A 230,686-nucleotide genomic window follows, 5' to 3' on the forward strand; every position below is an offset into this window, starting at 1 on the left:
CCCCGGCCGACGCCCGCCGCTGGGCGCGCAACGTGCGCCGCAACAAGCAACGCGGGCACCGCCCGCCCACGCCCCGCCCGATCAACGGCATCGTCGTCCGGGTGGTCGAAGCACTGATCACCGTCACCGTCGACGGCGTCACCCGCACCGAGAAATACCGGCTGGTCACCAGCCTGCTCGACCCCGCACACGCACCCGCCGGCCAGCTCGTCGCCCTCTACGCCCGCCGCTGGACCGCCGAAACCGGCATCAAAGAGATCAAAACCACGCTGCTGGCCAAGCGGCCCCTGCGCGGCCACACCCCGATCCGCGCCCAGCAGGAACTCTGGGCCACCCTGATCGTCTACCAGGCCATCCGGCTGCTGATCAGCCACGCAGCGCTCACCCAGAACCTCGACCCGTCCCGGATCTCCTTCACCTCCGCCCGCGACGCCGCCGAACACGCGATCACTACCACACCCGCCGACACATCCCGACACCTCCAATGGGTGGCCCAGGACTTATGCCGACAGCTGATCACCGTCCACACCCACCACCGCGTCTACCCCCGAGCACTCAAACGCACCACCACGCGCTACCCCCACCGCAGCAAAACCCCGCAACCGACCAGCACCAAAGCCAGCTACCAGGTCCACATCCTGCCCACAGCAGAAACAACACCACCCACCACAACCAAACCAACACCACACCAACCCAGAACCGACCTAAGTTCCTGGCATTGGACTCAGAGTCTGTGAAGGGCCCCTTCACGACTTTGGCCGGGGTGCGGGGTTCGCGGGCGTCGCGTCAGCCGGTCGCTTCAGTCCACAGTGAACGGGTCGTACTGGATCTGGCCGAGTGCGCTGCCCGCGACGAGCATCCGCGACACCGTCGCGCGGATCATCGCCGGGGAGCCCGACACCAGGATGTCGTGCTCCGGCCAGGCGCCGTAGCGGGTCACCGCCTCGGCCAGCGTGCCCTGTTCACAGCCGGGCAGGTCCTCGCCGCGTTCGACGACCGGGATGATCGACAGCCACGGGTTCGTCGCGGCCAGCGCGCGCAGGTCTTCGAGGTCGTACAGGTCCTCGCGGGCCGGACCGCCGTAGAACAGCCGGGTTTTCGGGTTCTCCCCCCACTGTGCGAGGTGGTCGAGGATGGCGCGCAGCGGGGTCAGCCCGGTGCCGCCGGCGACCATCAGCACGCCCTTGGACCGTTCGCGGTCCACGGCCAGCCGGCCGATCGGCGGGCCCAGCCGCCAGACGTCGCCGGGCTGGGTGTGGCTCACGATCGCCCGCGAGACCCAGCCGCCGTCGACCGCGCGCACGTGGAACTCGATGCCGCCGTCCGCGCGGGGCGCGTTGGCCGGGGACAGGTACCGCCACAGCCGCGGCCGCTGCGGCACCTCCACGCTCATGTACTGCCCGGGGGTATAGGGCACGGCCTGCTCCGGGATCAGCCGCACCAGCGCGAGATCCCAGGTGAGCCGCCGGTGCTCGACCACGGTGGCCGACCAGAAGGGCGGGTTCACGTCCGCCGCGGCCGCCTCCTGCATCGCGCGCGCGACGATGGTGAACGCCTCGGCCCAGGCCCGCTCCACGTCCGGGGTCCACTCCGTGCCGAGATGGCTCTTGAGCGCCGCCAGCAGCGCCGTGCCGACCGCCTCGTAGTGCTTGGGGATGACGCCGAACTTGCGGTGGTCACGACCGAGCTGGCGCAGGAACGGGACCAGATCGTCGGGCCGGTCCACCATCTGCACGATGCGGACCAGCGCACGCACCAGGCGGCCGCGCTGGACCTCCATGTTGATCGGGAAGAAGTCGCGGGTGGCCGGCGCGAGCGTGAACAGCATTCCGTAGAAGAACTGCGAGATCTCCGGAAGATAGGGCTCCGACCGCGCCCAGGTCTCCCGGATCAGCCGCACCATGGCGGTGACCGCGGCGGGGGCCTCGCGGGGTGCTGCCGAGCGCGGGATGGGACTGATCGAATCGGCTGTCATGAAGGTGTCGTTCACCGGTCGGGAGAAGGGATGGGGAGCGGGTGATCACGGACGCCGGGCCACCTGGTCCGGTGGCTTCGGTTCGCGCCGTCTCGCGGACGTTCCGCGGGAATGCGCCACGCGCGCTCCTCTCCTTTTCTGGGTCCACCGCCCCGGCTCGGCGCGGCTCGTCCGCAGAGTAGCCGTACTCCGGCGGGTTGCTGACAACGTTGCTCCGGTCGGGTTACCGGCCGGTTGGCGACGTGGGGCAGCTCACCGGATAGATAGTTGTCCTACGCAACCTTTCCCTCGTAAACTTGCACCGTACAAGCAGTTGGGCGAGCAGCCCGGGAGGAGCCGAGATGAGCTCTGCCGACGATGTCCGGGTCGAGCTGCTGCGGGAGCTGCGGAGTTCGGCACAGCTTCAGCATCTGTGGGTGATGCAGGCCTGGCAGGACGAACCGGGGCTGCACCCGGCCGCCGGCATGCTGCTGTCCGATCTCGCCAAGCACGGCGAGGCCCGGCCGTCCGAGCTGGCCAAACGCCGGCTCGTCGACCTTTCGGTGATCAGCAGGCAGCTCGCGCAACTGCAGACGGCGGGCCTGATCGACCGCAGACCCGCGCCGGAGGACGGGCGCGCCTCGCTGATCAGCGTTTCGGCGAAGGGCGAGGCCGAACTGGCGCGCTGGCGGGCCCGGTACCTGGAGTTCTTCCAGACCGCGCTCGGCGGCTGGGACGAAGGCCGGCTCGCCGACCTGACCGAACGGCTCGCCGACCTCAACGCCGACCTGCGGGCCACGCTCGGCGCGCCGGACCAATGCACCATGGGAAAGTGAAGTAACGCGAAGTGGAAACCCCGGCCACCGGTGAGCCGATGCCCCACCGGGAGATCATGAAGGCCTTCACCGGCCTGCTGCTCGCCCTGCTCGTGGCGCTGCTGTCGTCGACGATCGTGTCCAACGCGCTGCCGACGATCCTCGCCGATCTGCACGGCACGCAGAGCCAGTACACCTGGGTGGTCACCGCCACCCTGCTCACCTCGACCGCGACCACCCCGATCTGGGGCAAGCTGTCCGACCTGTTCAGCAAGAAGCTGCTCTACCAGCTGGCGATCGTGCTCTTCACGCTCGGCTCGGTGCTCGGCGGCATTGCGGGCTCGATGCCCGAGCTGATCGCCTACCGCGCGGTGCAGGGCATCGGGCTCGGCGGCCTGCAGGCGCTGATCCAGGTCGTCATCGCCGCGATGATCGCGCCGCGCGATCGGGGCAAGTACTCCGGCTACACCGGCGCGGTGTTCGCCGTGGCCACCGTTTCCGGGCCGTTGATCGGCGGGCTGATCGTCGATTCGCCGCTCGGCTGGCGCTGGTGCTTCTGGGTGTGCGTGCCGGTCGCGGTGATCGCGTTCGTGGTGCTCGGGCGCACCTTGAAGCTGCCGGTGCTCAAACGGAAGGTGCGCATCGACTGGCTCGGCGCGACCCTGCTGGTGGGTGGCGTGGCGCTGCTGCTGATCTGGGTTTCGCTGGCCGGGCAGAGCTTCGCCTGGACCTCGTGGTCCAGCGTGGCCTACGTCGGTGGCGCGGTACTCGCGCTCGCGCTGGCCGTGTTCGTCGAATCGCGCGCCGCGGAGCCGGTGGTGCCGCTGCGGCTGTTCCGCAACCGCACCTTCACCTTGTCCGTGCTCGGTTCGCTCGCGGTCGGTACCGCGATGTTCGGCGGCTCGGTGTTCCTCGGGCAGTACTACCAGGTCTCCCGTGGCTTCTCGCCGACGCACGCGGGCCTGATGACCCTGCCGCTGGTGCTGGGACTGGCGATCGCCTCGACCGCCGCGGGCCAGGTGATCTCGCGGACCGGCCGGACGAAGCCGTTCATGGTCGCCGGTGGGGCCTCCCTGGTGGCCGGGCTCTTCCTGCTGAGCACGGTGGACCACGCCACGAATCTCACCCTGATGGGGGGCTATCTCGCGCTGGTCGGCATCGGGCTGGGCTTCCTGATGCAGAACCTGGTGCTGGTGGTCCAGAACACCGTGGCGATGAAGGACATGGGTTCCTCCTCCTCGGTGGTCACCTTCTTCCGGTCGCTCGGCGGGGCGGCCGGGGTGTCCGCGCTCGGTGCGGTGTTGTCCGCCCAGGTGGCCTCGAACATCGCGAAGTCGTTGACTCACATGGGAGTTTCGGCCGACGTCGCGGTGCACGGCGGGGGCGGCACCTTCAACGTCGCTTCGCTGCCGGCTGCACTGCAGCCGGTGGTACGGGCCGCCTTCGGCGATTCGACCGGCACGGTCTTTCTGTACGCCGGGATCATCGCCGTGGTCACGTTCCTGGCGGTGCTGTTCGTCAAGGAGGTGCCGTTGCGACGCACTCTCGACGCAGACGCTCCGGTCACCAACGCCGTCGAAGAGCCAGTGGAGGTCACCACAGCGTTGCGTGGGCGGGTTCTCGATACCGGTGGGCGCATGGTTTCCGGCATCGTCCTGACACTGACCGACTTGGCCGGCCGTCAGGTCGACGTGGGGCGTACGGGCAGTAAGGGCGAGTACGCGCTCTCGGCGAGTACCGAGGGCGAGCACTTGCTTCTGGCGACAGCAGGTTCTTCGCAGCCGACAGTGTCCACAGTGCGTCTCGGCGGTACACCGGTGTGGCACGACCTGTTGCTCGACAGCCGCGGCCCTGCGCGAACCGCGGGGCGGCACGCTGCTCCGTCGGCGCAAGATGTTGTGCGCGGAGAGGAGTTTGCGGCCAACCGGGGAAGGCTGTACTGATGATCAGCCGGCCGCGTGACCTGTCTCGGGCAACGCGCTCTACTCGGAGTGGTTCTTGGTCATTTCGCGATGTCTCCTTCCGGACCTGACTTAGAGCGTGTCTTACGTGGTGATCTGCCGGTAATCGGCGATGATCTTGGCTTGTGAGGATGCGTTATCGCTGCGGTTGGTGCCGGATGCGCTGTGGGAGTTGGTGGAGCCGTTGATCCCGAAGTTCGGGCCTCGGCCGCAAGGTGGTGGTACCGCGCCGTTGCCCGATCGTGCGGTGTTCACGGCGATCGCGTACGTGTTGACCAGCGGATGTGCCTGGCCGGATCTGCCGCCCCCGTTCGGTGTTCCGTTCCAGACGGCGCACCGCCGCTTCAGCCAGTGGACGAAGGCCGGGCTGTGGCGCAAACTCCACCGCGTGGGTGGGTTTCCCAGGTGGCAGAGGGGCACGTCGTTGCTGGGTCTAGGTTTCTGAGCTGTCGAGGAACAGAACCTGGATAGACCGGCCTTCACCCCGGATGTTGGACTCCTGACACACTTGGATCTGGGGGACTGGAGTCTTGTTCAGATGGTGATGAAGCACTACCCGCCGGAGTTCAAGGCCGAGGCGGTTGCGTTGTACCGGTCCCGGTCGGGAGCCCTGATCAGAGTGGTGGCTGAGGATCTGGGGGTCAACGCGGAGACGTTGCGGAACTGGATCCGGATCGACGACGGACGACGCACCGGATCCCGCGCCGAGGACGGCGACCCCGGCGGCCGCGCCGGTCCCGGGCACGGTGGAGAGCGAGAACGCTACGCTACGCAAGCGGGTCCGTGAACTGGAAGAAGAGCGCGAGATCCGGCGTAAGGCGGCCGAGTACTTCGCCGGGGAGACGCGCTGGTGAACCGCTTCCAGTTCGTTGATGACCATCAGCGCCGGTACGGCGTGAAGCGGTTGTGCCAGGTGGTCGGCATCGCCCGGTCCCGCTTCTATCACTGGAAGGCCAGCGCAAAGGCTCGGGTCGCCCGTAGGGCAGCCGATGACCGGCTGGCGGCCCGAATCCGCGCCGTGCACCGGGAATCCGGTGGCACCTACGGTGTCCCGCGGATTACCGCCGAGCTGCGGGAGACCGGGCGCACCCGGTCAACCACAAGCGCGTCGCGCGGATCATGCGCAAGGCCGGGTTATCCGGCTTGCGGCTGCGCCGCAAGCATCGGCGACCCGGCCGCGGCGAGGCTCCGGATCTGCTCGGCCGGGACTTCACCGTCCAGACGCCGAACACGAAGTACGCCGGCGACATCACGTATCTCCCGATCGAGGACGGGAGCTTCCTCCTCGCACAGCAATCCCCCCGATCGACTACGACAACAACCTCAACCCGACGACAGCTACGCTGTCCCACACCGCATACCCCGTGACCAACATCCGGGGGCAAGGCCCACCGCCGTCTCACCCTGCGCTACGAACACGAAGCCAGCCACTACCTCGCCTTCCACCCTCGGCGCCACCATCACCTGCTACAAGAAACTCCGAAAACTCACCACATGAGACAAGCTCTTAGCCTGTGGTCTGAGCAGGCGGCGAAAGAGGGCGTAGTGTTGATGGTGTCGAGAGCATTTCGTACGCGAGTGGCCAACCCGCGTCGTCCTCGACGAAAGCCCAGGTCGGCCGTATTTGCGGCCAGGGACGGGAGCATCGGCATGAGTTCGAGCCCGCACACACTGATCGCCACCCCATCGACCTCGACGGTCATCGAGCCGCCTCGGCACACGCTGCGCTTGCGCTTGAAGCCGAAGGCGCCCACCACGGGGTATGTCGACGGCGCGTGGTGGCCCCGATCCCGGGACCTGGCCGCCGAATTGCCTGCGCTGCTTGCGGTGCTGGCAATTCGGCCGGGCCGGATCGAGCGGGTGACCTATAACTTGACCATGTGGCAGGCAGCCGCGCGCCGGCTGACGATCGAGGGCCGCACGGTCCGGCTGGAGGGGTTCCGCTCGCAACACCCCGGCACTGTGACGGTGGCCGGGCAGGGCCGGCAACGCCTGACCCTGCTCGTAGTGCCGCCTGAAACTACGGCGGCTTCTGCGCATGACACCCTGATGACTGCATCGCAGCGAGACAACGTCGACAGTACCGAGACGCTTCTCGCTCTGAGCCGCCTCACACGATTTGCCGCGCCGGAGAAAAGTGGCGCGGAGTTCATGGAAGCAGAGACACAGCGCTGGGAAGTCGACGGTGGCCGCGTCCGATGAACACATCGAGCAGCATTTTGCGGCCTCGTGTCAGGTCGGACAGCACAATCGGAAACGACCTTGGCATGGCGGTACGCGATCCGGCCACGCTGTCGTCACGTCCTACCGTGTTCACCGCGCGGTTGATGCTGCGGGGCTGGCATGTCGGGGACGCGTCCGCGGCACTGGCCGTCTACGGGCACGATGCGGTGACGCGCTGGCTCAGCCCGGCCATGGACCGCGTACCCGATCTAGGGGCCATGCGCCTGTTGCTGCAGCAATGGATCGCCGAAACCGCCGGCATGGCTTTACCCGCCGGGCGCTGGGCGATTCAGCGGCGCAGCGACGGTCACGTCATCGGTGGGGCGATTCTGCTGCCCCTCCCGCCGGGTCGCGAGGATCTCGAGATCGGCTGGCAGCTCCACCCCGACACCTGGGGCCACGGATACGCAAGCGAAGCCACCTACGCGCTAGCTGCGTGGGCCTTCGAGTACGACGTCGACGAGCTGTTCGCCGTCGTCCGACCGGGGAACACCCGGGCAGCCGCCACCGTCCGCCGCAACGGCATGCACTGGGTCGGCGAAACCAGCAAGTACTTCGGGCTCACGCTGCAAGCCTTCCGGCTCCGCTCGGCCGACCTCGATCAGGCAGCACCCAGCGCCCACCTCCCGCCCAACTTCGGTGCGAGCTGACCGGAAAGGCACATGTGAGCAGGTGGTGGGAGTGGGCGACCTCACCATGCGCCTTGCAGCGGCAGGAACTCGAAGCCCACATCAGCCGCTACGCGCGGCCGCTGGCCGTGCGGGCACGAGCCGGCACACCTCGCCCGCCAGTGTCCAGGTGCAGGGGGCCACAGCCCAGTCGTGTCCAGCCGTTGTAGCTGATGGAACTGAGCGCTGGTCGGCCCGTCACGGGCTCTGCGGTTCGAACGTGGCACGGTGGCGTTACGGCTGACACGGCAGCTCAGCCGGATTGACGCGATGCGCGCCGGCTCTGCGCTCTTCGCCGCGTGGTGCGCTGTCAGCCTCGGTGTGCTTCTCGTACCGCGAAGCTGGCAAGTGCCACCTGTTGACTGCGACGCTTGTGTACGCGGCAGGTGATCTGATTTTCGGCCCACGGTCCGGTGCGCTCGCCGAAGCCGCGGCGCCTCCCGAAGCGAAGGGCCGTTACCTGGCGGCGTTCCAGTACGCGTTCACCGTGGTGCAAGTACTCGCCCCGGCCGTCGTTTCGGTGTTTCATGTGTCCATTTGGCTACCCTGGGTGCTGGTCGGTGTCTGCGCTTGCCTCGCCGTGCTGGGGCTGGGCAGGCTGGGGCCGAGGTTGCCGACGGGGGCCGTGAGCCCGATTCAGAGTTGAGCGGAACAGACTCAAGTTTGCTGACGTTATACCTGTCGGACGGCCTTGGTCAGGCCGTTCACCTGCACTTTCCACAGAAACATGAGACTTCCACTGACGCATGAGGTGAGGGATGGACGCTTTCAACCCGACCACGAAGACCCAGCAGGCGATCTCGTCCGCGGCGCAGGCGGCCACCGTGGCCGGCAATCCGCACGTATCGGCCGCCCATCTGCTGGGCGCCCTGCTGGCGCAGGGCGAGGGCACGACCGCGCCGCTGCTGACCGCGGTCGGGGCCGACCCGGAAACGGTGCACAAGGACCTTGAGCCGATCATCCAGGCGCTGCCCTCGGCGACCGGCGCGACCGTGTCGACCCCGCAGTTCGACGCGCCCGCGGTCAAATCGCTCACGCAGGCGCAGAAGCTGGCCACCGAACTGGGTGACGAGTACGTCTCGACCGAGCATCTGCTCGTCGGGTTGGCCACCGAGGGTGCCCAGGTCGCCGACCTGCTGAAGCGCCACGGCGCCACCCCGGACGCGTTGCGTGAGGCGTTCGCCAAGGTGCGCGGCTCCGCGCGGGTCAGCAGCCCGGATCCGGAGAGCACGTTCAAGGCGCTGGAGAAGTACGGCGTCGACCTGACCGAGCGCTCCCGCGCGGGTGAACTCGACCCGGTGATCGGCCGGGACACCGAGATCCGCCGTGTGGTGCAGGTGCTTTCCCGTCGTACCAAGAACAACCCGGTGCTGATCGGCGAGCCGGGGGTCGGCAAGACGGCCATCGTCGAGGGTCTTGCCCAGCGGATCGTCACCGGGGATGTGCCGGAATCGTTGCGCGGCAAGCGTGTGGTCGCCCTCGATCTCGGGTCGATGGTGGCCGGCGCGAAGTACCGCGGCGAGTTCGAAGAGCGGCTGAAGGCCGTGCTCAAGGAGATCACCGACTCCGCGGGCGAGGTCGTCACCTTCATCGACGAGCTGCACACCATCGTCGGCGCGGGTGCGGGCGGCGAGGGTGCGATGGACGCGGGCAACATGATCAAGCCGATGCTCGCCCGCGGTGAGCTGCGGATGGTCGGCGCGACCACGCTCGACGAGTACCGCCAGCACATCGAGAAGGACCCGGCACTGGAGCGCCGGTTCCAGCAGGTGCTGGTCGGCGAGCCGTCGCCGGAGGACACCATCGCGATCCTGCGCGGGCTGAAGGAGCGTTACGAGGTGCACCACGGGGTCCGGATCACCGACGCCGCGCTGGTGGCCGCCGCGACGCTGTCGGACCGCTACATCACCGCGCGGTTCCTGCCGGACAAGGCGATCGACCTGGTCGACGAGGCCGCGTCGAAGATCCGCATGGAGATCGACTCGCGGCCGGTGGAGATCGACGAGGTCGAGCGGTCCGTGCGGCGCATGGAGATCGAGGAGATGGCGCTGTCCAAAGAGGACGACGCTGCCTCCCTGGAGCGACTGAGCGCGCTGCGGGCCGAGCTGGCCGAGAAGCGCGAGGAGCTCACCGCGCTGACCGCCCGCTGGCAGAACGAGAAGGGCTCGATCGAGACCGTCCGTGAGCTGAAGGAGCAGCTGGAGCAGCTCCGTGGCGAATCGGAACGCGCCGAGCGCGACGGCGACCTCGGCAAGGCCGCGGAGTTGCGCTACGGCCGGATTCCGGTGCTGGAGAAGGAGTTCGAGGCCGCCATGGCCGCGAACGAGGCGAGCAAGCAGAACGTGATGCTGAAGGAGGAGGTGGGCAGCGACGACGTCGCGGACGTGGTCTCCGCGTGGACCGGCATTCCCGCCGGGCGCCTGCTGGAGGGCGAGACGGGCAAGCTGCTGCGGATGGAGGAGGAGCTGAACCGCCGCGTCATCGGGCAGGACCAGGCGGTGCAGGTGGTCTCGGACGCGGTGCGGCGGGCGCGGGCCGGCGTGGCCGACCCGGACCGGCCGACCGGCTCGTTCCTGTTCCTCGGCCCGACCGGCGTCGGCAAGACCGAGCTGGCGAAGGCGCTGGCGGAGTTCCTGTTCGACGACGAGCGCGCGATGCAGCGGATCGACATGAGCGAGTACTCCGAGAAGCACTCCGTCGCCCGGCTGGTCGGTGCTCCCCCGGGTTACGTCGGCTACGACCAGGGCGGCCAGCTGACCGAGGCCGTGCGGCGCCGTCCTTACACGGTGGTGCTGCTGGACGAGGTCGAGAAGGCTCACCCGGACGTGTTCGACGTGCTGCTGCAGGTACTCGACGACGGCAGGCTGACCGACGGGCAGGGCCGGACGGTGGACTTCCGCAACACCATCCTGATCCTGACCTCGAACCTCGGCTCGCAGGCGATCGCCGACCCGGCGCTGGACGAGGCACAGCGTCGCGACGCCGTGCTGGACGTCGTGCAGCGGCAGTTCAAGCCGGAGTTCCTGAACCGGCTGGACGACATCGTGGTGTTCCACGCGCTCGGCACCGAGCAGCTGACGTCCATTGTGGACATCCAGGTGGCCCGGCTCGCCAAGCGGCTCGCCCAGCGCAGGCTGAACCTGGACGTCACCGAGGCGGCCCGCGAATGGCTCGCGCTCAACGGCTTCGACCCGATCTACGGGGCTCGTCCGCTGCGGCGCCTCGTGCAGTCCGCGATCGGCGACCAGCTGGCGAAGCAACTGCTGTCCGGCGAGGTCCGCGACGGCGACACGGTCCGGGTGGACACCCCGGACATGGACGCCGGGGACACCCTCACCGTGTCCCGCGCCGACTGACGACCGGGGCCCGGTGAAAGCTGTGAAGGGGCCCTTCACGGACTCAGAGTCTGTGAAGGGCCCCTTCACAGCCCTCTCCCCGAGCACCTCCAGAGGTGGTGATTAGCCGATTTGTCGACCTGGCATTCGGGAACTGTCCGAAAAGGGGCGCGCCGACACGGTGCGCGCGTTCCGGGGTAGGGGCCCGGCAGCGATACCCTGATCGGCGTGGGTATCTCGGCGTGGATCTGGTTCGTCATCGCCGCCGTCGCGCTGGTGGCGGGGCTTGGCCTGCTCTTTGCGGACCGGGCCAAGGAAGGCTCGCGCAACCGTGAGCGGCAGCGCTGGGCCCAGCTGCGCGGATGGCAGTTCGTGGAGGAGGACGATCGGCTGCCGCAGCAGTGGTCCGGCGGCGCGATCGGCTACTTCGGCGCGGACGCCGCGGTGAACGTCGTGGCCGGGTCCACCTTCACCTCCGACGGCCGCCGCCCGGTGTTCATCTTCGACATCGAGTCCGAGGGGCAGATCCCGGCCGTGGTGGTCGCCGTGCGCTGCAACAAGACGCATCGCGTGCCGGTGGAGATGTGGCTGTCCAGCGTGCCGTTCCAGCGCGAGAACATGCCCGAGATGCTCGGCCCGATCGGCCAGCGCTACGCCTTCGCCGACGACACCGAGGGCGCCCGCCAGGTGATCACCCAAGACCTGGTCGACGCCGCGGACCAGCTCGGCGGCGACGTCGGCGTGGCCTGGCTGGAGCAGGAGTGGGTGCTGGCCAGCGTGGTGCCCGGAGCGGGCCCGTCCCGCCTCGAACGGCTGCTGCGCGACCTCGGCGAGATCGCGGACATCGTGGACCCGTTCGACGAGGACTACGACAGCAACCGCACCTGGACCCCGGCCGCCGGCATGCCGACGGTCGCTTCGGCCACCCCTGATCAGCGCACCCAGCCCCTCGACCCGCACGCCGAAGCGCCGGCCCCGCGCACCCAGGTCTTCGACACCTCCGGCGCCGGGGAATCCCACCCGCGCGCGATCACCCACGCCACTTCCCCGGCGGACACGCAGGTCACCACCCCAGTCCGGGCCCAGACCGCGGCCGACGTCCGAGATGCCGAGCCGTCGGCCCCGCCGCAGCCGCGCTCCCCGTTCGGTGGTCCGGGCGAACCCGGGCCGGTGCCTGCGCCGCAGCCGGAGCAGAACGAAGAGCCCTGATCGGCCTCAGGCCGGTCCGACTGTGACCCGGGACACTCCCCAGTCGTCGTCCAGGAGCTGATGTCCCAGCGCGCGGGCGGGCTGGGACTGCGTCGGCACCGGGTCGGGCGCGGTGTCGGCCCAGGTGCTGGCCAGCTCGTCGAGGGTGAACTGGCCGCGGAAGGACCGGGGTGGCTCGGCTGCCGCGAGCAGGCCGAGGTCGCCGGAGACGAACTGCCGGTCGGTGGGCAGGTCGAGGGTGCCGGTGAACCGGCCCGTGACAGGCTCGGCCGCAGCGGCGAGGACATCGCGCAAGTCGCCGGTGAACCGGCCGGTGTCCGTGGTGCCGGCAGCGGTCCAGGCCGGGTGCAGGGCATCGCCGCTGAACGGCCGGGTGCCGAGGCGCGGCCGGTGGGTCGCTGAGGGATCCTGGTGCAACTGCTCGCCTAGGTACATCTCGTGGGTCACCGACTGGTCGTACATCCTGGACGCCTGGTCGAAGCCGCTGTGCGGCAGGTCGAGTGGTATCCCCATGCGGGACGGCTCCGCCCAGACGGTGGCCGTGCCGACCACCAGCAGGGCCAGCGGGGCAGCACCAACGGCCACCCGCGGCAGGCAGCCGGGCATCCGCTTGGTGTGCTTGCCCATGTGCGGGACCCTACTTCGCGATCAAGCAAGTGCGCCGGGTGGGCGGCGAGGTTCACCCACTTGACCGCCGACTTTGTGCTCACCGGACCGGCCCCGGGCCGAGGCCGAGCGGCCTGACCTGTCCGAAGTAGACGGATGGGCGCCGGCTGCCGGTGCGGTAGGGCTGCCCCCACCCATATTCGGCGAGGTGGCACCAGGGTGCATCTGGGGGTTTCTGCATAACGTTCCCATTATGGCGAACGCGGCGGTGCGGCTGAAAGCGGTGCGCAAGGAGTACGGGCGGGTGGTCGCGCTCGACGGAGTGGACCTGGCGTTTCCGCGGGGTGGGTGCACCGCGGTGATGGGTCCATCGGGCTCCGGCAAGAGCACCTTTCTGCACTGCGCTGCCGGGCTCGACCGGCCGACGAGTGGATCGGTCCAGCTCGACGGTGAAGACCTCGAGAAGGTTTCGGAAACGAAGCTGACGAAGCTGCGGCGGGATCGGGTCGGCTTCGTATTCCAAGCGTTTAACCTGCTGCCTGCGCTGACCGTCGCACAAAATGTGGAGCTGCCGTTGCGGCTGGCCGGTCGGCGGATCGACAAGAGGCTCATCGGCCAGATGCTCGCGTACGTCGGGCTGTCCGACCGGCGCAAGCATCTGCCTGGTGAACTCTCCGGAGGGCAACAGCAACGCGTCGCGATCGCGCGGGCGCTCGTGACGCGTCCCGCGGTGCTCTTCGCCGACGAGCCCACCGGTGCACTCGACACCCACACTGCTGCCGAGGTCTTGGCTTTGCTGCGGAATTCCGTCCGTAGTGGGCTGACCGTCATCATGGTGACGCATGATCCCGTCGCTGCTGCACACGCAGATCGCGTGGTCTTTCTCGCGGACGGCCGGGTCGCCGGTTCTCTCATTCGGCCGACAGCGGCGGCCGTTGCCGAACGGATGACGCATCTCGGCGCGGGGGCCGCCGACGCCGCAGTTGGTGGCGTCTGATGTTGCGAATTGCGCTGCGTACGCTCCGGCTGCGCAAAGGCGGGTTTCTCGCGACCTTCGTCGCCGCGTTTCTCGGTGCTGTCATCATCTCGGCGGCCGGCGGTCTCATGGAGACCGGCATTCGCGCCGACGCGCCTCCTCAGCGGCTGGCGGGCGCCCCGCTCGTCGTCGCTGGGGAGCAGAAGACTCAGCTTCGGAAGAATGATTCTTCCGAAGACGAGGAAAAGACCAAGTCAGCCACATTGAGGCTTTCCGGGTAAGCATCTGTGACGCTGGGTGACAGCCTGGGTGTGGTCGTTGCTGGCGGTGGTGACACGCCGAAGTTGTTGTGGTGCAACGTAAAGACGCGGAACCTCGGTATGAATTTGGTCCTACCACAGATCAACTTCATAGAGGTTCCGCGCCTGATGAGTGTGTCATACACCGCGACCTTGCCGGTACGCGACCAGACCGTGCTGTACCTGTCGAGCCTGTTGCACGCCGAACGGGTGCGGCGCGGTACCCGCAAAGATCGCCGGGTTCTGACGACGTTCAAGCAGGCGGTCTTGGTGCTGCGCTGGTTTCTCGACGGCACTCGCGTCAAGCAGCTCGCCGTCGACAACGCGATCGGCAAGTCCACCGTGTACACCTATCTCGAGGAGGGGTTCACGGTGCTCGCCGCCCAGGCACCCGCGCTCGAGTCAGCGTTACTGGCGGCGAAAATGGCCGGGCACAGCCACATTTCCATCGACGGCACCCTGATCGAGACCGACCGGGCGGGTCCGCACCCCCGGACCCACCGACGGGGTGGACCTGTGGTGGTCGGGCAAACACTCCAATCATGGCGGCAACATCCAGGTCATCACCGCCCCCGACGGCTGGCCCCTGTGGACCTCCGACGTGCGGCCGGGCCGCGAGCACGACACCACCGCACTGCGCGAACACCCCGAGATCCTGCCCGCCCTGGCCACCTGGATCGCCGAGAACACGCCCGCCCTGGGCGACCTGGGCTACGAAGGTGAAGCCGACACCATCACCGTCGCGTTCAAAAAACCGAAAGGCGGCGAACTCACCAAGGAACAGAAGACCCACAACAAAGCCCACAACGGGAAACGAGCGATCGGCGAACGCGGAAACTCCTTGCTGAAGACCACGTTCAAGGCGCTGCGCAACATCAGCCTCTGTCCATGGAAGATCGGCACCATCGTCGCAGCCGCCCTCGTCATCCTCCACATCGAGCACGACCGCACAACATGATCACCCACAGCGACCAACCGTTACCCGGAAAAGCTCATTAAGTGAGCGCGTACGGCTGGACCCGTCGCTGTCGGACAAGATCCGCGCGACACCCGGAGTGTCCACTGTGGTCAGTGACGTGACGGTGCCGGTGGTGCTGAATGGCCGTGCGGTGGTCGGCCACGGATGGGACTCTGCGGTACTCACGCCGTACACGCTCACCGCCGGGCATGCTCCGCGCGAAGGCGAGGTCGTCGTGTCCGCGGTAGGCATGAAGCCGGGTGACACGGTGCAGCTCGCCGCTCAGGGCAGGCCGGGCAGCTATCGCGTCGCCGGTGTCGCTGCGGCGTCCAACGCTTCGCAACCGACGGTCTTCTTCACGCCCTCTGAGGCCGAACGGCTGGCGGGCGGCAAGGTCGACGCCTTCGGTGTGTTTACGACCGGCGATCCCGCCACGGTGGCCGCTGGAATGCATCTCGGCGACGGCATTGCCGCGCTCACCGGCGACGACCGCGGGTATGCGGAATTCCCACGGGCAGAAGCGAAAGGCAACAACCTCGTCGTTCTCTCCGGGGTCACTGGCGGCCTCTCGGTGGTCGTCGCGCTCTTCGTGATCGCCAGCACGCTGGCGCTGGCGACACAGCAGCGAAGGCGCGAGCTGGTCTTGTTGCGGGCCATCGGCACGTTGCCCGGGCAGCTGCGACGGATGGTGCTCGGCGAAGCCGTGGTGATTGGCCTGCTCGCGATCGGTGCAGCCGCGTTCCTGGGGCCGGTGCTCGGCCGGTGGTTGTTCAACGGCTTCACCGACGCAGGCGTGGTGCCCGACGTCATCCGGTTCCACCAAGGCTGGGTGCCGATGACCGTGGCCGCTGGCGTTGCCCTGCTCGCCGTAGTGGCCGCGGCGATGGTGGCCGCGCGACGGGTCAGCCGTATTCGCCCGACCGAGGCGTTGACCGAGGCGGCGGTGGAGCGGCGATGGCTCAGCTGGCCGCGCGTGGTTGTCGCCGTGCTCTGCTTCGGCGGCGGTACGGCGCTCGGCATCGTGACGGTCACGGCGATGACCGGCCCGGTCGCGGGCAGCACAGCCGGGCCTGCGGTGATGCTGTGGGCAGTCGGTGTGGCAGCAGTTGCGCCTGGCGTCACGAAGCTGGTGGCAGTCCTGCTCCAAGGCCCCGTATGGCTCATCAGCGGGGTGACGGGCTGGCTAGCGGTGTCGAACACGCGGGCAGCCGCTGCGCGGGTGTCGGGCGCCGTCACGCCGATCATGCTTGCTGTGGGCGTGGCGACCGCCAACATTTACCTGCAAACGACACAGCAGGCGGCTTCGCAGCAGGCGTTCAGTGAAGACCTGCGCGCGGATGCTGTGGTCATCGCGCCAGCAGGCGTCAGCCCGGAGCTACTCGGGCGCGTACAGCAGGCGCCCGGCGTCGCAGCTGCGTCGGAGTACGTGACCAGCACTGTCTTCATCATCTCGCCCTACGACGACAACAACGACGAGGACGGCTACAGCGCGCTCGGCCTCACCGCTGGGAACGCCGGGCAGACGACGTCCACGACTGTCACCGCAGGCAGCCTCGACGCGCTCACTGGAGACGCCGTCGCGCTGCCCGACGACGTCGCGGCCGACCTGGACCGCCATGTCGGCGACACGGTTACGCTCCGCTTCGGCGACGGGCAACAAGTCACCACCCGCGTCGCCGCACTCGTAGCGCAACACGGTTCCGAGAAGATGCTCTTTCCCGCGGGTTTACTCGCCGCGCACACCACCGCCGGTCTCGCGCCGCAGGTGCTGGTTCGCGCTGAGCCCGGCGTCGATCAGGCAACGCTCACGAGAAGCCTCGCCACGGCGACCGCCGGACAGCAGGTGTCGGTCGGCGACCGCGCGAGCCTGCTCGCCGGTCACGCGTCGGACAGCGAGGTCGGCGCGTGGGTCAGCTACCTGATGCTCGGCATGATCGTCAGCTACACCGTGATTTCCGTGGTCAACACACTCGTGATGGCGACCTCACGGCGCCGCCGGGAATTCGGACTGCAACGGCTCGGGGGCTTCACCCGGCTCCAGGTGCTGCGTATGGCCGGCTTCGAGGGTTGCCTCGTCGCCGGGATCGGCGTACTGCTCGGCACGGTCGTCTCGGCGGGCTCGATCGTGCCGTTCTGCTTGGTCGCGACGGGTTCACCACTGCCTACCGGCCCGGCGAGCGTGTACCTGGCGGTCGTCGCCGCCGCGGTCGGCGTCGCGTTGTTCGCCTCGGTGGTGCCGGCCTGGGTGGCCACCCGGACACGTCCGGTGACCGCCGTCTCGCTCGGTGAATGACTCGCACCGATGGGAGAGGCGCCGCGACGGCGTGTGTAAGACTCTCGGCCGTGGCGTATCCCGCGTTGGACCGAACTGCGAAGCTCGAACTGGCCAGGCTGATCACCGAACTGGCCGTGGTGCACGGCAAAGTGACGCTGGCTTCCGGCAAAGAAGCTGACTACTACATCGATCTCCGGCGCGCGACGCTGCACCACGCCGCCGCTCCGCTGATCGGCAAGCTGCTGCGGCAACTGACCGCGGACTGGGACTACGTCGCGGCCGGCGGGCTCACCCTCGGCGCCGACCCGGTCGCGCTCGCTATGTTGCACTCCGCGGCGGCCGGCGGTGTCGTGCTCGACGCCTTCGTGGTCCGCAAGGCCGTGAAGGAACACGGCATGCAGCGGCAGATCGAAGGCGTCGAGGTACGCGGGCAGCGCGTGCTGGCGGTCGAGGACACCTCGACCACGGGCGGCAGCGTGCTGACCGCGGTCACCGCGCTGCGCGAGGCCGGTGCCGAGGTCGTCGGTGTGGCGACCGTGGTCGACCGGGAGACCGGCGCTCGCGAAGCGATCGAAAAAGAGGGCCTCGAATACCGCTACCTGCTGAGCAAGGACGACCTCGGGCTCAGCTGATTCGCCTCGGCGACGGTGATCATCGACAATGCGTGCGTGACGAACTCCCTCCTTGCAGTGTCCCCCTGATGGAAGGGGGCGCCGTGACCACGATCCACGCGGAGCCCGGCACGCCGCTCGACGACGCAACCCTCGTGGGCCGCGCGCGTGACGGTGATGTGCGGGCTTACGAACAGCTCGTGCTCCGCTACCAGGGGCAGATGTTCCGGCTCGCGGTGAAGATGCTGCATCACCGCGGGGACGCCGAAGACGTCGTGCAGGAGGTCTTCCTCGGTGCGTGGCGCAAGCTTGAGCAGCTCAAGGACGACTATTCGTTCGTCGGCTGGCTCTACCGGAGCACGACCAATCGCTGCCTGAACGTGATCCGGGCGCGCCGTCCGCAGGCCGACGTCGACCTGGACCTCGCCGAGTCCCCGCGCCGCGACGCCCGTCCGGAGCATGCCGTGCAGGTCAGCAGCCAGCTGGCCGCGCTCAACGAGGCGTTGCGAGGGCTGACCGCGCAGCAGCGGGCCTGCTGGTTGCTGCGTGAGGTGCACGGCCGCTCGTACGACGAGATCGGCGAGATCGTCGGTGCGAACCCCGCGGCGGTCCGGGGGCGGATCGCCCGGGCCCGTGCGCAGCTGGCGGAGGAGATGAAGCCGTGGCGGTGAACCAGGATTACGGACTGCCCTGTGGCCGGGAACTGGAGACGGTCTGGGGCAGGCTCGACGAGGTCGGCACGGGCCACGCCGACGAGCACGAACTGGCCTGCGTGCACTGCCGCACCGCGCGCGAGAGCCTGCTCGCGCTGCGGGCGGCGACCGACGAGCTGATCACCGAACCCGATCCGCCGCCGCCGGACCTGTTCGGGCGGATCATGTCCGCGATCCGCGCGGAGGTGCGTCGCGGCCAGATGGTCGACCTGGGCACGCCGGAGCCCGGCGGCGTCGAGGTCAGCGAACAGGCGGTGGCGGTGGTCCTGCGCTACGCGGCGGATTCCGCCGGCGACGTGCGGGCGCGCCGGGTACGCGTGCGAACGGTCGGCGTCGACGGCCGCGGGGCCAGCAAAGTCGAAGTGGAACTCACCCTTTCGCTCCGGCTCGGGAACGACGACGGCGGTGATTCGTTGGCCCGGGTGCGGGAGCTGGTCACCGCGGCCGCGGCCGCACGGGTCGGGCTTTCGCTGGAGAAGCTGGATCTGCTGGTGGAAGACGTCTACGAGGACGGCGAATGACAGTCGAGGCCGAGTATGTGATCGCCGATCCGGTGGTCGCGAGTGTCGCCGCGCGGGCAGCGATCGAGACCTCCGGGGTGGTGCGGCTCGAACCGGGGCTGCGCGGGCTGGTCACGGCCTGGACCCGGGCGGCGCGGCAGCGCTGGAAAGGGCTCCAACCGGCGCCGGCCGACGGCGTGCGCGTGCGGACCGCCGAAGGCAGGCGGACCGTGCAGCTCGATCTGGTCGCCTCCGGTGCCGACCAGGCCGCCGCGGTGGGCCGCGCGGTGCAGCGGGCGGTCGCCCGCCGGGTCGCCGAGCAGACCGGGGTGTCCGTGGACGCGGTCACGGTGTCCATTTTGGACATCGAAGTGGATGACCGGTGACCGCGACCGGGGCGAGAGCGACGGCCGGGAAGATCGCCGAGGCCGTGGCTGGGCTCGAAGGACTGCGCCCGGCGACCGTCATCGCGCCGGAGATCAGCTGGCTGCCGGTGGATTTGTCCGGTGGCGCGGTGGACCTGAGCCCGGAGCTGGTCGAGGTCCGGGTGATCGCCACCCGGCTGCCGCTGCCGCCGCTGCTGGCGCAGGCGGAGAAGTCCGTGCGGCAGGTGCTGGCCGGTACGGAGTGGGCGCGGGCGCGGCTGCGCCTGGTGGTCACCGATCTCGACGGTGCCGCGTTCGCCTGAGCGGGACGTCACACGATCGGGTCGTGACGATCTTCGCCGGGTGGTGTCGACTCGATAACGGGGCAAGAACACGTGGTACCCCACCGAAACCGAGGGAGCACCGATGACCGCCACCAAGTCCGAGAACACCGAGCTGACCACCCGCCCGGACGCCGGGCCGCTCGTCACCTCGCAGGGCACGACGAGCATCGCCGACGTGGTCGTGCAGAAGATCGCCGGCCTCGCGACCCGTGAGGTCTCCGGGGTGTACGACCTCGGTGGCGGCGCCGCCCGCGCGTTCGGCGCGCTGCGCGATCGCATCCCCGGTGCCTCGGCCAGCGCGGGACAGGGCGTCGCGGTGGAGGTCGGCGAGAAGCAGGCGGCGGTCGACCTGCAGATCGTGGTCGAGTACGGGGTGCCGATCGCCGAGCTGGCCCGCCAGGTGCGGCGCAACGTGATCGGGTCGATCGAGCAGATGACCGCCCTGGAAGTGGTCGAGGTGAACATCAACGTGGGCGACGTGCACCTGCCCGACGACGAGGAACCGCAGGCCGACCGCGTGCAGTGACTCCGCGCGTGCCCGGGGGCCGCAGGGCGGGGGCTGTGAAGGGGCCCTTCACAGACTCTGAGTCCGTGAAGGGCCCCTTCACAGCCTTCATCTCGTTCCCCGGCCCCGGCCCCGGCCGCATCCGCGGGTGCGCAGGATGCCCGCCTCCGGACACCGGAAGATCGCCCGCAAGTCACGTTCGGATCACCGCTTGGCGATCTGGTTGCTTCGGTAGGTCGAACATCACACCACCTCCCTGATTTTCGCCCGGCAGTGTCGCTGATCCGGGGTAACGTCGCTGGTGGGGACCGGGAGGAGGTGGCCGTGAACGTTACGGTCGCGCACGTGCTGGCGGATGTCACTGTGGCTGTGCACATCTTCGCGCTGCTGTTCATCGGCCTTGGCGGATTCCTTGCCTGGCGCTGGCCAAAGGTCGTGTTCGTGCACGTGATCTTCGCGGTCTGGGGGGTGCTGGTGAACGTCACGCCGCTGACTTGCCCGCTCACCGCGCTGGAGGACTTCTTCCGGCATCAGCAGGGGCTCGGCGATCTGCCCGGCGGGTTCAACGCCTACTACCTCTACGGCACGGTGATCCCGCGTTCCGCGCTGCCCGCGGTGATCATCGTGGCGATCGGCCTGCTGGTGTTCTCCTACGTCGGTGCCTATCACCGCTGGCGCCACCGCGACCAGGGCACTCCGGCGCGCGAGCTGCGCGTGGGGTGAGCGAGAATCCTCGTCCGTGACGACGGAACCGCACGAGCCCGGACCGACCGAATGGGGCGCCCGCGAGGAGGTGGGCGTCGGGCCGTGGCCGGGTGACTGGCCGCAGGACCCGCGCTACGACCCCGAGCTGCTGGCCGGCGGCGACCGTCGCAACGTGGTCGATGCCTACCGATACTGGCGTCGTGAGGCCATCGTGTCCGACGTGGACACCCGGCGGCATCCGTTCCACGTGGCGATCGAGAATTTCCAGCACGATCACAACATCGGCACGGTCGTCCGCACGGCGAACGCCTTCGCCGCGGCCGAGGTGCACATCGTCGGCCGTCGCCGCTGGAACCGGCGCGGCGCCATGGTCACCGACCGCTACCAGCACCTGCGCCATCACGAGGACGTCGCGGGCCTGCTGGAATTCGCCGCAGGAGCCGGGTTGTCCGTGGTCGCGGTCGACAACACCCCCGGCGCCGAACCGCTCGAAACGGCCGAGCTGCCGCGTGAGTGCGTCCTGCTGTTCGGGCAGGAGGGGCCGGGGCTGTCCGAGGCCGCGCAGGCGAGCGCCGTGCAGGTGGTGTCGATCGCGCAGTTCGGCACCACCCGCTCGATCAACGCCGGGGTGGCGGCCGGAATCGTGATGCACTCCTGGATCCGCCGGCACGCGGACCTGTCACAAGCTTGGTGAATCTACCGATCCCCAGCGGTACGGGGGCAGAATCGGTGGGGTGGACACCTCCGACCCCGCCGCCCGAGCAGCGGCGGCCGAGCATGCGGTGCGTACCCGGCACCTGCGCCGGGTCTGGCCGATGCCGGGTACGGCGCTCGGCCGTAGCGGCTGGCCGCCCAGCTTCGGGCAACGGCTGCACTGGCACTGGAACTACTGGTGGCAAGCGCATCTGCTGGACTGTCTGGTGGATGCGCAACTACGAGCCCCCAACCCAGGCCGGGCCCAGGTGATCGACCGGTTCGTCCGATCCGTGCACCGGCGCAACTTCGGCACCTGGGTGAACGAATACTACGACGACATCGCCTGGCTCGGCCTTGCCCTGCAACGAGTCCACGCCCTGAAATTATCCACAGTGGACGATGCGCTGACCGCGATCGACGCCCGCCTGCACGAGGGCTGGACCGACGACCTCGGCGGCGGCATCTGGTGGCGGCGCGGAGATCGGTTCAAGAACGCCCCCTCGAACGGCCCCGCGGCGATCTTCCATGCCCGACAAGGTGATGCGACCCGCGCCCGCGCGCTGACACAGTGGCTCACCACGACGCTCGTGGACCCGGACACCGGGCTGGTCCGGGATGGCATCCGGGCGGATTCCGGCGAGCTGGTGAAGAACATTTACACCTACTGTCAAGGGGTTTACCTCGGCGCGTGCCTCGAACAGTCCGAAATGGATAGTGCCGCCCGCACCGTTCGCGCCGTGTCGGTCCATCTCGCCCCGGACAATGTGCTGCGCGGTCAGGGCGGCGGGGACGGTGGGCTGTTCGCCGCGATCCTGGCTAGGTACTTGGCCCTCGCCGTCCCCCGGCTGCCCGATCCGGAGTCCGGCCTTGCGCGCCGGATCGTGCTCAGCTCGGCGGATGCGTGCTGGCAGGGTGCGGTGGTCGCGCCCGGTGGCCCGCTGTTCAGTGCGGAATGGTCGCGCCCTGTGCCGCCGTTGCCGCTTGGCGCTGTGCCGGAACGGGATCTGTCTGTCCAAACTGGAGCGTGGATGCTGCTGGAGGCCGCGGCCACGGTGCCGTGACTCGTCGGCACGGTCGCCTCCGGCTGGGCTGTGACTTGTCGCCGGAGGCTGTGAAGGGGCCCTTCACAGCCTCAGAGTCCGTGAAGGGCCCCTTCACAGCCTCCAGGGTGAGCATGGAAGCCACCGCGAAAGGCTCGGGCGGCCGGATCGCTTCCGGGCAGCAGCCCGTTCCCCTTCGCCGCGTAGGTACCGTTGGGTGGTCATGGCCACGCCCTGGTGGTATGGCACTCGCGGGAACTGCGGCGCGAAAGGCCCGCGTGGTCGCTCTGCTTCCCGGACAGCAGCCCGTTCCCTAACAGGGAGTGCGTGCGCAGGCTCAAGCGACGCGGCGGCCTCTTTTGCGGGCGCGGGCCTCATCAGCGCGGCGCGGCATTGCTTCGCTGATCCGAGCGCAGAAGCCGGCACCGTGCCGACGAGCAGACCCTCAGCAGCCGCAGGAAGCACGGTGCAGGAACCGCGGAGCCAGCCGGACCGCTTCCGGTCGGCGTTCCGGTTCCTTGCAGCGTTCGACGAGCAGCTGGATCGCGCGGCGGCCCATTTCCGAGATCGGCTGGGCCATCGTGGTGACCCCGGGTGAGACCGTTCGGGCCCAGTCCATGTCGCCGTAGCCGACCATGGCGAGTTCCGCCCCGATGTGGATGCCGCGGCGGTGGGCCTCCCACTGGGCGCCGATCAGCATCGACTCGCCGGCCACCACGATCGCGGTGGGCGAGGGCCAGCCTTCCAGCAGCGCCGCGGTGGCGCGGGCGGCGCCGCCCGCCGAGGACATGCCGGAGGTGACCAGGTCCGGGTTGTAGCGCAAGCCCGCCCGTTCCAGGCCGAGCCGGTAGCCGAGGGTGCGCTCCTCCGTCACCGTGGCGCCGGACTCGCCGGTGATCAGCGCGATCCGCCGGTGCCGCCGCTCGGCGAGATGCTCGACGAGCGTGGCGGTGGCCTGAATGTTCTCGGAGCCGACCTGGTCCACGTCGTTGCGCCCGGCGATCCGGTCCACCAGCACGGTCGGCACGCCCATCCGCACGAGCCCGTTGACCACCGCATCGTCACCCGGCGCCGGAACCAGCAGCACCCCGTCCACCCGGTCGGCCCGCAACGCTCGCACGACGGCGGCTTCCTCGCGCACCGAATCGGCGGTGTCGGCCAGCAGCAGATCGCACCCCGCCCGCGCCGCGGCACCGCGAATGGCGCGCAACAACCGATCGTTATAGGGGTTGGCATGGCGCCCCAGAGCGACCCCGAACCGGTACGTGACCGGCGGGTCCCAGACCGGAGCCACCGGCGCCAGAGCGGTCATCATCCAGGCCCTCGTCCTCGTTCTTACCCAAGGCTAGCCAGTCCCTTGCCGCCTTTCCCGTCTGGACGGGTATCCGAAACCATCGAGTCCACAGAATCACCGAAGTGAGTGAATTTCCCGGCTGTAAAGCAACCTAGCGTGCGCGTGGTGGTCAAGCTGCTCGTCGGGTCACTCCGGCGTGGGGCAGCCGCATGACTCCCGATGCCGCAGTGTCGGCGGCAGCCGCACCGTTTCCGCCGGTCGGGTCGGGTCGGCGAGGCGGGCCATCAGCAGCTGGACGGCGCGCCGTCCGATCGCCTCGATCGGCTGGGCCATGGTGGTCAGCGGCGGGTCCACGAACTCCGCCCACTCGACATCGTCGTAGACCACGACCGCCAGGTCCATGCCGAGGCGCAGGCCGCGGCGGCGGGCTTCGTGCAGGGTGCCGACCATCATGCTGTCGTTCCCGACCACCAGCGCGGTCGGCGGTTCCGGCAGGGCGAGTAGGGTGCTCAGGGCCAGGCTGCCGCCGTCGCGGGAGGACTGGCCGCAGGCGACCAGCTCCGGGGTCCAGGGCAGACCGGCCCGGCCGAGGCCGAGCCGATAGCCCAGCACCCGTTCGTCGCTGGTGGTCAGGCCGGGGGCACCGGAGATCATGCCGATCCGGCGGTGTCCCAGCGACGCCAGATGCGCGGTCAGCGCCGAGGTCGCCTGGATGCTCTCCGCGCCGACCTGATCCACGTCGGTACGGGTGGTGAGCCGGTCGATCAGCACGATCGGCACGTCCAGCGACATGAGTTCGCCGATCAGCGGGCCGGTGCCGGCCGCGGGGGTCATCAGCAGCCCGTCCACCCGGCGGGAGCGCAATGTCCGGATCACCTCGCGTTCGGTGGCCGCAGTGTCGTGCGTGTCCGCCAGCAGCACGGTGTAGCCGTTCGCCGAGGCCTCCCCTTCGATCGCCTGCATGAGCCCGGCGAAGTACGGGTTCGCCACCAGCGAAACGGCCATGCCGATCGACCGCGTACCCCCGGTGACCAGCGAACGTGCGATGGCGTCGCCGGTGTAGCCGGTCGATTCGATCGCGCGCAGCACGGCGGTCTTCGTGCTCTCCGCGACCGCGCGGGTGCCGTTGACGACATGCGAAACCGTCGTGATGGACACCCCGGCCATCTCCGCGATGTCCCGCTGCGTCGGCCGTGCCGAACGCGGTCGTGGCATGTCAATCCTTTCTGTCTTCTCCCCAGAGACGGGCAAGCGTTTGCGCAAACGCTTGCGTCGCGGCCCGAGTCTTGTCTACCTTCCGGTCCATCGGCAAGTTCGCACCTCGATCCGGAGGGCAAATCTTCATGAGACGGCGGAGTCTCACCGCGCTGGCACTGGCGGCCGCTGTCGCGGTCACCGGCGTCGGCTGCACGGCCGAGCGGCACTGGGGCGGCAGCACCGCCAAAGCAGGCAGCGGCAAGGCCAAGGTCGGCCTGGTCACCAAGACCGACACCAACCCGTACTTCGTCGAGTTGCGCAATTCGGCGGCCGCGGCGGCGAAGGCGAACGGCGCCGAGTTCAGCGCGCTGGCCGGTCAGTTCGACGGCGACAACGACGGCCAGGTCCGGGCCATCGAGAACCTGATGCAGCAGGGCGTGAACACCATCCTGATCACGCCCAGCTCGTCCACCGGGGTGCTCAAGGCGATCAAGGACGCCCGCGACGCCGGGGTCCTGGTGATCGCACTGGACACGGCCACCGATCCGTCCGACGCGGTCGACGCCACCTTCGCCACGGACAACTTCGCCGCCGGCGAGCAGCAGGGCGCGTACGTCAGAGCGGCGCTCGCCGGGGCCGATCCGAAGCTGCTGATGGTCGACGGCACCGCGGGCGCGTCGGTGGACACCCAGCGGCACGGAGGGTTCCTCAAGGGCATCGGGCTCAAGGACGGCGCGCCGGAGGTCAAGGGGCGCACGAACGCCAACGGCGACCAGAGCCTTGCCCAACAGGGCATGGAGAACCTGCTGCAGCGCACCACCGATCTCAACGCGGTGTACTCGATGAACGAGCCGATGGGCCGCGGTGCCTACGCCGCGCTCAAGGCCCGTGGGGTCACCGGTCAGCTCGTGGTCGGTTCGATCGATGGCGGTTGCGAGGGCGTGCAGAACGTGAAGGACGGCCGGCTGGCGGTCACCGTGATGCAGTTCCCGCGGAAGATGGCCGAACAGGGCGTGCTCGCCGCGGTCGACTATGCCAGGACCGGGCAGAAGCCGGCCGGGTTCGTGAACACCGGCTCGACCACGATCACCGACAAGCCGATGCCGGGTGTGCCCAGCAAGGACACCGCTTGGGGTCTCGAGAACTGCTGGGGAGGCACCACATGACCACCGTGAACGGCGCCCGGGAACGGGACTCGCCCGGTGAGTTCCTGCTGCGCGCCCCCGCGGTCGGCCCGGCGCTCGCGCTGGTGGTCGCCGTCGTGGTGTTCTCCCTTTCCACAGACACCTTTTTCGACCTGGACAATCTGTCCACAGTGGTCCAGCAGTCGCTGGTGGTCGGCACGCTCGCGCTCGGCCAGACGCTGATCATCCTGATCGCGGGCATCGACCTGTCGAACGCCTCGTCGATGGTCGTGGCCACGCTGGTGATGGCGAAACTCGCCGCGGCGGACACGAACGGGTTCGTCGCGCTCCTCGCCGGGGTCGTGCTGACCATCCTGGTCGGCCTGTTCATCGGCACGCTGGCCACCCGGGTCAAGCTGCCCGCGTTCATCATCACGCTCGGCACGTTCACCGGGCTGACCGCGGTGGCCAAGCTGATCGCGGGCGGGCAGGCGGTGCCGGTGGGCGACGGGCTGCTGCAGTGGCTCGGCACCAAGCGCTACCTGTTCGGCGGCATCCCGATCACCTACGGCATGACCCTCGCGCTGATCATGTTCCTCGTCGTCTGGTACGCGCTGACGAAAACCGCGTGGGGCAAGCATGTCTACGCGGTCGGCAACGCGCCGGAATCGGCCCGGCTGTCCGGGATCAAGGTCAACCGCACGGTGCTTTCGGTGTACCTGGTCGGCGGGCTGTGCTTCGGCATCGCCGCGTGGCAGGCGCTCGGCCGCACGCCGAACGCCGACCCGAACCAGTTCCAGCTCGGCAATCTCGACTCGATCACCGCCGTGGTGCTGGGCGGCACGAGCCTGTTCGGCGGCCGCGGCTCGGTCCTCGGCACGCTCTTCGGCGCGCTGGTCGTGGCGGTGCTGCGGTCCGGGCTGACCCAGATGGGCGTGGACGGCAACTACCAGGATCTCGCCACCGGTGCGCTGCTGATCGCCGCCGTCGTGGTGGACCGGATCGCACGGAGGCAGCAGTCATGACTTCCGAGAACCCCACGCTGTCCGCGCGCGGCCTGGTGAAGCGCTACGGCCGGGTCACCGCGATCGACGGCGCCGACTTCGACCTCTACCCCGGCGAGGTGCTCGCCGTGGTCGGCGACAACGGCGCGGGCAAATCCAGCCTGATCAAAGCCCTTTCCGGGGCCGTGGTGCCGGACGCCGGGGAGATCGAAGTGGACGGCAGGACCGTGCACTTCAAGTCCCCTTTGGACGCCCGGCACTTCGGGATCGAGACGGTGTACCAGGATCTCGCCGTGGCACCCGCGCTGGACATCGCCACGAACATGTTCCTCGGCCGGGAGAAACGGCTGCGCGGGCCGCTCGGCGTCGGGCTGCGCAAGCTGGACACCGCGACCATGCGCGCCGAGGCGCAGCGGATCCTGGACGACCTCGGCATCCAGGTCAAGTCCATCTCGCAGCCGGTCGAAACGCTCTCCGGCGGCCAGCGCCAGGGCGTCGCCGTCGCCAGGGCCGCGGCGTTCGGCACCAAAGCGGTGATCATGGACGAGCCGACCGCCGCGCTCGGGGTCGCGGAGTCGGCCAAGGTGCTGGAGCTGATCGGCCGGATCCGCGACCGCGGCCTGCCGGTGGTGCTGATCAGCCACAACATGCCGCACGTGTTCGACATCGCGGACCGGATCCACGTACACCGGCTCGGCAAGCGGGTGGCTGTGGTGTCGCCGAAGACGCATTCCATGAACCAGGTGGTCGGGCTGCTCACGGGTGCCTTGAAGCTGGCCGAAGACGGTGAGGTGGTCGAAGTCGCGGCCACCACGCACGCTGGGCTGACCTGACGTGCGGGTGCTGCTGGCGGGCTTGTGCACCGTCGACGTGGTTCAGCGCGTCGCCGCTTTCCCGGAGCCGGGCGAGAAGGTGCAGTCGTTGCGAGTGGACGTCGCGGCCGGTGGGCCGGCGACGAACGCCGCGGTGACTGTGGCCGCGCTCGGTACCGGGGCGACCCTGCTGACCGCGCTTGGTGCCCACCCGCTGGCCGCACTCGCGTACGCCGACCTCTCAGCGTACGGGGTCGATTTGGTCGACCTGGCCCCAGGCAAGACCGAGCCGCCGCCCGTGAGCGCTGTCGTCGTCAGAGACGGCGACGGGGAGCGCACGGTCGTTTCTCGTAACGCTGCAACCGACGAACCCCTGTTCCTTCCCACGCAACCCGGGTTGTTCGACGACGTGGGCGCTGTGCTGCTGGACGGGCACCACCCGGAGCTGGCGCTGGCCGTCGCCCGCGAGGCGCGCCGCCGTGACATTCCGGTGGTCCTGGACGCGGGCAGCTGGAAACCCGTGCTGGACGAGCTGCTGCCACTGGTCGACGTGGCCGCGTGCGCGCAGCGTTTCTCCGCGCCCGGCCCGACGCTGTCCGAACGCGGGATACCGGTAGTGATCACGACCGCAGGGCCGGACCCGGTGTGCTGGCGCACCAAGGAAGATTCGGGACAGGTCGCCGTGCCGAAGGCCGAAGCCCGGGACACGCTGGGGGCCGGCGACGTATGGCACGGCGCGCTGGCGCACGCCGTGGCGACGCTCGGGCGTTCGGTACCCGGCTGGATCCGGGAGGCGAACGCGGTGGCTGCGGAACGAGTACGGCATATCGGTCCGCGGTCCTGGACTGGCGCGGCCGGGTCGCGGACCGCGAAAAATGCGGAAGAGGGAGAACAATGACGGCTTTCGACCACCTGCTGATGCGGGCCGAGGGGCTGGCCAAACCACGCGAGCGGCACGTGCTCGGCATCATCGGCGCACCGGCGTCCGGCAAGACCACGCTGGCCTGGGCGCTGGCGAACGCGCTCGGTTCACGGGCCGCGGTGGTCGGCATGGACGGGTTCCACCTGGCGCAGGTGGAACTGCGGCGGCTCGGCCGGATCGAGCGCAAGGGCGCGCCGGACACCTTCGACGCGGCGGGGTACGTGCAGCTCGTCCGGCGACTCGCGGAGGGTAAGGAGACCGTCTACGCGCCGGAGTTCCGCCGGGAGATCGAGGAGCCGATCGCCGGCGCGGTCCGGGTCGCGCCGGAGGTCCAGCTGGTCATCACCGAGGGCAACTACCTGCTGCTGCCGGACGATCCGTGGAGCGGCGTGCGGCAGTACCTCACCGAGGCCTGGTACCTGGCGCCGGACGAGCCGGAGCGGATCGAACGGCTTGTTTCCCGGCACCGCCGTTACGGCCGGTCACTGGTCGAGTCCCGTCGGCGCGCGCTGGGCTCCGACCAGCGCAACGCCGATCTCATCGCGAACACGGCCGACCGTGCCGACCTGGTGCTGGAGAACCTGCCCCTGCGAAACTTCGTGCTGTGACCCGGACAGGTGGCGAGGTGTCGCCCGGCGTGCTCGTGGTGACCGGTGGTAGCGGCGGGATCGGCGCGAAGATCTGCGAGCTGGCCGCCGAACGCGGGTACGCCGTCGTGGTGAACTACTCCGGCGATCCGGCCCCGGCCGAGGCCGTCGCCGAACGGGTCCGCGCGCACGGCAGGCCGGGCCTCGCGGTGCGCGCGGATGTTGCCGACGAACAGCAGGTCAGCGCCCTGTTCACGGCCGCGGAAGCGCTCGGTCCGCTGGTCGGCGTAGTGAACAACGCGGCGATCACGGGCAACACCCCTGGGCGGCTCGACGAGCAGCACGCCGATACCGTGCGCCGGGTGCTGGAGGTCAATGTCGGCGGGGTTTTCCTGTGCTGCAGGGAGGCGGTCCGGCGGATGTCGATCAAGCACGGCGGTGCGGGCGGCGCGATCGTCAACGTGTCGTCGACGGCCGCGCGCACCGGCTCGGCCGGTGAATGGGTGCACTACGCGGCGTCGAAAGCCGCGGTCAACACGCTCAGCTTCGGCCTCGCACAGGAGGTCGCCGACGAGGGTGTGCGGGTCAACGTGGTCGCTCCGGGCCTGGTCGAGACGGGATTGCACGAGGCGGCCGGGCTGCCGGACCGGATCGCCCGGACCGCGCCGTCCATTCCGCTGCGCCGCCCAGGACAGCCGGCGGAAATCGCCGAGGCGGTGCTGTGGCTGCTCTCGCCCGCGGCGTCCTACACCGTCGGTGCCGTGCTGGAGGTCGGCGGCGGCCGCTGATTCCCGGCCGGGGAGACGGGGTTATCACGATTCGTGGTGGATGTCGTCACCTCCCCGGTCGTGTAAGCCGGCCTGTGTCACCCTTGGTGCGCCCGACGGGGAGGGGATGCGAAAGGACGGCCGCGAAAGTCATGCCCAAGCTCACGTCTGTGCACCATCTGGCGCTCACCGTGACCGATGTGGACCGCAGTGTGCCGTGGTACGTCCGGGTACTCGATCTCGAAGAGAGCCACCGGCGCGAATACCCCGAGACCGGGCTGACCAAGGTGGTGCTGCGCTCGGCGGGCGAAGGGTTCTCCGTGGTGCTGGTCCAGCATCCCGACACCGGGCGCCGGGCCTTCGACGAACGCCGCACCGGCCTTGATCACGTCGCGTTCTGCGTCTCGTCGCGGGCCGAGCTGGCCGAATGGGAGGCGCGGCTGGCCGAATTCGGCGTGGCCTACACCCCGCCCGCCGAGTCGCGCACGTTCGAAGGATCCTGGGTGATCGTCTTCCGCGATCCGGACGGCATCCAGCTGGAGATCTGGTCCGACCCGGACTCCTGACTCAGGCGTTTGCCGGGTCGACGAGCCAGGGTTCCGGGAAAGTTGGTCGGGGACCCGGCAGTGGGCGTTGCGGAGGTGTGTGCGACCACCTCGTGGCGTGCGCCGGACCGGTTTCGGGTCCGTGAAGGGGCCCTTCACGGACCTCCACATCGACTTTGCCGACACCCTGGTCGACGAGCGGTGAAGGGACCCTTCGCAGTTTTGGCGCAGTCCCGATCAGGCGTGCGCGTCATCGGTTTCCTCGACCGGACGGCGCATTTCCTGCCGGTAGCGCAGCACTCCGTACGCCGTGCCGAACACGAAGAACGCCACGCTCACCCACAGCGCGGCCGCCTTGACCCACGGGATCGCGTCGAGCAGCCCGGCGCCGTAGTAGCCGAGCAACACCAGCGTGGGCACCCAGAGCAGGCCGCCGATGGCCGTGGCGAGCATGAATCGCCGCGAGTCCATCCGCGCGGCGCCCGCGACGAGCGGCGCGAGCGTGCGGATCCACGGGATCCAGCGCGCCGCCACGATCGCGAAGAATCCCCTGCGGTCGAGAAACTCTTGCGCGCGTTCGAGATTCGCCCGGTTGAGCATGCGCCCGCCGCGGCGGGCGATGAGCCGCGTGCCGGTACCGCGGCCGATGTAGTAGCCGACCTGGTTGCCGAGCACCGCGACGACCAGCGCGGCCGCGGACAACAGCCAGGCGTTGAGGGCCGAGTTGTGCTGGGCGAGCACCACTCCCGCCCCGAACAGCAGTGAATCGCCGGGCAGGAACAGCCCGATGATGAGCGCGCATTCGACGAACACGAAGCTCAGCACGATCACCCAGACGAGCAACGGCCCGGCCGTGTCCAGCCAGCTCAGCCCGGTGCCCGCGGCCTCGACGCTCACGACATTCACGCGAGGAGCCTACGTGCCCGGAATCGGGGTGAACGACACAACCATCGAATTCCCGCCCTTTCGGTGACTTTCGGTATTCCAGCGGTGAACTACCTGTTCACCCGGGACAAACGAACGGGCCGCCCGGAATGGTTCCCGGGCGGCCCGTTCGGTGCGTCCTGCTACAGCTGCGGCAGCGATTCGCCTTGTACGGCCTCGATGTCCAGCTCCACCCTGACGGTGGTGCCGATCGCGGCCACGCCCGCGCGCACCATCGCGCTGTAGTTGATTGCGAAATCATTGCGGTGCAATTGCGTTTCGGCATGGAAAGCGGCACGCACCCCACCCCACGGGTCCGGGCCGTGCCCGGTGTAGCGCAGGTCGAGTTCCACGTCCCGCTCCTCGCCGTGCAGGGTCAGCACCCCGCCCAGCGCCCACCGGTCGGTGCCGCGCCGGGAAAGCCCGGTGCTCTCGAACGTGATCAGCGGATATGCCTCCACGTCCAGGAAATCGGCCGAGCGCAGGTGATCGTCGCGCATCCGGATACCGCTCTCGATGCTGCCCGCCTTGATTTCCGCGCGGACGCTGGAGCGCTCCACCGGGCGCGCGACGTCGATCCGCCCGCCGACGTCCGGGAACCGGACCTTGATGCTGGCGATGCCCATGTGCCGGGCGGTGGCCACCACGGAGGAATGCATCGGGTCGATCGTCCACGGCCCCGCCGGTGGCAGCTCGACCGCCTCGGCGACGGGGGCGAGCGAGATGTCGCCGAGGAGGCCGGCGCCGTCCGAGCCGATCTGCACGGTGCGGGCCAGCGGCGTGAACCCCGGTGCGGTGATCACCGCGGTGTACATCCCCGGGGGCAGCGCGTCGGTGTGCACTGCCCCCTTCGCGTCGGTGGCTTCCCGCGCGACCTGGCGGCCGTTCAGGTCGGTGACCGTGAGCACGGCGTTCTCGACCGGCCAGCCGCCGCTCGAGCGCAGCTGTGCCCGCAGCCCGCCACTCATGCGCGGTCCACCAGGTCGTCGAGCGCCTGGTCGTAGCTCAGCTGCACGTCGTGCTCGGCCTCACCGTCGCCGAGGGTCACCTGGCTGGTCGCGGGCGGGTAACCGCTCGCCACCACGGTGTAGGACCCGATCGGCAGATCGCTCACCACGTACCGGCCCTCACTGTCCGTGCGGGCCACCGCCGAGACATTGCCGTTCGCGTCCAGCACGGTGATCCGTGCGTCCGGCACGACCCGATCGCCCTCGGTGCGGGCGACGCCCTGCAACAGCACCGCCCCGGCCAGCTCGACGTCGTGACGCAGCACTCCGCTGTCGGGCACGGTCAGCGTGACCGCGACCGGACGGTACTGCGGGCCGCTGGCGACCAGCGTGTACTGCCCGGCACCGACCCCGGTGAAGGTGTAGATGCCGTCGTCGGCGGTGATGAACGCGCCGTTCACCTCGCCGCGCGAGTCGGTCAGCGTCACCGTGGCGTTCGCCAGCGGCGTTGCGGAACCGACCGAGCGGACCACCCCGGTCAGCTCGCCCGAGCCGGTGAGCGTGACGTCCAGCTTCGCCGGCCCGCCACCGACCACCACGCTGGAGGCCTGCGGCTGGTGCCCATGCGCGGCCACGATCAACACGTAGGTGCCCGGTCCCTGGGCCGGGATCGAGTAGCTGCCGTCGCCGTTGCCGACCGCCCGCGCGACCTGTCGGCCCTGCTGGTCGATCAGCGTCAGCGCGGCCCCGCTCACGTGGCTGCCGTCCTGGCGGCGCACATGCCCGGTGACCGGAACGCTGCCGGCCTCGCCGCCCGCCGAATTGCTGATCGGCATCGGCAGAGCGCCGGACACTGCTTGCGGGTCACCATGGCCGTTGGCCAAGGCGTGCCTCCCTCCGGGGTTGGCCGCGGAGCCGACGAGAACCGGTTCCCGCGGCGTTTCTTCGAACAGCGATCCGGGCTTCTCCGCGGCCGGCTCGGCGATCGCCGCCGGTGCCTTGTCCTCGTCGAGGTCCAGCAGCGCTTCGCCGCCCTCGACCGCGGCCGCTGCCGGGTTCATGCCGGCCAGCGGGATCTCCTTCATGAACAGCAGTACGAGGGTGCCGAGCAGGGCCACTCCGCCGGCCACGTAGAACACCGTGGTGATCGACTCGGTGAAGCCGATCAGGACCGGTGTCTTCACCGCCGCCGGCAGCGACTGGATGATCCCGGTGTTGCTCTGCAGGTCACCCACCTGTGCGGCGGTGCCGGGTGGCAGGTGCCCGCCGAATGCCTTGGTGATGTTGCCCGGCAGTACGTTGAACAGAATCGTCAGGAACACCGCGACGCCCGCGGTACCACCGATCTGCCGGAAGAACGTGGCCGAAGCGGTGGACACGCCCATGTCCTTGCGTGGGCCGGCGTTCTGCACCGCGATGATCAGCGTCTGCATGCACTGGCCGAGACCGAGGCCGATGATCAGCGCGGCGACCAGCGGGTGCCACAGCGGTGAGTCGTACTCGAGCTGCGCGAAGAAGAGCGCACCGGCGGCGATCAGGATCGTGCCGAGCACCGGGAAGATCTTGTAGCGCCCGGTCCTCGAGGTGATCCGGCCGGAGATGATCGAGCTGGACATGATGCCCGCCATCAGCGGCAGCATCAACAGCCCCGACTGGGTCGGCGTGTACCCCTGCACCACCTGCATGTACTGCGGGATCATGGTGATCGCGCCGAACATCGCCACACCCACGATCACACCGCCGATGATGGCCACGGTGAAGGTGGAGTTCTTGAACAACCGCAACGGGATCAGCGCGGCGTCCCGCATCAGCTTCTCGACCACGATGAACAACACGACGCCGACGCCGCCGATGGCGTACATCCAGATGGACTTGACGTCGCCCCAGCCCCACTTCTGGCCCTGTTCGGCGACGATCAGGAACGGCACCACGGCGACCACCATGGTGAGCGCGCCCCACCAGTCGATCTTGTGATCGTGGCGCTGGTGCGGGACGTTCAGCACCTTCGCGACGACGAACAGCGCGATGATGCCGATCGGCACGTTGATCAGGAAGACCCAGCGCCAGCCGTGCAGGCCGCCCAGGACGTCGAACCCGGCGAAGAACCCGCCGAGCACCGGGCCGAGCACCGTCGAGATGCCGAACACGGCCAGGAAGTAACCCTGGTAGCGCGGGCGTTCCCGCGGCGGCACGACGTCGCCGATGATGGTCATCGCCAGCGACATCAGGCCACCGGCGCCGAGCCCCTGCACCGCGCGGAAGGCGGCCAGCTCGTACATCGAGGTGGCGAAGCTGGAGGCGAGCGAACCGGCCACGAAGATGCCGATGGCGGCGAGGTAGAACGGCTTGCGGCCGTAGATGTCGGAGAGCTTGCCGTAGATCGGCGTGGCGATCGTTGAGGTGATCAGGTACGCGGTCGTGGCCCACGCCTGCAGGTCGAAGCCGTGCAGGTCGTTGGCGATCCGGACGATCGAGGTACCCACGATCGTCTGGTCGAGCGCGGCGAGGAACATGCCGCACATCAGGCCGCTGATGATGGTGATGATCTGGCGGTGGGTCAGCCGCGGTGTGTCGCTGTCCTCGGCCGGAGCTCTCCCCTGCGGCTGAGATTGTTTCTCGACGGTGGACGTCATGTGGTTCTTAGGCCCCCTTGGCCGAAGACACCCCGGGGGTGTCGGACTGCGGTGGAAAGTTGTTCTCGATCCCGGTGTTGAGCCGCTCGAACAGGTTCCGGAGCGTCTCGCGTTCCTCCTGCGCCCAGTCGCCGAGCACGTCGGCCAGCCACAGGTTGCGTTGCTTGCGGTTCTCGTCGAAGACCCGCAGGCCCTCGGCGGTCGGGGCGAGCAGGCAGGCGCGGCCGTCCTCCGGGTCCGCCTGCCGCTCGACCAGTCCGTGCTGCACCAGTGAGCTCGACTGCCTGCTGATCGTGGAGATCTCCGAATGCAGGAATTCGGCCAGCTTGCTGGTGCGTTGCGGCCCCTCGTGGATGAGGCAGAAGAGGATCGCGTACGCGGCCCGCTCGATGCCGTCCGGACCCTGCTTGGCGACCTGCGCCTTCGCCTTGGTGATCAACCGCACGAATCGGACCAGCTCGTTGCTGAGCTGGTCGGCGAGGTCGAGTTCGGCCTTGGGCCGGACGGCGGAGCTGTTCGGTGCCATGGGCGGATCTTTCTGCCGGTGGAACGAACCGTTGCTTGGCGGCTGCAACTAGTTGCCTAGGGCAAGGGTGTGCCCGTTCGGCAAATTCTGCAAGCGTGGAACGCGTGGTTGTGTCAGAGGACACTTTAGTTGTTACGTGCAAGCACATTTACGCAGGGTGGTTTGCCGGATTCCTCCGGCTTGCCTGCTGCCGGGAACAGATCCGGCTCCGGCGGGTTGAACCGGGTATGACCCACGACACAGCGCTGTACGACCTGATCGGTGCCGGCAGGCGGGGCGTCCTCGCGACCCTCAAGCGCGACGGCCGCCCGCAGCTGTCCACCGTCAGCCACCACTTCGATCCGGAGAGCCGCCGCCTGCGGGTATCCATCACGGACTCGCGGGCGAAGACGAAGAACATGCGCCGCGACCCGCGGGTCAGCTACCACGTGAGCAGCCCGGACGGCTGGTCGTACGCGGTGGCGGAGGGCACGGCTGTGCTGACCCCGGTCGCGGCGGCCCCGGACGACCCGACGGTGGACACGCTCGTCGAGCTGTACCGGGCGCTGGCAGGCGAGCATCCGGACTGGGCCGAGTACCGGCAGGCCATGGTGGCGGACGGGCGGCTGGTGCTTACGGTGGAGATCGACCGGGTGTACGGGATAGTCAGGTGAGTTTGCCGAGCTTCGCCACCGTTGCGGGCTCGGCGGTGAAGTCGGTTTCGAGCTTCTCCGCGCCGGCTGGGTGGAGCGCCTGGTAATCGAGGCGGAGCGGCCCGGCGGTTTGGCTCCGGTGGTGCCTTCGCGGACCTTGCGCCGCCGCCAGTGGTCGAGCACCGGGCAGTGCGTGGAAAGACGGCTGAGGAGGTCGTGGGTCCGGGGGGCTTCCCGGTAGCGCACCGCAGACCGGGAATGCGGCGCCGCATGCCAGCCCAACCTCCGACGGCCGACGGGTCGGCTCTGGAGAGGAAACGGCCGACGGCGGGCGCGTCGGCTCTTGAGAGCAATGCGCCCAGTTCTTTGCCGCCCTGCCTCTCGCTATTCCGGAGGGACGTCGTGTGCCGGGCCCCCGATGGCAAGACGCCTTTCGGCCTTCCCTGAACCGCCTGCGTGACTCGCGGGGTGTTCATGACTTTGTTGTTCACCCGCAACGATTTCCGCCAGGCGCCGACTGCGCTGTTCGCCTTGCTCCCTGCGGTCACCGTGGCGGATTTGCGCTGCCGCCAAACGATCCTGGCCCCTGTCGGACGCTCTTGTACTGTCCGCACGCGCGGTTGAGGCAAGGTCATCGCGACTTGTCCAAGCATCACCGCGACCACTCTCCTACCTCGTCCGCTTGACCGATCGGGCCTCCTCCGGGCTTTTCCCTTGCTTCGTAGGAAATTCAGGAATTCGACGGTGGCGTCTGTCGATCCGACACCGCTGATGTGCGCGTCTCACGCGATCCTTGGCAGTTTGTCCCGGCTCGTCGTTCCTTCGGGTCTGCCACGTATCTCGCCGCAGCCCAAGCCCCACGATTCCGACACGACCCGCATCACCCATTCAACGTTCCCGCGCTCGAACCCCTCCATCCGCATCGCCACGGACCCGTACACCCCGCACTACCACCTACTCCCACGTCGCCACCTACCCCACGTCACCATCTACCCCGCATCGCCACCGCCCCACGCCGCCACCGACGAATCTCGTCAATGCTCGACCCCGCTCTGGTCACCCACATCGAGCCGGTTCGCGATGATGTCGATCCGTCCCAGTAGCGAGTTCGTCCCGTCCTCACTGAGCGCCGTGCGCATATAGAGCCCTTCGCCGACAAGTAATACGAGTTCCGCCGTCAACGGATCGTCCACATGCTCCGTCAACAGGTCGCGGAACCAGTTCATGCACCGCAGCGACACCTCGGCCGCGACCGGGTCGTTCAGCACCAGCCGGAGGGTCGCCATGTTCGTGCGGTGCACCGGCAGGTTTTGCGTCACGTCGGTGACCGCAGTGCGCAGGTAGTAGCGCACCACGCCTTCCGGCGCTGCGCGGGCGAGCGCGAGATCCTCCTCGGTGAGCTGCTCCAGCCGCTCGAGCAGGCCGTCGCGCAGGGCGTCCTTGGAGCCGAAGTGGTAGAGCAGCCCACCCTTGGACACCCCGGCGTGGGCGGCCACCGAGTCAAGGGTGATCTCGAGCGGTCCCCGCTCGATCAGGAGAACCTCGTAGGAATCGAGGATGCGGTCTCGTGCTGAAGGTCTGGCCATCGCCCTTGACTATACCGTCCGGACGGTTTACCTTCAACTCGGGATCGAAACTGTACCGTCTGGACGGTGCAAGGAAGGATGAGTGCGCCATGGCGAGGCGCGGACAATGGCTGGCGTTGGCCGTACTGGTACTCCCTGTGCTGCTGATCAGCGTGGATTCGACAGTGCTCGGCTTCGCGCTGCCCTACCTGAGCGCGGATCTCGCGCCCACGGGAGCCGAACAGCTGTGGATCGTTGACGTCTACTCCTTCGTGCTGGCCGGATTGCTCGTTTTCATGGGCACGCTGGGTGACCGGATCGGCAGGCGCAGGCTGCTGCTCTGGGGCGGGGCGGCCTTCGGTGCGGCTTCGGTGCTGGCGGCGTTCTCGACCTCGCCGTTGATGCTGATCCTGGCGCGGGCGCTGCTGGGGGTCGGCGGGGCGACGCTGATGCCCTCCACGCTGTCCCTGATCCGCAGCATCTTCATCGGTGACCGGGCCCGCCGTACCGCGGTGGCCGTGTGGAGTGCGGCGTTCTCCGGCGGTATGGCGGTCGGTCCGGTCATCGGTGGCTGGCTGCTGGAGCACTTCTGGTGGGGCTCGGTATTCCTGATCAACGTCCCGGTGATGGTGGTTCTGCTGATCGCCGGACCGGTGCTGCTGCCGGAGTTCCGTGATCCGAAGCCGGGCCGGTTCGATCCCTGGTCGGCGCTGCTCTCGTTCGGCACGATGCTGCCGGTGGTCTACGGCGTGAAACTCGCCGCCACCGAGGGGTTTTCCTGGACTGCCGGGCTGGCGATTCTCGCCGGGCTGGCGCTGGGGGTGCTGTTCGTCCGCAGGCAGCGCCGGCTGGCAGCGCCGATGCTCGATCTCGGACTGTTCGCCGACCGGATGTTCGCCGGCGCGGTGATCACCAACATGCTGGGCGTGTTCGCGATGGTGGGGCTGCTTTTCCTGCTGCCGCAATATCTCCAGCTGGTGCTCGGATTGTCCCCGCTCGTCGCCGCGCTGTGGATGCTGCCCGCGACCGCGGCCGGCATCATCGGTTCGCTGGCGGCGGCCCGGCTCGCCCGTCGGGTGCGGGTGCCGGTGCTCGTCAGTCTGGGCTTGGTGCTCGGCGTGGTCGGATTCCTGGTCCTCACCGCGATCGGCACCCAAGCCGGGATCGCCGCCGTGGTGGTGTCGTTCGTCCTGGTCGGCGGAGGGGTGGCGTTGTCCGAGACGCTCACCAACGACCTGGTCATCTCCGCCGCTCCCGTGGACCGGGCGGGCGCTGCCTCGGCGATCTCGGAGGCGGGTTACGAACTGGGCGCGGCGCTCGGCACCGCCCTCCTCGGCAGCCTGGCCACTGCTGTCTACCAGTCAGGCCTGCCTGCCGGGGCGCCGGCGACAGCGCACGACACCCTTGGCGGTGCTGTCGCAGCCGCGCACGCCCTGCCGCCACCCGATGCGGCAGCCATGCTCAGCGGCGCCCGCGAGGCGTTCGTGGCGGCACTGCACATCAGCGCCTGGGTCGGCGCCGCGGTCCTGATTTACACGGCCATGCAGGCGTACTACCTGCTGACCCGGCGCCGAAACCGGCCGAGGTCCGGAAATCCGGAGGAGGTGGTGTCGCACGGCTGATTCAAGACGGTTCCACACGACCGCGCCGACTGCCCGGACGAGCCCGGAGACGACCTACGGCTCGGGCTGTGGGTCCAGACTCCGGTCCGAAAGTCGTGGCTAGGCAACGGAAGCCGGTCCCGGGAGGGAGTCACACGTTCGGACCGACGGGCGTCTGTCTGGAAAAGGACCTGCGCAGTCAGGCGGAGCGCCGCAGGAGTGCCTTGGTCGCGGCGCAGGTTCACCCCGTCAGCCCAAGGAGTCCTGTCTGGGCAAGCATAGGCGGCTGTGGTCCGGAGTGACCGGAGGTGACACGTTCTCCCTCAGCCAGAGGTAGAACAGATGGTGCGCGACCCTCATCGCTGCCGTGGCTGGGGTTTGCCGGACGCCTCCAGTCGGCCTGGGGTTCGGCCCGCACCGCGGAATGCTCTTCGGAAAAAACATTCCGCACTGTGGAGTTCCCGGTCTACCATGACGGGTATGAGCAACGATGCCCTCCTCCAGCGGTTGCGGGACCAGCTTGGTTCCGGTGCAGTGCTCACCGACGCCGACGTCACCAGTACGTACGCGCGCGACATGATGCCGCTCGCGCCCGTGGGCAAGCCGTTGGCGGTGGTGTTGCCGGCGGACACCGCGGGGGTGCAGGCGGTGGTGCGTGCTTGCGCGGAGGCGAAGGTGCCGATCGTGCCGCGTGGGGCGGGTAGTGGGCTCTCCGGTGCGGCGAACGCGGTCGACGACTGCGTGGTCCTCGTGCTGACGAAGCTGAACGAAATCGTCGAGGTCGACGCAGGCAACCGGCTCGCGGTCGTGCAGCCGGGCGTGGTCAACCTCGATTTCCGTTCCGCGGTCGAGAAGCACGGGCTGTTCTACCCGCCGGATCCGTCGAGCTACGACTGGTGCACCCTCGGCGGCAACTTGTCCACCAACGCGGGCGGCCTCTGCTGCGTCAAGTACGGCGTGACCACGGATTCCGTGCTGGGGCTTGAAGTCGTGCTCGCCGACGGGTCGTTGCTGAAGACCGGACGGCGCACCGTGAAAGGAGTCGCCGGCTACGACCTCACGAAGCTCTTCATCGGCAGCGAAGGCACGCTCGGGGTGATCACGCAGGCCACCGTCGCGTTGCGGCCGCTTCCGCAGGCGCCGGCCACCTTCGTCGCGGGCTTCGCGACCACCGAGGCAGCCGGTGAAGCAGTCGCGCGGGCGGTGCGGGAAGGACTGGTGCCGTCGCTGCTGGAGATCATGGACGCGGCGTCTATCAAGGCCGCCGAGACCTACCTCAACACCGACCTCGGCGCCGGCTCCGATTGCCAGGCTTTGCTGCTCGGCCAGTCCGACGCGGGCGGCGAGGTCGCCCGCCGCGAGCTGGCCGCGCTGGAGCAGATCTGCACCGACTGCGGTGCCGACCTCGCGTATGCCACCGACGACCTCGAAGAGGGCCGGATGCTGCTGCAGGCCCGGCGCGTGGTGCTCACCGCGCTGGAAACCTACGGTGTCTGGCTCACCGATGACGTCTGCGTGCCTCGCACCCGCATCGCCGAATTGATCCGCGGTTGCGAGCGGATCAGCGAAGAGGTGGGCCTCAAGATCGCCGTGGTCGGCCACGCCGGCGACGGCAACATGCACCCGACCATCGTCTACTCGCCGGACTCCGAAGCGGAATTCGCCCGCGCACAGCAGGCGTTCGACGAAATCCTGGAGGTCGGTCTGTCGCTCGGCGGCACCGTCACCGGTGAACACGGCGTCGGCAAGATCAAACGCGAGTGGCTCGCCCGGGAAATCGGCCCGGTCGGCATCCGGGTGCATCGGCAGATCAAGCAGGCTCTCGACCCGGAGAACCTGTTCAACCCCGGTTCGATGTTCTCGATGGCCGACTGAGCCGGCGGACGGTCAGTCGCGCACCCGCGGGATCTGCTGGGTGACCTCACCGGCGTCCTCGGCCGGCGCGTTCTTGCTGCGCCGTCCACGCAGGTACTCGATCGCGATCGGCACCACGGACACCAGCACGATCACGATGAAGATCGCGTCGACGTTGTTGCGGATGAACTCGATGTTGCCGAGGACCGCGCCGAGCACCGTGATCCCCGCGGCCCAGAGGATGCCGCCCAGCACCGTGTAGGTGAAGTAGCGCTTCGGGTCCATCCGCCCGATCCCGGCGATCCAGGTGATGAAGGTCCGCACGAACGGCACGAAGCGCGCGAGCACCACGGCCTTCGGGCCGTGCTTCTCCAGGAATCCGTGCGTCTTGTCCACGTACTCCTGCTTGAAGATCTTCGAATCGGGCCGGTTGAACAGCTTCGGCCCGACGAAGTAGCCGAGGTAGTAGCCGCCGACGTTGCCTGCCAGTGCGGCGATCGTGACCAGCACGCACACCAGCCACAGTGGAGCTTTGAGCGTGTCGTTCGCAATGAACAACCCCGCGGTGAACAGCAGGGAGTCCCCCGGCAGCACCGGGAAGATGCTGCTCTCGATAAAGATGATCAGGCACAGCACGGCGATGACGGGAGCCGTCAACCCGCTCAGCAGGTGCTGCGGATCCAGCCACGACGGCAGGAGGGACATGGTCGTCACTGTGCTCTGCGCGAGAATCACACCGAAAACGGTACAGGGTGACGCTGTGTGCTTTCATCGGGCAAGGAATCGCAGGTCAGCGAGCATCACCCGGACATATCGGACGCGACCGCCCGGCGGGCTCCGACTCGCGGCGGAAACGTGACGAAACGGCCGGAGCGGTACGAGTAGCCGGATGGCCGGACGGACATGCCGCGATCACGCGCGGACTCGGCTGGGAAGTGTGGCTACTTGATGGGCGTCGCTACCGATTCGTCGTGTGGTGGCAACGGTTTTGGCGGTGTCGGTGGCCATGGCTGGGCCGAATGAATGGCCGTGGCCGGGCCGAGATGTCGCGGTCGTCAGATCAGGGTCAGCAGGCCGATCACCGAACCGGCGGCGAGGCCGAGCAGGAGCGCGAGCAGCAGGATCCAGTGCGCAGGCAGCGGACCGGCCTGTTGGATCGGCTGGACGCTGGTGCCGGAGGTGGCCGGCTCGGCGTCTTCGAGTGCGGCGCGTTCGCGTTCCAGGGAGTCGGCGCCAGCGCCGGACAGGAGGCCATAGCGGGGTGGCAGTTCCGTCGTGGGGCCTGTTGCCCTTGCCCGGCGGCTTGTCACGCCGGGAGCGTACGCAGGGGAGGCACCGGGGTGGATCGGGCCGGCCACGGCGGAACTCGGGATGGCCGGGTATGAACCGGAGTGGCCCGGAGCAGCAGGGCTCGGGACTGCGGGGAACGAACCCGTCGACCCGGAGGCGTGCAGCGGCCGACCAGGCGTGGCCGGACCGGAGTCGGTCGCGCTTGCTGCCTGACCGACTTGACTGGTGCTGTGGTTGCCCTGGCCCGCGGCGGCCGGGCCTGCGGCTGGAGTGCCGGGGCCGGTTGGGCTCGCATCGGCGTTGCCTGGACCGGGATCGGTGGGGACGGTGTTTGCCGGACTGGCGCCGGTGGGGCCGCCGCTCGCCGTGCCGGAACTGGTGAGACCGGCACCAGCGGAGGCGGCAGAGTCTGTGGGGCCGGCACCAGCGCGAGCAGAGCTGGACTCGCCGGTGGTGTTGGTGCCTGCGGGAGTGGAGTTGGGCTGGCTGGTGGCGGAGTTGCCGGTGACGGACCTGGCGGGGCCGGTGCCTGGGGTACCGGAGGCACCGGGGCTGGGCTTGCCGGAGGCGGCTGGGTCAGTGCCGGTGAAGCCGGGGTTGGTTCGGCCGGTGCCGGTGCCGGTGCCGGTGCCGGTGCCGGGATCGGGATCGGGATCGGGGGTGGGCTGGGCGGTGCCAGCACCAGCTGAAGCGGAATCAGCCGGAGCAGGACCGGGCGGGTTGGAGCCGGTGGGTTTGGCGCCCGCGGCGCCAGACCCGGTGCGGTCGGGGCTTGCTGGGACTGTGCTTGTCCTGTCGGGACCTGCCGGGTTCAGCGAGGGCGAAGCGGCGCCGCGGGCCAGGATCGGACCGGCCTTGCCCTCATCCGAACTGCCTGAACCGCCCTGATCCGGTGTGCTCGGAGTGCCCTGATCCGGAGCGTTCCGGCCTGGATCCCCGTCGCCCTGGGGTGCTGGATCGCCTTCGGGCGGAGTGCTCCGGGCTGGGCCGTTCTGGTCCGAGGGGCTCGGGTTGCCTTTTCCTGCGGCGGCCGAAGCATCCGGAGCGGCCGGAACGCCCGACGTGCCCGGACCGGATACAGCCGGAGCACCCGAGGCACCCAGAGAGCTCGACGCCGCGGGAGTACCTGGCGCAGATGGGATGCCTGGCTCGGCTGGAGTGCCCGACGCACCTGGAGTGGCCGACGCGGCGGGAGTACCTGGCGCAGATGGGATGCCTGGCTCGGCTGGAGTGCCCGACGCACCTGGAATGTCCGACGCGGCTGAAGTACCTGACGGACCCGGAGTCCCCGATGTGGCTGGACTACCTGAAATGCCCGGCGTACCCGATGTGGCCGAAGCGCCTGACGTAGCTGGAGTGCTTCGCACACCTGACGCACCCGGAGCCCCCGATGCGGCTGGAGTACCTGAAGAGTCCGACGTGGCCGAAGCACCTGACGCGCCCGGCGTATCCGACGCACCCTGAGCACCTGCCGCTGCCGGACCGTTCGACTCGCCCGGAGCCGGAACGCCCGGAGCCGGAACGCCCGGAGCCGCCGCACCCGCCGCACCCGCCGCACTCGCCGTCGGACCATCCGACGCACCCCGAGCCGCCGCACCCGGAGCGGGTTCGGCCCGGCTGCTCGAGCCTGGAGCCAGATGCGGTGCGAATGCCGCCTGTGCGCGCAGCGCCTCGGCCAGCAGGCGCTCCGGGTCCTTCGGCTCGCTCATCCGCTCCGTCTTTCTCCGGGGTCTCGGGGTCTCGCGTTTACGTGCTCAAGGTAGCCCTGCCGACCTCGGCCACCCACTCGCCCTGGCGCAGGACGCGGGTCGGGCGCAGGTCGTCGTCCAGTACTACCGCGTCGGCGGCCAGGCCGGGGCGCAGGGAACCCGTGCGGTCCGCGATGCCCAGCAGTTCCGCGGGGCGTCCGGAGGTGGCCCGGACGGCTTCCAGGACCCCGAGTTTCGCCCCCTTCACCAGGTTCCGGAAAGCGGCGTCCATCGTCAACGTGCTGCCGGCCAGTGAACCGTTGGGCAGGGTCGCCACCCCATCGTGGACGTCGACCTCCAGGCGGCCGAGGGTGTAGCGGCCGTCGGCGGCGTCGGTGGCCGACATCGCGTCGGTGATCAGCATGGTCCGGCCCTGGCCGGCGTGGTTCGCGGCCAGGCGGACCACGGTCGGGTGCAGGTGCACGAGATCGCAGATCAGCTCGACGGTCACCCGTTCGTCGTCGAGCAGTACGCCCACCGGGCCCGGTTCGCGATGGTGCAACGGGCGCATCCCGTTGAACAGGTGGGTGGCCACCGTCGCGCCCGCGTCGATCGCGGGGACCAGCTGTTCGGCGACGCCGTCGGTGTGCCCGATCGCGGCGAGCACACCGGTTTCGGCCAGCTGGCGGACGGCCTTGACCCCGCCGGGCAGCTCCGGGGCGAGGGTGACCATCCGGATCGCGCCGTGTCCGGCCCGGAGCAGCTTCTCCACGGTGCGGGTATCCGGTTCGCGCAACGTGTCCGGATCGTGTGCCCCGCAGCGGGCCCGGGAGATGAACGGGCCCTCCAGGTGAATCCCGGCCAGCTCACCTTCCTGCACCAGCTCGCGCAGCGCGGCGATCTGCTCGGTGAGCAGGTCGACCGGATCGGAGACCAGGCTGGCCAGCGTGGTCGTGGTGCCGTGCCGCCGGTGCGCGCGCACCGCGGTGAGGACCTCGTCGGCGTCCAGTGTGGAGAACGAGCTGCCGCCACCGCCGTGGCAGTGGGTGTCGATGAACCCGGGCACGACCAGGCCCCCGCCGACGTCGACGAGTTCGGTTTCCGGGCCGCCCGGGGGCGTTCCGGTGCCGAGCGCGCTGATCCGCCCGTCCGACACGGACAGCCAGCCGTTCTCGAGAACGTGGTCCGGGGTGGCGATGCGGCCACCCGTGATGACGAAATCTCCGGCGTGCTTCACACACTCCAGCATATATTGGTCTGGACCAGATCTGGGGTCATCCCACCGGGTCACAGTTGCGGTGCCTGCATTGCCTTCTGCAGCGCCTCCAGCGCTCGGCTGGCGGTTGACTTCACGGTCCCCTTCGAGATACCCGCGGCCTCGGAGATCTCGGCTTCGCTGAGCCCGCCGTAGTACCGCAGCACGAGCACCTCGCGCTGTCGCGGCGGCAGCTTCGAAAGCGCGCTCACGACGGCCTGATGCTCGCTGGAAAGCATCGCGAGGCTTTCCGCGGACCGGGCGTTGACCGCGTGCGGCGGCACGTACTCGCGCGCGGTCTTGCGCCGGCGCAACACGCTCCGCGATCCGTTGACCACGGCGGTGCGCAGGTAACCGACAGCGGCCGCGGCGTCACGCAGCCGCCCCCAGTTGCGGTGCAGGCCGGTGAACGCCTCCTGCACGACGTCCTCGGCCGTGGCCGGCTCGTCCACCAGGAGTATCGCCAGCCGGACCAGCCGCATCCGGTGCTGTTTGTACAGGTCTTCCAGGGTCAGCGGAGCGGCCGGTGGCTGCACCGGTGCCGGTCCGTCCATGGTCCGCAAGTGCCCGAGGGTCGCCTCGACACTGCGTTCCGCGTTCCCCTCGAGCATGTTTCTCCGCCTGTCCTCGACATATCGGGTCAGCGGACCTGTGGCGGCTCCGGTTAGCACAGCGGGCACACAGGTGCTGACGCCCACCTAGGGTATCGGGTCGCCCCGACCCCGCCACTGATCGGATGCTGGGATCACTCCGCCGGGCACAGGTAGCGTCCCTGCGGTCACCGCAACCTCTACCCGGGAGATCCGCATGGCCTGGTACCTCGTCGAAATCCGCTACGTGCCGGAGAAACTGGCGGACGTTCGTCCCCGCCACCGTGCGTACCTGACCGAGCACGCCGCGCAGGGCCGGGTCGCGGTCGCCGGTCCGCTCGGCGACGACACCGGCGGCCTCGGGCTCTGGCAGGCCGAGAGCGAGGCGGAACTGCAGACCCTGATCGACAACGACCCGTACTACCTGGAAGGTGTCGTGGCAGAACGTTCGGTCCGCGAGTTCCGGCCGGTGCTCGGCTCTTGGTTGCCCGGCCAGGACTAGAGATCCAGGACGGCGGGCATATCCGCATCTGCCCGCCGTCCACGGTCGGCACCGCGCAGGTGCCGCAGAAGCCCTGCCGGCACGAGTAGGGCAGGTCCGGCAGCACTTCCCGGAGCGCGTCGAGCGGTCCGTGGGTACCCGTCAGCGTGCGTTCGCTGCGGCGCAGGACCAGGAGGAACGGGCGACCGGCCACGATCGGCGGCGGGGCGAACCGCTCGAAGTGCACGGCTGCGGCGAACCCGGACGCTGCCGATCATCGGCGCCGAGCCACAGCAGTACACTGCGGCGCCGGGCGTCATCCCGGTCAGCAGCTCCGCGCCGGAGGCCGGGATGCCGAACTCCGTGGTCGGCCCGAGCCGGACTCGTTCCGGTGCCAGTGTGGCGAGTTCGTCCGTGAACGGCATCGATGCCCGGTCCGGTCCGGTGTAAACCAGCCGCCTGGCGCATCATCGGCAGGATCGGGGTGATCCCGATCCCGCCCGCCACGAAGTGGTACGCCGGAGCGGCGGCGAACGGGAACGCATTGCGCGGCCCGCGCACGGTCACGCGGGTTCCCGCCGTCAGCGCGTGTGCCTCCGCGGACGCGGCACCGAGGCGTCGCACCGCGATCCGGTCAGGGTCCCGGCAAAGTTTGCCTAAGCCCCGTGATCAGCAGAGTGAGCCGTGGCTGCCGCGTCATCATCGATGGCGCCTGCCATCTTCGTCGATCACGCCCGGCAACGCACGATGCGGAGCTATTCGAGGCGCGACTACCTCGCGCTGTGCGCCAGACCTGTCCCGAAGTCTGTGAAGGGGCCCTTCACAGACTCTGATAGGGCTTTGTTATGGGGGTAGTTCTCGTTGGCAGAGGGCGCAGGCCCCGGTCCAGCACGTGAGCAGGTTCTGCAGGAGCAGGGCGACCTGTCCGAGTGTCAGGCCGGGGCCGCGTTTTTTAGTGTGCGGGCGCGGTATTCGGTGAGGAACAGCAAGGCCGCGGTGACGAGCGTGACGTGGCGGTGCCAGCCTGGCCAGGTGCGGCCTTCGAAGTGGTCGATACCGAGGGTGTTTTTGAGTTCGCGGTAGCTGGTCTCGATGGCCCACCGGGCTTTGGCGAGCCGGACCAGGCGCGTGATGGTGGGGCGGGCAACGCCGGGAAGGTGAGCCAGCCATACGTGGGCAGGCTCGTCTGGTTTCTTGGTGTCCCATTGGATCAGCAGCCACCGGTCGGGCAGGCAGGTTTTCGCCGCGGACGCTCGTTGCCGTACCGGCCTTCCGGCCTCACGTACCCGTAGCAGGCTGAAATGGGCCACCCGTTCACCGTCGTCGGTGTGCCAGGACACCGGGGTCTTGGTGGCACCGGCGGCGATGCCGGTAGCCGGCAGGTGTTTGCCTTCGCGTGCCCACGCGGTGTCGGGTTCCCGACGCCAGGGCAGCAGGCTGATGTCGTGGTTGACCTGCACCACGAACCCCAGACCACGACCGGCGAGACCGTCCCGGAACTCACCGGCCCGGCCGTAGTCTTCATCAGCCACCACCGGAGGTGGTGTGAGTTTCTGCTCGGCCAGCTCGTCGAGAGCGTCCAGCGCCAGTTGCCACTTGGGGCGATGGCGGACGTCGTCGGGGACCCGGGCGGGTCCCCGACGTTCGCCCGAGAGTTCCGGGTTCCACGACTCGGGCATGAACAACCGCCACGCCAGCGGCACCACACCGGTCCTGCCGCACGCGGTCACCGACACCGCGGCCTGACAGTTGGCCTGCCCACCGACCCGCCCGGAATGCTGACGAGCCACCCCGACACTGTCGTGACCGTCTTTGAGGAACGTCGTGTCATCGATCGCCCACACCGCCGGGCGCAGCAACCGCTGCGCCCGCGCCGCGATCCGGTTCTGCACCGGCTCCCACCGCCACGGCGAGTCCGTGACCAGATGATTCAAACTCTGCGCAGACACCCCCAGCACCCGCCCCATCCCGGTCGCGGTCTTGCGCTTCACGTCGGTCAGCAACGAACCCCGCAGATGATGCACGCACATATCCGCCCGCCGCTCGGCACCCGCAACCGGCTGCCCCGGCACGAACACCTCCCCCACGAACCGCTCCAGCTCACCATTCAACGCCCCCACCACAGCAAGATCCACACCAGAATCACACCACAAGATCAACAACTCCTGACAAAGCCCTATCAGAGTCCGTGAAGGGCCCCTTCACGGACCTTCACGGACCTCCGCGGTCGGCGCAGGGCCTCCTCGCGGACTTTGCCGGCACCCTGGCGATCCGGGAGTAAGAACGATCTTTCTGGTTGCCGCACCGTGAATATTGCCGAACCGCGCCCGAAGGCAGCGTCAGGTCGAGGTGTGCGCCGGGGCGCCAGATCGGCAGCGCATTGCCGTCCGGAGGCTCACCACGTCGTCGGCCTCCGCGCGCACGGCGTCGACGACTAGCTGCAGCCGTCGGTCCACTGCGTGTACCGGTGGGCGCCCGGAAAACCCGGCCACTCGCCGATACGCCGCGCCGACAGCGACCAAAGTGGACAGCAGCAGGTCCGTCCGCTCGCTGCCGTCGAGCCGCGCCGGAAAGCGCGGACCGGTCATGGCCGGGCGTCGGCGGCGCGGGCCGCCGGTGAACTCGGCCTGGTCGGTGTACCCGGTTTCGGTGGGGTGATAGGACTTCCGGAAGTACGGCCGGATCGCCCGCGCCCGCGGGCCGGGCAGCAGGCCATGGCGGGACGCCCGCAGGTACGCCCGCCAAGTAGGCCGGCCCGGTCAGTTCGGATCGCGGTGCATCAGATGGCGCGTCCCGCGGACGAAGATCCAGGCTGGCACCGGAGTCACCGCGGCCATGCTGCGCACCCGCCGGAAGTACCGGCCGTCGATGTGGCAGAACAGGTCGAACGCCACCGAACGGTGCTCCCTCCGTGCCGGCGCACAGATCGAGCATGGTCGGGCCCGCGTCGTCGAGTGGGCCCGCGTCCAGGATCCACTGTCCGAGAAACGCCGTCTAGTGCTCGATCGCGGCGACCACGGCGAGCCGTTCGATCAGCCATTCCCGGCCGGCTCCGCGGCGATTCCCGAGCAGCCGCCGGAAGATCCACTCCATCTGCGCGACGAACGGGCGCACCGGCAGCCCGGCGTTCTCCAGATGTTCGGCGGCACCGTCGTGCGCCTGCGCGTGCATGGCCTCCTGGCCGATGAAGCCGAGCACGTCCTCCTTGAGCCGTCCCGGGTCAGCGGGACGGCCTGTTTGAACACCTCGACGAACCAGCGTTCGCCCTCGGGCAGCGCCAGATGCAGCACGTTGATGCTGGGCGTGGCCTGCGGCTGCCCGGAATCCAGTGCATCGGCACCGCGACCAGTCGAACTCGACGTCACGGGGGTGCAGCACCAATTGCTCGGGCTCGGTGGTCACGACCGGCCGCTCAGCTCGTAGTCGCTCGGCTCGACCCGGCGCGTCTGCAGCCAGTACCGCCAGGTGAACCCCGGCCAGGTGACACGGTTGACGCCCTTCGCGTCGAGATACCAGCTCTTGCAGCCGCCTTGTGTCCACACGCTCTTGGCCAGCTTGCCCTGGAGGTGTTCCTGGAACCGCTCCTGCACCGATTCGCGCACGTCGAGCGCCTCGGCACCGCGGGAATCGGCCAGCCGGATCGCGTCCACCACGTACCGGGCCTGCGCTTCGATCATGAAGATCACCGAGGTGTGCCCGACCGCGGTGTTCGGGCCGAGCAGGAAGAACAGGTTCGGGAACCCGGAGACGGTGATCCCCTTGTGCGTCTGCGCGCCTTCGGTGGCCCACGACTTCGCCAGATCGCGCCCGTCCACCCCGGTGATGTCGAGGTAGTCCAGCGCGTCGGTCACCTTGAATCCGGTGCCGTAGATGATCGCGTCGGCCTCGTGTTCCACGCCCGCGCCGTCGACCACGCTGTGTGCGCGGACCTCGGCGACTCCGTCGGTGATCACGTCCACGTTCGGCCGATCGAGTGCCGGGAAGTAGTCGTTGGACAGCAGTACCCGCTTGCAGCCCATCGTGTAGTCCGGGGTGACCTTGCGACGCAGCTCGGGATCCTTGATGCCACGGGCGATGTGCCGCCGGGCGCCCACTTGCGCGGCCTGCATGATCCACGAGGGGCCGGTGAAAGCGAGCGCGCGGGCCTCCCGTGACCAGTACAGCGCACCGCGGTAGAGCCGCTGGGCGCCCGGCACCTGCCGGAACACCCGCCTGGTCCAGGCCGGCATCGGGTAGTCGGGTTTGGGCAGCAGCCACGGCGGGGTGCGCTGGAACAGCTTCAGTTCGGCGACCTCGGGGGCGATCTGCGGCACGAACTGCACGGCGCTCGCCCCGGTGCCGACCACCGCGACCTTCTTGCCGGTCAGCTCGAACTCGTGGTTCCACTGGGCGGAATGCCAGGCCTGGCCCTGGAAGCTCGCGATCCCCGGCAGCTGCGGGATCTGCGGGATGTGCAGCCCGCCGACTCCGGAGACCAGGAACTGTGCGGAGAACTCCTGGCCGCCCTTGGTCTCCACGGTCCAGCGGCGGGCGCCGGCGTCCCAGTGCGCGCCGGTGATCTCCACGCCGAACCGGATCCGCTCGCGCAGCCGGTGGGAGTCCGCGACGCGCTTGAGGTACTCGAAGATCTCCTGCTGCGGGGAGAACGACCGGCTCCACTCCGGGTTCTGCGCGAAGGAGAACGAGTAGATGTGCGATTGCACGTCGCAGGCGCATCCGGGGTAGGAGTTGTCCCGCCAGGTGCCGCCCACCTCGCCGGCCTTCTCCAGGATCAGGTAGTCCCGGATGCCCGCCTTCTCGAGCTGGATCGCCTGGCCCAGCCCGGAGAACCCGGTGCCCACGATCACGACCTTGACCTGCTCGGTCATCTCCTCGGCCTCCGCTGCGGTGGTGGTCTGGCGAGGGTTGATGTTACCCAAGGTAACAGCTACTTAGAAGTACTACCTACTGATCAGTAGACTCCGGCCAGCTTGCGGTGGTCCCAGCTGGTGAGCTTCGTCGGACGGAAGATCAGGCCGATCCGTTTCGGGGCCTGGCCTGCGACGAAGGCCTCAAGCTCCGGGGCAGGCCGCGCGCCCGGCTCGGCGCCGGAGTAGCGCTGCATGAGCGTGATGCCCATCCGGGTGACTACCGGGGTGTCATCGATGAGTTCGACGGCTGCTTCGAACGAGACGCCGCACAGCTGCTCGTACGACTCGCCGCTTTCGACCAGCACGGTCGCCTCGGGGAGTCGCCGCAGGTTCTTCGCCTTCTGAGAGCTGCCGTACGTCCACGTCGCGACGCCGCCCTCGTACGGGTAGTACCAGAGCGGTGCCAGGTGTGGCCTGCCCTTCGGGCCGATCGACGCGACGTTGATGACCTTCTGCTCGGCGAGATAGGCCTGCACCTCGTCCGGCGTCATCCGGATCTGGTCGCGACGGGACATGCGCGCTCCTTCAGTGCTGCTTCGTGGCAGCGCGCCCTCCGTGGCCGTTGACCGCGGACTCGAACGCGCCGCGTTCTTCGATGTCCTTCAGCGCGTCCCGATCCGCCGAGGGCACCCGAGACCGTGAGCAGAACTCGATGATCGGAGGCAGGAACGCGCGCGCAGTAGCTTAAGTCCGCCGACCCAGCGAGGTACATGGATCGTCCGTGCGCGCTTGAGAATCCCGGCTTCGAGGTAGTCGAGCGCCACGGCCGCCGGGTAGGTTTTGCCGGTCAGTCCCGGCATCGACGCGCGAAGCTTGCCGAAGACCGGGTGTGTGTCGGCGCTTTCGACCAGGTCGGTGCGGATCCACGTCGGGTGCGCGACGCCGACCCGGACGCCGAAATGGGGCCACCTCCGCGCGGAGGCTGTTGGAGAACGCTCGACGCCCGCTTTGGCCGCGGTGTAGTTCGCGATGCCGGGCGCGTGCGCGATCGCGGCCAGCGACGAGATCGCGAGCAGGTAACCCGGCGTTCGATGACGTACGGGAGGGTGACGCGAAAGGTGCGCCATACGCCGAGCAGGTCGACCTCGATCACCTTCTCGAAGGCCGCCCGGTCCGCTGAGCGCACGAAACCCACCGTGGCGATGCCTGCGTTCGCGATGACGATGTCGATGCCGCCGAAGTGCTCGACGACGTCGGCGGTGGCCGTTTCGAGGGCGTTCCAGCTGGTCACGTCGGCTTCCCAGGAATGGGCGGCCAAGATGCCTACTTGAAAGTAGGTATCGGGATGCGGGCGCTGATCCGCCGCGGCGCTGAATCGTTCCACCTGGTCCGGCCAGGGTGTGCGGGAGGACTACCTCGGCCGATCGTGTCCACCTCGTACGATGCGGCTACAGCAGCAGTCGTCCCGAGGAGGAACCGATGCCCATCGCCACCCCCGAGGTCTACGCGGAGATGCTCGACCGGGCGAAGGCGAACGAATTCGCCTACCCGGCCATCAACGTGACCTCGTCGGAAACCGTGAACGCCGCGATCCGCGGGTTCGCCGAGGCGGAAAGCGACGGGATCATCCAGTTCTCCACCGGCGGCGCGGAGTTCGCGTCCGGGCAGAAGGTGAAGGACATGGTCACCGGCGCGACCGCGCTGGCCGAGTTCGCCCAGGTCGTGGCCGCGAAGTACGACGTCAACGTCGCCTTGCACACCGACCACTGCCCGAAGGACAAGCTGGACGGCTTCGTCCGCCCGCTGATCGAGATCTCCGCCGAGCGCGTGCGGGGTGGCGGCCTGCCGCTGTTCCAGTCGCACATGTGGGACGGCTCGGCGATCGACCTGGACGAGAACCTGCAGATCGCGCAGGAGCTGCTGGCCAAGACCGCGGCGGCGAACATCATCCTCGAGGTCGAGATCGGCGTGGTCGGCGGCGAGGAGGACGGCGTCGAGGCGGAGATCAACGAGAAGCTCTACACCGCCGAAGGCGACTTCCTCAAGACCATCGACGCGCTCGGCGCCGGCGAGAAGGGCCGCTACCTGCTGGCGGCGACCTTCGGGAACGTGCACGGCGTTTACAAGCCGGGCAACGTGAAGCTGCGCCCGGACGTGCTCAAGGGCGGCCAGGAAGCCGCGGCGAAGAAGCTCGGCCTCGAGGCCGGCGCCAAGCCGTTCGAGCTGGTCTTCCACGGCGGTTCCGGCTCCCTGCCGGAGGAAATCCGCGAAGCCGTGACCTACGGCGTGGTGAAGATGAACGTCGACACCGACACCCAGTACGCCTTCACCCGCCCGATCGCCGACCACTTCTTCAAGAACTACGACGGCGTCCTGAAGGTCGACGGCGAGGTCGGCAACAAGAAGGTCTACGACCCGCGCTCGTACCTCAAGGCCGCCGAGGCCGGCATGGCCGCGCGCGTCGTCGAAGCGACCCAGGCGCTGGGCTCGGCGGGCAACAAGCTCCGCTGATCCACGCCGGACCGTTCTACCCCGGAGGCTGTGAAGGGGCCCTTCACGGACTCAGAGTCCGTGAAGGGCCCCCTTCACAGCGCGTGTATTCGTTGTGCCCACCAGGTCTTCGCGGGTTGGGTCAGTGCCCACAGCGCGAACAGCCCCGCTGCCGTCACCGCGGCCGTCCAGTACGCCGCCGGGGGCGCCGATTCCGTCTGGCTGTCGCCAAGCAGTAACGGGCGCAGTTGGGATTGCAACCAGAACGCGCCGTATCCCAAGGCAGTCACCAAAATCGCGCCGGACAACGCTGGACGCGGGGTTCGGTACGCCAGGTCCACGGCCAATCCGACGGCCAGCAGGTAGAACGGCACAGTGGACACCGGGAAGTTCAGCCCGAGCAGCAGCGGCCACATCACGCACCGGTAGGCGACGTACGCCGCGGTCACGATGAGAGCGGTCCAACGTAGACCGACGGTGCGGCGGGCCAGTGCGAGGATCAACGCGGACACCCCGACGCCCCACACGAGATAGACCCAGTCCGGAATCGGCATGGTGAAGTGCATGACCGCGGCGCGGTCCACCGGGTGGCCGATCTGTTGGGCGGCAAAGGAAAGAAGGGTCGGTTCGGCCTCCGGGGTGCCGCGTTCCCAGGAACGCAGGCCGAGGATGCCGTACTCCTGCTGGCCATTCGGGAAAAAGGTGTTCTCCAGGAAGAACGCCCACAGCGCGAGCAGCACACCGGTGCGGAAGCGGCCCGGCGGGGACAGCCGCAGCCAGCCCAGCAGCACCCCGGCCTGCATGATGCCGGTGCCCAGGTACAGCATCATGTGCGACGGGCTCCACGCGGTCAGGTCGAGGCCGTTGACCCGGTGGTTGATCACGTCCAGCGGCGCGGCGATCAGGAATACCGCAAGCCCGGCCTGCATCAGCCGCAGGGAGCCGCGGTCACAGCCGAGGCCGGTGTAGCTGTGGATGGCCACCAGCACCACGATGATCACCGTGCCAACGGTGTTGATCAGGTGCGGCGGGGCCAGATCGTCGCGCAGCCAGCGGAAATGCCAGGACATGTCCCACGACGAACCGAGCAGCTTGAACACGAACGCGGTCAGCCACATCCCGTAGCAGAACCGCAGCGCCCACGCGGGGGTCGGCTGACCGGGCGCGCCACGGTGCCAGTGCCGGGCGAAGAAGAGCCGGGTCCTGCCCACCGGTCCACGCGAGATGGCTTCGGCCGTGTCATCAACTGCCATGCCGGTCATCCTGCCGTATCCGGTTCATCCCTCCGGGTGGCGGAGTTGCCTTCGGTATCCCGTTCGGGGCAAGGTGTCGGCCCATGATGCCGAAACGGGTCGTCGCCGCCGTGCTCATCGCCGCCCTCGTGCTGGCCGGTGGAGGCCTGCTCAGCAGCCTGTTCCTCTGACCCCGCGGTGCGTGGGCAGAATGGCGGTATGACGCACAATCTGCTGGGCCCCGAACCGACGCTGCTGCCCGAGCACACCGCCGCGCAAGCGGCGCTCGACGCGGGCACGGACCCGTCGGCCGTCGCGGCCGAACACCCCGACTACAGCGAGGCCTGGGCGGTCCTCGCCGAGCGCGCGCTGGCCGACGGCGAGACCGTCGCCGCGTACGCCTACGCCCGTACCGGTTATCACCGCGGGCTCGACCAGTTGCGTCGCGCGGGCTGGAAGGGCTTCGGCCCGGTGCCCTGGGCGCACCGTCCGAACCAGGGTTTCCTGCGCGCGCTCGCGGTGCTCGGCACCGCGGCCGGGCGGATCGGCGAGACCGAGGAATACGAGCGCTGCAAGACCTTCCTCGCCGAATCCGATCCGGCGGCGGCGGAGGCGACCGGCCTGAAGTGAGGTGCGCGCCGGGGTTCCGCGGAGCCCCGGCGCCCCACCATCGGGTGATCACCGAGGTGTTTACGGCTGGAGACACCTATAGATCACCACATGCGAGGCACGGCCATGCTCACCCCCCGGATCCGCACACTGGGCGCAGCCCTGCGGAACGCTCGGGTCGAAGCCCATTTCGGCGTCCGCGAACTGGCCCGGCGGGTCGGCGCGAACCCGGCACTGCTGTCCAACTGGGAACTCGGCCAGCGGGTCCCCGGGATCGAGGACGTCGCCGGGATTCTCGGCGCGCTCGGGGTAGTCGGTGAGCACAAACAACGAATCCTGTACTTGGCCCGCGGCACTGCCGATCCCGGCTGGATCACGCTCGGCAGGCAAGCCGCACCGGACCACATGGCGGGCCTGCTCGCCTGTGAGCGGGCGGCCACTTCGCTCGTGGAGTGGCAGCCGCTGCTGGTGCCGGGACTGCTGCAGATCCCGGACTACGCCCGCGCGCTGTTCCTCGCCGAGGGGCTCTCGCGCGAGGTCGCCGAACGGCAGGCGGACGCGCGGATCGCCCGCCGCCCGCTGGTGGTCGGTCCGCTGGCCATTCCGTTCGAGGTGCTGCTCGGCGAGGCGGCACTGGGCAATCCGGTCGGCGGCACCGAGACGATGGCCCGGCAGCTGCGGTTCATCGCCGATCTCGCGGCCACGTCGGCGAAACTGCGCGTCCGCGTGGTCCGGATCAGCTCCGGTGCGCATCCGGGACTCGGCGGGCAGTTCAGCCTCTACGGCATGCGCTCGGCGGACCCGATCGTCTACTTCGAGCACTACAGCTCGGGCGCGTTCGTCCTGGACGCGGGCGACGTGGGCACCTACCGCGACGTGATCGGCCAGATCCGGGATACCGCGTTGAGCCCGGCCGATTCGGTGACCTTCATCGAGCAGCTGGCCGCGGAATTCCGAGCAGCCTCCCGCCCACCCTCCGGCCCTGACCTCCCTTCCTGATCAGTTCCCCCCCGTGCGCCGGACCGGTTTCGGGTCCGTGAAGGGGCCCTTCACGGACTCAGAGTCTGTGAAGGGCCCCTTCACAGACCTGCACACCGACTTCCCCCCTGGTGCGTGCTTGAAGGCCGTGCTGGTGGGGAGAAGGCCCGGCCGGCCGGGGGAGGGAGCCGGCCGGGCCGAGCCAGTCAGGCGCCTCAGACGCCTCAGACGCCGACGAGTTCCGGCAGGGCCGGCGTCGCGCCGATCCCGGCCGGGCGAGACGCGGCGGGCACCCCGCCCGTCGCCTTCGCGGGCGAGCCGACCACGCGGTTACGCCCCTCGTTCTTCGCCACGTACACCGCGGCATCCGCGGCTGCCATCACTTCTTCGATGTTCCCGCCGTCGAGCGGGAAGGCGGCGACGCCGATCGACGCGGTGCGCCGTTCGATGGCCACCGCTTCGCCCTCGTTGGTATGGGTCGGGATCACCAGCTCGCTGATCCGCTGCCGGATCCGCTCCGCGGTCAGGATCGCGTCCTCTTTGGACGTTGCGGGCAGCAGGGCGACGAACTCCTCGCCGCCGAACCGGCCGACCAGGTCGTGTGCCCGGGTCTCCTGCTTCACGACCGCCGCGACCGCCTTCAGCACGTCGTCCCCGGCGAGGTGGCCGTAGGTGTCGTTGATGTGCTTGAAGTGGTCGAGATCGATCATCAGCGCGCCGAAGCTGCCCTGCTCGCGCTGCGCGCGCGAGATCTCCCGCTGCGCGCCGTCCTGCCAGGTGGTGGCGTTGAGCAGCTGCGTCTTCTGGTCCGTGGTCGCCAGTTCCTCCAGCCGCTTGATCAGCACCGACCGCTGCAGCACGTACAGCGGCAGGATGACCAGCCCCGACAGCAGCGGCTGCTGGGTGATCACCATGGTCAGCAGGCCGCCGACGCACAGAATCGCGGCTTCCAGGACGTTGTCGTCGATGCCGCCGAGGCAGTGCGCGGGCGTGGCCGTTTTCGGCGCCGCCAGGTAGAGGCCGAGGCCGGTGAGCACGGTGTTCACCACGAAGTAGCCGAACGCAGCGGCAACAATCGTCGACACGCCCTGCCCACCGGCGAGTTCGGCGGCCAGCGTGGCGCCGAAACCGGACAGGATCATCGTCGTCGCGTTCGCGACGACCCGATGCCCCTCCCCGGGCCGGGTCCCGTTCCAGCTGCGGAACGCGAGGTAGAGGTAGATCACCACCCCCAGCGCGGCGACCAGCTGTGGCGGCGTGAGCAGGGCCGCCGGCAGCAGCCACACCGACGTCACGGTGATGTGCGGGCCGTGGCTGAGCATCCGGCGCTGCCGCTCGATCTGCCGGGTCACCTCGGTCTGCGCCACGGCCAGCCCGGCGAGCAGGCCGAAGGTGCCCAGCTCGGGCAGCGTGACCGGCACCAGCACGGTACTCAGGACGGTCAACGTGACCGCGGCGGTCAGGCTGGTCAGTGTGACCGCGACCCACGGCCGGGGCCGGGTCCACAGTGTCCAGCCGCGCATCGTTTCAATCGGATTACGGCGAGATCGTTCCCCCGATGTGAGCATTTTTCCCCCAGGTCCTTGCTTACTTGTCCGGTGACAAGCTCCTCACACACAGTTTCAGTCCATTTGCAGCCTGTCCACAAGGGGCTTTGGTGTGTACATTTTTCCCGAATACGCCGGATGAAGGGTGACCAGCGATGCGCAGCAAGGAACAGTGACCGCGTAGCAGCACCGCAAGGTCGCGCAGGTCAGAGCCCACGCGCAGAACTTGTCATGCAGGTTCGGCGCGTGCGGCTTCCTGCTCCCGCTCGTCCGCGGCCGGTTCCCGGCCCGCCCGCCGCCACATGATCGACAGCGGAATCGTTATCAAGAGCCCGGCCAGTCCGAAAATACCCACAGTGGTCTGTGCGGTGAACTGATCGGCCAGTACTCCGCCGATCAGGGGAACCACGCCCATGGTGGTGGTCAGTCCGGTATTCGACAGCCCCATCGTCTGCGCCCGCGTCTCGTCCGGCACCGCGACGGTCAGCGAGGCGGTCGCCTGCAGCAGTGCGATCGTGCCGAACCCGCCGGAGATCACGAACAGCACCAGCGAGGCCACCGGACCCGGCTGGAAGAAGCAGATCAGCAGCGGGATCGCGGCGAGCGCGGTCATCGGGCCGATCAGCCGCGGCCGCAGGCCGGCGGGTACCCAGCGGGTGTAGGCGAAGGTGAACAGCACGCTGCCCACCGGATCGGCGGCGAGCAGCAGGCCGATCATGGTGGAGCCGCCCCCGGCGGAGGAGACGTACGGCGCGGCGATTCCCTCGTACACTGGGAGCAGTCCGGCCAGCCAGGTGAACAGCATCAGCGGCCGCAGCGCAGCGGTCGAGAACGCGATCCGTCCGCCGGAGCTGAGCGAGGAGAGGAACGGCTTGCGCTGGTTCCCGCTCGCCGCGGCCGGGCGGTCCTTCAGGCCGAATCGCAGGAACAGCGCGGAAAGAACGAACGTCCCGGCGTCGAGCACCAGCGCCAGCCGAGGGTCCAGCGCCATCAGCAGCGCGCCGCCGCCGGCGAACCCGAGCAGCTGCGCCGACTGCACGGTCATGCTGCGGATGCCCATGCCGACCACGAACCGGTCGCCCGGCAGCACCTGGGGCAGCAGCGCCAGCTGGGAGGCCTTGAACGGCGGGTTCAGCAGGGAGACGCAGCCGACCAGGACGCACAGCGTCCACAACGGCAGCCCGGGGATGGCGACCAGTGCGGTCAGCGCCGCGCGGGCCAGATCGACGGTGACCATCACGGTGCGCCGCGGGAACCGGTCGGCGAGCCCGGTGAGGAAGATCCCGCCGAACAGCGACGGGAAGAAGGTGAGCGCGTAGGTGAGCCCGGTCAGCGTGGCTGATCCGGTGTTCGCGTAGACGAGCACGGACAGCGCGACCCTGGCCAGCTGGTCCCCGGCGATGGACAGCAGTTCGCCGAACCACATGGCACGGAACTCGGCGACCCCGAACACCTCTCGGAACGTGACGCGTTCCGGTCCTGCCGTCATACCTGTACTCCCCGCTCCGGGTGCGGACCGTGCCGTGCCAGGGGCGACGATAGTTCCCCCTGGTTACAGTGTGATCACACGTGGTGAGCCGTCCGCCGCGATGGTTCGTGACGGTTGGTGATTCTCCAGGTTGGTTCGCCGGACTCCATCAGGTCACCGCAGGTTCTCCGGGTATCCAGACGATAGCGCTCCGCACTCGGAGGATCCTCGCGTCCGCGCCGCTGTGCCCCATGCCACATCCGGATGGCCGCCGTCCGCAGAGTGGAACGTCGCCCGTGTGGGCGGTTCGCGCGCGTAGTTTCAGCCGCGTGACCGACCCTGTGACGTTCACGCTCGCCATCGTGGGCGCCGGGCCCCGTGGGGTCGGCGTCCTGGAACGGCTGTCCGCCAACGCCGCCGAACTGCTCGGCGGCGGGCGGCTGGTGGTGCACCTGATCGATCCGTTTCCGGCGGGTCCCGGCCGGGTGTGGCGGTACGCGCAGTCACCGTTGCTGCGGATGAATTCGATGCCCGAAGACGTCACCGTGTTCACCGACGACTCGGTCCGGATGGCCGGTCCGGTCCGGTCCGGACCGTCGCTGATCGAATGGGTCCGGCGGGTGCGTTCCGGCGAATCGGTGCATTCGGTGCCCGCGGATCTGCGTACCGAACTGGAAACGTTGACCAGCACGGACTTCCCCACTCGCCGGCTGCAGAGCCGGTACCTGGAGTGGTTCTACCGCGAGGTGCTCGACGGTCTCCCGCCCGGGATCGAGGTGGTCGAGCACCGGGCGACGGCGACCGGGCTCGACGGCGGTGAACGCGAGTCCGTCCGGCTTTCCGACGGCACGGTGGTCGCCGCCGACGCCGTGGTGCTGACCGTCGGGCACCTGGACGCGCTGCCGGACCGCGCCGAGCGCGAGCTGGCCGAGTTCGCCGGACGGCACGGGCTGGCCTACTACCCGGCGGGCTACACCGCCGATGTCGACTACTCGGGCGTGCCGGCCGGCGAATCGGTGCTGGTACGCGGTTTCGGTCTGGCCTTTGTGGATCTCATGCTGCTGCTGACCGAGGGCCGCGGCGGCCGGTTCTCCCGCCGTCCGGGTGGCGGGCTGCGGTATCACCCGAGCGGCGCGGAACCGGTCCTGCACGTCGGTTCTCGCCGCGGGGTGCCCTATCACGCGAAGACCGGGTATCGGCTGCGCGGGAAACCGTTGCAGCTGCCCAGATTCTTCGATCAGTACGCGATCACCGAGCTGACCGCACGCCCCGGTCCGCTCGACTTCCACGCGGACGTGTGGCCGCTGATCGCCAAGGAACTCGCCTGGGCGTACTACACCGAGCTGTTCACCGGCCACCCCGATCGCGTGCGCGCCGATTTCGCGGTGTTCGCCGACGCGTTCGCCGGGCTGCGCTGGGGAACGTCCGAAATGGACAGTCTGATCGCAGGAGCGGTACCTGCCGAAGCTGATCGGCTCGACCTGGCGAAGCTGGACCGTCCGTTCGCCGGGCAGCGGTATGCCTGCATGGAGGAGTTCGGGAAGGCCCTGCGGGAGTATGTGGAAGACGATCTCGTCCGCCGTGGCGACGGGTACTACAGCGCCGATCTGGGTGCGTTCATGGCGTTGTTGTCCGTGATCGGCCAGCTGCCTGCGCTGTTGGCGACCGGGCGGCTCACGGCCGCTTCGCAGGTCAGCGGGCTGGACGGCTGGTTCCACGGGTTCTTTTCCTTCTACGCCAGCGGTCCGCCGCCGCGCCGGCTGGAGGAGTTGCTCGCGCTCGCGGACGCCGGGATCGTGTCGTTCCTCGGCGCCGACGTGCAGTTGACCGCCGACGAGGAGGCCGCGGTGTTCGTCGCGACCAGCGGCAGCCATCCGGACGCGGTCAGTGCGCGCACGCTGATCGAGGCACGGCTGCCGGAGGCGAGCGTACCGCGGGTTTCCGACCCCCTGCTGCGGAATCTGCGGGATACCGGAGCGTTGGTGGAGGAACAGGTGCCGGACTCGGCCGGGGATCCGTTGCCCTCCGGCCGCATCGCCACCACGCTGGACGACTTCCGCGTGCATACCGCGGACGGCGCGGCGCATCCCCGCCGGTTCGCGCTCGGGCCGCACACCAGCGCGCGGTCCGCGGGCGCGTTCACCCGGCCACGGACGAACGCGCTCCCGTTTCGGCAGAACGACGCGCTGGCAAGGGAAATCCTGCGGATGGCGCGAGAGGATCACTGACGGCCGCGAGGGGTTGCCCTCCGGGTTTCCGGAGGGCAACCCCCGATTCAGCAGCGGCCGAGCATGTCGGTCAGCGCCGACTTCTCCGCGGTGTTGACGGTGAGCTTGAACTTGTACTTCACGGCCACCCACATCTTGGCGTAGGTGCACCAGTAGCCCGTGGACGGCGGCTTCCACTGGTCCGGCGACTTGTCGCCCTTGGCCTGGTTGACGTTGTCGGTCACCGCGATCAGCTGCGGGTCGGACAGGTCGTTGGCGTAGGCCTGGCGCTGGGCCTGGGTCCAGGACGAGGCACCGGTGCGCCAGGCGTCGGCGAGCGGCACCACGTGGTCGATGTCCACATCGGACGGTGAGGTCCAGGTGGCATCGTCGTAGGGCGACTCCCAGGAACCCGAGGTCGGGTAGCAGTTCGCGCCGACCTGGACGTTGGTGCCGTCACGCTTGAGCACGACCTCGCGGGTGTTGCAGTTGTTGCCCTGGTCGATCCAGTGCGGGAACTTGTCCCGGCTGTAGCCGGTGAGCGAACCGTCCGCCTGCACCGTGAGCGCGGTGAGGTCGCTCTTCGCGGTGGCGGCGGAGGGGATGCCCGGCGGGGTTGCCTCGGCGACTCCGATTGTGGTGGCGCAGAGCAGCGCGACACCGGCTACGACGGTCAACGAATTACGAACAGTACGCACGGTCAGCATATTGCTGCCTCCCAGTCAGATTCAGGGACTTGTTAACCCTCAATCACGGAAGTGGCCGTCGCAACACCTCGGGGTGACATATAACAGACCTTCAGTGAACAGAACGTCACCAGCGCATCGCCGATACCGGAACTTCGCGTTCACCCACGGACGAGCCGAAGGTCGGCGGTATGCCGGTACCAAGTCCGCCGGGTGGTCTCCCGCCCGGCCGGGATACCGTCGATGACCAGCGAAGACGTCGGCAGGCAGCCGATCTGGAAGGCCCGCCCGTGGAAGATCGCGGTGCGTTTCAGGAACCGTCCGCGGGTCACCCGGGCGAGCACTCCGGCGTCATCCGGGGCGATCTCCACCGCGGCGGCCTCGCCGTCGAATGCCACCTGTTCGTCGCAATACGCCTGGCCCTTGACAGCCTCCAGACGGGCGGCTCCGAGCAGCACGCCGCCGGTGTCGTCCCGCACCAGCGGGACCGCCGTGTCGGCTCCGCCGGCCGCGAGCGCGAGCGCGGCGGATGGTTCGGCGGGCAGCCGCCAGCGTGCGGCCGCGGGGGACGGCGCGACCGGCAGGTAGCCGAGCGACACGTCGGAGAGGCGTTCCCGGCGCATGATCCGCACCACCACGGCGGCGAGGTCGCCATCCGTGCCCGCGACCACCAGCCGATCGTATTCCCCCAGCAAGGAATCGATTTCCGGCTTGCCGGGCCGGGTGCCGACCGCGGTCACCGGGAGCTCGGCACCCGCCGCCGCCCGCTGTCCGGCCGCGCCGCAGGCCACCACCGTTCCGCGCACCGCCGGGTCCTCCGTTACAGTCATGCACCGGCATTTACCAGCGCCACCCGTGTCCCTGCCGGGGACGCGTTTTCCTGTTTGCCGAACATCTGGAGTGTCACATGCCGGCGATCGTGCTGATCGGGGCCCAGTGGGGGGACGAGGGCAAGGGCAAGGCGACCGACCTGCTCGGCGACCGCGTCCAGTGGGTCGTCCGCTATCAGGGCGGGAACAACGCGGGTCACACCGTGGTGCTGCCGAACGGCGAGAACTTCGCGCTGCACCTCATCCCGTCCGGGATCCTGACGCCGGGCGTGCGCAACGTGATCGGCAACGGCGTGGTGGTCGACCCCGGGGTGCTGCTCGACGAGCTGGCCGGCCTGGAGGCGCGCGACGTCGACACCAGCGCCCTGCTGATCTCCGCGGACGCGCATTTGATCATGCCGTACCACGTGGAGATCGACAAAGTCACCGAGCGCTACCTCGGCAGCCGCAAGATCGGCACCACCGGCCGCGGGATCGGGCCGTGCTACCAGGACAAGATCGCCCGGGTCGGCGTGCGCGTGCAGGATCTGCTGGACGAGAAGATCTTCCGGCAGAAGGTGGAAGCGGCGCTGGAGTTCAAGAACCAGGTGCTGGTCAAGGTCTACAACCGCAAGGCGCTCGAAGCCGATCAGGTGGCCGACGAGGTGCTCACCGCGGGTGAGCGGTTCGCGCACCGCATCGCGGACACCCGGCTGCAGCTCAACCAGGCGCTGGAGCGCGGCGAGACGGTGCTGCTGGAGGGCTCGCAGGGCACCCTGCTAGACGTGGACCACGGCACCTATCCGTTCGTGACCTCGTCCAACCCGACCTCCGGCGGCGCCAGCGCCGGCTCGGGCATCGGCCCCGGCCGGATCACCACCGTGCTGGGCATCCTCAAGGCGTACACGACGCGGGTCGGCTCCGGCCCGTTCCCGACCGAGTTGCTCGACGAGTCCGGCGAGTACCTGCGCAAGCAGGGCGGCGAGGTCGGCGTGACCACCGGCCGCTCGCGGCGCACCGGCTGGTTCGACGCGGTGATCGCCCGCTACGCGGTCCGGGTCAACGGCATCACCGACTACTTCCTCACCAAGCTGGACGTCCTGTCCGGCCTGGAGCGGGTCCCGGTGTGCGTCGGCTACGAAGTGGACGGCTTCCGCACCTCGGACATGCCGATGACCCAGACCGACGTGCACCACGCCGTGCCGATCTACGAGGAGTTGCCCGGCTGGTTCGAGGACATCTCCTCGTGCCGCACCTTCGCCGAGCTGCCCGCGAACGCCCGCGCGTACGTCGAGCGCCTGGAGGAACTCTCCGGCGCCCGGGTCTCGGCGATCGGCGTGGGCCCCGGTCGCGAGCAGACGATCGTGCGGCACGAGTTCGCCTAGCTTCCGTTTCCAAGTCTGGACGGGGCGCGTCAGCCGAGGCCCTTCAGCTCCTGTTCGACGGCGGCCAGTTCGGCTGCGGAGCCTTGCACCTTCGGGCCGGTGAACCACTTGCGCGCGGACAGTGCCCACCACAGCGCAGCGCCGCCGAGCACGACCAAGAACGCGATGGGCGTGTAGTTGAACGTGTCGACGGTGATCGGTGAGGATTGCGGCAGCATGAAGAGTACGAAGATCACCACGACCCACGCGGTGGCGACGACGCCAATCGGCTTGCCCCAGCGACCCAGGTTCCACGGCCCCTTCTCGAAGCTGTCACCGCGCCGAACGCGAAGGAACACCGGGATCACGTACGCCACGTACAGGCCAACGGTCGCGATGGAAGTGACTGCGGCGTACGCCGTTTGGCTCCAGAGATAAGGCAGCGCCAGAATCAGCGCGCCACCGGCGGCCAGCCATACGGCGTTGGTCGGGGTTTGGGTGCGTTTGTTGATGCGGTGCCAGAACGAGGAACCGGGGATCGCGCCGTCGCGGGCGAAGGCGTAGATCATCCGAGAGTTGGCGGTCACCGAAGCCATCCCGCAGAACAACTGCGCGCCAATGCAGATCAGCAGCAGGAACTTGCCGGTCACCGCGCCGGTCGCGTCGATGAAGATCTGCGCCGGCGGCACCCCGGTGGCCGAGTTGACCGCGCCGTCGTAGTCCTGGATGGCGAAGGTCAGGCCGATCAGCAGCACCCATCCGGCGACCAGGGAGACCAGGATCGACGTGATGATCCCGCGTGGCCCGGCCTTCGACGCGTTCTTCGTCTCCTCGGTCATGTGCGCCGACGCGTCGTACCCGGTGAGCGTGTATTGCGCCAGCAACAGCCCGAGCGCGAACACGTACGCCATCGAGCCCCAGCCGGTCTGGTTCACGAAGCTGCCGAACACGAACGACGCGTCCTGGTGGTGCGCCGGCACGATCACCAGCACGCCCACGATCACGAGCACACCGAGCAGGTGCCACCACACGCTGACGCTGTTGAGCACCGCGACCACCCGGACACCGAAGGTGTTCAGCACGCCGTGCACGACCAGGATGATCGCCAGCAGCAGAATCGTATGCCCTGGCGTGGCACTGAATCCCCACTGCAGATCGAGGAACGCGTTCAGGAACAACGCCGCGCCGAAGTCGATGCCCGCGGTGACCGCGATCTGCCCGATCAGGTTGAACCAGCCGGTGAACCACGACCACGCCGGTCCGTTGCGGGTGGCCAGCTTCGCCGCCCAGTAGTAGAGCCCGCCCGCGGTCGGGTAGCTCGAACACACCTCCGCCATCCCGAGCCCGACGAGCACCACGAACAACCCGACCAGCGGCCAGCCCCAGATCATCACCGCGGGCCCGCCGGTCTTCATGCCGAAGCCGTAGAGGGTCAGGCAACCGGACAGGATCGAGATGATGGTGAAGGAGACGGCGAAGTTCGAGAACGCCGACATGGTGCGCTTGAGTTCCTGCGCATAACCGAGCGCGTGCAGGCGGGCACTGTCCTCGTCGCGATGGCCGGGTTCGGAGGCGGTCTGCGAGCCGGGGACATCCATCGGGCACCCACCTGAAAGGTATGCGGACAGACCTTTGAATCGCCGAAGCTAGCCCGCCCCGTTCACCGGTGTCAAGATCCGGGCAGCACCTCCTCCGCCAGATGGCGTACGACCGGCCACGCCCCCTCCGCGGTGTTCGACAGCACCGTCGTGCTCAGCTCCCGCCCCGGCTGCCACACACTGCGAAACGAGACGCCGTAGTCGTATCCCTCCAGCAGGACCGTGTCCCCGCGCGCGGGCAGCCAGAAACCGAGCCCGTACCGCAACTTCTCCCGGGTGCCGGTCTCCGGGCTGTGCACCGCGGTCATCCGCGCCACCCACTCGCGCGGCACGATCCGGCCGGCCTGCAACGCGGGCCAGAACGCCGCGAAATCCGGCGCCGTCGAGTAGCAGCCGCCATCGCCGCTGCCCACCACCGGCAGGCTGAACACGTTGGTACGCCCGTCTTCCAGGTACCCGGTGGCGGTGCGCGCGGGCAGCTCGTCCGAACGGAGGAACGCGGTGTCCGGCATGCCGGCCGGCTCGGTGACCCGCGTCCGCACGAGTTCCGCGAACGGCAGCCCGGCCGCCCGCTCGGCGAGGATCGCCAGGACCGCGTAGCCGCCGTTGTTGTATGCGAACCGCGCGCCGGGCCGGAATCGTTGCGGCTGCCCGTCCAGTGCGGGCAGGTACGCCGCCGCGGACGTGAATTCCTGCGGCCGCGGCGGCGGCTGCGCGTCCTCGCCGAAGTATTCGCCGATCCCGGACCGGTGCGCCAGCAGCTGTTCCACCGTCACCGCGTCCGCGATCAACGGCAGGTCCGGGCCGAGCAGCTCGCGCACCCGGGTGGTCAGTGCGAGCAGCCCGTCGACGATCAGGCTCACCACCACGAGCGCGGTGAACCCCTTGGTACCACTGGCAATCCCGAACCGCGTATCGACGGTGTTCGGGACCTGGTAGCCCCGATGCGCCCAGCCGTATGCGCGGCCGAGCACCGTTTCCGTGCCTCGCCGGACCAGCAGCGCGCCGGTGAACCCGGTACGCGCGGCCAGCCCGTCGATCCCCTCCCCAAGATCCATTCGAGAAGGTTAGCGAAGGGGACCGACAGAAATCAGCGACCGAGGAAGTCGTGCAGCGATTCCAGCGCGGTGTCCGGCTGGTCGGCGAAGAATCCGTCCACCCCGGCCTGGAAGAACGCGGCCTCCTCGGCGAACACGTTCCCGAATGCGGCCGGGCTGTCCGAGGAACGCAGATTCGCGGGCAGGAACGGGTTTTCGTTGCGGAACGTGTACGGCTGAACCTTCAGCCCCACCCGGTGTGCGTCGGAAATCAGTGAAGTGGGCGTGCCGAGATTACCCTTCGAGTCCAGCGGGATGATCTGCGCCTTCTCCGGTCCGAGGTAGGCCGCGTACTTCGCGACCTCACGCAGCCCGGCAGGCGAGACGAGGTCGGCGTACGTGCGCTTGTCGCCCTTGGCCACCCAGTCCGCCGGCGCCCCGGTCGCGCTGCTCAGCTGCAGCAGCGGAACCTTCACCTCGCGGTGCAGGGCCTGCAGGTTCGACACCTCGAACGACTGGATGGCCACCGGCGCGTTCGGCCGGTTCAGCCCGTTGCGGTTGAGCAGATCCACCAGCTTCGGCTCGGTCGGGTTGCCGATCGAGGAGAAGTAGGTGGAGTGCTTGACCTCCGGGTAGGTGCCGAGCGTGCGGTGCAGCTCCCGGCCGAGCCGCCGGGCGTCGTCGAGCACCTCCTGGTAGGTGGCGATCCGGAACCGGCCGTTGTAGAGCTGGTTGTTCGGGCGGTTCTGCGGGATCCGCTCCTTGGCGAAGAGCGTCTTCAGCTCGGCGAGGGTGAAGTCCTCGGTGAACCAGCCGGTCATCTTCGTGCCGTCGATGACCTTGGTGGTCTTGCGCGCGGCGAACTCCGGGTGGTCCGCGACGTCGGTGGTGCCGCCGATCTCCGGCTCGTGCCGGGCCACCAGCTGCCCGTCCTTGGTCGGCACCAGGTCGACGTCGACGAAGTCCACGCCCATCCGCCAGGCCAGCTCGTAGGAGGCGAGGGTGTGCTCCGGGCGGTAGCCGGGGGCGCCCCGGTGGCCGACGATCACCGGGTCATCGTGCCCGCGGCCGTGCGCCACCGCATCCGGGGCGGTCTGCTCGACGGCCGCGGCCGGGCCGACGGTGAGGCCCGCGACGCCGAGCAGGGCCAGACCGGACAGGGCGAGCATGCCGAGACGTGTGCGTTTCATGGGAGACCTCTCTCTACCGGGTGCCCGGGGAGTTGCGACCGGGGCCACGAGTACCGCGCCACCCTCACCGCCGCAAGCGTCCGCCGGATCGACCCGCCCGGACGAGGGGCTGACGACCGGGTAAACGATGCATGGATTCCGTTTTCGGGCAGCTCGGGCACCGGGGGTGACCGCAGGGCTCCGGCACAGTTGGTCGGGGACCAGGCAGCGGGTGATGCGGAGGTGTGTGCGACCACCTCGTGGCGTGCGCCGGACCGGTTTCGGGTCCGTGAAGGGCCCCTTCACAGACCTCCGCAGCAGGGCCCCCGCAAAGTTGGCCGAGGGCCCGTGATCAGCAGACAGAGCCGTGGCTGCCCGACCGGTTTCGGGTCCGTGAGGGTGCCCCGCACGGACTCAGAGTCCGTGAAGGGGCCCTTCACAGCCCTCCGCAGCTGCGCAGGGCCCTCCACACCGACTTTGCCGGCACCCGGAGGTGACCGGGCAGGTCAGGTGGACGGTTACGGCCTGGCTCGACGAGGGTTGGGTGTCCTGTACGCCGGGTTTGCCGCCGCCGGGGCGATCGCCGTGCCCGGCCCGCGTCCGACATCACCTGTCTGACCAGCCGCAACTCCGCTCGGTGACCCCTTGCCCGATTATCCGGGTGACCCCTGGACCGGACGGCGATAGGCCCGGCCGGTGCACGCACCGTTACGCTGTCCGGCGTGCGCGTACTGGTAATCGGGTCCGGCGCCCGTGAGCATGCAATCGCCCTTGCGGTGTCCGGTGATGCTGGAGTGACGGCGCTCGCCTGCGCGCCCGGTAACGCCGGTACCGCGGCGGTCGCCGAGCAACTCGGAGTCGAGCCTGCCGATCCGGCAGCGGTCGCTGCGCTGGCCAAGGAGTGGCGGGCCGACCTCGTCGTGATCGGTCCCGAGGTGCCGCTCGTCGCGGGCGTCGCGGACGCGGTGCGCGAAGCGGGCATCGCCTGCTTCGGGCCGAGTGCCGCCGCCGCGCGGATCGAGGGCTCGAAGGCGTTCGCGAAGGACGTGATGTCCGCCGCAGGGGTGCCCACGGCCCGCAGCGAGGTCGTCGACACGCCCGCGCGGCTCGACGCGGCGCTTCAGCGCTTCGGGCCCACCTGGGTGGTGAAGGACGACGGGCTCGCCGCCGGCAAGGGCGTGGTGGTGACCGAGGACATCGAGGTGGCCCGCAAGCACGCGCTGATGCTGCTCGACGGCGGCCACCCGGTGCTGCTGGAGTCCTTTTTGGACGGACCGGAGGCTTCGCTGTTCTGCTTCGTGGACGGCCGCACCGTGGTGCCGATGCTGCCCGCGCAGGACTTCAAGCGGGTCGGCGACGGTGGTACCGGCCCGAACACCGGCGGGATGGGTGCGTACGCGCCGCTGCCGTGGGTGTCCGAGGACCTCGTCAACGACGTCGTCGCGCGCATCGTGCAGCCGGTGGTCGACGAACTTGACGCGCGGGGCTGCTCGTTCTCCGGCCTGCTGTACGCCGGGCTTGCGCTCACGTCGGACGGCCCGCAGGTGATCGAGTTCAACTGCCGCTTCGGGGACCCGGAGACGCAGGTTGTGCTCGCCCTGCTGCGTACGTCGCTGGCCGAGGTGCTGAAGGCCACCGCGACCGGGCGGCTGGCCGAGCTTCCGCCGCTGGAGTGGTCGGGCGGCGCCGCGGTCACCGTGGTGATCGCAGCCGACGGTTATCCGGGCAAGCCGCGCACCGGTGACGTGATCACCGGTGGCGAGATCGAAGGCGTGCTGCACGCGGGTACGCGGCGTCGCGAAGACGGCGCGGTCGTGTCCTCTGGTGGGCGTGTGCTCTCCGTGGTGGGCACCGGCAAGACGCTCAAGTCCGCGCGTAAGCACGCGTACGAGACAGTCGAGCGCGTACACCTGGCCGGCTCGCATCACCGCACTGACATCGCGCTGCGTGCTGCGAACGGCGAGGTCGCCGCCCCGGCCTGAAAGGGCCGGGCGAAACTCGCCTCGGATTCACGCGTCCGTTGGTAGCCTCGAAGCGAGTCGCCGCGGTCACTGTCCGTATCACGTGAGGGGTAGCGCATGCCAGGAAGCACTCCGCCGTCCGGCCTGGCGTCCTCGGTCCCGGCCGTGCCGGGGGTCGCGGACCTGGTCGTGCAGCCCAAGAAGCTGCTCGACGTCGCCCGCGTGGTGGAAGAGCAGGTCACTGCGCTTGAAGACAAGCTGCTCACGCGCCTGGGCGAGCTGCGCATCGACACGCCTTCGGCGGACACCGTGAGCATCAACGCGATCGGCGCCTGGAACGTGCTCGTGGCCGAAGGCGACCAGTCCTACGTCGCGCAGGTACGCGAATACGTCGCCAACCTCCACCGTCTCGTCGCGCAGTTGCGCGAAGCGGCGAAGACCTACGAAGCCAGCGAAGCGGACAAGGCCGCGGCTTTCGGGGACCGCGGTGCGCACGGCATCCATTAAGCCCTTGGCCGCCGTCGTCGCAGTCCTCGGTGTCGCCGGATGCTCATCCGGTGACGAGGGCACGGCGTATCCGGCGCAGGCCTCGGTGAGTTCGGCTTCACAGCAGGCGATGGCTTCGCAGCTGCCGCCGCGTCCGGCCGAGTTGCCGATCGCCGGCACTGATCCGTGTGAGTTGCTCGGGCAAGCGCAGTTCGACGCGCTGAAGGTGACCAGCGTGCCGCGAAAGGCCGCGGATCCGCCGGACGGCCCCACGTGCGTGCTCGACGCGAACCAGACCGAGCCGTTCCATGCGTTCCATCTGCGGGTGGTCGGCGCGGATCTGCAGGAGTGGCTCATCGGCGCGCGGCGCAAGAACAGCATGACCACCACGCCCACGAGTGTGGAGGGCTATCCGGCGCTCGCGAACTACCGCGCGTCCGGCACCCCCTCGGACTGCGAAGTGCTCGTCGGCGTCGCGAAGGGACAGACGCTCGCTTCGCAGGCTTTCGCCATCACCGCCGGCGGTTTCAGCCGGCCACAGCTGTGTGAACTCGCCAGCAAGGCCGCCGGACTGGCGGTCCAGGACCTCAAGGTACGGAGCTAAGGGAGCGCGCGTGGAGATCTCGGAACTCGCCGGCAGGATCCGCGACCACCGCTTCGACGGCTGGACCGACACCGCCATCTCCGAGGAGATCGAGAAGTTCGCCACCGGCGACGGAATCGACAGCATCGGCACCGCGGTCGAAGCGCTGAAAGCGGTCTCGGCCGCGCTCGCGGAAACCGACGGCACGTTGCGCGAGCAGCTTGCGAGGCTCGGCGTCGAATGGCAGAGCGCGGCCGGGGGGCAGGCCGGGCAGGTACTCACCGCGCAGGCCGGGTTCTCCCAGGATGCCACGACCAAGGTCGCGCACACCGCGGAAATGCTGTTCGCCCAAGGGGAATTGTTCAGTCACACCAAATACAAGCTGCCGAACCCGGCGACCGTGCGCAAGGGGGCGGGCGGGCTCACCCTCGGTGACTCGGTGCTCAGCCTGATCGGCTTCGAGACCGATCACGCCGCGGAGGTCGAGGCCGCGGAGAACGCGCGAGCCCAGGCCCTTGAGGCGTTGAACGCCTACGCCCAGCAGAGCGGCGAGATCCTGTTGTCCAATAAGGAATTGAGCAAGCCGCAGGCGCTGTCCATGATCGCGCCGGACGGGCCGGGCGTGGTGGACCGCGCCGGCACGGCGGTCGAGGTGACGCCGGACGGCGGGGTGAAGCCGGCGTCCGCGTCGATGCGTTCGCAGCACGTCGAGCCACCTTCGGTACAGCAGGTCAGCAGGCCGGTGGCCGACCCGCCGGTGGCCACGGACGGCGTTGCCACTCCCGCGCCGCGGCCCAGCCGGGTCACCCCGGCTTCGTACGTCAAGCCGTCCCCGCCTCCGTCACGGCCATCGCCGATTCAGGAAGCGTTGGCCGGACATGGCTCGGCGGCACCGCAGGCCCGCGCCGGCCGGTGCGCTCCGGAAGTGCCGGTCAGTCCCGGAAACCCTCGTGTGGCAGGGAATCCCGGCGGCACACGGGTGCCGGGTCGCGCGGCGGTGCCGGGCGGTTCGGGAGTGCCGGGCGGTTCGCCGGGACACGGCGGCTCGCCGGTGTCGCGAGGACCGGTCGGCAGCCACGGCTCCCCGGGCGGTTCCGGGGTTGCGGAGGGCAGCAGGCCCGGTGGCAACCACCCGGAGCCGCCGCGGGGCGGTACCGGGCCGGATGGCGGGCTCGGCCATCGCGGCGGTGGTGCGGCAGACGGCGGTGGTGCGGCAGGTCGCGATGGAGCTGTAGCCAATGGTGGCGGCGCGGCCGGTGACAGTGGCGCCGCAGGTGACGGTGGCGCGGTCGGTGACAATGGCGCGGTCGGCGGCGCGGCAAGCGGCGGTGGTGGTGCCGCAGGAGGCGGTGGTGCCGCCGGCGGTGGTCTCGGCAGTGCGCACGACCACCGGCTGAACCCCGGTCATCTGGTCGGCAGCGTCCCGCAGCCGCCGGACCCGCCCAGCACTGGCAGCGCTCCGCCCGCTCCGCCACAGAGCGATGCTTCGGCCGGCGACATCGGTGCGGGCGCCGCGGCGATCGGCGCTGGAGTCGCCGGTGGCGCGCTGGCCGGGGACCGCGAACGGCAGGGCCGCGGGTTCGGTGGTCCGCCGACGAAAGGCCTGGCACAGCCGTTGCCGGTGGAGGAACTCCCCGAGGAAGAAGCGGTCGCGCTGCGCAAGGCCGAGCAGATCAGCCCCCGAACGGGCGGCGGCGACGCGAAGTTCCTCTCCCCGGCGGCGACCCAGGCCGAGGCGGACGCCGAGCCCGTGCGCCGCTTCGGCGTCGACGACCGGGACCTGTTCACCGACAGCCGGATGGTCAGCCGCGATGTGCTCGGCGGGGGCGCCGGGGAAGAGCGCCGCCTGTGAACCTGGTGCTGTCCACGCTCGAATTCGACGTGCTGTGGGAATCGCTTGATCTCGGCGCCCGCCCGCCCGCGCTGGGGGTGCGTTCGCCCGGTACCACGCATTCACAACGCCGGTCGCTGGTCGAGTCGGCCTGGGAGTCGCTGGCGCAGCGGCGGCTCGCCCGCGCCGGCCGTCCGAACAGCGCCCTGCTCGACCAGTTGCACCTGCTCGCGCGGCCGCAGTTCGCGGTGGACGTGTGGGTGTGGGCCGAGCGGGAGATCCACGGCCGCGCGGTGAGTCGCGGCAGCCAGGCCGTACTCGGCGTGGTCGACCGCGACGAGGTGTGGCTGATCCCGGCGGACGAGGGCTCGCTCGCCGAGGCCGCCGTCCCGGTCGCCGGTGAGCTCGGTCCCGGTGTCGGCCAGTCCATCTCGGTTCCGCACGACATCTTGGTCGCCGCCGACGCGGCCGCGCAGGGCGAACCGAAAGCACTGGTCACCGCGCTGGAAGACCGTGGACTGGAGCTGTGGCACGCGCAGGAGCTGGCCGGCATGCTGCTCGGCCAGGAGGCCCGCGGCCAGTTCTGCGCGGAACGCGTCCTGCGCGACGGCACCGTCCGCCGTTCTCCCCGGGTGGCCGCCTTCTACGACACCGATTCCGGCCGGTACCTCTTCCAGCTCACCGACGACCCGGACGGCCGCGGCTGGGCCACGGTCAGCCCGGCCGACAACGCGGTACTCCTCGATCGGGTGCGCGAGCTGCAGGCCGGGCTCTGATTCCGGGCGTGATTCCGGGGCGGTGAGTACCTGCCTCCGGTGGAAGTCGGGCAGAATTGCACACGGCGCGCGTTCGACGTCTTACAGTGTGCAGGGAACCGGCCTGATCACCGGTGCGTCCGAACCGTTCGGAAGCGAGAGTCGCGAAAGGGATGGCGAACGGGTGCCTGTCTACGATGCGGATTCCATGGCCATCGCGGCCCGGAACATCGAGAAGTTGAAGGATGAGTTCGAGAAGTCCCGAAAGCAACTCACCGGCGTCGACGACGAGCCGGACAGCCCGTTCGGCACGATGGGTGGCTCGAAGGACGTGCACGGCGCGGTCGGCCAGTTCAAGCAAGGCGTGCACAGCGAGTTCGACGCGGCCGGGAAGCTGATGGAGGCGACCGGGTTCATCCTCCGCAAGGCGGCCGGGCTGATGGCTGAGACCGACCAGGTCGCCAAACGCGATTTGACCGTGCACGAAGACCGCTGAACAGGCACTACGTGGGTGAGGGGCGACAGGGATGGGGTTGATCGACTTCCCGCCGGCTTGGCAGGGCATTGTCGACAAGGCGAAGAAGGTCGACGGCATCAAGCCGGAGTCGATCGAGAAGGCCGCACAGCAGTTCAAAGACGCCGCGCAGCAGGCAGGCGATCACAGCGCGGCGATGAAGTCCTCCACGGATTCGCTCGCGGACGGCGTCTGGAAGGGCGACGCGGCAGACGCGTTCGTCGGTTATGTCCGGCAGATCACTTCCGCCGGCGACAAGGTGCAGGGGCACCTCGCCGACGTCGGCAATGATCTGAGCAAGCTGTCGCAGGATCTCAGCGGCGTGAAGAACAAGGTCACCAGCGCGCTGGACGACGCGCACAAGTCGATCGACGCTCGCATCAAGGCCGAGACGGCGAAGGCGCAGAACGCGCAGAACGCCGAGGCGGCGTACGCGAAGTCGGACAAGAGCGGTCCCGCGCCGAGCCCCACGTCGCAGTCGATCATCGACGCGGCGAACAAGGCGAACGAAGCGGACGCCACGAAGGCGCAGCAGACCATCGATCCGCTGCTCGAACAGGCCGACGGCATGGTCAAGTCGTCGCAGCAGCTGATGCAGACCCAGATCGAGGGCGGCTACTCGAAGGTCCCGCTGCCCGGCTCGGACGGCACGATCCCGCAGAGCACCGGCGGCCTGCACACCAGTCACGGCGGCGGTGGTGGCGGTGGCCACCACAGCGGCGGTGGTGGGGGCGGCGGTGGCGGTGGTCTCGGCCCGAGCGGCGGCCCGCCCTCCTCCCCGCCGCCGGGGAACGTGCAGCAGTGGATCGACGAGGCGATCAAGGAGCTGCAGGCCGCCGGGGTCAACGTGACCGAGGCAGATGTCAAGAACATCTGGGCGATCATCCAGCACGAGTCCGGCGGGAACCCGAACGCGATCAACAACTGGGACTGCGTTCCCCTCGACACGGCGATCCTGACCCGGCGTGGCCTGCTCAAGCACGGCGATGTCCTGGTGGGCGACGAAACCATCGGCTACAACCCGGCGACCGGCCGTAGCGAGTGGACCCGGATCACCCGGGTTGTGCACCACGAGAACGCGCGGCTGGTCCGGATCGCGAACAGCCGCTGGCAGGCGACCACGACGCCGAATCACCGCTGGCTGACGGTTCCGCGGGTTGGTGTCGCGCAAGCCGGGCAGCCGCGTACGGAAACTCAGGCCGCGGTGGGCGTAGCTGTGCACCCCGAATCGGCTAGGACCGCGTACGCGACCGAAGGGCGCTTCGTCACCACCGACGAGGTGGCCGATGGCGATCGGCTCCTGCTGTCCGCGGCCGCGGAGACCGGAGAAGGTTTGGACGTGACCGTGCGGGAGGCCGCCCTCCTCGGCTGGATCGCCGGCGACGGGCGCGTCGAGAGCCGGCAACACCGTCCGACGATGTCGATCGCACAGTCGAAATCGGCTGCGGCCGGCGAGATCCGGGAGCTGCTCGCCGACGTTCCGCATGTCGAGTATCTCGACGATCAAGGCGGCCCGCGGTACCAGTTCCGTCTCGACCACGATTACGCGCAGGATTTGCTGCGGCGGGCGGGAAATCCGAAGTCGGAGGCGTTCGCTCAGGTACTCGCGATGTCGGCACTGCAGCGGGCCGCCTGGCTCGAAGCCGTGATCGACGCGGAGGGCGCCTGGTACGACGAGCCGGGCCGGCCGGCGCCGAAGGTGACGATCCACCGGGCTCCGGGTGAAGTGCTCGAAGCCATCGTGCTCGCGGTCTACCTTTCCGGCGCGCGGCCGCGAGTGTCCTTTGTGGACCAGACGGATACCTGGCAGCTGGAGGCATCGGTGCGGGCGAACCGCCCCGTCGTCTCCGGTGGATCGCTCCGCCGGGAGGAGGCCGGTCGCGGGGACGTCTGGTGCGTCACCACCGAACTCGGCACCTGGACCGCACGCGAGGGCGAGCACTTCTACCTCACCGGGAACTCGAACGCGGCCGCCGGGCATCCGTCCAAGGGCCTGATGCAGTGCATCGACTCCACGTTCAACGCGCACAAGCTTCCCGGGCACGACAACATCTACAACCCGGTGGACAACATCATCGCCGGGGTCCGGTACTCGATCGACCGGTACGGCTCGATGGGCAACGTGCCGGGGATCGCCGCGATGGCGCACGGCGGCGCGTACCGGGGGTACTGACCCGTCATCGAGTGCCGAGAACGGCGTCCGGCCGTTCTCGGCACTCATACGGCGGTTCCGGGGGTATTTCCGCAAACCGGCCGATCCGGTGGCCTGGGACGCGCGGAGTCTGTGAGGGACCCTGCGCCGACCGCGGAGGTCCGTGAAGGTCTGTGAAGGGCCCCTTCACGGACTCTGAGACAGGTCCGGCGCACAGCGCGAGGTGGTCGCGCATCTCGAACACCGCCGCATCGTCCGTTGCCGGGCGTGGTCGACGAAGATGGCAGGTGCCGTCGATGATGACGCGGCAGCCACGGCTCTCTGCTGATCACGGGCCTCGACCAACTCTGCCGGGCCCCTGGCGCCTTCCCCAGTGAGGCCGGTCCTGGGCGCCGGACGTGCGGGCTTTAGCCTGGCGACATGGTCGACCTTGGTACTTTCGGCGGTCCCGCGCTGCGGGCGGGCGTGCCTCCTTTCCACGTGATGGACGTGCTGTCCGCAGCGCAGGCCCGGCAGCGCAGCCACGGCGACGTCGTGTCGCTCGCTGCCGGGCAGCCGTCCGTGCCCGCGCCGGAGCCGGTGCGGCGGGCTGCGAGCGAGGCGCTGGGTAAGCAAACCCTCGGCTACACCGAGCAGCTCGGCATCCCTGAGCTGCGCGAAGCCGTCGCCGGGCACTACCGGCGCACTTACGACGTGGACGTGGCGGCGCAGGACGTCGTGATGACCACCGGCTCGTCCGGCGGGTTCCTGCTGTCCTTCCTGAGCGCGTTCGACCCCGGTGCGCGGGTCGCGATGGCGCGGCCGGGCTACCCGGCCTACCGCAACCTGCTGAACGTGCTGGGCTGTGAGGTGGTCGAGTTCCCGACCACGGCGGAGACGAACTTCCAGCCCACCGTCGAGCTGCTCGACCGGCTCGGCCCGCTCGACGGGCTGATCGTGGCCAGCCCGGCCAACCCGACCGGCACCGTGCTGCCGCCCGGCGAGCTGGCCGCGATCTCCGGGTGGTGTGCTTCACACGGGGTCCAGCTCATCAGTGACGAGATCTACCACGGCATCACCTACGGCGCGCAGCTCGACTGTGCCTGGCAGTACAGCCGGGAAGCCCTCGTGCTCGGCTCGTTCTCGAAGTACTTCGCGATGACCGGCTGGCGGCTCGGGTGGATGCTGGCGCCGGCCCGGCTGCACCGCTCGATCGACGTGCTGACCGGCAACTTCACCATCTGCCCACCGGCGCTCTCGCAGCATGCGGCCGTCGCGGCGTTCACCCCTGAGTCCTATGCGGAGGCTGACGCGCACGTCGCGCGCTACCGCGGCAACCGCGACCGGCTGTTCGCCGGGCTTCGCAGCATCGGGCTCGACAAGCTCGCCCCGGCCGACGGCGCCTTCTACGCGTACGCGGACGTCTCTGCGTACACAACGGACAGCTTGAGCTGGTGCCAGCGGCTGCTCGCGGACACCGGGGTCGCAATCATCCCCGGGATCGACTTCGACCCGGTCGACGGTGGCCGGTTCGTGCGGTTTTCCTTCGCCGGAGCAGCGGAAGACATCGACGAGGCGGTGCGCCGGCTGGGCACCTGGCTGGGGTGAACACCGTCAGGGGAACCCGGAGAAACCCCTGAACGTTGACTCGGAAAGGCGCGTTTCCGGCGGTGAAGTGGCACGCTGGAGGGCACCGGGCCGAGATGGCACGGAACGGCACTCGGAGGGGCCATGTTCTGGAAGATCGTCGGAGGACTCATCGTCGCGTGGATCGCCTTCATGGTGCTCGGCGGGATCCTCGGGTTCGTGTTCAAAACGGTGCTGTGGATCGCGATCATCGGCGGTGCGGTGTTCCTGGGCACCGCCGCCTACGGCGCGATCTCCGGCCGGAAGAATTCCAAGCGGATCAATGGCTGACATGAGGTGAAAGCTGTGAAGGGGCCCTGCACGGACTCTGAGTCCGTGCAGGACCCCTTCACAGCCATGGGATCAGCCCAGCGCGGCGCGGGCGGCCTCGGCGCCGTTCCATACATGCGCGCGCAGGCCGACCGCTCGCGCTCCGTCCACATTGGACGCTCGGTCGTCGAAGAACAGGCACTCGCCGGGTTCGGCGCCGAGCTGCGCCAGCAGCAGCCGGTAGATCTCCGCGTCCGGCTTCGCGCATCGCACGTCGCCGGAGAACATCGTGTGGCGGAACAGCTTCGCCCACTCCTGCTCGCGCACCCAGGCACCGAAGGTGACCGAGGCGTTGGACAGCAAGGCAAGCGACGCACCGGCCTCGGCCAGCGATTCGAGCAGGTCGAGCGCCTCCGTGGTCAGGTGTGACCAGCCCGCCACGTCCAGCGCGGTGAGTTCGGCCGAGAGCGCCTCGTCCACCTGCACGCCGAGGCGCTCCCCGATCGCGGTCCAGTAGGCGAGGTCGGTCGATCCCCGGTCGTAGGGTTCGCGCAGCTCCCAGTACACCGGCTCGAAGTCCTCGGCCGGCACGCCGGTCACAGCGGCCAGTTTCGGTACAGCCGTAGTGCGAGTGCACAGCACTTCGCCGTAGTCGAACACGATCCAGTGGGACACGTGACTTCCCCGGGGGTCAGGCGCCGGTCTTGAGACGGCGCAGCGTTTCGTCGATATCCGTGGCGGAAAGGTCGCGGTGCGTGGTGAACCGCACCTTGCCCGCCATCGGCACGGTGCGGATGCCGAGCGACTCCAGCCAGCCCAACGCGGTGGGCAGATCCGGTACCTCGGCGAGCACGATGTTGGTCTCCGGCGTGTTCACGCCCCAGCCGTGTTCGGCGAGCCCGGTGGCGAGCCGCCGGGCGAACTCGTGTGTCGCGGCCAGCTCGCCGGTCCGGTCCAGCGCGACCAGGCAGGCCGCGGCGAGCACACCGCCTTGCCGCACGCCGCCGCCGAGCATCTGCCGCATCCGGCGGGCACGTTCGACGAAGTCCTTGCTGCCCGCGACCACGGAACCGACCGGCGCCCCGAGCCCCTTGCTGAAACACGCCGACACGGTGTCGACGCCGACGGTCAGCGCCGCGGGAGGCACCTGCAGCGCCACTGCCGCGTGCCAGATCCGGGCGCCGTCCAGGTGCACGGCGAGCCCGGCCTGTTTCGCGACGGACAGTAGTTGCGCGTGTTCGTCCGGCGGCGTGACCGCGCCACCAGCGGCGTTGTGCGTGTTCTCCAGGCACAGCAGCGTGGTGCGAAGCGTGAAATACGGCCCGGTGCTGCCGATCGCGGCGGCCAGCGTGTCCGGGGTGGGACGGCCGGGGCCTGCGTCGTGTTCGAGCGGATCCGGCATCCCACCGGCCAGCCAGGCGGCCGAACCGAGTTCGTTGGCGAGCACGTGCGCACCGCGGGTGGCGAGGAACCGGTCACCGCGCTGGAGGTGCAGGCTCAGCGCGATCAGGTTCGCCATGGTCCCGCTCGGCGTCCACAGCGCGGCCGGCATGCCGAGCACCTGCGCGGCACGCCGTTCCAGCTCGGCGACGGTCGGATCGGTGCCGATGACGTTGTCGTCGACTTCGGCCTCCGCCATCGCCTGGCGCATCGCCTGGTCCGGACGGGTGACGGTGTCGGAGCGGAAGTCGATCGGCCGGGCAGTACTGGTCACGAACCGATCACAGCACAACTCCGGAGCGGGATTCAATGCACTCGGGTGGAACGAACCCGGTTGATCGTGCAACCGTGTATGCCCCCGGTTCCGTCTTCCAGGCGGACCTGTCACGAGTGGAGCTGCAGAGCGCGTGGACCAGCGCGACGAACAGGAGTTCGCGGAGTACTTCGCCGCGAAGCGGGAGGCTGTCCGCCGGACCGCGTACCTGCTCTGCGGTGATTGGCACAAGGCCGACGACCTCGCCCAGACCGCGTTCGTCGCGCTGCACCGGAGGTGGAAGAAGATCAGGGACCGGGCGGCCACCGATGCGTACCTGCGCAAGACGCTGGTCCGCGCGGTGATCGACGAATCGCGCCGGCCGTGGCGGCGGGAGCGGCAGACCGAGGTGCTGCCGGAACCGGTCTCCGACGGCCCCGGCGTGGCCGAGCGCGTGGCGAACCGGGAAGACCTGCTCGCCGCGCTGAAGGAGGTGCCGCGCAAGCAGCGGGCGGTGCTGGTGCTGCGGTATTTCGACGGGCTCGACGTGAGCGCCGCGGCGAAGGCGCTCGGCTGCAGCGAGGGCAACGTGAAGAGCCAGACGGCGCGTGGGCTGGCGAACCTGCGGCAGGTGCTGGACCGGGAGGTGGAGCCGAATGGATGAGCACGACCTGGAGAAGCTGCTCTCCGGCGCTCCCGGCGAGATCCCGCCGGCCGGTTTCGACCTGGCGGACGTGGTCCGGCGTTCGCAGCGCGAGACGCTCCGCCGGCGCAACCGGATCGCCGTGGGTGCCGCTGCGGTGCTCGTGGCCGCGGGTTTCGGCACCTGGGGAATCGTCGGCAGTGTGGGTGATACATCCGGTTCGTCCCCGGTCATGAATTCAGCCGACGGACCGGCGCAACCCAGTGGTCCGGCCGCACGTCCTTTCGGTACCGGGGGTAACCAGAACTTCCCGTCTCCGCAGTCTCGGCAGGGAGACAGCGGGAACGGGAAGACCGGCCCTGTGGCCGAAGGCACCCACGGGTGCGCACGGGTGGACTGGGAGCTCGCCACAGCCCTCGCTGGCGAGCTCCCAGGCCACTTGATCCCTGCCAATGCCTCCCCGGGTAGCGCCTGTACGACGGATTCGCGCGGCGCCGGGTTCCCACTTCCGGACGGCGCGATCTCGGCCGCGGTGTTCCCCTCGGGCCGGCCGGTCGTAGTGCCCGCCCAGCCCGCCGGATCGCGTACGGTGCAGCACGCGGCCGCCGGGGGCGGGACTGTGGTGCTGGTCAGTGTGCCGGGGACGAGCGGGCAGCCGCCGCCGTTCGCGGCCGAGCTGGACCGGCTCGTCGCCGGGCTGGCTGCGCGGTTCTGACCTCGGCCGGCCCGCTGGGCTGGCAGAATGTGCGGCCATGACGGCAGCGACCACCCCGAAGGGCGAGCGCCGCCGTGCGGCACTCGTCGAATCTGCGGCCGGACTGCTGGTCGAGGGCGGATTCGACGCCGTGCGGCACCGTGCGGTCGCCGAGCGGGCCGGGTTGCCGCTCGCCTCCACCACGTACTACTTCGATTCGCTGGAGGACCTGGTCACCGCCGCGGTCGAGCATCATTCGCAGGCCGAGCTGGCCAACGGCCGTCGCCGGCTGGACGAGCTGGCCACCCGGCACCGTGGGGTGCAGGCCACCGTGGAGCTGGTGCTGGACCTGCTGCTCGGCCCGTCCAGCGGCGACCCGGAGACGGACGCGGAAGCCGTGCTGCTGCGCTACGAACGGCTCGTGGCCACCGGGCGGCGGCCGTATCTGCGCCCGCTCATGCGTACCTTGTCCGCGCAGCTGAACGAGCTGTTGACGGAGATCTTCGCCCGCTCGGGCACCCCGGTGACCGAGGTAGCGCTGGAAAGACTGGTCGCGCTGGTCGACGGCGCGGTGGTGAACGCGTTGATCGCGGTCGACCCGGAGCCCCGCGTGTCCGCGGCCCGTATGCTGACCGCCGCGCTGTCCGAGGACTGAGGCTGGTTCTACGGTTTCCGGCCGCGGGCTTGGTTGAGATCTTCGTGGGATTTCGTCACCAGCGCCAACATCGCTGATTCCGCGGCGTCCGGATCGCGGGCGACGATGGCGTCCAGCACCTTGCGGTGGCTCGGTACCGGGTCGCCGGTGGTCGGGGCGTGGTGCACGATCCGGTCTCGTTCGGTGAGCCCGATCGCGAGCACGCGCTCGACCTGGCGCAGGAAGTTGTTGTGGGTAGCGGCCATCAGTGCTCGGTGGAAAGACAGATCGGCCTCGACGCTGGCGTCCGGATCGGACTTCGCGGCGGCCATCCGGTCGAGCGCGCTTCGCAGCGCCGCGAGGTCCTCGTCTCCGGCGCGTTCTGCCGCGAGCCGTGCCGCCGAGGGTTCCACCACGGTGCGTGCCTCGGTCAGCTCGTCGAACAGGGCCGGGTTCCCGCTGGCCGCGGTTTGCCAGCGCATCACGTCGGCGTCGAGCAGGTTCCAGCGATCTCGCGGCTGAACGAACGTCCCGCGCTTCTGGCGTGCGTCGATCATTCCCTTTGCTGCCAGCACTTTCAGTGCTTCACGGAGCGCGGTCAGGCTGATGTCCAGCTCCTCCCGCAGGGCGGGGAGGTCGAGCACGGTGCCTTCGCCCCATGCGCCGGACAGGATGCGGGCGGCCAGCGTTTCCACGGTCTGGCCGTGCAGGCCGCGCGGGCGGTGTTCGTTCAACGCAGTTCTCCCCGGCAGGGCAGGAGGAAACTCGGCGACCCGGTGCCGAACCGGCGGACCTCGGCATTTCCCAAGTCCGCCAACGGGAACGACGTGATCATATCGTCCTGTTGCGCGGCGACGTAACAGATTCCGCCGACGACGGCGAAGTGTCGCGGATGCGCACCGCACGGCTGGTCCGCGCTTGCCCGCCCGCCCTTGAACGCCGTGATGCAGTCCGGTCCGCGGTTGGACAGGTAGGTGCCGGAGTCCAGAACTTCCAGGTGTGCCACCAAAGATCTGCCGCCCGTGGCCGGTGTCCTCGTGACGAACTCGAACTCACCGACGGCGGTTTCGCGCACTGTCAGCAGCTCACCGGAAAGCTCGCCGGCGACGTAGGCTTCCGCGCTGCCCGGGATGCGGACGAGCTGGCGTGGCCCAGTGCCCGGCGGCAGCTTCGACACCGACCGCGGCGAAAGCCTCCCTGCCGCGGAGACTGCGTAGCTGCGGATCTCGTCGGTACCCAGATCCACCGCGCTGACCACGGAACCGTCCGGCGACGGCACGGCCATGTGGACGTGTGCGGATTCCTGCCGGTCCGCATCGGGGCCGGAGCCGCTGTGCTGCACGAGATCGGTGCGGCCGGCGATCCGGCCGTCGTCGCGTAGCGCGAACACTGCGAGGCTGCCGCTGGTGTAGTTGGCGCAGAACAGAAATCGGCCGTCCGGAGATACGGCGAGATGGCACGGATCCGCCCCACCGGTGCCCTCCACGTCGAGTGCGGTCAGCTCCCCGCCGTTGAGTGAAATCGACGTGACCGCACCGGTTTCGGTCTCGTTGGCGGCGTACACCATGGGCAACGCAGGATGTTCGGCCAGCCAGGACGGTGAAGTCATCGGCAGGGTCGACTCATGCACCAGCTCGCCGGAGGAAGTCCTTCGCAGGACTGAGATTCCGGCGCCGTTGCCGCCGCTTTCCGCGGTGTAGCAGCCGACCAGCAGCACGCTCATCGCTGCACCAACGCAACGACCCGTGCCCGGATTTCCTCGGCCGTGCCACGGGTCAGCGCCGATCCGATCCCGCACGCGACCGCGCCCGCGGCAAGCCACTCCGGTACGTCGGCGGGCTCGATTCCGCCCGTCGGCACGAGCGGAGCCTGCGGCAAGGCCGCGCGTAGGTCCTGCACCCACTGCGGCCCCAGCGCCGAGGCGGGGAAGACCTTCACCGCGTCCGCGCCTTCTTCCAGCGCGCGCACGATCTCGGTGACCGAGCCGGTGCCGGGAAACGCGGCGGCGCCGTACCGGTGTGCGGTGCGGATAACCTCGGTGTGCAGCGACGGGGACACCAGAAACCGCGCCCCGGCCCGGATCGCCGCCGTCGCCGACGATTCGTCGAGCACCGTGCCCGCCCCGATCGTCGCGTCCGGATACGCCGAGGTCAGCTCCTCGATCGCGGCCAGCGCGCCCCGGTTCGTGAGCGGCACTTCCACCGACCGGAGCCCGGCGTCGAGCACCGAGCGCGCGGCCGCGACCGCGGAAACCGCATCCGCGGTCCGCACGATGCCGACGACCCCCTGCCGCATTGCCTCGTGGGTGATCTGCCACCGGTATCCCATCGACGCACCTCCTCGCGACGCCACTGTGGCATGGTTGCCAGCCGGGCAGTTGAAATACTAATTTAGTATTTATTCGCGGGCCAGGCCGGCCCGGGAGGAGAGTCTCCGAGGAGGTGGCATCCGGATGAAGATCACCGGGATCGAGACGTTCCTGGTCGCTCCGCGCTGGCTGTTTCTCAAGGTCAGCACGGATGAAGGCAGCTGCGGCTGGGGTGAGCCCGTGGTCGAGGGCCGGGCGGGTACGGTCCGCGCGGCCGTGCACGAGCTGGCCGAGCTGGTCGTCGGCAAGGATCCGCTGCGGATCGAGGAGCACTGGCAGGTGCTGCGCCGAGGCGGGTTCTACCGGGGTGGGCCGGTGCTCTCCAGCGCGCTGGCCGGGATCGACCATGCGCTGTGGGACATCGCCGGGAAGGCGCGCGGCGTGCCGGTGCACGAGCTGCTCGGCGGCCCGGTCCGCGATCGGGTGCGGGTGTACTCCTGGGTCGGCGGCGATCGTCCGTCCGGCATTTTCGACGCGGTGTCCGCGCAGGTCGCCGCCGGGTTTACGGCGGTGAAGATGAACGTCGCCGGCCCGCTGGCCCCGATCGCCTCACCCGCCGAGGCGAACGCCGCCCTCGCCCGCGCCCGGCAGGCGCGCGAGGCCCTCGGCCCGGACCGCGACCTGGCGATCGACTTCCACGGCCGCGTCTCCCCGGCCATGGCGCGGCGGCTGCTGAAGATGCTCGAAGAAGTCCAGCCGATGTTCGTCGAGGAACCAATCCTGCCCGAACTGCCCGCGACGGCGCTCGCGTCCGTGGTCGAGACCTCCACCGTCCCGATCGCGACCGGGGAACGGCTCTACTCGCGCTGGGAGTTCAAACCGGTACTGGACGCCGGGGTCGCCGTGGTCCAGCCGGACCCGTCACACGCCGGCGGCATCTCCGAACTGCGGCGGATCGCCTCACTCGCGGAGATCTACGGCGCGCACCTCGCCCCACACTGCCCACTCGGCCCGATCTCACTCGCCGCCGCCTTGCAGGTCGCGTTCGCGACGCCGAATTTCCTGATCCAGGAACAGAGTTTCGGTATGCACTACCACGATGGCCGCGAGCCGGTGGCTTATCTGGCCGACTCCGCGCTGTTCCGGTTCACCGACGGGTACGCGGCCCGCCCGCTCGCCCCCGGGCTCGGCGTCGAGATCGACGAGGGGGCCGTCCGGCGGGCCGATGAAGCCGGGCACGAGTGGCGGTCGCCGGTGTGGCGGTTGGCGGATGGGGGATTGGCTGAATGGTGAGGCTTCGTGATCGCGCGACCGCTGCACCCGGCAGAACGGCTGTGAAGGGGCCCTTCACGGACTCAGAGTCCGTGAAGGGCCCCTTCACAGCTGGGTAGCCACGGTCCCACCCAACCGCCCTGACCTGCGCAGGTATCGTGGTCCCGTGACGGACAAGCCTCGTATTCCCAACGTGCTCGCCGCCCGGTACGCCTCGCCCGAGCTGGTGCGGTTGTGGTCCCCGGAGCGCAAAGTGGTGCTGGAGCGCCAGTTGTGGCTCGCTGTGCTGCGTGCGCAGAGTGAGCTGGGGGTCGAGGTGCCCGACGGGGTGCTCGCCGACTACGAGGGGGTCGTCGAGCAGGTCGATCTCGACTCCATCGCCGCCCGGGAGCGCGTGACCCGGCACGACGTGAAGGCTCGCATCGAGGAGTTCAACGCGCTCGCCGGGCACGAGCACGTGCACAAGGGCATGACCTCGCGCGACCTCACCGAGAACGTCGAGCAGTTGCAGCAGTTGCGTTCCCTGGAGCTGATCCGCGGCCGCGTCGCCGCGGTGCTGGCGCGGCTGGCCGCGCTCGGGGTGGAGCATTCCGACCTGGTGATGGCGGGGCGTTCGCACAACGTCGCCGCGCAGGCCACGACGCTGGGCAAGCGGTTCGCCACGGCGGCGGACGAGTTGCTGGTCGCCTTCGCCCGGCTCGACGAGCTGATCGGCCGTTACCCGCTGCGCGGGATCAAGGGGCCGGTCGGCACCGCGCAGGACATGCTCGACCTGCTCGGGGACGAGTCCGCGCTGGCGCGGCTGGAGACCCGGATCGCCGAGCATCTCGGATTCGCCAACCACTTCGTCAGTGTCGGCCAGGTCTATCCGCGCTCGCTCGACTTCGACGTACTGTCCACTGTGGTCCAGCTGGCCGCCGCGCCGTCCAGCCTGGCCAAGACGATCCGGCTGATGGCCGGGCACGAGCTGGTCACGGAGGGCTTCAAACCCGGCCAGGTCGGCTCGTCGGCCATGCCGCACAAGATGAACACCCGCTCCTGTGAGCGCGTGAACGGGCTCGCCGTGGTGCTGCGCGGCTACCTGTCGATGATCGGCGAGCTGGCCGGCGACCAGTGGAACGAGGGCGACGTCTCGGATTCGGTGGTACGCCGGGTCGCGCTGCCGGACGCGTTCTTCGCTCTCGACGGGCTGCTGGAGACCTTCCTCACGGTGCTGGGCGAATTCGGCGCCTTCCCGGCCGTGGTGGAGCGTGAGCTTGATCGCTATCTCCCGTTCCTGGCCACGACGAAGGTGCTGATGGCCTCGGTACGCCGCGGCGTCGGCCGGGAGACCGCGCACGAGGCGATCAAGGAGAACGCGGTCGGCGTCGCGCTGGCGATGCGCGAGCGCGGCGCGGAGAACGACCTGCTCGACCGGCTCGCCGCCGACGAACGGCTCCCGCTCGACCGTGCTGAGCTCGACGATCTGCTCGCCGACCGGATCTCGTTCACCGGCGTCGCCCCGCGGCAGGTGGAGGAGGTCGCCCGCCGGGTGGCGGACGTGCTCAAGCGGTTCCCGGACGCCGCGGCCTACACCCCGCAGCCGATCCTGTGATCATCCGCACCACGTCCACCGGCTGAGACGGGCTTACCCCGACGAGCGAAATCCTTAACCTCGGACGCCGAAACCCTGCAAGTGCCAGGTCGCACCCGCGGCCTGGCACTTCTTGCCGTGCGGACCAGGAAGAAGCCCATGAGAAAGCTCCTCAGCACCCTCGTACTCGTCGTGACCGCCACCGCCGGGCTCGCCGCCTGTGGTTCGTCCGGCGACGCCGGGCAGACCCTGCGGGTCGGCACCCTCGCCGACGCCCCGCCGAGCATCTTCCTCCAGGATGGCCGGTTCACCGGGTATGACAACGAGCTGCTGAGGGACATCGCCCAGCGCGAGGGCTTCCAGGTCGAGTTCGTCGGCACCGAGTTCGCCACGCTGCTGGGCAAGGTGGCCGGCGGGCAGCTCGACATCGGCAGCTCGACGATCTCCGCGACCGGTGCGCGCAAGAAGACCGTGGCGTTCTCGAACGGCTACGACACGAGCTACACCACCGTGGTCACGAAAAAGGGCGCCGCGCTGAGCGGTCCGGGTTCGTTCGCGGGCAAGCGGCTGGGCGTGGTGCAGGGCTCGGTGCAGGACGAGTTCGCGGCGAAGCTCGCCGGCGCCGAGGTCGTGCGGTTCCCGGACTACAACGCCGGGTTCGCCCAGCTGCGCAGCGGCGGGCTGGACGGCTGGGTGGTGCCGAAGGACATCGGCCAGAAGTACTTCGACCAGAACCCGGCGGTACCACTGGAATTCGGCTACACCGTGCTGGACAAGGACACCCCATCCGCGTTCGCGGTGGCCAAATCGAACACCGACCTGCTAAACAAGATCAACGACGGGCTGGCCAAGGCGATCGCGGACGGTACCGCCGCCAGGCTGCACGCGCAGTTCTACCGGTCCGCGCCGATCGCGAAGGAACTCGACAAGGGAGGCTCGGGTCTGCCGGTGAAGAACTCGTGAATAAGCCCGGCAGTTGGCATAAGATTCACCGTCTGGTCCGGTCGAAGAGCGCGGAAGCCTAGGAGTGACATGAAGAAGCTGATGGTCACCGCTGTCGCGGCGGCGCTGGTCGCCGGGCTCACCGCCTGCGACGGCGCGGACAGCGACACGCTGCGGGTCGGCACGCTGAGCGACTCCCGGCCCAACGCCTACCAGGAAAACGGCACCTACACCGGATTCGACAACGAGCTGCTCCGCGCGATCGCGGACAAGGAGGGGCTCAAGCTGGAGTTCGCGTCCAGCGACTTCTCCGCCCTGCTCGGCCAGGTCGCGAGTGGTTCGTTCGACGTCGGCAGCGGGGGCATCGCGCAGACCGACGAGCGCAAGAAGACGGTGGCGTTCAGCAATCCGTACAACTACCAGTCGCTGGGCATCGAGGCCAAGCCCGAGGCCGGGGTGAGCGACGAGAACTCGTTGTCGGGCAAGCGGGTCGGCGTGGTGCAGGGCACCGTGTCGGACACCTGGCTCGCGGCGAACGCGGCCGCCGCGCAGGCGGTGCGCTTCCCGAACGACGCGGCCGTGGTCAGCGCGCTCACCAGCGGCGGAATCGCCGCGGCGGTGTTCGACCAGGTCTCCGCCGAGGACTACGCGAAGAAGAATCCCGGGCTGAAGGTCACGAAGGTGATCACCACGACCATTCCGCACGGGTTCGCGGTGCGCAAGGGCAACAACGAGCTGCTGGCCAAGCTGAACGACGGGATCAAGAAGGTCATCGCGGACGGCGCCTGGCAGAAGGTGCACCAGCGGTTCGAGCCGGGCCAGCCGGTCCCCGCCGACTTCAAGAGCAAGTGAACAGATGGATCAGTTCTTCGACACGTTCCTCGACTGGGACTACATCTGGCAGGTCTTCCCGGATCTGCTCAAGACCGGGCTGGGCAACACGCTGATCCTGTCCGCCTCTTCGGCGGTGATCGGCACCGCGGGGGGCATGGTGCTGGCGGTGATGGGGCTTTCGGCGAAGCGCTGGCTGCGCTGGCCCGCGCGGGTGTACACGGACATCTTCCGGGGGCTGCCGGCCATCCTCACCATCCTGGTGATCGGCCAGGGCCTGGCCACGCTCGCGCGCGGGCTGGTGGGCACCAGCCCGTATCCGCTGGGCATCCTGGCGCTCAGCCTGATCGCCGGGGCCTACATCGGGGAGATCTTCCGGGCCGGCATCCAGAGTGTCGACAAAGGACAGTTGGAGGCCAGCCGCGCGCTCGGCATGAGCTACAGCAAGGCGATGCTGCTGGTGGTCATCCCGCAGGGGGTGCGCCGGGTGCTGCCCGCGCTGGTGAACCAGTTCATCTCGCTGGTGAAGGATTCGACGCTGGTGTACTTCCTCGGGTTCATCACCTCGCAGCGTGAGCTGTTCCGGATCGGCCAGGACCTCGCGGCCACCACCGGCAACGAATCGCCGCTGGTCGCCGCGGGCTGCGTGTACCTGGTGATCACGATCCCGCTCACGCACCTGGTGAACTACATCGACAAGCGGCTGCAGACCGGCGGCAAGGTGCGCGCCGGTACCGAACTCGCGGCCGGTGAGGCGGTGAAAGCGTGACGACGACAGCGGTGCGGTCCTCTTCGGTGGAACTGCGGGACATCCATGTCTCCTTCGGCACCCTGGAGGTGCTGCGCGGGGTGGATCTGAAGGTGCCGAGCGCGAGTACGACCTGCGTGATCGGCCCGTCCGGCTCGGGCAAGTCGACGCTGCTGCGGTGCGTGAACCGGTTGCAGGAGCCCGATCGGGGCGACCTGCTGCTCGACGGCGAAAGCGTGATCAAGGCCGACCCGGACGTGCTGCGCCAGCGGGTGGGCATGGTCTTCCAGCACTTCAACCTGTTCCCGCATCGCACCGTGCTGGACAACATCGTGCTGCCGCTGCGCAGTGTGCGGAAGCTGTCCAAAGAGGACGCAGCGGAACGGGCGCGGGCGCGGCTGGCCGAGGTGGGGCTTGCGGACAAGGCCCCGTATCGCCCGGCCGCGTTGTCCGGCGGTCAGCAGCAACGGGTGGCGATCGCCCGCGCGCTGGCCATGGAGCCCGAGGTGATGCTGTTCGACGAGGCGACCAGCGCGCTGGATCCGGAACTGGTGAAGGGCATCCTCGACCTGATGGCCGAACTCGCCGGCCGCGGCCTGACCCTGCTCGTGGTGACTCACGAGATGGGCTTCGCGCGCCGCGTGGCCGACGAGGTCGCCTTCATGGACGGCGGCCGCATCGTCGAGCACGGCACTCCGGACCGGATCTTCGACGAGCCGTCGAGCCCCCGGCTGCAGCAGTTCCTCTCGCAAGTCCTCTGACCCCCGCCTCTCCCCGGGAGCCTTGCCGGCCGCGATAGCTGGTTAGGCTGAGCGATATGACGACCGTCTCCCAGCTGACGTATTACCCGATCAAGGGCTGTGCGGGCACGTCGGTGGCGGATGCCGAGGTGACGCCGGCGGGGCTGGCTCACGACCGGTGTTTCGTCATCACCTCGCCGGACGGGGAGTTCCGCAGCCAGCGCCGGTTTCCGGTGCTGGCCGCGGTGCGTCCGCGGGTGCTCGACGGCGGTCGGCGGCTGGCCTTGTCCGCGCCCGGGGTGGAGGATCTCGTGATCGAGGTCCGCCCGGACGGGCGGCGGCAGCCGGCGAGCGTGTTCACCTGGCACGGCGAGGGCGTGCATCAGGGTGCGGACGCGGCCGAGTGGTTTTCCGCGGTGCTGGGTGTGCCGTCGGTGCTGCTCGGGGTCTCGCCCGCGCACGAGCGCGTGACGAGCGGGGAGATCCCCGGCACCACGACGTTCGCGGACGGGCATGCGGTGCTGGTCGCCTCGGAGTCCTCTTTGGACTGTCTGAACGAGCGGATCGCCGCCCGTGGCGGGGAACCGGTGCCGATGGACCGGTTCCGGCCGAACGTGGTGGTGCGCGGGTGGGTGACGCCTTACACCGAGGATTCGGTACGTCGCCTGCGGGCCGGGGGTGTGGAGCTGGGTTACGCCAAGCTGTGCGTGCGCTGCGCGGTGCCGATGGTCGATCAGGCCACCGGCGAACGTCGTGGGCCGGAGCCGATTCGCACGCTCGCGACGTATCGCCGTGACGTCGAGGGCGGGGTTCTGTTCGGCATGAAGGCGGCGGTGCTCCAGCCGGGTCAGCTGGCCGTGGGCGACGCGGTGATGGTGCATTCGCCGGACGAACTCAGCCCGAGCACGGTGGCCGCCGAGCCGCCGTTCACCGCGACCGAGAGCCGGCCCGCCGAATCGGGGTAGACCAGGTTCGCGCCGGGCGGCACGTCGGCGAAGGTCCGGCCGAGTTCCGCGGGTACCGCGATCCGTTCGCTGTGCACGGTGACCGTGCCGGTCAGCCCGGTCAGCTCCAGGTCCGCGGGGGTCGCGGCGAGCTGGACGTTGCCGAAGTGGTCGACGGTGAGCACGTCCGAGACGAGCTTGCTGGGAAACGCCGCGACCAGCGGATCCGGCAGCCGCACGAGGTCTTCCAGAGCAGGTCCGAACGACCCGGGCGCGGCACCGCGAGCCAGGCGCGCGGCGGCGGGTGCGAAGACGTCCCGCCCGTGGAAGGTCGCGTACGCGGGTTCGGGGCCGTCGAGCGCGTAGGCCGCGGTCACCCCGCCGAGGGCGTCGGCGGCCGGGATGAGCAGCCCGTTGTCGGGGCCGACGAGCAAGCCGTGGGCGGTGACGACGACCACGCCGCGTCGTGCGGTCCCGACGCCGGGGTCGACGACGGCGAGGTGCACTGCTTCGGGCAGGTACGGCACGGTCTGCGCAAGGACGGCGGCGCCGTGGCGTACCTGCTGTGGCGGCACGAGGTGGGTCACGTCGAGCACGCGTGCTTCGGGGGCCAGCCGCGCGATGACCCCGTGGCACGCGGCCACGAAGCCATCGCGGAGCCCGTAGTCGGTGGTGAACGAGATCCAGGCCATGACCTGCATCATCCTCGCTCTGTGCGGCCTCGGGTTAGGGTGCAGCGGTGACGACGCTCGCCGATTACCCGAAGATCGCTGCCGGCAAGGTCCGGGAGCTGTACGCGGTCGGAGACGACCACCTGCTGCTGGTCGCTTCGGACCGTATTTCTGCTTACGACTTCGTGCTGGACACGCCGATCCCGGACAAGGGCCGCGTGCTGACGGCAATGAGCGTGTTCTGGTTCGACCAGCTGTCGGACCTGATGCCGAACCACCTTGTCGCGTACGACGATCCGCGCATCCCGGAAGAGGTCCGCGGGCGGGCGTTGCTCGTACGGCGACTTGAGATGCTGCCGGTCGAGGCTGTGGTGCGTGGGTACCTCACGGGGTCCGGGTACGCGGACTACCGGCGTACGGGCGCAGTGTGCGGCGTGCAGCTTCCCGAGGGGCTGACGGAGGCCTCGAAGCTGTCTTCGCCGATCTTCACCCCGGCGACGAAGGCTGACCTCGGCGAGCACGACGAGAACGTGTCGTTCGAGGAGATCGCGGCGAAGATCGGGACGAAGCGAGCGGAAGAGGTTCGCGAGGCGACGCTGACGGTGTACCGCCGCGGGGCGGAGCTGGCCGCGGAGCGCGGGATCCTGCTGGCGGACACGAAGCTGGAGTTCGGGCTGGACGAGACGGGTGCGCTGGTCCTGGCGGACGAGGTGCTGACGCCGGACTCGTCGCGGTACTGGCCGGCGAAGGGCTACGAGCCGGGCAGGGTACAGCCGTCGTTCGACAAGCAGTACGTACGCGACTGGCTGACCGGACCGGAGTCGGGATGGGACCGGAAGTCCGGGGAGAAACCGCCGAGCCTGCCGGAAGAGGTGGTGGAGGCAACGCGACGGAGGTACGTGGAGGCGTACGAGAGGATGACGGGGGAGCGGTTGGAGGAGTGGGGGTAGCGGCAGGCAAGGAGGAGTGGGGTAGCTGCGAGAAGCGGACCTAGCCCCAACTGCCGAACCCCGAAACTGTCGGCACCCCGTGATAAACTGCAACCATGTCATCACCGTACGCAACACCGCGAGCAAGGGCGCTGGGCCTGGAGCTCCGCACGGCACGGAAAAGACGAAGACTGGGCGTACGAGAACTCGCCCGCCTCCTGGGAATGACGCCCGGGTTCGTGACGAACTGGGAACGCGGACTGCGGTTGCCGAAGCCGGAGGACGTGGGGGCGGTACTGGCGCACTGCCGGGTAATCGGCGCAGACCGAAGGCGAATAGTGGAGATGGCGCGCGGAGCGCGCGAGCAGGACTGGATAGCCACCGGCGGCGAAGAGGCGTATCGGGAGTGGGAGAAAACGGCGCGGACAGTGTTCGCGTGGGGCCCGGATCTGGTACCGCCGCTGCTGCAGACGAGCGGGTACGCGCGCGCAGTGCGCGGAGCCGCGAAGGGGGAGGAGGAACAGCCCGCGTGGCGTGAAGCGACCGGGCGGTGCGTACTGGTGGTGGGAGAAACGGCGCTGCGCAGGAGGATCGGCAGCGCGGAGGTGATGACGGAGCAGCTCCGCGGCCTGGGGACGGCACTGGAACTCGACGAGATCGACGTCCGCTTGGTCCCGGCGGAGCAGGAGTACCGGCCGGGGCTCGCCAGGCCGTTCACGATCTTCGATTTCGCCAACCTGCCCACGATCGTGCACGAGCGGCTGCTGAGCGAGAGCGCGAACAGTTCGAGTCCGGTACGCGTGGCGCGCTACCGCGAAGTGGCGGAAACCCTGCTGAATCTGGCCTTGCCGAGATCGGCCGCACAAGCGCTGCTCGCCACGGTGCTCCGGGAATTGTCGGCGGCGGTCGGCACACTGGGGATGAAGGAGTGCCGAGAGGGGGACGCATGAGTGCGGCGCCGGTACCGGACGGCGGTGGCGCAACCGGAATCGGGTGGACGACCCGGTCGTCCGGCAACGGTTCGCAGGTCCGCGCGGCCGCGGTGGAGAGCTGTTCGCCGGCTGCCGCGGTTGGCCGTGTGCCGCGATATTTTCCTTGTGTCACACCGATTCGCGAGCTTCTTCCGATGCGCTGGATTGCCCGGGTGGTGGGTGCGCTGACCCACCGTGGGGTTCTTCCGCTGTCGCAGTGGTTCGCGGTTGCCATTGCGGTGACGGGAAGTCGTCCGCCGCACGTCGGACGTGGCTGTCCGCCGCGCGTTTTTGCTTGCGCAGCAACGAATCCCTGGATTCCGCCAGCACGGCGCGGCTATTCTCCGGACAGTGGGCCGGGCATGTCGCACGATTTTCCCTACCTGGCAACGGTTCACCGATCCCCACGGGCGGCGAGCCCGGTTGCGGCGGGCGCACGGTCGCGGTCTCGCCGATCCGGTCCGCGCCGGGGACCGCCTCCGGTGCCGGTCCGGTTCGCCGGGCGCTGATGTCCGCCACCGCGGGCGCACGGCGGCGGATGGGTGGCACACTGGCCGCGTGATTCTGCTGATCAGCGGGAGCCTGCGGGCGGGTTCGGTCAATGGCGCGGTGCTCGGTACGGCCGCGGGTTTCAGCGAGGCGCAGATTTATCGTGGGCTCGCTGATCTTCCGCACTTCAACCCGGACGACGATCATGATCCGCTGCCTGCCGAGGTGGCCGCGTTGCGGTTGCTGCTCGGGGCGGCGGAGGCGGTGCTGTTCTGCACGCCGGAGTACGCGGGTGGGCTGCCGGGGTCGTTCAAAAACCTGCTCGACTGGGCCATCGGCGGCGGTGAGCTGGACGGTAAGCCGGTCGCCTGGATCAATGCCTCGTCGGTCGCGGCGCCGACCGGCGGTGCCGATGCGCACGCGTCGTTGCGCAAGACGCTGGCCTATGCCGGTGCCCGCATCATCGACGAGGCATGTGTGCGCATCCCGGTCTCGCGCGCCGTGGTCGCGGATGGGCGGCTCACCGATCCCGATCTCGGTGGCCGGATCGCGGTCGTGGTGCGCCGGTTGATCGAAGCTGGCCGGTGAGTCCCGGACCTCCCGCCGGAGTCCGTGAAGGTCTGTGAAGGTCTGTGAAGGGTCCCTTCACGGACTCAGAGTCCGTGAAGGGACCCTTCACAGACCCGAGACAGGTCCCCATCGCACACCCACGAGGTGGTCGCGCCTCGAATAGCTCCGCATCGTGCGTTGCCGGGCGCAATCGATCGAGATGGCAGGCGCGCCGTCGATGATGACGCGGCAGCCACGGCTCTCTCTGCTGATCACGGGTCCTCGACCAACTTTGCCGGGACCCTGGAAGCGGGCCGGTGAGTCCCGGACCTCGGCCCGGTCTTCGCGGATTTCGCCCCGCCCTATCCCGGGTGGCCACCTGATCGTGTCCGACGTTCACCCGGCGCGGGTGCAGCGCGGGTCGATTCCCGCGGTCCGGACTGCGGAGAGTGCACCGGTCCGGGTGCGCGCCTGCCACCACGGTGGCGACTACCTGCGTGCTGTGCCGGCCGCCGGGCTCGTGCCGGTGCAGTGCGAGGAACCGTCGCTGCCGCTGGGCAGCGCGGAGAAGGTAGCGGTCCCGGTGCCGGGGACCCATGGCCGTGGTCACTCGACCGGATGGTTTCGGAGGCGTTCGCCGTGGCCACCGCCGTCCGGTCGCCGGGTAACCCTCATGCGTAGTTCACGGCGTCGTCTCCTGGCCGCCATCGGGTTGCGGCGCAATAGAGCCGTGGATGCTCGCCTGCTGGTTTCGCTGTCCGGGGTCACCCCGCGCACGCTGCACCGCTGCGCGGACTTGGCGACCGAACTCGTGCGCCGTCGCGTCCCGTTGTCGATTCTGCACGTCGCCCGCACTGAGGACGGTCCGGTCACCGCGTGGGTCCGGGCTCGCCGCGAAGCCGGCGATTCCGTGCTGCTGCACGGCTACGACCACAGTGTCCTGCCGACGCACCGCGCCGTGCAGCTGGGCCGCAAAGCGGAGTTCGCCGCGCTGCCCGCGCATGAAGCCCGCCTGCGGCTGATAGCCGCGAAGGCCGCGCTGGACACCACCGGCGTACAGGTCGACGGCTTCGCCCCACCGCGCTGGCTCGCGTCGCAGGGCACACTGCAGGCCCTGCGTGAGCATGGCTTCAGCCTGTGCGCGGACCTGGCCGCAGTGCGGAACCTGCACACTGGCGAGGTAACCCGCGCGCGGGTACAGGAGTTCACGAGTCAGTCCCACCGCACCGAGACGGTCCGCTGCTTCGCGCTGGTGCTGGCAGCCGCCCGTGCAGCCCGTCGTGGCGGCCTCGTCCGGTTGGACATCGACGCGGGCGACCTGGCCCGGCCCGGGCTGCGCCAGGCGTTGTTCGATGCGGTCGACGTGGCGCTGGAGAACCGGGCGTTCGGCAGCACGTACGGCTCGCTCCGCCACGCCGCCGCTGCGTGAAGGATCAGACCGCGGTCCGCGCCCCGCGTTCGAGGACCTTGATCTCGGTGCCTTCCGGCGCGAGGTTCTGGAACAGCCCGTAGTGCATTGCCGGGTTGGCCAGCACCGCCTCGTGGATCGGGACCGAGCGGCGCGGGGCCACCGCGCGCAGGAAGTCCACGGCCTCGCCCGCCTTCAGCCACGGCGCGCCAGTCGGCAGGCCCAGCACGTCGATCCGCTGCTCGGGCACGAAGAACGAGTCACCGGGGTGGTAGAAGGCCCCGTGGCCGAGCACGTAGCCGATGTTCGGGATCACCGGGATGTCCGGATGGATCACCGCATGGTCGCCGCCGACCACAGTGACCGGGGTCGAGCCGATCTCGAAGGCCTCGCCGGGACGGGCGACCTCGTGGTCCAGGCCCAGCTTCCGCACGGTCTCGGCGGACCCGGGGTCCACGATCAGCTGCGCGTCCGGGTTCGCGGCCAGCAGAGCGGGCAGCCGTTCGGTGTCCAGATGGTCGAAGTGCTGGTGGGTGATCAGCACCGCGGACAGCTCGCGCTCGCCCTCGAACGCGGTCGAAAACGTGCCCGGGTCGATCAGGATCCGCTCGGAATCGGTTTCGAGCACCACGCACGCATGTCCGAAATGGACGAACTGCATCGAGCTTCTCCTTCTCGCCTGGTCGGTTCACCCTATGCCCGGCCACGCATGATTCGCCACGGGCGCGTGGTCCTGCCCGGCGTGCGGATCGGCGGGGTTCCGCCCCGGGCGAGGCGGTGCGATGCTGATCAGTACGCCCTGCAGACAGTTGTTGGCAGACGGCCAGCAGCCTCGTAGCCTGGGATGAACCGGAAATGGGGAGACGCCGATGACCGCCGTTCAGCCTAAGCCGACTCCGGTCGGTGAGACGTTCGACTCACTCAACCCGGCGACCGACGAGGTGGTCGGCACGTATGCGGTGCACACGGCCGACGAGGTCCGCGCGGCGGTTGAGCGTGCGCGCGGCGCTGCGCTGTGGTGGGAGGGCCTCGGCTACGTGGGCCGCGCGGAGCGGCTTCAGCGGTGGAAGGGCGTGCTCACGCGGCGGTTGCCGCAGCTGTGCCAGGCGGTACGCGACGAGACCGGTAAGCCACTCAGGGACGCCCAGCTGGAGAGCGTGCTCGCGATCGAGCACATCTCCTGGGCGGCGAAGCACGCGCGCAAGGTGCTGGGCCGCCAGCGCCGTTCTGCCGGGCTGCTGATGGCCAACCAGGCGGCGACGGTCGAGTACCGCCCGCTCGGCGTAGTCGGCGTGATCGGCCCATGGAACTACCCGGTGTACACGCCGCTCGGTTCGATCACGTACGCGCTCGCCGCGGGCAACGCGGTGGTGTTCAAGCCGAGCGAGTACACGCCCGGCGTGGGGAAGTGGCTGGTCGACGCGTTCGCCGAGATCGTGCCGGAGCAGCCGGTGCTGCAGTTGATCACCGGCTTCGGGGAGACGGGCGGCGCGTTGGTGGGCGCCGGCGTGGACAAGGTCGCGTTCACCGGATCGACCGCCACCGGGAAGAAGATCATGGCGGCGGCGGCGAACACGCTCACCCCGGTGGTGATCGAGGCCGGCGGCAAGGACCCGCTGCTGGTCGACGTGGACGCGGACCTCGATGCAGCGGCGGACGCCACGGTCTGGGGAGCGTTCTCGAACTCCGGGCAGACCTGTATCGGCGTGGAGCGGGCGTACGTGCATGAGCGCGTGTACGACGACTTCGTGGCGAAGGTGGTCGAGAAGGCGAAGGACGTACGCGCGGGCTCTGATGCAGCCGCGCAGTACGGTCCGGTGACCATGCCGTCGCAGCTCGGCGTGATCCGTCGCCACATCGCGGACGCTGTCGAGCGCGGCGGGAAGGCGCTCGTAGGCGGTGTAGACAGCGTCGATGACCGGTACGCCCAGCCGACGGTGCTGGTGGATGTCCCCGAAGACGCCGAGGCAGTCCGTGAAGAGACCTTCGGGCCGACGGTCACCATCGCGAAGGTTCGAGACATGGACGAAGCCATCGAGAAGGCAAATGCCACGAAGTACGGCCTCGGTTCCACGGTCTTCTCGAAGTCTCGCGGTGTCGCGCTGGCTTCGCGGCTGCGTGCGGGCATGACGTCGATCAACGCGCCACTGTCGTTCGCCGGGATCGCTTCGCTGCCCTTCGGCGGCGTCGGGGAATCCGGGTTCGGCCGGATCCACGGTCCGGAAGGCCTGCGCGAATTCTCCCGGCCGAAGGCGGTCGCGCGTCAGCGGTTCACCGCACCGATCACGCTCACTTCCTTCAATCGCAAGGCATCCGCCGACCCGATGGTGGCCAGGCTGATCACCTTCCTCCACGGAAAACGCTGAGGAGTGACTCGTTGCCCAGCTTCGGCGACTACCAGAACGAGATCTACCTGGCCGGGCTGGCGGGCCGGGTGCCGTCGCTGCCGATGGCGTACACGGAGCTGGAAGCACGTGCCGCGCAGGCACTTCCACCGTCAGTACTGTCCTATGTGGCCGGTGGTGCGGGGAATGAGCGCACTCAGCGGGCGAATGTGGGAGCCTTCGAACGGTGGGGCCTGATGCCCCGGATGTTCGTCGGTGCCACGGATCGTGACCTGTCCGTGGACCTGTTCGGCCTGCACCTGCCGACCCCGCTGTTCCTGTCGCCGATCGGCGTGCTCGGCATCTGCGCGCAGGACGGCCACGGCGACCGCGCCACCGCGCGCGCCGCGGCGCGCACCGGGGTGCCGATGGTCGCGTCCACCCTCAGCGCCGATCCGATGGAGCAGGTGGTCCCCGAGCTGGGTGACACTCCCGGCTTCTTCCAGCTCTACACCCCGACCGACCGCGCGCTGGCCGAATCGCTGGTCGCGCGGGCGGAGGCGGCCGGGTTCCGTGGCATCGTGGTCACCCTCGACACCTGGGTCACCGGCTGGCGGCCGCGGGATCTGGCCACGGCGAACTTCCCCCAGCTGCGGGGGCACTGCCTGGCGAACTACACCAGCGACCCGAGGTTCCGGAAGCTGCTGGGCCAGGACCCGGAGGCCGATCCGCGGGCCACCGTCGGCACCTGGGCCCAGGTCTTCGGCAACCCCCTGACCTGGGACGATCTCCCCTGGCTGCGGTCGCTGACGGATCTGCCGCTGCTGGTGAAGGGCATCCAGCACCCTGATGACGCCCGCCGTGCCATCGACGGTGGCGTGGACGGCATCTACTGCTCCAACCACGGCGGGCGGCAGGCCGACGGCGGACTGCCCGCCCTGGACTGCCTCGCCGAGGTCGTCGACGCGGCGGACGGCGTGCCGGTCCTGTTCGATTCCGGAATCCGCTCCGGCGCGGACGTGATCAAGGCACTCGCCCTCGGCGCCACCGCGGTCGGCATCGGCCGTCCGTACGCCTGGGGCCTGTCGCTGGCCGGTACCGACGGGGTGGTGCACGTGCTGCGCACCATCCTGGCCGAGGCCGACCTGATCATGGGCGTCGACGGGTATCCGGCGCTGGCCGACCTGACCAGGGAGACGCTTCGGCGCGTGAATTGAGCCGCTGACCTGCGGTTTCCCCGGAGGGTGAGGGGGCTGGCCGGTCCCCGGCCCGGGTCGCGAAGATAGGGGCGAGCGGACGAAAGGATCTTCCATGAGCAAGCTCGCCCTGGTCACCGGAGCCACCTCCGGCATCGGCAAGGCCTACGCGGAGCGGCTTTCCGCGGAGGGCTACGCGCTCATCCTGGCCGGCCGCAACACCGACCGGCTGGCCGAACTCGCCGCGGCACATCCCGTGGTGCGGACCGTGGCCGCCGACCTGTCCACCGGCGAGGGCATCGACGTGATCGCCGGGATCTGCGCGGAGGAGCCGCTCGACCTGCTCGTCAACAACGCCGGGGTGTCGCACTACATGGCGCTGGCAGAGCTGCCCGCGGACAAGGCGCACGAGGTCGTCCAGGTCAAGGTCGTCGCGGCCACCATGCTCGCCCGCGCCGCGGTCAGGGGGATGCAGGAGCGCGGTACCGGCGCCATCGTCAATGTGTCAGGCATGTTCGCCTTCAGCGGCCCGGCGCCGGCCTCCGTACAGCCACGCCGCGCGGTTTACGCCGGCACGCTCGCGTACCTGGTCACCATGTCGCAGGCGTTGAGCGTGGAGCTGGCCGACACCGGCGTCGCTGTCCAGGTCGTGGTGCCGGGTGTGGTGGCGACCGAGTTTCACGAACGGCAGGGCCTCGACCTGAGCGCGGTCCCCCGGATGACACCCGGCGACGTCGTCACGGCCAGCTTGCGCGGGCTGGCGCTGGGTGAGGTCGTTTGCGCTCCGGGGGTCGAGGACACGGGGCTGTTGGACGCGATTTTTCGGGCGGATCTCGCGGCGCTCGGTGGGCAGAGTCCACGGCTTGCTTCGCGATACCTGGACTGAGCGGGGATGACTGCCTGCGTTCGCCGGTCATGATCGTCGTGCGCTCGTGGGGAAGCGGCACCCGGCCTTGCACCGGCCCACTCAGCTGGTTACACTGTGTGCAACATGGCCAGCCCCGCTGCTCTTGAGCACGGGCTGGTTTTCCTTTTTTCAGGGACTCGGGGTGACCTACCTAAAACCGCATCTGACCTACGGTCGGCAAGTTGAGCTTCTGAAGGGTCGCGGGATGGAAATCCAGCGAACCGCCGAAGCCGAAGCAGTACTGATGCGAGTCGGTTACTACCGATTGAGCGGATACTGGTACCCATACCGAAAAGCGGCGGTTTCCCCAGGTTTGCCTCGCCGTGACGAGTTCCGCGCGGGCACTAGCCTTGACCGGGTTTTGGCCCTTTACGAACTGGATCGAAGGCTCAAACTTCTGGTACTCGACTGCATCGAGCGCATCGAGGTATCCCTGCGAGTACGAACCGCATATACAATTGGTCGACGTGGTGCTTTCGCTCACCTTGATCCTCGGGAGCTGGATGGCAGGTTCTCCGAGAAGGGTAAGGACGGAAAGTCAAGATATGCTACCTGGCTTTCGCGAATAGCAGAAGCACAGCGCCGCTCCACCGAGGACTTCGTCCAGCATTTCAAAGACAAGTATGACGGTGTCCTGCCCATATGGGTTGCTTCCGAAATAATGGACTTCGGCCTGCTGTCAACTCTTTACTCAGGGGCGAAGCGGAGTGACCGCGATGAGATCGCTCGCGAACTCGGTGTTGTCGACAGCCGGGGAGGGGGTAATGGTTTCGCGCTGGCGAACTGGATGCGCGTCCTCAACTACATTCGGAACGTCTGTGCGCATCACTCTCGCCTGTGGAACAGGAATATTACGGTCCAGGTCGCCTCAAGCAATCTCGCGGCAATACCAGAATTGAAGCATCTCTGCCGTTCGGGAGCGGCGACCAGTCGAGTCTATTCAGCGCTGTCCATAATCCAGTTCTTGCTGAGGGATATCTCGCCCGAGTATCCTTACCCTGAACGGCTTCGTGAAATCCTGGATTCAGGATTGGAGTCGGCGGGTAGAACTATTGGCGAGATGGGATTCCCGGATGAATGGACAGATTTCACCCTGTGGAAAAGTTGTGGCGATGTACGGATCTCAGCCCGAAAAGGCGAATCCTGCGCTTGGTGAACACTTCGGGTCAGCCGGTGGGTGACCTCTCGGCATCTCGTCGACATAGCTCGGCCTGATCGCGTCCCGCCAAGGTGCTCGCTCCCCCGGAAAGCCGCGAGTGTGAGCTGCGCTGCTGCCGCGGCACCGTGCGGCCCTGGCGAGATTCCGGTCAAGTAGGCTCAGGCGTGTAGTACCGCCCCCACGACCTGCGTGAACAAGGAGCAGCCTGCCGTGGCCCGAGTCGTCGTCGACGTCATGCCCAAACCCGAGATCCTCGACCCGCAGGGACAGGCGGTGGCCCGTGCGCTGCCCCGGCTCGGGTTCAGCGGGGTCACCGAGGTGCGCCAGGGGCGGCACTTCGAACTCGAGGTCGACGACACGGTCGACGACGAGACGCTGGCCAAGATCGCCGAGGGTTTCCTGGCCAACCCGGTGATCGAGCAGTGGACCATCCGGCGGGTCGAGGCGTGAGCGCGCGGATCGGCGTCATCACCTTCCCCGGCACGCTCGACGACGGCGACGCGGCCCGCGCGGTCCGCTATGCCGACGCGGAGGCGGTCTCGCTCTGGCACGCCGACGAGGACCTGCACGGCGTGGACGCGGTGGTCGTCCCCGGCGGTTTCTCCTACGGCGACTACCTGCGCGCCGGTGTGATCGCGCGCTACGCCCCGGTGATGACGTCGGTGATCGAGGCCGCCCGAAAGGGTATGCCGGTGCTGGGCATCTGCAACGGCTTCCAGATCCTGTGCGAGGCCGGCCTCCTGCCCGGCGCGATGATCCGCAACCAGGGCCTGCACTTCGTCTGCCGCGACCAGTGGCTGCGCATCGACAACCACACCACCGCCTGGACCACCCGCTACGAGCCGGGCGCGGAGATCCTCGTTCCGCTGAAGAACAACGACGGCTGCTACGTCGCCGAGCAGTCCACTTTGGACATGCTGGAGGCGGAGGGCCGGGTGGCGTTCCGCTACGTCGGCGGCAACCCGAACGGCTCCCGCAACGACATCGCGGGCATCACCAGCGAGAACGGCCGCGTGGTCGGCCTGATGCCGCATCCGGAGCACGCGATCGACGCGCTCACCGGCCCGTCCGACGACGGGCTCGGGTTGTTCTACAGCGCGGTGGACGCGCTCGTGCAGGCCTGAGTCACCACTCGAACCGGGGCCGCGATCAGTGCGATCGCGGCCCCGGTTCGTTCCGTTCGGCCGGGCGAGGTTCCGCCGGGTGGCTGGAGACACCGAGCGGTGGACCCGGCAATTCATCGCCGGTAGGCGAGGGTGTCGAAGATCCGATCGGCGGCCCGGACAGACGGTTCGGGCCGACGTTCCGCTCGTTGATCCAGCGGCGGGCGTCACAATCGAGTTCGGTGAATCGAGGTGGGCGGACCGTGTTCCACGTCTGCTGAGACCAGCGAGCCACGCTCAGCGCAGCGCAAACACAATCCGGGTCTACGCGCGGGCGAGCGAGCAGCGGTGGTGACCGGCGAGGCCGCGGCGCGCATCAGGGCGGGTCAGCTTGCCGCGGCCACCAACCGGGCGTACGGGCCTTCCGCGGCCAGCAGCTGCTGGTGCGAGCCCAGTTCGGTGATCCGGCCGTCCTCCACCACGGCGACCCGGTCGGCCGCGGCCGCCGTGTGCAGGCGGTGCGCGATCGCGATCACCGTGCGGCCTTCCAGCACCGCGTTCAGCGAGCGTTCCAGCTCTCGCGCCGAGCCGGTGTCCAGCAAGGACGTCGCCTCGTCCAGCACGAGCGTGTGCGGGTCGGCCAGGACGACGCGGGCCAGCGCCAGCTGCTGGGCCAGCCCGGCCGGGACGGCGTACGCGCCCGAGCCGAGCCGGGTGTCCAGACCGTCCGGCAGCCCGGCCGCCCACTCCGCGGCGCCCGCCGAGGCCAACGCGCTCAGCAGCTCTTCGTCGGTCCAGTCGCCACCGGTTCGGCGGGCGGGCAGGGCGAGGTTCTCGCGCAGCGTGCCGGAAAAGGTGTGGTGCTCCTGGGTGAGCAGCAGCACTTCGCCACGCAGCACGTCGTCCGCGAGCGTGGACACCTCGGTGCCGCCCACCCGGATCGAACCGCCGGTCGGCGCGGAAATCCCGGCCAGCAGCCTGCCGAGCGTCGACTTGCCCGCGCCGGACGGGCCGACGATCGCCAGCCGTTCGCCGCGCGGCACCGTCAAATCGATGCCGTGCAGTACTTCGCGATCCGCCGTGTAGCCGAAGCGCACGTCGCGGACCTCGATGTCCAGGCCACGGGGCACGGCGGTGACCTTCGGGTCCGATTCGGTCGGGTGCACGCCGAGGATCCGGCGGGCCGCGGCGAGCGCCACCTGAAGGTCTTCCAGCCAGAACAACGCTTCGTTCAGCGGCGCGGTCATGGCCTGCGCGTACGCGAGCATGGTGGTGATCGTGCCGAGGTCGGCCCAGCCGCGGCTGTAGGCGAACACGCCGAGCAGCAGCAAGGCCGCGATCGGCAGTACGTAGCTGATCTCCAGCGACGGCAGCCAGCGCAGCTGCAGCGCGCGCTGGTGGCGTTCGCCGAGTATCGCCTGGTCGAGCGCCCGCCGTCCGGTGCGGATCCGCCGATCGGCGAGACCGAGCGCCTCCACCGTCCGCGCACCCTCGACCGTCTCGTGCGTGGCCGACTGCACGTCGCCCCAGCGGTCCAGCATCCAGGCCAGCACGCTCGGGATCTTCCGCTGGTACCAGACGTTCACCGGCACCAGCAGCGGCAGCGCGACCAGCAGCGCGAGCGCGAGCAGCGGCGAGGTCGCGATCATCGCGATCGAGGTCAGCACCACGGTGACCACGGCGACCAGGATCTCCGGTGCGGCGAACCGCACCGCGTGGTCGAGCCGGGACAGATCGGTGGTGGCCCGGCTCAGCAGGTCCCCGGTGCCGGCCGCTTCGACCCGGCCCAGTGGCAGGTCCAGCGCGTTCGTCACGAGCTGTTCCCGGGTCTGTGCCAGCACCCGCTCGCCGAACATCCGGCCGCGGAACCGGGCCGCCTTTTTCGCCAGCGCCTGCAGCACCAGTACCAGCACGAACGCTGCGGCCAGCAGGTCGACGCGGGCACTGCCGGTGCCTTCGACCACGCCGTCCACGAGCCTGCCGAGCAGCTGCGGCCCGGCCAGCCCGATCAACGTGGCGAGGCAGAACAGGCCCAGCATCACGGAGAACTCGCGCCGGTGCGCGGCCGCGGTACGCAGCGCCCAGCGCCGTACCTCGCGCCGCGACGCGAGCGGGAGTCGCGTGGTCATACCGTCACTGCCTTTCCGTGCACCACTTCGTCCGCCACATTCCTCCACAGTGGACTCTGGCTGAACACCACCGTGGTCCGTCCGCGCCGCAGCCGCGCCACCCGCTCGGTGATCCGCGCCTCGGTGTGCGCGTCGACCGCCGAGGTCGGCTCGTCGAGCAGCAGCACGCCGGCGTCGATCGCCAAGGCACGCGCCAGGCTCAGCCGCTGCCGCTGCCCACCGGAGACCTCGCGGCCGCGTTCGCCGATCAGCTCGTCGACGCCGCGGGGGAGGGCTTCGATGATGTCCTCGGCGTCCGCCGCGTGCAGCGCCGCGAAGATGTCCACCTCGCCCGGCCGCGCCGGCGTCAGCTGGCCCCGCAGCACCCCGGAGAACCACAGGTCCTGGTTGTGCGCGTAGACCACTCGCGAACGCAGCTCGGCCAGCGCCACCCGGTTCGCCGGCACCCCGCCGACCAGCACCTGCTCGCCCTCGTCCGGATCGGTGAACCGGGCCATCCGCTCGGCGATCGCCTCCGCCTCGGCACCCAGGTCGACCACCGTCAGCCGGCCCGGGGCGATCCGGATGCCGCTGGTGGTGTCGACCAGTTCCAGCGGTCCTTCCGGCAACGGCAGCGGTTCGTCCGGATCGGTGAGGCCCGGCCGCAGCGCCAGCAGGTCGCAGATCTTCCGGGCGGCGACCGTGCCGGAGCTCAGCGCGCCGGCCGCCTCGGTGGCGGTGCTCACCGGCACCACCAGGAACGCGGAAATCCCGTAGAACGCCACCAGTTCGCCGACGTCGATCGTGCCCTCCAGCGCGAGCCGCGCGCCGAGCCAGGTGATCGCCACCGTGACCAGGCCGGGCAACAGGACCTCCGCCGCGGCGAGCCAGGCCTCGGCGCGCCCGACCTCGATCCCCGAGCGCCGGACCACCTGGCTGGCCTCGCGGAATCGCCGCAGGAACCGCTGCTCACCGCCGACCCCGCGCAGGATCCGCAGGCCGGACACGATGTCCGCGCCCAGCGCGTTCACCTCGGTCAGGTTCTCCCGCTGGACGCTCTTGCGCTTCTGCAGCGGAGCCAGCAGCGGGCCGATGCCGACCACCGCGAGCGGGACGCCGACCAGCGCGACGACGCCGAGCAGCGGCGAACTGTCCAGCATGGCCACGCCGACCACCACGAACGCCACGAGCGAGCCGACCGTGCGGCCGAGGACCTCGCAGGCGTTGCCGATCCAGTTGATGTCCGAGGAGGTGACCGCGACCACGTTGCCGGTGGTCGTCGCCTCGCGCAGTTTCGCGCCCAGCCGGGTGGTGTGCTCGGTCACCGTCCGCTGTGTGGTGGCCGCGCCGTGCAGCCACATCCCGTACGAGTTGAAGTGCTGCCAGGTGCCGAACCCGGCCTGCACCAGCCCGAGCCCGGCGGCGATCAGCGCCCACTGCCAGAGCGCGCCGGTGTCGTGCGCCGCGATCGCGCCCACTCCCTTGCCGATCACCAGCGGCAGCAAGGCGCCCGGCAGCGCCCAGCAGGCCCCCGTGACGGCGCCGGTGAGCACCATCCACGGCCGCGAACGCAGGACCGCCAGCAGGTAGCGGGCGGCGGTCAGGCGCTTCGGCAGCCGTAGCGTGGGAATACGATATGTGGCGGACAGCACGATCACCGACGGTAGGAGGTCCGGCACGTCCGGCGCGACTGATTTTACCAATTCCGACCAAGTAGGCCGACCCCCACCCGGCACGTAACCGTTGGTACGAAGCCATTAGGCGTGACCGTGGTCGGATTGGTAATGATCGGCACAGTATGCCCGGTGCCTGGTCCCACCGGCCTCAACTCCCGCGAGCCGCTCCCCGTATCCTGGGCCCTGTGGCGAACCCTGATGTGGACACCGTGACCAGCACCGTTGACACCACCGCGGCGGCCGTGGCGACCCCGGACACCGTGCAGCCCTATGTCGAACTCGGGCTCGCCGAAGACGAGTACGCCCGGATCCGCGAGATCCTCGGCCGTCGTCCCACCGACGCCGAACTGGCGATGTACTCGGTGATGTGGAGTGAGCACTGCTCGTACAAGTCCTCGAAGAAGCACCTGCGCTACTTCAGCGAGACGGCCACCGACGAGATGAAGTCCAAGATGCTCGCGGGCATCGGGGAGAACGCGGGCGTGGTCGACATCGGTGACGGCTGGGCGGTCACGTTCAAGGTGGAGAGCCACAACCATCCGTCCTATGTGGAGCCTTACCAGGGCGCGGCGACCGGCGTCGGCGGGATCGTGCGCGACATCATGGCGATGGGCGCGCGCCCGCTGGCCGTGCAGGACGCGCTGCGCTTCGGCCCGGCGGACGCCCCGGACACCAAGCGCGTGCTCCCCGGTGTGGTCGCGGGTGTCGGCGGCTACGGCAACTGCCTCGGTCTGCCCAACATCGGCGGTGAGCTGGTGTTCGACCCGTCGTACGCGGGCAACCCGCTGGTCAACGCGCTGTGCGTGGGGGCGATGCGAACCGAGGATCTGCATCTGGCGTTCGCTTCCGGCACGGGGAACAAGATCATCCTGTTCGGCGCGCGGACCGGGCTGGACGGCATCGGCGGCGTGTCCGTGCTCGCCAGCGACACGTTCTCCGGCGACGAGACCGCGGCGGGCCGGCGCAAGCTGCCCAGCGTGCAGGTGGGCGATCCGTTCACCGAGAAGGTGCTCATCGAGTGCTGCCTCGACCTGTTCCGGGAGAACCTGGTCGTCGGCATCCAGGACCTCGGCGGGGCCGGCCTGTCCTGCGCGACCTCGGAGCTGGCCGCTGCGGGCGACGGCGGGATGCACATCTACCTGGACCGGGTTCCGTTGCGTGCCACCGGAATGACCCCCGCCGAGGTGCTCTCCAGCGAATCCCAGGAGCGGATGTGCGCGGTCGTCTCGCCCGAGCAGGTCGAGGCGTTCCTGGCCGTCTGCGCCAAGTGGGACGTCATCGCCACCGACATCGGTGAGGTGACCGACGGCGACAACCTGGTGATCACCTGGCACGACGAGATCGTGGTGGACGTTCCGGCACACACCGTGGCGCACCAGGGCCCGGTGTACGACCGCCCGATCGAGCGGCCGTCCTTTCAGGACGCGCTGATCGCCGACACTTCCGCGGACCTGCCTCGGCCGACGACGCCGGAGGGCCTGCGGGCGGACTTCCTCGCGCTGATCGGCAAGCCGAACCAGGCGTCGAAGGAATGGGTGACCTCGCAGTACGACCGGTACGTGCGCGGGAACTCGGTGCTGGCGCAGCCGTCGGATTCCGGGATGATCCGGATCGACGAGGAGAGCAACCGCGGCGTCTCGGTGGCCACCGACTGCAACGCGAAGTTCGTCTACCTCGACCCGTACCGCGGTGCGCAGCTGGCGCTCGCCGAGGCCTACCGCAACGTGGCCACCGGTGGGGCGACCCCGGTCGCGGTGTCGGACTGCCTCAACTTCGGCGCCCCGACCGACCCCGGCGTGATGTGGCAGTTCGAGCAGGCCGTGCACGGTCTCGCGGACGGCTGTGTGGCGCTGGGTATCCCGGTCACCGGCGGGAACGTGAGCTTCTTCAACCAGACCGGGGACACCGCGATCCTGCCGACCCCGGTGGTCGCCGTCTTGGGCGTGATCGACGACGTGACCCGCCGCATCCCGACCGGCATCGGTGCGGAAGCGGGCGAGACGCTGCTGCTGCTCGGCGAGACCCACGACGAGCTGGACGGTTCGGCCTGGGCTCGCGAGCTGCACGGTCACCTCGGCGGCGTCCCGCCGAAGGTGGATCTGGCCAGGGAGAAGCTGCTGGCCGAGGTCCTGGTGGCCGGTTCCCGCGACGGCATGATCTCCGCCGCGCACGACCTCGCCGACGGCGGCCTGGCGCAGGCGCTGACCGAGACTGTCCTGATCGGACAGTGCGGTGCCCGGGTCTTCCTCGACGCCGAGCAGGACCCGTTCGTGCAGCTGTTCTCGGAGTCCGCGGGCCGGGTGCTGGTCGCGGTCCCCCGCACGGAGGAGCTGCGCTTCACCGAGATGTGCACCGCCCGCGGCCTGCCGTGGCGCAAGACCGGGGTGGTGGACCCGGAATCCGGCACGCTGGAGCTGCAGGGCCTGACGGAGTTCGGTCTCGACGAGCTTCGCGAGGCTTGGGAGGGCACGCTGCCGAGGCTGTTCGACTGACTGAGGGGGTGCGGCTGCCGGCATTCCGGCAGCTGCACTTCATCCGTTTGGGCAAATATGGGGATACCCGGCACTGAGTGATCAACCCTCGATAGAGTCGACTCCACTTGAATGTGCGCTGAGAGAGGGCCTCGGTGGGGAAACTCCGAATTCTGGCAACGATCGCGACCGGTGTCGTGGCCACCGCGATGATGGCGGCCGGACCGGCTTCCGCAGTGACGTCCTCTGTGGACGTTCCCGAGGGGATGACCGCCAGCTACCTCGTCGTCGACCAGAAGGCCGGCAAGACCTTCGGCGCCCGCGTGCACGAGCCGTACCGTTCGGCCTCGCTGGTGAAGCTGTTCATCGCCCTCGACTACCTCGAATCGCACGGCCCGGACTACGTGATCCCGGCCGGCGACCTGGCGCTGCTCGAACCGATGCTGCGTGCCAGCAACGACGATGCCGCCAGCACGTTGTGGGTACGTGATGGCTGGGAGGAGATCATCGAGCGAACCGTCGCCAAGATCGGTCTCGCCGACACCGCGCCGCCCGCCGACCGTGGCAAGTGGGGTTACACCGCGATCAGCGCCGCGGACATCGCCAAGACCTACCGGTACATCCAGCACACGGCGAAGGCGAAGTACCGCGACTTCATCATGAGCAACCTGGCGAAATCGACGAAGTGCGGTGCGGACGGTTTCGACCAGTCGTTCGGCATTCCGCGCGCGGTCCCCGGGGCGAAGGCGGTCAAGCAGGGATGGTCGGGTTATGGCGCGGCCCCCGCGCGTGGTGCGGAATGCTCGGAGGTCGAGGTCACCGCGCGGCGCATGCTGACCTCGCCGGAAGTCAGGGCCGCCACCGCGGTCGCATCCAGCGGTGACGGCACGCCCGGCGCCCGGAACGACGGCACGACCGGCGTGATGCACACGAGCGGCACGGTCGGCGCGGGCAACGACAAGATCGTGGTGGTGCTGACTCAGGAGCCGGCCACGTTGTCCTGGCAGGATTCCGCCAGCCGGATCACCAAGCTCACCCAGGACGTCTACCTCAGGTCGGCGCTCTGAAAGCCGTTGCTCAAGGAGTGCATCACAGGGTGTCGGCAAAGTCGGTGTGAGGGGCCTTGCGCCGACCGCGGAGGTCCGTGAAGGGCCCCTTCACAGCCCGAGACAGGTCCGGTGCGCACACCACGAGGTGGTCGAGCGTCTCGAACACCTCCGCATCGTCCGTTGCCGGGCGCAATCGACGAAGAGGGCAAGCGCCATCGATGATGACGCGGCAGCCACGGCTCTCTGCTGATCACGGGTCCTCGGCCAACTTTGCCGGGACCCTGGAGTGCATCACTTGAGCGCCGCACTGGTCGCGGGGTCAGCGAACAGCCGCCGACCCCCCGATCAGTAGGCGAGGACGAAGAAGAACCCGACGCACCACTTGCCGCCGGTCTGCGTCGCGATCACCGAACCGTTGGCGGTCTTTCCCGACAGCGTGCCCTTGAGTTTGGCCGTGACCGTGGAGCTGCCGTCGTAACCTCCGACTGTCAGGTTCGGCTCGCCGCCGGTCGCTTCGTCGATGCTGTCCTTCGAGAACGACTCGGTGCCCTGGCAGGTCATCGCGGTGGCGCCGCTCGCGTCCTTGGCGTTGATCTTCGAGACGAAGCCGTCGATCACGCTCTTCGAGTCCGCGGGGGTGCCGCTGCCGCCGGTGCCCGGCTGGTTGCTCTCGTCCGTGGACGGCGCCGATCCCGTCGACGGCAACGGCGGCTGCTGCTGTGACGACGGTGCAGGCGCCGGCGCCTGGGTCTGCGCGGTGTTGTTGCTGTCCTTGCCCAGGAAGAACCCGGGTGCGACGAATCCGGTGATACCCACCGCGACCACGACGACGACCGCCACCGCGATCCCGATCCACAGGCCGGTCTTGTTGCCCTTGGGCGGGGGCGGGTCACCCTGCCCGTACTGCTGCTGATTCGGATCCCAGCCCTGCTGCGGGAACTGTTGCGTGCCCGGGTACGGCTGCTGCCCGTAGGGCTGGCCGTACTGCTGCGTGGGCGGGTACTGCTGCGCGTTCGGATCCCAAGCGGGTTGCTGTGCGTTCGGATCCCAGGCCGGCTGCTGTGCGTTCGGATCCCAGCCGGGCTGCTGCGGGGGCATCCCACCGGCCCCGGGTTGCTGCGTGTTGGGATCCCACCCGGACCGTTGCGGGGGCGTCCCATCGGCCCCGGGTTGCTGTGCGTTGGGATCCCACCCGGGCTGTTGCGGGGGCGTCCCGCCCGCCCCCGGCTGTTGCGTGTTGGGATCCCAGCCGGGCTGTTGCGGCACGCCGCCGGAACCGGGTTGCCAGCCCTGGCCGTAGGGGTCCCCGCCCGTGCCGGGCTGCGGTGGGTAGGTCATCTCCGGTTCCGCCTTCCTGCTGCACCGATTCGCGCCGCGATGTGACGGCCCGCCGGTGCCGGCGGTTCCGTCCCCAGGCCCCGCATTCTCCAAGGTGGAGAGCTTCGGCACAAAAGCGGCTCCCGGCCCTCCCGCCCGACAGGGGCAGGGTGTCGGCAACGTCGGTGTGAGGGGCCCTGCGCAGACTGCGGAGGTCCGTGAAGGTCTGTGAAGGGGCCCTTCACGGACTCAGAGTCCGTGAAGGGCCCCTTCACAGCCCGAGACAGGTCCGGCGCACAGCGCGAGGTGGTCGCGTATCTCGAGCACCTCCGCTTCGCCTGCTGCAGGGCGCAATAGATCGAGAGGGCGGGCGCCGTCGACGCGGCAGCTACGGCTCTCGCTGCTGATCACGGGGCCTCGACCAACTTTGCCGGGCCCCTGCCGGGCCCCTGCCCGGCAGGGGCGGGACGACCGGGAGCCCTTGATCATCCAGGCCGGAGGTTCAGCCGTTGGCGAGCGCCTGCAGCCGGTCGTAGGCACCGTTGAAGGTGTCCTGGTCCAGCGGGCTGGAGGTGTACTGCCACACGGTGTAGACGCCCCAGCCCGAGGGCAGTGCGCCCACCGACGAGGCGTACCGCGCCACCCACAGCGGGGCGGTGGCGGAGAAATCGCCGTCCACGCACTGGTTCCACCAGCTGGCAGAGGTGTAGATCACCGGCCAGCGACCGGTTTTGGCGTGGTAGGTGTCGTGGAAGTCCTTGATCCACGCGGTCATCGCCGGTTTGCTGAGCCCGTAACAGGTCGCGCCGTAGGGGTTGTACTCCATGTCCAGTGCGCCGGGCAGCGTCTTGCCGTCACCGGACCAGCCACCGCCGTGCGCGACGAAGTAGTTCGCCTGCGCCGCGCCGCTCGCGGTGTTCGGCGTGGCGAAGTGGTACGCGCCGCGGATGAAGCCCTGGTCGTAGGAGCCGTTGTACTGCTGCGCGAAGTACGGGTTGGTGTAGTTCGTGCTCTCGGTCGCTTTGGTCCAGACGAATCGCTTGCCCTGGTTCCACCAGCTTGCCCAGTCGACGTTGCGCTGGTAACTCGCCACGTCCATACCGGCCACTGTGGCCAGTACCTGGTTCGCCGCGGCGGCTGCGGGCTGCGGCCGCTGCGCGGCGGTCCGCGACTGCGGGGTGGACTGATCCCCTTCGACCCGGCGGATCTGCGAGCCCATGGTGTGGTTGTGCGCCTGGATGTCGGCATTGATCGTGGCGATCCCGGTGGTGTCCGGGGCGGCCGAGGCCTGGGTCGAGGCACCGAGCAGGAGTGCCACGACCGGAATGGTCAGAGCGGAGAACAGTGTGCTGCGCCGTCCTCTTCTGGGAGTGGACATCGTCGAATCCCTTCACAGATACCCTCGCGGTGGGCGGCTATGTGCAGGTAGCCGCCACGGAAGAGATTCTTGGCCACGAATCGGCGTTTGTCACCAAGTTCCGTGAAAATGAGCAGACACGTGGGTGATTTTTCCGCAGGAGATACGCGGCAATTCGTGACGCGACCACAAATGTTCACCCGATTGCCAGATTGCGCAATGCGCTCGCCGTTCCGTTGAGCCAGTTCTGGTCGCCGGGCAGTGAACCGGAGTTCGCGAACTGCCAAATCGCCTGCTGCCCCCAGCCCGCGGGCAGCTCGCCGACCTTGGTGTTGTAGCGCGCGAGCCACAGCGGGTTCCCGCCGAACGCGGCGCTGTTGCCGGTGCAGGTCTTCCACCAGCTAGTCGACGTGTAAATGGTGGGCAGCCGGCCGGTACGTGCGCGATAGGTTTCGGAGAAGGCCTTGATCCACGCGACCATTCCGGCCGCGTCCTTGCCGTAACACGTTTCGCCGTAGGGGTTGTACTCCGCGTCGAGCGCGCCGGGCAGGGTCTTGCCGTCGGCCGACCAGCCGCCGCCATGCGCGAGGAAGTACTCGGCCTGTGCCGCGCCGTCGGATACGTCCGGCCGCGCGAAGTGGTATGAACCACGCACGATCCCGGCGCCGTACGCGCCGTTGTACTGCTGAGCGAACTGCGGGTTGACGAACCCGGTCCCCTCGGTTGCCTTGATGTAGACGAACTTCGCGCCCGCGCTTGCCGCGCCCGCCCAGTTCACCGCCCCCTGGTGCCCGCTCACGTCGTGGCCGAGCAACTGGTCGGCCGCGCTGTACTCCACGGGGCTGCCCGCGACGCCTTCGTGCCGGGCGATCTGGGAGCCGGCGTAGTTGTCCTGCGCGCCCGCGTAACTCGGCGCCGCGGTGGCCGCGGACGTGGTGCACAAGGCCGCGCCGGTGACCCCGGCGAGCAGTACCGCGCTCCAGCGCAGCAGCGGATGACGAGACTTCACGCTGGACTCCCAACCGGACGCTTGTACTCCTGCCCGTTGTCACCATGCCCGGCGGGCGCGATTCCGGCGAATCGGTGATCACTCAGTTGGGTGTTATTCCCAGGTCGAAGGCCTGTGGATGGTTCAGTGGGTGACGCCTCAGCGACGTTCTTCGGCGAGCGCCCGCAGCAGCTGGTCGGCGGGGATCACGGCCGTGATCAGATCGTGCGGGTTGATCGCCACCGGATGCCCGGCGAGCAATGCCACGATGTCCCGGCCGGTCACCGCGCGGGCGTGCGGCCATTCCCGTGGCACCAGTGCCTTTGCCGTGTACGCGGGCACCATCACCCGGCCGTCGGCGTTGTGGAAGCCGATCACGGTGCGCTGTGCGGGAGAGAGCGCGTAGACGAACAGCGTGGCGCGCAGGACGGCGCGCGGCAGGTCTTCGGCCGGACGGTGCTCGGTGCGCACGAGCTGCAGCAGCCGTTCGAGATCGTTGCGCGGCTCGGGGAATCCGAGCGCCTTCGGCGAGGGGCGGTAGCGGTCGTTGGGGTGGAAGTCCTCGACGACATCGCCGGTCCCGCTGACCGGGTACGCGCCCACCACGGCCCACGACGGCACCGGGCCGCGGGCGTCGAAGGCCTCATCGATGACGTACAGCCAGCTGTTCGGGTTGGTACGGGCGTTTTCCCGCATTTCCGGGCTGATCTCCGGTTTGCCTTGCGGTCCACGGCGCGGATACGCGTTCCGTCGCGCGCGCCGCCCTGCCGGGGCCTGGGAAACCATCCGATCTGCCTCGTCCCGCTGCGCCATCGCCGTCCCTCGGTGCCGGGTGCCTGCTAGTCCGTCTGCCGTCACTCTACTGTTGACGCATGGCCTCTTCGCGTTCGGTCGATCCCGCTGAGTTACGGGCCGCGGTGCTGGCGGTGTCGGATTGGTTGCGAGGTGAGGGCCCCGAACCGGCCCGCGCGGAACTGGCTGCGGCGGTGCGGTTGAGCCTGCGCGCGCTCGCGCAGGACGCGCCGGGGCACAGTGTCGAAGTACGGGTACCGCCATTCGCCGCCGTGCAGTGCGTGGCGGGTCCGCGGCACACCAGGGGCACGCCGCCGAACGTGGTGGAAACGGATCCGCGGACCTGGCTGGAATTGGCCACCGGGAGGGTGGACTGGGCGGAGGCGGTCGCCGCCGCGCGGGTGTCGGCCTCGGGTAGCCGGGCCGACCTCGCGCACTGGTTGCCGCTGCTGCGGTCCTAGCCGGTTCCGGGTGGGAGATTGACGATAATCGTGTTCGACTTTGTGCTGGCCACGGGGAATTCTCCGGCACCGAACCCGTCCACGGCCTGTAGGGTGCTATCCCGGTCGGCACCCGGGGTGTAGTTTGGGTGGTCGGAATTCGGTATCCCAACCGACGAGCGGCGTACGAAAGGGCCCGGTCATGAACGCGGTGAACGCGCCCGGCGGCGAGCAGAGCCTCGGCCCGACTGCGCGCCGGATGATCCTCGGATCGCAGCTGCGCAAGCTGCGTGAGGAGGCCGGGATCACCAGGCAGCAGGCCGGGTACAACATCCGCGGTTCGGAGTCGAAGATCTCGCGGCTGGAGCTGGGCCGGGTGGGCTTCAAGGAACGGGACGTCGCCGACCTGCTCACCATGTACGGCGTGGCCGAGGACGAGGAACGCCAGGCGTTCCTCGACATGGTCAAGCAATCCAACGAGGCGGGCTGGTGGCGCCGGTTCGGCGACACCGTGCCGACCTGGTTCACCGGTCTGGTCGGGCTGGAGGAGGCCGCGTCCCGGATTCAGATCTGGGAGCCGCTGTTCGTGTCCGGCCTGCTGCAGATCGAGCCGTACGCCAGGGCGATCGTCAGCCACGGCCGTTCGGAGATGTCCGACGAGCGGGTGGACCAGCTGGTCGCCCTGCGCATGCGGCGGCAGAAGATGCTGGCCCGCCCGGACGCGCCCCGGATCTGGGCGGTGCTCGACGAATCGGTGCTGGAGCGCCAGATCGGCGGGCCGAAGGTGTTCAAGCAGCAGCTGGAGTACCTGCTCGAGGTGACCACGCTGCCGCATGTCTCGGTGCAGATCCTGCCGTTCTGCCGGAGCGGGCTGTCCGCCGAGCACGCGTTCTCCCTGCTGCGCTTCGCCGAAACCGAACTCCCGAACATCGTCTACATCGAGTACCTGACCGGCGCGCACTACCTGGACAAGCGCGACGAGATCGAGAAGTACGGCCGGGCGCTGGACCTGCTCGCCGTCGACGCGGAGACTCCGGAGCGCAGCCGCTCCCGCATCGCCAAGCGCCGCCAGGAAATCTGACTGCTCAGCTGCTGTGCAATGCCCGGCCGAGTGCTTCGGCCGGCCCCGCGGTGGAAGCCGCCCTCGCCCGCCAGGCGAGGTACCCGTCCGGCCGCACGAGCACCGCACCGGAGCCGTATCGCTCGGCCCATCCGTCGGCTCGTTCCGCACGACAAGCCCGGATACCGGCCGCACGCGCCGCTTCCGTCCATTCCGGACTGTCGCAGAGCAGAACGAACTCGGCGACGAGGAGGTCGTGCACCGCTTGTTCGCCGAGCCAGAGGTGAGGCACCCGCGCACCGACTCTCGCGACGGGTTCGTTTCCGGATCTCGTGCCGTCCTGCCGATCCCCTAGCAGACGCCGAAGATCTGGGCGTGCGGGTCCGTTCCCTCCGGTTCGGCCTGGCCGCTCATCCTCGCCTCCTGGTGCGCGACGATCGTCGGCGCCAACCTCTCGGCCAGGGCCGGCGCTCGGCGTCGTAGGTGTCGAGAAGCGCCCCGGAGCACTGCGGCGAGTTTCCACGTCAGTTTGCGCGCGTCCTGCACCCCGGCGAGCGCACCCGCCGGTGGCCGTACGTGCGCGCTGTCGCCGACCAGGAAGACTTTGCCCGCCCGGTACCGCTCGGCGACGCCGACGATTTCGACGTCGATGCCCCGGCCTAGGGCGGTCTGCACGAGCCGTCGGCAACGCATTTCAGTGAAGTCGGTCACGGACTCGGTGGCCGGTTCGTACCGACCGAAAGCTGCCAGCGGTCTTGTTCGGCGGTGCTGACCAGCCCGCCGAAGAACCCGGCCGGGTTGGCGATGGTCCAGAACAGCGCCCGGCGCGGGAGGAGACCGGGCAGCTCGGCATGGAACACGGTGTGCTGGAAAGTTCGCTCCCCGGTGCGGCCGATGCCGAGCCGCTACCGGATCGGGCTCCGGTTCCCGTCCACGGCGATCAGGTAGCCGGTCCGGACTGTCTGCTGTTCGCCCGTGCCACGGTTTTCCAGCGTGGCCGTCACTCCGTCTGCGTTGGTCTCGAACGTCCGCAGCTCGGTGTCGAAGAGGTGCTCGGCACCTGCCGAAGCGGCCGCATCGATCAGGATCGGCTCGACGGTGTTCTGATCGGCCATGCAGAACTCACCGGCGGTGAGATCCAGCAGTCCGCGCGGCTCCTCCGCGTCGTACAACCACTGCCATTCGCCCGCGAGCGTCTCGCACCGGGCAACGCCGGCCTCGGCGTCGAACGGTGCTCCCGCGCGGGTGACCGCATCGGCGATCCCGTATGCGCGGTAGATCTCCATGGTCCGCTGAATGATCCCGCGGGCGCGTCCGTGGCTCGACACCCCAGCGTGCCGATCCACCAGAAGCGGCGGAACCCCTTGCCGGGCAAGGAAAGCGCGCTGGTGAGCCCGTCGCCGGCGATCAGGACCGGTACCTGCTTGAGGACGGTCTCTCTTCTTCCTCGGCCTGCCTCGCGGCGAATTCCGCGGCGGCCTGCCGCACCCACCCCTCGGACCAGCCGGCCACCCCACTGCGAAGATCGGCGACGAACGTCCGCAGCCACCGGTGTTCCGCGCTCAGCAGCGCCTGCCGGTACTCCTCTTCCACCAGAAAGACCCGGCCGGCCTCGGCGGTCTCGGCAAGCACCCCGGAGACTTCCGCGAGTTCCGCGTCGACCGCGGCCAGGCGTGCCTCCAGCTGCGTCACCGCTTCCTCCGGGCTCACCATGACCAGGAAGGACAGCCCGACCGGGAACTCCGGAAACTCGCTACCGGTGGTCGCGAGCATCTCCTTGATCCAGGACCGAGCCGTCGCCAGCCCTTTCTCGGTGACGGCGTACACCGTTCGCTCCGGCCGCCCTTCCTCGCGCGCGGTCCCCTCGACCCGGATCAGCCCGAGCGCGCGTAACCGTTCGATCGTCTGGTAGATGCTGGCCCGCTGCCGCACGTTGACGACCCGGTCCTTGCCGTAGTCCTTGATCAGCTTCTGGATGCGATAGGCGTGCATCGGCTCCGCGGCGAGGATGCCGAGCACGGTGAGCCCCAGTGCGGACCGCTTGCCGGTGGTGGCCATAGTAATGATCTTACTAGTTTTGTCATGACTATTTCAGGCCGGTTGCCTGCTCGGTGAATCCCTCCGGATGACCGCTTGCCGGGCGTGCGCCCCCGGTCGCTGAGTCGACCGAGAGTGATCGACCTTCACTCACTGCACTTAGGGGTCCTCACTGGATGTGATCAACTCGGCGCCAAAATTTCGCTCTCCGTAGAAAATCACCAAGAAGCAGCTACTCTCAGTGTTATTTAGCCCTTTCGGGTAGTGCTCAAATCACCCGGTAGGGAGTTTTTGCTGCGAACGGTCGCTACGCAGTGAGAAATTTGCACAAAGTTCTGCACGTGCATTTACCGTTGCATGCGCGCGTGCTAGCGTCCGAGTCGCAGGCAAATGCACATGCAGATTCCGGAGCTTCTCGTCGTTTTGGAAGGTGGGCACCATGGCTGAGCGGTTCGAGAACGGCATTCCGGCTGATCGTCTGACCGGAGTCCAGTGGCGTAAGGCGAGTTACAGCGGCGCGGTGGGCAACTGCGTCGAGGTGGCGCCGCTGACCTCGGGTGAAATCGCGATGCGGAACTCGCGTTTCCCGGGAGGGCCGGCGCTGGTCTACACGCGTGCCGAGATGGCCGCCTTCCTCGCGGGAGCGAAGGACGGCGAATTCGACGATGTCCTCGGCTGATGTCGAAAGTGGCCTGCAGGAGCTGATCGCGCGCGGCTACCGGTTCGTGCACCCGACCGACGAACGCGGCGAAGTTCAAGCCGTGGTCGGCGTGCGAGCCCACGACAACGTCGTCGACGTAGTCCGCCTCCGCGCGGAAGACGATGCCGAGGCCACCCGCCTCCCGGGCGGCGAAAAGAACATTTTCGCGCCCGCCACCTGCCTGTGGCGTTCTCGTGGCCCTGCGCCCGAGGTGCTCGGCGAGGTGCTGGCCCTCCCCGACGAGCCCGCCCTGGCGGCACAGTCCGCCGCCAGAGCGGCAGCGACGCGCGGCTGCTGGGTTCCCGGCCGCGGCGGCCGGTTGAAGTGGCTGGCCGCGAGCTGATCGAGGCTGCTCACTTGGCCGCATGGCCCGACTCTCTTCAGTGGACGGCCTGACGCGCGCTTCGCGTCGGGCCGTCCATTCGGTATAACGCCGGTGCGCCCGGATTTCGTTGCGGGCAACAGGATTCACGGCCATCAGGCTGGTCGGCCACTGGCGACGTCCGAGGTGGACGAAGCCGATCCCGCGTCGTCGGCGTGAGCGCGCACACCGTGCCATCTGAGGCAGCCGACCGCCACCGCCTCTCGTCACCCGGCAGCACGATCCGGAACGAGCGCACCGCTCTCCGGAATCCGGGGAGAAGCGGGCAGGAAGTGACCAGAACAGTGGGCAGAACCACGTCGCGTCGCGGCTGAGGTGGTCCCGGAGCGCTTACACTTGAGTCGGCCTGACCACGTCCTCTTGGGAGCACCTCGGTGGTTTCCGACCTCTCCGCCCGTCCTGACCAGCACGATTCCGACCAGCCAGAACCCGAACCCCGCGAAGAGTGCGGGGTCTTCGGCGTGTGGGCGCCCGGGGAAGAAGTCGCCAAGCTGTCCTACTACGGGCTCTACGCCCTGCAGCACCGTGGGCAGGAAGCCGCGGGCATCTCCGTCTCCGACGGGTCGCAGATCGTGGTCTTCAAGGATCTCGGGCTGGTCAGCCAGGTCTTCGACGAGCAGATCCTGCAATCCCTGCAGGGCCACATCGCGGTCGGGCACTGCCGGTACTCCACCACCGGCGCCACGATCTGGGAGAACGCCCAGCCGATCTTCCGCACCACCGCCACCGGCAGCGGGCTTTCCTTCGCGCACAACGGAAACCTCGTCAACACCGCGGAGCTGCGGGATCGCACCGCGACCGCGGGCCTCAAACCGCACGCGGGGCTGACCGGCTCCTCCAGCGACTCCGACCTGGTCTGCGGGCTGCTCGCGGCGACCGCGGCGGACAAGGGCATCGAGGCCGCCGCGATGGACCTGCTGCCCACCCTCAAGGGCGCGTTCTGCCTCGTCTTCTCCGACGAGAACACGCTCTACGCCGCCCGCGACCCGCACGGGGTGCATCCGCTGGTCCTCGGCAGGCTGGAGCGCGGCTGGGTGGTCGCCAGCGAGACCGCGGCGCTGGACATCTGCGGGGCCTCCTTCGTCCGCGAGGTCGAGCCGGGCGAGCTGATCGCCATCGACGCCGAAGGGCTGCGGTCCTCGCGGTTCGCCAACCCCGAGCCCAAGGGCTGCGTCTTCGAGTACGTCTACCTCGCCCGGCCGGACACCACCATCGCCGGGCGCAGCGTGCACGCCACCCGGGTCGAGATCGGCCGCAGGCTGGCCGGGGAGCACCCGGTGGAAGCCGACCTGGTGATGCCCGTGCCGGAATCCGGCACCCCGGCCGCGATCGGCTACGCGCAGGGCTCCGGCATCCCCTACGGCACCGGCCTGGTCAAGAACGCCTACGTCGGGCGCACCTTCATCCAGCCGTCGCAGACCATCCGGCAGCTGGGCATCCGGCTCAAGCTGAACCCGCTGCGCGACGTGATCCGCGGCAAGCGGCTGGTCGTGGTCGACGATTCGATCGTGCGCGGCAACACCCAGCGCGCGCTGGTCCGGATGCTGCGCGAGGCGGGTGCGCTCGAAGTGCACGTGCGCATCGCGTCGCCGCCGGTGCGATGGCCGTGCTTCTACGGCATCGACTTCGCCTCGCGGGCCGAACTGGTGGCCAACGGGGTCGACCTGGACGGCATCCGCCGCTCCATCGGAGCCGACTCGCTCGGCTACATCTCGCTCGACGGCCTGGTCGCCGCCACCGAGCAGCCCAAGTCCCGGCTGTGCACGGCCTGCTTCTCCGGCGAGTACCCGATCGCCCTGCCCGAGGACGCCCTCATCGGCAAGCACCTGCTGGAAAGCATGGATGCGGCCGGTGGCGCGGCGGCTCCGGTCAGCGCCGCCGGGTACGGTGCCGAAGACGCCGTCCGGCGTCCGTGAGCACCGTGATCACAGGCACAATCGACCACACGCACATCAGTTCAGCCAGAAGTCCAGAGAGGGAGTCCGTCTCCGTGAGCGAGTCCACGAGCGCCACCTACGCTGCTGCGGGGGTCAGCATCGACGCCGGTGATCAGGCCGTCGAGCTGCTCAAGCCGCACGCCGAGCGGGCCACCCGGCCGGAGGTGCGGGGCGGGGTGGGCGGCTTCGCCGGGCTCTTCTCGCTCAAGCTGGACAAGTGGAAGGAGCCGGTGCTGGCCTCCTCCACCGACGGGGTGGGCACCAAGATCGCCGTCGCCCAGGCGCTGGACAAGCACGACACGCTCGGCATCGACCTGGTCGCGATGGTGGTGGACGACCTCGTGGTCACCGGCGCCGAACCGCTCTTCCTGCAGGACTACATCGCGGTCGGCAAGGTGGTGCCGGAGAAGATCGCGGCGCTGGTCGGCGGGATCGCGGAGGGCTGCGTGCAGGCCGGCTGCGCGCTGCTGGGCGGCGAGACGGCCGAGCACCCGGGCCTGATGGGCGAGCACGACTACGACCTGTCGGCCACCGGGGTCGGCGTGGTCGAGGCGGCCGCGCTGCTGTCCCCGGAGAAGGTCCGTCCCGGCGACGCGGTGCTGGCGATGGGCTCGTCCGGGCTGCACTCCAACGGCTACTCGCTGGCCCGGCACGTACTGCTGGACATCGCGCGGATGCCGCTGGGCGGGCACGTGGAGGAGTTCGGCCGCACGCTCGGCGAGGAGCTGCTCGAACCGACCAAGATCTACGCGAAGGACTGCCTCGCGCTGGTCGCGGAGACCGAGGTGCGCACCTTCGCGCACGTCACCGGCGGTGGCCTGGAGGCCAACCTCGCCCGCGTGATGCCGCGGGGCCTGGTCGCCCGCCTGGAGCGCGGTACCTGGACCCCGGCGCCGGTGTTCGCGTTGATCGGCCAGCGGGGCAAGGTCGAGCGCGCCGAGCTGGAGAAGACGTTCAACATGGGCGTCGGCATGGTCGCGATCGTGTCCGCGGAGGACGTGGACCGTGCGCTGGCCATGCTCACCGCGCGGCACGTGCCGGCCTGGGTGCTCGGCGAAGTGGCACCCGCCGAGGACCCGGACGGTCCGCGGGCCGTGCTGTCCGGCGACCACCCGCGGTTCTGAAACGCGCTTGCCCGCACTGGGACACTGGACGGCGTGGCTGAGGACGTACCAGTCGGGTCCCGGTTCGTGATCCCGGGCACCGAGCTGAGGGAGCGGTTCTCCCGGTCGTCCGGGCCGGGAGGACAAGGCGTGAACACCACGGACTCGCGGGTCGAGCTGTCGTTCGACGTGGCGCGGTCCGTGGCGATCCCGCCTGCGCTCAGGGCCCGGATGCTGACCCGCCTCGGCGCCCGCCTGGTCGACGGCGTGCTGACCATCGCGGCCAGCGAACACCGGTCGCAGCTGATGAACCGGGACGCGGCGCGTGCGCGGCTGGTCGAGCAGCTGGTGCAGGCTTCCGCGCCGCCGCCGGCGAAACGCCGTCCGACCAAGCCTTCCAAAGGCGCCAAGGAACGGCGGCTGGCCGCGAAGAAGCGGCGCAGCCAGGTCAAGCGCGCCCGCGGCGGCCGCTACGACGACTAGCGCCGCGCCCCCTGGCCGAAATGCTGTGAAGGGGCCCTTCACGGACTCTGAGTCCGTGAAGGGCCCCTTCACAGCTTTGGGGCCGGGCGGTCACAGCAGGCCGAGCCGGGCCAGGTCGGTGACGTATTTGCCGATCAGTTCGGCGGTGACGTGCGGGATAGGGCGGCCGGGGCTGGTCCGGTGGAGCGCGGTACGGAAGCGTTCGGCCGGGATGGCGGAGTCCGTCTGTGGGTCGGCGAACGCGTGCAGCAATGGTAGGAGGGAGTGTCGCTTCTGGCTTTCCGGCAGGGCACGCAGCGCGGTCTCGAACCGGGGCAGCCAGGTGCGGTAGTCGCCGACCCGGGTCACGGGGTGGCCGGCTTCGCCGAGCCAGTCGATGTAGGTGTCGAGAGAGATGCCATCGTCGTGCGAGTCGACCACGTGGTAAGTCCGGTAGTCTGCCGAAGCCTCTGCACCGAGTGAGACGACGGCTTCCGCGGTGAAGTCCACCGGCAGGCCGCCGTGATGCGCGGCGGCGCCCGCCCGGTAGAACGAATTCGGGGCGATGCCGGTGATCAGCAAACTCAGCAGCAGGCGAGTGAAGACGTCCGACACATTCAGCTGTCCGGCGTACCGGCTGTGGGCCAGGATCATGCCGGACCGCAGTGTGGTCACTGGCAGGCCGCAGAGGTCGTGCGCTTCCCGCAGCAGGACTTCGCCGACCCACTTGCTGCCTGAATAGCCGTTGGCGTAACCGTCGTCCAGTGTCCATATCGGACTGGCGCGGCGGAGGTCCGCGTCCTCGGCCGAATCGTCGGTGAGCACGCCGATGGTGGACACGTAAGTGACGGGCTTGAGTTTGGCGGTGAGCGCCAGCCGGATCACTTCCGCGGTGCCCACGACGTTCGGGCCGAACAATTGTGCGTAGGGCAGGACGTGGTTGACGAGCGCACCGTCGTGCACGATGAGATCGGTGGTATCGGCCAGGTGTCGCCAGGATTCGGGTGTCAGACCAAAGTGCGGCTCGCTGAGGTCGGCGGCCAGCACTTCCAGGCGGGTGTCCGCGAGCGCGTGATACTGGCGCGACAGTTCTTCGTCGCTTGCGAACGCGGCGTCCAGCCGGGCGCGGGCGGCCGCGTTGTCGCTGCCGCGGACCAGGCACACGAGTGTGCCGCCCGTCGATTGGAGCCGTCGTAGCCACTCCAGGCAGAGGAACCGGCCGAGGTAGCCGGTCGCGCCGGTCAGCAGGATAGTCCGAAGTGGACCATCTGGGTGCGGCAGATTTCTTGCGGTGTTGAGGGTTTTGGGGTCGAGGAACTTGTCCAGGGTCAGCTCGGCTGCGTGTAGCTCGGTCACGGCGGGGCCGTGGACATCGGCCACCGACGGCTGATCGGCGGCGCCGGAGGTCAGCTTCTGTTCGAGATAGGCCGCCAGTGCGCCGAGGTCAGTTGCCGGGCTGACGATGACGCCGACCGGGACGTCGACCGAGAAGATGTCTCGCAGCAGGGTGGCCAAGGTGAGCGCGGACAATGAGTCGCCGCCCAGGTCGAGGAAATGTTCCCCGGGCGTGCGGTGTCCCGTCGAAGTGCTGAGTACCGCTTGTGCGGCGGCGAGCACGGTGTCGATCACCGGCTGATCGGATCCGATTTCCTGCAATTGCTGTAATGCACTGGCCTCACGTTCGGCGATTTCCGCGTAGCGGCGCTCCAGTTCGCGGACGTAACGTTCTTTGAGCTTCGGGCGCAGCAATTTGCGAATGCCGGACAGGAGCCCGTTCTCCGGGCTGAAGGGTTCGGTCTCGATCAGGAAGTCTCGCGGTATCTCGTACCCGGCGAGGTTGTTGGCGCGGCCGACCTGTTGTAGTGCTTGGTGTATCAGCGAAGTGAGCCGCTCCGGGTCGTCACCGTCGAGTGCCTCGGGCGCCGGTACCACCACCGCGAGCAAGTATCCGTGTTCACCGGTGCCGTAGAGGTAGATCTGCCGGATCATCGGGCTGCCCGTGAACAACGTCTCCAATCGCGACAGCGCGACGAATTCGCCTTGGGAAAGTTTCAGGAGGTTGTTGCGCCGATCGACAAATATCAGTTCATCCGGGCCGGTCCGGGCCATGATGTCGCCGGTGCGGTAGAAGCCGTCATCGGTGAATACCTCGGCACTGAGGTCCGGGCGGCGGTAATAGCCGGGGATGACCGAGTTCGACCGGAGCAGGAGTTCTCCGCGTGGGTAAGGCGAGTCGGTGGTGAAGTAATTCAGCTCCGGAACGTCCTCAAGCCGATGATCCAGTACTCGCTCGCGCATCACCTTGCCGTCGAACAGGGCTGCGCCCACCTCGGTGGAGGCGTACCCGTCGGGCAGCCGCATACCGAGCATGGATTCCATGAACTCGGTCAGCTCCGCCGACAACGGCGCCGCTCCGCAGACCGCCCACAGGTATCGATCTCCGAACACCTGCTCGCCCAGGCGCGAGCTGACTGCCTGGCCGGTGCCGTCAGCTGCCGGATTCGGGTGATACTGCTGGAAAAGCGTCTCACAGAGGCGCGGAACGAGCATCAGCACGGCTGGCCGGACGAGCGCTAGGTCCTCGAACAGCACCGAAAGATCGGTGCGGGCGGTGAAGAACGACGTCCCGCCCCGGGCGAGGGTGCTGTAGAGCACCGCGCGGCCGGCGAGATGGCTCATCGGCAAGTAGGCGACGTCGATCAGCGGAAGTCCCGGGCGCTCGGGGAAGAATCCGCGCCAGAGTTCGGCCACCAGCCGGGCCGGGTACATCGCGCCCTTGGGCATTCCCGTCGTGCCGGACGTGTAGATCAGCAGGGACAGCCGTTCCTCGTCGGAATCGGTGGCGGAATCGGTGGCGGAATCGGTTTCCGGCGGGGAAGGCAGTGCGGCACCCCGATCGAGCACCTCCGGCAGCGACTCGACGACCACGTCGTGACCTGATTCGCCGAGGCGGTGCCGGACCTCTTCGATCCGCTCCCACTCATCGTCCACATCGGAATGATGGTCGAACACCACCAGGCGGCGTACCGACGGCGCGGATGCGGCGATCTCCGCCGCGGTAAGCAGATGCTCCACGCTCGTGGCAAGAATGCGCGGGCGCGTCTCGTGGACGACGGGAAGCAGCTGCGCAGGCGCGGAACCGGCCTGCAGCGGCACGGTCACCGCATTGGCCCGGAGACACGCCAGATCGAGCGTGGCGTAGTCGCCGCTGGTGAAACCGAGAATCGCGACGAAGTCACCGGCCCGCACCGGGGCGAGTTCGTCGTGGTACCAGGCCGCGGCAATCGCGTTCGCCCGTCGCCACAGCTCGTCGTAGCTGATCGTGTCGAACCGTGGCAACAGCCGACGGGTGGTGCGGCCGGTGACCGGGTCGAGCACCGATTCGGTTGCCCGCTCGCCGAGGGCGGGCCGATCGGCATACCCCGCCATGATGGTGGTGAGGATGTCCTTCAACGGCATCGAAGGCTGCCGGATGGCCGTCGTGATCGCGTCGTCCGGGCAAGCCGCGGAGAATTGCGGGTCGTGCGCCAGCAGGGTTGTCCGCCTGGCCGAGATTACGCTGTCATCGAAGCGATCGCGCACGGCGGCCGCCTCAGTGCGGTTCGATAAGGCTTGGCGTGGCGGGCGAAATCAAGGAAGAGCCGGTGGACAGCAGTACTCCGTCGGCGTTCCGGTAGCGGTCGCTGTTGCCGGACCAGTCGAGGTTCCCGCGCATCCACGAACGCAGGCCGTCGGTGAAGGTCCGCACCGCGTCGACGGTCTCGGGCTCCAGGCCGCGCCAGCGGCTCATCAGCGTTTCCAGCTCGCTCGTGGCCTGCTCGAACTCCTCGATCTGCCGGGCGACCAGCGCGTAGGCGAGGTCGATGGCCTCCGGCAGCTCGACGTGGTGTTCCTCGGCGAGCACGAGCACGCCGTTGGTGGTCTCCCCGGCGGCCAGTTCCTTGCGCAGGGAGACGATGTCGTTGACCCAGACCACCACGTCGGACGCCCGGTTGAACATGGCGCGGGCCTGCTCGAACTCGTGGAGCAGCCCCGGCACCTCCTGCCCGGTGGCCACTTCGAGCAGGTCCAGCGACGGGGTGATGCCCCCGGAGGCCCGGCGAAGCTGCTGGTAGCCGAGCAGGTCCGGCACGTGCCGGACCTGCCGGTTGAGGGCCTCGTACTTGAAGGCGGCGAGGAAATGTGCCATGTGCTGGGTGAACCTCAGCCGCCAGGCGGTGCTCATCCCGGCCGCCAAACGGTGCCACACATCGGCCAGCAGCGCGTCCAGCCGCGTGTGCGTGGCGTCGGGCTTGAGCTCCCGGACCAGGACGCGCAAGGTCTGCGCCGCGGGTTCGTCGTAGGGCCCGGCATCGTTTTCATAGCAGTCGTCGATGACGAACGCCCAGGTGAACCATCCGGCGACCGCTTCGAGCCGGGCCGGGAGGATGGTGGGGTAGGCCCGTGCGACGAGTTCGCCGAGCCGGGTGCGAGCGAGCTTGTCCCGGGCCCGGGCGTTGTCGAGCACCGCGTAGCGTTCCGCCCAGGCGAGGATGTGCCCCTCCAGTTCCGCCACGTGCGGGGAGATCGCCGACCGGAACCCGAGCAGTGGGTGTCCGGGCGGCGGCTGCAGGTTTTCCTCGTGGCGCAAGGCAATCCCGGTCATGCCGAGGCTCCGGAGGGCCTCCGGGCCGTCAGGATCATCGGAAGGTCGCCGGTGGTCAGTTCCGCCTTCGCCACGGGTTTGATGGTGTGGCCCGGCTTGTGCGAGATCTTCCAGCGCGCCGCGATGGAGGCGAGCGCGATGGTCATCTCGTGGTTCGCGAGGACGTCCCCGAGACATTTCCGGGTACCCCCGCTGAAGGAGATGACGGCGTTGCGCGGTAGCTTCTTCAGGTTCTCCGGCAGCCAGCGATCGGGTACGAACGAATCCGGATCGGTGAAGACCGCCGGGTCCCGGTGCAATGCGTACGGACTGAACAGGATGCTCGCCCCGGCAGGGATGTCGTGTCCGGCCAGCTTGGTGTCGCTGACCGTCCGGCGGGTGATGAACCACACCGGCGGGTACATCCGCAGGGCCTCGTTGACGATCCGATTCGTGAACGGCAGCGCCGGATAATCCGCTTCGAGGGCGGTGCGTCCGCCGAGTACCGAGTCGACCTCCTCGTGCAGCCGGGCCTCGGCCTCGGGGTGCCGGCTGATCAAGTACAGCGCCCAGGTGAGTCCCGAGGCCGGAGTTTCGACACCGGCGGCCAGCACGGTCATCAATTCGTCGCGGATCTCCTCGTCGGTCATGCCGACGCCGTTCTCGTCCCGGGCCGCGAGCAGAATGGACAGGATGTCGTCCTGCGGCCCGGAATTCGTCCGGTAGGCCTCCCGCATGGTGGAGATGACGTTCTCCAGCCGTTGCAGGGCACGCCGAAAGTCCCGGTTCGCCTTGGTCGGGGCCTGGTGGACCAGCGGCAGCGGCAGGATCATCCGGCGGTAGACACCCTTCCACACCACCGGGAACGACCGCTGAATCTCGGCGATCGCCTCCGCGCTGACCTGGTCGTGGGAGAACATCGCCTGCGCGGTCACCCGGGTGGTGAGCCTGCTCATCTCCTCGGGCAGGTCGATTTCCCTGCCGTCGTGCCAGGAATCGATCAGCTCGGCCACCCGCCGGGACATCACTTCGGTGTAGCCGGAGATCTTGGCCTTGGTGAAGGCCGGCTGGATGAACCCGCGCTGCCGCTTGTGCGTCGTGACGCTGCAGGTACCGACCCCATCGCCGAGGATCACCCGCATCTTGTCGATGAACTCGCCGCCCTTGTCGAATTCCCGGGGCTTGTGCAGCACCTCCTGGACGACGTCGTGGGTCGCCGCCAGGTAGGCGGTGCTCCGGCCCAGTCGCACCCGCACCAGATCGCCTTGCCGGCGCAGGTCCGGCAGGTAGGTGAGCGGGTCCCGGAAGATCTGGACGGCGTTGCCGAGGAAGGGCACCTTCCCGGGGGCGTCGCCCAGCCGGTAGTGGGTGTTCTGTTCCGTGCTGGTCATGGCCGGACTCCGAATCCTGTGCTGATCGCCGAGCGGCTGCTGTCTATGTGCTGCCTTCGCGGGAACGAGCCTGATCAGATGGGGTAGATGCGGCGCTGGGGATGTCGATGCGTCCGGCGGTGGCCGGGTACACCGGGTTCCAGTGACGTCCGGGTGGGGTATGGGATCAGCCGCACGTCGGCTCACGCTAGAACAATCGGCCGGTACCGCCATGGTCCATGTGTCGCAGTTCACTTTCCCCAGAGGATCTGTGAACTTATGGGCAGGAGGATCAGTATGAACGGGCCGATGAGTGCGACATCTTTGGACATGTCGCACTACTTGTGTTATAAGCGCTGCGGGCGATCGGTCGAGTGTCCGGAGTGGACTACTCGAGGTACATGTGCACGCAGTCACCGCAGTCCTGGTAGCCGACCTTGCGGTACATCGTGCCGACGCCCTCGTTCGCCGGAGTGAGGAACGCGAACCCGGCGCCGCGCTCGTGCACGCTCCGCAGGGTGTCGGCAAAGTCGGCGTGAGGGGCCCTGCGCAGACGGCGGAGGTCTGTGAAGGGGCCCTTCACGGACTCTGAGTCTGTGAAGGGCCCCTTCACAGACCCGGGACAGGGCTGGCGCACAGTGCGAGGTGGTCGCGCGCCTCGAACACCTCCGCTTCGCCTGCTGCCGGGCGTAATCGATCGAGATGGCAGGTGTCGTCGATGATGACGCGGCAGCCACGGCTCTCTCTGCTGATCACGGTCCTCGACCAACTTTGCCGGGACATGTGCACGCAGTCACCGCAGTCCTGGTAGCCGACCTTGCGGTACATCGTGCCGACGCCCTCGTTCGCCGGAGTGAGGAACGCGAACCCGGCGCCGCGCTCGTGCACGCTCCTGGTGAGCCGTGCGGTGACGGCCGCCGCGAGGCCGCGCCGGCGAAACGGCCCGGCTACCGCGATCCCGGCCACTTCGCTGATGCCGCAAACGATCTCCAGCGCCACCCCGCCGCCGGCGATCTCGCCGCTCACGCAGTCCTGCGCGAGCAGGTGGAGGTCTTCGCGCGTCTGGGCCACCTCGGTGTCGGAGACCTCCGGTCCCGCACCGTACGCGACGTTCTGCATCGACCGCAGCCGCCGCCGGTCGGCGTCCGATTCCGGTTCCCGCAGCCGGAATCCGGGCGGCGCCGGCCGGTCGACGAACCCGGCGGGAGTGCAGGTCATCAACGGGATCCGGCGCTCCAGCCGGTATCCGGCCGAAGTCAGCGCCGTCTCCAGGGCGGGCGCCACCTCGGTGAAGAACTCCAGCCGTGGCAAGAGATCCCGGTCGCGATACGCGGCGGTCAGCTCGGTCAGCTCGGTCAGCTCGGCCGGGGACGGCTCGGCGCCCTCGTCCGGGATCGCGTAGTTGAGCATCGGATTGCTGCTCTCGCGGGAAAAAGTCGCGAGGAACGGTCCGATCCGTTCGGTGTCCCGGCCGCGAGGTGCGGTCGTACGGACATAAGCCTGAATGGCAGACATGCGGAAGAAACCCTTTCGGGCGAAGGAATGCAGGACGCGGCGACGCTCGGGCACGGTGCGTGCGCGAACGGCGGGCTTATTCGCGTCAGGCCGGACCTCGGCCGACGCGGGCCGTGGCGGCGAACATAGGCATTCCTTCGTCCGAAACGGGTACTGCGTTCAGTCTGCCGGTAGGCGCAACCGGATTTTCACGGCTGTTCCGGGTGGCTGAGCCCGGCGTACCGGGCGCTGGACGCGGGACGGCTGCTGTGCAGCTGGATCGGGGCCACGCAGACGGTCCGCCGCAGCTGCTCCGGGATCGCCGGCACCGGCTGATCCAGCCGCCGCCACCCGGGCCGGGTCGCGGCCGCGCCGAGTACCGCACCCAGCGTGTTCAGCAGCACGTCGTCGGTCGAGGTGACCCGGCCGTTGTGGAGCACGAACTGGGTCGCCTCCACCAGCACGGACAGAACCAGCGCGAGAAGGGCGATCCGGCCGGCCGAGCGCAGCCGGGGCACCCGCAGCGGCACCAGCGCGGCCAGCGGCAGCAGCAGGAACAGGTTGCCGAGCACCTGCCACAGCGAGCCTCCGTCGGCGTACGCCTCGGCGAGATCGGCGCCGGGCATCAGGTCCAGCGTGCTGCTGTGGCTGTCGCCGACCGGCATCGTGACCAGGATCAGCACCAGCGCGGCGAGCGTCACGATCAGCACGTCCGCCCCGGCGGTCGCGGAAGCGCGGGCCAGGCTGACACCGGCTCTTCGCCGCCGGCGGACGGTGAGCAACGGCCAGCACAGCATCGCGTACGGCAGCGCGATGGCTGTGGCCGGAATGATCCCCCAGAAAGCGCGCAGCAGAGCACCCATGCGCTTCCCTTCTCGAACCCCTCGGCGAACCGCTTGTTTCCTGCTCCAAGGTCACCATTGCGACGCGGGATCCGCCAGACACACAGGGTGACCCGCCCTATTCGGTGAATCCTTCGGTGGCGGGAAACGGGATCCCGTGCATGGGGTGTCCATAGTGGATCGGAAGAGTCACGCTCCACAAGGGACGATCGAGGGTTATCGGCCGGTCAGCGCGCGTACACGGTCGACGATCCACGCCAGGTGCACACCCCTGCGCACATCACACGGGTGCGTGGAAATTCCGCTGGATACCATGGCCGCGAAATCATCCAGCAGTGCGGTATACGACTCGGCGGCAGTACCCGACCGGCTAAACCTCCGGTAGCCGTGCTCGCCGTACACCGCGACCTCCGCTACGGTCGGTTGCACCGGCAGCCGCAGGGTGAGCGTCGCGGTGCTGGTCGCCCCGTTCTCGTGGGCCAGCAACACATGCCAGAGATCTTCCGCGCCGCGGTGCGCGGCGAGCACCTCGGTGATCGGGCCGAGCGCGGCGTCGAGCAGATCGAACGCGTGCGGTCCGATGTCCGCGAGTGCACCGCCCGACGGGTCTTGCCGCCACGCCGAGCCGGCGTACTGACCGCCGAGCAACGCGCCGGACAGCCAGCGCGCGCCGCCGCCTCGCCAGCCGCCGGCCTGGTTGATTCCGTCGAGCCAGTCGCGGGTCTCCTGTGCGAAACGCAGCGTGAGCATCACCAGCGACGCGACTCCGGCTTCGGTGACCGCGTCGGCCAGCCGCCGCGCGCCGGGCAGGTCGGCGGCGATCGGCTTCTCCAGGATCAGGTGCTTGCCCGCTGCTGCGGCGCGCGGTGCGATCTCTGCCTGCACGGCCGGTGGCACCGCGAAAGCGATCGCGTCGACCTGGTCGAACAGCTCGTCGATGCGGCCGGCGGCCACGGTGTCGTAGGTCTCCGCGAGCGACTGCGCGGCCTCCGGGCGGCGGCTCCACACTGCACTGAGCACGGTGCTCGGATGCTCGGCCAGCCCGGGTGCGTGCACCCTGGCCGCCCACGGACCGGTTCCGACGAGGCCGACGCGCAGCTGTCCGGATTCCACGTCCGGAAGTGTAGGTGTGGCCGCGGTCGCTTCCGAAGAGTGCCTGAGGTGGGTTAACGTCGACGAGTTCTACGCCACGAACGGGGGAAGCCGGTGGGATTCCGGCGCTGGCCCGCAACCGTGAGCGGCCCCTTCGCCGGGCCGCGAGCCGGATCGCCCGCCGTGGCCCGATCGATGCGAGGTTCATCTGACATGCGGTTCACACACGCGCGCCACTGGGGGCGAGTCCTCGCCGGGTGCGTACTTCTGATCGGTACCGGGCTGAGCGGCGCCGCGCCCGCCTCGGCGACCGTGCCCGGCAAGGGCACCGCCGGGTACTGCCCGGACGAAAACGGGGTCACCGTGATCGTCGACTTCCAGGGTCTGGGCGGGGACCCGCTCATCCGCTGCGCTACGGGGCCGCAGGAGAACGGGCTCACTGCGCTGCAGAACGCCGGGCTGGAGCTGGCCGGTTCGGGCAAGTACGGGCTGGCCCTGCTGTGCAAGATCGAGAACAAGCCCGCGGACCAGGCCTGCACCGGAATGCCGCCGGAGAACGCCACCTGGAGCTTCTGGACCGCCACCAACGGCGGCAAATGGGAGTCGAGCCAGGTCGGCGTGCAGGGCTGGAAGCCGCCTGCGGGCAGTTTCGAGGGCTGGTCCTTCGCGATCGGCAAGTCCTACACCGACTACCCGCCGCCGCGGACCGCCCCGGTGCGCAAGGCGAACGATCCCGCGCCCGCCGCCGAATCGTCCACTTCGGACAGCGGTTTCCCGTGGGGACTGGTCGTGGGCATCGTGGTCGTCGTGCTGATCGCGGTGGCCGGGGTGGTCACCGCGATCCGGCGCCGGCGTGGTGCGGCCTAGTCCGCGGGCGCTGCATCCCGGCGCGTGGTGGGTGTGGGCGCTCGCGCTCGCGGTCATCGCGAGCCGGACCACGAACCCGCTGCTGCTCGGGCTGGTGCTCGCGGTGGCCGGGTTCGTCGTGGTCGCCCGGCGTGGCGACGCGCCGTGGGCGCTGGCGTTCCGGATGTACGCACTGGTCGCCGCGGTCATCCTGATCTCGCGGGTGCTGTTCCGGATCCTGATCGGCGGCGAGGACGGCGGGCACGTGCTGTTCACCCTGCCTCGGATTCCGCTGCCCGCCGCGGCCGCCGGGATCGAGCTGCTCGGCCCCACGTCGGCCGAGGAGCTGCTCGGCGGCTTCTACGACGGCCTGCGGCTGGCCACGATCGTGCTCTGTGTCGGCGCCGCGAACGCGCTGGCGAACCCGAAACGCCTGCTGAAAGCGGTGCCGGCGGCGTTGTATGAAGTGGGCACGGCGGTCACCGTCGCGTTGTCCGTGGCACCGCAGCTGGTGGAAAGCGTGCACCGGGTACGGCGTGCGCGAAGGTTGCGGGCCGGGCGGACCCGTGGCCTGCGTTTCGTAAAGGGGATCTTCGTGCCGGTGCTGGCCGATGCGATGGACCGGTCGTTGCAGCTGGCGGCGGCCATGGATTCCCGGGGCTACGGCCGTCGCGGCTACCTCGGACGGCAGGTCCGCGTGCTGATCGCGGTCTGTGTGCTCGCCGGGCTGGCCGGGGTCGCCGTCGGGGTGTACGGCGTGCTGGACGGCTCCTCGTCCTGGCTCGGCGTGCCGATGCTGGTCGCCGGGCTCTTCGTGGCTGCCACCGGTTTCGTGCTCGGCGGACGCCGGGTGCGGCGGACGACTTATCGGCCTGATCCGTGGCGGTTGCCGGAAACGCTGGTCGCGCTATGCGGGGTGGCCGGGTGCGTGCTCGTGCTGGTGGCCGAGCCGGTTTCGCTGGCCACCCCAGCGTCGCCGCCGACGTGGCCGGAGCTGCCCTTGCTGCCCGCGCTCGCGGTGCTCGTCTGTGTGCTTCCCGCTTGGCTCGCGCCGCGCCCGGCGCTCGTCGCGGAGGTGGTCCGATGATCGAGTTCTCGAACGTCGGGATCACTTACCAGGGTGCCGCCCGGCCGGTGTTCACCGATCTCACCTTCGAGGTCGAAGAGGGCGAGCTGTGCCTGGTGGCCGGCCGCACTGGAGTCGGTAAGTCGACTTTGCTCGGGGTGATGAACGGGCTGGTGCCGCACTTCACCGGCGGGCGGCTCACCGGGGCCGTGCGGGTGGCCGGGCGGTCCACCGCCGAGCATCCGCCGAGGGAGCTGGCCGAGGTGGTCGGCGTGGTGGGGCAGGACCCGCTGGCCGGGTTCGTCACCGACACCGTCGAGGAGGAGCTGGCCTACGCCATGGAGCAGCTGGCCGTGCCGCCCGAGGTGATGCGTAAACGGGTCGAGGAGACGCTGGATCTGCTCGGCATCGCGGAGCTGCGTGATCGTCCACTTCGGACACTGTCCGGCGGGCAGCAGCAGCGGGTGGCGATCGGCTCGGTGCTCACCGCGCACCCGGGGGTGCTGGTGCTCGACGAACCGACCTCGGCGCTGGACCCGACCGCCGCCGAGGAGGTGCTGGCCGCGATCACCCGGCTCGTACACGACCTCGGCACCACCGTCGTGGTCGCAGAGCACCGGATGGAACGCGTGGCCCAGTACGCCGACAGGCTGCTGTACCTGCCCGGCGACGGCACAGTGGTGTCCGGTCCGCCGTCGGAAGTGTTCGCGCACACCGATGTCGCGCCACCCATTGTGGAGCTTGGCCGGCTCGCGGATTGGTCGCCGTTGCCGCTGTCCGTACGCGACGCCCGTCGGAAGGCGCGCCCACTGCGTGAACAACTGGCTGGGCGACAGCCGGAGCGCGTACGTCAGCAGGCCGGCGAGCCGGTGCTCACCGCGCGCGGTGTTCGGGTCCGCTACGGCGGCGTACACGCCGTACGCGGCGTCGATTTGACGCTTCGGCGAGGCGAAGTAGTCGCACTGATGGGCCGCAACGGCTCGGGCAAGTCGTCACTGCTGTGGGCGTTGCAGGGCAGCGGACCACGCTCAGACGGCGCGGTCGACGTGCTCGGCGCAGACCCGAAGGCGTTGCGTGCGCGGGCGGCCCGAACGCGCGTCGGGCTGGTGCCGCAGAGCCCGGCCGACCTGCTGTACCTCGATTCCGTGGCCGCCGAATGCCGACAGGCCGACGTCGAATCCGAGGCCGCCGAGGGCACCGCCCGGAAGCTGCTCGACCGGCTCGTGCCGGGTGTCGACGGCGCAGCGAACCCTCGTGACCTCTCCGAAGGACAACGGCTCGCGCTTGTACTGGCCGTGCAGCTGGCCGCCGCGCCGCCGGTGCTGCTACTCGACGAGCCGACCCGCGGTCTGGACTACCCGGCGAAGCAGCACTTCGCCGTCGAGTTGGCCGCGCTGGCCGGTGAGGGGCACGCGGTCCTGCTCGCGACGCACGACGTCGAGTTCGTCGCGGCCGCCGCGGACCGGGTCGTCGTACTCGCCGAGGGGGAGGTGGTCGCCGACGGGCCGACTGCCGACGTCGTGGTCTCCTCGCCCGCGTTCGCGCCGCAAGTGGCGAAGATCCTCGCGCCGGAGCCATGGCTGACCGTGGACGAGGTCGCGAAGGCGCTCTCGTGACGGACTTCCTCGGCCCGGCTGTCCGCCTTCGCCACCGCAGCGCGCTGGTGCTGACCGTCGCGGTCGTCGCCGGGCTCGCGATGTTCTGCTGGCCCCTGCTCTCCCGCAGCGGCGTCGGGACGTCGGCGCACACCACCGACGCTCCGTTCGTCTTCCTGGTCACGCTGCCGGTGCTGATCCTGATCGTGCTCGCCGAGCTGTCCAGCGGCGGGCTGGACGCCAAAGCGCTCGCGCTGCTGGGCGTGCTGTCCGCTGTGGACGCCGCGCTCCGGCCGCTCGGCGCGGGCACCGGCGGGATCGAGCTGGTGTTCTTCCTGCTCGTACTGGCCGGCCGGGTGTTCGGCCCTGGTTTCGGCTTCGTGCTCGGCTCGACCTCGCTGTTCGCCTCGGCGCTGCTCACCGGCGGCGTCGGCCCGTGGCTGCCGTTCCAGATGCTGGCCTCATCGCTGGTCGGGCTGGGCGCCGGGCTGCTGCCCGGCCGGGTCCGCGGCCGGTGGGAGATCGCCTTGCTGGCCGGCTACGGCGTGCTGGCCGCCTATTTCTACGGGCTGGCGATGAGCATGTTCACCTGGCCGTTCCTCGCCGGCTCGACCGCGCTGGACTTCCTCCCGGGCGCTCCGCTCGGCGAGAACCTGCACCGCTTCCTGGTGTTCACCGTGCTCACGTCCACCCTCGGCTGGGACACCGGACGCGCGCTGACCAACCTGGTCGCGATCCTGCTGCTCGGCCCGGCCGTGCTCACCGTGCTGCGCCGCGCGTCCCGTCGCGCCGCGTTCGGCCGGTGAGCACGCCCGAGGATTCCGTGAAGGGGTCCTTCACAGCCCTTCCGGACAGGGTTCCGGCAAAGTTGGTCGGGGACCCGGCAGCGGGCGATGCGGAGGTGTGTGCGACCACCTCGTGGCGTGCACCGGACCGGTTTCGGGTCCGTGAGGGTGCCCCTGACGGACTCAGAGTCCGTGAAGGGGCCCTTCACGGCTCAGCCGTAGGTGTAGAAGCCGCGGCCGGACTTCTTGCCGAGCAGGCCCGCGTCGACCATGCGCAGCAGCAGCGGCGGCGGGGCGTACAGCGGTTCCTTGAACTCGGCGAACATCGAGTCCGCGATCGCCTTGACGGTGTCCAGGCCGATCAGGTCGGTCAGCCGCAGCGGGCCCATCGGGTGCGCGGTGCCCAGCTCCATCCCGCGGTCGATATCCCCGGCCTCGGCGAAGCCGGCTTCGATCATCCGGATCGCCGAAAGCAGGTAGGGCACCAGCAGGTAGTTCACGATGAAGCCCGCCCGGTCCGGTGAGTGGATCACCGTCTTGCCGAGCGTGCCGGTCGCGTGTTCCTCCGCGCGGCGCACGGTGTCCTCGCCGGTCCGCAGGGACGGGACCAGCTCGACCAGGGGCAGCACCGGTACCGGGTTGAAGAAGTGGATGCCGACCACCTGCTGCGGCCGGCCGGTGGCCATGCCCAGCTTCATGATCGGGATGGACGAGGTGTTCGACGCGAACACCGCGTCCACTCGCTCGACCAGCTGATCCAGCGCCCGGAAGAGCTCGACCTTGGCCTGCTCCTGCTCGACGATCGCCTCGATCACCAGGTCCCGGTCGGCGAACTCGGCCAGCTCGGTGGTGAAGCGCACCCGGCCGAGCGTGGCCTCGGCGTCCTCGGCGGCCAGCTTGCCGCTCTTGACGCCGCGCTGCAGCGACTTCTCGATGCGGGCCCGGCCCGCGTCGAGCGCGGTCCGGCTCACCTCGGCCACCACGACGTCCAGTCCGGCCCTCGCGTGCACCTCGGCGATCCCGGAGCCCATCAAGCCGGCTCCGACCACGCCCACCCGGGCAATGTCTGCCACCTTCGTGCTCCTTTGTCAGCCGTACTCGTCAACCGCAGGAGAAATTGGGCAGCACACAACACGCGAGGGTGTCGCCGGGCCGCGACCCGGTCCCACCCTCGCGCATCGCGTGTGTGTCAACGGCGGTACTCGTCGTACCCGTCGTCGTACGGGTCCTCGTACCGGTTCTTGTCGTCCTCGTTGGTGTCCGAGGAACTACTCGACAGCTCGCGCTGCAAAGCATCGAAATCGGTGTCGTGGGAGCTGTACTTGAGCTCGCGCGCCACCTTCGTCTGCTTGGCCTTAGCCCGGCCGCGCCCCATGGCTCGACCCCCTCGCACAGGGGCGGGGCGGCCGGGGGAATCGGCGGCCCCGCATCGTCTCGACAGTTCTTTCCTGCTCACACCGTACCGTGTCCGGGGGGTTCGATGCGACGTGGCACGGTGTGCCGGTCGCGACAGTGTCGGCCGGACGCCGGTTACCGGCCGGTCGGTGCCGATCGGCGCTGGTCGGCGTGCCACGATGCTCGGGTGCTCCGACCCTTCGCGGCCTATCTGCGGGTGTACGAACCTCTCGCCGCCCTGGGCGATCCGCCCGGGCAGCGGCTGGTCGAGGCCGTTTCCGCGGCCGCCCTCCGGCGGGCCGGGATCGGCTGGCGGGAACAGCATCTGTGGCTCAAGTCACAGGCGGCGCGGCCGCCCCGGCTGCTGCCCGCAGAGCTCACCGACGGCCGGGCCGCGCCCGGCCTGGAGACCGATGTGCTGGTGCTCGATCCGGCCGAGGTTCCCGCCGGGCATCCGGGAGACGGGCCGTTCGTGTGTCCGCTGGAGATGCGCGCCCGTTCCGCGTCCGCGCTCGCCACTTTCCTCACCGAAGCGCCGCCCGCGATGAAGAACGTGGTGCTCGAAGCGGGCGGGGTCACCCCGGACCGGGCGCGGGCCCGCACCAAGGCCGCGCTGGCCGACCTGACCACGCCGGCCGCGCACACGCTCACCACCACCTGGACCGTGCCGCTGCCCTGGTTCGTGCTGATTGACCCGAACGAGCGGAAACTGGTGCTCGGATCCGGGCCGGACGATCCGCTGCGCGAGGCGTCCTGGCGCACCTCGATGTCCGAAGCGGTGCGCCGCGCCTCGGAAGCGAGCGAACTGGTCGAGAGCACCTTCGGCGAGTCCGGTCCGGGCCGGGTGCTCGCGCGGACCCGGCACTGGCTGGACGGCTTCGACCCGGACTCGGTGGTCGAACTGGACTACGGCGGGCTCGTGCAGCTGTTCGCCGACCCGATCCTGGACGCGGACACCACCGCGGAAGAGGTGCACGACATCCTCGACGCGCTGCGCAGCGGCAACGTCGAGGAGCTGGGCGAGCTGTTCTCCGAGCTGCGCGAGTTCTGGGGCGACGTGGCGGGGCGGGAGCACGCCAACTGATCAGCCGGACGGCCCGCGGGTCCGCAGCCGTCCGACCACTTGGCGCCGTGCACCGGCTGGCGGGCCAGATCTTCGAGCCCCGGGGTGTCCACCCCGAGGTGCGTCAGGATCGCCGAGGCCACCGGCACGCTTGTTCCCGTCGGCGCGGCCTTGATCGCGGCCGCGGTGCCGTCCGCGGCCTGCGGTGTGAGGGGCTCTGCGTCGCCCGCGGAGGTCTGTGAAGGGGCCCTTCACGGACTCTGAGTCCGTGAAGGGCCCCTTCACAGACCCGAGACAGGTCCGGCACACGCCACGAGGTGGTCGCGACCAGCACGAAAGCGACCTGGTGCACGCTTTCCACGAAACCGGAGCGGACGACCTCGACCAGTACCGGGTCGGGGGTCATTCGGCCGAGCGGCCCAGCTCGGTGTCCAGCAGCTCGTCCACAGTGGCCGCGCCGCTGTGATAGCGCGCGGCGATCTCCGCGTTGAGCGTGTCCATCACGCCCTGCACCTGGCGTCGGACGTCGGACACCGAGCCCTCCTCGGCCCCGTATGTCTCCAGCGCGGCGGCGAGCTTCTCGTCCGGCAGCACACCGACGTCGGTGAGGTCGGTGTTGCCGATGAGTGCCTCCGCGTGCCGGCGGTGCTCACCGGCCCGGGACGGTTCGAGCTGCTGGTGCCTGCCCGAACCGGTGGCCGGGCCGAGCGCGTTGTCGGCGAGGATCGAGGCGAGCCGATCGACGATGCTGCTCTCGCCACCGGAGCTGCGGCGCTGCTGCTCCGCGCGCACGATGTCGATCCGCGCGTGCAGCAGCCGGCGCAGATAGGACAGGTCGGTCTCCTCCTGCGCGGCCTCGTCCCGCCGTTCGCGCAGCACCGACAACGACAGGTCGCCGAGGCCGGTGAGGTATCCCGGGGCGAGTACGCGGTCGATCCGCCTTCGCCCGCCGGGACGAACTTCGATCACGGGCACATCCTGCTCCACATTTCCCGGGGACGCTACTGCCGAGTCACCCGCGAAGCCGTTGCGCGGCTTCGCGGCCGGGCGCGGCGTGCTCGCCGGGCACCGAGTCGGGATCGACCACGGCCTGCACGACGCGGTCCTCCGCGCCGGCCAGCAGCTCGGCGGCGGCGGGCACGGACCGCTTCACCAGGGCGAGCGCGATCGGTCCCAGCTCGTGGTGCTGGACCACGCTGCCGATCCGGCCGACCACGCGTTCACCGAGCCGCACCGGGTCACCGGTCTCCGGGGTGATCTCCGGCGAGCCGTCGATGTGCAGCAGCGCCAGGTAACGCGGCGGGCGGCCTACGTTGTGCACCTTCGCCACGGTCTCCTGCCCGCGATAGCAGCCCTTGGCCACGTGCGCGGCCGTGCCGATCCAGCCCACCTCGTGCGGGATGGTCCGTTCGTCGGTGTCGACGCCGAGGCGCGCGTGCCGGGACTCCACGCGCAGCGCGTCGAAGGCCCACGTGCCGGCCGGGCGCGCGCCCGCGTCCGTGAGTCGCTGCCACCACTGGGTGAACTGATCTCGCGGTACGGCAAGGTCCACCGCGTCGCGCGTCGGCCACGGCATCCGCCGCGCGAAGCCGCCGCCGGGCAGCGCGGCCACGGCGTACGGCGCGGTGCCGAGTTCGACGTCGAGCACCTTGCCGCTGTCCGGGCCGAGCACGGTCAGCAGCGCCAGGTCCCCGGTCTCGTCGCTGATGTCCACTTTCGCCCAGAACTTCATCGCTTCCAGGTATTCGAGCAGCGTTTGCTTGCCGCCCCTGGGCAATGCGCTCGTGGCGACCGGGCCGGGATCACTGTCCAGATGCACTGCTGCGCCGGTGTGTGCGAGCACGACGTGGGTGTCGATGTGGCCTTGGCTGTCGAGGACCAGTGCTTCCGTGCCGGCGTTGTCGGCCAGTTCGGTCACGTGCTGCGAAATCAGCAAGTGCAGCCAGGAAAGTCGTTCCTCGCCGCGCACGGCGATGATCTCCCGGTGCGAACGATCGATCACGACCACGCCGCGGGTGGCGGTGCGCTGCTCGGCGAAGGGATCCCCCCAATGCCAGGGCACTCCGGCTTCGGGATGTCCTTCGGGCGGCGCGACCACGCGGGGAGCTTCGAGCAACGGCGAGCGATACGGCATGTCCCCAGCGTATCTCTGCGACCGCGGGCGTTTGCTCCCTCAGGGCCAAGGAATTTCCGCGCGTGAGTACCGTGACCCCATGCGCGCTCTTGCATTTCTAGACGGTTCCTTGGCCGATTCCGAAGCCGCTCACCTTCGCGTGGACGATCTCGGACTGCTTCGCGGAGACGGCGTGTTCGAGACCATCCTCGTGGCGGGCAAGAAGGCCCGGGAACTTCGTCCGCACCTCGATCGCCTCGCCCGTTCCGCAGCGATGCTGGAGCTTCCGGCACCGGACCTCGCCGGCTTCGAACGCGCCGCCCGCGCGGTGATCGACGCGTGGCCGGAGGGCCAGGAAATTGCGCTGAAGCTTGTGTACACGCGCGGTGTCGACGGTGATCCGGCCGGTACGCCCACAGCGTTCGCTCTCGGCGTGGAGGTCGACGCGAGCATACGGCAGGCGCGCGAGCAAGGCGTGTCCGTCGTGACGCTGGAGCGCGGCTTCGGCCCCGATCTCGCCGAGCGCGCGCCGTGGCTGCTGCTGGGTTCCAAGTCGATCTCGTACGCGGTCAACATGGCCGCGTTGCGCGAGGCCGCGCGTCGCGGTGCACAGGACGTCATATTCACGGCGACGGATGGTTCAGTGCTGGAAGGCCCGACCTCCACTGTCGTACTGGCCAAGGACCGGACGCTGTACACGCCGCCGTCCACCATCGGCATCCTGCCCGGCACGACGCAGTACGCGCTGTTCCGCGGCGCGGAGAAGGCAGGCTGGACCGTGAAGGTGGAGCCGATTGCCGCCGTCGACCTCGCGCAGGCAGAAGGACTGTTCCTCACCTCCTCGGTACGCCTCGTGACCCGCGTACACACGCTCGACGGCGTCGCACTGCCTGATTCGACTGCGGTGCACAGGGAACTGACGGCCGCTTACGATTCCGTGTACTCGGGCTGAGCCGCGCTGATCAGCACCACGGACGGTGGGACGCCCTCCGCCCGGTAGGCGGTGATCTTGTGGTGCCCGTCGAGCAGCAGCGGACGGGTCCCGGAGAGCACGATCGCCACCGGGCGGTGGCCGGCGCGGATCGCCGTTCGGTAGTAGGACACCCGGCCGGCGTCGTGATCCGGCCAGGCGGTGACCGGCACGAGTTCGTCGGCTTCGGCCATCCGGTGCGGCCCGCTCAGCCGGTAGTGCCCGTCGACCAGCAGGGCCAGCAGTTCCCGCAGCGTGTCCGCCAGCGGGCGCCGGACCTGCCCGGTGGCGAGCGCGATCCGCAGCGACTGCGGCAGCGCCACGCGCCCGCTGGTGTTCAGCTCCAGGAAACCTGTACCGCCGGTGATTGTTACCCGTTCCACATTGCCAAGGACGGCTGAAACCGGACGAAGGTTCCAGGGCGTGCCTGCGCGAGTGCGCCGAGTGATGTCCGTCTCACTGTGCAAGCGACCGGATACCCACCGGTAGTCGGGTGATCGGCGAGGAAGATCAGCGGCAGGCCGTCCGGCGGCACCTGGATCGCGCCGGTCAGGATGCCTTCGCTGGGCAGCTCGCCGGTGCGCGCCCGCCGCAGCGGCGGACCGTCGAGCCGCAGGCCGACGCGGTTGACGTCGGCGGTGACCGTCCACCGGGCGCTGAGTCCGGACGCCGCGTCGGCGAGCCAGTCGTCCCGTGGGCCGAGGAGCACCGGGACGACGAGTTCGGCCGGCGCAGTCGCGCAGGGCACCACGTCCGCGCCGTTCGGGACGCCGGTCGCCGGGCCGAGCGGCACCGTCATGCCGGGTTCGAGGGGATCCGGTCCGAGGCCGGAGAGCACGTCCCGGGAACGGCTGCCCAGCACCGGCGCCACCGCCAGACCACCGGAAACGGCGAGGTAGCAGCGTAATCCGGTGGCCGGCGTGCCGATGGTGAGCAGTTGCCCGGCGCGGATCGGCACCGGTGCGTGCGAGCCGACCCCGAGGCCGTCCACCGCGACTGCCACCGGGGGACCGGTCACCGCGGCGGTGCACGACGCCGTCGCGCGGACTGCCAGCCCGCCCAGCACGGTCTCGACACCGGCGGCGTCTTCGGCGTTGCCGACCAGCCGGTTGCCCAGCCGCAGGGCAGAGGTGTCCAGTGCACCTGAGGGTGGCACGCCCAGGTGCGCGTAGCCGGGACGGCCGAGATCCTGCACCAGTGCGAGCGGGCCGGTCGCGACGATCTCCAGCGCCCGCATCAGCTGCTCCGGAGGGGTCTCAACCCACCACGCGGCGCAGCAGCGCGGAGACGTGCGGCTGCATCTCCTGGCCCATCATCGCGCGCTCCTCGACGTAGCCGAGGTCGCCGTTGATCAGGCCATACAGCCGCTGCGCGCCGGTGACCTCCTTGGCCGTCGCGGTGCGGATGACCGCATCCGTGCCCAGCTCCCAGGACGTCTGGTTGCGCGGTTTGCCGTAGAACAGCTCGACGACCCCGGAGCTGTGCGACAGCAGCAGCTCCAGCGTGTCGTCCTCCTGCGGCCGCCAGAAGCCCGTTTCGCGGGCGGCCGGGCGCTTCACGCTGCCGTCCTCGTTCAACAGCCACGAACGGGCCTCGTGGATCAGGAACGGACGGCCGTCGTGGGACACGGTGAGCTGCTGCGCGAACTTGATCGGCCCGTCGATGGTCGGGTACGAGATCTCACCCTCGCCGCGCCACACGCCGACCATCGGCAGCAGCGCGAGGCAGGCCTCGTTCAGGTCCTCGCCCTTGCGCAGGTTGGCGGTGTCGTTCGGGATCGGCAGGTCGTCCCACAACGGCAGGTTGCGATCGCGCGTGCTCGCCGCGCGTTCGTCTGCTGCTGCGATGGCCTCGTCGCCACTCGTGGTCATACGGTTCAGCGCTGGTCGGCGTACAGCCGGTAGACGACGTAGACCGCGAACCACGTGATCGCGACGCCCGCGATGATCAACAAGGTCGTAAACAGGGCTTCCACAACGAGGAGAATAACCCGCTGCGCCGCTCCCGTCCTCGCATGGGCCGCCCTGGTGAGCACAGTCACCACCCACACGCCCCCCAGCCCCGAACGCTGTGAAGGGGCCCTTCACGGACTCAGAGTCCGTGAAGGGCCCCTTCACAGCGGTTCTGGCGTCAGGCGACCGAAATCGCCAGCTGGTGCAGCCCGGGGCCGTCCGCGGTGACGGAGGCCTCGCCGTTGCCCGTGCGGTGCAGCGCGCGCACCGTCCACGCACCGGCCGCCGCGTAGAAGCGGAAGTCGCCTTCGGCCGAGGAGACCACTTCGCCGGCGAAGTCGCCGCCGCCGTCGAGCAGGCGGACGAAGGCGCCGCCGATCGGTCCCGCGGCGCCGCTCACCTTGCCGGCCAGCACCACCTGTCCGTTGGTATCGAAGTCCGCCGGGGTCGCCTCCTGCACGGGGGCGCCGCAGCCGTCGTCTGCCGCCATCACTTAGCTCCCAACTCGACCGGCACGCCGACCAGCGAGCCGTATTCGGTCCACGAACCGTCGTAGTTCTTCACGTCGGCGTAGCCGAGCAGCTCGTGCAGCGCGAACCACGCGATCGACGAGCGCTCCCCGATGCGGCAGTACGCGATGGTGGCCTTCGACTCGTCGATGCCCGCGTCGGCGTACAGCTCCTTGATCTCGTCCTCCGACTTGAAGGTGCCGTCCTCATTGGCCACCTTCGCCCACGGCACGTTCAGCGCGCCCGGGATGTGGCCGGGCACCTGGGACTGCTCCTGCGGCAGGTGCGCCGGGGCGAGCAGCTTGCCGGAGAACTCGTCCGGTGAACGGACGTCGATGAAGTTCTTCGCGCCGATGGACTGCACGACCTCGTCGCGGAAGGCCCGCAGCGAGGCGTCCTGGTCCTTGGCCCGGTAGGTGGCGGGCTCGCGCTTGACCTCGTCGGAGTTCAGCTCGCGGCCGTCGAGTTCCCACTTCTTGCGGCCGCCGTCGAGCAGCTGCACGTTCTCGTGGCCGTAGAGCTTGAAGTACCAGTACGCGTAGGCGGCGAACCAGTTGTTGTTGCCGCCGTAGAGGATCACCCGGTCCTCGCTGGAAATGCCCTTCTCCGACAGTAGCTTCTCGAAGTCTTCCTTGCCGATGAAGTCACGGCGCACCTTGTCCTGCAGGTCGGTGCGCCAGTCGAGCTTCACCGCACCGCGGATGTGCCCGGCGTCGTAGGCGGTGGTGTCCTCGTCGACCTCGGCGAACACCACGCCGGGGGTGTCCAGGTTCTCCTCGGCCCACTGGGTGGTGACCAGGACGTCTTCACGGCTCATGGAGCGAACTCTCTTTCTGGGGATGGTTGCTTACGACGCCCGTGCCGGGCTGAAACGCTTGATCAGCAGGTACATCTCGCAGCCGAGACAGAAATTGAACGCGGCGTTGAGAAAGGCCGCGAACACCGCGAACGCGGTCGCCACGACGCCGAGGGGAGCCAGTCCCGCGACGAAACCGATCGTGCCGATCAGCCCGAACACGAACCCGACCGCCTGCGCGAACCGCAGCGGGGCGGCGTCCTCGCGCTCGGCGGGCGGACCCAGCCGCGGCGCGACGAACAGCCGGTAGACCACCGAATACGGCGCCGGCTTGAGCCCGGCGAACGCGCCGATCGCGAAGACCACGGTCTGCACCGCGAGCAACGGCCACCACTGCGTCACGAGCACCACGGCGAGCACCACCGTGGTCACGATGGCGGCGAACCTGGGACCTCGCGGGTCGACGGCCGGTCCGGCGGGCATGGTTCCTCCTGCTGGTGCGAGGGGAAAAGAGCGTGCGAAAGGCACGCGGCCAGAAAACGCGAAGGCGAGCCGTGCTTCAGCGGCAGCCGGCGGCCTGCGGACACAAGCTGCTGCGCACGCGGCACAGATCCACTGCGCGGCGCTGCGTCAGGAGTGTGATGGGCAGCTCGTCCACAGCCGCGAGAATACCCAGTGCTCCCTCACTGCGGGAACCATGTTCATACCTTGAGACGAGTTCCGGATGCTGGGAAACATCCGGTATCAGGCGGTGGCCGCCAGATGCGGGCGGAGCGCTTCCAGCAGCTCGGCGGCCTTCGGCAGGCCACCGACGCGCAGCAGCTCACGCCCGTCCGGGGCGAGCGCCAGCGTGGTCGGCGTGCGCAGCACGGACAGCGCCTGCGCCACTTCCGGCTGATTCGTCACGTCGAGGTCGACGTGCGTGAGCCCGGGCGTCTTGTCCGCGAGCGCGGACAGGATCACCCGGGTGTGCCGGCACGGCGCGCAGAACGTGGTGGAGATCTGCACCAGCGTGACGGCCGATGCCGGGTCGAGGACCTCGGCGACCGGAGCGGGCAGCCGGGCGGCGGGTGCTTCGGTGCTCACCGGCGCGGGCCTGGCCTGCCGGATCCGCCCGTTGCGGGCCTTCAGCAGGAACCCGGCCGGCGCCGCGACGGCCAGCGTGCCCAGCAGTACCCAGGCTCCGGTCACCGGACACTCATCCCCTCGGGGTCTTCGCGACCGACAGGTCGGCGAAGCTCAGGTCGGCCGCCTCGCCCTTGATCGTCACCGAACCGCTGTCCACGCGCACCGCGGTCGGGGTGACCGAGAGCGGCAGCGTGCTGGTGTCGATCGAGGCGTGGAAGTTCGGCATCAACGCCTTCTGCACAGCATCCGGAACGGTCGTGGTCGACTGGTCATTCCCGAACTGCAACCGGTGCGGCTCGATCGAGATGCTCTTGCCCTTCAGCTGGATCAGCGCGAAGCAGAAGATCTCCACCTTCTGCCCGGCCACCTGCACGTCTCCGGACAGGCGCAGCCCCGCGGTGGTGCCGTCGACCGGATCGCCGGCCGCGTTGGTCGGCGTCGGGTCGGGCTGGTTGCCCTGGTCGGTGTCGCCGTACTTCACGTAGGACGCGGTGGACTGGCTGATCTTCAGGTTCTGGATCTTGTCCAGCGGGGAGATGCGCGCGATGTCCGCGGCCTTGATGGTGACCCCGCCGGTGAGCTTGCCGATCTTGATCGACTTGGTGTTGCCGGAGGCGATGTCCGACAGCGGCGCGGTGACGTCCTCCAGCTCCGCGCTCACCCGCACGTCGTGCAGGTTGCCGCCGACCGGCACGCCGTCCGCGGATACGGAGACGTGACCGTAGTCACCCGAGAGGGCCTGGACGAGGAACGGGAACCCGTGAATCTCCACCGACGGGTCGTCGCTGAGGTTGAGCTGCGCGCGGGCCTTCTGGGAGATCGCGTGCTCGGCCACGGCCGCCGCCCCGAAATCGGCTCCGACCAGCAGAATCACCAGCACACCGAGCACGATGACCCAGCGCCGCACGCGCCGTCCGCGGCGGCTGGGTCCCGGCCGGGGGGCCGGTCGGTCGCCCTGTCGCACGGGCCTGCTGTCCACCATCGCCTGCGTTCTCCTGTTCGTCGCCCGGGGCGTTCACCCAGGTGTGATCGATCCAGCACGAGCTAGGTACCAGGCCCGTTCACCGGCTATTCTCACTCAGCACCGACCGGCGCCACGTTCGAGGCGATGATTCTGACAAGGCGGTGCGGCTGATGAGCCTGGACCTTCTGGTACTGACTGCGGAAGCCGATGCCACTTCGGTGCTGCCCGCTCTGGACCTGCTTCCGCACACAGTACGCGTGCGCGCCCCCGAGGTGACGGCGTTGCTCGACGCCGGGCACCGGGATGTGATCCTGCTGGACGCGCGCAGCGACCTCGCCTCCGCGAAGAGCCTCTGCCGGCTGCTCAAGGGCGCCGGTGAGGACGAGGTCGGCACCCCGGTCATCGCCGTGGTCGGCGAGGGCGGGCTGGTCGCGCTCAGCGCGGAATGGCGCACCGACGACATCATGCTGCCCACCGCGGGCCCGGCCGAGGTCGACGCGCGGCTGCGCCTGGTCACCACGCGCGACGGCGCCACCGGCCAGGCCGAGGCCGAACTGCGGGTCGGCGATCTGGTGATCGACGAGGCCACCTACACCGCGAAGCTGCGCCGCCGCACGCTTGAGTTGACCTACAAGGAGTTCGAGCTGCTGAAGTACCTCGCCCAGCACGCCGGCCGGGTGTTCACCCGTGCGCAGCTGCTGCAGGAGGTCTGGGGCTACGACTTCTTCGGCGGTACCCGCACGGTCGACGTGCACGTCCGGCGGCTGCGCGCCAAGCTCGGCCCCGAGCACGAGCAGATGATCGGCACCGTGCGCAACGTCGGGTACAAGTTCGAGCGCCCGGTCAAGGGCGGCAAGCCGGTCTCCCCGGCCGTCCCCGCCGTCCCTGCTCCCACCCGCTAGGAAGTCCGTGAAGGGTCCCTTCACGGACTTTCGGGCTGTGAAGGGACCCTTCACGGCTTTGAACGCTGGGGAGGGGCGGGGTGCTGGGTAGGGTCGGTTTCGTGACCGAGCTGAGCGACTGGACTGCCGAACCCGCCGTCGACGGGATCCGCGAGGTGCTCCGGGCCGCCGGGGCCGAGGACGGCCGTCCGGAGGTCGACCCCGCCGGTCCGCTGCCGCGTGAGTTCACCGGCGGGCTGCACCTGCTCGCCCGCCGGGACGGGGACCCGGCCGGGTACCTGCACCTGGACCTCGACGGGGACGCGCACGGGCACCAGGTCGCGGAGCTGATCGTGCATCCCGCGCACCGCCGTCACGGCGTGGGCACCGCGCTCGCGCGGGCGCTCGTTGAGCGTGCTGCGGCGGGATTCCGGGTGTGGGCACACGGTGATCACCCCGGCGCGGCCGCACTCGCCGCGAGACTGGGCCTCGCCCGTGCGCGTGAGTTGATGGTGCTGCACGCCGACGCGGAGTCCGCGGAGTGGCCGGAACCCGTGCTGCGGGGCGGAATCCGGCTTCGGGCGTTCGTGCCGGGGCAGGACGAGGAAGCAGTGATCGCGGTCAACGCGCGAGCCTTCGACTGGCATCCGGAACAGGGTGCGCTCACCGTCGCCGAACTGCGGGCCGAGGAGCGGCTGGCGTGGTTCGATCCGGCCGGCTTCTTCCTCGCCGAGGACGACCGGCAGCGCATCCTCGGCTTCCACTGGACCAAGGTCCACGATCCGGTGGCCGGCCGATTCGGCGGTGACCCGATCGGGGAGGTGTACGTCGTCGGGGTGGATCCGGATACGCAGGGTGGCGGTCTCGGGAAAGCCCTGACCCTCGCCGGTCTCCGCTACCTACGATCGAGGGGACTACGCCAAGTGATCCTCTACGTCGAGGGTGATAACGCTCCTGCGCTGGCGGTTTATCGAAAACTGGGGTTTACCCGTTTCGACATCGACGTTCAGTACGGTCAGTGATCACGGTCGCCAGAATCCGGCTTCCCGTGTTACGTTCTGCACACTGACCGATCACGACTTGGCTACGCCACTCGTTCGGTCTAGTAGTGCTGGTCACACCCTGTATCTTGTTCACCCTTAGTTCATCTGACCAAGGGTGACCGTCCACCGGGGCTGCCTAGTGTCCGGATCCGGACAGGCGGACCGCCGCCGATCCGGCCCGGATTCCAAGAGGCAACTCTGCCGAGTGGAGGAAATGCAGTGAAGATCATGCGGCCCCTGGGTGCCGTCGGCGTGGTGGCGAGCGCCGCTCTGGTGCTCGCCGCTTGTGGTTCCGATCCCGCCGCTTCAAACAGCGGGAACACCTCGGGCGCGCCCGCCGCGACCGGCACCGCGCAGGTCGACTGCGGTGGCAAGAGCCCGCTGTCCGGCGAGGGTTCGACGGCGCAGAACAACGCCATCGAAATCTTCAAGCAGCAGTACGGCAAGAAGTGCAGTGGCCAGCAGGTCAACTACACCGCGAGCGGCTCCGGTGCCGGTGTCAAGCAGTTCAACGGCGGCCAGGTCGACTTCGGCGGCACGGACTCGCCCGCCACCGCCGCGGACCTGGAAGGCGCCACCAAACGCTGCGCCTCGCCCGCCTGGAACATCCCGATGGTCGTCGGCCCGGTCGCGGTCGGCTACCACCTCTCCGGCGTGGACAAGCTGACGCTGACTCCGGCCGTGATCGCGAAGATCTTCAACGGCGGCATCAAGAACTGGAACGACCCGGCGATCAAGGCGGTCAAGGGCAACGAGAGCCTGAGCCTGCCGGACAAGCCGATCCAGGTCGTCTCCCGCTCCGACGAGTCGGGCACCACCGACAACTTCCAGAAGTACCTGGGCGCGGCCGCGAAGGACGTGTGGACCCAGGGCGCGGGCAAGAAGTTCAACGGCGGCGTGGGCAACGGTGCGCAGGGCTCGAATGGCGTGGCCAGCACGGTCAAGGGCGCCGACGGCTCGATCACCTACGTGGAGGGCGCGTTCGCCAAGGACGGCGTCACCGCGGCCCTGATCGACAGCGGTTCCGGCGGTGTCGAGCTGACCTCGGAGAACGTGGCCAAGGCGCTGGACGCGGCGAAGTTCCTGAACGAGGGCTCCAACGACCTCGCGCTCGACCTCAAGGCGATCTACGCCAGCAACACCCCGGGTGCCTACCCGCTGCTGCTGACCACCTACGAGCTCGTGTGCTCGAAGTACTCGAACGCGGATGTGTCGAAGGCGATCAAGGCGTTCCTGACGGTGTCCGCGACCGACGGGCAGCAGCCGCTGTCGGCCAAGGGCTACGTGCCGATCCCGCAGGGTCTGCAGGAGAAGGTGCTGACCGCGGTCAAGGCGATCTCCTGACCGGGACTCCAGGGTCTGTCGCCTAGGCGGCGAAGCCGCTTGCGGTGGGTCGTCAACGCTGCGGGTTCTCAGGCGTTCTCTCGCGAGGACAGCTCCGACGTGGTGAATCGGCATTCATGAGGAGGAGGTCCCGACGTGAGAGGACGTCTGAGGTTCCGCCACCCGCACCGCTACGCAAGCCGCCGTCAAGCATTCCCCAGCGCACCCTGCCAGGACAGTCGATGAGCGAACCACCCTGGACGCGAACGCCCACCGGCGACACCGGTGGGCGTTCGTCGTCCTCCTGAGCGTTTCCGGAGGATCCGATTTCGGACAACCCAGCCCCGCCGGCGCCCGCCGCGCCGCCGGAGGACACGAAGCCGAAGAAGGTGCGGGCCGGTGACCGCATCTTCCAGAACCTGACCACCGGGTCCGGCATCTTCGTCGTGGCGCTGATCGGCCTGATCGGGATCTTCCTGGTCATCCAGGCCATTCCGGCGCTGCGGGCGAACAAGGCGAACTTCCTGTTCAACCACGGATGGTCCACCAACGATCCGGCGAACATGGCGTTCGGTATCGCCGATCTCGCCGAGGTCACCGTGGCGACCTCGGTCGTCGCGCTGATCATCGCGATGCCGATCTCACTGGGCATCGCGTTGTTCCTCACCCAGTACGCGCCGACCCGGCTCGCCCGGCCGTTCGCCTACGTGGTGGATCTGCTCGCCGCGGTGCCCTCGATCATCTTCGGCCTGTGGGGCATCCTGGTGTTCGCCCCGGCGATCGAGCCGTTCTCGCACTGGATCAACGAGACCTTCTCCTGGTTCCCGTTGTTCGCGCCGGGCAACGTCGCGCCGAACGTGCGCGGCACGATCTTCACCGCGGGCATCGTGCTCGCGGTGATGATCCTGCCGATCATCACCTCGCTTTCGCGCGAGGTGTTCGAGCGCACGCCGCGGCCGCACATCGAAGGCGCGCTGGCGCTCGGCGCCACCCGCTGGGAGGTCATCCGCACCACGGTGCTGCCCTTCGGCAAGGCGGGCTACATCGGCGCCTCGATGCTCGGCCTCGGCCGCGCACTCGGCGAAACCATTGCGCTGGCGGTGATCCTGCTCATCCCGCAGGGTCGCAACTTCGACTGGAGCCTGTTCGACGGTGGCGCGACGTTCGCTTCGAAGATTGCCGCGAACTACAGTGAGTTCAACAACCCCACCTCGGCCGGCGCCTACATCGCGGCCGGTCTGGTGCTGTTCGTGCTGACGTTCCTGGTCAACTTCGGCGCCCGGTCCATCATCGCGAAGAAGGGGGACTGAGCATGTCGACCACGCTCGAACGGCCCGCGGCCACGCCGGCCTTCCAGCAGGTGAGTACCGGCCGCAAAGTCAAGAACGCGTTCGCCACGGTGCTCGTGTGGCTGTCCTTCCTGATCGCCGTGGTCCCGCTGGTGTGGGTGCTGTACACGGTGATCGCGAACGGCATCAAGCGGCTCCCGTTCAGCAACTGGTGGACCGAGGACTTCGGTTCGGTGCTGCCGGACGAGGTCGGCGGCGGCGTGCTGCACGCGGTCATCGGCACCCTGCTGCAGGGGCTGGTGTGCGCGGTGATCGCGGTGCCGATCGGCCTGCTGGTGGCGATCTACCTGGTGGAGTACGGCCGCGGCAAGCTGGCCAAGGCCACCACGTTCATGGTGGACATCCTCTCCGGTGTGCCGTCCATTGTGGCCGCACTGTTCATCTACGCGCTGTGGATCACCACGCTCGGCCTGCCCCGCAGCGGGTTCGCCGTGTCGCTGGCCCTGGTGCTGCTGATGATCCCGGTGGTGGTGCGCTCCGCGGAGGAAATGCTGCGGATCGTGCCGGACGACCTGCGCGAGGCCTCCTACGCGCTGGGCGTGCCGAAGTGGAAGACGATCATGAAGATCGTGCTGCCCACCGCGTTGTCCGGCATCATCGGTGGCATCATGATGGCGCTGGCCCGGGTGATGGGTGAAACCGCGCCGCTGCTGGTGCTCGTCGGCTACTCCGCGTACGTGAACTGGAACATCTTCTCCGGTGAGCAGGCCGCGCTTCCGCTGGTGATGAACAACGAACGCGCCACCAACTCGATGGACCCGGGCAGTGTCGGCTTCGACCGGATCTGGGGCGCGGCGCTGACGCTGGTGCTCATCATCGCGCTGATCAACCTGCTCGCCACGGTCTTTTCCCGCCTCGTCGCCCCGAAGAAGAAGTGAGTCATGGCCAAGCGAATCGATGTCAAGGACCTGGACATCTACTACGGCAAGTTCCACGCCGTGGACAGCGTCACGCTGAACGTCCCGCCGCGGAACGTGACCGCGTTCATCGGGCCGTCCGGTTGTGGCAAGTCGACCGTGCTGCGCACGCTGAACCGGATGCACGAGGTGATCCCCGGCGCCCGGGTGGAGGGCGAGGTACTGCTCGACGGTGAGGACATCTACGCCTCCGCGGTGGATCCGGTGCAGGTGCGCCGGACCATCGGCATGGTGTTCCAGCGGCCCAACCCGTTCCCCACGATGTCCATCAAGGACAATGTGGTGGCCGGGCTTCGCCTTGGCGGCATGAAGAACCGCAAGGAGCTGGACGAGGTCGCCGAGCGCGCGCTGCGTGGCGCGAACCTGTGGAACGAGGTCAAGGACCGGCTGAACAAGCCCGGCGGCGGCCTTTCCGGCGGTCAGCAGCAGCGGTTGTGCATTGCCCGCGCGATCGCGGTGCAGCCGGACGTGCTGCTGATGGACGAACCGTGTTCCGCGCTCGACCCGATCTCGACGCTGGCGATCGAGGACCTGATCGGCGAGCTGAAGAAGGAATACACCATCGTCATCGTGACGCACAACATGCAGCAGGCGGCCCGGGTCTCGGACCAGACCGCGTTCTTCAACCTGGCGGGCGTCGGTCAGCCGGGCAAGCTGATCGAGCTGAACGACACCGAGAAGATCTTCTCCAACCCGGACGAGAAGGCCACCGAGGACTACATCTCCGGCCGGTTCGGCTGATCCACTTCGGACACTGCGGCCGGCCCGGTTCCCGCCGGGGCGGCCGTTGTTGGTTTCGCGCAGGTGGTCACCGTGTTGACAAGGCTGTGAAGGGTCCCTTCACAGCCTTAGAGTCCGTGAAGGGACCCTTCACGGACGTCGGGTCGCGATGCCGCGGTGCATACGTTGTCGAGAGTCGGTTTCGTTTGGTGGGTAAGAGAAAACCGCCACCGGGGGCGGTGGCGGTTTTCTTCTGGCCCTCGGTGCTCGCGCGGTCACGCCGCGCGAGCACCTGGTCAGACGGTGAGGTCCTCGTCCGAGCCGTAGCCCGGCATCCGCCCGGTCACCACGAAGATCATCCGCTTCGCCACGGACACCGCGTGGTCGGCGTAGCGCTCGTAGAAGCGGCCGAGCAGGGTGACGTCGACCGCTGCGGCCACGCCGTGCGGCCATTCGCGGTCCATCAGCACGGTGAACAGGTGCCGGTGGATGTCGTCGACCTGGTCGTCGGCGGCCTCGAGATCCTTGGCGGCGGCCACATCCTTGGTCTGGATGACCTGTTCGACCTGGCGGGCCAGCTTCACCGCGGCCCCGCCCATCTCGATGAAGTCTGGCCGCACCGCTTCGGGCAGCACCGGGTCCGGGTGCCGCCGGCGGGCCGCCTTGGCCACGTGCAGGGCGAGATCGCCCATCCGCTCCAGGCTTTCCGCCGCGTGGATCGCGGCGAGCACGGTGCGCAGATCGGTGGCGACCGGCGCCTGCAGCGCGAGCAATGCGTACGCCTGCTCCTCGCATTCGGCGCGTGCGTCGTCGACCTTCGCGTCGTCGCTGATCACCTGCTCGGCAAGGCCGAGGTCCACTTCGAGCAGGGCCCTCGTCGCGAGCTCCATGGCCTCGGCGACCTGTGCCGACATCGCGGCCAGGTGCTGGGCGAGCTGTTCGAGTTCCACTTGGTAGGCCTCACGCATACCCTCACCCTACGGTGTGTGCAGCGCGAATACCGCATCGCCGGGTGAACCGCACGTGAACCCGGCCTAACGAATCCAGCGGGTCAGCGGGCCGGGTCGGCCGGCTTCGCCGCGTTGGCGCCGCCCGCCGCGCCGGAGGCGGTCGACGACGGCCCCGGCGCCTTTTTGTCGTCGGGCAACGGAGTGTTGTCGCGCAGTGCGTCGAAGAGACTCCTGGTCTTCGCTTCCACCAGCACTTCGTTACCGCGCTTGTTGGGCAGCCCGACGGTGGGCACGGTCATGAAGTTGATCTTGCTCGGATCGAGGCCGCGCATCGACTGGGCGAGCGTCATCATCTGCTGCACGCCGAGGTTGTCACCGAAAGTGGCCTGCGCGAACGCGGTGATGAAGCCGGACAGCTTGCCGGGGTCGAGGACCACATCCGAGGACATCACCTTCTTCAGCAGTGCGCCGATGAACGCCTGCTGCCGCTTGATCCGGCCGTAGTCGGAGGTGGGGTCGCCCTTCACGTGCCGGGCCCGCACGAAGTTCAGCGCCTGGTCGCCGGAGATGGTGACGTCGCCGGTCTCCAGCAACACCTTGCCCAGCACCGAATCGTCCATCGGCTTGTCATTGTGGACGGTCACGCCGTGTACCGCGTCGACCATGCCCTTGAACCCGTTGAAGTCGATCCCGACGAAGTGGTTGATGCGCAGGCCGGTGACCTTCTGGATCACCTTGGTGACGCACTGCGGCCCGCCGACCGCGTACGCGGTGTTGAGCTTGGCGATCTTCTGCGCGGCCACCACCTCGTCAGTGGTCGCGGATTTGGCCGGGTCCCAGCGATTGCAGTCCGGCCGGTCGATTTCCAGGTCCCTGGGGAAGGAGGTGACCACGACCCGTTTCCGGTCCGCGGGCACGTGCGCGACCATGATCGTGTCCGACCGGGCACCCGGCGTGCTGTCCGCCGTGCCGACCCCTTCCTCGGTGGCCGCGCCGTCGCGGGTGTCCGAACCGACCATCAGGAAGTTCTCGTCGTTGGCCTGCGCGTCGGCGTTCAGGATGTCCGCGGAGTTCTCGTCGAGTGCCGCGACCTGGGTGAACTTGGCATCGAACCAGTTCACCGCGCCCCAGGCGATCCCGGTGCCGAGCAGGACCAGCGCGGACAGCACGATCAGCGCGATCCGGCCGATCCGGGCACTGCGCGCGAGGTTCCGTTGTTTCTTTTCCTGCAACCGGGTTTGCGGGCTCTTCTCGGCCTGCTGCTCGTCGGCTTGCTCGTCCGGTTTCTCCCCGGTACCCGGCGCGACGACCCGCTGCAGCGCGGTCCGCGTCTGCTCCAGCAGGGCGACCGGCCGGGAGGTGAACCGTTCGAGCCGTTCCCGCCGCTTGGTCTCCTCGGCCGCCGCGTCGTCGTGCGCCGCGGAGAAGCGGGCCAGGCTGTGATCGATCTTGCGGCGATACTGTGTCGCCTCGTCGATCGCCTCCATCTCGTCGGTCATGATGAGCCGGTCCTGCTCGCCGCGCGGGGGACTGGGGCGCAGGGCAGGCCGCCGCTTACCCGGCAACCCCACCGCCGGCGCGAACTGCGTCCGATCCGGGTCGGCCGCGGCTGCTTCACCGTCCGGTGCGGGGTTTTCGCCATCCGGTACCGGAGTCAGCCGGGTCTGCTCGACGCCGGGCGTGGGGTTTGCCTGGGTTTGCTCGCGGTTCGGGTGGGGGCCTGGCCGGGCTTGCTCGCGGCTTGCCTGGGGGCTCAGCTGGGTTTGCTCGGCACCTGGCGCGAGGCTCGCCGGGGTTTGTTCGCGACCGGGCGTGGGGTTCAGCCGGGTCTGGTCGTGGCCCGGCGTGAGGTTCAGCTGGGTCTGGTCGTGGCCTGCCTGGGCGGGCTCGCGGCCCGGCAGGGGGCTTGCTGGGGTTTGCTCGCCACCCACCATCGGGCTCAGCTGGGTCTGCTCGCCGTTCGGCGCGGGGTTCAGCCGGGATTGCCCGGCGCCAGGCCGGCCCCCGCGTCCCGCCCGGGGCTTCCGCCCGTTCCTGACGGCCGGCGACACCCGTGTGCGTTCGGCGTCTGACTGTTCACCGTCGAGCACCGGCCGGTCGGCTTCGCTGTCCCCGAGCCTGCCGCCGGGGCCAGGACCTGACTGCGGCGCAAGGGCAGCCGAGATCTGCGTACGCTCCAAATCCGACGCACCGTCGGCGCCTTGCGGAGTTCCGCCGCGCACCCCTTCCGGCGCACGGCCACGCTCCATCGGCCGCCGCCCACGCCGCCCGGTCGGCGGCATGCCTTCGTCCGAAGTGGACGTTTCGCCTGGCGCCGGCGGCTCGAACGGTCCGTCCCCGTACCCGTTCGCGCGCCGAGCTGCGGCATCCGGTCGACGCAGTCCGTCGTTTGTGGACAGTGCCGGTCCGGGCGGGGGCGCGAGTTCGGCTACCTGATCCGGGCTGGGCAACGGCGGCCGGACATCGGGTCGCGGTCGTCCGGGTGGCGGCGGTCCGTCGTGGGATCGCAGCGGTTGGTCGCCTGGGCGGGTTCCGTCGCTCTGTTGACCCGGTTCGGGCCGTGGAGCCCGGGCATGGAGTCCCGGTGGCCGGAGGTGGCCGGGTCCTTGCGGCCCCGGCGGCGGGCCGTCGATCAGGCCCGGTTGGTCTCCCGGGGGCGGTGGTCCGTCGTTCGGGCGGCCTGCCTCGGGTCGTGGCGGCAGGGCGTTGCGTTGCCGTGGTCCTGGGGGTGGTGGTCCGTCGTGGGAGTGCGACGGTCCTGGTGGTTGGTCATCCGGATGCGGCAACGGTCCGTCGCCCAGCTGCGCTGGGTTCGGCGGCACCGCCCGGCCGTTGAACCGCGGTGGTCCCGGCGGCACATTCGGTCGCTGTGGTCCGCCAGGCGCCCTGCCCTCGCCCGGTCCGGCGGTGGGCATCCCGTCGTCCGGCCGCGGTGGCTCGTCGCCCGGATACTGGAGTCCGGAAGGCAATCGGGCCTCCGCCGGACGTCGTGGTTCCGGGGGCAACGCGCCGTTGGCCTGCGGACGCCGTGGCCGGGGAGGCATCCCCGAGCCGTTCCTTCGCCGCCCTTGCGCGGGTGGATCGAACTCCGGCCCGGCAACGTCGGCTCCGTCGGAGCCGTCCGGCTCGACGGCCGGCCCAGGCTCGGGGCCGACGCCATCGGAACGCCTGTGCCCGGCACCGTTCCGCCGCGATGGTGGACCTATTGCTTTGTCGATATTGTTGGCTGACTCCGGAAAAGCCGGTTCGAACTTGCCATCGGTGAAGTCCGGACCGCGATGCCCGGGTGCGGGGTCGGCGACGCGGTCGGGCACGTGACGACCGGCCACGAAGTCGGCCGGCCTGCGGAAGTCCGGCGATCGGTGGGCGCCGGGTGCGGGGTCCGGCCCGCGGAAGTCCGGTGATCGATGGGCGCCGTTCGCGGGGGGACCGTTCGTGACGCGGTGGCTGCCGTTTGCGGGGTGACCGTTCGTGGCGCGGTGGCTGCCGGGATCGGGCGGGGCGAGGCCGTCGACCGGGGCGAGGTGTTCCGCGGCGTGTGCGCCGGGTTCTGTGTGACGGGGGCCGGACGCGATGTCGGCGCGGGGGGCTCTGGCGTGCGTGCCGGGCTCGGCCAGCCGTGAGCCGGGGTCGGCGTTGGGCTCGGTCGGTCTTACGCCGGGGTCGGCGAGTTGCGGGTCCTGGGCGGTGAAGCAGGCGTCGGGCGGGCCTGCGTCGGAGCCGGGGAAGTGGCCGCTGCTGGGCAGGCTTGCGTCGGTGTCCGTGGAGTGGGCGCCGCTGGGCAGGCTCGCGTCGGAGTTCGTGGAGTGGGCGCCGCCGGGAAGACTCGCGTTGGGGTCGGCATGGCGAGAGGCGGCCGGTGGGGGGTCGGCGTAGTGGTGGTTGTTGGGCTCGGCCATTCGCGCGCGGGGGTCCGTGAAGTGGGTGCCGTTCTTGCCGTTGGGGGGAAAGGACGTCCCATTCGTGCCGGGGGCGGCGCTGTGTGAACCGAGGGGGCCGCTCGTTTCGTGGTCGTTGGTGTAGCGGACGTAGGGGCTGCCGTTCGCGCCAGACGCCGTGCCGTAGACGCCAGACGCCGTGCCGTTGACGGCAGGAGTCGTGCTGTCGACCCCGGGATGGGCGCTGTTGGCTCCGGGGGGCGCGCCGTCCGCGGCCGGGTCGGTGCCGTTCCTGCGGGTGCCGTTGGGGGCAGGGGGCACGGCGCTGGGGTCGCTGTCGAAGATCGGGCGTTCGCCGGTGTGCCGGGCGACCACGTCGGAAACGCTGATGCCGCCGTGGGTTTCCATGGAGCGCCGGCGGCCGCGGCGGGGAGCGGGATCGGAGTGCCGACCGGTGCCAGTGGGGTCGTGCTCGTCGGGCACTCGGTCTCCTCTCGCAGTTCAGGGGTGGCGGCCGGGGCCTCGGCTCGCCTTCGAACCCGGTCCCGGGTGATCGGGTCTCCCCGGACACGTCGTTCCGCGCGACCTTTTCGTTATCGTACGGATACCCGCCGTTCGTGACGACACCCTCCCGGGAAATTCTTCACCTTGCGTCGACCTACGTAGTCCAGAAGCGGACGAACAGGTGAAGATCGGGTTCAGCGAAGTGGTCTGGTCCGGTAGTCTCATTACTCAGAGTATGTAATGACCCGGGCGGAATCGCTGTCCTGGTAGGCGATCTTGTTTCGCCCCGCATGTTTGGCGGCGTAAAGAAGATCGTCGGCCCGCCGCAGCTGGTGCGGTCCGGGGGTCCGGCCGTGCGCGAGGCCGACGCTGATCGTCACCCGCAGCCCCGGCCGGAGTTCTGACCAGCGGTGACGGGCGACCCGCGCGCGGGCGGCCTCGGCCAGCCGCACCGCGCGCGAATGGTCCGTCTCGGGCAGGACGAGCGCGAACTCCTCGCCGCCGTACCGGGCGCAGAACGCGTCCGGCGGCAGCCCTTCCTGCAGGAGATCGGCGACCCGGCACAGCACCCGGTCGCCGAGAAGGTGACCGTACGTGTCGTTCACCGACTTGAACCGATCCAAATCGACCAGCGCCACCGCGAGTCCCCGGGAAGTGGGTAGATCGGGCAGTCGCTGGTCGAGATAGCGCCGGTTGTAACTGGACGTGAGTGGATCACGCAGACTGCCGGCCCGCGCGATGTCCAACGCGGACCGCATATGGTGGTACGCCCGGCGCCAGTCGCCCTGGGTGGCGAACAGGTCCGCGATCGACTCGTGCAGCGCCAGCAGGTCCGGCCCCGAGGTCCTTGTCGTGAGCTCGTCCTCCACCGACACACCCACCTCCGCCACCTCTTGGTTGTCGTCCTACAGGTGCGGTGTCTTGAGGTATCGGTACCGAAGAAGGCGAATTTCGCTCAAGTGGACGACGGCCTTCCACCGTTGTCACGCAACGGAGTTCTCCGCTCAGAGATCGGTAAACGGTTTCCGATCGCTGAGCTGCGCGAACTGATCGCGGGCCCAGTAACTCACATTTGCCTCAGGATCCCCAAGCAACTGTGCGTAGTCGGACCAGGAGATCCACCGCCAGTCGCCTACCTCTTCGGGGTTCGGCTCCGGCTCCTGCTCACTCCAGGCTACGAACACCGGGCAGAACTCGTTCTCCACGATCCCCTGGTACGGCGGCGTCCGGTACCGGTACTTCGGCAGCACGCACTCGAGGTCCTCGATGGCGGGCAGGCCGAGTTCGTAGGCCGCTCGCCGGCGGACCGCGTCCTCGATCGGCTCCTGCGGGGCCGGGTGGCCGCAGACGCTGTTGGTCCAGACTCCCGGCCACACCTTCTTGTGCCCCGCGCGTTGCGTGATCAGCAACGCCTGGTCGGAGCGCCGCAGGACGTAGCAGGAGAACGCCAGGTGCAGCCTCGTCTCGGCGTGGTGGCTGGCGAGTTTCGGCCCGGTCTCCCCGGTGGGCACCCCGTCCTCGGTCACGAAGACGACGTGCTCGGTCTCTGTGCTGGTTTCCACGGTCGGTACTGAACACCAGAGTTCGCCGGAGCGGTACCGCAGGCCGGGTGGCCGGATGCTCGCCGGTTCGAGTGGCGGGGTCCGACGGAGAGTCACTATCCTTCGCGGAGCGGCTCGGTCGCCGGCGGCCGCGGCCGGAAAATGGTGTGTGCGAAAGCGAGCAGAAGACAATACCGCCACCTGAGGCGATCCCGGCTTTTCAGTGCTGGAAAATGACCAATCGGCTAAACGGGCAATGGACTCCTCGGGTGCATATTCCGAGTTGGACAGTCCACTTCGGATAAGGCAGGAATCAATGCCCGCCGAGATGTTCGACGAGCAACGAGGTGACCGCTTCCGGTGCCTCCTCGACGGCCCAGTGCGACACGTCTTCGAGCATCTCGAACCGGTACGGCCCGGTGCACCACTGCTCGGTGGCCAGTGCCGCGGTGGAGCCGAACGCAACGTCCTCTGTGGACCACAGGTACAGGGTGGGCACCGTGATCCGGCCGATCTTCCCGCCCGGGCGGCCGGCCCGGTACCAGTTGAGCGCGGCGGTCAGCGCGCCCGGCTCGGTGAGCCGCCCGACGTACTCCTCGACCTTGCTCGGCGGGATTCGCCGATCGAAGATCTCCCGCAGCGCCTTGGCGTTGCCGGCCAGCATTCGCCGCTCGGTGGCCGGGGTCTGCCGCCATTCGGTCAGGTACCCCGAGCGCAGGTGCTGGTCCTCGTCGGTGCGCATGGCCTCGGCGAGCGCGCCGGGGTGCGGAGTGGAGACCACGGCGAGGCTGCGCAGCCGGTGCGGGTGCTCGTCTGCGGTCCACCACGCCACCGTGCCGCCCCAGTCGTGACCGATCAAGTCGAACCGCGGCCAGCCAAGGGCATCGGCAATGGTGACCACATCGGACACCAGGGTCGCGATGCCGTACTCGGCGGGCTGCTGCGGGCGCACGCCGGGGGAATAGCCGCGCTGGTCCGGCGCCACCGCACGGTAGCCGAGCACCCCGAGCGTGGCCACTTGGTGCTCCCACTCGACCGACGCCTCGGGGAAGCCGTGCAGCAGCAGCACCGGGCGGCCGTCCGCGGGACCGGCGGCGATCGCGTCGAAGGATCCGGCCTCGGTCGGGATGCTCAGTTGCTCGATCACCTGCCGCACTCTACGGCCGGGGCGCGCCCCGGCGCACTCAGGCAAAGGCGGTGGCCAACCGGGCAAGGTAGTGGCTGAAGAGCAACCGCCAGTAATAACCGAGAGTGATAACGGCCGGGCTTCGTTGTCCCGGTTAGCGGATACCCGAGAGAACGGGAGGTAACCGGTTTGCCCCGCCGTCCGTGACCTGGTGGTCAGAAGGGAACAACGCGGCGACAACACATAGATCAGACACTTACCGTAAGACTGCAGGCTCCCCCTGCCCTCCGTACCGGCCGAACGAAGGGCAGTCGCGGAGACCTCGGACCGGCCTGACGCATCGGGCCGGTGTTTTCGCAAGAACCGACTAGAGGAGAAAGCATGGCTTCGCAGGACGGCGCCCTCGTCGATACCAACGTCATGCGCAAGGGTGCGCAGACGATCAGTGACACCGGGCAGAACATCACTGGTGTGAACCAGCGGGTCGACGGCACCATGCAGTCGCTGTTCGGCACCTGGAAGGCGGACTCGGCCACGGTGTTCAGCCAGGCCATGTCGCAGTTCGACCAGACGTGCCGCAAGATCGTGCAGAAGCTGGACGAGCTCTCGCAGAACGTGCAGACCTCGGCCAGCGACTACGACACCCGCGACTCGGACAACACCTCGGCCGCGCGCAACAGCTCCGCCACCATCGGCGGCGCCGGCCTCCAGGGCTTCTGATCCCCCTTCCCCCTCTCGAAAGGACCACATCCCATGGCTTTGGGTCAGTTCCAGATCAGCTTCGCCCAGATGCAGGACACCGTCGGCCAGGCGAAGCAGCAGTCCAACCAGATCACTGAGCTGCTGGACCAGATGAAGGCCGTCATCGACGGTCAGCGTGAGCAGTGGACCGGTGTCGCCGCGGACATGTTCAACGAGACGTACACCTTCTGCCACCAGGCGGCACTCACCCTGCCGCAGGCGCTCGACGCCGCCTCGCAGACCCTCGGCTCGATCAACGAGGGCACCTCGACCACCGAGGGCAACAACGCCAAGCGGTTCGCCGCGCACTGATGCCGACTCTTCTGTGGTGCGGCGATCCGCCGCACCACAGAGGAGTTCCTGAAAGGAGGGCACACCACAGTGGATGGCAACGGCAACGGAGACAACAAGAGCGTGCTTTCGGGCGAGATGGGATCGGAGCCGTCGAAGTCGGGAGACTTCAACCGGCCCGGCGCCCAGCCCCCGCCGGATCCGAAGCACGAGTGGATCCCGCCGGGTGACGTCGGCAAGCCGCCGCCGGTGCCGGGTGGTTCGGACCACCCGGGCAAGGGCGTGACGGTGGTGAACACCGAGGCCATGCGGACGTTCGCGAAGAACCTGCAGAGCCTCGCCGACGGCCCGATCAAGAGCCTGCCGGACAAGCTGGAAGGCGTTCAGCTGAAGCCGGGGGTCTTCCTCACCGCGCAGGAGAAGATCGTCAAGCCGATCACCGGCCCGGGCGGTCTGCGGGACACGACGAAGTCCGCGATTCACGACCTGTCCAAGGCGCTCCACGAGGTCTCCGAAGCGGTCAACATGGCCGCCAAGGCCTACGAGAACGCCGACGAGGTGAACAAGATGTCCGCTGACCAGTACAACCAGTACTTCAACCGGGTCAACGGTCACATCACCAACGCAGGCCAGCAGCGCTGACCGCTCGGGCGGCGGTCACTCCGGGTTCGACTCGATCGAGGGAAGATGTCGGGTGGGTAAGGACGAGAAGAACAGCACCAACGGCTTCACCGCGGACGAGACAGGGGTCTGGCCGGACTCGTCGCAGTCGCCCAAGCCGAACAGCGGCGGCGACCCGACGAAAGACTTCGAAGGCCTGACTTGGAAGCAGATCGAAGCCGCGGTGCTCGGCGGGGGTTCCATGCAACCCGGCCAAGAAGGTCTGGACCAGGCTTACGGCAACGTGAACTGGCAATCGTTGCAGACCGCCGCCGGGATCTTCCAGGAGACCCAGCAGAACCTCGCGATGATCGCGCAGGCGATCAAGGAGCAGACCGCCGCCCTTGCGGGACCGGACGGGCCGTGGAAGGGCACCGCGGCCACGAACTTCACCACCATGATGACCACGCTCCAGAACAAGTTCCTTGATCTGGCGGACCGGATCGGGGACAACGGCGGCGCGAACAACGTGCCGAACGAGCTGGTCAACTCCGCCGCCTACCTCAAGTGGGCGCAGGACACCATCCGCTACATCGACCGTTTCTACGCCGCGCAGGTGATCGCCCGCGGGAAGCAGCTGAACGACGGACGGGCCTACATCTCTCAGTTCCCGGACGCGGTCGAGATGATGACCAACGACATGAAAAAGGTCGCCGGCCAGCTCGCGCAGAAGTACCACGGCGTGTCCGTCAACTCGGGACAGAACACCCCGCCGACCACCCCGAGCCCTACCCCCCCGCCGCCGCCTCCGCCCCCGCCGCCGCTGCCGAACCCTCCGCCGCTGCCGACCCCTCCGCCGCCGCCTCCGCTCGGTGGCGGTCCTGGTGGCGGCCCTGGTGGCGGTGGTCCCGGTGGTCCCGGTGTCAACGGCGGGCCTCCGCCGCTCACCAAGCCTCCGGTCCCGCCGCCGCCGGGTGACCTCGGTGGTAAGGGTCTTGGTGGTAACGGCGGGCCTTCGCCGCTGAACAACGCGACGATTCCGCCGCCGCCTGGCGATCTGGGTGGCAAGGGGCTCGGTGGTAATGGCGGTGCGCCGCCGCCGTTGAGCAGTGCGTCGATTCCGTCGCCGCCTGGCGATCTGGGTGGCAAGGGGCTCGGTGGTAATGGCGGTGCGCCGCCGCCGTTGAGCAGTGCGTCGATTCCGTCGCCGCCTGGCGATCTGGGTGGCAAGGGGCTCGGTGGTAACGGCGGGCCTTCGCCGCTGAACAAAGCGTCGATTCCGTCGCCGCCGGGTGATCTGGGTGGTAAGGACCTTGGTGGAAACGGTGGTGCGCCGCCGCCGTTGAGCAGCGCGTCCATCCCGCCGCCGCCCGGCGACTTGGGTGGCAAGGGCGTTGCTCCGCCTCCGGTGGCCAGCAAGTTCGCGATGCCGCCGTTGAGCAGCCCTTCGCTCCCGGCGCCGCCCGGCGCCAACGGGCTGGGGAACAACAGCCTCGGCAACAACCTCAAGTCCCCGAACTCGCTGGGCGGTAACGGTGGCTCGCAGGCCCCGCCGCCGCTCAAGGCTCCGTCGATTCCCCCGCCGCCGAGCGACCAGCTCGGTGGGAGCAACCTGCACTCGCCCAATCTGCCGTCGCCGCCGGGAAGTCCGGGCAGCCCCGGCGACCTCGGGAGCCTGCAGTCGCCGGACCTCCCGACGCCGCCGGGCAGCCCTGGCGGTCTCGGTGGTAGCGGGGGGAACCTCCACTCGCCGTCCATCCCGCCGCCGCCCGGTGCCGACGGGCTCGGTGGCAACAGCAGCCTGACCGGCAACGCGCTCAACCACATGCCACCCGGCCTGACCTCGCCCCCGCCGTCGGACAAGACGCCGGGTGGCGGTGGCATGCCGATGATGCCGCCGGGTGGCATGGGCGGCGGTGGCGGTGCCGGGAACACGCCGTCCGCGGACCGGTCGGATGCCTCCGGTCTGCTCGGCAACATCAAGAAGCCGTGGGTGCCCAGCCCGCCTCCGGGTCTCGGCAACCCGGACACGAACATCGAGACGCCGCCGCTTACCTCGGCCAAGTGGGCGCCGCCGCCCAGCGCGGGCGGTGGGCTCGGCGACGGTGTCGGCGGCCCGGGCAGCCACGGTGCCGGCCCGGGTGGCCTCGGCAAGATCCCGGGCGCACCCGGTGGCAGCAGCCCCGACGCGATCAAGGGCCTGGGCGAGAGCCATCTGCCGAAGCTGCCGGAGCCGATCGTCAATCAGGGTGGAAACCACCAGCAGCAGGTTCCGGGTGGCGGTGGCATGCCGATGATGCCGCCGGGTGGTATGGGTGGCGGTGGCGGTGGCATGAACACGCCGCCGGAGAATCGGCCGGATGCCTCCGGTCTGCTCGGCAACATCAAGAAGCCGTGGGTGCCAGGCCCGCCCTCGGGCATCGGCGACCCGAACACGAACATCGAGACGCCGCCGCTTACCTCGGCCAAGTGGGCGCCGCCGCCCAGCGCGGGCGGTGGGCTCGGCCACGGCGTCGGTGGACACGGCATCGGTGGCCCCGGCGCGGGTGGACACGGGGAGCACGGCTCGCTCGGCGACGGGGTCAAGGGTCTCGGGGAGAGCAATCTGCCGAAGTTGCCGGAGCCGATCGTCAATCAGGGTGGAAACCACCAGCAGCAGGTTCCGGGTGGCCAGCCGCCGATGATGCCCCCGGGTGGTATGGGTGGCGGTGGCGGCGGTATGAACACGCCGTCGGCGGATCGGCCGGATGCCTCGGGTCTGCTGAGCGATGGCAACGAGCCGTGGGTCGCCAGTACCCCTGATGGCATCGGTGATCCGACGTCGCATGGGGACACTCCGCCGCTGGAGGCCGCCAACTGGGCGACGCCGCCAGGTGGTCCCGCGAACAGTCCTGGTGTCCCGGGTTCGCCGGGCGAAGGCGTCAAGGGCATCGGCGAGGCCGGCCAGCCGAAGCTGCCGGGCCAGCTCGGCGAGCAGGCGGAGAACCACCAGCAGCAGCAACAGGTTCCGGGCAACCAGACGCCGATGATGCCCCCCGGTGGCATGGGTGGCGGCCCCGGCGGCATGAACACGCCGTCGGCGGAACGGCCGGGTTCGTCGGAGCTGTTGGGCAACAACGGGCAGCCGTGGCAGGGCACCACGCCCGACGGCGTCGGTGACCCGTCCTCGTTCGGGGCCACTCCACCGAGCGACGCGGCGGCCTGGGCCACTCCGCCGGACGGCGAGATCAAGGGCCGGGAATCGGTGGATCTGGCGCAGCCGGCCGAGAATGCCCCAGCGCAGCGTCCGCAGCAGAACCCGCAGCCGAGTCCCAGCGCGCCGACGGTGCCGCCTGTGATGGGTGGCGCCCCCGGCGTCCCGCCCGTGCCCGCCGCGGGGCGGCCGGATTCGGCCGGGCTGGTCGGTCCCGGGCAGGAGCGCTGGGCGACGGCCGCACCGGAGGGGATCGAGCACGGGGACACCCCGCCGGCACCCGCGGCGCAGTGGGCGAATTCGTCCTCTGTGGACACTCCGGCGCACCCCGGTGCGGCAGTCCCGGTGGTCCCACCGGCGGCCGTCCCGCCGTCGGTGCCCGAGGCACCCAAACCGGCCGAGCCCGCCAAGGCGCAGCACCCCGTCGCCGATCAGCAGATCCCGTCGAATACCGGGTGGGGCACCGGCGCGGACCAGAGCACCGAGGAGGCACCGCACGGTGGCGGCGATTTCGTGCGGATCGATGTGGTGCAGCCAGTGGACTCCGAGGACATCTCCGCGTGGGACGTCGGCACGGCCGAGTTCCTGCCCGGCGCGCCGATGGGCGTGCCGGGCTCGGGCGGCGACCGGGACGAGGAGCTCGGCACCGAGTTCGTGCAGCGCAGTGCCGACCCCTGGCAGCCGCCTGCCGACGAGCCCGCCGACGAACCGATGCTGAGCACTTACCAGCGGGTTCGCGGCGGACCGAGCGAGGTCATCCTCGACGAAATGCCGACCTGTGGCGACCTTCCGGAGGGCCAGGAGCCGGCGGAGCTCGCCGAGGACGCCGAGGACACGGCGGCCGATGGCGAGAACGAGGAAGAGGAAGAGGAACGCAAGATGGCCGATCTGCTCCGGCAGGACCACTCGGCCTGGGGCGCACCGGTGAGCCGCAGTTCTTCGGGGGTTCTCGAATGAGTACGGTGCGCCGATGAGCACGGAGACGGTCAAGCGCGGGCCGCGTGCGGTCGGCCCGGAGCTGCCCGAGGGCCAAGAGGAGCTGCAGGAACCGCCGGTGATGGCGGAACCGGCTGTTCGCGACTTCATGTCGCTGCTGATGATGCTGCCGATGGCCATCGGGTCGATGGTGATGGTGCTGGCATTCTCCGGTTCCTCGGGCAGTTCCCCGCTCACCTACGTCATCGGCGGCGGCATGGGCGTGTCGATGATGGCGATGAGCCTCGGGCAGCTGGGCCGGGCGGGTGCCGAGCGCAAGCGGAAGATGAAGGGCGAGCGGCGGGACTACCTGCGCTACATCACCCAGGTCCGGGAGCGGGCCCGCTCGACCGCGGAGGACCAGCGGCGGGCGGTGGCGTGGAACAACCCGTCGCCGGATTCGCTGTGGTCGCTGTCGATGGGCTCGCGGCTGTGGGAGCGCCGGGTCAGCCACGAGGACTTCGCCCGGGTGCGGATCGGGCTGGGCACCCAGCAGTCGGCGCTGGAGCTGGTGCCGCCGGAGACCAAGCCGATCGAGGACCTGGAACCGCTGTCGGCGATCTCGCTGCGCCGGTTCACCGAGACCTACCGCACCCTGTCCGGGATCCCGACCGCGGTGGGGCTGCGCAGCTTCACCAGCATCGAGTTCGACGGCGACCCGGACGCGGCGGTCGCGCTGGTGCGGGCGATGCTGGCGCAGCTGGTCACCTTCCACTCACCGGACGAGCTGCGGGTGGCGGTGCTCACCACGGAGTCCGAGCAGGCGCAGTGGGACTGGGTGAAGTGGTTGCCGCACAACAACCATCCGACCCTGCGGGACGCCGCCGGCCCGCTGCGGCTGCTCGCCGTGGAGCACGACGAGCTGATGGACATCCTCGGCCCGGACGTGGCCGACCGCGACGATCACGACAAGACCGTCGGCCCGGCCACCACCGAACCGTTCGTGGTGGTCGTGGCGCATCTGGCGGCGGTTCCGGAATCCTCGCGGCTTCTCGGCGCGGGCCTGCGCAACGTGGTGCTGCTGGATGTCACCGGCACGCTGCCCGGCGGGCCGAAGGTGCTGCGACTGACCACAAAGGATGATCGGATCGAGTTTCCCGCGGGGACCGGGGTCGGTTCGGCGGTCCGGGACGAGCTGTCGGTGACCCAGGCCGAGGGGCTGGCCCGGCTGCTCGCGCCCAAGCGCACCAGCGGCACGCTGGAGATCACGGATCAGCCGTTGGAGAGCGACTTCGGGCTGACCGCGCTGCTGGGCATCAAGGACGTCTATTCCTTCGACATCGCGGCGCAATGGCGGCCGCGGGCGGTGCAGCGGGCGCGGATGTCGGTGCCGATCGGGGTGACCGAGGACGGCGAGATCGTCGAGCTGGACCTGAAGGAATCCGCGCAGGGCGGGATGGGCCCGCACGGGATGCTGATCGGCGCGACCGGGTCGGGCAAGTCGGAGCTGCTGCGCACGCTGGTGCTCGGGCTGGCCGCCACGCATTCCTCGGAGATCCTGAACTTCGTGCTGGTGGACTTCAAGGGTGGCGCCACCTTCCTCGGCATGGACCGGTTGCCGCACACCTCGGCGACGATCACCAACCTGGCCGACGAGCTGCCGCTGGTCGACCGGATGCAGGACTCGCTCAACGGCGAGATGGTGCGGCGGCAGGAACAGCTGCGCGCGAGCGGCTACCCGTCGTTGTACGAGTACGAAAAGGCCCGCGGGGCCGGTGAGCAGCTGCCGCCGATGCCGACGTTGTTCCTGGTGGTGGACGAGTTCTCCGAGCTGCTGAGCGCGAAGCCGGAGTTCATGGAGCTGTTCGTCTCGGTCGGGCGGCTCGGCCGCAGCCTCGGGGTGCACCTGCTGCTCGCCTCGCAGCGGCTCGACGAGGGCCGGATCCACCGGGTGGAGGGCCACCTGTCCTACCGGATCGCGTTGCGCACCTTCTCCTCGATGGAGTCCCGCAGCGTGATCGGCGCGGGCAGCGCCTACGAACTGCCGCCGGAGCCGGGCAACGGGTATCTGAAGATCGATACCACGAACCTGGTGCGGTTCAAGGCGGCCTACGTGTCCGGCCCGGTGCCCGCCGGCAGCGGGGAGAACTCGGCGGTGGCCGCGGCGCGGGCGAGCCGCGAGGTCGTCCCGTTCTTCACCCAGGCCCTCCCGGCCAAGCTGATCATCCGCGACGACGACGAGCCCGCCCCGGTGGAGAAGCCCTCCGACCGGGAGGCGATGGAAGCGGCCGTGCCCGGCGGGCCGACACTGGCCGACGTGTTCGTGGAGCGGCTGACCGGTTCCGGCCCGGCGGCCCGCCAGGTGTGGCTGCCGCCGCTGGCCGAATCGCCCAGCCTCGACTCGCTGCTGCCGAGCGTGCTGCCGGACCCGGTGCGCGGGATGTCGGTGCAGGACCCGGCGCACTGGGGCAGGCTGCGCGTGCCGATGGGCATGATCGACCGGCCGTTCGAGCAGGTGCGCGAGCTGCTGCTGGCCGACCTGTCCTCGGCGGCCGGGCACGTGGCCGTGATCGGCGGGCCGAAGACCGGCAAGTCGACCATGCTGCGCACGCTGGTGCTGGCACTGGCGATGACGCACACCCCGCAGGAGGTCCAGTTCTACGGGCTGGACTTCGGTGGCGGCGGGATCATGTCGCTGTCCGGGCTGCCGCACATCGGCTCCATCGCCACCCGGCTCGAACGCGACCGGGTGGTCCGGACCATTGAAGAGATCTCGCAGGTCATGGAAGGCCGCGAGGCGATGTTCGCCGAGCACGGCATCGAGTCCATGGACGCCTACCGGCAGCTGCGCCGGGCCGGCCGGATCGACGACCCGTTCGGCGACGTGTTCCTCGTGGTGGACGGCTGGTACAGCCTCAAGAACGACTACGAGGACCTGGAGCCCAAGATCGGCGGGCTGGCCTCGCGCGGGCTGTCCTTCGGGGTGCACGTGGTGATCGGCGCGACCCGCTGGTCGGAGATCCGCCCGTACCTGCGGGACCTGCTGCAGACCCGGTTCGAGCTGCGCCTCGGTGACCCGATGGAGTCCGAGATCGGTTCGCGCAAGGCGAAGACCGTGCCGAACCAGCCGGGCCGCGGGCTCACCCCGGACGGTCTGCACTTCCTGGCCGGGCTGCCGCGGATGGACGGCAGCGGGAACACCGACGACCTCGCCGCCGCCACCAAGGCGGTCGCCGAAGAGGCGCAGCTGTTCTGGGCGGGTGCCTCGGCACCGGCGGTGCGGCTGCTGCCGGCGAAGCTGCCGATGGCCCAGCTGCCCCCGCCCGACGGCGATCTGCGGGTCGCGCTCGGGCAGGACGAGCAGCGGCTGCTGCCGGTGTGGCACGACTTCGCGGCCACCCCGCACCTGCTTACCTTCGGCGACAACGAAACCGGCAAGACCAACCTGCTGCGGCTGGTGCTGCGTTCGGTGCTGGCCCGCTACCAGCCGAGCGAGGCGAAGATCGTGCTGGCCGACCCGAGCCGGTCACTGGACGCCGAAGTGCCCGAGGAGTACCGCGTCGGCTACGCGACCACCACCGAGGCGTTGCAGGAGCTGGCGAAGCAGGCGAGCGTTTCGCTCACCCCGCGGGTGCCGGACCAGACCATCACCGCGGACCGGCTCAAGCGCCGGGACTGGTGGACCGGTCCGCGGCTGTTCTTCGTGATCGACGACTACCAGCTGCTCACGGGCGGGCTGGGCACCCCGCTGGAACCGCTGTTGTCCTTGCTGTCGCAGGGTTCCTACATCGGCTTCCATCTGATCCTGGCGCGCAGCACCTCGGGTGCGATGCGGGCGCTGGGGGACGCGGTGGTGCGCCGGATCTGGGAGCTGGGCAGCCCGGGCGTGGTCTTCTCCTACCCCAAGGAGGAGGGCAAGTTCCTCGGCGAGGCGACGCCCCGGCAGCTGCCCGCCGGCCGCGCGCAGCTGGTCACCCGGCGCGGTGTGAAGCTCGTGCAGACCGGGTTCATCCCACTGGAACAAGATCAGACCGACGTGGGCCTGTCCCGGCTGGCGGGGGATCTGCGATGACGGAACGGGGTGTGCGATGAGCACGTTGACCGGCGAACTGTGCCGGATCACGGTGTACGGGCCGCAGGGCCGGGCGGACCTCGCGGTGCCGATGTCGGTGCCATTGACCAGCCTGCTGCCGGTGCTGCTGCAGCACACCGGCGGTCCGGTGGAGCTGGGTGACTCGTGGGTCCTGCAGCGCCTGGGCGAACCGCCGCTGGACGCGGCCGGCACCCCGGAGTCGCTCGACTGGAAGGAGGGCGAGGAATTCCACCTGCGCCCTCGCGAGGATCCCCTGCCGGAGCTGGACTTCGACGACATCGCGGACGGGATGGCCACCGCGGTGAGCAGGCAGCCCGGCCGCTGGCGCCCGGAGTTCAACCGCAGCCTGTTCCTCGGCTTCGCGATCTTCTCCCTGGTGGTGCTGGCCAGGGCGCTGGTCTATCCGGGTTCGGACGGGCTGACCGCGATCGGCGGCGGGATGGTCTCGCTTGCGCTGCTCGTCGCGACCGTGGGCACCGCGGTCCGCTCCGAGGACAGCGCACTGCTGACCCTGCTGGGGCTCGGCGGCTGCGGATTCGCGTTCCTGTCCGGCGCGGTCGCGGTGGCCGGCCCCGGACCGGCGTTCGACCTGCAGGGCGCGCCGATCCTGACCGGGTGCCTGACCTTCGCGCTGGCCGGCGGCCTGCTGATCGGCGGCCGGGCGGCGTGGTCGCCGTCCATCCCGTTCGTGCCCTTCGGCACGGTCGTGGCGACCGGTGTGGGCGGTGCGCTCACCCTGTGGCTGCACCTCGGCCTTGAGCTGACCACCGTGCAGACGGCCGGGCTGGTCACCTTCGTGCTGGTCGGGTTCATGGTGTTCGCGCCGCGGGTCGGCATCCGGTTCGCCCGTATCCGCGGGCCGCAGCTGCCGCGTTCGGCGGGCGAGCTGCAGTACGACATCGAACCGGCCCCGGCCGAGCAGATGGTGCGCCAGACCAGATACGCCGACGGTTACCTGACCATCGCCTGCATCGCCGCCACGGTGCTGTTCACCGCGTGCTTCCCGTTCCTTGTGGACGGTGGGCTGTTCCCGGCGATCATGGGCGGGCTGGTGACCGCCGCGGTGCTGATGCGTTCCCGGGCGCTGCTCGGCGTGTGGCAGCGGGTGCCGCTCTCGGTGGCCGGCACGATCGGGCTGGTGCTGGGCGGGCTTTCCCTGATCGAGCCGCTGGCGCCGCAGTGGCGCGGGATCTGCCTGGCCGGCCTGTGCGTGGTGTTCTTCTTCCTGCTGCTGGCCATGTTGCGGCCACCGCCGCGGCGGCTGCTGCCGATCTGGGGGCATCTGGCGAACTGGCTGGAAACGCTCAGCGCGGTGGCGATGATCCCGATCCTGCTGCAGTTGTTCGGCGTCTACTCGTGGGCCATCGGGCTCACCGACTGAGCGAAAGGATGAGGTGATCCGGTGCAGACGCAAAAGGACCACGTCGAGGCGTACTCGTTCCTGATCGGACGGATGACCTCGGCACTGGTGCTCGGCGACCCGAGCCACCTGGACGTGCCTGCCAGGCGGGCCTGGATTGGTCTGCTGGTCGGGCTGCTGCTCGGCCTGCTGATCGCGGTCGGGTTCTTCATCTACGGGCTGATCGCGCACCACACCGGTTCGGCGCCGGCTCCGGCGCCGAATCCCGGCCACGCGATCTGAGCGGAGGGAAGTGACCATGGAACTGTCCACGGCGCGACGGAGCGGCGACCAGCCGCGTCCCGAACTGGGCAAGAAGACCGTGGGCAACGCGCTGGTGGTGCACCTCGCGGAGGGGATGACCGGGGAGGCGCAGGCGCTGGCCCTTGGCGTCGCCGAGGACACCGAGCACGATCTGGTGGTCGTGGACCTGCCGGTGGACTCGCCGATCTCGATGTGGGAGTCGGTGGCCAAGGCCCTGCCGCGGCGCCGCCGCGGGGTACGGCTGGTGATCGGCGGCCGTTCGCGCGAGACCACCGCGCTGGCCGGGCAGTGGCTGGCCGAGCGGCTCAACCGTCCGGTGCTCGCGCCGGACGGCTCGGTCATTCCCAGCGCGGGCGGCGCGTTGTTCGTCCATTCCGGACGCGGCAGCGGCTGGGTGCGCTTCCGGCCGGGCCGCCCGCCCGCCTGGGAGGCCAAGCGGTTTCCGCGCCCGGCGTGGGATTCCGGGATCACCGCCGAGCTGACCTCGACGAGTTCGCGGGGCGTGGCCGAACCGCTGCCGGGTGGGCTCTGGGTCCGTCCGGTCGGGTTCGACGCACCGCAGCGGCACCATCGCCGCGCGCTGATCGCCGGGATGCCCGCCCAGCACGACACGATGACCATCGTGCTCGGCTGCCCCGGTTGTCCGCCGCTGACTCTGGACGACGCGGCCCGGCTGTGGGTGCGGCTGCCCGAGCAGGTGCGGGCCAAGGCCCGCTTCGTGCAGTACGGGCCGATGTCGGTGCCCGCGGAGAGCACGCTCGGGCAGGCGCTGGCCGATCTGCTCGGCAAGCCGGTCGCCTTCTACGCCGGGGTGCCGGTCGGCTCCCCGCAGCGGCCCACCCTGCAGACGGTGCTGTTCGACGGCACGCTCGGCTGGCGTCCGTTCGCGGGGGAACTCGGCTACCAGCCTCGGGAATCCGCCGAGGCACCCGCGCCGGTGCCGGAGCTGCTCGCGCACCGGCCGCCGATGCACGGGCTGGAGGAGGTCGCGCCGTCCGTCTACTGGTACGCGCCGGACGCGGTGATCGAGGTCGTGCAGTCCGGGCTGCTGGTGCGTCCGCCGCAGGACGGCCCGAACACCGTCGCGGTCCGAGGGGCCGCGCTCGACGCCGCGGTGCACAACCTCACCTTCGACGCGGTCGATCCGCAGTCCGCGCCCCGGATGCGGTTGCTGGCCGAGGATCTGCTGGGCCGCCTGGACGAGCAGACCCGGCGGCTGAGCCGGGTGCTGCCGGCCGCGGCCCTGCTCGCCGAGCGGGCTCGTCCGCAGGTCACCACCCGGGCGCTCGCCGAGATCGAGGCGGGCAACCCGGCCCGGCCTGCCGCCCGGCAGGCCGGCGGGGAAAGCCCGGCCCAGCCCGCTCCTTACCGGCCGGCGACGCCTGTGGCCGCCTACCAGCCCGCCGCGCCATCGGCGCTGGGCATCGCCTCTCCGGCGGACGTGCCCGGTGCTGCCGCGGTGCCGATGCGCCGGGTCGCCCCGGCGGACCTGGGCGACGCGGGGCCGGCCGCTCCGCCTCGCGAAGCCCCCTCCGCCGTGCCCCCTGCCCCGGTCGGCATGCCCACGGCCGCCGCGACCGGAATCTCCACCGTTTCCGAGCCCGCACCGCCTGCGGAGATCCCGACCGTCTCCGCGGCCGGTCCCGCCGCGCCGGAGTCCACTGTGGACTCTTCGCTCGCTCGGCGGCTGAACCCGGGGGCGGGCGTGCCCCCGGCTTCGATGGACGCGCCGGGCACGATCACCTCCGCGCGGCCGCCCACGCCGGCCGCCTCGGAACCCGCGGCGGGTTCCCCGCCGGTCGCCTCGGAATCCGCGCCGGAGGCCGAAGCCGAGCCCGCGAAGGTCCCGGCACAGCTGAGCTTCCAGACGACCCCGGGTGCGGAGGCGACCGCCCTGCTGCCCAAGCGCGGGGTCGACAAGGAACGCCAGTGGCTGCGCAAATCGCTCGGCGCGGAATACGGCCTGATGTCGAACTCGGTGGCGCGGGTCCTTTCCGAGCACCCGGGATTCCAGGGCGTGCTGTCCACTTCGTCCTCGGCCGAGGTGCTCACCGACGCGGTCGCCGTGCAGTTGTACCTCTCCCTCAAGGGCGCCTCCATCGACGCCGGCCTGCGCGGCGGGGTGAACGGCCCGCACGTGCCGGTCGCCCGGTGCGTGGTGTCCGGGCTGAGCCGGCTGCCCTCGCACCGCGGCACCGCCACCTTCGCCACCGAGCTGCCCGCCACCGCGTGGCCGCTGCTGGACGGGCGGAAAGTGCTGACCGAGTGGGGATTCCTGAACGCGCTGACCAAGCCGTCGTCCGCAGTGGACGGTGACACCGACGTGCTGGTGTGGTCGATCACCGGGCGCCGCACCAAATTGCTGGAGCCGGCCGAAGGCGGAGTGGCGAACCGGGTGCTGTTCGTCCCGGGCACCAGCTTCAAGGTGCTCGTGGCGCGTCAACCGGCCGAGGGCGCGCGCGGCATGGTGCTGCTGCGGGAGCTGACCGCGAGCGAGATCGACGAGTCCGGCCGGGTGGCCGGCGACCGGGCCTCGCTGGACGAACTGGCCATGAACTCGCTCCGGCGCACGCTGGAGAACTGGGCGGAGGCGGGCGAGGAGCTGGCCCGCACGGTGATGGACAAGCAGGCGGCGGAGCGGTTCGGCGCGCTCCCGGGCCTGGCCTGAGGGTGGAGAGGCGGAAACGATGAACCGACAGCTGCTCGTGGTGGCCGGCGACCGGCCGGGTGCGTTCGCGACCATCGGCGCGGCGCTGGCCAAGGCGCAACCGGGCGCGACGATCAGCGTGCACCCAGGCCGGTACGAGGAAAACCTTGTGGTGAACCAGATGGTCTCCCTGGTCGCCGAACAGGGACCGGGCACGGTGGAGGTCGTCGCGAACACGGGCAGCGTGCTCGTCGCGAACGCCGAAGCGGTGCAGCTGAGCGGGTTCACCCTGACCGGCACCGATGATCAGCTGGTCACCGTCGACGTGGTGCGCGGTGAGGCGGCGCTGGACGAGTGCCGGGTCTCCGGGACTTCGTGGGCGACGCTGCTCGCGCGGCTGGAAGGCTCCCTGGCGTTGCGCGGGTGCACGGTGACCAGTACCGGCGGTGCCGGGGCCGTGCTCGCGTCGCCGGCGCAGTCGACCATCGAGGACACCGAGATCGTGGACGCCGCCTCGTCCGGGATCGTGGTCGCCGAGGCCGGTTCGGTGATCCTGCGGCGGTGCGCGGTGCATGGCGCGGCGGGCAACGGGATCTGCGTCAACGGCGAAGCGGTCGCGGTCGTCGAGCAGTGCGAGATCGTCGGCGCGCAGAAGCCGGCCATGGTGGTGGAGCAGCAGGGCCGCGCGACGATCACCGGACTGACCGTCCGGGACAGTGCGAACGTCGACCTGTATGTGACCAGCCAGGCCCGGGTCTCCGTGGCCTCCTCGCAGTTCCGGTCGGCGGCGATGCAGGCCGTGCACGTGGCCGCCTCGGGCGCGCCGCTGCTGCGGGAGTGCGTGTTCGCCGATGCCGGGGTGAATGCCTTGCAGGCCACCGGGTCGGCGGCGCCGCAGTTCGTGGACTGCACCTTCGAGGGCTCGCCGACCACGATCCTGATCGACGATCAGGCCCGGCCGCGATTCGAACGGGTGACCGTGCGCGGTTCCACGCGGACCGCGATCGCCGTCGACGGGGAGTCCACGGTCACCATCGGCGGTCTCCGGATGACGCCGGGCAGCGGCGCCGGTATAGTCCTTTCCGGACGGTCCACTCTGGATCTCGCGGACGCCGCGATCGAAACCGGCCGGGAGAGTGGTGTGCAGGTCACCGACGAAGCCCGGCTGAGCGTGACCGACCTCCGGATCACCTCGACCGCGGACAAGGCGTTGTCGCTGGCCTCCGCCGCCTCGTCCGCGGCGAAGTCCGTGCTGGTGCGCGGTGGCGGGCTGCTCGTCGCCGGTACCGGGGAAACCTCGTTGCGCGACTGTGAAATCGTCGAGTCCGCCACCGACGGCATCACGGTCGCCGCGGGTGCGGTGCTCACCGCTTCGCGGTGCCGGGTGCGCGGCGCGCGCGGCAACGGCGTGCACGTCGGCGCGCGGGCCTCGTTCACCGAATGCGAGATCCTCGGCGTCGGTCAGGACGGCTTCCACGTCGAGACGGCCGAGCCGGTCAGCATCCGCGACTGCGTGGTCAACGACGCGGGTGGCGAGCCGGTCGGCGGGAGCGAGCAGCCGGACGTGCAGAACCTCAGCACCGACGCCGAGCCCGCTGCCCCGGCCCCCGCCACCGCCGAGCCGATGGGCGCGCTGGACGGGTTCGGCACGCTCGAACCGGCGCCCGAGCAGAGCGTGAGCGAAGCGGCGGGCGAGGTCCTCGACGGACCGCTGGGTGATCTCGAGGCGCTGGTCGGGCTGGCCGGGGTGAAGAAAGAGGTCACCGGCCTGATCAACCTGATCAAGATGTCGCAGATGCGCGAGCGGATGGGCCTGCCGATGCCGCCGATGTCGCGGCATCTGGTCTTCGCCGGCCCGCCCGGTACCGGTAAGACGACCGTCGCGCGGCTGTACGGCACGGTGCTCGCGGAGCTGGGCATCCTGTCCAAGGGGCACATGATCGAAGTCGCCCGGCAGGATCTGGTCGGGCAGTACATCGGTTCCACCGCGATCAAGACCACCGAGGTCGTGGAGAAGGCCATCGGCGGCGTGCTGTTCATCGACGAGGCGTACACCCTGAGTGCGGCGACCGGTGGATCCGGCCCGGACTTCGGGCAGGAAGCCATCGACGCGCTGATGAAGATCATGGAAGACCAGCGCGATTCCCTGGTGGTGATCGTCGCGGGCTACTCCGAGCAGATGGACCGGTTCCTGGAGTCGAACCCCGGTCTGGCGTCGCGGTTCACCCGTACCATCGAATTCCCGAACTACAGCGTGGACGAGCTGGTCACCATCACCACCGGGCTGACCCGCAAGCACTACTACGAGCTGACCGACGACGCGCTGGGTGCGTTGCGGGAGTACTTCGAGCGGGTGCCGAAGAACTCCACGTTCGGTAACGGCCGGGTGGCGCGGAAACTGTTCGAGGCGATGGTGAACAACCAGGCCTCCCGGCTCGCTTTGCGCCCGCCGGCCAAGGATTCCGAGCTGAACCGGCTCACCGCCGAGGACCTGGGCGCCGAGCTGAGGCAGCTGCCGACCGCTGCGGAGTCCGCGGTGGCGGTGTCGTCCGATCCGGCCGCCGCGGTCGGCACCAGCGCGGGGTGGCAGCGGCTCGGCGGGCTGGTCGGCCAGGCCACCGTGCGGGAGCATGCACAGCAGATGCTGATCCGGCTCGGCGAACTCAAGCACCAGCGGCAGCCGTTGGGGCAGTACGCGAACCTGGTGATCAGCGGGGTTCGCGGCTCCGGGCGGTCGGAGTTCGCGAAGCTGTACGCGCAGAACCTGGCCGAGCTGGGTCTGGTCCCGGTGGGCCAGCTCGTGCACTGCGGGGTCGGCGGCGATCTGTACCCGCGCTGGCCGGGGCAGGCCGAACACCTGGTGCGCACCGCGATGAACGACGCGAGCGGTGGCGTGCTGGTGGTCGACCTCGACGGGGAGTGGGAGGCCGCCGCGCACACTCCCGGCGTGGAGGTGCTGGAGGCCCTGGGCGAGGCGATCGGCCGCCGGCCGGCCGATCCGGTCGTGGTGCTCACCGGCGAATCCCGGCGGGTGGGCAGGCTGCTCGGGCTGGTGCCCACGCTGCGCGACCTGTTCGCGATCGGCTGGGAGCTCGGCGAGTACACAGTGGACGAGCTGGCCGAGATCGCGGTACGGCTGCTGGTCCGCCGTGGACACGACGTACCCGACGACGTTCGCGACGCGTTGGCCCATGAACTGGCCGCGTCCGCCGATCACACCGTCCACAACGCACACAAACTTGCCCGGACGCTCTCGGCCGCTGCGGCATCGCGTACGCTGGCAGCTGCCGACCTGCGTGGAATTCGCCCTTCCGAATCCGGTGCGCTGGCGGTTGGCCAGGGCCTGGCTTCGGTCGGCTGACCCAGGAGGTATAGACCATGACTTCGCCGCACCGGAAGATGCTGGAAGAGGCGCTCGGCGCCTACCAGCGGCAACAGGAGAACTACGCGCAGGTCAAAGAGCAGATGGAGAGCATCCGCGGCACCGAGACCTCCCCGCGGCGGGAGGTGAGCGCGACGGTAGGGCGTACCGGCGAGCTGCTCGAGCTGACCTTCCCGACCAGTGCGTACAAGCGGATGGCGCCGGCCGAGCTGAGTTCGATCATCGTGCGCACCGTCGCGAAGGCCCGGGAGAAGTCCGTCGCCGCGGCGGCCGAGGCGATGGCCCCGATGCTGCCGCCCGGCTTCTCCGCGCAGGACCTGATGAGCGGCAACGCCGACCCCCGCAAGCTGTTCGCCGGCCGGGTTCCCGGCTTCGAGGAAGGTGACCGGTCATGAGCGACTCGTTCTTCGTCAACGCCGATGGTCTGGACAACGCGGCCGGTGGTTTCGGGGACAAGGCGGCCGAAATCGAGCAGCTCTCCTCGGTGATCCGGGCCGCGGTCGAACCCGGCCGCGTCGACCACGCGGCCGGGGACGACAAAGCGGGCCGGTCCTTCAGCGAGAACCACCTGAGCGCGGTGACGCCCATCTTCACCGGGATCGCCGCCTGGGCGCAGGCCGTGCAGGGGATCGAGGAAGCGGTCCGGAAGATGGCCTCGGAGTTCCGCGAGACCGATGAGAACGCCAACAGGGTGTCGAAGGAATTCCACGACCAGCTCAACGAGGTGGGCGACGAGGTCAGCAAGGGTCTCAGCAACGGTGGCGGGAACCAGCAGCCGGAGCAGACCGGCAAGCCGAAGCACCACCTGGAAGGGAACAACTCCCACAACCAGCCGGGGCAGATGCCGAGCACCCTGATGCCGGAATTCCGTCACGACAACGGGGATCACAACAACGGCAAGCAGGACAGCGGTAATCAGGACAACGGCAACCAGGGTGGCGGCAACCCGCCGCCGCCGGCGTTCAACCGGTCCGTGCTCGACCAGGGGGCCGAGGGTCAGCAGCCGCATTTCGTGAAGAGCGAGCGTCCGGGGGACAGCACCGAGGAGGAGCGTATTTACCGGGATCAGGCCCCGGCGCAGCCGGATTCTATTCCGTCGTCGCCGACGTAGCGGAGTGTGCCCGGTCAGGAAACCGTCCCGGCTCTCGCCCACCCAGTCGTGGGTTATCAAGGAGGAGGAGGTGGTGCGTCCCGAAGGCGATGCGCCACCTCCGTCGCAGCACTGAGGCTGACCGCTATTCGGTCGGTGGCACGGAGGAGGTGAACCCGCGTTGAGTTTAATGGTGGACCCGAGTATGGATTGGGTCTTCTACCCTCTCGCGGGTGACGCCTGGCCGAAGGCCGACGAGGACGCGCTGCGCCAGCTGGCCGCCGAATGGGATCAGATCGCGCAGCAGATCGCGACGGCGAGCGCCGGGTTCAACCGGCTCGCCGAGCAGGTCACCGCGAATGTCGGCGGCGACGTCGCGGCCAATTTCACCGAGTTCGTCGGCAAGCTGAGCACGATCGGCAACGGCTACATCGCGCAGGCACAGCAGCAGGCGGCGGCTCTGCGGGAGTTCGCGCTCGATCAGGAAAATGCCAAGTACAGCATGCTGATCGCGATCGTGGTGACCGCGGCGGACCTGATCTGGGCAGCGTCGAACCCGTTCACCGCACCGCTGATCCCGGCGATCTGGGGGGCCGGACGCGCCGCTGTGCAGGCGGCCGAGAAGACGATGATGGAGCGCCTGATCAGCCTGGCCGGCCAGCTGGGCCGCGGTGCTGCGATCGAGGCGGCCCAGGAAGCCGCGGAGCAGGCGCTCGCGGACGTCATCCAGATCGCACAGGGCAACCGGGATGGGCTCAGCAAGGCGGTCTGGCAGAGCGCGGTGATCGGCGGCGTGGCCGGCTTGTTCGCCACCGCGGCGCACGGAGCGCTGGGCAGGCGCGGCAACACCGCGCTCGGGGCAGGCGGTGTCGAAGCAGCGACCGAAGTCGTGGCCGGTGTGACCGGTGCGCTCGCTTTCGGCGGCGGTTTCGACAGCCTGGGCTGGGGCGCGCTCAATGGTTTCCTGAGTGGCACAGCCACCCATGGTGCCGGTCGTTTCGGCCAGAAAATGCACGACAAGTACGTCGGTGACGGCGCCAAGGGGCCGGATGCCGGCAGTTCCACCGGTGACATCAAGAACGACTCGTTCGGCGACATTCAGATTCCGAACGATCCGGCGCCGTCGTACGAGGATCGTCTCGGCGACCAGCTGGTGACCGATGAGCTTCCGCCACCGTATTCGGAAAAGCCCGGGGGCGCTCCGAGCAGGCCGCCATCTTTCGACAGTGGAATCGCGCCGCCGCCGTATTCCGAAGCGCCGCCACCCTATTCGGAATCGCCGAGCGGCCAAGGGGGCGGGCAGAATGCGGCTCCCCCTGGGGTGCATACCGGAAACGAAGCGCCATCGAGTGGTGCACCCGTGTCCGGAAATGGTGGATCCATCGCCGGTGGCGGTGGGGCTTTCACCGGGAATGGTGGCCAGCCGGGCACGCGGAACACGCCCACCGGGCCGGCTCCGTCTGGTCAGTCTCCGGCCAGCGGCGGACGGCCCACCTCGACCGGTTCCACGCCGAGCGAATCCGGCTCGACGCGGGGGAATCCTCCGCAGGCCGGGAACGCCCCCGGTTCCGTCGCACCGCCGGTGGCGGGCAGTTCGCCTGGTGTGGTGAATTCGCCGGTTACCGGCAATTCTCCGGGTGCAATGGATTCGCCAGGTGCAGGCAATTCTCCGGTCTCGAGCCATCCGTCGAGTGCGGGCAATTCTTCGGGCGTGGTGGATTCTCCGGTCGGGGGAAACTCGACCGTGTCGCCTGGTCCGGAGGCAGGCAATTCGCCTGCGATCGGCGGCCATTCCGGTGTCACCGACGTGGGATCGCCCGGAACTGGCACCTCTGTCGACGGTGGACTGCCCGGTTTCGGCGGCCCAAGCCACTCCGACAGCACACCGGTGCCCGGCGGCCACTCCGAGGGCACCCCAGGGACGCTGGACGGCACTCCGGGCAGCCAGGCCGGGAACACTCCAGTGGCGCCGGGGACGACTCCCGGGAGTCACTCCGATGGCACTCCGGCCGCGCCCAGCAGCACTCCGGGCAGTCACTCCGGCAGCACTCCGACGGTGCCCGGGACGAGCCCCGGCAGCACCACGACGACGCCCGGGACGACTCCGGCCGGCCACCAGGGCAGCATCGGTACGCCGGAGGTCTCGCACACCGGGCCGAGCCTTGGCAGCGGCGAGACACACACCTCCGCCCCGGGCCAGGTTTCCGGCCCGGGTCCCGCCCCGTCGTCGGAGAGCGGCCGCCCCGGGTCGGTCGCCCCGTCGCCGGTCGGGGAGCACGCTGGTTCGGTTGCTCCGTCGCCTGTGGGCGAGCACGCTGGTTCGGTCGCCCCATCGCCTGTGGGCGAGCACGCCGGCCCGGCCGTCCCACCGCCTGTGGGCGAGCACGTCGGTTCGGTTGCTCCGTCGCCGGTGGGGGAGCACGCTGGTCCGGCCGTCTCACCGCCGGTGGGGGAGCACGCCGGTTCGGTCGCCCCGCCGCCCATGGGCGAGCACGCTGGTCCGGCCGTCTCACCGGGCACCGGGAGTACCGTTCCGCCCGCGACCGTCGGCACGCACGAGTCGAACGAGGGTGCCACTCCCGGGTCCTACACGGACACCAGCGGTGTCCCGGCCACTTCGCCCGATGCCGGCCGCAGCGGGACCACCGGGCCGCACTCGACCCCCGCCCCGAACACGGGATTCACCGGCGACACCCCGGTTGGGCAGCACTCGGGTACCACGCCCGACCAGCACTCGGGCCTGCCTGGTGGCACGACTCCGGGGCACCGCGAAGGCGTCGACACCGAGATCGCCGGTGGTACCACGGCCGACCAGCACCCGGGTTTCAGCGACGGTACGGTTCCCGGGCGGCACACGGATGGCACGCCTTCCAGGCAGGACTCGGCCGCCACGAACGAGACGACCACCGGGCAGGGCTTCACCGGGAACACCGCGACCGGCCCGAACGCGGGCGTCGAGAACAAGGCGACCGGCGGACCGAACTCCGGTGTCACCAGCCCGTCCACGAACGTCAACCAGCCGAACACGGGCTCCACGACCGGGACGCAGCCGTCCGCGGACACCGCGACCAAGTCCGGCGTTCCCACCGGCGACCGGACGACGCCCCCGCCGGTTTCGGGGAGTGTCGACGGGGTCAGAACGTCGTCCGGCCCGGTCGATTCCGGTGTCACGCACGAATCCTCCACCGTGCACGGCGTACAGACCAGCACGGACCTGCCTGCCTCGTTGCGGCCCGGCAGCGATGTCCCGGCGGATTCGAGCCAGTCGCACGTCGGCGGGGTCCAGCACGACGGCGAGACCTCCGGCAGGCCGGCGGAAACTCCTGTCACGCATCAGGATCCGGCGAACGCTGGGCCCGGCCAGCCGAGCGTCCACACTGGACAGCAAGATGCCGGTACCGGGCCTTCAAATGTCCGCAATGGACAGTCGGAAACGCCCGGGACCACTCCGGCCGGTCCTGCGCCGGGCCGGAACGTGGACGCCAAAACGGAGTCCGGTACGAAGGGTGATACCTCCGCCAAGGGGACCACGCCAGCGTCGACCGGCCGGAACCCGGCCGTCTCGGCCGATAAGACGAACGAAAAGGACAGCAGGCGCGCAGAGCGGACGCCGGATCCGGCGCCGAGCCTGGCTGTGCAGCCGGTTTCCGAGCCGGAGATCCAGGCGGTGGGCGAGCGGTTCCTGCAGCGGTACGAGCCGGCGGTCGCCGATTACCCGCACGAGTTCAGCTCGGTGAAGGAAGACCGCCTGCGGACGCTGCTCCAAGGTCCGGATGGGCTGGTTCTGGACCGGCAGGCGATCAGCGATCGATACGGTCCGCGGGTCCGCCTGGTCGTGGACCAGCTCCTGCACGCCGAGGCCGACCGGCCGGGGCAGGTCCGGGCCAGGGCTGAGCGGATCGCGCAGGAGCTGGATCTGGCGCGTCCGGACGGTCCGGGGCTCAAGGGTGGTGCTCCGCGCTCGCCCGGGCGTCAGCACCTGGAACCGCCGCCGTCGCCGCATTCCACCGGGTCGGAGCGGTCGCCGCGGTCCTCCTACGACGGCCCGCCGGACCGGAGCCGGATGCTCGAGGATCGGCGGCCGTCCTCGCAGTTGTCGCGCAGCAGTGAGCCCTCGCCGCATTCGAGCCTGCGCCGGGCCGAGCAGCTGTTGTCGATCCCGGCCGTGAGCGATCCGGTCAGCCGGGAATGGGTGCTGCGGGCGGAACTGGAGCAGCCGGCGATCGTCGACCACCCCGACTGGCGGGCTTTGCGGCAGCGGATCGCCGCGCTGACCGAATCGGACTCCGCCACGGTGTCCAAAGTGGACAAACTTTCGGACGAGAACCTGGGCGACTTCTCGAAGTCGCTTGCCGGGATCAATCTGGAGATCGGCGACTTCAGGGTCGGTATCCGGGTCGTCGGTATCCGGGAAGGCGATCTGGCGCACGAAGCGCGGGAAACGGATTCCACCTCCTCGCGGCAGGTGTCCTACGAGACGCAGCCGGATGAGACCTCGTCCACCGATTCCAGGGATCGCACGCCGATCAACCTCTCGGGCGTCGCGTCGTCGTTCATCCCGTCCACACCGGCCGGGAAGCCCGGCTTTTCCGTGGAAGGGCTCGGGAAGGAGACGCACGACTCCATCTCGATGAAGAAGACCCGCGGGCACAAGGTGTCGACGTCCGAGGACCTGCGGAGCCGGACCTCGCGGCGCCACGTGACCTACGAGATCACCGCCATCCCGAAGCCGGGCGGACCGTTCAGCCGCGGCCGCAAGACCGCCTCCTGGGCAATGGACGTGCCGGTGCGGCTGTCCTGGCCGACGCATGACGTGCCGGCCGAGGGGCTGCCGGATCCGGTACTGCTCAGCTATTCTCAGGATCCGTCGCAGCGCAAGTCGGTTCAGCACGTCCGGTTCGCCGGGCTGGGTGATGTCTTCGACACCGTGCGGCAGAAGTACGGGCTGGAGAGCACCGACCCGGAGGTCGAGAAGTTCCGCACCTGGTTGAACGACCTCGGCCCGGGTTTCGGCGACAAGCTGATCAACGGGCAGGTCGCGACGAAGTCGTTCAGGTTCAACGAGCCCGGCCCAGCCCTGTTCTCGGTCGCGCTCGCGCCGCCGGACGGGGTGCCCGAACTGCGCACCGTCCCGGTCGGGGTGGGGCTCAAGCGCATTTCGCATCAGCGGAACGTGAGTGGTGAGTACCGCCAGTCCCATGCTTCGAAAGAAAAATGGGGTGGGGCACTCACTCATTCGGTCGGTGAGGAAGTCCACGGCGTACCCGGTGTGAAGGCCGGCGGAAAGCTGTCGTACAGCAAGTCGAACACCGACACGCGTAACGAGACCGAAGCGTACGGGTCGGCGAAGACCTCGGCAGTCGAAGGAAACTTCAACTCGCACGACCTCGCGTTCGACTACGTGCTGACCATGACGGACCCGAAGACCAACAGGCCGGTGGAGCCGGCTGTCCCGGGCCCGGAAACCCGGCGCAGCACCGATGGCCCGTCCGCGACGCGGGTGCCCGGCAGGGCAAGGCTGTGGCTGTCCCGGCCGGGCGAGACGGAGTCGGCCCCGCAGTCCGATACGGAGTCCGAGCTCAGCGGCCGCAGGCCCAAGTCCGGCATTCCCCGAGACGAGGTGGCCGACCAGTTCCATGCCTCGTGGCTGCTGCCGGTCGAGACGCAGGCCAAGCTCATGCGCGAAGTTCTCGGGCCCGCGCTGCACTCCCTCGGCCTCGATCGCGAACTGAGCGGGGTCCAGCACCGTTTCTCGGAATTCCTCAACGAGAACGCGAGAACCCTGTTCGAGCGGGGCGATCCGGTCCGGTTCCCACTACCCGGGGACAAGGATCTGTACTTCGACGGACATACGGACACCGGCACCGGCGAATACCGGGGCAAGGTCCCCTGGCGCGAGATCGACCACAAACTCGTCGCCAGTGACGCGACCCAGCTCGACAGCCAGCGGATCCGGCAGATCGGTGCGAATCTCAACGCCGAGGGCCAGGTGGCACTGGCCACGCTCGGCGGGGATCTCGGTGTCTCCCAGGAGCGCTCCGACGGCGGGGACGTCTCCCGGACGGTGGAACTCGAGCGCTCCCGGGCGGCTGCTCTGCCGGATCCGGATTCGCCGAAGCGCGGCGACGGCGATGTGCACCGGTACGGCTATTCCGCGCACATCCGGGCGCGACTCGGCCAGGACGTGGACCAGCTGGACAACCAGCAGTGGAGCACGTCTGCCGAGGTGCAGGTCCTCGCCTTGAAGCGGCGGGGCGAAGGCGTGGACGTCCGCCGGGATCCGGCGCGCCGGGAGACCGACTGGGACGAGGTCGACTCCGTCGACCTTTCGCACGCCCGTCCCGGTGACCTCCCGCTGGATTACGACCTGGAGGCCTTCAAACCGGTTCGCCACCTCGGCTCGACCTTCAAGAGCCTGCTGAAGCCGCCGGACGCGCAGGGTCGCCGCGCGAAGGCGGGCGAGGCGATCAAGCAGCTGGCGCTGGGATCCAGGGCGTCGGCACTGGGTGCGCATCGTGGCGATGCGAAGGACAAGGACGTCTCGCACGACGCGGTGGAGCGGTGGGCGGGCTCGGAGGCCCGGCAGGCCCGGATGGAACTCGCCACCCGCTCGTCGGACGTGCTGCCGCTGGAGAGTTACAACGACCAGGGGTTGCTGGGCAGCCGGGATCTCCTCGGCACCGGGTCGCTGACGACGCGGTACTTCAACCCGCGGGTCATCGACCGGGAAGAAGCGCACCAATTCAGCCAGACGAGGAGGGTGCGCACCGAGGTCACGACCTCGCATTCCCGCTCGACCGGCGTCAAGGCGACCTTCAGCACCTCCTTGGACACCGGGGGCAAGGCGAGTGTCGGTGCCGAGGCCACCGCGGGCTACAGCCGCGGCCCGAGCGCGAAGATGTCCGTCACGGGCACCACCGAAAGCACCGAGTCCGATGTGGAACGCGGCTACCTGGTCGAGTACGACGCGCACCACCTGCTGGACGTGTCGGTGCACGAGAGCACCACCGGCCCGCTCGGCGACCAGCATCCGCGGACCTCGGCCGATCAGCGGAAGGTCAAGTTCGTGCCGGACGCGGTGCGGGTCTGGGTGCGGGCCGGCGAGCTGTCCACCGTGGGCGAGCTGACCGCGCACGATCTCACCAATCTGGATCCCGCGGACCGCGAGCGTTATCTGGCCGCCCGCACTCCGTCTACTGTGGACTCCGAGGTGGTGCCGGAGAAGCAGCCGCGGTCCGAAACGCAACCGGAAACCGAGAAGGAAACCGAGCAGCAGGACGAGAAGCGGCCGGAGGCCGAGCCCGCAACGCCGGCCGGCCGCAAGGGCGGCCTGCCGGAGGCGGCCGAGCGCGGTGCCGGGTCGATCGGGCCGGGGCGCCCGGATGTGGTGCGTGACTTCCAGTCGAAGCTGCGTAAGGCCTTGCGCAGCTGGGAATCGACCGTCGCGCAGCCGGAGGCGCGAGAGAAGTACGAGAAGCTGCACGACCGGTTGGTCGCGGACCTGGGCCGCAAGCTGTCGCAGGGCGGTTTCGACGCGATGGTCCGCGAAATGCGCGGCGGCGGCCTGCCGGTGCACGGCGAGCGCATCGGCGATTCCGGCAAGCTGGAGCAGCTGGGGGTGCTCAAGGCCCGGGTCGTCGGCGGGCGGCACCTCGGCGAATCGGCGCAGTACAGCCAGACCGTCACGGTGAAGACGGGGAAGAAACCGGTCACGGGCAAGCAGTCCAGCTGGACCAAGGGCCTGACGGGGAACGTCACGCCGACGATGCCCTCGCTGCCTGGTGTCCCGCTGCTCGACAAGGCGCTGGCGCCGAAGGCGGGGGTGAGCAGCAAGCACACCAAGAGCACCGAATCCAGCGACGAGAAGCAGTACACCACCACATTCCGCTGGAGCGGTCCGGCGGAAGTCCACGGCGCCGATCTGGAAATCGAACTGGAACTGTTCCCGCACGCGCGGTCCGGTATGTACCGGCGGTTCATTCCGTTCCTGCGCCGGGAGCCGGTGAACGGTTCCTTCGACGCGGGCAAGTTCACGCTTTCCGATGACGCGGTGCGTTTCAAGTCACCGGAATACCTGCCGGTGCGCAGCGAGCCGGTCGCCTCGCAGGCGGAGGGCTCACTGCGCGAATGGTGGGCGGCCCAGGACGAGAAGGGCGTGCACGGCTTCCCCGACGAGGCGGCGATCGTGCCGTTGCCCGCCAACGCGCCGAAGTTGCACCAGTGGGTGCGTGACCAGGTCGGCGGGCTGAACTCGCGGCGCGCCTACCGGTTGCTGCTCGGTACCGGATCCGTCCAGGTGAACGAGCAGTTCCGGGACACGCTTTCGCCGCACGGCCTGGTGGCCGACGTCGAAAGCACGACGGTTTCGTCGGTCGCGATCAAGAGCGACCTCACCAATCTGAAGCTGCTGGGGGAGATTCCCGGCGCCTCGATGGAGCACGAGGTCACCGAGCCGCACAAGACGGTGGTCAAGGGCAAGAAGGACACCACCGGCGAGGCGCACCTGCTCTCCGACGCCGTGACCGCTTTGACGACGAAACCGGAAGGGATCACGAAGGAACTCGGCAGCAAACAGACCGAGGCGCGTACCGAGACTTCGCCTGCCAAGAAGTCCTCCGGTAAGAGCTACCTGGTCAGCGCGGAACTGAACTGGGATGTCTCGCGGACGAACCGCAATTCCCGCAAGTCCGTCGAGGAGCGCATCGACCAGGACGGCCAGATCTGGCTCCGGGTGAACGAGGCGGGTCTGAAGGCGCTCGGGTTCGACGTGCCGGCGGTGGTCGCCCAGAAGCCAGCGGAGTCCGGGCACGACACCTCGGTGAACGACGACGCCGCAGGGAAGCAGTTCACGGAAAAGGGTTCCGGGCCGAAGGGCGCTACGGCCAAGGACGCCGAGCCGGATGTCCCCGCGGCCACGGACCCCACGGACCCCAAGGACACCGCGCGGAAACTGCGCAGCTTCGGTGCCGTCCTCGTGGCCGACGACGGTCCGTCCACCGCGCCGGCCCGCCCGGCGACGGCGTCCACGACCTTGTCCAACCGCCCGCAGAACCCGGATACCGGGGTGGGAATCGATTCCGGACGCGGGTTCGACGCGGTCCGGGAAAGCAATTCGAGCGCCAAGCCGTCGTCGTTCAACCGGGTCCGGCCCCGCGCGTTGACGGGCGAAGAGCAGGCCGCGGTCGACGCCGCCCTCCGGCATTACGCGCCGATCATCGGGGCACAGCGGGCGCATTCCAGCCGCGCCGGTGTCGAGCAGGAAGTGCAGAACATCGGCGGGGTGACGGTCGGGCTGGAAAAGGGCCTTCCTTCGCTGGGTATGGGCGGCGAATACATCGGGTCGCACCAGACGGTCAACCTCTACGCGTCCGCCGTGCTCAGCAAGGAATTCGGCGGTGGCGTGCGGGGCCTCGAAGGCATCGTGACCCACGAACTGTCCCACGGTCTGCTCAAGTACGCGCTGAAGGATTACCAGCGGTACGTCGGCAGCTGGAATGAGGACGGCAGCCCGTTGCGGCGTCCGGAAGCCGAGCCGCCGATCACGTCGTATGTGCGTACTGCCTCGGACGACTTCCGGACGTCGATCATGTGGCACGAACTCGGCCGCGATCGGCTGGAGAGCCGGTCGCCGCGGCGTGCGGACTTCGTCGCCCGGCTGGCAGCCGAGCACCCCGATGTCTTCGTCCGCGGTGAGAAGGAGTCCGCGGGTGCTTTCGCGGCGCGGGTCGCCCGTGAACTCCATGACCACAAGCCGGAATTCAACGAGCACACCGGTTACTGGCACGCCGACGGCTCGCCCGAGTTCGCCGGCGAACGCCCGATCACCCGCTATGGCACGACGAACCCGAACGAGGACATGGCCGAAACGGCCAAGTACTACTTCCTCGACCCGGATCGGCTGCGTGCCCAGGCCCCGCGGCGGGCCGAGTTCTTCGACCAGCTGGTGGCGAGCTGGACGCCGGAGGGCAAACAGCCCGAAGGGCCAGTGGTGGTGGCCCCGCCGTCGATTGCCGGGAGGCTCCCTCTCGTCAGGAACGAATCGTTCGACTCCGCCGTCGACGTTTCCCTCGAAGCGGAAGACGTCACGCTCGCGCCGAAGCCCCCGGTCGACGACGAGCCGGGCATCGAGCTGCAGGACCTCCCGCCGCGGCGACCGCAGCCCGAGCCGCAGCCGGATCGGAACCTGCCGGCGATCCCGGAAGACGCCGAGCTGACCCAGGACGCCACCCCGCCGGACGACCGCGACGAATCCTCCGCCGAGGAGCAGGACCGCCGCCCCTTCGCCGAGCGGCTGCCGCGGTTCGTCCGGGACGGGGACGCACTCGGCTCGGTCGTGCCGGTCGACGTGCAGGGTGGCCCGGACGTGGACGCCGCCATCCGCAGGCTGGTCCAGCGGGTGGATCCGCGACGGGACGCGATGCCGGAGCCGCGCGGTATCGACGCGATCGTGGATACCCTCAGCGGCCCCGGCTTCGAGTCCTTCCTCCGGGGCCGCACCTCGATGATCCGGGTGCGGGACAAGTGGTACGAGGTGCACGTCCGCGCCAAGATGCACCTGGACGGGGTCGACGCCACCCAGGTGCGGCCGGTGACCGAGAAGCTGAACACCGATCTCAAGGACGAAGCCAAGGTCACCCACGCCCAGGCGAACACCGACACCACCGCGTCCCAGATCGGTACCTCCTACTTCGCCGCGTTCCCCGCGCTCGGCCCGTACGCCTCGATTTCGGTCTCGGCTCAGCTCGCCACGCCGGCGATCGAGCACAAGTCCACCGTCACCGGGACCGACCAGCGGGTGATCCGCTCCGCCGGGGACCAGCAGCGTGCCGAGGTCGGGGTCACCTTCGACATCACGGTGCGCACCGAGACCGGCACGATCACCGGGACCTCGGTGGAGGGCGGGGTCGGGCTGGTGCTCTCCACCGACCTGGGCAAGATGACGGCGCCGGAACTGGAGCGGCCCGCCGACCCTGCGCCGGACTGGGCGAAGAAGGTCGAATTCCTGGTTCCGGAAGCCGTGGTGCTGGACGAGCGCAGGCTGTTCGAGCGGGTGCGGGAGAATCTGCCGCCTTCGGTGACCGGTTTCAGTGCGCCCGGCCGGGCCGTGCTGCGTGATTTCCTGAGCGGCCCGGTGTTGCGCGACGCCGTCGGCTCCGCGCTGCAGGGCGGGAAGGTGACTTCGAACGACCTGCTGAGCCCGCACGCCGCGCACCGCGATGCAGTCCAGCTGACCGCGAAGCCGACCGATGTCGAGCTGCTCGGCGTGGTACCGGGGAAAAGCGAACTGCGGTTCAACGACTCTTCGGTGAACGCCGGCAGTACCGAGGCCGTGTCGAAGTTCGGGATGGATGTGAGCCCGACGTTCGGCGGCGGCGCATACACTCCCGGCGGCGTCGGCGCGGTCGGCGGCGTGACCGGTTCGCTGGCCCGCAAGCGCGGCGAGACTTCGCTCAGCGGCAGCAACGTCACCAGCAAGTCCTCGGTGAACGTCAAGGGCGACATCGGCTTGTACAAGCTCACCGTCGACGTCGGGATCACCTCTTCCACCGGCGACACGGTCACCGTCCCGGCCACCGTGTACACGCGGATGGGGCTGCCCGAGGCCAAGGCGCAGGGCCTGCCGGTGCCCACGGGCACCAGAGCCAGGTTCACCTTCACCGGCGCGCGGCACGAACCTCCGTACCTTCTCGCCGCGGCCGCGGCCGGGCACGTGCACGCCGGGACGTTCGTACCGGCGACCGAGCTGCAGCCGCAGATCGAGAAGGCGTTGCGGGATCAGCCCGGGTACGCGAAGTTCTTCCCGCGCTGGGACAAGCTGCAGCGGGACAACAACACCGGGGCCAGCCGGGAGGTCGGCGAACGGCTGGCGAACCTGCGCAAGCTGACCGCGGCCTTCTCCCCGGCGGCCCTGCGGTCCAAAATGGACAGTCTGCTCGGCCCCGGCGTCTCGGTGCAGTTCAAGCGACATGGGCTGTTCACCGACGAGTACATCAACGTGACCGTCAAAGCGAAGCTCTCGCCGGGCCGGCACCTCGGGCAGGCCAGTGGGCGGTCGGTACGGGCCAATGCCGAGACGAAGCCGGAGATGGGCAGCGCCACCAGCACCGAGCGGGGCTGGGGGATCGGTTTCGAAGGCCGCGTCGGCCTGCCGACCAACACCCCGCTCACCTCCCCCGGCCGGCGGATCAGCCCGTCCGTGACCCCGGCGCAGTACATGGATATCCGGACCTGGAAGAACTCCGGCGGCCAGACGGTGTCCAGCGCGGTGACCGCGGGCGGCCATGCGGACGCACAGGTGTTCCGGCACGACGTCGAGTTCGAGGTGGAGATCACCCGCTATACCCGCAACCGGCCGTGGGTGAAGCGCCTGACGCCCGGCTCGCCGCTGCGGAGCACGCCCGAGGTGTCCACGATCGCCAAGACCGGTGATCAAGCCCTGCCGAAGATCTCCGGCGAGGTCGATCTGTGGATCAGCGACAGCTCAACGTCTCGGAAGAACCCCGCGAGGTTCGCGCCGGGCGCGCCGGGGACCACCGCGTTGCGCGAGGACCAGGCGCCGAGCATCGACGAGCTGCTGACCGGGCACCGGGCGAACCAGCAGGAAACGCCGCCGCCGAAGTTCCTGTATGCGGAGGCCATCGCCAACACCGAGCACCTGCGGGACGAGGCACTGCGGCAGCTGCAGCGCGCGGCAGGCGGGGACGCGGTGCTGGGCCTGCCCGGCGGCGAGGCGCGCAAGCGGGTGGACCGGCTCTTCGAACCCGAGGGGTTCCGCGCGAATCTGTCCAGGTTCGTGACCCAGGGGGCGCAGAGCGGCGGGTTCCGCTACCAGCGGCGGCTGGCCGACCGGGTCGGCGGGCTCGGCATGGCGGTGTCGCTGAGCAAGCCGAAGGTGGTCGCCGTCACCGGTGCCGGCTCCGGCAATGAAAGGATACACACCGGCGGCACCAAGGCGACTTACGAGAAGTCGCGCGAGCAGTCGGTCGAAGGCAATGTCCAGGCCGGTTTCAGCGTCCGCCCGGACCAGAGCAGTTCGTCCCCCCAGGGCCAGATCTACGGCATGGTGCGGTGGAGCCCGTGGACGCGCAAGATGACCATGGCGGAGGAACTGAGCGCCACCGTCGAACACCTCCGGGGTTTGCCGTCCTCCAGCCGCACCGTGCTCGTCCAATACGACGCCGATGTGAAGCTGGCCGCGGAAAGCCGGTGGGAGAGCCTCATCGACGGCAGCACGTCGAAGGCAGGCGCGCACGTCAAGCTGCCCGGCGCGGTGTACGTCCGGATGAGCGAGGACCAGGCGCGCGAACAGGGCTTGCTACCCGCTGTCGAGCCGCGCTCGCCCGCTCCCGGCACGATGGCCGCGCCCGCGCTCGTCGGCGGGGACTCCAGCTCGCTCGGCGCCGCGGTGGTGGAGCACGCACCGGACCTGTCGAAACTGGTCGCCGACGCGCGGGAGAATCTGGGCCGGATCGGCGGGAAGCTGCTGCCGAGGTCGGTGCTGGACGACTCGATGAACAACCTGCAGCGCACCCTCGACCTGGCCGCGCCGGACGCGGTCGCCGCACTGGTGGACGGTGCGCTGGACGGTGGGGCCTCGCTGACCGTGCACGACACGGAAATCCTGTCCACCGACCGCTATCGGCTGGAGCTGAAGGCGACCGTGGTCGGCACCGAGTTCGTGGGCGTGGTGCATGACGGCGGCACCATCGGGCACACGGTCTCCGCGGTCGGGGCCGGCAAGCGGAAGAAGGCCACGGGTTCCTCCTGGGGCGGCCATGCGCGGCTCGGCGTGAGCGGCCGGTTCGTCGACGACCAGAACAGGACCAACGGCTACATCGGCGCGAACGCGGGCCTGATCGGCGGGCGGGCCAAGAACCAGCAGTACGTGGAGAATTCCACGGTCACCACGAAGAACGGCGCCACCGCCAGCGGCCCGGTCGCGCGTTACCAGCACCGGGTGCGGTTCGATCTGGTCGTTCAGCGCGGTGGCCGCGAGTATCCGGTCAGCTCGCAGGAATCCGAGCTGACCGTGCGGACTTCGGCCGACGACCAGAAGATCGCCGGTCCGCTGGAGCGCCAGGCCAACCTCCATACCACGCGGTTCAACGAGCTTCGCCCGATCGCCGCGACCCCGGCGAACCTGGCTTCCTGGCGCGACGCCGGTGCCCCCGGGCTGCCGGAGTCCTCGCTCGTCGAGGGCGTGCGTGGCGCCGCCGACGTCCTGGGGGCCGCGGTGCGGGCGATGCGGCTGGCCGGTGCGAGCAACCGCCTGACCGATCCCGACACCGGCGCGTGGAGCACTCTTTCCGCGGCGATCAGCAACGAGATGCTGCAGGCGAATCTGCCGCATATGTCCGACGGCCCGTTGCGTCCGCCCCGGTTGCACGAATCCTCGCGGTGGGGGAAGAACGGCAGCGCCACCATCGAAGTGCACTCGCGGCTGGTGCACCCGAAGCTCGTCGCGCTCAGCGATTCGGTGAAGCTGGAGCGTTCGGACCAGCTTGTCACCACCGCCGCCGCCGAGTCGGAGAAGACGGTCAGCGGCAAGAACCAGGTCACGGTCGGCTCCGGCGGTGTGTCCACACCGAGCAAGCAATCGCACTCCTGGGGCGGTGCGGATCTGCGTACCCCGGCCAACGTTCCCGACCCGACGTCGAGCACGGCCGGTACACCGCGGACGGTTGCCGCGCAGCCGGACGACCGCACGGGGCTGGTCCAGTACGGTGTCAATTACCGCGTGGTGGCCAAACTCGGCAACGGTCAGTTGGGGGTCGTCGACGTCACCGTGCCGGCGTCCGTGCGGGTGCGGATGACCGCCGACGACCTGGAAGCCGTACTCGGTACCAAGCTGCCGGATTCACTGACGACGGCGCAGGACGCGGTCAAGGAAGCCGCTGAAAAGTGGCGCGACGCCGAAAAGGAACTGGAAGAAGCACAGCACGTCCTCGACGACGCCTGGCTGGCGGAGAACGAGAGCCTGCGGGCGCTGGCCGAAAATGCGTACAATCGCAGTGTCAGCGATGGGTGGCTCACCGATTACGAGGACGCGGGGACCCTGGTCGCGGACGAAAGCGCCAGCGTCCTCACCGGCCCCGCCGTGGATCTCCGCCGGGCTCTCGACCAGGCACAGGACGAAGTTCGCGACGCCGCCACGGAACTGTACGAGCGACAGGACGAACTGGCGCGCTGGGAGTCGATCGGCGACCAGTACCGCGCGCTGGCGGCCACCGAATCGGACCCCGCCGAGCGTGACCGCTTCCTCCGGCTCGCCCGCGAGAACCAGGCCGAGGCGGACGGCATCCGCGCCAGGCTGGCCGAGCGGCAGCAGGTGGCGCGCGCCCGGGTCGACTCGATCGCCGATCTGCTGGACCCGTACCGCAACGAGCACTCCGAGCACCGCGCGTTGCAGGAGGAGGCACGCACCAGCGCGGAGACCGCCCGGGCGAAAGCGGACGCGGCCCGGCAGCGGTGGTGGAACGCCAAGTCCGAAGTGGACAGCCGGCTGAACTCGCACCAGTGGCCGCTGCGGACGAGCACCCGGGTCGATCCGCGGGTCACCGCAATGCGGCGGCACGGCGCGGTGCTCGTGCACGACTCCGACGACGAGGGGCCGCTGGGGCCGCCACGGCTGGTGGTGGACGAGGTCTCCGGCACGGCGTCCGACGGGGAGCAAGGGTCGTCGAGTCCGCAGCTGCTCCGGCCCGGACCGCCTCGGGTGGACCTGAACACCAGCGAATTCGGCGGTTTCGTATCGTCCTGGATGGACAGTATCGACGCGCTGGTCCCGACGGTGCCGCGCCGGAGTTCCTGGGCGACCATGGTCTCCCAGGGCGACGACGAGTCGCTGAGCAGCGAGCGGCTGAACGGCGAGTTCGGCATTTCGCCGCGTAACCAGCGACGGCTGCGCAACTTCGCGGACCGCTTCGGGGTCGTGCTGGAGGTGCGGCCGACCAACCCGGAATCGGTGAAGTGGCTGGAAAAGGGCGCGATGCCCAAGCCGCTGACCATGAAGGCGAAGACGATCAGCCCGATCGATGTGCACCTGGGTGCGCGCGAGGACCAGATCGGACTGGTCGGCTACTTCCGGCCGCAGCTGCCGCCGGCGGAGGTCCTGGACGCGCTCGACGCCGACGTGCGGGACGCAGTGGCGCGCCGGTACGACGCACGGAACACCGAGTACGACGCGCTGGCCGAGAGCATGGACGCCTACGCGGAAAGCGGGCAGTTCCGGGTGGTGGACGGGGTGGTCGAAGGTGCTGTGGGGCGCGACAGGTTCGTGCCCGTCACCGCGGATCTCGACATCTACCACATCCGCCAGCCCGACGATGGGGAATACCTGTCCGAGGAGGCCTACAACAACGTCTACTGGCTGCTGTCCCATCGCGATGTGGGGGTGCAGCACGGCGCGCATATGTACTGGCAGCCCGAAGATGAGTTCCAGCAGAAGATCTTCGACGACATCGTCAACAAGCATCAGGAGGGCGCCCTCGGCGGCGAGCCGTTGATCCGGTTCGCGCCGGGTGAGCCGCCCACGGTGGCCTACGCCGACCGGCTGGAAGACTCCATCGCCTCGCTGGCGCGTCGCGGCTCGGTGCAGGTACCGGACGAGGCAGCGGAACCCACCGTGTTCTCCGGCCTGGACCAGGACACCGGCCTGCCCTACGAGTTCGACAGCTCCGAGGTCGAGCATCACCCGGTCCGGTTCGAGGGACGGGTCGTCGGCGTCTCGTTCCTGCCGGAGAGCGAGCAGACCGCGGACGTCGAGGCGGGCTGGGTCGCGAACAATTCCGGCAAGGTCGGTTCGCTGCCGGAGGGCGCGACCTCGGAGCAGGTCTCGCAGCAGCTGGAGCGGGCTCACACGTACGGCGTCACACCGGAGCTGGCGGGCCGTCGCTTCGGTGAATGGGCCGACGAGTCCGCTGCCCCCTGGGACGACGGCTCCTTCTTCGTCTTCGCGCACGGCCGCCCGAAGACGGTGAAGCTGCGCTTGCTCAGCGGCCGCACTGTGCGGGTCGACGGCGACACGTCAGCGCAGATCTTGGTGAAGTTGGCGCCGTACGCCCAGGCGCAGGCGAACACCCGGCCATCGCTCACCCTCATCGCGTGCAGTACCGGTCAGGGCGACCAGGCGGGCGATTTCGCGCCCGATTTCCAGCGTGCACTCAGCGACCTTGGTGGACCGAAGATCGTGCACGCGCCCACGAAGCCCACGAACTTCGGCCAGGAGCCCGCGGCCCTGGGGAGGGCGGTGGGTGCCAAGGGCGGTTTCACCACGGTCACCGACGGCGGGCGGTTCCGGACCTTCGGCGGCCGGCCCGGCGACGAGGCGATCGTGGGGCTGGTTCGCGACCTCGCCCGCGACCATCCGGTGACCGTCCCGGGCAGCGGGCCGATTTCGTTGGCGGACCGCCCGGGCACCGTCGCGCTGGCGTCCACTGTGGAGCGTCAGCTGGCGGACGAGGTGGCCCGCACCGGCGTGCTGCGGCCGAATTCGGTACGCGACCTCGTCGCGCGGCACGAGCGGCCGGACGTGATCTTCTCCGCCGTGCTGACCCGGCTCGCCGCGCAGCACGGCCCGGCGCTGCACACCCTGGTCGACGCCGAGCGTGATCCGCGCACCGGGGAGTGGGTGCGCACCGAGCTGCCACCGATGGCGCACGGCCTGGTGACCGTGACCGGCAAGGGAACCTGGACCGATACGCAGGTGTCCCGGCCTGCGCGGTTCAACCCGGCCTGGAGCGCCGGCCCGGCCAGGGACACCGCCGCCGTGCCGGTCCGGCCCGATCCCCGCTCCTACGCCGAAACCCTGGTGGAGCACCACTACGACGGGGTCGAGCCGCCGCCGGTCACCGTCCCCGCCGAGCGGGCACCGCAGTTCAAGGCCGATGTCCTCGCGGAGCTGAGCAAGCTGCCCCGCATCGATTCGGGGGTCTCGCCGGAACCCGACGCGGACCTCGACCCGATCGAGCTGACCCGGGTCGATTCGGGGGTTGCACTGGACGATCTGGTGGTCGCCGACCCGACCCGCCTGACCGGCCAGGTCGGCGGCGCACCGGACACCGTCATCGAGTTCGCCCCGGGCACTGTGGTCAGCACTGGGCTGACGAACCCGGACGGCACCGTCGGCGGCCTGACCTACCTGGCGCCCGACGATGCGTCGGCGGTGCAGGAATGGCTGCACCAGCAGCGCGGGGAGAGCCTGCTCGTGGAGGCCGATCTCAAGCAGGTGCGGGCGTTCACCGACGCGGCGCACGCCGATCCCGGCGCGCGGCTGAACGGCCGGGGCCGCGGGATGGGCGGGATCCGGATTCGCCCGCCGTGGGCGGACGAGCGGACCTTCATGATCAGCGGTCCCACCACCGACACCCATGCGCGGATCGAGGTTCCCGGACCCGACGGGCAGCCGGTGGGAGTGTGGGTGGACGGGCGCACGCTCGCCGCGCATGTCGCCTCCACCCCCGAATTCCAGGCCGCGCAACCGGATTCGTTCACCTTCCTGAACGCGTCGGGCCACCGTCGCGGGCCGGGCGGGCTCGCGTACGACTTCCAGCAGGCGATGGACTCCTTCGGTGGCCCCTCGGTGGTGCACGCCGCCACCGATGAGGTGCTTGCCTCCAGCCGCGTGACCACCGAGACGAGCACGCCGTTCGGACCGCTGCTCGGCGCGAAGGACGAGGCTTTCACCGCGGTGGCCCGCGGTGGGCACTGGGAAACCTTCGGTCGCCCGGCGGATGTCGATGCGGTCGCCGAGGAACTGGCCGGTGCACTGGACAAGGGCTGGCACTACGCCCGGACCGACGCCGGGGAAGGACGGATCCCGCTCAGCGATCGGGCGCGCACGCTCGACCTGGCCGCCGAGATCGCCGTCGCGACGCGGGACGGCAGCTCGCCCGCCGTGCTCAACGCGCTGCTCGACCGGCTTGAGCACCCCGGTGTGGTCCTGTCCGCGGTCGATCGCCACCTCGGCCGCCCATCACTGTCGGAGACCCAGCGGAACGCGTTGCAGCTCGCGGCCGAGCGCGGCGCGAAATTCCACGACGAAAACCGGGAGCTCGCCCAACTGCGGGTGGCCTCCCTCAACCGCACCGCGGGCACCCGGTACCCGGTGGACGACCCGGCGGCGATGGACCGCATTCTGGAAGCCGCGCACCTGAACCTGCGCACCATGGACCTGACGCGCAACATCGACTTCGCCCGCGTTCCTGCCGATGCGCCACGCGAACCTGGCAAGCGGGCGCCGAGCTGGGCCGAGGTGCTGACCCGTCAGGACCGGTTCCCCACGTTCTGGGAGTCCGGGTCCACCACCGATCCGCCGTCCCGGTCCGGCCGCGGCTGGGTCGAGGAGCAGCTGGGCTACGGCCCGGTGCTCGGCCGCATCAGTGGCGATCCGGCCAACCGGCATGACGAGACCGCCGACTTCGCGCCTACCGCGCCACACGAGACTCCGGTGTACGCGGCGCTGAACTCCGGGCTGCAGCACGGTGGTACGTACAGCTACGGCGCGAGCGTCCTGTACCTCAAGCCGGAAGTCCGGGAGCGGGCGACTTTCACGCCGAGCGACAGCGCCGCTCGTGGCCGTCAGGGTGTCGAACGGATCACCGACGCCGATCACGTTTACGGTCTGCTGGCCTACGGTCCCTCGGACAACGTGCGGCTCGCGCTCGGCAGCGTGACCGGGTTCCGGTACGACCCGGAGATGGCCGCCGACCTCCAAGCCGACGGGTATGCCGCGTTCGGGCGCCATTTCGAGGCGCAGCTGCACGGTGGCCTGTCCTGGCACGACGTTTCGCGCATCGTGGTCAACTACGGGGACCTCCACGGGAACGCATCGACGAACCTGACCCAGGAAGAAGCCATCGGGCTGGTCGCCTACCTGAACGCGCACCGCGACGAAAAGGGTTACGACTTCACCGTCGAACTCGGCGAGGAGATCGGCGAACCCGGCGGGCTCTACCGCGCGGAACAGCAGCGCGTACTCGACCTGTTCGACATGGCCGAATTCGGCCCGGTCGAGCAGCGCACCCTGGCCGAGATCGACCGGATGGCCAACACCCGGCCGTTTTTCGCACGAGCCACCCCGGAGGAGATGCTCGACCTCGCCGGCCGGTTCGGGATCGACACCGCGGAGCCGGACCGGGCGCTGGAACGGCTGTGGGACCACGTCCACAGTGCGGTGTGGTCGGGCGGGGTCGTCCCGCGACCGCGCACCGAGTCCGGCTCGCTGTCGACCTCTCCCACCTCGGTGCTGGTGGCCGATGGGGAAGGCTCGGTGGTGGCACCGGAAACCGGGTTGCCCACCCCTCCGGACACGCCGTTGACCATCACCGAGGATCGGGTGCGGGCGGAAAACGTAAGATTCGAAGAATCCGATTTGCCGTTGGCCCGGTATGTGGTGGACCTCGTCCGTGGGGTTCCGGTGTCGGGCCGGTGGGCCGTGGCCGTCGTGAAAGAGCTCAAGGAGCGGCGCGAGCGTGGACTGGAGCCGGCGGATTTCCGGCTGGAACTGACCGGCCTGAAGGCGACGCTGGACAGTCGCCGGGACGAGCTTGTGTCGGGGCTCAGGGACGAGGTGCGTGCCGAGGCGCGTGAGCAAGGGTTGGACGCGGATGAGCTGTGGCTGGATGTCGATGTTGCTGAAAACAGGGGCAAGTTTGCGCTTGGTATCAAGGTGGTGGAGCACGATGATCCGCGGCATGCGCTGGAGTCCTATGCGGGGATGACGTCGCTGGTGGTGCCTTTTGCGCGTGACGATGATCGTATTCCGGTGGCTGCCCGTCCCCGGCTGGCGAAGATGCTCGGTGGGTTCGTCCGGCGGCTGGTTCGGCTGCACCACCGCGAGGGCGTCGCTCAGAATGCTCTGCCGGTGATGCTGCTCGATCTGCGTTCGAGGAAGAAGAACAGGGGCTGGATCACCAAGCTGGTCAACAAGGTTGTGCGGGAAGAGTTGCCGTCCGACTCAGGGCTGACGGTGGAGGAGGTGATCAAGGGGCGCTTCCAGTTGCACCTGGGGGCAGCCCAGCATGGGCAAGGACTGTTCCTTGATGAGCTGAGGAGTCCCCAGCCAGAGATCGAGCCGTTGCCGGAAGGCGTGTACGCCCGGGTCGAGAGGGCTAAAGCCGAGGCTGAGATCGATCGGTGGAGCGGGAGCTACGACAAAAAGTCGAAGACGTGGCTGGGTGGGGACGATGCGCGTGCGGGGATGCGGGACGCAGCCGGCCGGTCCGGGGACAGGGCGCGCGGCTTGAAGCAGAGGGACATTCGGCTGACCGTCCGCCAGAGAACGCCGGTCCCGGATGGTGTGCGTACGGGTCTGCACCTGTTGATGGAGGATGAGCTGCGGGCGGCGTTCACCGAGCGTGGTGTGGCGCAGGACGAGCTGACGTTCACCTACTTGACGCGGCAGAACAGGCAGGGCTGGACCGTCGTCAGCTTCGCCATGTACCAGACGCCGGACGAGTCACTGGAGAATTACGGCGACACCGTGACGGAGCTGACCGAGCGCTTCCTGGACAATTCGCCGATGGTGTCGACGGCAGCTGGGCAGCGGGTCATCAGGATGGCGCGGTACCTGGCCATGCAGAGACTGGCGGGCAGCGACGAGGTCTTGACGGTAGATGTGGTGGTGCCCCGGCGAGAATCCACCGGGACCATATTCGGAGGGCGTTTGCAGCATGCCGACACGCTTGTCCGGGACGGTGTGGCCTGGGCGCTCGCCGAACTGGGCCCGTCCGATCTCACGGTCGACGAGGTGCTGGACCAAGGAGTGCGGTTCAAGGTTCACCACGGTCCCCGTGCGGTGTTGCTGGCCGATATCCGACCGTCGGTCGTCGAGGTCCCGTCCGGCCTCGAGCAGCAGTCGTGGATGTTCTCCAAGCTGGAGGTGGGCGAGCAGCAGCTCGACGATAACGGCGTGGGGATGGTGCGGTACGGCCATGATCTGGGTGCCTGGATGCTGGAGCTGCAGCCGGACATCGCATTGCCGGACGTGCGGATTTCCGTTGGAGGGAAGGCCCCGTCCTCGTGGGACGAACGGCCGGCGATGCAGCGGCAGGCCCGGGAGTATCTCACCGGGCTTCTGTACCAGGGCATGCGTGCGGCCGACGCCGACGGCCGGACGCTGTCCGAAGAGACCCTGAAAAGCCTTCCGATCACCTGGCTCGGGTACCAGTACAACGGCCCGGATTCGCACGCGGGCAAGGTGACGGTCCGGAACTACGGCATGCCCGGGATGACCCCGGCCGACTACCGTGAGGCCCGCCGGGTCACCTTCGAACTCGTCATCGGCAGCCGCGGTGCGGAGCGGATTCCCGCGGCTGTCGAGCAGCGGCTGGGGTGGAAGCTGGAAGGGGACGTCGCCCGTTTCCTGCTCAGTTCGCAGGACCGGCGTCCCAAGCTCCTGATCGAGGCCAAGACGGGCCTCGACCTCCCGCCGGTGCGTAGGCTGGTGAAGGAGAGGCTCCGCACCGCGTTGCAAGCCGCAGGGCGTCGTCCGGCCGAGGTCCGGACCCTGCTCGGGCAGGTGCGGTTCGAGCAGGTTGCGGATCTTGAGCACAGTGTGCGGGTCAGCACTGTCGGTGGGGATTCTCTGGTCGATGGGCGGTCTCTGTTCGCGCTGGACAACATTCCGTTGAATACGTGGGGGGAGGAGGATTTCGGTTTCAGTTTTGGGCAGTCGGAGGGGCCGGATGCCTTGCTGGGGCCGGGTAGCGTGGCGGATCCGGTTCCGTTGGGTGATGTGGTTTCGGGTTGGCTGGGTTCGGGTGTTCTGCGTGGTGTGAGTGTGGTGCGTTTGGTGGATGGGGGTGGTCGTGATGCGGGGGTGTTTTTCCCGGACCCGAATGCGGATGTGGATGAGGCGGAGGTGGTGCGGGCTGCGTTTCTTGCGAAGCGGGGTGGTCAGGGTGGGTATTCGATTGTTGCGCATCGTGATGAGCAGGGTTTGCGTTATTGGCGGGATGGTGTGGAGGTTCGGGTTAATGACGCTGGGTTCTTGGGGTTGCTGGTTGCTGCTGGGGTGCCGGATGGGCCGGGGTGGCGGCAGTCGAAGGCGTTGGTGTGGCTGAGCTGCTGGGAGGCTGACTGGGGCGTGGGCGGTCCGTTGGAGCGGTTGAATGTGCTGGTCCGGGATATGGTGGGCTATACGGGCGTGGTGCTGGGGCCGGAATCCAGGGTGAGGGTGTGGGAGGACGGGACTATCCAGTCGGGCCCGTTCGTCGCGGTTGATCAGTATGGGAGGCGGGTCCGTCTACCCGGCCATTCCTCTGACGGTGACGGCTCGTCGGTGGGGCTCGGGCCGGATTCTCCGCAGTCCACTGTGGATCAGCCGATGGGTGGTGCGGAAACCGGGTTGGTCACCCCGCCGGACACACCGTTGCCGGTCACCGAGGAATCGGTACGGCCGAAGTTCGCAAGATTCGAAGAATCCGATTTGCCGCTGGCCCGGTATGAGGTGGACTTCAACCGTGGGGTTCCGGTGTCGGGCCGGTGGGCCGTGGCCGTCGTGAAAGAGCTCAAGGAGCGGCGCGAGCGTGGACTGGAGCCGGCGGATTTCCGGCTGGAACTGACCGGCCTGAAGGCGACGCTGGACAGTCGCCGGGACGAGCTTGTGTCGGGGCTCAGGGACGAGGTGCGTGCCGAGGCGCGTGAGCAAGGGTTGGACGCGGATGAGCTGTGGCTGGATGTCGATGTTGCTGAAAACAGGGGCAAGTTTGCGCTTGGTATCAAGGTGGTGGAGCACGATGATCCGCGGCATGCGCTGGAGTCCTATGCGGGGATGACGTCGCTGGTGGTGCCTTTTGTGCGTGACGGTGATCGTATTCCGGTGGCTGCCCGTCTCCGGCTGAAGAGCCTGATCGGTGGGTTTGTCGGGCGGGTGGAGCGGCTGCATCGGCTGCACAAGGCGGGCGTCGCTCAGGATGCTCGGCTTGTGCTGCTGCTTGACCTGCGTTCGAAGAAGGGCCCGGGCTGGCTCACCAAGCTGGCCAATGAGGTTGTGCGGGAAGTGTTGTTGTCGTCCGGCTCGGAGTTGACGCCGCGGGAGGTGATCGATGGGCACTTCCGGTTGCACCTGGGGACAGCCAAGAAGGGGCAAGGACTGTTCCTTGAAGAGCTGAGGAGTCCCCAGCCGAAGCTCGAGCCGCTGCCGATAGGCGTGTCCACCTGGGTCCGGGATGCTGTGGCCGAGGCTGAGATCGACCGGTGGAGCGACAGCTATGACGAAAAGTCGGGGACGTGGCTGGGTGGGGACGATGCGCGTGCGGGGATGCAGGCGGCAGCGGGCCGGCTCGCGGACACGGCGCGGGGCTTGCCGCAGAGGGACATTCGGCTGACCGTCTACCAGAGAACGTCGGTCCCGCATCATGTGCGTACGGGTCTGCACCAGTTGATGGAGGAGGATCTGTGGGCGGCGCTCACTGCGCGTGGGGTGGCGCAGGACGAGCCGGCGTTCACCTACTTGACGCGGAGCAAGAATGGCGAGACCGTCCTCAGCTTCGCCATGTACCAGACGCCGAACGTGTCACTGGAGGATTACGGCAGTGACGAGACGGAGCTGATCGAGCACTTCCTGAGCAATTCGCCGGTGGTGTCGGCGGCAGCTAGGCAGCGGGTCATCAGGATGGCGCGGTACCTGGCCATGCAGAGACTGGCGGGCAGCGACGAGGTCTTGACGGTAGATGTGGTGGTGCCCCGGCGAGAATCCACCGGGACCATATTCGGAGGGCGTTTGCAGCATGCCGACACGCTTGTCCGGGACGGTGTGGCCTGGGCGCTCGCCGAGGCGGGCCCGTCCGATTTCACGGTTGAGAAGGTGCTGGACCAGGGAGTGCGGTTCAAGGTTTACGACGGTACCGATGCGGTGTTGCTGGTCGCTATCCGCCCGTTGGTCGTCGAGGTTCCCTCCGGCCTGGAGGAGGACTCGTGGGTGTTCTCCAAGCTGGAGGTGGGCGAGCAGCAGCTCGCCGATGACGGCGCGGGGATGGTGCGGTACGGCCAGGATCTGGGTGCCTGGATGCTGACGCTGCGTCCGGACAGCGCACCGCCGGACGTGCGGATTTCCGTCAAGTTCCGGAAGTACACCGGTAGACGGAAGGCCTCGGCCTCGTGGGACGAACGGCCGCCGATTCAGCGGCGGACCCGGGAGTATCTCACCGGGCTTCTGTACCAGGGCCTGCGTGCGGCCGAGCTCGGCGGCCGGACCCTGTCCGACGAGACCCTGAACAGCCTTCCGATCACCTGGCTCGGGTACCAGTACCAGGGCCCGCACCCGGGCCAGGTGACGGTCCGCAACTATGGCATGCCCGGCCTGACCCCGGCCGACTATCGCGAGGCCCGCCGGGTCACCTTCGAACTCGTCACCCGCGGCGTCGCGACGGATCGGATTCCCGTGGCTACCGTGCAGCGGCTGGGGTGGAAGCTGGAGGGGGACGCCGCCCGTTTCCTGGTCAGTTCCGAGGACCGGCGTCCCGGGCTCCTGATCGAGTTCAAGAAGGAGCACAACCGTGAGTCGGTGCGTGAGCTGGTGGAGGAGAAGCTCGGCACCCTGTTACGCGCCGCAGGGCGTCGTCCGGCCGATGTCCAGACCCTGCTCGGGCAGGTGCGGTTCGAGCACGTTCCGGACCTTCACCACGGCGTGCGGGTCAGCACCGTCGGCGGGGATTCTCTGGTCGGCGACGGGCGGTCTCCGCTCGCGCTGGACAACATTCCGCTGAACATGTGGGGGGACGAGGATTTCGATTTCAGCTTTGGGCAGTCCGGCGAGCCGGATGCCGGGATGGGGCCGGGTAGCGTGGTGGACCCCGTCCCGTTGGGCGATGTGGTTTCGGGCTGGTCGGATTCGGATGTTCTGCGTGGCGTGAGCCTGGTGCGTTTGGAGGACGGGGCCGGCCGCGACGCGGGGGTGTTCTTCCCGGCGCCGGGTGAGGCCGAGGTGGTACAGACCGCGTTTCGTGCCAAGGGCGGTGGCCAGGGTGGGTATTCGATTGTCGCGCATCATGATGAGCAGGGTTTCCGCTATTGGCGGGATGGTGCGGAGGTTCGGGTCGACGAGGCCGGGTTGATGCGGCTGCTGGTCGCCGCCGGGGTGCCGGACGGACCGGGGTGGCAGCAGTCGAAGGCGTTGGTGTGGCTGAGCTGCGGGGTGGCCGACTGGAGCCGGGGCGGTCCGCTGGCGCAGTTGAATGTGCTGGTCCGGGATATGGGCTACACGGGCGTGGTGCTCGGGCCCGAATCCAGGGCGGAGGTGTTCGAGGACGGGATCATCCAGGTCGATACGTTCGCTGCGGTTGATCGGTTTGGGAGGTGGGGCCGTCTAGCCGGCCATCCCTCTGGCGGTCATGGCAATTCGGTGGTGCTCGGGCCGGATTCCCCGGGTGATCGGCCGATGGCCGATGCGGAGACCGGGTTGCTTACTCCGCCGGATACCCCGTTGCCCATCACCGAGGAAACGGTTCGGGGCAAGAGCCCGCGAACGTTCGAATCCGATCCGCCGCAGAGCCGGGATGTGGTGGAGGTTGTCGACGGGGTGCTGGATCGGGGCCGGCTGGACGAGATCGCGGCTCGTGTCGTGGACAAGGCCGTGGTTCGGTTCCGGCGTGGGCAGGAGCTACCGGATATCCGGTTGCACCTGACCGGTCGTCCGGAACGGCGGGCGGCGTATCGGGATCTGGTGTTGCCCGCGCTGAAAGCCGCGGTGTATGCCCAGGTGCGTGGTCGCGGGCTGAATCCGGATGTGCTGGGGCTGGACTTCTCCGTTGTCGAGCACCTCGGTGTGGGGCGGACACTCGTGGAAGTGCTGGAGCACCAGGCTCCGCACCATGCGTTGGCGTCGTATGCGGCGATGAGGTCGGTGAATGTGCCCTTTGTGGCGGGTGGTGATCACGTCTCGGATGCCGGTCGTCGTCGGGTGGAGGCGATGATCGGTGGTTACGTCAAGCGGTTGGCTGCGCTGCATGCGGCCGGTGTGCGCGGGAACGATCTGCCGAAGTTCCTGGTCGACCAGCGTTCTTCGGACAAGCTGAACGACGCCCGGCGGGACAATGTCACCGAGATGGTCAATGCCGCTGTGCGGGCCGCATTGCCGGCTGATTCGGCACTCACGCCGGAGCAGGTGATCAACGACTACATGCGGTTGCACCAAGGACCGCGAGTGCACGCGCCGGGGTTGTTCCTCGATGAGGTGGGTTCTCCGCCGAAGATCGTCGTGTTGTCCGAGAATGACTTCGGCCGGGTCCGGAGGCGAGCCGAGGTCAAGGTCGATCAGTGGAGTGGGCGGGTCCATCCGGGCCGGCCGCGGACGTTGCTGGCCGAGGACCAGGAGGGGATGCGGAACGCGATCGATCGGTTCGCGGACCAGTTGCATGATCGTGCGAACCATGGCCTGCAGTTGTGGGATATCCGGCTGAACGTCAGCAAGCCGGCTATGGCCACGTACGGGGTGCGTACTGAACTGCATCAGTGGATGGAGGAGCAGCTGCGGTCGGCGCTCGCCGCGCGTGGTGTAGCGCCGGACGAGCTGACGTTCACCTACCAGACGTCGATGGCCGCAAAGGACGATTCTTTCTCGGCGACGATCAGTTTCACCATGTACGAGACGCCGGATCGGGCGGTGGCGGATTACCGCAATGGTGAGACGAAGCAGCTGACCGAGCAGTTCCTGAACCAGCTGGCGGTGTTGTCGGCGGCGGCCGAGCAGCGGGTCATGGGGCTCGCGCAGGGACTCGCCGCGCGGATGCTGGCCGACCCGAACTCGGGCGAGACCTTGGAGATCGGGGTGGCGGCCAGACCGGACGGGAAAAGGAAGACATTCGGGATCGCCGCTCGATTGCAGCGGGCCCGGATTCTTGTGCGGGACGGAGTGGCCCGGGCGCTCGCCGAGGCGGGCCCGTCCGATCTCACGGTCGAGGACGTGCTGGACCGGGGAGTGCGATTCAAGGCCTACCACCACAGTGACAGCGCCTTGCTGGCCGATCTGCGCACGCCGGTCATCTCGCTGCCTCCGGCGGACCGTCCGGTCCGCGAGCGCCCGAGTGAGCGCGAGAACCTGGTTGACCCGGTCGAGACCGAGGTCCGGATCGCCGTGACCGGGAGCGATCCGCGGCAGTTGTCCGACGATGATCAGGAGAAGCTTGATCGCATCGCGGACCGGATTGCCGGGGATATCGAGCGTGCGCTCGCCGACGATCTGGAAATGCCGGATGTCCGGGTGCACGTCAGTGGCACCCTGACGCAGCGCCGGGCGTTCGGCTCCTCGTTGGTCAAGGAGCGGGTGCGTGCCGCATTGCGGGCGCGGGGGGTGGATCCCGATGGGCTGACTCTGGATTTCGACCGTATCGAGAGCGAGGGCCGCGGGCTGGTCACCGTCTCTGTGCATCGGCCTGCGCAGCAGCCTCTGCGCAGCTATCGCGACTCGGACGCGATGATCGCGAGGCTCCTGGGCTATGGCGGCTCGCTCCCGCGTGCCAAAGTGCGCCAGCTGGAGCAGATGGTGCAGGGTCTCGTGGACTCGCTGGCGGTCGCGGATGCCGATCGCCCGCCGTTGCTGCTTGTCGATCTGCGGACCGGGCCGAAGTACCTGGACCGGCGGACGGCGACGATCACAGAGGCGCTCAACCGGGCGGTACGCGGCGCACTCCCGCCGGATTCTCCGCTGTCGGCCGAGCAGGTGATCCGCGATCACATCCGGTTCTACCGGGACAGCACACCCGGGCAACACAGCTGGCTCAATCTGGACATCATCAGGAGCGACGCGGACTGGGTGCTCACCCCGGCACTCCGGCCGGTAGCCCGGCTGCACGCCGAGCCAGGGTCGTCGGCGGAATCCAGGCTGATCTCGAAGGTGTCCGAGCCGTTCCACACGCTGGATGTGGACGATCAGTGGCTCTTCGACAGCGGCGAGGAGGCCATCGAGCAGTATGGCCGGGAGCTGGGGGCGCGGATTCTGGAGCAGGGCCCGGACGTCGAACTGCCGGACGTCCGGGTGTCCGTCCAATCCCGGATCTCGCCGGAAACGCGGAAGGTTGTGCGGCGGCCGGGACTCCCGGATGTGGTGACCGGGCCGGCGGTCCGGGAGAAGACGCGGACGTATCTCACCGGGTTGCTGCACAACGGCATGCGGGCGGCCGGGGTCGGCGACGGGATTCTGTCTCGCCTTCCGGTCACCTGGACCGAGTATCAGGCGTTCGGCGAGCAGAACGGCCGCGTAACGATCCAGACCCATGGTCTGCCCGGTCGGACTGTGGACTTCTACCGTACGGCCGATGAGCTGAAACTCAGCTTCATGAACGGCGCGGCCGGTCGGCGGGGCCGGATTTCGGTAGCCGCCGAGCAGGGGCTGACCTGGGCGTTGGAGGCATATGTCGCCCGTTTCCTGGACAGTCCCGAGCACCGGCGTCCCGACCTCTGGATCGACGTCAACAGTCCGGCTCACCTGGAAGCGGTGCACGAGCTGGTGGAGCAGAAGCTCGGCACGGCGTTGCGGAGTGACCAGGGGCGGTATCCGGCCGAATTGGCGACTCTGCTGGAGCACGTGCGGTTCAACCATGTTCCGGGCCTTTCCAGTGGCTTGCGGCTCAGTACTGCCCGGCCGGCTGGGTCCGAGCCATCGGCGAGCCCGGAGGGCCTGGAGGAGGATGCTTCGGGGACCGAAGCCTCGTTGTCCCCGGCCGAGTTCCCGGCGGCGCCGGAGGCCGAGACGGGTAGCGAGGGACTTTCGCCGCGCGATCAGCACTCCGATGCCGGCGTCCGGAGTCCTGCGCCGAGTGCCCGGAATTCCACGCCTGGCCAGGAGAATTCCTCGACGACTGACGGGAATTCCGAATCCGGCACCGAGCATTCCGACGCGGAGATGGCGGATGTGCCCGGCGGCGAGCAGTTCTCGTTCCTGTCCGAGTCGTGGGATTCGCTCCAGACGCAGTACGGCTCCGGCCTGGAGTACATGGGTTTGGACCACTTCGACCTGCGGACACCGGGCCGGGAGGACAGCACAGAGCCCGAGCCGGGGGAAGCCGGGCGGTCGTGGCTGGAGGAGCTTCCGGACGAGGCGTCGGACGCCCCATTCGATCTCCGCACCGGGCAATTCGGTGATACGGGCGTGGGGGTGGATTCCGGGCCGCAGACCGAGGCGCCGCCGACTCCTCGCGCGGAGTCCATGGTCCATACCGAGCAGTTCGCGGACGAGCTGTCCTCGTCCGAGTTCCCGGTGGCCGAGCAGCCTCGGGACGAGGGGCTGGTGGTGGAAGGTGAGTTCAGTGCCGCGCAGTGGCCGGCGATGTCCGATCGGGACCGTGCTTCGCTCGGCCGGGTTGCCGGGCGGGTAGCCGAGCTGGTTCGGCAGGGCCACACCGGATTCAGCCTCTCGTTGTCGTTGTACGGGCCGGACGAGCAGATCGATGCTCAGATGGCGATGTCCCGGGCGATCAGCGGTGAGCTTCGTGCCGCGGTGGATGCTGTGCTGGGTGCGGGGGCCGCGGACCGGCTGAGCTGGTCCCTTGAGGGTGATGTATGGGCCAGTGCGCCGGTGCAGGACCATGCTCGGTGGGCGCTGCGGATGCAGCCGGGGGGCCCGGTTCGTGCGGCGGGGACCGTGGCGGATCCGATTCCGCCGGCGCAGCTGGTTCCTGCCGAATTGGTGGATGTGTCCGATGTGGACTCTGCGGTACTGGTCGACGGTACCGGCCGGATCGCGGGGGTGTTCTTCCCGGCGCCGGGCGAGGCCGGGCTGATGCAGACAGCGTTCGCCCGCCGGACCGGCAATCCGGATGTCTACTCGATCGCCGCGCACCATGACGAGTCCGGGTTCCGGTACTGGCGGCGCTCGGATAGCGCGGAGGTCCGGGTCGACGAGGCCGGGATGATGCGGTTGCTCACCAGCGTCGGCTTGCCGGGTGAGCCGGGATGGTGGCACGCCGGTGGGCTGATGTGGCTCAGCTGCCGGGTGGTGGACGGGGGGTGGAACGGCCCGCTGGCACGGCTGAACGCGCTGGCGCGGGGCCTGGGTTACCCGGGCCGGGTGGCCGGACCGGATTCCACAGTGAAGGTGTTCGAGGACGGGACTATCCAGTTTGATTCGGTTGTTGCGTTTGAGCCGGATGGGTCGTGGCGTACTGGACTCGGCCATCCCTCTGCCGGTCAGGGCCGGTGGGTGGTGCTCGCGCCGGATTCCCCGGGTGATCAGCCGATGGCCGAGGCGGAGACTGGGTTGCTCACTCCGCCGGATACCCCGTTGCGCATCACCGTGGAACCGGTGCGGGCGCGGACCTCGAATATGACCGAGCCCGATCCGCCGCAGAGCCGGCATGCGGTGGAGGTCGTCGATGGGGTGTGGGATCAGGGCCGGCTGAACGAGATCGCCAGGGACTTCGCCGGGAAGATCGAGGAACGTTTCCAGCGTGGGCAGGTGCTACCGGATATCCGGTTGCACCTCATCGGTAACCCGAAGCGGCGGGCTGAGCACCGCGACGCGGCTATGTTGGCGCTGAAGGGCGCGGTGCGTGCCGCGGTGTCCGACCGTGGGCTGAACCCGGACGCGCTGGACCTGAACTTCTCCGTGGTCGAAGTCCAGAGCAAGGACCCGATCCGCGCCGAGGTAGTGGAGCACTACGCGCCGCGGCACTCGTTGGCGGCGTATGAGGCGATGACGTCACTGACCGTGCCTTTTGTGGAGGGTGATGCTGACCTATCGGAGGCCGGCGGTCGTCAGTTTGAGGCTATGGTCGGTGGTTTCACCCGGCGGTTGGCTGCGCATGCGTCCGGTGTGGCCCCGGAGGATCTGCCGACGTTCTTTATCGATCAGCGTTCGGCGGAAAAGCTCCATGCTGTCCGGCGGGCCAAGGTCACGGCGAGGGTCAACGCCGCCGTGCGGGCGGCCTTGCCGGCTGATTCGGCGCTGACGCCGGAGCAGGTGATCAACGACCACATCCTGTTCCACCAGGGTAAGCGCGCGGGCAACTCGCAAGGGCTGTTCCTCGATGAAGTGGGTACCCCGCCCGAGATGGAGCCCCTCTCCGGCTCGGCCAACGCCCGAGCCAACGCGCATGCCGAGGTCGAGCTCGATCACTGGAGCGGCAACCCCTCTCCGGCACGGCCACGGACGTTGCTGGACGGGCAGCAGACAGGGATGCGGGAGGCGATCGAGCGGTTCGCGGATCATTTGCGGGATCGTGCGAACAATGACTTGCAGTGGACCGACATCCGGCTGACTGTCCGCAAGAAGTCCCCGTCCACGTATGGCGTGCCTACCGAACTGCATCAGTGGATGGAGGACGAGCTGCGGGCGGCGCTCGCCGCGCGTGGTGTGCGGACGGATGAGCTGACGTTCACCTATTTGACGACCATGACCAGGAGTGATGACCCGCATCCGATCACCATCAGCATCGGCCGGTTCGAGACACCCGACAAGCCGCTGGCGGATTGCCGCAGTGGTGAGACGAAGCAGCTGACCGAGTACTTCCTGCGTCGGCTACCGGTGTTCTCGGCGGCGGCCGAACAGCGGATCACGACGCTTGCCCAGGGGTTCATCGAGCGAAAGCTGGCCAATCCGGGCTCTGGCGAGACCTTGGTGATCAAGGTGGCAACCAGCTCGAACGACCGGGCAACCGCAGTCGGGATCGGACCGCGACTGCAGCGAGCCAAGACACTGGTGCGGGACGGGGCGGCCCGGGCGCTCGCCGAGGCGGGGTACTCGCCCGGTCTCATCGATGAACTGCTGGATCAGGGAGTACGGTTCGAGACTTACACCAGCGAGGACGGCGCCCTGCTGGCCGATGTGCATACGCCGGTGGTCTCCCTGCCTTTGGCGGACCGCCCGGTGCGCCAGCGCCTGGATCGCGGATTGAACCAGGTGGACCCGGTAGCTGACAAGGCGCGGATTTCCCTGGCCGGGGACGATCCGCTGCAGTTGTCCGATGCTGAGCAGGCGAGGCTTGATCGCATCGCGGATCGTATTGCCGGGGATATCGAGCGTGCTGTCGTGGGCGATCTGGAAATGCCGGATGTCCGGGTGCACGTCACGGGCACCTTGTCGCAGCGCCGGAAGTTCGGTTCCTCGGCGGTCGAGATGGTCAAGGACCGGGTGCGGGTCAAGTTGCGGGAGCGGGGTGTGGATCCCGATGAGCTGGCCCTGGATTTCGACCGCATCGATCACGGTGGTGATGAGCTGGTCGTCACTGTAGCTGTGCATCATCCGGCGCAGGAGCCCCTGCGCAGCTATCGCGACGCGGACGCGCTGGTCTTGCGGTTCCTTGGCCAGGGTGGCCCGCTCCCTCGTGCCGCGGTGCGCCGGCTGGACGAGATGGTGCAGGGTCTCGTGGACTTGGTGGCGGTCGCGGATGCTGATCATCCGCCGTTGCTGCTCGCCGATCTGAGTACCGGGCCGAGCCGTGTGGAGCTGCGGACGGAGCAGGTCACGGAGGAGATCAACCGGGCTCTGCGCGGAGCCCTCCCGCCAGGTTCTCCGCTGTCGGCCGAGCAGGTGATCCGCGATCACATCCGGTTCTACCGGGATGACAAGACCCTCAATTACGGCGTGCTCAACCTGGACCTCATCCGGAGCGAGCAGGACTGGACGCCCAAGCCGCAACTTCGCAGGATCGGGGCGCCCGCGGAGACTTCGGAGTCTGGGGAAGTTACTGACTCTGGCGCGGTTGTGGAGTCCGCGCTGCCCAGACGCGGCTTCAAGGTCACCGGGGCGTTCCACACGCTGAATGTGGAGGATCAGTGGCTCTTTGATCCTGATGCGGAGGCTATTGAGCAGTATGGCCAGGATTTGGGCGGGCGGATTCTGGAGCGGATTCTGGAGCAGGGTCCGGATGTGGAGCTGCAGGATGTGCGGGTGTCCGTGCAGTCCCGGATTTCGCCGGAAGCGCGGAAGGTCGCGCAGCGGCAGCCGGGGTTGCCCAATGTGCTGGAGGGGCCGACGGTCCGGGAGAAGACGCGGGCGTATTTGACCGGGTTGCTGCATAACGGTATGCGGGCGGCTGGGGTTGACGATGCCATCATGTCTGATCTGCCGATTACCTGGATCGAGTATCGGAAATCCGGCGAGCACGACGGCCAGGTAGTAGTCCAGACCTATGACACGCCCGGTCGGACTTCGGACTTCTACCGTGGGGCTGATCGGCTGGAGTTCAGTTTCATGTCCGGCGAGGCTGGTCGGCGGGGCCGGATGTCGGCGGCTGCTGAGCAGCAGCTGGCTTGGGCGTTGGAGGAGTATGTCGCGCGTTTCCTGGACAGTCCTGTGGATCGGCGTCCTGGTCTTTGGTTCGAGGTCAACAGTCCTGCTCGTGTGCAGGCGGTGCGTGTGCTGGTGGGGCAGAAGCTTGAGGTGGCGTCGGAGGCTGGGCGGGGGCGGTATCCGGCTGCGTTGACGAGTTTGCTGGAGCATGTGTCGTTTGAGCACGTTGCGTCGCTGCCTTGTGGGTTGCGGCTCAGTACTGCTCGGCCGGCTGTGTCTGAGCGACCGGCTCTCCCGGCTGGCGTGGTGAGCCGGGATGAGGATGTTTCGGGGTCTGAGGCGTCGTTGTCCCCGGCCGAGTTCCCGGTGGGGGAGATCGGTGGCGCGGGTCGTTCGCCGGGTGATCAGCGTTCTGCTTCCGGTGTACGGAGTCCTGCGCCGGGTACCCGGAATTCCACGCCAGGCCAAGAGGAGTCCCTGTTCGTCCAGGATTCTCAGTCGGGTCAAGAGGATTCCTCGACGAGTGACCACGGTTCCGCATTCGGTGCCGAGCATCTCGACGCGGCGATGGCGGATGTGCCCGCCGAGGGGACCTTGCCCGCGTCCCAGTCGTGGGATTCGCTCGAAACGCTGTATGGCTCCGGTCTGGAGTTCATGGATCTGGACGATTTCGACCTGCGCACACCGGGCCGGGAGGACAGCCCCGAGCCCGAGTCCGGGGAAGCTGGGCGGTCTCTCCTGGATGAGCTTCCGGATGGGGTGTGGAATGACCAGTTCGATTTCCGTACCGGGCAATTCGGCAATACGGGCCTGGGGGTGGATTCCATACCGCAGGCCGAGCCGTCGCCGACTCCTCGTGCGGAGTCTGTAGTCCGTGCCGAGCCGTCTTCCGGTGAGTTGTCGTCGGCTGAGGGGGTTGCTGGGCGGGGGCCGGTGGTTGGGGAGTCTGGGGCTGACGGGTTGATGGTGGGTGGTGAGTTTGCTGCTGCGGAGTGGCCGGCGTTGTCGGTTCGGGATCGTGGTGAGATTGGGCGGGTTGCGGGGCGGGTGGTTGAGTTGGTGGCGTTGGGTTATACGGGGTTTGAGTTGTCGTTGTCGTTGTATGGGCCGGATGAGCTGGCGGATGCGCATGCGGTGATGTCCGAGGTGATCAGTGGTGAGCTTCGTGGTGCGGTGGATGGTGTGTTGGGGGAGGGGGCTTCTGATCGGTTGAGGTGGTCGACTGATGGTGATGTGTGGACTGGTGCGCCGGTGCGGGATCATGCTCGGTGGGGGTTGTGGTTGCGGCCGGCTCCGGTGGGGGGTCCGGTTGGTGTGGTGGGGACCGTGGTTGATCCGGTTCCGTTGGCGGAGTTGGTGCCTGCCGGGTTGGTGGATGTGTCTGATGTGGATTCTGTGGTGCTGCTGGATGATGCCGGCTGGGTTGCGGGGGTGTTTTTCCCGGCGCCGGGGGAGGCTGAGGTGGTCCGGAGGGCGTTCTCCAGGATTCCGAGTCGTGACGCTTACACGGTTGCGGCGCATCATGACGAGGGTGGTTTCCGGTATTGGCGTAGGTCGGATCGTGCGGAGGTTCGGGTTGACGAGGCTGGGATGATGCGGTTGCTCACCAGCGTGGGGTTGCCGGGTGGGCAGGTGTGGCGGCAGGCTGGTGAGTTGATGTGGCTGGGTTGCCAGGCGGCGGATTGGCAGCGTGGTTCGCTGGTGCGGCTGAATGCGTTGGCGCGGGGAGAGGGTTACCCGGGTTCGGTGCGCGGTCCGGTGTCTCGGGCGGAGGTGTTCGAGGACGGGACTATCCAGTTTTATTCGGCTATTGCGTTTGAGTCGGATGGGTCGTGGGGCGCTTGGCCCGGCAATCCCGTTGCCGGGCAGGGCCGGTCCGTGGTGCTCGCGCCGCAGCCCACCGCGGCTGACCAACTGTCCACTCCGGACTACGATCCGCTGCCACCCACCGATACGCCGGTGCGGAAGCGGAACAGCGTCGCCCACCTGCCGTATCCGGCTCTGCGTCAGGTCGAGGCGGAGATCGACGGCTCTCCGCCGGAGATGACGGAGCTGGATCAGCAGCGGCTGAACGAGATGATGTCGAACGAGATCATGCGGCAGACCGTGCGTGAGATCGAGCGTCGTGCCATGCGTGGTCAGGTGATGCAGTCGTTGCGGCTGTCTGTCACTGCTCCGGCGCAGCGGTTGGCTCAGGACGGTCCGGCGCTTTTCGCCGTGCTGGAGAACGTGGTCCGCAGCGCGGTCCGGAACCGGGGATTGGATCCGGACAAGCTGGGCCTGGAATTCGACCACATCGAGCAGGAGACCGAGTCCGAGACCACCACCGTCGGCATCTTCGAGCACCAGACACCGCGGCATTCGCCGGCCGCGTATGCGGCGATGACTTCGCTGGACGTGCACTTCTCGATCCCGGGTGGCCGGCTCCCGGCGGCCGATCGGCTTCAGCTCAGGTCGATGGTGGGTGGGTTCGCGCGGAGCCTGCAGCCCGGCTCCCCGCTGCAGCTGGTGCTGGACCTGCGTTCGCCGTCGGCGCTGTTCCCAGGCCGGGCCGCCGAGATCGCGAGAGAGGTCCGTTCGGCGGTGCGGGACGCGTTGCCGCCGGGTTCGGCCATGACGGCGGAACAGGTTATTGACGGGCACATCCGGTTTTACCGGGGTGAGCACAGCCACCTGGTGAATGGGCTCTTCGCCGATGTGATCCGCCCGGCACGCGAGTTCGGCCCGCCGCCCGGCATGATCGTCCGGGGGCGCAACCGAAGGATTACGACAGAGACGATTCTCTGGACCGGGCCGATCGAGGACGCGACGGAGGAGGTCCCGGCGGGGTTGCGGGCCGCAGCCAAGCGGATCGCTCGCGATGTGCATGCCCGGGCGGCGGCCGGCGAGCGGCAATCGGACGTGCGGCTGCAGATTCGCCAGAAATCCGTCGAACCCCACGATGTGCGTATGGACGCGCACCGGTGGGTGGAAGACGTGGTGCGCCAGGAGATCGCGAAGCTCCGCCCCGTGCCGGAGGGGCTGAATTTCACCTATCTCACCAACAATGTGCGCAAGGCCGACGATCCGGCGACCATCCAGCTCAGCGTGCACGAGACACCGGCGCCGGAGCCGGTCGACGGTGTCCAGCGGCTCGACGTGCCCTTCCTGAATAGCCTGCCGGTGCTCGCGGAGGGGACCAGGGAGCAGGTCATCACCGCGGCCGAGCGCTTCGGCCGGGATCTGCTCGAAAATCCGGAGGACGACCGGGCCCTGACGATCAACGTGCTGGACACGGGCGGCGGCCGCATGGCGGACTTGCGGACCCAGGAGGCCCGCACCCTCGTCCTCGACGGTTTTGCGCGGGCGTTCGCCGGTTCGTCGAACCCCTGGACGACGATTGAGGCCCTGCTGGCACAATCGGTGCGGATCAACACTTACGTCGGCAAAAACGCCCTCCCCACCCTGTCGCTGGAAGTCGCGGAACGGGCGGTGGACCGGCCGACGCCGGTGGATTACACCGAACTGGTCCGGCAGTTGCCCGTGGATCTGGCGCGGCGGGTCAAACAGGAGGCGTCCAGCTCGCCCGTAACCTGGGAAGGTCGGCTGGATCCGAACGAGTTGAGGCTCGCCGCCGACGACGACCGGCGGAAGCTGGATGAGCTCGCGGTCAAGTTCGCCGAGGTGGTCGCCGAGCGCTACGTGGCGGACGAGGAGCAGCTGGATGTGCGGCTGACCGTCATGGCGGTCGGTCAGCTGGCTGTCCATGGCGCCCGCACGGAAACGCACCAGTGGCTTGAGGACGTGTTGCGTGGCGCGGTCGAGCTGCGGCTGGGCCATGTGCCGGACGGGCTGCGGTTCACCTACCTCACCCATTCGGCCGCCAGGGCTGGGACGGCTGTCCGGATCTCGATCTTCCCGACGCCGCGTGGCACCGCGCAGGATTACCGTGACGCGACCACGCTGACCGAGTACTTCGTGACGACCTTCGGTGTGCTGTCCGCTTCGGCGCGGTGGCGGGTGACCTTGATGGCCTGGGGCCAGGCCTACCGGGTGTTCACGGATCCGGGCTACACCGACGTGCTGATCGCCAGAGTGGTCAGTTCGGGCTTGGCGAATGTGAACGCGCAAGTGCGCGAGGTCGAGTCGCTGATCCGGGCGGCCATCGCCGCGGTCCGCGCGGAGCACGGTGACCCGGCCGCCCGGTCGGTCGACGACATCATGCGGGAATTCGTTGTGATCCACCCGTACGTGTTGCGCAACCGGAACGCAGTGCTGCTCGACACAGGCCCGTTGACCGCGAATCCGGAAGAAGCCGGGAACGAGCATGGCGGATTGTCCTCTGCCGGTCGCGCGGCGCAGGGGGGTGTCACGCGGGCGGATCGGGTCGCCGGTCGATGGACGCTGCCGCACGAGGTGACCGAACCGGCAAACGAGGTGACTGGCATATTCCACACCCTCGACCAGGACACGGCGACGTTGTCCGGTGACGTCCAGCTCCGCGTCGAGAAGCTGGGGCAGCGGCTGGCGGGCGAAGTCGCTCAGCTGCCGTCGGACGCCGAGCTGCCGGACGTCCGGATCTTCGTACGGTCGCAGGTGGGGCCGGACGTCCCTCTTGGCGGTCGGAACGAGTGGAACGACCCGGACCCGCAGGCACCGACGGTCCGGAAGAAAGCGACGGCCTACCTCACCGAATTGCTGCACCAGCAGCTGGACGCGGCCGACGTCGACAAGGCCACCGTGGACCGCCTGCCGATCACCTGGTTGTTCAAGCAAGGGGCGGACGGTTACGACGGCCGCCTGAGCATCCGGTACACGAGTGCGTCCGGCCTGAGCAAGGACCACTACCGGGATGCCCGCGAACTGCATGCCCGCTTCGTGCCCCGGCGACGCGCGATGTTGCCGACGATCCACCAGCAGCAGATGTTCTCGGCGGCGGAGGGTTTCGTCGCGCGGTGCCCGGCAGATCCGGCCGCTCCGTTTCCGACGCTTTTGGTGGATATCGGCCGTCCCTCCGAGTTCACCCATGACCGGGTGGAGCTGGTCGGGGAATTCCTGCGGCAGGCGATCACTGCCGCCTGGCATGCGGACACGCGGCGGGGTCAGAAGCCGCCGCTGGAGACCGTGCTGGACCACTTGAAGGTCGGGGCAGATCCGGATCTTCGTGAGGATCTTCGGCTGCTGGAGACCTTGCCCGGGGAGACGGGGCCTGCCTCGGCTTCGCCGGTGCGGGCGGCCTCGCCGGCTCGGGATGACTCCGACATGGAGATGAACGCCGAAGGGCCGTCGTTCGGCAGTCCGGTCCGGGACGAGGAGATGCCGGACGCTCCGGACGATGCGGTCGGCTCGGATTCCGGGGAGTCCGAAGCCCGCTCCCAGCCTGACTCCGATTCCGACTCCGAAGCCCGCTCCGAGCCTGACTCCGATTCCGACTCCGAATTGGAGGAGGTGTTCGCGGATCTCCCCGTGCCGCTGCCCGCGGCCGGGCTCGGAGAGCCGATGAGTCCGTTCACCCGGCAGCTGATGGCCGACCTCGCGGGCGAGCATCCGGCCGATGCGCTTACCCGGAATTCCGACGTGAGCGACGAGCGGCCGGATTCCCCGGCGCCGGATACGGGTTCCGGCGAAGCCGCGATGCTTGCGCCGAATCAGGCGTTCGCCAGGCCCGCGGGTCCAGCTTCCCCGGGCAGCTCGCAGGTTGCCCCCTCCCCCAGGGAAACCGGGCCGTCCACTCGCGACGATGCTCTGCTCCCGTCGACCGGCAACCCGCCGCAGATGAAGTCGCGGATCCGGACCACCGGATGGTCCCAGCCGGATTCGGTCCAGCGCCGGTTCGAAGCCAAGGTCGTCGGCTCCCCGCCGCAAATGGCGGACTCCGATCAGCTACTGCTCGGCAGAGCCGTGGCGCAGATTGCCGCGGACATCGCCCGGCGTGCCGCGCGTGCGCAGGAGATGCCGCCGGTGCGGTTGTCGATCGTCGGCCCGAGCGACCGGCTGACCGAAGACGGTCCGCGGATCTTCGAGGTCCTAGCGGACGCGGTGCGCACTGCGGTCCGGCGGCGCGGACTGGATCCCCGAGAGCTGGGGCTGGACTTCGATCGGGTCGAGCAGGAGACCGAGTCCGAGACCCCGGTCACCGTCGTGGGCATTTCCCTGCTCGCGGGTCCGCGGCATGCCCCGGCCACGTATGCGGCGATGACCTCGCTGGAACTGCCTTTGACGCCCGGGAGCGACCGGCTTCCGGTGTCCGTCGTGCGTCAGCTGAAGCCGATGGTGCGCGGGTTCGCCCGGAGTCTGCTGTCCGGTTTCGATCCGGCTCACCCGCCGCGGCTGGAGCTCGCGCTGTTTTCGGCGGCCCCGCTGGCCCGGGACCTGGCGGTGGTCGTTCGTTCGGCGGTGCGGGAGGCGTTGCCTGCCGGTTCGGCCAGGGACCAGGCGCAGGTGATCGACGGGCACATCCGGCTCGATCAGGATGAGCAATCCGGCGGCTCGGACGTGCTCTTCGCCGAGGTGACCCGTCCGGTACCTCCGCCCGGCCGGGCGCCCGTCGAGCTTGCTCGCCGCGTCACCAAGGCACATGCCAAGCGCTGGACCGATGAGACCAGTCACTGGACCGGGCCGCTCGTCACCGCATCGCGGGGGATCCCGGAAGGGCTGCTGCAAGAAGCCCGCACCATCGCCAGCGACGTGCATGCCCGCGTGGCGAGTAACAAACCGATGCCGGACCTGCGGCTGCATGTTCGGAAAGACGCCCCGAACAATTACGGGGTGCGGACGGACGCGCATCGACGCATGGAAGGTGTGGTGCGCAGGGAGATCGCGAAGCTGGGCCCGGTGCCGGAGAACCTGCACTTCACCTACCTAGGGACCAAAACGAGCGAGAAGGAGCGGCCGACCATCCGGCTCGGCGTGCATGAGATCGCCGTGCCGACGCTGGACGACGGTGTCTGGCACCTCAACGAGTTCTTCGTGGAGTACGCGCATGCGCTCTCGGAAGCGGCCAGGAATCAGGTCGTCGAGATGGCCGAGCGGTTCGGCCGGGAACTGGAGGCGAACCCGGACGACGCCCGGATCCTGCTGGCCGATGTGGTGAGCCTGCGTGCGTCATCGGCGGAACTGCGGATTCAGGAGGCCCGCACCCTGATCAGTGACGGCTTCGCGCGCGCGTTCGCCGGTTCGCCGAACCTGGAGCTGAAGATCGAGGCCACGCTGGCCCGCTCGGTGCGGATCAACAGCTACGTCCACGCCCGGGCGGCCGCCGCTGCCCTGCTGCTGAGCGTGCCGCAAGCGGCGGCTCCGGAGGACTCCGATGCGGAGATGGAAACCGGAAGCCCGTCGTCCCCCGGCTCGGTTTCGGACGGCTCGGTTTCGGACGAGGAGATGTCCGAGGTCCAGGGTGCGCCGGTCGATTCGGCGGGCGAGGAGTCCGGCTCGGAGCTGGACGAGATTATGGGGGACCTCCCCGACCCGGGTACCTGGGCCGAGCCGGAAACGTCGATGAGCCCGTTTGCCCAGCAGTTGCTGGCCGACCTCGCGGGTGCGCGGCGCGCCGATGATTCCGCCGCCGGATCGGAGCGAGCCACCGAGCCCGGGCCGGGCGGGGACGAATTCGACATCTTCGAGTTCATCCACGACGCCGAGTGGTCCGCGGATCCGGGCAGCGATTTCGACTTCGCCGCGCCGACGGCCGAAGCCGGCCTCGATGGGGAAACCGGTATTCCGGAGCGGGTCGCGGAATCCCCTGACCCGTTAGCGGGCCTCGGTGATCAGCTGAACTACGAAACGTCCGCCGAGCAGGAAGCTCTGCTGGAGATCTACCACCCTCCGGTGGGTGACCACGAACCGCTGAGCCCCGAGCACCAGCGCGCGCCGGACCTGCCGGACATGCGGGAGCGGATCGTCGAGATCGAGTCCGAAATCGACGATGCCCAGCTGCCGGGTGAGCGGCCGGCGGAGGATTCACCGGCTTCGCCCCGCGAGCACGAGGTGCCCGCCTGGCAGTCCGTGCCCACCCGGCAGGTGGCCGAGGGCGAGTTCAGCGCTGCGGCTGGGCCGGTGCTGTCCGGCTCCGATCGAGCTGAGCTGGCGAAGGCCGCGTTGTCGGTGCACGACGCCGTCCGGCAGGACGGGCACGGCGAGTTCTTCTTCCAGTTGCTGTTGAACGGCCCGCGGGAGGTCATGGCCAATGCGCATGCCCTGATGGCCGAGGCCGTCGCCAACGGACTCACCGACAAGATCAACGAGATACTGGGTCCGGGTGCGACCGACCGGCTGAGGATTTTCAGTGAGCTTGAAGCACGGCCGGATGCGCCGGCAGCCGATTACGGCAAGTGGGAATTGTGGCTGCGGTCGCGGCCGGAATCGCCGGCCCCGCCTCCTTCGATCCCGGCGGCGGACCGGTCGGTTGGCGGGGACGACCTGTATGACGCGACGCCGCGGCCGGAGCCGGCGGCGACGCCGAGCGTGGCCGCGGCCCCGGCGGCCCGTCCGGACGCTACCGCGGTGGGGGAGCCGGAAACGGCGCGACGGACGCGGCTGTCCGGTAGCCCGGCTCTGGCGTCCGGGAAGTTCGCCGATCCGCTCGTCCCGCTGCTGTCCGCGGACGACGCCACGGAGATCCTGGGAGCCGCCCAGTGGATCGCCGACCTCACCCGGCAGGGCCACACCTCGGTCGACGTGCTGCTCACCCTGCACGATTCGCCGTCGAGGCCGGGGGACCACGATGCCGAGTCGACGGCGATCGGCCGTGCGTTGCGGGAGTCGGTCGACGAGCTGCTGCGTGGTGACGATGAGCTGCCGTTGTCCAATGTCGACGAGCTCACCTGGCATGTGGCACACCGGATGGTGGCGGAGGCGCCGGCGGCCGATAGCGGCCGGTGGGAGCTGCGGGTGCAGCCGACCGTGCCGTCCGGTCCGGATCCTGCGCCGGAGACCGGGGTGCCCGGACCGGATTCGGCGGAGCCGGTCGCCGGGCACCGGCCGTTGCCCGATGCGGGGACCGAGTCACTCATTAAGCTGCCCGTCACCGATCATTCCGAGCGGTCGCGGTCCGCGCGGATAGATGTGTCCGATCCGCCGCTGAGCCGGGTCGTGGTGGAGGTTGTGGAGGTTCGTGATGGCGTGTCGGATCAGGATGCGCTGGCCGAATTCAAGGCCCGGATCAAGGATCACCCTGCGCTGGCCGAATTCGCGGCCCGGATCGTGGTCGATGTCGAGCATCGGTTCCGGCTCGGGCAGGAGAAGGCGGATGGCCGGCTGCACCTGACCGGGCCCATCGAGAAGCTGCGCGGGTATCGGGACGTGGTCCTGCCCGTGCTGAAGGCCGCGGTGCGCAAGGCGGTGAGTGACCGTAAACTGGATCCGGATGTCGTGGGCCCGCACCTCTCGGTGGTGGAGAAACCTGACACCGGGCCGGTCGTCATTGAGGTGATCGAGCATCAGGCGCCGTCGAATGCGCTGGCGGCGTATGCGGTGATGACGTCCTTGAGCCTGCCTTTCGCGCTGCACGGCGATGACCTTCAGGAGGCTGCGCTTCCTCGGGCAGCGGCCAGGATCGGCGGTTTCGTCCGATCGCTGGCGGCGCAGTATGCGGCCGGTGTCCCCCGGAAGAATTTGTCGACGCTCCTTCTCGACCAGCGTTCGTCGAAGGGACGGGCGGCCGTCCGGGCGGAGAATCTCACCGTCCTGGTCAATACCGTGGTGCGAGCCGAGTTGCCTGCTGATTCGGGGTTGACGCCGGAACAGGTGATCAGCGGCCACTTCCAGCTGCACCTGGCGCACCGCGACACCAATCCGGGTCTTTTCCTCGACGAGGTGGGCCCACTGCCGGAGATCGGCATCCTGCCCAAGGAGGTCAGCGCCCGGATCAGTGCGCAAGACAACCACCGGATCCAGACCTGGCAAGGCCGGCTGGATCCGGCATGGCAAGACCGGCTGGAGCAGGCACGGCAAGGCCGGCTGGAGCCGGCACGGCCGCGGGCGTTGCTGAGTCCCGACGCCGAAAAGATGTTGCTGAGTCCCGACGCCGAGGAGATGGGGCTCGCGATCGAGCAGTTCGCGGCTAGCCAGGCTGATCGTGCGAAGAAGGGCCTGCAATTAGGGGATATCCGCCAGACTGTTCGCCGATCGGATCCGGCCGTAACCTATGGTGTGCGCTCTGATCTGCATCAGTGGATCGAGGAGCGCTTCCGGGCCGCGCTGGCCGCGCATCGGGTGGATTCGACCGGACTGGCGCTCACCTATCAGACGCTCCGGACGAGTCGAAAAGCCCCGGCTGCGGCCACCATCGGCCTGGACCTGTTTCCGGCGCCGGAGCGGAAGCTGGCGGATTACCGCAGCGGCGTGGTGAAGCAGCTGACCGAGGGGTTCCTGACACTGGTGCCGATTTTGTCGGCGACGGCCGAGCAGCGGGTGATGGAGCTCGTGCAGGGGGTTGTCGAGCGGGAAGTGGCCAATCCGGGCAACGGCGACATCTTGGCGTTCGGGGTGGTGGGCCGGGAGGACGAGGTCGAGAAGACGCACGGGATCGGACCGTGCTTGCAGCGGACTCGAGTGCTGGCGCGGAATGCGGCGGCCCGGGCGCTTGCCGGATCGGTGAAGCCGTCGGATCTGACCAGCGCCGTCGAGGAAGTGCTGGATCGCGCTGTACGGTTCAAGCCGTACTACAGCTTTCAACGCGGATTGCTGGCCGATCTGCGCACGTCGGCCGATTCCGGTCCGGCCGAGAGCGCGCCGAGCGCAGCCGAGGATCGGCCGGTCGGCGCTGCCGGGGATCGACCGCCGGGTCCGGACCCGGCGAGGGTGGGCCGGCCGAAGTCGAGGCAGGTGGCGGCAGGCCAGTTCGGCGGGCCGAAGAGTATCGAGCTGTCTCCGGCGGACGTGGCGGCACTCGCTTCGGGCGCCGAGCAGATCGTGCGCCACGCCATGGCGGGGCCGAACGCCGGGTACGAAGGGCTCGACCTGCGGTTCGACCTTCAGGTGGCCCCGGGCCATGGGGCTCAAGATCGGTTCCTGCGCTGGCGCGACGCGCTGGAACGAGAGGCAACACAGGCGCTGCAGCGGGAGCTGAACTCGCGTTATCCGGCTGATCAGTACCCCGATCGGCCCACTCGGTGGCAGTTCACCGTCAGCAAGATGCCCGGTACCCGGAAGAGCTCCGGAAGCTGGCAGCTCTCCCGGTCCGACAGTCCCCGTCGGAGCATCGATTCCTATCGCGCGCAGGCCGCTTTGGCCATGCGGCTTACCAGCATGAACCAGATGTCGCTGGCAGACGCCGACCGGGTCTCATGGCTGGCCGAAGGTTTCGTCGACGATGCAAAGCGTGCCGCGGCCGATCAGCTGCCCGGCTTCAGCCTGACCGCGTATCAGCTGTTGCCCGGCTCGGTCGAGGATTCCCGCTGGAGCCACCCGCACCAGGAGCTGCTCGAGAACGCGGTGCGGCGCAGGTACGCGGAAGATCCGGAGGGCTCGTTCGACGTATCGGTCGAGCAGCTGCTCGAGCGGGTATCCGTGGCGATCGAACGGGTTGCGCGGGTGGACGACCCGCGCTTCGGGGTAGTCGTGGTGCAGCGTTGGCAGGCCGGGTCATCCGGGCCGAACCCGACGGTGGATCGTCCGGAGCCTGCTGGGGAATCGGCCGCACTGGCCGCACCGGCTGATCGAGGCCGCATCGCACTCTCCGCGGCTCCCCCGGATCTCACCCCCCTGTCGGTCCGTGACAGTGATACCGACAGCTCGGCCGATTCCGGTCCGGCCGAAAACCCGGCTTCCCGGACGCGCCGTGGCCACAGCGTCGTCACGCGTTCTTCGCCTGCCCAGAACCTCACCTGGCAGTCGGACAGTGACAGCGATAGTGACAGCGACACCAGCAGCGTTGCTTCGACGGTCCGACCCGGCAGCGTGGTGGGCGGGCCGAGTGGTGCTCCCGGCGGGACCGGCGCATCGCCTGGCGGGTCGGTGCGCACCTTCGACATCCACGATCCCCGCCTGGTGGACAAGATTCACGAGCTGGCGGACGCGTTGAAAGCCTCGATCCAGTCACAGCGGGCGGTGGGGCTGCCGGTTCCGTCGGTGGATATCGAAGGCCCGCGCCAGGACGCGGAATTCATCGCTGACATGCTGCGTACCGTCCTTGGCCGCAATCCGGCACTGGAGCTGCCGGACATCGACCTCACACCGGACTCGTCGGGCCCGGTCATCGTCGAAGTGTCCGTGCCAGTGCGGCCGAATGGCCTGCTCTGGCAGTCGACGGCCAAGGCTGCCGGTGGGTTCGCCATCTACGGAAGCAACGGCCGGCCCCCGGGGGCCTGGACAGCGCGGCAAGCCGCGTTCTACGCCGCGCTGCCGCGGCCGACGCTGCATGCCCTGCCGTTCTATCTCTTCATCGACGAGATCCAGGGCAGGCAGTTTCTGGTCAACGGGGCGCTGATCGACGGGGCACAGCTCGCCGGGCACCTCCGCTACACACCGTTCCAGTGGTACGCGGGCGACCACAAGGTGCCAGTGGTAGTGGTGATCCACGGCAGCCGCGTCCTGGACCCGGACGCGATCGCGGCTGTGCAGGAGTTCGCCGAGGCCTTGCGTGGCAATGGCCCGTTCCGTTCCGTGGTCATCGGGTACGACCTGGTGGAAAAGGACGCCGCGAAGGGCTACCTCGTACCAGGGCCGGCTCCGGTGTTCACGGTGGCGGCCAAGGGCCGGCCCGAGGACGTCGCGTGGATGCCGTTCGTACAGGACGACGGCCGCCTGTTCGGTATGGGCTTCGCCACGAAAGCCCGGCTCGACTGGTCGAATGGGGTCCACGCCGGATATCCGCGATCGGCGACCGACCAGAGCAGGCAGGCGCTGTACGAGATGCAGAGCGCTGATTCGGCGCGGGTCAGGTTCGTGGACTGGGTAGCCGAGACCGGCGGCGCCCGGACGGGTCCCGTCGAGTTCGAGCTGGACAGCAGCGGTACGGACTTCTCCGTTCCCTACGAGGATGGGTCGAGCTGGCCCATTTCGCCGGAGGACACCGCGTACCTGATAGTGAATTCCCGGTGGTATCAGCAGCTCCTCAAGGGCCCGACCCGCCCGAAGATGATCTTCTACAGCTCGGACCCGAAGGCCAAGCCGGATGTGCCGAGCCAGGCCAACGCCAGGCTGGTGGCGAAGCTGAGGAAACTGAGCGGTCCGTTGCGCAGCCACGACTACGCCGGCCCGCTCGGCCGGAACGTCGCCGTGCCCAGCGCAATCGTGGCGAAGGGCGCGAAATTCACCGCGACCGCGCTTGATTTCCACGATCTGGTAAGTCCGAAACTGGCCGACGTGATCGGGTTCCCGGTGCCGGGTGCGGCGCGTAATCCGGCGGACGAGGACGCGGTACTGCGGAAATTCCAGGACGCATTGCGGAATGGTTCTGCCGACCTGAGCGGGGTGCCGTTGAAGCACCCGGCGAAACGGCCGTTGGTCATTTCGGTGGATTCGGTCGACGGCACCTTCGGCCGGGTCGCGGACTCGACCGGCCCGGTGCATGAACTGGGCGGCGATGAATTCGGTTCCGGGCTGCTGGCCACCGATACCTTGCGTTTCCTGCGGTCGGATCCGGAACGGGAGGCGGTGCTGGTCGCGCGGAATGGCGGCAAGCGGGTGAACTTCGGCGGGCTGGGATTCGATTTCGCCGGGGCGCTCCGCAGGGAAGGAATCTTCAACAGAGTTTATGCGCCGACGGGGGAAGCGCGCATCGAGGAAGATCGGATCGAGCTCGGCGCCGATTCGGAATTCGTGCTGGTGTCCACGCTGCGGGCAGGAGATCTGCGCACGAGCGTACTGAAGAACGGGGACGGCGAGTCGTTCACGGTGTACGTGCATTCTCGGCACGACAACAACTACGAGGCAGCCAAGCGGTGGGCCGAGAATGCGACTGCCGATCGGCTGCGCACCTACCGGATCGACGGTGATACCAGCTCGACCGAGGTGAAGTCGCCGTGGCCGTCGGGCACGGTTCCGGTGTTCATCCTCGTCGACGGTGATGTCGGCATCGGCCAGGATGGCCAGGATGTGCCTCTCACCTCGGCGCTGGTCGGGTGGATCATGCGTACTGAACCGCAGGTGCGGGAAATGCTGGGCGACAACATGTGGCGGGGACTCGTGGTGGCCTGGCTGGGCGGGAAGATCACCGAGAGCGCGGGATTCTTCCGGTCCTTCAGCGGCGGTGGGTACGACCGGGTGCTGTACGCGCCGGAGAATACGTTCTACCTGTCCGACGACGGCAGAATTACCTTGCAGAACAAGGGTTTTGTTCAGCATGATCCATCGCTGCCGAGCCCGGACGCTTACTTCGCTTACCCCAAAGCCAACGAACGGCTGGGCACCCACGGGATCTTCTTCCCGCGCGATGTGGCCGACCTCCACACCATGGCTGCGTCTTCGTCCCACCAGACGGGCGTGCGGCAGCAGTACTACTTCCGGGAGATCATCACCGGTACCGACGCAGCCGGCCGGCCGGTCAAGCGGTTAGTGGCTTATGTCACTCCGTGGGCGGGGATTCCGCTGGCCAAGCGGTTCGCCATCGACGGGCACGGCAACAGCGGGGGCTTCGCACTCGCCCTCAAGACCGACCGGCCGTGGGAGTTCGGTGACATCGTGATGGCCGGCGGCCGCGACATGGCCCACATCATCACCGCACTCGATCTCTATCGGCAGGCCGGGGTCGATCCCGCCGCGATGCGGCTTGATCAGTGCCTGGTAAGAGCCAAGGGCCCGAACGGGACCATCGAGGCGGCGGAACTTTCCCTGGCACTGCGCAAGGTTGTCGGCAACCCGTTATTGGTGCTCGCTGCCGACAACGAGGTCTGGGTGTCTACAACCCACGCGGCCGCCGGGGTCTACAACGGTGGCTCGCTCGCCGAGGTGACGCCGGGACCGGATGGGCCCGCGCCAGAGGTCACGCTCGGCGAGCTGTCGACAGGCCGGATCGAACCAGTGTCGATCCGGTTCTCCGAGATGAGCAAGACGGTCCAGGGCCAGGAGGTCGACACCATCCATGCGATCGTCCGGCAGGCGGTTCGCGCCGGGGTCTGGCGCCGGGCCAACAACGCTGGCTTGCCCGTGCTCTACCTCACCGGTTACAGCAGCAACCACGTGACCGGCCAGGCGCGCGCAGACGTCGTCGAGGCGGTGGCCCAGAGTGAGGTGCGCGCGGAGACTGTGCGGTTGCGCAGGCTCGGGTTCGAGCTCCAGCCCGAGGACATCGTCATCCGGACCTCGGATTCCGGAACGCACGGTGACTCGGTGTTCATCGCAGT

Annotated in this window: 167 protein-coding genes, 8 pseudogenes and 1 riboswitch (2 of these 176 running past the window's edge); of the genes and pseudogenes, 104 read left to right on the plus strand and 71 right to left on the minus strand. The window is 69.1% G+C overall.

What is annotated here, in order from left to right; translation table 11 throughout:
• Window positions 1-737 carry the 3' end of an IS4 family transposase gene (locus ATK36_RS17610; RefSeq protein ID WP_141544476.1) on the plus strand. It extends 835 nt beyond the left edge of the window, so the window shows 737 of its 1,572 coding nt (coding positions 836-1,572); the start codon falls outside the window, past its left edge; its stop codon occupies window positions 735-737.
• Between the two features lie 62 nt (window positions 738-799).
• Here the strand turns inward: ATK36_RS17610 and ATK36_RS17615 are convergent, their stop codons facing one another.
• Window positions 800-1,975, minus strand: coding sequence for a globin domain-containing protein (locus tag ATK36_RS17615; RefSeq protein ID WP_098514960.1), 1,176 nt, complete (start codon window positions 1,973-1,975; stop codon window positions 800-802).
• 341 nt (window positions 1,976-2,316) lie between these two features.
• On the opposite strand from ATK36_RS17615, the gene ATK36_RS17620 reads away from it, so the two are divergent.
• Together ATK36_RS17620 and ATK36_RS17625 are read left to right on the plus strand one after the other, a co-directional pair.
• On the plus strand, window positions 2,317-2,790 hold the full coding sequence (locus tag ATK36_RS17620) for a MarR family winged helix-turn-helix transcriptional regulator (protein WP_098512558.1): 474 nt from the start codon (window positions 2,317-2,319) through the stop codon (window positions 2,788-2,790).
• A gap of 38 nt (window positions 2,791-2,828) precedes the next feature.
• The gene (locus ATK36_RS17625) at window positions 2,829-4,712 is read left to right on the plus strand and encodes an MFS transporter (RefSeq protein ID WP_245914860.1); all 1,884 of its coding nucleotides are present in this window, start codon (window positions 2,829-2,831) and stop codon (window positions 4,710-4,712) included.
• 102 nt (window positions 4,713-4,814) lie between these two features.
• Here the strand turns inward: ATK36_RS17625 and ATK36_RS33615 are convergent, their stop codons facing one another.
• Window positions 4,815-4,985, minus strand: a complete 171-nt coding sequence (locus ATK36_RS33615) for a hypothetical protein (protein WP_245915413.1) — start codon at window positions 4,983-4,985, stop codon at window positions 4,815-4,817.
• Between ATK36_RS33615 and ATK36_RS17630 the strand changes: the two are divergent.
• From ATK36_RS17630 to ATK36_RS17665, 8 genes and pseudogenes are all read left to right on the plus strand, one after another.
• A pseudogene (locus tag ATK36_RS17630) lies at window positions 4,906-5,118 on the plus strand (transposase); the annotation flags it as partial. The gene ATK36_RS33615 and the pseudogene ATK36_RS17630 overlap by 80 nt on opposite strands.
• A gap of 150 nt (window positions 5,119-5,268) precedes the next feature.
• Window positions 5,269-5,517 (plus strand): transposase, encoded by a 249-nt coding sequence (locus ATK36_RS17635; protein WP_098512559.1) that lies wholly within the window; start codon window positions 5,269-5,271, stop codon window positions 5,515-5,517.
• A 126-nt stretch (window positions 5,518-5,643) separates the two neighbouring features.
• Window positions 5,644-6,228 carry an IS3 family transposase gene (locus tag ATK36_RS34710; RefSeq protein WP_423682931.1) on the plus strand — a complete coding sequence of 195 codons (585 nt, stop codon included), beginning with the start codon at window positions 5,644-5,646 and terminating at the stop codon, window positions 6,226-6,228.
• Window positions 6,229-6,380: 152 nt separating this feature from the next.
• Complete coding sequence (locus ATK36_RS17645) at window positions 6,381-6,932, plus strand: DUF5994 family protein (protein ID WP_098512561.1); 552 nt, start codon at window positions 6,381-6,383, stop codon at window positions 6,930-6,932.
• Between the two features lie 65 nt (window positions 6,933-6,997).
• Complete coding sequence (locus tag ATK36_RS17650) at window positions 6,998-7,603, plus strand: GNAT family N-acetyltransferase (RefSeq protein ID WP_098512562.1); 606 nt, start codon at window positions 6,998-7,000, stop codon at window positions 7,601-7,603.
• Between the two features lie 240 nt (window positions 7,604-7,843).
• Window positions 7,844-8,267 (plus strand): annotated as a pseudogene (locus tag ATK36_RS17655) (MFS transporter); the annotation flags it as partial.
• 112 nt (window positions 8,268-8,379) lie between these two features.
• The gene (gene clpB, locus ATK36_RS17660) at window positions 8,380-10,977 is read left to right on the plus strand and encodes an ATP-dependent chaperone ClpB (protein ID WP_098512563.1); all 2,598 of its coding nucleotides are present in this window, start codon (window positions 8,380-8,382) and stop codon (window positions 10,975-10,977) included.
• Between the two features lie 207 nt (window positions 10,978-11,184).
• Window positions 11,185-11,841, plus strand: a pseudogene (locus tag ATK36_RS17665) (hypothetical protein); the annotation flags it as partial.
• Between the two features lie 330 nt (window positions 11,842-12,171).
• Here the strand turns inward: ATK36_RS17665 and ATK36_RS31550 are convergent.
• Window positions 12,172-12,792: a hypothetical protein gene (locus ATK36_RS31550; protein WP_141544477.1), complete on the minus strand. Its 621-nt coding sequence runs from the start codon at window positions 12,790-12,792 to the stop codon at window positions 12,172-12,174.
• Between the two features lie 232 nt (window positions 12,793-13,024).
• Here ATK36_RS31550 and ATK36_RS17675 point away from each other — a divergent pair, with 232 nt between their 5' ends.
• From ATK36_RS17675 to ATK36_RS17735, 13 genes and pseudogenes are all read left to right on the plus strand, one after another.
• A complete protein-coding gene (locus ATK36_RS17675; RefSeq protein ID WP_170069786.1) occupies window positions 13,025-13,768 on the plus strand; it encodes an ABC transporter ATP-binding protein in 744 nt (247 codons plus the stop codon).
• Window positions 13,768-14,028: a hypothetical protein gene (locus tag ATK36_RS17680; protein WP_098512565.1), complete on the plus strand. Its 261-nt coding sequence runs from the start codon at window positions 13,768-13,770 to the stop codon at window positions 14,026-14,028. The genes ATK36_RS17675 and ATK36_RS17680 overlap by 1 nt, the downstream gene beginning before the upstream one ends.
• A 147-nt stretch (window positions 14,029-14,175) precedes the next feature.
• A pseudogene (locus ATK36_RS17685) lies at window positions 14,176-15,004 on the plus strand (transposase family protein).
• Window positions 15,005-15,110: 106 nt separating this feature from the next.
• The gene (locus ATK36_RS17690) at window positions 15,111-17,297 is read left to right on the plus strand and encodes an FtsX-like permease family protein (RefSeq protein WP_245914862.1); all 2,187 of its coding nucleotides are present in this window, start codon (window positions 15,111-15,113) and stop codon (window positions 17,295-17,297) included.
• Window positions 17,298-17,347: 50 nt separating this feature from the next.
• Window positions 17,348-17,911 carry an orotate phosphoribosyltransferase gene (pyrE, locus tag ATK36_RS17695; RefSeq protein WP_098512567.1) on the plus strand — a complete coding sequence of 188 codons (564 nt, stop codon included), beginning with the start codon at window positions 17,348-17,350 and terminating at the stop codon, window positions 17,909-17,911.
• A 68-nt stretch (window positions 17,912-17,979) separates the two neighbouring features.
• On the plus strand, window positions 17,980-18,561 hold the full coding sequence (locus tag ATK36_RS17700) for an RNA polymerase sigma factor (protein WP_098512568.1): 582 nt from the start codon (window positions 17,980-17,982) through the stop codon (window positions 18,559-18,561).
• The gene (locus ATK36_RS17705; RefSeq protein WP_098512569.1) at window positions 18,552-19,124 is read left to right on the plus strand and encodes a hypothetical protein; all 573 of its coding nucleotides are present in this window, start codon (window positions 18,552-18,554) and stop codon (window positions 19,122-19,124) included. The genes ATK36_RS17700 and ATK36_RS17705 overlap by 10 nt, the downstream gene beginning before the upstream one ends.
• A complete protein-coding gene (locus ATK36_RS17710; protein WP_098512570.1) occupies window positions 19,121-19,489 on the plus strand; it encodes an Asp23/Gls24 family envelope stress response protein in 369 nt (122 codons plus the stop codon). The genes ATK36_RS17705 and ATK36_RS17710 overlap by 4 nt, the downstream gene beginning before the upstream one ends.
• On the plus strand, window positions 19,486-19,791 hold the full coding sequence (locus ATK36_RS17715; RefSeq protein ID WP_098512571.1) for a hypothetical protein: 306 nt from the start codon (window positions 19,486-19,488) through the stop codon (window positions 19,789-19,791). The genes ATK36_RS17710 and ATK36_RS17715 overlap by 4 nt, the downstream gene beginning before the upstream one ends.
• Before the next feature lie 103 nt (window positions 19,792-19,894).
• The gene (locus tag ATK36_RS17720; RefSeq protein WP_098512572.1) at window positions 19,895-20,338 is read left to right on the plus strand and encodes an Asp23/Gls24 family envelope stress response protein; all 444 of its coding nucleotides are present in this window, start codon (window positions 19,895-19,897) and stop codon (window positions 20,336-20,338) included.
• Between the two features lie 303 nt (window positions 20,339-20,641).
• The gene (locus tag ATK36_RS17725) at window positions 20,642-21,040 is read left to right on the plus strand and encodes a DUF2784 domain-containing protein (RefSeq protein WP_098514962.1); all 399 of its coding nucleotides are present in this window, start codon (window positions 20,642-20,644) and stop codon (window positions 21,038-21,040) included.
• Window positions 21,041-21,056: 16 nt separating this feature from the next.
• A complete protein-coding gene (locus ATK36_RS17730) occupies window positions 21,057-21,716 on the plus strand; it encodes a TrmH family RNA methyltransferase (RefSeq protein WP_098512573.1) in 660 nt (219 codons plus the stop codon).
• Between the two features lie 121 nt (window positions 21,717-21,837).
• A complete protein-coding gene (locus tag ATK36_RS17735; protein ID WP_098514963.1) occupies window positions 21,838-22,779 on the plus strand; it encodes a glycoside hydrolase family 76 protein in 942 nt (313 codons plus the stop codon).
• A gap of 424 nt (window positions 22,780-23,203) precedes the next feature.
• Here the strand turns inward: ATK36_RS17735 and ATK36_RS17740 are convergent, their stop codons facing one another.
• Both ATK36_RS17740 and ATK36_RS17745 read right to left on the minus strand, forming a co-directional pair.
• Window positions 23,204-24,070 (minus strand): LacI family DNA-binding transcriptional regulator, encoded by an 867-nt coding sequence (locus ATK36_RS17740; protein WP_098514964.1) that lies wholly within the window; start codon window positions 24,068-24,070, stop codon window positions 23,204-23,206.
• A gap of 168 nt (window positions 24,071-24,238) precedes the next feature.
• On the minus strand, window positions 24,239-25,267 hold the full coding sequence (locus ATK36_RS17745; protein ID WP_098512574.1) for a LacI family DNA-binding transcriptional regulator: 1,029 nt from the start codon (window positions 25,265-25,267) through the stop codon (window positions 24,239-24,241).
• 128 nt (window positions 25,268-25,395) lie between these two features.
• On the opposite strand from ATK36_RS17745, the gene ATK36_RS17750 reads away from it, so the two are divergent.
• The 7 genes from ATK36_RS17750 (at window position 25,396) to ATK36_RS17780 (ending at window position 31,031) form a co-directional block, all read left to right on the plus strand.
• Entirely contained in the window at window positions 25,396-26,415 is a 1,020-nt protein-coding gene (locus ATK36_RS17750; RefSeq protein ID WP_098512575.1) for a substrate-binding domain-containing protein, read from the plus strand.
• Window positions 26,412-27,398: an ABC transporter permease gene (locus ATK36_RS17755; protein WP_098512576.1), complete on the plus strand. Its 987-nt coding sequence runs from the start codon at window positions 26,412-26,414 to the stop codon at window positions 27,396-27,398. The genes ATK36_RS17750 and ATK36_RS17755 overlap by 4 nt, the downstream gene beginning before the upstream one ends.
• Complete coding sequence (locus ATK36_RS17760) at window positions 27,395-28,210, plus strand: ATP-binding cassette domain-containing protein (protein ID WP_098512577.1); 816 nt, start codon at window positions 27,395-27,397, stop codon at window positions 28,208-28,210. The genes ATK36_RS17755 and ATK36_RS17760 overlap by 4 nt, the downstream gene beginning before the upstream one ends.
• 7 nt (window positions 28,211-28,217) lie before the next feature.
• On the plus strand, window positions 28,218-29,087 hold the full coding sequence (locus ATK36_RS17765; RefSeq protein WP_098514965.1) for a PfkB family carbohydrate kinase: 870 nt from the start codon (window positions 28,218-28,220) through the stop codon (window positions 29,085-29,087).
• On the plus strand, window positions 29,084-29,719 hold the full coding sequence (locus tag ATK36_RS17770) for a nucleoside/nucleotide kinase family protein (protein WP_098512578.1): 636 nt from the start codon (window positions 29,084-29,086) through the stop codon (window positions 29,717-29,719). The genes ATK36_RS17765 and ATK36_RS17770 overlap by 4 nt, the downstream gene beginning before the upstream one ends.
• Window positions 29,716-30,486, plus strand: coding sequence for an SDR family oxidoreductase (locus tag ATK36_RS17775; RefSeq protein WP_245914869.1), 771 nt, complete (start codon window positions 29,716-29,718; stop codon window positions 30,484-30,486). The genes ATK36_RS17770 and ATK36_RS17775 overlap by 4 nt, the downstream gene beginning before the upstream one ends.
• A 131-nt stretch (window positions 30,487-30,617) precedes the next feature.
• Window positions 30,618-31,031, plus strand: a complete 414-nt coding sequence (locus ATK36_RS17780; RefSeq protein ID WP_098512579.1) for a VOC family protein — start codon at window positions 30,618-30,620, stop codon at window positions 31,029-31,031.
• 216 nt (window positions 31,032-31,247) lie between these two features.
• Here ATK36_RS17780 and ATK36_RS17785 read toward each other — a convergent pair whose 3' ends face one another.
• The 4 genes from ATK36_RS17785 to ATK36_RS17800 all read right to left on the minus strand — a co-directional run bounded on the left by ATK36_RS17785 (window position 31,248) and on the right by ATK36_RS17800 (window position 36,040).
• The gene (locus ATK36_RS17785; RefSeq protein WP_098512580.1) at window positions 31,248-31,916 is read right to left on the minus strand and encodes a DedA family protein; all 669 of its coding nucleotides are present in this window, start codon (window positions 31,914-31,916) and stop codon (window positions 31,248-31,250) included.
• Between the two features lie 161 nt (window positions 31,917-32,077).
• Window positions 32,078-32,902, minus strand: coding sequence for a YceI family protein (locus tag ATK36_RS17790; protein WP_098512581.1), 825 nt, complete (start codon window positions 32,900-32,902; stop codon window positions 32,078-32,080).
• Entirely contained in the window at window positions 32,899-35,514 is a 2,616-nt protein-coding gene (locus tag ATK36_RS17795) for an MFS transporter (protein ID WP_098512582.1), read from the minus strand. Before ATK36_RS17795 ends, ATK36_RS17790 begins: the two co-directional genes overlap by 4 nt.
• A gap of 7 nt (window positions 35,515-35,521) precedes the next feature.
• Window positions 35,522-36,040: a MarR family winged helix-turn-helix transcriptional regulator gene (locus ATK36_RS17800; RefSeq protein ID WP_098512583.1), complete on the minus strand. Its 519-nt coding sequence runs from the start codon at window positions 36,038-36,040 to the stop codon at window positions 35,522-35,524.
• 227 nt (window positions 36,041-36,267) lie between these two features.
• On the opposite strand from ATK36_RS17800, the gene ATK36_RS17805 reads away from it, so the two are divergent.
• The gene (locus ATK36_RS17805; protein WP_098512584.1) at window positions 36,268-36,693 is read left to right on the plus strand and encodes a PPOX class F420-dependent oxidoreductase; all 426 of its coding nucleotides are present in this window, start codon (window positions 36,268-36,270) and stop codon (window positions 36,691-36,693) included.
• Between the two features lie 1,013 nt (window positions 36,694-37,706).
• On the opposite strand, the gene ATK36_RS17810 is transcribed toward ATK36_RS17805, so the two are convergent.
• Window positions 37,707-38,258, minus strand: a complete 552-nt coding sequence (locus tag ATK36_RS17810; RefSeq protein WP_098512585.1) for a TetR/AcrR family transcriptional regulator — start codon at window positions 38,256-38,258, stop codon at window positions 37,707-37,709.
• Window positions 38,259-38,347: 89 nt separating this feature from the next.
• Here ATK36_RS17810 and ATK36_RS17815 point away from each other — a divergent pair, with 89 nt between their 5' ends.
• Together ATK36_RS17815 and ATK36_RS17820 are read left to right on the plus strand one after the other, a co-directional pair.
• Entirely contained in the window at window positions 38,348-39,859 is a 1,512-nt protein-coding gene (locus ATK36_RS17815; protein ID WP_098512586.1) for an MFS transporter, read from the plus strand.
• Window positions 39,860-40,318: 459 nt separating this feature from the next.
• Window positions 40,319-41,713, plus strand: a complete 1,395-nt coding sequence (locus tag ATK36_RS17820; protein ID WP_098512587.1) for an FAD-binding oxidoreductase — start codon at window positions 40,319-40,321, stop codon at window positions 41,711-41,713.
• Between the two features lie 12 nt (window positions 41,714-41,725).
• Here the strand turns inward: ATK36_RS17820 and ATK36_RS17825 are convergent, their stop codons facing one another.
• Both ATK36_RS17825 and ATK36_RS17830 read right to left on the minus strand, forming a co-directional pair.
• Window positions 41,726-42,427, minus strand: a complete 702-nt coding sequence (locus ATK36_RS17825) for a DedA family protein (protein WP_098512588.1) — start codon at window positions 42,425-42,427, stop codon at window positions 41,726-41,728.
• 320 nt (window positions 42,428-42,747) lie between these two features.
• Window positions 42,748-43,002, minus strand: a complete 255-nt coding sequence (locus tag ATK36_RS17830) for a hypothetical protein (protein WP_141544478.1) — start codon at window positions 43,000-43,002, stop codon at window positions 42,748-42,750.
• A gap of 1,115 nt (window positions 43,003-44,117) precedes the next feature.
• On the opposite strand from ATK36_RS17830, the gene ATK36_RS32905 reads away from it, so the two are divergent.
• Window positions 44,118-44,333 (plus strand): hypothetical protein, encoded by a 216-nt coding sequence (locus ATK36_RS32905; protein ID WP_098512590.1) that lies wholly within the window; start codon window positions 44,118-44,120, stop codon window positions 44,331-44,333.
• A gap of 395 nt (window positions 44,334-44,728) precedes the next feature.
• Here ATK36_RS32905 and nagA read toward each other — a convergent pair whose 3' ends face one another.
• Window positions 44,729-45,919: an N-acetylglucosamine-6-phosphate deacetylase gene (nagA, locus tag ATK36_RS17840; RefSeq protein ID WP_098512591.1), complete on the minus strand. Its 1,191-nt coding sequence runs from the start codon at window positions 45,917-45,919 to the stop codon at window positions 44,729-44,731.
• 38 nt (window positions 45,920-45,957) lie between these two features.
• Window positions 45,958-46,536 carry a SigE family RNA polymerase sigma factor gene (locus ATK36_RS17845; protein WP_098512592.1) on the minus strand — a complete coding sequence of 193 codons (579 nt, stop codon included), beginning with the start codon at window positions 46,534-46,536 and terminating at the stop codon, window positions 45,958-45,960.
• A 196-nt stretch (window positions 46,537-46,732) separates the two neighbouring features.
• Between ATK36_RS17845 and ATK36_RS17850 the strand changes: the two genes are divergently transcribed.
• Entirely contained in the window at window positions 46,733-47,017 is a 285-nt protein-coding gene (locus ATK36_RS17850; RefSeq protein ID WP_098512593.1) for a YciI family protein, read from the plus strand.
• 76 nt (window positions 47,018-47,093) lie between these two features.
• Here ATK36_RS17850 and ATK36_RS34430 read toward each other — a convergent pair.
• The 8 genes and pseudogenes from ATK36_RS34430 to ATK36_RS17885 all read right to left on the minus strand — a co-directional run.
• Window positions 47,094-47,243: pseudogene (locus ATK36_RS34430) on the minus strand (PDR/VanB family oxidoreductase); the annotation flags it as partial.
• A gap of 685 nt (window positions 47,244-47,928) precedes the next feature.
• The gene (locus ATK36_RS17860) at window positions 47,929-49,116 is read right to left on the minus strand and encodes an IS701 family transposase (protein WP_211291895.1); all 1,188 of its coding nucleotides are present in this window, start codon (window positions 49,114-49,116) and stop codon (window positions 47,929-47,931) included.
• A 219-nt stretch (window positions 49,117-49,335) separates the two neighbouring features.
• Window positions 49,336-49,584, minus strand: coding sequence for a hypothetical protein (locus ATK36_RS17865; protein WP_342752032.1), 249 nt, complete (start codon window positions 49,582-49,584; stop codon window positions 49,336-49,338).
• Between the two features lie 171 nt (window positions 49,585-49,755).
• A complete protein-coding gene (locus ATK36_RS34715; protein ID WP_425427391.1) occupies window positions 49,756-49,890 on the minus strand; it encodes a hypothetical protein in 135 nt (44 codons plus the stop codon).
• A 100-nt stretch (window positions 49,891-49,990) separates the two neighbouring features.
• Complete coding sequence (locus ATK36_RS34720) at window positions 49,991-50,194, minus strand: metal-dependent hydrolase (protein WP_425427392.1); 204 nt, start codon at window positions 50,192-50,194, stop codon at window positions 49,991-49,993.
• Between the two features lie 200 nt (window positions 50,195-50,394).
• Window positions 50,395-51,864 carry a flavin-containing monooxygenase gene (locus ATK36_RS17875; RefSeq protein ID WP_098512595.1) on the minus strand — a complete coding sequence of 490 codons (1,470 nt, stop codon included), beginning with the start codon at window positions 51,862-51,864 and terminating at the stop codon, window positions 50,395-50,397.
• 83 nt (window positions 51,865-51,947) lie between these two features.
• The gene (locus tag ATK36_RS17880) at window positions 51,948-52,421 is read right to left on the minus strand and encodes a pyridoxamine 5'-phosphate oxidase family protein (RefSeq protein ID WP_098512596.1); all 474 of its coding nucleotides are present in this window, start codon (window positions 52,419-52,421) and stop codon (window positions 51,948-51,950) included.
• 87 nt (window positions 52,422-52,508) lie between these two features.
• Window positions 52,509-53,230: pseudogene (locus tag ATK36_RS17885) on the minus strand (SDR family NAD(P)-dependent oxidoreductase).
• A gap of 95 nt (window positions 53,231-53,325) precedes the next feature.
• Between ATK36_RS17885 and fbaA the strand changes: the two are divergent.
• Window positions 53,326-54,357, plus strand: coding sequence for a class II fructose-bisphosphate aldolase (fbaA, locus tag ATK36_RS17890; protein WP_098512597.1), 1,032 nt, complete (start codon window positions 53,326-53,328; stop codon window positions 54,355-54,357).
• Between the two features lie 74 nt (window positions 54,358-54,431).
• Here fbaA and ATK36_RS17895 read toward each other — a convergent pair whose 3' ends face one another.
• Complete coding sequence (locus ATK36_RS17895) at window positions 54,432-55,589, minus strand: hypothetical protein (RefSeq protein WP_425427393.1); 1,158 nt, start codon at window positions 55,587-55,589, stop codon at window positions 54,432-54,434.
• A gap of 198 nt (window positions 55,590-55,787) precedes the next feature.
• Here ATK36_RS17895 and ATK36_RS17900 point away from each other — a divergent pair, with 198 nt between their 5' ends.
• A complete protein-coding gene (locus tag ATK36_RS17900; protein ID WP_098512599.1) occupies window positions 55,788-56,198 on the plus strand; it encodes a DUF3151 domain-containing protein in 411 nt (136 codons plus the stop codon).
• A gap of 90 nt (window positions 56,199-56,288) precedes the next feature.
• On the plus strand, window positions 56,289-57,176 hold the full coding sequence (locus ATK36_RS17905) for a helix-turn-helix domain-containing protein (RefSeq protein WP_098512600.1): 888 nt from the start codon (window positions 56,289-56,291) through the stop codon (window positions 57,174-57,176).
• Window positions 57,177-57,379: 203 nt separating this feature from the next.
• Here ATK36_RS17905 and ATK36_RS17910 read toward each other — a convergent pair whose 3' ends face one another.
• Window positions 57,380-58,678 carry a GGDEF domain-containing protein gene (locus tag ATK36_RS17910; RefSeq protein ID WP_170069788.1) on the minus strand — a complete coding sequence of 433 codons (1,299 nt, stop codon included), beginning with the start codon at window positions 58,676-58,678 and terminating at the stop codon, window positions 57,380-57,382.
• A gap of 253 nt (window positions 58,679-58,931) precedes the next feature.
• Window positions 58,932-60,191, minus strand: coding sequence for an MFS transporter (locus tag ATK36_RS17915; protein WP_098512602.1), 1,260 nt, complete (start codon window positions 60,189-60,191; stop codon window positions 58,932-58,934).
• Window positions 60,192-60,499: 308 nt separating this feature from the next.
• Here ATK36_RS17915 and ATK36_RS17920 point away from each other — a divergent pair, with 308 nt between their 5' ends.
• Complete coding sequence (locus tag ATK36_RS17920; protein ID WP_245914871.1) at window positions 60,500-62,398, plus strand: FAD/NAD(P)-binding protein; 1,899 nt, start codon at window positions 60,500-60,502, stop codon at window positions 62,396-62,398.
• 47 nt (window positions 62,399-62,445) lie between these two features.
• Here ATK36_RS17920 and ATK36_RS17925 read toward each other — a convergent pair whose 3' ends face one another.
• A complete protein-coding gene (locus tag ATK36_RS17925; protein ID WP_098512604.1) occupies window positions 62,446-63,084 on the minus strand; it encodes an HNH endonuclease family protein in 639 nt (212 codons plus the stop codon).
• 140 nt (window positions 63,085-63,224) lie between these two features.
• On the minus strand, window positions 63,225-63,893 hold the full coding sequence (locus ATK36_RS17930; RefSeq protein ID WP_245914873.1) for a hypothetical protein: 669 nt from the start codon (window positions 63,891-63,893) through the stop codon (window positions 63,225-63,227).
• Window positions 63,894-63,970: 77 nt separating this feature from the next.
• Between ATK36_RS17930 and ATK36_RS17935 the strand changes: the two genes are divergently transcribed.
• Window positions 63,971-65,257, plus strand: coding sequence for an adenylosuccinate synthase (locus ATK36_RS17935; protein WP_098512605.1), 1,287 nt, complete (start codon window positions 63,971-63,973; stop codon window positions 65,255-65,257).
• Window positions 65,258-65,286: 29 nt separating this feature from the next.
• Here ATK36_RS17935 and ATK36_RS17940 read toward each other — a convergent pair whose 3' ends face one another.
• The 3 genes from ATK36_RS17940 to ATK36_RS17950 form a co-directional block, all read right to left on the minus strand.
• Complete coding sequence (locus ATK36_RS17940) at window positions 65,287-66,834, minus strand: amino acid permease (protein WP_098512606.1); 1,548 nt, start codon at window positions 66,832-66,834, stop codon at window positions 65,287-65,289.
• A 71-nt stretch (window positions 66,835-66,905) separates the two neighbouring features.
• Entirely contained in the window at window positions 66,906-67,892 is a 987-nt protein-coding gene (locus tag ATK36_RS17945) for a serine hydrolase domain-containing protein (protein WP_098512607.1), read from the minus strand.
• A 32-nt stretch (window positions 67,893-67,924) separates the two neighbouring features.
• Window positions 67,925-69,061 (minus strand): glycerophosphodiester phosphodiesterase, encoded by a 1,137-nt coding sequence (locus ATK36_RS17950; RefSeq protein ID WP_098512608.1) that lies wholly within the window; start codon window positions 69,059-69,061, stop codon window positions 67,925-67,927.
• Window positions 69,062-69,762: 701 nt separating this feature from the next.
• On the opposite strand from ATK36_RS17950, the gene purD reads away from it, so the two are divergent.
• The 10 genes and pseudogenes from purD (at window position 69,763) to ATK36_RS18000 (ending at window position 79,218) form a co-directional block, all read left to right on the plus strand.
• Complete coding sequence (gene purD, locus ATK36_RS17955; protein WP_098512609.1) at window positions 69,763-71,022, plus strand: phosphoribosylamine--glycine ligase; 1,260 nt, start codon at window positions 69,763-69,765, stop codon at window positions 71,020-71,022.
• A gap of 96 nt (window positions 71,023-71,118) precedes the next feature.
• The gene (locus ATK36_RS17960; RefSeq protein ID WP_098512610.1) at window positions 71,119-71,508 is read left to right on the plus strand and encodes a PE domain-containing protein; all 390 of its coding nucleotides are present in this window, start codon (window positions 71,119-71,121) and stop codon (window positions 71,506-71,508) included.
• A 4-nt stretch (window positions 71,509-71,512) separates the two neighbouring features.
• The gene (locus ATK36_RS17965) at window positions 71,513-72,091 is read left to right on the plus strand and encodes a DUF3558 domain-containing protein (RefSeq protein ID WP_342752033.1); all 579 of its coding nucleotides are present in this window, start codon (window positions 71,513-71,515) and stop codon (window positions 72,089-72,091) included.
• Between the two features lie 10 nt (window positions 72,092-72,101).
• A complete protein-coding gene (locus ATK36_RS17970) occupies window positions 72,102-73,922 on the plus strand; it encodes a hypothetical protein (protein WP_098512612.1) in 1,821 nt (606 codons plus the stop codon).
• Complete coding sequence (locus tag ATK36_RS17975; RefSeq protein ID WP_098512613.1) at window positions 73,919-74,677, plus strand: ESX secretion-associated protein EspG; 759 nt, start codon at window positions 73,919-73,921, stop codon at window positions 74,675-74,677. The genes ATK36_RS17970 and ATK36_RS17975 overlap by 4 nt, the downstream gene beginning before the upstream one ends.
• 163 nt (window positions 74,678-74,840) lie before the next feature.
• Window positions 74,841-75,152, plus strand: a complete 312-nt coding sequence (locus ATK36_RS17980) for a hypothetical protein (protein ID WP_098514968.1) — start codon at window positions 74,841-74,843, stop codon at window positions 75,150-75,152.
• A gap of 31 nt (window positions 75,153-75,183) precedes the next feature.
• Window positions 75,184-75,474, plus strand: a pseudogene (locus tag ATK36_RS33625) (WXG100 family type VII secretion target); the annotation flags it as partial.
• Between the two features lie 1,653 nt (window positions 75,475-77,127).
• Window positions 77,128-77,343 (plus strand): annotated as a pseudogene (locus ATK36_RS31555) (transglycosylase SLT domain-containing protein); the annotation flags it as partial.
• A 399-nt stretch (window positions 77,344-77,742) separates the two neighbouring features.
• A complete protein-coding gene (locus ATK36_RS17995) occupies window positions 77,743-78,909 on the plus strand; it encodes a pyridoxal phosphate-dependent aminotransferase (protein ID WP_098512614.1) in 1,167 nt (388 codons plus the stop codon).
• A gap of 123 nt (window positions 78,910-79,032) precedes the next feature.
• Window positions 79,033-79,218 carry a hypothetical protein gene (locus tag ATK36_RS18000; RefSeq protein WP_098512615.1) on the plus strand — a complete coding sequence of 62 codons (186 nt, stop codon included), beginning with the start codon at window positions 79,033-79,035 and terminating at the stop codon, window positions 79,216-79,218.
• Between the two features lie 72 nt (window positions 79,219-79,290).
• Here the strand turns inward: ATK36_RS18000 and ATK36_RS18005 are convergent, their stop codons facing one another.
• Both ATK36_RS18005 and ATK36_RS18010 read right to left on the minus strand, forming a co-directional pair.
• Window positions 79,291-79,872 (minus strand): HAD family hydrolase, encoded by a 582-nt coding sequence (locus ATK36_RS18005; protein ID WP_098512616.1) that lies wholly within the window; start codon window positions 79,870-79,872, stop codon window positions 79,291-79,293.
• A gap of 16 nt (window positions 79,873-79,888) precedes the next feature.
• The gene (locus ATK36_RS18010; RefSeq protein ID WP_098512617.1) at window positions 79,889-80,911 is read right to left on the minus strand and encodes a threonine aldolase family protein; all 1,023 of its coding nucleotides are present in this window, start codon (window positions 80,909-80,911) and stop codon (window positions 79,889-79,891) included.
• A gap of 133 nt (window positions 80,912-81,044) precedes the next feature.
• On the opposite strand from ATK36_RS18010, the gene ATK36_RS18015 reads away from it, so the two are divergent.
• Genes ATK36_RS18015 through ATK36_RS18025 form a run of 3 tightly spaced genes read left to right on the plus strand, consistent with a single transcriptional unit; the run spans window position 81,045 to window position 82,882 of the window.
• Complete coding sequence (locus tag ATK36_RS18015; protein ID WP_098512618.1) at window positions 81,045-81,554, plus strand: SigE family RNA polymerase sigma factor; 510 nt, start codon at window positions 81,045-81,047, stop codon at window positions 81,552-81,554.
• A complete protein-coding gene (locus ATK36_RS18020) occupies window positions 81,547-82,248 on the plus strand; it encodes a hypothetical protein (RefSeq protein ID WP_098512619.1) in 702 nt (233 codons plus the stop codon). The genes ATK36_RS18015 and ATK36_RS18020 overlap by 8 nt, the downstream gene beginning before the upstream one ends.
• 37 nt (window positions 82,249-82,285) lie before the next feature.
• On the plus strand, window positions 82,286-82,882 hold the full coding sequence (locus tag ATK36_RS18025; protein ID WP_098512620.1) for a TetR/AcrR family transcriptional regulator: 597 nt from the start codon (window positions 82,286-82,288) through the stop codon (window positions 82,880-82,882).
• An 8-nt stretch (window positions 82,883-82,890) separates the two neighbouring features.
• Here the strand turns inward: ATK36_RS18025 and ATK36_RS18030 are convergent, their stop codons facing one another.
• From ATK36_RS18030 to ATK36_RS18040, 3 genes are read right to left on the minus strand one after another with little or no spacing between them, the layout of a single operon-like run.
• Window positions 82,891-83,595 (minus strand): FadR/GntR family transcriptional regulator, encoded by a 705-nt coding sequence (locus ATK36_RS18030; RefSeq protein ID WP_098512621.1) that lies wholly within the window; start codon window positions 83,593-83,595, stop codon window positions 82,891-82,893.
• Window positions 83,592-84,584, minus strand: a complete 993-nt coding sequence (locus tag ATK36_RS18035) for a lactonase family protein (protein WP_098512622.1) — start codon at window positions 84,582-84,584, stop codon at window positions 83,592-83,594. Before ATK36_RS18035 ends, ATK36_RS18030 begins: the two co-directional genes overlap by 4 nt.
• On the minus strand, window positions 84,581-85,189 hold the full coding sequence (locus ATK36_RS18040; protein WP_098512623.1) for a bifunctional 4-hydroxy-2-oxoglutarate aldolase/2-dehydro-3-deoxy-phosphogluconate aldolase: 609 nt from the start codon (window positions 85,187-85,189) through the stop codon (window positions 84,581-84,583). The genes ATK36_RS18035 and ATK36_RS18040 overlap by 4 nt, the downstream gene beginning before the upstream one ends.
• Window positions 85,190-85,313: 124 nt before the next feature.
• On the opposite strand from ATK36_RS18040, the gene dgoD reads away from it, so the two are divergent.
• The 7 genes from dgoD (at window position 85,314) to ATK36_RS18075 (ending at window position 92,240) form a co-directional block, all read left to right on the plus strand.
• A complete protein-coding gene (gene dgoD, locus ATK36_RS18045; protein ID WP_098512624.1) occupies window positions 85,314-86,462 on the plus strand; it encodes a galactonate dehydratase in 1,149 nt (382 codons plus the stop codon).
• Window positions 86,463-86,607: 145 nt separating this feature from the next.
• On the plus strand, window positions 86,608-88,035 hold the full coding sequence (gene purB, locus ATK36_RS18050) for an adenylosuccinate lyase (RefSeq protein ID WP_098512625.1): 1,428 nt from the start codon (window positions 86,608-86,610) through the stop codon (window positions 88,033-88,035).
• A 138-nt stretch (window positions 88,036-88,173) separates the two neighbouring features.
• Window positions 88,174-88,977, plus strand: coding sequence for a substrate-binding periplasmic protein (locus ATK36_RS18055; protein ID WP_098512626.1), 804 nt, complete (start codon window positions 88,174-88,176; stop codon window positions 88,975-88,977).
• A gap of 69 nt (window positions 88,978-89,046) precedes the next feature.
• A complete protein-coding gene (locus ATK36_RS18060; protein ID WP_098512627.1) occupies window positions 89,047-89,808 on the plus strand; it encodes an ABC transporter substrate-binding protein in 762 nt (253 codons plus the stop codon).
• Between the two features lie 4 nt (window positions 89,809-89,812).
• On the plus strand, window positions 89,813-90,556 hold the full coding sequence (locus ATK36_RS18065) for an amino acid ABC transporter permease (protein ID WP_098512628.1): 744 nt from the start codon (window positions 89,813-89,815) through the stop codon (window positions 90,554-90,556).
• Window positions 90,553-91,296, plus strand: coding sequence for an amino acid ABC transporter ATP-binding protein (locus ATK36_RS18070; protein ID WP_098512629.1), 744 nt, complete (start codon window positions 90,553-90,555; stop codon window positions 91,294-91,296). Before ATK36_RS18065 ends, ATK36_RS18070 begins: the two co-directional genes overlap by 4 nt.
• A 56-nt stretch (window positions 91,297-91,352) precedes the next feature.
• Window positions 91,353-92,240 (plus strand): MOSC domain-containing protein, encoded by an 888-nt coding sequence (locus tag ATK36_RS18075; RefSeq protein WP_141544480.1) that lies wholly within the window; start codon window positions 91,353-91,355, stop codon window positions 92,238-92,240.
• Here the strand turns inward: ATK36_RS18075 and ATK36_RS18080 are convergent.
• Window positions 92,123-92,911: an SAM hydrolase/SAM-dependent halogenase family protein gene (locus ATK36_RS18080; protein ID WP_098514970.1), complete on the minus strand. Its 789-nt coding sequence runs from the start codon at window positions 92,909-92,911 to the stop codon at window positions 92,123-92,125. The genes ATK36_RS18075 and ATK36_RS18080 overlap by 118 nt on opposite strands.
• A 47-nt stretch (window positions 92,912-92,958) precedes the next feature.
• Between ATK36_RS18080 and ATK36_RS18085 the strand changes: the two genes are divergently transcribed.
• From ATK36_RS18085 to ATK36_RS18100, 4 genes are all read left to right on the plus strand, one after another.
• On the plus strand, window positions 92,959-93,840 hold the full coding sequence (locus ATK36_RS18085; RefSeq protein ID WP_098512630.1) for a phosphoribosylaminoimidazolesuccinocarboxamide synthase: 882 nt from the start codon (window positions 92,959-92,961) through the stop codon (window positions 93,838-93,840).
• Window positions 93,841-93,935: 95 nt separating this feature from the next.
• Window positions 93,936-94,769: a helix-turn-helix domain-containing protein gene (locus ATK36_RS18090; protein WP_098512631.1), complete on the plus strand. Its 834-nt coding sequence runs from the start codon at window positions 93,936-93,938 to the stop codon at window positions 94,767-94,769.
• A gap of 579 nt (window positions 94,770-95,348) precedes the next feature.
• Entirely contained in the window at window positions 95,349-95,867 is a 519-nt protein-coding gene (locus ATK36_RS18095) for an NADPH-dependent FMN reductase (protein WP_098512632.1), read from the plus strand.
• Between the two features lie 703 nt (window positions 95,868-96,570).
• Complete coding sequence (locus ATK36_RS18100; protein ID WP_098514971.1) at window positions 96,571-97,257, plus strand: DUF2334 domain-containing protein; 687 nt, start codon at window positions 96,571-96,573, stop codon at window positions 97,255-97,257.
• A gap of 4 nt (window positions 97,258-97,261) precedes the next feature.
• Here ATK36_RS18100 and ATK36_RS18105 read toward each other — a convergent pair whose 3' ends face one another.
• The gene (locus tag ATK36_RS18105; RefSeq protein WP_098512633.1) at window positions 97,262-97,897 is read right to left on the minus strand and encodes an MBL fold metallo-hydrolase; all 636 of its coding nucleotides are present in this window, start codon (window positions 97,895-97,897) and stop codon (window positions 97,262-97,264) included.
• A gap of 208 nt (window positions 97,898-98,105) precedes the next feature.
• On the opposite strand from ATK36_RS18105, the gene ATK36_RS18110 reads away from it, so the two are divergent.
• The 6 genes from ATK36_RS18110 to purQ all read left to right on the plus strand — a co-directional run bounded on the left by ATK36_RS18110 (window position 98,106) and on the right by purQ (window position 103,946).
• A complete protein-coding gene (locus ATK36_RS18110) occupies window positions 98,106-99,602 on the plus strand; it encodes an aldehyde dehydrogenase family protein (RefSeq protein WP_098512634.1) in 1,497 nt (498 codons plus the stop codon).
• 11 nt (window positions 99,603-99,613) lie between these two features.
• Entirely contained in the window at window positions 99,614-100,777 is a 1,164-nt protein-coding gene (locus tag ATK36_RS18115; RefSeq protein WP_098512635.1) for an alpha-hydroxy-acid oxidizing protein, read from the plus strand.
• A 94-nt stretch (window positions 100,778-100,871) separates the two neighbouring features.
• A complete protein-coding gene (locus ATK36_RS18120; RefSeq protein ID WP_098512636.1) occupies window positions 100,872-101,642 on the plus strand; it encodes an SDR family NAD(P)-dependent oxidoreductase in 771 nt (256 codons plus the stop codon).
• A gap of 163 nt (window positions 101,643-101,805) precedes the next feature.
• A complete protein-coding gene (locus ATK36_RS18125; RefSeq protein ID WP_098512637.1) occupies window positions 101,806-102,819 on the plus strand; it encodes an Abi family protein in 1,014 nt (337 codons plus the stop codon).
• 213 nt (window positions 102,820-103,032) lie between these two features.
• On the plus strand, window positions 103,033-103,272 hold the full coding sequence (gene purS, locus ATK36_RS18130; protein WP_098512638.1) for a phosphoribosylformylglycinamidine synthase subunit PurS: 240 nt from the start codon (window positions 103,033-103,035) through the stop codon (window positions 103,270-103,272).
• Entirely contained in the window at window positions 103,269-103,946 is a 678-nt protein-coding gene (gene purQ / locus ATK36_RS18135; protein WP_098512639.1) for a phosphoribosylformylglycinamidine synthase subunit PurQ, read from the plus strand. Before purS ends, purQ begins: the two co-directional genes overlap by 4 nt.
• 365 nt (window positions 103,947-104,311) lie before the next feature.
• On the opposite strand, the gene ATK36_RS18140 is transcribed toward purQ, so the two are convergent.
• Entirely contained in the window at window positions 104,312-106,054 is a 1,743-nt protein-coding gene (locus ATK36_RS18140; protein WP_098512640.1) for an ABC transporter ATP-binding protein, read from the minus strand.
• Window positions 106,051-107,685 carry an ABC transporter ATP-binding protein gene (locus ATK36_RS18145; protein WP_098514972.1) on the minus strand — a complete coding sequence of 545 codons (1,635 nt, stop codon included), beginning with the start codon at window positions 107,683-107,685 and terminating at the stop codon, window positions 106,051-106,053. The genes ATK36_RS18140 and ATK36_RS18145 overlap by 4 nt, the downstream gene beginning before the upstream one ends.
• A gap of 233 nt (window positions 107,686-107,918) precedes the next feature.
• Here ATK36_RS18145 and purL point away from each other — a divergent pair, with 233 nt between their 5' ends.
• Window positions 107,919-110,201, plus strand: a complete 2,283-nt coding sequence (purL, locus tag ATK36_RS18150; RefSeq protein WP_098514973.1) for a phosphoribosylformylglycinamidine synthase subunit PurL — start codon at window positions 107,919-107,921, stop codon at window positions 110,199-110,201.
• Between the two features lie 134 nt (window positions 110,202-110,335).
• The gene (locus ATK36_RS18155) at window positions 110,336-111,247 is read left to right on the plus strand and encodes a hypothetical protein (protein ID WP_245914875.1); all 912 of its coding nucleotides are present in this window, start codon (window positions 110,336-110,338) and stop codon (window positions 111,245-111,247) included.
• A gap of 327 nt (window positions 111,248-111,574) precedes the next feature.
• Here the strand turns inward: ATK36_RS18155 and ATK36_RS18160 are convergent, their stop codons facing one another.
• From ATK36_RS18160 to ATK36_RS18175, 4 genes are all read right to left on the minus strand, one after another.
• On the minus strand, window positions 111,575-112,567 hold the full coding sequence (locus ATK36_RS18160) for a hypothetical protein (RefSeq protein WP_098512641.1): 993 nt from the start codon (window positions 112,565-112,567) through the stop codon (window positions 111,575-111,577).
• Window positions 112,568-113,048: 481 nt separating this feature from the next.
• Window positions 113,049-113,924 (minus strand): lysozyme, encoded by an 876-nt coding sequence (locus tag ATK36_RS18165; RefSeq protein ID WP_098512642.1) that lies wholly within the window; start codon window positions 113,922-113,924, stop codon window positions 113,049-113,051.
• 175 nt (window positions 113,925-114,099) lie between these two features.
• Complete coding sequence (locus ATK36_RS18170) at window positions 114,100-114,873, minus strand: lysozyme (protein ID WP_386999876.1); 774 nt, start codon at window positions 114,871-114,873, stop codon at window positions 114,100-114,102.
• Between the two features lie 177 nt (window positions 114,874-115,050).
• Window positions 115,051-115,704 carry a type VII secretion system-associated protein gene (locus ATK36_RS18175; protein WP_098512643.1) on the minus strand — a complete coding sequence of 218 codons (654 nt, stop codon included), beginning with the start codon at window positions 115,702-115,704 and terminating at the stop codon, window positions 115,051-115,053.
• A 59-nt stretch (window positions 115,705-115,763) separates the two neighbouring features.
• On the opposite strand from ATK36_RS18175, the gene ATK36_RS18180 reads away from it, so the two are divergent.
• Window positions 115,764-116,144 (plus strand): sterol carrier family protein, encoded by a 381-nt coding sequence (locus ATK36_RS18180; protein WP_170069790.1) that lies wholly within the window; start codon window positions 115,764-115,766, stop codon window positions 116,142-116,144.
• Between the two features lie 181 nt (window positions 116,145-116,325).
• On the plus strand, window positions 116,326-117,204 hold the full coding sequence (locus ATK36_RS18185; protein ID WP_098512644.1) for a helix-turn-helix domain-containing protein: 879 nt from the start codon (window positions 116,326-116,328) through the stop codon (window positions 117,202-117,204).
• A 4-nt stretch (window positions 117,205-117,208) separates the two neighbouring features.
• Here ATK36_RS18185 and ATK36_RS18190 read toward each other — a convergent pair whose 3' ends face one another.
• The 5 genes from ATK36_RS18190 to ATK36_RS18205 are packed head-to-tail and all read right to left on the minus strand — an operon-like array spanning window position 117,209 to window position 119,241.
• Window positions 117,209-117,541, minus strand: a complete 333-nt coding sequence (locus ATK36_RS18190) for an aromatic-ring hydroxylase C-terminal domain-containing protein (RefSeq protein WP_342752092.1) — start codon at window positions 117,539-117,541, stop codon at window positions 117,209-117,211.
• Window positions 117,535-117,894, minus strand: a complete 360-nt coding sequence (locus tag ATK36_RS18195; protein ID WP_245914877.1) for an FAD-dependent monooxygenase — start codon at window positions 117,892-117,894, stop codon at window positions 117,535-117,537. Before ATK36_RS18195 ends, ATK36_RS18190 begins: the two co-directional genes overlap by 7 nt.
• The gene (locus ATK36_RS32320) at window positions 117,891-118,043 is read right to left on the minus strand and encodes a hypothetical protein (RefSeq protein WP_170069791.1); all 153 of its coding nucleotides are present in this window, start codon (window positions 118,041-118,043) and stop codon (window positions 117,891-117,893) included. Before ATK36_RS32320 ends, ATK36_RS18195 begins: the two co-directional genes overlap by 4 nt.
• Window positions 118,044-118,088: 45 nt before the next feature.
• Window positions 118,089-118,700, minus strand: a complete 612-nt coding sequence (locus ATK36_RS18200) for an FAD-dependent monooxygenase (RefSeq protein ID WP_342752034.1) — start codon at window positions 118,698-118,700, stop codon at window positions 118,089-118,091.
• Complete coding sequence (locus tag ATK36_RS18205) at window positions 118,591-119,241, minus strand: PadR family transcriptional regulator (protein WP_098512647.1); 651 nt, start codon at window positions 119,239-119,241, stop codon at window positions 118,591-118,593. Before ATK36_RS18205 ends, ATK36_RS18200 begins: the two co-directional genes overlap by 110 nt.
• A gap of 418 nt (window positions 119,242-119,659) precedes the next feature.
• Here ATK36_RS18205 and ATK36_RS18210 point away from each other — a divergent pair, with 418 nt between their 5' ends.
• The 5 genes from ATK36_RS18210 to arfB all read left to right on the plus strand — a co-directional run bounded on the left by ATK36_RS18210 (window position 119,660) and on the right by arfB (window position 123,825).
• Complete coding sequence (locus ATK36_RS18210) at window positions 119,660-119,899, plus strand: DUF397 domain-containing protein (RefSeq protein WP_098512648.1); 240 nt, start codon at window positions 119,660-119,662, stop codon at window positions 119,897-119,899.
• Window positions 119,886-120,263: a hypothetical protein gene (locus ATK36_RS18215; RefSeq protein ID WP_098512649.1), complete on the plus strand. Its 378-nt coding sequence runs from the start codon at window positions 119,886-119,888 to the stop codon at window positions 120,261-120,263. Before ATK36_RS18210 ends, ATK36_RS18215 begins: the two co-directional genes overlap by 14 nt.
• 413 nt (window positions 120,264-120,676) lie before the next feature.
• Window positions 120,677-122,218 (plus strand): amidophosphoribosyltransferase, encoded by a 1,542-nt coding sequence (gene purF, locus ATK36_RS18220; protein WP_098512650.1) that lies wholly within the window; start codon window positions 120,677-120,679, stop codon window positions 122,216-122,218.
• A 74-nt stretch (window positions 122,219-122,292) separates the two neighbouring features.
• A complete protein-coding gene (purM, locus tag ATK36_RS18225) occupies window positions 122,293-123,363 on the plus strand; it encodes a phosphoribosylformylglycinamidine cyclo-ligase (RefSeq protein ID WP_098512651.1) in 1,071 nt (356 codons plus the stop codon).
• Between the two features lie 33 nt (window positions 123,364-123,396).
• Window positions 123,397-123,825 carry an alternative ribosome rescue aminoacyl-tRNA hydrolase ArfB gene (gene arfB, locus ATK36_RS18230; RefSeq protein ID WP_098512652.1) on the plus strand — a complete coding sequence of 143 codons (429 nt, stop codon included), beginning with the start codon at window positions 123,397-123,399 and terminating at the stop codon, window positions 123,823-123,825.
• Window positions 123,826-123,915: 90 nt separating this feature from the next.
• On the opposite strand, the gene car is transcribed toward arfB, so the two are convergent.
• The 6 genes from car to ATK36_RS18265 form a co-directional block, all read right to left on the minus strand.
• Window positions 123,916-127,386 (minus strand): carboxylic acid reductase, encoded by a 3,471-nt coding sequence (gene car / locus ATK36_RS18235; protein WP_245914879.1) that lies wholly within the window; start codon window positions 127,384-127,386, stop codon window positions 123,916-123,918.
• Window positions 127,387-127,396: 10 nt separating this feature from the next.
• Complete coding sequence (locus ATK36_RS18240; protein ID WP_098512653.1) at window positions 127,397-128,449, minus strand: terpene synthase family protein; 1,053 nt, start codon at window positions 128,447-128,449, stop codon at window positions 127,397-127,399.
• Window positions 128,446-129,819, minus strand: coding sequence for a cytochrome P450 (locus tag ATK36_RS18245; RefSeq protein ID WP_170069793.1), 1,374 nt, complete (start codon window positions 129,817-129,819; stop codon window positions 128,446-128,448). The genes ATK36_RS18240 and ATK36_RS18245 overlap by 4 nt, the downstream gene beginning before the upstream one ends.
• 588 nt (window positions 129,820-130,407) lie before the next feature.
• Window positions 130,408-131,313, minus strand: coding sequence for a GNAT family N-acetyltransferase (locus ATK36_RS18255; protein ID WP_098512656.1), 906 nt, complete (start codon window positions 131,311-131,313; stop codon window positions 130,408-130,410).
• 188 nt (window positions 131,314-131,501) lie between these two features.
• The gene (locus tag ATK36_RS18260; RefSeq protein WP_098512657.1) at window positions 131,502-132,155 is read right to left on the minus strand and encodes a VanZ family protein; all 654 of its coding nucleotides are present in this window, start codon (window positions 132,153-132,155) and stop codon (window positions 131,502-131,504) included.
• Between the two features lie 195 nt (window positions 132,156-132,350).
• Complete coding sequence (locus tag ATK36_RS18265; RefSeq protein ID WP_098512658.1) at window positions 132,351-133,247, minus strand: Gfo/Idh/MocA family protein; 897 nt, start codon at window positions 133,245-133,247, stop codon at window positions 132,351-132,353.
• Between the two features lie 33 nt (window positions 133,248-133,280).
• Window positions 133,281-133,422: riboswitch (cobalamin riboswitch) on the plus strand.
• Between the two features lie 17 nt (window positions 133,423-133,439).
• Between ATK36_RS18265 and ATK36_RS18270 the strand changes: the two genes are divergently transcribed.
• Genes ATK36_RS18270 through ATK36_RS18285 form a run of 4 tightly spaced genes read left to right on the plus strand, consistent with a single transcriptional unit; the run spans window position 133,440 to window position 137,539 of the window.
• Window positions 133,440-134,093 (plus strand): hypothetical protein, encoded by a 654-nt coding sequence (locus ATK36_RS18270; protein WP_098512659.1) that lies wholly within the window; start codon window positions 133,440-133,442, stop codon window positions 134,091-134,093.
• Window positions 134,080-135,159 (plus strand): CbiQ family ECF transporter T component, encoded by a 1,080-nt coding sequence (locus ATK36_RS18275; RefSeq protein WP_170069794.1) that lies wholly within the window; start codon window positions 134,080-134,082, stop codon window positions 135,157-135,159. Before ATK36_RS18270 ends, ATK36_RS18275 begins: the two co-directional genes overlap by 14 nt.
• Complete coding sequence (locus tag ATK36_RS18280; RefSeq protein WP_098512660.1) at window positions 135,156-136,754, plus strand: ABC transporter ATP-binding protein; 1,599 nt, start codon at window positions 135,156-135,158, stop codon at window positions 136,752-136,754. The genes ATK36_RS18275 and ATK36_RS18280 overlap by 4 nt, the downstream gene beginning before the upstream one ends.
• Window positions 136,751-137,539, plus strand: a complete 789-nt coding sequence (locus ATK36_RS18285; RefSeq protein ID WP_098512661.1) for an ECF transporter S component — start codon at window positions 136,751-136,753, stop codon at window positions 137,537-137,539. The genes ATK36_RS18280 and ATK36_RS18285 overlap by 4 nt, the downstream gene beginning before the upstream one ends.
• A 191-nt stretch (window positions 137,540-137,730) precedes the next feature.
• On the opposite strand, the gene ATK36_RS18290 is transcribed toward ATK36_RS18285, so the two are convergent.
• Together ATK36_RS18290 and ATK36_RS18295 are read right to left on the minus strand one after the other, a co-directional pair.
• The gene (locus ATK36_RS18290; RefSeq protein ID WP_098512662.1) at window positions 137,731-138,591 is read right to left on the minus strand and encodes a 3-hydroxybutyryl-CoA dehydrogenase; all 861 of its coding nucleotides are present in this window, start codon (window positions 138,589-138,591) and stop codon (window positions 137,731-137,733) included.
• Between the two features lie 116 nt (window positions 138,592-138,707).
• Entirely contained in the window at window positions 138,708-138,893 is a 186-nt protein-coding gene (locus ATK36_RS18295) for a DUF3073 domain-containing protein (protein ID WP_098512663.1), read from the minus strand.
• A gap of 207 nt (window positions 138,894-139,100) precedes the next feature.
• Here ATK36_RS18295 and ATK36_RS18300 point away from each other — a divergent pair, with 207 nt between their 5' ends.
• Window positions 139,101-139,997 (plus strand): DUF8083 family protein, encoded by an 897-nt coding sequence (locus ATK36_RS18300; protein WP_098512664.1) that lies wholly within the window; start codon window positions 139,101-139,103, stop codon window positions 139,995-139,997.
• 381 nt (window positions 139,998-140,378) lie between these two features.
• Here ATK36_RS18300 and ATK36_RS18305 read toward each other — a convergent pair whose 3' ends face one another.
• Window positions 140,379-140,945, minus strand: a complete 567-nt coding sequence (locus ATK36_RS18305; RefSeq protein WP_098514979.1) for an RsiG family protein — start codon at window positions 140,943-140,945, stop codon at window positions 140,379-140,381.
• Between the two features lie 43 nt (window positions 140,946-140,988).
• Window positions 140,989-142,110: a CAF17-like 4Fe-4S cluster assembly/insertion protein YgfZ gene (ygfZ, locus tag ATK36_RS18310; protein WP_098512665.1), complete on the minus strand. Its 1,122-nt coding sequence runs from the start codon at window positions 142,108-142,110 to the stop codon at window positions 140,989-140,991.
• A 79-nt stretch (window positions 142,111-142,189) separates the two neighbouring features.
• Here ygfZ and ATK36_RS18315 point away from each other — a divergent pair, with 79 nt between their 5' ends.
• Entirely contained in the window at window positions 142,190-143,041 is an 852-nt protein-coding gene (locus tag ATK36_RS18315) for an aminodeoxychorismate lyase (protein WP_098512666.1), read from the plus strand.
• Here the strand turns inward: ATK36_RS18315 and ATK36_RS18320 are convergent.
• The 8 genes from ATK36_RS18320 to ATK36_RS18355 all read right to left on the minus strand — a co-directional run bounded on the left by ATK36_RS18320 (window position 143,017) and on the right by ATK36_RS18355 (window position 148,351).
• The gene (locus ATK36_RS18320; RefSeq protein WP_098512667.1) at window positions 143,017-143,442 is read right to left on the minus strand and encodes a hypothetical protein; all 426 of its coding nucleotides are present in this window, start codon (window positions 143,440-143,442) and stop codon (window positions 143,017-143,019) included. The genes ATK36_RS18315 and ATK36_RS18320 overlap by 25 nt on opposite strands.
• A complete protein-coding gene (locus ATK36_RS18325) occupies window positions 143,430-144,296 on the minus strand; it encodes a 5-oxoprolinase subunit C family protein (RefSeq protein WP_098512668.1) in 867 nt (288 codons plus the stop codon). The genes ATK36_RS18320 and ATK36_RS18325 overlap by 13 nt, the downstream gene beginning before the upstream one ends.
• 19 nt (window positions 144,297-144,315) lie before the next feature.
• Window positions 144,316-144,930: a heme-binding beta-barrel domain-containing protein gene (locus tag ATK36_RS18330; RefSeq protein WP_098512669.1), complete on the minus strand. Its 615-nt coding sequence runs from the start codon at window positions 144,928-144,930 to the stop codon at window positions 144,316-144,318.
• Between the two features lie 259 nt (window positions 144,931-145,189).
• A complete protein-coding gene (locus ATK36_RS18335; RefSeq protein WP_170069795.1) occupies window positions 145,190-145,501 on the minus strand; it encodes a DUF1416 domain-containing protein in 312 nt (103 codons plus the stop codon).
• Window positions 145,501-146,337 (minus strand): sulfurtransferase, encoded by an 837-nt coding sequence (locus tag ATK36_RS18340; protein ID WP_098512671.1) that lies wholly within the window; start codon window positions 146,335-146,337, stop codon window positions 145,501-145,503. The genes ATK36_RS18335 and ATK36_RS18340 overlap by 1 nt, the downstream gene beginning before the upstream one ends.
• Before the next feature lie 30 nt (window positions 146,338-146,367).
• On the minus strand, window positions 146,368-146,799 hold the full coding sequence (locus ATK36_RS18345; protein ID WP_098512672.1) for a DUF4395 domain-containing protein: 432 nt from the start codon (window positions 146,797-146,799) through the stop codon (window positions 146,368-146,370).
• Between the two features lie 261 nt (window positions 146,800-147,060).
• A complete protein-coding gene (locus ATK36_RS18350; protein WP_098512673.1) occupies window positions 147,061-147,507 on the minus strand; it encodes a TlpA family protein disulfide reductase in 447 nt (148 codons plus the stop codon).
• 7 nt (window positions 147,508-147,514) lie between these two features.
• Window positions 147,515-148,351, minus strand: coding sequence for an LmeA family phospholipid-binding protein (locus ATK36_RS18355; RefSeq protein WP_170069796.1), 837 nt, complete (start codon window positions 148,349-148,351; stop codon window positions 147,515-147,517).
• A gap of 227 nt (window positions 148,352-148,578) precedes the next feature.
• Here ATK36_RS18355 and ATK36_RS18360 point away from each other — a divergent pair, with 227 nt between their 5' ends.
• The 6 genes from ATK36_RS18360 to pstB all read left to right on the plus strand — a co-directional run bounded on the left by ATK36_RS18360 (window position 148,579) and on the right by pstB (window position 154,662).
• A complete protein-coding gene (locus tag ATK36_RS18360; protein ID WP_211291897.1) occupies window positions 148,579-149,310 on the plus strand; it encodes a winged helix-turn-helix transcriptional regulator in 732 nt (243 codons plus the stop codon).
• A 146-nt stretch (window positions 149,311-149,456) separates the two neighbouring features.
• On the plus strand, window positions 149,457-150,311 hold the full coding sequence (gene mshD, locus ATK36_RS18365; RefSeq protein WP_386999872.1) for a mycothiol synthase: 855 nt from the start codon (window positions 149,457-149,459) through the stop codon (window positions 150,309-150,311).
• A gap of 240 nt (window positions 150,312-150,551) precedes the next feature.
• Window positions 150,552-151,676, plus strand: a complete 1,125-nt coding sequence (pstS, locus tag ATK36_RS18370) for a phosphate ABC transporter substrate-binding protein PstS (protein ID WP_098512675.1) — start codon at window positions 150,552-150,554, stop codon at window positions 151,674-151,676.
• Window positions 151,677-152,044: 368 nt separating this feature from the next.
• Window positions 152,045-152,965, plus strand: a complete 921-nt coding sequence (pstC, locus tag ATK36_RS18375) for a phosphate ABC transporter permease subunit PstC (protein WP_098512676.1) — start codon at window positions 152,045-152,047, stop codon at window positions 152,963-152,965.
• Window positions 152,966-152,967: 2 nt separating this feature from the next.
• Window positions 152,968-153,882: a phosphate ABC transporter permease PstA gene (gene pstA / locus ATK36_RS18380; RefSeq protein ID WP_098512677.1), complete on the plus strand. Its 915-nt coding sequence runs from the start codon at window positions 152,968-152,970 to the stop codon at window positions 153,880-153,882.
• Between the two features lie 3 nt (window positions 153,883-153,885).
• Window positions 153,886-154,662: a phosphate ABC transporter ATP-binding protein PstB gene (gene pstB, locus ATK36_RS18385; RefSeq protein ID WP_098512678.1), complete on the plus strand. Its 777-nt coding sequence runs from the start codon at window positions 153,886-153,888 to the stop codon at window positions 154,660-154,662.
• 275 nt (window positions 154,663-154,937) lie between these two features.
• Here the strand turns inward: pstB and phoU are convergent, their stop codons facing one another.
• The 5 genes from phoU to ATK36_RS18420 form a co-directional block, all read right to left on the minus strand.
• Window positions 154,938-155,609, minus strand: a complete 672-nt coding sequence (gene phoU / locus ATK36_RS18390; RefSeq protein WP_098512679.1) for a phosphate signaling complex protein PhoU — start codon at window positions 155,607-155,609, stop codon at window positions 154,938-154,940.
• A gap of 83 nt (window positions 155,610-155,692) precedes the next feature.
• The gene (locus ATK36_RS18395; protein WP_098514982.1) at window positions 155,693-157,090 is read right to left on the minus strand and encodes an LCP family protein; all 1,398 of its coding nucleotides are present in this window, start codon (window positions 157,088-157,090) and stop codon (window positions 155,693-155,695) included.
• Window positions 157,091-160,197: 3,107 nt separating this feature from the next.
• On the minus strand, window positions 160,198-160,863 hold the full coding sequence (locus ATK36_RS18410; protein WP_245914881.1) for a GGDEF domain-containing protein: 666 nt from the start codon (window positions 160,861-160,863) through the stop codon (window positions 160,198-160,200).
• A gap of 114 nt (window positions 160,864-160,977) precedes the next feature.
• Window positions 160,978-161,535, minus strand: coding sequence for an isopentenyl-diphosphate Delta-isomerase (gene idi, locus ATK36_RS18415; protein WP_098514984.1), 558 nt, complete (start codon window positions 161,533-161,535; stop codon window positions 160,978-160,980).
• Window positions 161,536-161,827: 292 nt separating this feature from the next.
• Window positions 161,828-162,661, minus strand: coding sequence for an alpha/beta fold hydrolase (locus tag ATK36_RS18420; protein WP_098514985.1), 834 nt, complete (start codon window positions 162,659-162,661; stop codon window positions 161,828-161,830).
• A 360-nt stretch (window positions 162,662-163,021) separates the two neighbouring features.
• Between ATK36_RS18420 and ATK36_RS18425 the strand changes: the two genes are divergently transcribed.
• The 12 genes from ATK36_RS18425 to ATK36_RS18480 form a co-directional block, all read left to right on the plus strand.
• The gene (locus tag ATK36_RS18425; RefSeq protein ID WP_098512682.1) at window positions 163,022-163,360 is read left to right on the plus strand and encodes a WXG100 family type VII secretion target; all 339 of its coding nucleotides are present in this window, start codon (window positions 163,022-163,024) and stop codon (window positions 163,358-163,360) included.
• A 33-nt stretch (window positions 163,361-163,393) separates the two neighbouring features.
• Entirely contained in the window at window positions 163,394-163,693 is a 300-nt protein-coding gene (locus ATK36_RS18430; RefSeq protein ID WP_098512683.1) for a WXG100 family type VII secretion target, read from the plus strand.
• A gap of 69 nt (window positions 163,694-163,762) precedes the next feature.
• Window positions 163,763-164,314 (plus strand): hypothetical protein, encoded by a 552-nt coding sequence (locus ATK36_RS18435; RefSeq protein WP_245914882.1) that lies wholly within the window; start codon window positions 163,763-163,765, stop codon window positions 164,312-164,314.
• A 52-nt stretch (window positions 164,315-164,366) separates the two neighbouring features.
• On the plus strand, window positions 164,367-168,422 hold the full coding sequence (locus ATK36_RS18440; protein ID WP_098512684.1) for a WXG100 family type VII secretion target: 4,056 nt from the start codon (window positions 164,367-164,369) through the stop codon (window positions 168,420-168,422).
• A gap of 13 nt (window positions 168,423-168,435) precedes the next feature.
• On the plus strand, window positions 168,436-172,452 hold the full coding sequence (eccCa, locus tag ATK36_RS18445) for a type VII secretion protein EccCa (protein ID WP_098512685.1): 4,017 nt from the start codon (window positions 168,436-168,438) through the stop codon (window positions 172,450-172,452).
• Between the two features lie 16 nt (window positions 172,453-172,468).
• A complete protein-coding gene (gene eccD, locus ATK36_RS18450; protein ID WP_098512686.1) occupies window positions 172,469-173,854 on the plus strand; it encodes a type VII secretion integral membrane protein EccD in 1,386 nt (461 codons plus the stop codon).
• A 21-nt stretch (window positions 173,855-173,875) separates the two neighbouring features.
• Window positions 173,876-174,115, plus strand: a complete 240-nt coding sequence (locus tag ATK36_RS18455; protein ID WP_098512687.1) for a type VII secretion protein EccB — start codon at window positions 173,876-173,878, stop codon at window positions 174,113-174,115.
• A 16-nt stretch (window positions 174,116-174,131) separates the two neighbouring features.
• Window positions 174,132-176,804 carry a hypothetical protein gene (locus ATK36_RS32325; RefSeq protein ID WP_170069797.1) on the plus strand — a complete coding sequence of 891 codons (2,673 nt, stop codon included), beginning with the start codon at window positions 174,132-174,134 and terminating at the stop codon, window positions 176,802-176,804.
• Window positions 176,805-176,823: 19 nt separating this feature from the next.
• Window positions 176,824-180,144: a right-handed parallel beta-helix repeat-containing protein gene (locus tag ATK36_RS18465; protein WP_098512688.1), complete on the plus strand. Its 3,321-nt coding sequence runs from the start codon at window positions 176,824-176,826 to the stop codon at window positions 180,142-180,144.
• Between the two features lie 17 nt (window positions 180,145-180,161).
• The gene (locus tag ATK36_RS18470) at window positions 180,162-180,560 is read left to right on the plus strand and encodes a YbaB/EbfC family nucleoid-associated protein (protein WP_098512689.1); all 399 of its coding nucleotides are present in this window, start codon (window positions 180,162-180,164) and stop codon (window positions 180,558-180,560) included.
• Complete coding sequence (locus tag ATK36_RS18475) at window positions 180,557-181,276, plus strand: hypothetical protein (protein ID WP_098512690.1); 720 nt, start codon at window positions 180,557-180,559, stop codon at window positions 181,274-181,276. The genes ATK36_RS18470 and ATK36_RS18475 overlap by 4 nt, the downstream gene beginning before the upstream one ends.
• A gap of 184 nt (window positions 181,277-181,460) precedes the next feature.
• A protein-coding gene (locus ATK36_RS18480; RefSeq protein WP_141544481.1) for a scabin-related ADP-ribosyltransferase crosses the window boundary here: on the plus strand, window positions 181,461-230,686 show its 5' portion. Its footprint extends 35,620 nt past the window's final position; 49,226 of the gene's 84,846 nt are visible here — the first part of the coding sequence; it begins with the start codon at window positions 181,461-181,463; the stop codon falls past the right edge of the window.

Source organism: Amycolatopsis sulphurea, from assembly GCF_002564045.1.
GTDB lineage: Bacteria > Actinomycetota > Actinomycetes > Mycobacteriales > Pseudonocardiaceae > Amycolatopsis > Amycolatopsis sulphurea.

What these genes read in the sequence shown, in the direction of transcription:
- ATK36_RS17940 (WP_098512606.1), bottom strand. Translation starts at nt 66,834, where the DNA reads ATGGATGTCCCCGGCTCGCAGACCGCCTCCGAACCCGGCCATCGCGAC.
- ATK36_RS17735 (WP_098514963.1), top strand. Translation starts at nt 21,838, where the DNA reads ATGCCGGGTACGGCGCTCGGCCGTAGCGGCTGGCCGCCCAGCTTCGGG.
- ATK36_RS18280 (WP_098512660.1), top strand. Translation starts at nt 135,156, where the DNA reads ATGATCGAGTTCTCGAACGTCGGGATCACTTACCAGGGTGCCGCCCGG.
- ATK36_RS17915 (WP_098512602.1), bottom strand. Translation starts at nt 60,191, where the DNA reads ATGACGGCAGGACCGGAACGCGTCACGTTCCGAGAGGTGTTCGGGGTC.
- ATK36_RS18315 (WP_098512666.1), top strand. Translation starts at nt 142,190, where the DNA reads ATGCGCGCTCTTGCATTTCTAGACGGTTCCTTGGCCGATTCCGAAGCC.
- ATK36_RS17845 (WP_098512592.1), bottom strand. Translation starts at nt 46,536, where the DNA reads ATGCTCGAGGGGAACGCGGAACGCAGTGTCGAGGCGACCCTCGGGCAC.
- ATK36_RS18180 (WP_170069790.1), top strand. Translation starts at nt 115,764, where the DNA reads ATGGCCTCTTCGCGTTCGGTCGATCCCGCTGAGTTACGGGCCGCGGTG.
- ATK36_RS17995 (WP_098512614.1), top strand. Translation starts at nt 77,743, where the DNA reads ATGGTCGACCTTGGTACTTTCGGCGGTCCCGCGCTGCGGGCGGGCGTG.
- ATK36_RS17925 (WP_098512604.1), bottom strand. Translation starts at nt 63,084, where the DNA reads ATGCTGACCGTGCGTACTGTTCGTAATTCGTTGACCGTCGTAGCCGGT.
- ATK36_RS18270 (WP_098512659.1), top strand. Translation starts at nt 133,440, where the DNA reads ATGCGGTTCACACACGCGCGCCACTGGGGGCGAGTCCTCGCCGGGTGC.
- ATK36_RS17950 (WP_098512608.1), bottom strand. Translation starts at nt 69,061, where the DNA reads ATGAAACGCACACGTCTCGGCATGCTCGCCCTGTCCGGTCTGGCCCTG.
- ATK36_RS17800 (WP_098512583.1), bottom strand. Translation starts at nt 36,040, where the DNA reads ATGGCACCGAACAGCTCCGCCGTCCGGCCCAAGGCCGAACTCGACCTC.
- ATK36_RS17680 (WP_098512565.1), top strand. Translation starts at nt 13,768, where the DNA reads ATGTTGCGAATTGCGCTGCGTACGCTCCGGCTGCGCAAAGGCGGGTTT.
- ATK36_RS18295 (WP_098512663.1), bottom strand. Translation starts at nt 138,893, where the DNA reads ATGGGGCGCGGCCGGGCTAAGGCCAAGCAGACGAAGGTGGCGCGCGAG.
- ATK36_RS18255 (WP_098512656.1), bottom strand. Translation starts at nt 131,313, where the DNA reads ATGTCTGCCATTCAGGCTTATGTCCGTACGACCGCACCTCGCGGCCGG.
- fbaA (WP_098512597.1), top strand. Translation starts at nt 53,326, where the DNA reads ATGCCCATCGCCACCCCCGAGGTCTACGCGGAGATGCTCGACCGGGCG.
- ATK36_RS18340 (WP_098512671.1), bottom strand. Translation starts at nt 146,337, where the DNA reads ATGAGCCGTGAAGACGTCCTGGTCACCACCCAGTGGGCCGAGGAGAAC.
- ATK36_RS17710 (WP_098512570.1), top strand. Translation starts at nt 19,121, where the DNA reads ATGACAGTCGAGGCCGAGTATGTGATCGCCGATCCGGTGGTCGCGAGT.
- ATK36_RS17615 (WP_098514960.1), bottom strand. Translation starts at nt 1,975, where the DNA reads ATGACAGCCGATTCGATCAGTCCCATCCCGCGCTCGGCAGCACCCCGC.
- ATK36_RS18110 (WP_098512634.1), top strand. Translation starts at nt 98,106, where the DNA reads ATGACCGCCGTTCAGCCTAAGCCGACTCCGGTCGGTGAGACGTTCGAC.
- ATK36_RS18140 (WP_098512640.1), bottom strand. Translation starts at nt 106,054, where the DNA reads ATGACCACGCGACTCCCGCTCGCGTCGCGGCGCGAGGTACGGCGCTGG.
- ATK36_RS17910 (WP_170069788.1), bottom strand. Translation starts at nt 58,678, where the DNA reads ATGCGCGGCTGGACACTGTGGACCCGGCCCCGGCCGTGGGTCGCGGTC.
- pstA (WP_098512677.1), top strand. Translation starts at nt 152,968, where the DNA reads ATGTCGACCACGCTCGAACGGCCCGCGGCCACGCCGGCCTTCCAGCAG.
- ATK36_RS18040 (WP_098512623.1), bottom strand. Translation starts at nt 85,189, where the DNA reads ATGGGATACCGGTGGCAGATCACCCACGAGGCAATGCGGCAGGGGGTC.
- ATK36_RS18395 (WP_098514982.1), bottom strand. Translation starts at nt 157,090, where the DNA reads ATGACCGACGAGATGGAGGCGATCGACGAGGCGACACAGTATCGCCGC.
- ATK36_RS18160 (WP_098512641.1), bottom strand. Translation starts at nt 112,567, where the DNA reads ATGACCTACCCACCGCAGCCCGGCACGGGCGGGGACCCCTACGGCCAG.
- ATK36_RS17700 (WP_098512568.1), top strand. Translation starts at nt 17,980, where the DNA reads ATGGAAGGGGGCGCCGTGACCACGATCCACGCGGAGCCCGGCACGCCG.
- ATK36_RS17850 (WP_098512593.1), top strand. Translation starts at nt 46,733, where the DNA reads ATGGCCTGGTACCTCGTCGAAATCCGCTACGTGCCGGAGAAACTGGCG.
- ATK36_RS18240 (WP_098512653.1), bottom strand. Translation starts at nt 128,449, where the DNA reads ATGACCGGGATTGCCTTGCGCCACGAGGAAAACCTGCAGCCGCCGCCC.
- ATK36_RS18325 (WP_098512668.1), bottom strand. Translation starts at nt 144,296, where the DNA reads ATGCGGGCGCTGGAGATCGTCGCGACCGGCCCGCTCGCACTGGTGCAG.
- ATK36_RS17795 (WP_098512582.1), bottom strand. Translation starts at nt 35,514, where the DNA reads ATGACGTCCACCGTCGAGAAACAATCTCAGCCGCAGGGGAGAGCTCCG.
- ATK36_RS18035 (WP_098512622.1), bottom strand. Translation starts at nt 84,584, where the DNA reads ATGAGCGTGCTGCTGGTCGGCTGCTACACCGCGGAAAGCGGCGGCAAC.
- ATK36_RS17945 (WP_098512607.1), bottom strand. Translation starts at nt 67,892, where the DNA reads ATGGATCTTGGGGAGGGGATCGACGGGCTGGCCGCGCGTACCGGGTTC.
- pstB (WP_098512678.1), top strand. Translation starts at nt 153,886, where the DNA reads ATGGCCAAGCGAATCGATGTCAAGGACCTGGACATCTACTACGGCAAG.
- clpB (WP_098512563.1), top strand. Translation starts at nt 8,380, where the DNA reads ATGGACGCTTTCAACCCGACCACGAAGACCCAGCAGGCGATCTCGTCC.
- ATK36_RS18470 (WP_098512689.1), top strand. Translation starts at nt 180,162, where the DNA reads ATGACTTCGCCGCACCGGAAGATGCTGGAAGAGGCGCTCGGCGCCTAC.
- ATK36_RS17895 (WP_425427393.1), bottom strand. Translation starts at nt 55,589, where the DNA reads ATGGCAGTTGATGACACGGCCGAAGCCATCTCGCGTGGACCGGTGGGC.
- ATK36_RS17820 (WP_098512587.1), top strand. Translation starts at nt 40,319, where the DNA reads ATGAGCAACGATGCCCTCCTCCAGCGGTTGCGGGACCAGCTTGGTTCC.
- ATK36_RS18025 (WP_098512620.1), top strand. Translation starts at nt 82,286, where the DNA reads ATGACGGCAGCGACCACCCCGAAGGGCGAGCGCCGCCGTGCGGCACTC.
- ATK36_RS18120 (WP_098512636.1), top strand. Translation starts at nt 100,872, where the DNA reads ATGAGCAAGCTCGCCCTGGTCACCGGAGCCACCTCCGGCATCGGCAAG.
- ATK36_RS17650 (WP_098512562.1), top strand. Translation starts at nt 6,998, where the DNA reads ATGGCGGTACGCGATCCGGCCACGCTGTCGTCACGTCCTACCGTGTTC.
- ATK36_RS18465 (WP_098512688.1), top strand. Translation starts at nt 176,824, where the DNA reads ATGAACCGACAGCTGCTCGTGGTGGCCGGCGACCGGCCGGGTGCGTTC.
- ATK36_RS17875 (WP_098512595.1), bottom strand. Translation starts at nt 51,864, where the DNA reads ATGACCGAGCAGGTCAAGGTCGTGATCGTGGGCACCGGGTTCTCCGGG.
- ATK36_RS18205 (WP_098512647.1), bottom strand. Translation starts at nt 119,241, where the DNA reads ATGGCCACCACCGGCAAGCGGTCCGCACTGGGGCTCACCGTGCTCGGC.
- ATK36_RS18175 (WP_098512643.1), bottom strand. Translation starts at nt 115,704, where the DNA reads ATGGCGCAGCGGGACGAGGCAGATCGGATGGTTTCCCAGGCCCCGGCA.
- eccCa (WP_098512685.1), top strand. Translation starts at nt 168,436, where the DNA reads ATGAGCACGGAGACGGTCAAGCGCGGGCCGCGTGCGGTCGGCCCGGAG.
- ATK36_RS17760 (WP_098512577.1), top strand. Translation starts at nt 27,395, where the DNA reads ATGACTTCCGAGAACCCCACGCTGTCCGCGCGCGGCCTGGTGAAGCGC.
- ATK36_RS18080 (WP_098514970.1), bottom strand. Translation starts at nt 92,911, where the DNA reads ATGGCCTGGATCTCGTTCACCACCGACTACGGGCTCCGCGATGGCTTC.
- ATK36_RS17625 (WP_245914860.1), top strand. Translation starts at nt 2,829, where the DNA reads ATGCCCCACCGGGAGATCATGAAGGCCTTCACCGGCCTGCTGCTCGCC.
- ATK36_RS17900 (WP_098512599.1), top strand. Translation starts at nt 55,788, where the DNA reads ATGACGCACAATCTGCTGGGCCCCGAACCGACGCTGCTGCCCGAGCAC.
- ATK36_RS17675 (WP_170069786.1), top strand. Translation starts at nt 13,025, where the DNA reads ATGGCGAACGCGGCGGTGCGGCTGAAAGCGGTGCGCAAGGAGTACGGG.
- ATK36_RS17905 (WP_098512600.1), top strand. Translation starts at nt 56,289, where the DNA reads ATGCGAGGCACGGCCATGCTCACCCCCCGGATCCGCACACTGGGCGCA.
- nagA (WP_098512591.1), bottom strand. Translation starts at nt 45,919, where the DNA reads ATGCTGGAGTGTGTGAAGCACGCCGGAGATTTCGTCATCACGGGTGGC.
- ATK36_RS17880 (WP_098512596.1), bottom strand. Translation starts at nt 52,421, where the DNA reads ATGTCCCGTCGCGACCAGATCCGGATGACGCCGGACGAGGTGCAGGCC.
- ATK36_RS18075 (WP_141544480.1), top strand. Translation starts at nt 91,353, where the DNA reads ATGACGACCGTCTCCCAGCTGACGTATTACCCGATCAAGGGCTGTGCG.
- ATK36_RS17620 (WP_098512558.1), top strand. Translation starts at nt 2,317, where the DNA reads ATGAGCTCTGCCGACGATGTCCGGGTCGAGCTGCTGCGGGAGCTGCGG.
- ATK36_RS17810 (WP_098512585.1), bottom strand. Translation starts at nt 38,258, where the DNA reads ATGGCCAGACCTTCAGCACGAGACCGCATCCTCGATTCCTACGAGGTT.
- ATK36_RS18360 (WP_211291897.1), top strand. Translation starts at nt 148,579, where the DNA reads ATGAGCCTGGACCTTCTGGTACTGACTGCGGAAGCCGATGCCACTTCG.
- ATK36_RS18260 (WP_098512657.1), bottom strand. Translation starts at nt 132,155, where the DNA reads ATGGGTGCTCTGCTGCGCGCTTTCTGGGGGATCATTCCGGCCACAGCC.
- ATK36_RS17740 (WP_098514964.1), bottom strand. Translation starts at nt 24,070, where the DNA reads ATGACCGCTCTGGCGCCGGTGGCTCCGGTCTGGGACCCGCCGGTCACG.
- ATK36_RS18000 (WP_098512615.1), top strand. Translation starts at nt 79,033, where the DNA reads ATGTTCTGGAAGATCGTCGGAGGACTCATCGTCGCGTGGATCGCCTTC.
- eccD (WP_098512686.1), top strand. Translation starts at nt 172,469, where the DNA reads ATGAGCACGTTGACCGGCGAACTGTGCCGGATCACGGTGTACGGGCCG.
- ATK36_RS17790 (WP_098512581.1), bottom strand. Translation starts at nt 32,902, where the DNA reads ATGAGTGGCGGGCTGCGGGCACAGCTGCGCTCGAGCGGCGGCTGGCCG.
- ATK36_RS18335 (WP_170069795.1), bottom strand. Translation starts at nt 145,501, where the DNA reads ATGGCGGCAGACGACGGCTGCGGCGCCCCCGTGCAGGAGGCGACCCCG.
- ATK36_RS32905 (WP_098512590.1), top strand. Translation starts at nt 44,118, where the DNA reads ATGGGATGCCTGGCTCGGCTGGAGTGCCCGACGCACCTGGAGTGGCCG.
- ATK36_RS18245 (WP_170069793.1), bottom strand. Translation starts at nt 129,819, where the DNA reads ATGACCAGCACGGAACAGAACACCCACTACCGGCTGGGCGACGCCCCC.
- ATK36_RS17635 (WP_098512559.1), top strand. Translation starts at nt 5,269, where the DNA reads ATGGTGATGAAGCACTACCCGCCGGAGTTCAAGGCCGAGGCGGTTGCG.
- ATK36_RS17770 (WP_098512578.1), top strand. Translation starts at nt 29,084, where the DNA reads ATGACGGCTTTCGACCACCTGCTGATGCGGGCCGAGGGGCTGGCCAAA.
- ATK36_RS17960 (WP_098512610.1), top strand. Translation starts at nt 71,119, where the DNA reads ATGCCAGGAAGCACTCCGCCGTCCGGCCTGGCGTCCTCGGTCCCGGCC.
- ATK36_RS17720 (WP_098512572.1), top strand. Translation starts at nt 19,895, where the DNA reads ATGACCGCCACCAAGTCCGAGAACACCGAGCTGACCACCCGCCCGGAC.
- phoU (WP_098512679.1), bottom strand. Translation starts at nt 155,609, where the DNA reads ATGCGTGAGGCCTACCAAGTGGAACTCGAACAGCTCGCCCAGCACCTG.
- ATK36_RS17805 (WP_098512584.1), top strand. Translation starts at nt 36,268, where the DNA reads ATGACCCACGACACAGCGCTGTACGACCTGATCGGTGCCGGCAGGCGG.
- ATK36_RS18210 (WP_098512648.1), top strand. Translation starts at nt 119,660, where the DNA reads ATGGCTGAGCGGTTCGAGAACGGCATTCCGGCTGATCGTCTGACCGGA.
- ATK36_RS17645 (WP_098512561.1), top strand. Translation starts at nt 6,381, where the DNA reads ATGAGTTCGAGCCCGCACACACTGATCGCCACCCCATCGACCTCGACG.
- ATK36_RS18060 (WP_098512627.1), top strand. Translation starts at nt 89,047, where the DNA reads ATGAAGAAGCTGATGGTCACCGCTGTCGCGGCGGCGCTGGTCGCCGGG.
- ATK36_RS18475 (WP_098512690.1), top strand. Translation starts at nt 180,557, where the DNA reads ATGAGCGACTCGTTCTTCGTCAACGCCGATGGTCTGGACAACGCGGCC.
- ATK36_RS18055 (WP_098512626.1), top strand. Translation starts at nt 88,174, where the DNA reads ATGAGAAAGCTCCTCAGCACCCTCGTACTCGTCGTGACCGCCACCGCC.
- dgoD (WP_098512624.1), top strand. Translation starts at nt 85,314, where the DNA reads ATGAAGATCACCGGGATCGAGACGTTCCTGGTCGCTCCGCGCTGGCTG.
- ygfZ (WP_098512665.1), bottom strand. Translation starts at nt 142,110, where the DNA reads ATGCCGTATCGCTCGCCGTTGCTCGAAGCTCCCCGCGTGGTCGCGCCG.
- ATK36_RS17750 (WP_098512575.1), top strand. Translation starts at nt 25,396, where the DNA reads ATGAGACGGCGGAGTCTCACCGCGCTGGCACTGGCGGCCGCTGTCGCG.
- ATK36_RS18065 (WP_098512628.1), top strand. Translation starts at nt 89,813, where the DNA reads ATGGATCAGTTCTTCGACACGTTCCTCGACTGGGACTACATCTGGCAG.
- ATK36_RS18215 (WP_098512649.1), top strand. Translation starts at nt 119,886, where the DNA reads ATGTCCTCGGCTGATGTCGAAAGTGGCCTGCAGGAGCTGATCGCGCGC.
- ATK36_RS18165 (WP_098512642.1), bottom strand. Translation starts at nt 113,924, where the DNA reads ATGTCCACTCCCAGAAGAGGACGGCGCAGCACACTGTTCTCCGCTCTG.
- ATK36_RS18430 (WP_098512683.1), top strand. Translation starts at nt 163,394, where the DNA reads ATGGCTTTGGGTCAGTTCCAGATCAGCTTCGCCCAGATGCAGGACACC.
- ATK36_RS17865 (WP_342752032.1), bottom strand. Translation starts at nt 49,584, where the DNA reads ATGACCGGTCCGCGCTTTCCGGCGCGGCTCGACGGCAGCGAGCGGACG.
- ATK36_RS17755 (WP_098512576.1), top strand. Translation starts at nt 26,412, where the DNA reads ATGACCACCGTGAACGGCGCCCGGGAACGGGACTCGCCCGGTGAGTTC.
- ATK36_RS18020 (WP_098512619.1), top strand. Translation starts at nt 81,547, where the DNA reads ATGGATGAGCACGACCTGGAGAAGCTGCTCTCCGGCGCTCCCGGCGAG.
- ATK36_RS31550 (WP_141544477.1), bottom strand. Translation starts at nt 12,792, where the DNA reads ATGGGCAAGCACACCAAGCGGATGCCCGGCTGCCTGCCGCGGGTGGCC.
- ATK36_RS18425 (WP_098512682.1), top strand. Translation starts at nt 163,022, where the DNA reads ATGGCTTCGCAGGACGGCGCCCTCGTCGATACCAACGTCATGCGCAAG.
- ATK36_RS18185 (WP_098512644.1), top strand. Translation starts at nt 116,326, where the DNA reads ATGAACGCGGTGAACGCGCCCGGCGGCGAGCAGAGCCTCGGCCCGACT.
- ATK36_RS17780 (WP_098512579.1), top strand. Translation starts at nt 30,618, where the DNA reads ATGCCCAAGCTCACGTCTGTGCACCATCTGGCGCTCACCGTGACCGAT.
- ATK36_RS17815 (WP_098512586.1), top strand. Translation starts at nt 38,348, where the DNA reads ATGGCGAGGCGCGGACAATGGCTGGCGTTGGCCGTACTGGTACTCCCT.
- ATK36_RS17930 (WP_245914873.1), bottom strand. Translation starts at nt 63,893, where the DNA reads ATGACTGTAACGGAGGACCCGGCGGTGCGCGGAACGGTGGTGGCCTGC.
- ATK36_RS18345 (WP_098512672.1), bottom strand. Translation starts at nt 146,799, where the DNA reads ATGCCCGCCGGACCGGCCGTCGACCCGCGAGGTCCCAGGTTCGCCGCC.
- ATK36_RS18330 (WP_098512669.1), bottom strand. Translation starts at nt 144,930, where the DNA reads ATGACCACGAGTGGCGACGAGGCCATCGCAGCAGCAGACGAACGCGCG.
- ATK36_RS17745 (WP_098512574.1), bottom strand. Translation starts at nt 25,267, where the DNA reads ATGCCACGACCGCGTTCGGCACGGCCGACGCAGCGGGACATCGCGGAG.
- ATK36_RS32325 (WP_170069797.1), top strand. Translation starts at nt 174,132, where the DNA reads ATGGAACTGTCCACGGCGCGACGGAGCGGCGACCAGCCGCGTCCCGAA.
- ATK36_RS18105 (WP_098512633.1), bottom strand. Translation starts at nt 97,897, where the DNA reads ATGCAGTTCGTCCATTTCGGACATGCGTGCGTGGTGCTCGAAACCGAT.
- ATK36_RS18090 (WP_098512631.1), top strand. Translation starts at nt 93,936, where the DNA reads ATGTCATCACCGTACGCAACACCGCGAGCAAGGGCGCTGGGCCTGGAG.
- ATK36_RS17935 (WP_098512605.1), top strand. Translation starts at nt 63,971, where the DNA reads ATGCCGGCGATCGTGCTGATCGGGGCCCAGTGGGGGGACGAGGGCAAG.